This is a genomic window from uncultured Arcticibacterium sp., from assembly GCF_964021845.1.
In the GTDB taxonomy this organism is placed as follows: Bacteria; Bacteroidota; Bacteroidia; order Cytophagales; family Spirosomataceae; genus Arcticibacterium.
Map to the genome: position 1 here is coordinate 576,716 of NZ_CAXHZC010000001.1, position 230,686 is coordinate 807,401.

The following is a 230,686-nucleotide window of genomic DNA, read 5'->3' on the forward strand; positions in this document are numbered from 1 at the left end:
GCTTGCATAACCTTATGTAAAGGAATGCCATAAGTCCGCATGGCATCGGGGTTTACATCAATCTGATATTCTTGTATATAACCTCCAATGGATGCCACTTCAGAAACTCCTTCTACCGCATTTAGGCCATATTTTACATAGAAGTCTTGGACAGAACGAATCTCGTGTAAATCCCAACCTCCCGTTGGGTTACCTTTTTTATCTCGGCCTTCTAATGTGTACCAATATACCTGACCCAATGCCGTTGCATCAGGACCCAAAGCAGGCTGTACACCTTCGGGAAGGAGGTTTGACGGTAATGAATTTAGCTTTTCTAGAATTCTGGAACGTGACCAATAAAAATCTATGTCTTCATTAAAAATGATGTAGATACTGGATACTCCAAAAATGGATGAACTACGAATAGATTTTACTCCTGAAATCCCTAATAATGATGTGGTGAGTGGATAGGTAATTTGGTCTTCTATGTCTTGAGGGGAGCGACCCATCCATTGCGTAAAAACAATCTGTTGGTTTTCTCCGATATCCGGAATAGCGTCTACAGGGACAGGGTCCGATGGTAAAAAGCTAGTCTTCCATCCAAAAGGGGAGGTAATAATTCCCCAGCCAACTATCAGTGCTAAGAATAGCAGTGTAACTAACTTATTATAAAGAAAATAACGAATGATTTTATTTAACATATCATTTCTTAATTTATTACTAGTGACATATTTGAACGATTAAACTTTCTATTTAGAATTAATTTCATATTATTTGAGGCCCTTAAAACCTTACTAAGGCACCGCCTCCCCAGCCATATTTGTTATTATAATTTCCTTGTATTGAAAAATTACGAGAAACAATAAAAGACAAGCCAATTAGCCATTGGGTTTCTCCCTCTACCGATTTATTGTTTTCCAAATTATTTACCGTTCCAAAGTCCGCACGGTACTCATATTCTCCTTCTAAGAAAACTCTCGGGAAAAGCAACAATTCTCTATCCAATCGAATTCTTGGCCGTAACAGGTGGTCCACACTTACATCTACATTAATCCTATAGGGCGTAAAATATTTGATACCCACCAATCCAACAGTATTGAAGTTATCATAAGAATTGGGTGTTTTATTTTCGATATTAACACCAGCATATAAGCGAACCCAGTCGTTAAGATATTTATTATAATTCGCCTCTACTTCAATGTTTTGGTCGTAATCTAATTCTGCACGTAGCCCAAATTCATTCCGAATATTACTTGAGACTAAATTTAGTTCTGAAAAGTTGGAACCTAGACGTGACCATCCCCAAGAATAAAAGTGGTCTGTTTCATCAATAAGTTTTTGAACTGGAGAATCCTTCATTCTTTCATCTCTTTGGGTATCATAACTAAATACACGTGCCATACCACCCATCATATGGTATAATACATGGCAATGAAAGAACCAATCACCGTACTCTTCATTATAAAATTCTATAATGACTTTTTGCATCGGTGGAACGTTTACGGTATGTTTTAAAGGTGAACGCTCACCATTTTCGTTAATTACCCTAAAATAATGACCGTGAAGATGCATCGGGTGGTGCATCATTGTTAGGTTATTTAAAGTGATTCTGGTTAGCTCACCGCCTTTGATATTGATTTTATCGGTTTCTGATAAAGGGACTCCATTCATACTCCATACATAGCGACTCATATTACCTGTTAAGTTGAGTAGTATGTCATTGACCGGTAAATCTGACCTATAAGTGGTAATTTCTTTAGCTTTTAAAAAGTCATAGTTGAAATAGCTTTTTCGAGTTTTATAATCAAAAGCAGTCGTTACTTTTTCCATTGTGTGGTCATTATGGTATATATGACCATCCATATCCTCTGACATCTTGCCTTGTTTCATTTGCATGGTATCTTTTTTCATCTCCATAGAAGCACCCTTTTTCATATCCATTTTATCTTTCATTGGGTTATTTTGCGTCGAAGTCTTATTGTCCATCGGCATATCCATTTGCCCACCTTTCATGTTCATCTGCATACCATATTTCTTCATCAAGACTTCTGGGGTATTCTTCATTTTATTTCCCACCATAGCAGGTGCACCCATTTTCATGTCCATTTTAGCCATTTGTTTCATCATCTCCACTTTATCTGGCCTTTCGATTATTGTTCCTGTATAAAGCTTTCCTTTCCCTAGTTGAATAGAGGTATGCCCTGAGCCGTCTTGTGCTGTGGCAGTTATTTCTAAAATACCATCTGGAATTGTAACAATTACATCGTAAGTTTCAGCTATGCCAAAAAGGAATCGGCTTTTTGGTACAGGTTGCACATCTATTCCATCACTGGCAACTACTATTGGATTGCCGCCGCCAAAATCCATCCAATAATAGGTAGATGCCGAGGCATTGATAAATCGTAGTCTTACCTTTTCTCCTGGTATAAATTCAGAATATTCTGCCAGTTTTTTGCCATTTGTTAAAAATGCAGGATAATAAATATCTGCAATGTCTGCACCTTCCATACGATCTCGCCAAAATTTAAATTGAGCACCCAATGCACCTTCTGAAATTACTCTACTTAAGGGAACGGATGTTCCTTTTTTTACTTGATACCATTCGTTTCTTCTTTTAAGGTTACGCAGTATATTCATTGGCTTTTCATTAGTCCAGTCTGACAAGACTACCACCAAATCTTTATCATAATCCAGCGTTCTTTCTCTAGGTTGAATGACGATAGAACCATAGACCCCTTTTTGTTCTTGCAGCATGGTGTGAGAATGATACCAGTAGGTGCCTGACTGATTAATAGGAATTCTATATTGAAAAGTGACACCAGGTTTTATGGGTGGTGTTGTTAAATAGGGTACGCCATCGTAAAAATTAGGAAGTATCAATCCGTGCCAATGAACTGAGGTTTCTACATCCATTTTATTGGTGACATTGATTAAGGCAAGGTCTCCTTCTGCAAATTCGAGAATAGGTCCAGGAATACCGCCATTAATGGTCATTGCATTAGCCGTTACACCGCCTAACGTCATTTTATTTTTTTCGATGGTAAGGTTATATTCCTGAACAGGTCGACCCTCTTCATTTCTGTTTTGCCCGTTAGTACCACCTTGAGCAAAAGCAGAAGAAATGAAGAAGAACGCTATAAAAAATTTTGTTAATGAATTAATCATGAAATCTTTTTAATTAATGGTATAATAGATAAACAGGAACATTAAGAAATTAATGATCTAAGACATAGCTATGCCTTACGGTCTGATCTCAATGAGGTTACAGACCTATTCTATGATACGATATTATATAAGGAAGGATTGAAACAAGACTTGAACATCTTGTTTTATCAGGGGATGGGGTGTATAGTTGGTATAATAATTTTGACCTTTTATAAGAGGAAAATCATTAGTGAAGAAAGTATAAACAAAAGCTACGGTAAACACGGGGTTTACGGTTATTTGCTCAAGAGTTGATTGATAATCATCCGTAATGTCCAGCTGATAAACTAAATTTTGACAGCAATCAGTAGTAAACACTGGTTCATTTTCGGGTTCTTCCTTTTCCTGAACATCCATTGTGGCCATACCACAGTCTAAATGATGGTCGCCAAAACCTAGCTCAGACTGTACCGCATGACCACCACAAAAGTGAGTGGCAAAGGTAAAACCCATGTTACTGAACAGAATCAGTGAGGCTAGCGATATGGCGATTATTTTTTTCAATGTAGTAAAGTAAACAATTATCCACCGAAAAAAGAATGATGGAAATCATTATTACAAAGTTAAGGTATCAAGATTTAAAACTATTACATAATTAGTGGAGTATGTTGTAAGATTTCAGAATGATATTCTTTAATTATTTAGTTTTCAATTTGAATGATTTTAAAGCATGCCAATTAACTCCTATGCTTTTATCCTATTAAATGCACCTTCAGGAGATATTTTATCATAAACCATAAAGTAATGGTACTCTTTACCTGCTAAATCTGCCCATTTGTTACCCAAACGCCTCTTAGAAGCACTATCTGGATTATCTCTATCGTCTCCTTTTGTTTCTAGTAAAATAACATTACCTGATTCTGTCACAATCTTAGTGCTTCCAAGTTATCACCATGGATAATCATATTGCCACTTTCTGTGAGTACTTCAGATTCGCCATTTTCGGCTGAAAAGCCGTAATTATGCTCCAAAACTTTAAAAGGAACATCACGATGATGGTTGACTACTTTTTCTTTTCCTATCCAGTTGAGGGTTGGCATTCTTTGGGTAATGAACTATGGTTTTGTCAAAGATATAATAAAAAGAGAGTACTACATTAAACTTTGACTGTATGAAATTGTAAGGCTACCATTTAATATTGTTGAGTTCCTCCGCAGTATAATTTGAACCATCTGATGGAAGACTGCAATATCCCGCAAAGCCTGGGTAACCAGGATAGCCGGGATAACCAGGGTAGCCTGGATAGCCCACATAACCTCGATATGCGAAATAACTCTTTTTATAGAACCTGTTTTCTAACACAGTGCCAAGGTATTTGCCACTTGAATCCACGGCATGGTTGTCTTCCCAAGGAAACCAACCAATTACATTGGCATTAGAGTTATAAAGAAAGTTTCCTAAACGGAATGCAATCCATGAACCTGAGGAATTGAATAAATAAGTCATTTAAATAAGTATTGGTAAGTTGTTATCAATTGCGTTTTTTAAGTCTTTTTTTCTGTGGTACCAAATACCTTTTTTATAATCAATTCCTTGCTCAATAAGTCGTTTATGTGCATAATCAATAACGAAATCGGAAAGATATTTTTTGTTATAAAAAAGGTGTTCGGTGAATTTGTAGATAGCTGAAATGGGCTTATGACCTAACTCAAGGGCATTCTCAAGATAGTAGTGAAAACTAAGGCAATCTGCTATTTCCTCAGTCATGTTAACGAGTTCAAGCCCTTCAGCCTCTTGTGGCCTGATAACGTCATGGAAAACGCCTTCTTCATCCATAGCCGCAAAACTGCTTGTATCTTCATTGGAAGAGTTTCGTTTTGTAGAACTTGAAGTAAATTTCCATGGTTCTATTTGCCAATGGCGGTCTATATTACTCAATCCATGCTCTAACCATAAACCTGCATTGTCCAAAACTATTCCGAATTCCTTGCCTTCTGCCTTTCTCATGCATCTTCCCACTTGCTGTAAGTAAAGGGCAAGAGATTTGGTTGGTCTGGCCAGTTGCACAGCATCACAAGCAGGTACATCAAAGCCTTCGGAAATAATGTCTACATTGCTTATGATAAGCGTTTCACCTGATTTGAAGGATTCTAAAATTTCTTTTCTTTCTGCCTTCGGAGTTTTTGCATCAATATGTTCTGCTTTTACTCCATTTAAATTATACCTCCTTGCTATTTCTAGACTGTGTTCTATATCCACAGCAAAAACAATCATTCTTTTACCATTAGCATGTTGAAAGTAGCTGTTTACTAAATTAGCCATTAAGCGATTTTCCAGCATAATGTTATTTAACATTTTGAGGTCATAATCTTTCATTTGCTTTTTGACTTTGGTAAGATTTGGGACACCAGAAACCAAATGTTTAACAGGACTTAAATGTTTATTTTTGAAAAAATAACTAAGGTTCTCAAGACAAATTAGCGTTTCAAATTGTTCTTCGAAACCCTCACCGCTTAATCTCCATGGTGTGGCTGTTACTCCCAAAAACCATGCATCCGGATATATTTCCCAGAGTTTCTTGTAAGTAGAAGCTTTGGAATGATGGCATTCGTCAATAATCACAATTTCTGCTTTTGGCTTTTTTCGACGGGTTAGCGTCTGTATAGAGGCCACTTGAACATTAAGATTACGATTCTCTTCAAAACTAGCAGAGATGCAGCCTGACTGCACCCCTGCCACTTCCAAGCGATTAACAATTTGTTCGACTAGTTCAGCACGATGTGCCACTATTAAAACATCCTTTTCTTTTATATGAGCTTTGCGAACTATTTCGGAAAAAACCGTGGTCTTACCCGTGCCAGTAGCCATCTGGAATAGAACCTTTTTCATGTTGCCCCGTTTAGGGTCCCAAGCTTCAAAAATCTGGCGTATTCCTCTCTTTTGATAATCTCTTAATTCGTACATTTTAAATAAACCACAATTTATCTTTAGCAAATTCGGGAATACCATCCCCTTTAAAATAAGGCACCATACCTGCGATTATCTCCGAATACTTTATGGTGACAGGGAGGTTTTGCTGTGCAAGGCTTTTGTAATATAATCTACTAAACTGATATACCTGCGTAATGAGGTTATGAACAGTGGTGGTATCTTCCAAAAGCTCTTTATTGTTACAATCTATTGCCATTTTTAAAGGGAAATGGTAACCATCCTGCTTATTGTGATAGTTACCGTTTCTAGCATTATTAAATAAGAGATACTTCTTTCTTCCTATTTTGATGTAAACGCCACTATCTGGCATTAGATGATTTACATCTTTATCAAAAGCAAGAATATCTGCTGAGGCCGTTTTATTGATGGAGACAATGAAAATAGGAATGGGTCTTGGAAGCTCTAAAGCTGCCAAGGCTCGCTCTATTGGTTCTAATTCTTTTTTACTCATGGTCTTGTAAAAATGAATGACCAGTTTGGTAGGTGTGCCGTTGGCAACTACAAACTCTCTGACTTTTAAAGAAATAAGCCCTGCAAGTTCTTTGGTTTCTTTTCTTATGAAATAATCAAAGGCATTAAAACGACCTGAATTATCAAAACAAAAAGCAGAGCTGACATAAGTAACCTCGTCCAAATAGTTTCTATGAGCACCCACGCCTATAACCAGTTCTTTGGTAGGTTCTACTTTAAGTCGCCAAGGCAGACCTCCTAATTTAGCCAAAATAGCTACGGACATATTCGTAAGCGTAAAAACGAAGTCATCACCACCAATATGCTCAGGCTCTATACCTTGACAGACAATGTTTTTATTTAATAAGAACTCTTTTACCTGAATGTAGACTCGGTTTACTTGTCTTCTTGTTTCCGCCTTTGTGAAAGGTGTAAGATAGATTGCAAAGTATTTGGCTTCTACATTATTGTACTTATACGAATCAAATTTCGCCTGAAATTCAGGGATTGGGTTATCTTTATCTGTAAAGCATATATCTGCTGCTTCATCTATAAAATTAGGGATTTTAGAAAACTCCAAAAGCCCTTTATAATGACGTAGGCCATGTTTTAGGTAGTTGGCTAATTCATCTCTTTTGGCTTTGTCGTCCTTGTGATATACAAATATAATATTGACACATGAGTAAGGACATTTAACGGCTGGGTGTAAAATTCTGAAATCCTTTTTAGGGTTTTGGCCTGTTTTCCCGTCTTCAAAAGAAAGTTCAGCTTTTGCCTTATTTACTTGATTAACAAAAGTTGCGGGCACTTTCATAAATCCCTTTGTGGTGCCTGGAAAGTCCGCTTCAAATTCAACCGAATTAATGAAGTGTTTATAAAAAGTATCTATCTTGTCGAAGTATCTATTATAACGAGGTACCCTTTCTCTGTCCAGTTCATCCATACCCATAATGTCGGCTATTTCCCTTCTTAGAATTGGATAAATCTTCTCATAATCTAAGTTATCTACTTTCTTTTGAAGTTTTTCAAAAGGTATTATTTGGTGTCCGTAGATAACCTTTCCAATGGCTGAAGAAGGAATGAAAGTGGTTAATTCCTTAAAATTCATTCTAAAAACTTTTGAATGATGTTCATAAGATAGAATTATAGAAGGACGCTTGTTTTCTTCTTCGTATTGTACTCGGAGTGAGAATCGCTCATAAGCATTAAATCGTTCATCAGATTCTTTTGAGGAGGGAACCCAAAGTTCAATATTTTCTATGTAGCCATTCTTTACTAAAAGCCTTTTATCTTTTTTGAAATACCAGCTAAGGCTATCGCGATAATAATGCTTTACAAAATCTGCATTAGCTGTTTGAAGGTCAACCTTTACAGGCATAAAGCCATGTTTCGGGTATTTGAAAGATGTATAGATAAATTCTAAACCCTGAAGTTCTATTTCAGGGAAAGCTTCCAAAATCTCTTTTGTAAAGGAGTTTTTGAAAAGCCTTTTAGCTCTTCCGTTTTCTTCAAGACTAAAATAGAGGGTTACTGGTTCATTTGGCCAGTTGATAGTGAGTATATTAAAATATAAATTTTTCATTATTTCCTTATTTTTAAATAGTATAAATTCTTTTGATAAAATCGAGAAGTACCAAAAGCGTATCAAATTCGAAGGAAAAATGGCAGAGGGTGGAAGGTCAGCCTAACTATAAAGAAGTAGTTAAGTATTGCAAAGCAATGTGTTTTTAAAAGTTGGTATTGGTATACCATAATCTATTTTATATTTAAGATTCACGCAAGTCATTTTCAATAGATTAAGGTTGAATAAGTAGTAGTAAATATAATCAAAAGAAAAGAAAGAATAAACAAAGGAAAAGTAAAAAATATGCTAAAACTTAATGAAATCATCCTAGAAGCCATTTGAAGGCACTATTATTTTCAAAATGCTACAATTTTTAGCATTTATTTTTGTAATAAATTGTACAGAAGGGTATTATCCTTAGCATTAAATCGCTTTTTCGTATTCGTTTTTTTGAGGATGATGTAAAAGACCAGCACTTTTAAAGCTTGCGATATAGTATTGTGCTGTTTTGTCTTGGATGTTTAATGAAGCCGCTACTTCAAGGTATTCTTTTCGTGAGAATTTTTCAGGAAGACTTTCAAAAAAGCTTTCTTTTTTGTTTAACCGCTTTACGGGTTTTGCTGTTTCTGGCATTTGTGAAAAAATGTAAGAAGAATGCACTAACAGCACCTCGGAAAGTTTCAGAGCATTAGAAAAGTCAACATCCGGACAAACTAGCGTTCCTTGAATCTCGCCAGTGTCCATCATTCGGAATGCTGTAAATATCATGGCAATTCTAAAGGTAATTAAACCAAGGCGACGGATGGTGCCAATGTAATCTTCCCCTTTAAGGCTAAAGTACTTATTAAACACTTTTTGAAAGTGGATATTAAACTCGGTTTGTTGCTTAGGGCTAAGTTCAAATCTTATAGAAGGATGTGCCAGAAGAGCATTGTAAAATTCAAGGTACTCAACACCCAAGTTAAAGAAGTATTCATCAAGACCTGTACTTGAAGTATTCGCGAAGACATCTAACCACTCATGATTCATGTTTAGATAATAAAAAATGAACCTGCTAAAAAGGCCATCTTCGGCATTTGGAATAAGGTTTTGGATTTGCATGGGTGTACCTGATAACACCGCAGAAAGGCAAGGGCTTTCTAGGTCTACATACTCTCTATCTGTTCGGCGATAAAAACTTATAGTTTCATGATGGAAAGCTTTTCTAAAACCATCAGAGTAATTACCGAAATCAGATTTAAAAGTGTTGGCTAGTGTGTCACCTTCGGTTTCAAATATTAAACCACGTCCCTCATTATCGTTTAAAAGTTGGAATACACCAGAAGAACTATTATTAGCAGGTAAAAAGAGCAATTTCATAGGTGGAGATTCTGGCTTTTCTAGGTCTGAATTTTTCTTTTTCTGTGCATTGTAGTTGTTTAGTTCAAATTCAAATACGGTTTTTGCTTTCTTATACTCCTCTCGATAGGAATCATGAATAGGCTTAACAAGTTTTCTCAAATGATTTAAACGGCCTTTACCAGCGGAAGCCTGTGCGGAAACAAAAAGATAAAGATTGGCAAAATGCTTTTTGTCATGATAAACTCCATAAACGGTAGGCAGTGTCACACTTAAAGCCACAAGACTACCAATTAGTAATAAGTCTTTCTCATCGTTGGTTTTACCAACGCATGTAATTTTCTGAAAGAAAACAGGAAGCTCGGAAAAAATACTTTCTGGAAAATTAGGAAGCCTTTTGGGTTCTGGAACTTTTGTTTTGGCTTTATGAGTAGGCGGTTTCTCAACGAAGTCTTTTGATAATGTGACTCCGGCTTGTTTTGCTAAATAATAAAGTGTTCCAAGGTTAATACCATTGCCATTTGATTTAAGACATGCATCGAACTGCTTGTCGGTTTCGATATTAGAGTATTCCGAATGAGCGGAACTCAGCTGGTGATAAAGTGACCTGCCCTTTTCACCAAAGTTATCGGCTAGGGCAAAACCTATGTTCCTCCAATTTTCATATCCGATGGTTATGTCAACAGATTGTTTTAGAATCTGATTAACCAAAGAATCGACTTGGTCATATTCTGATTCAACTATTGGAATAGTTGGGGAGTCTTGAGTCTCTGTTGGTTTGTTCAACCAATCAGAGACCTTAAATTTTTCTATCTTCATTTTAATAATACTTTAAAAGCGATTAATACCTTGGATTTAAGTAGAGCTTAGGGTCATTGGGCAAAAAACAAGCTCTGGAAATATCTTTACCAGCCTTATCTGGCTCTAGCTTATACGTACGTTTTAAATAGTTACTTATGGCCAAAAACCAATTGAGGTGATTATCTTCTTCTAAATTGATTTTTATGACCCATTTCAGTCCATCACCAGAAGGTGAGATAAAGAGCATTTCTGTTTGGAAATAGGGGTCATCTAATAAAAGCTCTCGTGTAACTTTAACATCTTTTAGATGGTCAAAATCCAAACATAGTAAACCGGAATGTTTGATTAAACCTTCGTCTTTACGGGAAGAGAATATTCCTGAAAAGGTGACATAAGAGAATCTGTTTGCCTTTATTTTTCTGCTTTCCTCTTTTGAAGTGCAGGCTCTTAAAGCGGCCGTTTGTTCTTTAAAGTCATTTCTAATTAAAAAGAATAGGTCCATAAGGTTTATTGTTTTACACGGTAGAGTATTCCTTATTGGAGCTTCGAAAAGACTGAACTTTGGAATGCTTGCAAGATGCTCTTTAGAGCGTTCAATAAACTGTGGAACATTTTCCCATCCAGTCTTTTTCTTAATGCTACCGTCTTTTTCTTGATTTATCATAACGGTAAGCGTTTAGTGTAATTCTTATTTAAAATAATCTCTATGTCTGCTATTTTGTAGTAGAACTTGCCATTAATTCGTGAGTATGGCAAAACACCAGTATCTCGTAAATTCTGTAGCGTACGCTTACTAATATGAAGCGAAAGCATGACATCTTGTGAGTCTATCCATATCTTATCAAACTTGTAAGGTTCAGAAGGCTTATGGAGTAAAGATTGAATGAAGGTTTTCAGAATGGCAACTTCTTGTTGCAGATTCTGAAGCATTAGAAGTACTTCTGTCATGACACACCTCCTTTTTTAAGTTTAAAAGCTGATGCCCTTTCAATGATTTCGGAATCTGAAGCTATGCGGTTACTTAGTAGCCAATTATTAAGTTCTTCCCTTTGGAAATAAATAATCTTACCACCTGGTTTATAAAAGGGGATTTTGTTTCCACTCGTAAGCTTATATAAATGGGAATCTGAGATTCCTAAGTATTGTGTTGCCTCATTAAAATTCAATACCTCTTTTTGAGATATGTTTTGCTCGGTTATGAGCTTTTCGAGATGATTTAATTTCTCTAATATGTCCATGATAATTCTGTTAAGAATACGTTTGGACTTTTGGCCAAAAGTCACCTTCCGATTTGAAAGGATAGGTCAAAGATGGAGGGTTAAAAGGGAGTAAATCAGTGCTTTATTCTCTAGCGTAGCGTAGAGCGTAGAGCGTAGAATTGATGCAGAATGTGCTAGGATAGCTATTCAGATGAATTAAGTAATAAATAATAAAGGAAAAGAAATTCCTTGCGTAGAGCGTAGTATTAGAGATGCGAGGCGATTGACCTAATTAAGTCATGATTTGGCGTAGGCTTTCTTGTTTTAATATTTACAGGTATTATTGGTGAACCATCCTCTTGTAGAAAACATTTGACAGTTACATTCCAATGCTGAGGATACACTCTATTAACCTTAGACAAATCATCATGAATTATTTTGATTAGGGATGTTAGGTCTCCTAGGTTTTTTAGCCATCTAATTGGCGTTTCAATTTTCTTGCCTGAGAATATTTTCCTCAAAGTAGAAATGTTTACTGAAATGTAACCATTTTTTAAAAGGGCGTCATGAAAATCTTTGAAACGGTCACCATATAAATCACCCAAATATGTAAATGAATGATACTCTAGTGATGATGTTTTCTTTTTCTTACTAATGGACTTAGCCGTTGTTTCTATTTCTAGCTTTTGTATTCTTTCTAAGAAGAGTTTGTTAGGATGAGTTTCAAATGTCATGCTATTATAGAAATCCAATTCTTCAAAAGGGAAATCAATAATAGGAAGAATGCTTTCCTGAATTTCCAAATAAATGTGAATTAGGGTCAACTTTAAATATTGAATTATAAAAGTGTTGGATTTGTAGACCTGGTCTTTGATGTAAGAATTTTTAGAGCCATCCAATATATCAAGGTTAAAGGATTTATTGTCAATCACTTTTCCGAGTGCGGCAATTAGCTTTTTGAGTTTTCTTTCTAGGATGTCCTTTTTCAAATAATGTAGTTCAAAATCGGAAAGGTCGTTTTTCAACATCCCCCGAAAGGCTCTTATAAAATCATCCTTCATTCTTAGAAGGAATTGTTCATAGTACCTAGTTCTATTATTGAATGGGCTTTCAAAAGTGAATGCAAATTGCGGTGCGGAATTTTCTTCATCCAACGGGCGGAGTGCTAGAAGATTAGATTTGAAATAGTCTTCCGATTTTAAATCCTCAAGCCATGGTTGTCTTGAACCAAAGACAAGTTCTTCAAATTCTAGGTATATGGGTGATAGTCTAGTCAAAAGATTGGGGGTATTATTTGAACTATTTTATAAAGTATTTCTAAATCAAATTAATTCAACAACTTGTTGTTTTAGAACTAAATACGGGAAAAACACCCTTGTATGAAAATTCTTGATAAGCTATGTTTGAAAAACAAAAAAAAGCCATGAAAAGTTATTTCTTCAAAATTGCCCTTGCCTTAATACTCTTCAATCTATCTTTCTCTTCACTTCGGGCTCAGGAAGCTTTAGAAAATAAGATAAATGAGCTAAGTAAAGAAATTCAAAAGTTGACAGATAAGACTGTTAAGTTTGGAATTAGTCTTGGCTATCGTTCTTTAAACGAAGAAAGCCTGCTAGATTATACTGAGCCCGTAATTTCTCAGACTGATACAACGCTTTCTTTTAATAAATTACAAAATGGCGGTTTAATACTTTCTACTTCAATTCTATTTAATCCAAAGATTAATTCAGATGGTATTTCAAGAAGAATGAATCAGGAAATATTTCTTTCAATGGCTGAGCACTATAGTGATAAAAAAATCATAGAAATTCCTATTAAGGAGCGATTTAGGCTAAGAAATATGGCCATGTTTGATAATTTTACAATTGAAGAAGATAAGACTTTGGAAGAACACCAATTTAAACCTTCCGACCAGCCATATTTTTCAAATGGCGAGCATGTTTTAGAGGCAATAGCTTACAAGAAACTATTAAAGAGTTGGATTGATGATGCTAATACACCAGCTGCTGAGAAAATTAGACTCGAAGAACATTTGAAAAACATTAAAAAAACCATGTTTGTTAAAAGTTTAATCAATGGTTTTCTTGACCGCTTAGGTATTACCGCTAACTTAAATATCCTAGAATTTTCAAGAGCACAACAAGAATTAACATTTAATAAAAGCATTGAAGGTGGTCTTGGAATAAGTTATGCGGTAAATCCTAATATTCAACTTAGTCTTACCAGAGAACATATTTTTTATCGTGCTCCAAGAACTTATCTTACGAATTTAGCTGGGGGAAAAGTAAATATGGATGGTGTTTTTGTAACAAAGAGCACTGACTTACCTAGAGATAATCAGGATTTGTTTTCAACCAAAATACTTAAAGGAAGAAGCTTTAAAGTTGTAGTTTTCTTTTAGCATCGATTTAAAAATCCAAAAGTTTCTCTTGATATTTCACCTTAATGTCATCCTCAAAACTATCTAAATAGTTCTCAGTGGTGCGGAGGTCTTTATGGCCCAGGCTTTCAGATATGTATTCAATCGGAGCTCCTGACCTCTTTAAAACTGTAGCAAATGAATGCCTGGCCGAATAGGTGGTTAGCTTTAACTCAAAACCTAGAGTTTCACCAAGCCTCTTGGTATGTAGATTTATAGTCTTGTTAACCTGCTTTATTTTTGCTCTTTCCTGTTCCGGAGTTTCTTTACCATCCAAAAAGCCGAAAACATAATTCTCTGGGTTCATATCATTTTGTCCCCATCGCTTTAAAATCTTTGCACTTTCAGGAAGAATGGCCACTGAGACATTCTTTAGATTAGAACGACTACTTCGTTCAGTTTTCGCTCGTAAAAAAGTTATTGACTTTGAGTTAATGTTTTTAAATTGAAGCCTTGCAATATCTTTTACGTTTATTCCATTACATAAATAAGTAAACATCCAAAGGTCTATTGCCTTTTGCTCCTCGTTATTTTTAGCCTTATAATTAGATATAAGTTTAATTTCAGCTAAGGTCAAAGCCTTTTTGATGTTTTGGGAAGCGGGAATCTGATATTTCCTTTTTCCAAAAGGATAAAATGACCTATCTACTTTACCTTCATCAATGGCCTTATTAAAAATAGTCCTCAAGCTTCGTGTGTATATTCCGACACTAGAGATTGAGTTACCCTTATCCAGCATCCAATTTTCATATTCATTGAGCCAATCTGATGTAATTTCTTTGAATAAAGCTTTTTTCTTTTTTCTAGAAGCTAGGAATTTAGTAAACGAACTTCGTGCACTCTTGTAACTTTCTGCTGTTCCAATTCTGTTTTCTTTTCTAAGCATCTCTTCATAATCATCAAAGGAACTAAGAAGGTCAGAAGTCTTTTTAGGTTTAGCGTTAAATCTTTTCTCAAAATCTTCAAAAGTGAATGGAAAAATCTCTTTAATGATATCATCAGCCCTCGACTCAATTTTTGAAAGCAATAATTTGATTTGCCTAAACTCTTTCCCTGGTCTAATTGAGTTAATTTTAGTCCAATCATCCTCTGAATAAGATAAGCCAATAGAGTAATATTTTTGGTCTCTATTGTATGTAACACGAAGTTTAAGTGGATAAGTGCCATCTTTTTTTATGGTTCTAGTATCCTGAATAAGGGCTAAAGTAACTCCCAGCATAGTTTTTAGGGCTGTATGTTAGTGTTTTATTTGCATACAATTTACATACAAATGGGTTTAAAAACAACAAACTATAAGAAAACATAAGCAATAAAAACAACCTAATATACTAATAATAAGCATAATAAGAAGTCATAAGCAAGCAAAGGAAAGTATAGAACTGGACTCATAATCAGGTGGTCCATGGTTCGAATCCATGTGGGCCCACAAGCCTCTCCCAAAATGGAGAGGCTTTTTTATGCACTTCCAGTTCATTATAAATACTCAGACCCACCGCCAAGAAAGCCTACATTAATAACAACAAGAAGCTTTTTAAAAGTTGTGATATTATTGCTCATCTTAAGGATTCTATAGCTTTGGTTAAATGAGAGCATAGATTTAACATTTTGACAAAACAGGGAATAAATGACCATTTATTGATACCTATAGAGAAAAAACAGGAGATTCTAAAAAGCAACTCAAAGTTTGGGTAGAATAAGGTCTTTTAATATATGGAAAAAAAAGGATTTTAAGATTGAAGTGCAGCTTCTTTGGAAAAAATCTACTAATAATTGGCAAGAAAAATATTGAAGAATGTGAAATTTAACTTTGTGAGAAAAATCATGACCTTCTATCTTGGCTTGATGATGAGTTAAAAAGTTCTCTTTTCTTAAGATGATGGCCTAAAGCTCTAACTGTTACTTTAAATCCACGGTCTCAAATCATTTTTAATGAAGTCAAGTATGTTTTTGAGATTAGTATTTAATCAGGGAATGGACCTCAGCTTAATTCAGTATTAGAGTTAACTTACTGTTCGATAGTTTTTTAATTCCTTTTGTACTTTGGTGGTATTCATTTGGACAGCATATGGTTTAAATCGATTAATGCCATTGGTGAATAGATTCTACACATTTAAAATCTAAATTAAACTAGTTTTCTGCCGCCTCTAGGTTTTAATAAGCTTTGATACACTGCACAAGATAAATAACTATGCCCTTAAACTCTATTCAGTAGCTATTTAGACCTCTATTCTACCTCAAAATTTTAAAAAAAATATTCGATGATGCTTATTTTTTAGCAAGTTAATTGAACCTTTTTTTCTGGGAACAATCTTTTAAACTTTTTAAGAGAGAGAGGTGGAGAGATGGTGTAGGAGAAACATATTGATGGTTGCATGTGTATGAGCCTATCAATCCTTATGCTCAAGGTGATAGGGGTGTCCTAAACTGCCTCAAATTAATTGGAATTTTTTTTTGAACTAAATAAATAGTAGAAGCATGAATAATTTAAAGAATGTCTTAGTAGCAGGTGCCAATGGAAGCACGGGAAGAAGTATTGTCAATCTTTTGAAAAAATCAGAAACTTACGAGCCAATAGCCATGGTAAGGAAGCAAGACCAAAAAGACTATTTCGAAAATCAAGGAGTAAAATCTGTGCTTGCCGACTTGGAGCAAGACTTGGATCATGCCATGATAAATGTTGACAAAGTAATTTTTGCCGCAGGCTCAAAAGGTGGGGATGTGATAGCCGTAGATCAGGATGGAGCAAAAAAACTAACTAATGCCGCAAAACAGTCAGGGGTTGAGAAGTTTGTGATGTTGAGCTCTATGGGAGCGGACAATCCTGAGCAAAGCAATAACCTTCAAGACTATTTAAGAGCGAAGCAAAATGCTGATGACCATTTGCTTAATAGTGGATTGAATTATAGTATAGTAAGACCCGGTCAATTGACAAATGGCGGTGCTACAGGCAAAATTCAACTGGATGAAAAAATAAAAACTAGAGGAAGTATTTCAAGAGAAGATGTAGCCAAAACATTAGTGCAAGTTTTGGATGGCGAAGTGAAACAAAACCAAGTTTTTGAAATAATAAGTGGAGATGTTCCGATAGCAAAGGCGGTTTATTCCTAATTTGAATAGTTCATAAAATGAGTCAAGAAGGCGGTCTTCTGTTTATATGCTAAACTCATTTTTTGTTTGCTTTTTGATAAAACCAATAGGCACTCTTTACAGTCTCCTTTTATTACCTTTGTGCAAAATCGGTGAACTAATATGAACTTTGAATTAACTAACGAATTTGTAGATAACATTAAGGCCGGCATTGAAAGTAAGTCTGAGGTATTTATTAAAGATGAATTATCTGAGCTTTTTCCGGCCGATATAGCTTCTATACTATACGAACTGAGTGGGGAAGAAGCACATTATGTCATGCAGTACCTTGATACGGAAAAAGGTGCTGATGTGCTTTCTAGTATAGATTCTGATGATAGAAAAAGGTTTGTTGCAGAGCAATTTACCATTGAAGAAATTGCCACCTATGTGAATCTATTTGACTCTGATGATGCAGTGGATTTTTTGAATGAACAATCCATTGAAGTTAGAGAAAAAGTTATCGCTCTTTTAGAAGATAGAGAGCATGCTCGTTTTATACTAGATCTGCTCCATTATCCGGAAGATGTAGCGGGTGGTTTGATGCAGAAAGAGCTTATTAAAGTCTATGAAACACAGAATGTTAGTGAGTGTATAGAAGAAATAAGAAATCAGTTAGAGTCGGTAGATAAAGTTTATGCGGTTTATGTGGTAGATGAAGATAATTGCCTGAAAGGAATTGTATCATTAAAGGACATTGTTCTTGCGAGAAAGAATACCAAAATAGGTAACCTAGTAAAAGAAGATATAGTATCTGTAGACACTACTCTACCTGGGGAAGAAGTAGCAGAGCTCATGCAGCGTTATGACTTGGAGGCTCTTCCGGTAGTCAATGCCATTGGCCGTTTGTTAGGAAGAATCACCATTGATGATGTGGTCGATTTTATTACAGAACGAGCAGAAGAAGACTTTCAAGCAGTTACAGGTATTACAGGCGAGGTAGAAGAAGATGATACGGTTTGGAAGCTTGCAAAATCTAGATTGCCTTGGTTGGTGGTTGGCGTTTTAGGAAGTCTTATGGCGGCCACAGTTATTAAAGGATTTGAATCACAGCTGGCAAGAGTTACGGCATTGGCTTTGTTTATTCCTATTATGGGTTCTACTGGTGGAAATGTTGGTATACAGACATCTTCTTTAATAGTGCAGAGTCTAGCGGAAAAATCTGCGATGAGCCTTACATTATTAGAAAGGTTAGTTAAGATAGCTCAGGTGGCTTTAATTAATGGTTTTGTGATCGGGATTATGGCTGGAGTCTATCTTTTTGTGATTGGAGAATCTCAGTTGTTTTTGGTGGTGTGTTTAGCCCTGTTTGCAGTTGTTTTCTTAGCTTCTTTTATGGGCACCGTTACACCTCTATTACTTGATAAGCTCGGGATTAATCCTGCAGTGGCATCTGGGCCTTTTATTACCACTGCCAATGATTTGGTGGGAATTGGTACATACTTTTTAATAGCCAACTGGCTTTTATAGATTTTTAGAAATGATTGCAGTAGTCCAACGAGTTTCCGAAGCATCCGTTAAAATTGATGATAATATTAAAGGTGAGATAGGTCTTGGTTTTATGGTGCTTTTAGGTGTTTCACATGATGATGAGGAAGAAGATGCCGAATGGATTTGTAAGAAGATTGTTGGGCTTAGGATTTTCTCTGATTCGGATGCTAAGCTGAATTTAGATATTAAACAGGCTGGGGGAGATATACTTTTGATAAGTCAATTTAGCCTTCAGGCTTCCACTAAAAAAGGAAATAGACCCTCTTTTATTAATGCCGCTAGGCCAGAGAAAGCCATTCCACTTTATGAAAAAGTTTTAAGTTTATTGAGCCTAGGATTAGGCAAAAACATACCATCTGGGGAATTTGGGGCAGATATGAAAGTAAGTCTAGTAAACGATGGCCCCATGACCATCGTTCTAGATAGTAAAGATAAAAAGTAGCTTTTAAAGCTCTCTATAAGCTAAAATGCCGCCTAAGACATTATGCACATTTTCAAAACCTTCCATTTCTAGGTATTGTTTTGCTCGGCCGCTTCTAGCACCACTTCTACAGTGAATATAAATATGCTCTCCTTTGATTGATTCTAATTCATCAATTCTGTGCGGTAATTCACCTAAAGGAATAAGCTTTGCACCTAAATTGTCTTCCTCGTATTCGTCCGTGTTTCTAACATCGTAAAAATTGAAAGATTCTCCTGATTCTATGAGAGCTTTTAGCTCTTCTACGCTTATGTCGTTATTATCGTCCATGATATATTTTTAATTTAAATCTTGTCCAGAGTCTCCAGATAGCCAAATGTTTACGGCATCGCCTGTTCTTAGATTAACGCCAGCATTTGGTCTTTGACGCACTACTGTACCATCTGGTAAGTCGCTAGAGTTATCGTATAAAACACTTCCTATATTTAATGATGAGCCGTTAATAAGTATATCTGCTTCATCATAAGATAAACCAGTCAATTCTGGCACACTAACAGTAGTATTTCCATAACCATCTCCCACCACTAAGGTAATTTTAGTTCCTTTTCTTAAGGAGCTGCCTACGGTCAATTCCTTTCCGTCCTGCTTAAGCTTAAGTACGGTGTTTTTTTCAATAGCCGGAATGAATTCAGTAGCTGTCAACAGAAAACCGATGCTTGAAAGCAAATTCTTAGCAGAGTTTTCACTTCTCCCAATCACGTTTGGAACTTGAATTTTTGGAGCCTTATCTGTAATAATGGTCAAAAATATCTTTCTACCTTTTTTTACACCAGAGTTTTCCTTTGGGTATTGAGAAAAAACTGTTAGCGGCTTCAAGCCATTCACATAGGTAGAGTCCGAAATTTCATAAGTTAAATTACGAGCATCTAAAACATCTTCAGTTTCCTGTAAGGTTAAACCCTTTAAATTTGGTACTTCTATTTCCTCATTATGGTTAGTAGTCCATGGAAGGTAAAGAAAGAAGAACGCGAAAAAGAGAACAAGACCGGCGGTTACAATGATACCTAAATGTATCATTATGTCGGTTTTAGAACCCGTGCTAAGCTTTGGCATATAACTGATTTAGTTTCAAAACAAAATAATGGCTTTTGAGTTCAAATAACAAGCCTATCTTTTGTTTAACGATATTTTTTTAAGAAAGTGTATTGGTGGTTTTGCTTAAGATTTTTTGCATGTATTTACCCAAAATGTCAAATTCTAAGTTAACAGAGTCTCCAACGTTCAGTTTACCTAAATTGGTGTGGGTCCACGTATATGGAATTATAGCTACGGAGAATGAGTTATCGGTGGAGTTAAAAACAGTTAAACTAACACCGTTAATACAGATAGAGCCTTTTTCAACAGTAATATTTCCAAATGTTTCATCGTAAGAAAATGTAAGAATATAACTGCCGTCTTTATTTTCAACAGAAACCAGTTTTCCCGTTTGGTCCACATGGCCTTGAACTATGTGCCCGTCAAAACGGCCATTCGCCGCTAGGCATCTTTCTAAATTAAGGGTAGAGCCAACTTTCAGTTCGCCTAGGTTGGTTTTAACTAAAGTCTCTTCAATAGCAGTAACCTCATAAAAGCTACCTTCCGTTTTTTCTACGGTTAAACATACGCCATTATGAGAAACACTCTGGTCTATTTTTAATTCTGTGGCAACCTCGCTTTCTAGCTTAAAAGTTTTATTACTGCCTTGCTGACTAATACTTACAAGCTTGGCTTGATTCTCAACTATTCCTGTGAACATAATTTTGATAAATACTAACGATATGAAAACGCAAATTAAAAAGGTATAATGCGTAATTTTGCCCAAAAGTTTAGAATTATGTTTAAAAACAAATATGTGAAGTGGGTAATAGGTGTGATTTTCGTTTCGGCGGCTATCTATTCTTTGACCATGAATCAGCAAGATTTTACTTCAGAAACACTTGAGAGCCGTGAGACTTATAAAAATAATATGCTCAAAATGGAGCAATCTCCTGTAGCTGAAATATCAAATTTCAACGACTTCAGATATTTTGACCCAAAGGAAAAATGGAAAATGTTTGTTGACTTTGAATCAAGTCCATCGGAGGAGACATTTCCTATGGTAATGACAGACCAGAGTATTTCTCCCATTAAAATGGCGGGTTACGCTATTTTTACCATTGAAGATAAAGAATACCGTTTGATGTTATTTGATGAAGGCGAGCATTACTTGTTACCTTTTACAGATGGAACCAATGGTGACGAGACCTACGGTGGAGGCAGGTATATTAATGTGGAGAAAACGAGCAATAATAAGTTAATGATTGATTTTAATGAAGCTCATAATTTCTATTGTGTATACAATGAGAACTTTGTGTGCCCTGTGCCACCATCAGAAAATGATGTAGCAGCAAGGATAGACGCAGGTGAGAAAATACTTTTCTTGAAGTAAACTAGCTTAAGTACGCTTATGAAATATTTTGCTGCAGTTTTTGTCTTTTTTTTCTGTTCAATTACTGTTTTAAGCCAAACACCTAGTAAAGCTGAATCTGTTTTAGTCAATGGTAAAAAACTGTACTACGAAGTTTATGGGAAGGGACAGCCTTTAATTTTTTTGCATGGTTACACGCAATCTTCCAAATCATGGAAAACTTATATTAAAGACTATGAAGAGGACTATGAAGTGTATTTAATTGATTTGACCGGTCACGGAAAGTCTGAGGCTTTTAAAGAAGACTTGTCTATAAAGTCCGTTGCTCAAGACTTGAATACCCTGATTCGATATTTAAAATTGGAAAAAATTAAAGCCATAGGTTTTAGTTTTGGTGGTGATGTTCTTTATCAGCTGGCTTTAATAAATCCATCGCTCATTAAGTCTATGATTACCATAGGTGCAGTAGGAACATGGACCGTAAATGACTTTCCAGAATATTTAGAAGCTTTTACATTTCAAAATCGAGCTAATTTTCCTTGGTTGAAAACATTGCATGAAGGTGAGGAACAAGTGAAAGGCATGATGGAACAATTTAAAAACTATTCGGTTCAATTGAGCGATGAAGAGCTGAAACGAATAGAGCCTGAAGTTTTAATCATGATAGGAGATGATGACGAAGGTATGAATTTGGAAGAAGTGGTTCGTGTTAAAAATAATCTACCAAAATCTGACCTTTGGGTTTTACCGAATGTTTCTCATGGAGCTCATGAAGGCGAAACTAAGGCCGAGTTTATATTAAAGTCAAAAGCTTTTCTCTCCAAATAAGCGATATGTAATGGCACTTCATACCATCAAAGAGGAATCTCCGTAGTGTTTTTAACTTCCGACATGACGAAATAACTATTTATCAAAGACACTCCAGGTATAATTGAGAGCTTTAACTGGTGAAACTTATGATAGGTTTCCATGTCTGGTACTATAATCTTTAAGAGATAGTCAAAGCCCCCCGAAACGAAATGACATTCCACCACTTCAGGTAATTTAGCTATGGCCTCATCAAACTTTTTTGAGATCTCTAAGGTCTGGGTAATCATAGTTACCTGATTGAAAACAGTAAGCGAGGTGCCTACTTTTTTTCTATTCAAAATGGTTACGTACTTATCAATGACACCACTGCTTTCCATCCTTTTTATTCGGTCAAAAACCGGAGTTTGAGTAAGGTTTATTTCCTCGGCAATCTCCTTGTAGGTCATTTGGGCATTTTTTTGGAGAAGCTTTAAGATTTTTATGTCTGTATTGTCCATATAAGGTCAGAAAAAACATCTGTTTTGATATTGAAAAATGATTTTGGAAAGAATAATACTCTTCAAAAGGTCTTGCAAAAATAAAAATATTCTTAAATGTGTCAATAATGTAAAAAATAATTCTTCACTCTTATCTTTGTGCCACAATTACACTTCATCATATAATTACGAATTAACTACGGCAAAGTAGAAACCAAATATGTTAATAGGAGTACCGGCTGAAATTAAGAATAATGAGAACAGGGTAGCCATAACACCAGCTGGTGTTGTGGAGCTGGTTAAGTTCGGTCATGATGTTCTTATTCAATCTAATGCTGGCTCCGGAAGCGGTTTTGAAGATAAAGAATATATTTCTGTTGGAGCTCAAATTGTTCCTACCATTGAGGACGTTTACGCCAAGGCAGAAATGATTCTTAAAGTAAAAGAGCCCATTGCTCAGGAATATGATTTAGTTAGAGAAGGGCAGTTAGTTTTTACCTATTTCCATTTTGCAAGTTCGGAGCCTTTGACCAAAGCTATGCTTAAAAGCAAGGCGGTTTGTTTGGCCTACGAAACTGTAGAAAGTGCTGATGGTTCTTTACCACTTTTAATTCCGATGTCGGAAGTAGCAGGAAGAATGTCTATTCAGGAAGGAGCTAAATACTTAGAAAAGCCCTTAAAAGGTAAAGGAATATTATTAGGAGGAGTTCCTGGAACGCCAAGGGGAAAAGTATTGGTTTTAGGTGGCGGTATTGTAGGAACTCAAGCAGCTAAAATGGCAGCGGGCTTAGGTGCTAATGTTATTATCATGGACATCAGTCTTAAAAGATTGAGGTACTTAGCGGATATTATGCCAGCCAATGTAACCACTTTGATGTCTAATCAACATAATATAGAATTAGCCATCAAAGAGGCTGATTTAATAGTAGGAGCGGTATTAATACCAGGAGCAAAAGCACCTCGACTTATTAAAAGAGAGATGCTTAAGAAAATGAGACCGGGAACAGTACTGGTAGATGTGGCTGTAGACCAAGGGGGATGTATAGAAACATGTACACCTACCACACATGAAGACCCCACTTTTATTATTGACGATATAGTACACTACTGCGTAGCAAATATGCCAGGAGCAGTACCATATACTTCTACTTTAGCTTTGACAAACGCCACATTGCCTTACGTTTTAGAACTGGCAAACAAAGGTTGGCAAAAAGCTACTGAAGATAACCTTGAATTAAAGAAAGGTTTAAATATTGTCAATGGAGAAATAGTACATAAAGGCGTAGCGGAAGCTTTTGCCTAATTTATATAAGATTTTAGATTTCCTTAAACTGTTATGATAATGTATACCCCAGAGTTTTCTGGGGTTTTACTTTTTTAGGGCTAGTTCGTCTACTGTTTCGGCCTTTCTTTCCTAGCTTAATTGCTTCGCTTGTTATTTGTTTTAAATTTATAGAGAACACTAACAACCCTATAAAATGACACTAATGCCCTCAAGAAGAAGCTTTATCAAGAAAGCGGCTATATCGGCTTTCGCTTTTCATTATATTCCAGACCTGATAGGTAAACCTGCCCCTAGCGATAAAGTTAGGGTAGCTCACATTGGTGTCAATGGAATGGGTACAAATCATTTAAATTGGTTCGCTAAATTACCCGATGTTCAAACGGTGGCTTTGTGCGATGTTGATAGTAATCATTTAGCAAAAGCGAAAAATGTTCTTTTGGGGCATAAGCCCAATCAAAAGGTAGATACCTATGACGACTTCCGTAGAATTTTGGATAGAAAGGATATTGATGCCATTACTTGTGCTACGCCAGACCATTGGCATGCTCAAATAGCCATTATGGCTTTTCAGGCAGGAAAAGATGTCTATGGCGAAAAGCCGCTTTCTTACACGGCGAAAGAGGGTCAAATGATGTTGGCTTCTATGAATGCTAATAAAAAGATATTTCAATTAGGTAATCAAATACATACAGGAGATAATTACCACAGAGTAGTAGAACTTATACAGGGCGGTGCCATTGGTAAAGTCAAAAAAGTAAGATTATGGAAAACAGGAAAACCACCAGTTATAGAGAAAGCATCTTATCAAAAAGTGCCGCAAGAGCTTAATTGGGATATGTGGCAAGGCCCAGCACCTGAAAGAGATTATTTTCCAGAAAGGTGTCATTTTACTTATCGTTATTTTATGGATTATTCCGGTGGGGTATTCCAAGATTTTTGGTGTCATATAGCAGATATAGTTTGGTGGAGTATTTCTCCAGAAAAGTTAAAATCTATTGATGCCAAAGGAATCGTTAGTCCGGGAATTGGCGATACGCCTTCCGAAATCAGTATTGACTATAAATTTAAAGGTTTGGATATTCAGTGGACTTCTGAAGTTCCTGATGTGCCAGGAGCAGCAGGGAAGCATATTGGAGCGTACTTTGAAGGAACTAAAGGCACGCTTTTATGTGATTACGGAAGCAAGGAGTTAAGGCTAGATGGAGAGGTTTTAACAGATTTAGAAAGCATCCCGAAAACAGTGAAACGCTCTCCTGGTCATCAGCAAAACTTTATTGATTCGGTAAAAAGCAGAGCACAGCCAGAGTCAAATTTGGCGTATGCCAGAGAAATGACATTGCCCATGCATTTAGGGCTTATTTCATGGCAATTAGGTCGTCCTTTAAAATGGGATTATAAAAGAGAACTTTTCAAAGGAGACGCAGAAGCAAATCAACTATTATTTAGAGAATATCGCTCAGCTTATAATTGGATATAGTATATGCTTATGAGATATTATAATTAGCGAGTGATGAGATATTTATTATGAAATCCGTTGTGTCGAAATACTGTTTGAAGCACTATTAGAATTTTAGGGCTGATTTTTTTGATAAGATTTAAGTTTTTATAAAATTCTGATTGTGTAAGTTTATTTCGACAAATGGTTTTGGACGGTTCGCCGCTGCGATTAGTTTTTGCCCAAACAAAAAGTAAGGCCCGTCTGGCAAGACAGCCAAGAATAGATGTTTTGAACTAACCTGTTTTAATAGGCTTTAAGATAGAATTCAATTACTGTTTAGGGTAGCTACCTTATTTATATTGCTCCACCAATTCTTCCCACTCCTTGTCCAAACTGATTGTTGGATAGGGAAGGTTTAACTGACGATACCACCAGCCAGCATTAAAACGGTCTCCCTCTTTTCTGTGGAGGTATGCGTGAATTCTATCATAATCACGCTGCCCTTCTTTCTTTTGAGCGAGTTCGTGAGCTCTTTTCCAGTTGCCTTTGTAATCTTGCCAAAGGCTCTTTTGCATGTCGGTGGAGAGTTCGTTTTCTGAACTGATGTTTTTGAAACGTTCTAGGTAAGTGTCTTTCATGGTGTTAAAATTATTTATTTCTACTCTTTTTGTAGGCTTTGGCTATTAAGAATAATATGAAACCAAAAGCCATAACTCCGGCAAAGAGATAAACAAAGTTCAAGACATCTTTGACCACGGCCAGTAGCACTATGGATACCAAGAAAAGAGTAGGGAGTTCGTTTAGTAATCTGAATTGGAAAGAGCTGTAGGTGGTTAAGCCTTGCTCTTGTTTTTTTATAATGCTTTTGCAGTATAAGTGATAGCCTGTTAGTAAAACTAAAAGCACCAGTTTAACTTTAATCCAGTTTTGGTTTAAAATGGCTGGGTTGGTAATAAGCATAGCCAAACCAAAGGTCCAGGTAATCATCATGGCGGGATTGCAAATGATTTTATAAACTCGCCAAGACATTTGTGTAAATTGAGCCTTCCAGTCTTCACGCAAATGCTCAGGTTTGTCGTCGGCTTCGGAGTGGTAAACAAATATACGAACCAGGTAAAACATACCCGCAAACCAGGAGACAAAACCTATAATATGAAAAGCTTTAAAAAATTGATAGAACTGCACGGTACGGTGTTTGCGTTTTGAAAATAAAAACAAAATTAAAGCGTTAGATTCGAATAGACCCATATGAAACTAAAAATTACGCTATTTCTTTTATTATTTGGATTTGTGCTAAGAACAAATGGCCAAGATAAAAAGGCCTTAAACTTCTATGAAAAGGCAGAAGAAGCTTATCTGAAACGCGACAATGCAATTGCTCGTGAGTATTATTTAAAAGCACTAGAACGATACCCAGAATATAATGTGGTGTATTATAAGTTGGGTCAAATAGCCTATGCAAACCGTGATTTAGGCAGTGCCAAAATGTATTTTGAAAAGGTTTTGACATTAGAGCCGGAAAATAAAGGCTATGTGCTGGCATATACAGTTTTGGGCACCGAAGCTTTAAAGCTTAATGAATACGGAAAAGCTAGAGAATACCTAAAGCATGCCTTAGAGAGAACTAGAGAAGGTACGCCGGCTTATAAACAAATAGAAAAGCAAATTTTAAACTGCACGTATGCATTAGAGATTATGGAAAATCCGCTCATGATAGAGCCAACTTTAATGCCTGATGTTTTAAACTTCAAAGACATGCAGTATCTTCCTGTTTTTACGGCAGATGGCTCTACAATTTATTTTACCGCTTTAACAAAAGGAGCAGACGAAGACATTTATGTTTCAAACAAGGTAAATGGAGTTTGGGCCATACCAAAAGGGGTTTCTGAAGTAATAAATACAGGTTTGAATGAAGGCTCATGCACCATTTCTGCAGATGGAAAAACCATGGTGTTTACCAGCTGTGATGGCAGAGAAAGTTTGGGCGGTTGCGACCTTTTTATAACAAGATTAGATGAAAATGGCTGGTCAACACCTCAGAATATGGGACCTAATGTTAATTCGCCATTTTGGGATTCTCAAGCATCATTATCCTCTGACGGAAAAGTTCTAGTTTTTTCGTCTAAAAGGTATGGAGGGCAGGGAGAAAAAGACCTTTATGTAAGTACGCTAGGTGCCATGAACGAATGGAATAAAGCCAGAAACTTAGGGAAGGTGATCAACACGCCAAAAGATGAGATTTCTCCCTTTTTACATGCGAATGGAAAGAGCCTTTTCTTTGCATCAAACGGACATTCAGGGCTTGGTGGTTATGATTTGTTTTTGTCAAACAAAACGGAGAAAACCATGACAGAGCCGCTGAATCTAGGTTATCCTATCAATGATGGTTCAGACCAAGCTGCCTTGGTGATTTCAGCAGATGGCAAACAAGCTTATTATACTAAACACACTGGCGAGAAAATCAATATGTATCAGTTTGACCTACCCAAAGAGTTAAAAGAGAAGTTTGACCCTACTTTTTATCTTAAAGGGCATGTTTTTGATGCTGAAAGCAATGTGGCTTTAGGAGCCTCTATCAAGCTTATAAATCTAAATACTAAAGAAGTGGTTTCTGAGTTTTCTGCTGACGCCAAAACAGGGGAGTACCTTGCTGTACTTCCGTTTTCTGGAAACTTTGGGCTGTATGTAGAGCATCCATCATATTTTTTCAAAAGCCTTTCTTTTAGTTTTAATTCTGAGGCAAAAAAGAATAATAAAGAGTTGGAGATTGGTTTAGATAAAATTGACAAAGAAAAAATAGAAGTGCTTAGTAATATCTATTTCGATGAAGCCAAATGGGATTTAAAACCAGAGTCGCTGGTGGAGTTAAGCAAGCTCTCAGAACTCATCTGGCGAAATCCGAAATTAAAAGTAGAAATAGCTGGACACACGGATGATGTTGGTACTCCAGAAAGCAATCAAGAACTCTCTCAAAAAAGAGCTCAAGCTGTGGTAGATTACCTCATAAGTGAAGGCCTAAGCAAAGACAATGTAACCGCCAAAGGCTACGGAGAAACCAAACCAAGAGCCAGTAATGATAATGAAGCTGGCAGAAGTGAGAATAGGAGGATAGAGCTTAGGTTTTATTAGGACTTTTAGTCTGTGTCTGTAGTTTGTAAAGGACTTATTTGCAGATGGTTACTGTTAGGAGGTTTATTGTGGCATTTAGATTACTAAATAAGGAAAAGTAAAATATTTCAGATAGAATTAACGCCAGATTACCAAAGCCTTTGGCTGACTATGTAAATTCAATGATTGGTTCGGATGCATTGTACGAAACTCCAAGTGAATATATTCGTTCATTAATTCGTCGTGATATGGAAGGTGAACCGTCTCAGGTTTATTCCAGTATAATCGAAGGCTTTAAGGACATTAAAGAAGGTAGAATAATCAAATCTAGTGGAAGCTGGAAAAAAGATAAAGAGCTTTTGAAGCAAAAGCAAGCTCAAAATTGGGAATAGTTCATGGCTGAGTTTTACTTAACGTAGAGAGCCATGCTGGATCTATTAGCCATTGAAGAGTATTCTATTCAAAAATGGGGTGAAGGTCAAACAGACAACTACTTGTCTGAGCTATACGAAGCTTTCGGTAAAATAGCACAAAATCCTGAAAGTAGAACTATTAGAAAGGGTCGTTCATTTCCTTTCTATATGGCATCAGTCGGAAAACATTTTGCAATTTACAAAACTGGTAAAAACGGTATTATTATCACCACCATCCTTCATGGCAGACGAAATATTGAAGCCATTATTAATGCTTTATCGCACGCTTTGACCCGTGAAATATATGCTTTGGATTTAAATGGATAGAAACCTGTCAATAATATTGAGGTTGTTTTTTCCCCTTAGGGAGTCTCGCCAGAGCTGACTCTGGGGTATTAATCTATAACTGCTTTAAAGTGTTGTACATCCATTTTTACATTTATAGCCATGAGGTGCCACTGTATTTAACCTAGAAGTATAGTAGAGTCCGCAAGCGAGCCTCGGCTGAGGGAAAACGTATTATCTCAGCGTCTTCATCTTCTCTTCTTGCTTTGGCCGCAGCAGATCGGCCCGCAGATAGGCCGCCAATTATAATAATTCGATTTTTCATTCTCTAGTTTTGATTGTATTCAAAAGTAGAATCTGATAGACGAGTTGTATGTAAACTTTGTTACATAAATGGCTCTTAATGATATCAAACAGGTTTTGATATGTTTCTGAGTATATAATGGAGCATGAAATTTGAAGCCTCCTGAAAATCGCAACTATTAGGTTAAATATGCTGATTTAAGAAGACTATGCTTTGAGGTTTGGAAGAAAATAAAAGAACCCACTCATAAACTGTATGAGCGGGTTTTTATGTTTAAAACTGCTTTTCCTTAAAGAAAATATTCCTTTACTTGATTAACAAGTTTAGTTCCATCTGGGTCTGCTTGAGTCTTTAGCTTACAAAGGTTTTCCGCCCACTCTGAGGTTCTTACACGCAGTGGAGGGTTCTCAGAAAGAGCTACTTGAAGAATTACCTCTGCTACTTCTAGGCTGCTTTGGTAAAGACTTTCAGTGCCACTTTGGCCTCTATTTTGAGCACCTTCCATGTATTTTTGGAAAATTGGAGCATATTCTCCGGTAGCTAGTTCACCTTTTGCGTTGACTGTTTTGGCTACGGCATTAGTCATAAATTCAGTGGCTATTCCGCCAGGTTCTACCATAGAAAACTTGATATTAAAAGGCTCAGAAACATAGGTGGCAAGAGCTTCGGTGAACCCTTCTACGGCAAATTTAGCTCCGCAGTATAATTCATTAAATGGCTGACCCACTAAACCTCCTACTGATGTCACATTAATGATATGACCTGCTCTTTTTTCTCTCATAGAAGGTAAATACGGACTTCGTAGTTCTTACTACGCCCGTATAGTTCACATCGGTAACCCAGTCGATTTCGTCAAGGCTCGCATCTTCTAAGGTTTTGGCAAAACCAGCACCAGCATTGTTCAGAAGAATGTCAATTTTCCCTTCTTTCTCAATAACAGTCTTTATGGCATTGTCAATAGAATCTAATGATGAAACATCTAATGGTAGTATTTCAATATCTAAATTGTCAGATTTTATTCGTTCTTCTAAAGCTGTGGCTTTAGCCAGATTTCTCATCGTTGCATATACCTTAAATCCATTTTGTGCAAAAAGGATAGAACTTTCAAAACCTACTCCTGTTGATGTTCCTGTGATTAAAACGTTTTTTTTCATTTTGTTTGCTTTGTTGGAGTGAATGTTCATTCCAAGTTTGATTAAAATTTTTACTCTTTTATGGCGTCCCAAACCATATTAATTTGATTATTTAGAGATGTCGATTTTCTTCGAGGTTGATTAAAATACCATCTTAAGTAAGACAAAATAGCTCCGCCAATAAATACTAGTATTTCATCTAGGTCAATCTTCTTAATAATTCTTTCTTTTTGGCCATTGACTAATAATGAAAGTACCGCTTCTACGGATTCTTGCCCTATTGCTCTACTTTCCTCTGTAATAATAGGGGAAGCTTGTAATTGCTCCATGAACTTGAAATAAGCGGGTTCTGCCACAAAAAACGTTATAATAGCAGTGAAATAGTTTTCAAACTGCGTTTTTATAGGTTTGTTGGCATCAAAGACCAAGAAGATAGATTTTTCCTTTTCTTTAATGTCTACATAAATCTCATTTATCAATATTTCCTTATTTGGGAAGTAATTATAAATGGTTCCCATACCTGTTCCAGCTGCTTTAGCAATGGCAGACATAGGCGTGTTATGCACTCCTTTTTCTGTAAGGAGACTAAGAGCTGAGGATAATATGGTTTCTTTCTTATTCACAGTACAAATGTAGTGCGATTGGAATGCTTGTTCCAAGTGTTTTGCGTTTTATTTTTGAAATTTATAGTCTGGCATCTTAGGCTGTCTGAGCTTCACCATATTTACGGGCTCAATTTAGTTGATGGAATTATAAATTTCATACTACTTTTTAAGGGTCTACGGTAGAAAAAAAATATAACTACAAATGATTAGGTTATATTTAAGGTCTAAACCTATAATTACGATAATTAGCTATTGAACAACTACACTTTATATAATGCTTAATTTAACTCATGAGGACTATCGATTGCCTGAAGTATTCGCTTTGGAAGGTCTTGGATTAATGGAAACTGGAACTACTGCTCCTATGAAAATTAGAGGAGTGGATAAGAGTTCAAATGAAAGGGGACAGTATGTTGTAAAGTTTTACAATTCGGGAAGGATGTCCGTGAAGTCCTCTTGTAGGGAGTTAGTTGGGGCTTGGATTGCGAGAGAATTAGGTATAAACGTTATTGAGCCAGTTATTGTTGATGTTAGTCCGAAATTTATTGAATTATTGCTAGGGAAAGGTGGTTATATGGCAGCTCAAAAAAGTGTTGGTCTGAATTTTGGGTCTGTTTATGAATCTGGATTTATGGAATTTATTGAAGGTAAAAAAGTAATGGAAAATCATTTATTTGAGCAGGCTAAATTGATTTTCATGTTCGATATGTTTGTCTCAAATGATGACAGAGGTGCTGGAAAACCGAATGTGATGACAAATGGTAAAGAGCTATTGGTTTACGATCATGAATTAGCATTTTCGTTTGCAGATTTATTGAGTTTTTCTCAAAATCCTGAACCATGGATAATTGGAGAATCAGAAAGAGAAATGTATGAAAGGCACTATTTCTATAAATATTTACGTTCTAGAAGTATTGATTTTATGCCATTAGTTTCAAAATTAGAAGGAATAAATGATGTTTTTTGGCAAAAGGTCAATTCTCAAATACCTGAACACTGGCGAACTGAAGACTTAATAAAAATTAGAGAGTATTTAACTAAAATTGTAGAAAACAAGGAGATATTTGCTGCCCAATTAACCAAAGTACTATTATCATGAAAAATTACCAATATCAATTAGTTAGGTATGTTCACGACCAATTTACTGGTGAATTTGTTAACCTTGGAATTGTGGTCTATTCTCCTGACGATAGATTTTTGAAATGTAAAATTAGCCTAAGTACTAAACGAATTAAAGGTTTATTTCCAGAAAGCAGAAGTGGTTTTATTCAAAAGCAATTGCGAGATATGAAACAACGGATAAAGCATATTGCTGCTCAGCAGTCTGAATTATTCAAATTTTCGGATAGTTTAGAAAAAATCACATTAATGGTTATCCCCCCAGATGATAGTGCTTTGATGTTTTCCGAAGTAAAAGTAGCCTTAGATATTAATTTTGATTTGGCATTGGAAGACTTGTTTAGTGAATTAGTTTTGAGGTATTTACCTAAAAAAGACGGTGTAAGAAGGTTGAATGATGAAGAGGTTTGGAAAAGTAAATACAAAAATTTTTTTGACAAGTACCATGTTTCATCAAAATTGGGAAAACATGATATTCGAACAGATAATGACGTGTTTAGTTTTGATAGGGCGTGGAAAAATGAAATTTGGCATTGTTACCAACCGGTTTCGTTTGATTTAAAAGAATCAGATTCGGTTAAGGATAAGGTTTATAAATGGTCAGGACGTTTAACAGAATTAAATAAATCTGAGGAGAAAATTCACATTACTTTTTTAACAACTATTTCTAATGAACATTCCTCTTTAGAAGAATTTATTCTAAAGTCTTTAGATCAGGATTCGGATAGAATTGAGGTTGATGTTGTTAAAGAGCACGATGCTGATAAATTAGCAAGAAAGATAAGAGCAATGATGGATGAGCATGAGTCTCATAAGTCATATAACTAGTTTTATTTTTCGTTTTTATTATTTATTTGAGTTAAGCTTTTTCTTAAAATTCTTTCTTGGTAAAACTTTACCTACCGATTCTGTAAAATCGAATCGGTAGATTTGTTATGAGTAGTCGTATCATTCCTCCCCACTAATCAACCTAAAATTCTCAAAAGTTTGACCTTTCAATTCCTTTGACCATCTTTCTAAAACAGGTTGTTCTAGTTTGAATTCTCTGTATTCATCTGGACTCATGATAGGAATACCTTTTATGATTGGGTAGAGGCGTTTGCATTCATTGCACACAAAAAATCCTTCCAAAACGTTTCCATCTAAGTCCTTTGTGATTTCCGTTAAGGTAAGGTCTGCCTTATCAAATGGGCAGCATAGTTTTTTTATAGTTTCAAGTCTCATTTTACTTTCTGTTTAATTTTTCTTGATATTGTTTAATGGCGAGGTCTGGCGTGTCAGAGCTCATTATGCCCGATACTACCGCTACGCCATTGTATTTTAAAGAGCTTAGTTTTTCTATGTTTTCTGGCTTAATGCCACCAGCTAGAAATATGGAATTGGTGAAGGTTTCAGATGCTTTCTGAATGGTTTCAAATTCAACCAAATCACAGCTAATTGCTGTGCTAGAAGGAAATATAGAACAAAAAGATATATAATCTAGTTTGTTTTCATTTGCCCACCGAATCCATTCTAAATCATTATTACAAGTTAATCCGCTTAAAAAGGGCTTGCCTATTTTGACTTTTAGCTCGCTATAGTTTTCTGGTATTTCATCAAAATGAACTCCATCTAAATTTGTGTTTGAAAGTAGGTCATAACGGTTATTGATAAACACGGGTACTTTTTTAGCGTGGCATAGTTCACATACCTTTTGAACCAAATCTGGAATATTTTGCTCTTCATTAAAATTGTCCCAAATCTGTACGGCAGCTAGTTTTTCCTTTAATGCAGAGCTTAGTTTGCTAAGCAAAAGGCCTTCTTCCATAGAAGGGTCTATTACCAAATAAATTCCAGCCTTGTTATTCATCATTTCCATCCTGAATTTATGGCCTTAAAAAACGCCGCCCAGTACGGGTCATCTTCTAGGTAGATTACATCAGATGCTTTTTCGTTTTCTATAATTTTGATGCTTTCCTTTTTTTCTACCAGTTCGCCTACTTCAGTGCAGTTTATGTTTTCCATTGCTAGACGGTTTATAACATCGGCCACAGCTTCTTTTTTGCAAGTAATTATCATGGAACCAGCACCTATGCAGTTTCTTGGGTCTAGGTCAAATAATTGACACACTTCCTTTTGAATAGTACCAATGGGCAACTTTTCATTATAGATTTTGGCACCATTATTTGAAGCCATTGCCAACTCATAAATTGCCCCCATTACACCACCTTCCGTTACATCATGCATGGCGGTAATGTCTTTATTCTCATGATTTTTGCCCACGGCAGTAAGAGCATCTTTCAAAGAAGAGGTGTGATAGAAACTGGCATTTGCTTGCTGTTGAATATCGTTTCCTAATTTGTTTTTAACTGTTTCGGGAAAACACATGGCTAGTATAGCTGCGGAAGATATCGCACAAGTTTTTGTTACTAAAATGGCGTCGCCTGCTTGGGCATATTTGGAAACCAGCATTTGCTCTTTAGGAGCTACGCTAATAAATGTTCCGCCGCCCGCTATGGTAGAGTTTTGACCCTCTATAAAACCAGTATGGCCGCCAGTGATGGCAATGCCAATTTTTGAACAAAAGCCGTGAACATAATCCCAGTAAACCTGAAAATCAGCCTTGGAGAAAGTGGAAGGGAGGTTTAAGACAAACTGCCCATACATAGGAGCAAAGCCCGTGGTGGCCATGTCGTTTGCCATGAGTTGTACAGATAACCAAGCAGACTCTTCCAAACCCAAACTAGGAATAAGTGAAAGTGGGTCGCTGGTTAAAGCCATAGCCATGTTACCAGGTAAGTCTACCAACGAAACATCCACACCAAACTGCGGTCCCACGGCTACTTCATCTCTTTTAGAACCACATTTTTGACTAATAAACTGTTCGAATATATGGCTGTCAATTTTGCCTAATTTCTCGCTCATCTTTTCAGTCGTTTAGTTTTACGTATAAGCCAAAAAAGTCGCCTAATGGTAAATTCCACTGCTGTACTGGAAACCAATTTGGTAAGCCAGTACAAGTCCATTCTATAGAATAATCTCTTCCTTCAAGTGCCTCCTCTATAATTTTGGTGAGCATAGCAGGCGAGTAAAAAGTGGCGGTCAAATAAAAAGGATTCAGTCCAAAAACCTCCTGCACTCTTCTACGCACCACTTTGGTGGAGTTTCTGTTCATCATGCCCATGGCTATGCCGCATTTAGCCACACGAGCGGCTTCTCTGATAACCTTTACCGGGTCTTTGTAGTACTCAAAAGTGGTAATGAAAGCCAATGAGTCAAAGGTGTTGTCTTTGAAGGGCATGTGATGCGAATCTGCCATAACTAAGTCTCCATCAAACAAATGCACCGCTTGCGATAGCATCAAAGGAGAAATATCTCCACCTGTGGCTTCAATGCCAATGTTTTTCCACCATCTGGTGAAACGGGCCGTACCACAGCCAAACTCTAGCAAGGTTTTCACACGTTTGTCTTTAGAAACCAGCTGCTCCATGACCTTCTTTTGCCATACTTCAGCACGCTTATAACGGCCTTCGTACCACTGTTCGTAGGTGTCGGTGTGTTCTCTGTTAAAAAACCATTCAGGTCGATTTTGCCAGTTTTGGTCTTGCTGCAGAATAAGTACCCCTTGTCTTTTTTCTATTTCCATTTTATGATTTGTTTAAAAACAAAAACTCCACTGAATGGGGTATACCAAAACAGTGGAGCATAAAATGTAATATCTTAAGCTTGCATCCCTCCGTTGGCATTATCCATATCAGGTTTCGGGTATTATCTCAGCTTGGCATTTGCCAGGCACCCCGTGCGTTATTGCTACGCAAATATAGTATAAAATGGGTAGCTCAAAGAAAAGAATAGAGCAATTGCCTACTTTAGATGTTTATCAGCAAAATCTAAATAATTATCCCAATCTATAGGCATCACTTCGTGTTTTCCACTTCTGTTATGGTAGCCTAGTGGGCCTATTTGTTGGCTTTTATTTATTGCAGGCGACGCTTTAGGGATTTTATCAAAACCATAGGCCTGATAAAGTTTAGAAGCATGGTATAAACTTAAATATTGACCGCGTGGGTCAGACCATTGGTCGCCTTCTGCAGTGGCGACATATAGTGCTCTTGGAGCAATTAAGGCTAGTAGCTGATGTTGGTCGATTGGTAAAGCGGCTTCATTGCTGTTATAGTCTTTAAATTTAGTGGTAAACCAATGAGGAAAACGAGTGTTTATTACTTCTACTGTTTCGCCATATTCACGTTTAGAAAGTGCCGCTCCACCACAGCCAGACTCGTTAGAAATAGTCATTTTAAAACGCGGGTCTTGGGCCGATGCCCAAAGTGCTGCTTTGCCTAATCTAGAGTGACCAAATACGGCTACATTTTTGGCGTCTACATCATTGTCGGTTTCTAGGTAATCCATTGCTTTTGAAAGGCCTACGGCCCAGGCACCAATAGTGCCCATGGTGGTTTCACCTAATATGCTATGTATTCCGTTTTTTAATCCATCGTCAAAATCGGGGTCTAGGTCACCGCAGTAGATATTTGCTAGGCCATAACCTCTGTCAATAATTTTTTCGATTGGCCATCTATAAGCACGCACGCCTCTAGACGTTTCTGTGGCTTTGTTGTTTTCTATGAAGAATGCTTCCTTGTTTGGTACCCAATTTTTGGAGATAGAAATGCCAGTTTCGGTAGACAATGTATGATTTCCGTAGAAATTCAGACCCAGAAATACGGGTGCTTTGCTAACCGCTTTTGGCGTATAAAGCAATAGAGAAAACGAATGCTGTTTCCCATCTCTTTCCATGGTACAGATGATTTCCTTTCTAATGGCTTTTCCATTTAGAGCTTCATTGTCTTGATTAGCTATTCTAAAGGATGTTTTTACACCTTTTAAGTCAGTTTTTCCGTAAACATCTGACTCGAATATGGCTAAAGTAGCTGCACGTTTTTGTTTTTCCCACAGGGCTATGCTTTGACCTTCCTCTAAAATAGCGGGTAAGGTGTAGGAAGGAACTTTGTCTTCGTCATAATTAGCTGCTTGCTGTGCCATAATAGGGGAGATTAAGAATATGCTTATAAAAGCAATGAATAGTTTTTTCATGGTTGTTTTCAATAGAAATGGTTGAGTGTTTAAATTTAACGAAAATCTTTATGATTGAAAGTTGCTTGCTTTTCTTCTTTCTCTAGACCTAAAATGAAAAATGCCCACAAAACAGATTTCGTTTCATGAGCATTCCTTGATTTATAAAACTGGTTTTTCTTATTTCAATACAATTTCCACCCGTCTATTAAGGGCTCTGCCTTCTTCGGTATTATTGATAGCAAGTGGAGATAATTGACCCACACCATGAGAGGATATTTGGGAAGTACTGATGCCATACTTGTTGGTCAAAGCAGACGCCACAGCTTTTGCCCTTTTTTCGGATAAAACTTGATTTTTGGCTAGTGAACCTACATTATCAGTATGGCCTACTATATAATACTTTTGATTAGTATTGGCTTTTAAGTACTCAGAAAGAGTTTCAATAATAGCATAAGATTCCTGAGTCAGATTGTCACTACCAAAGTCAAATAAGATGTTATGAAAGACCTCTTTTCCTTCGTTTTTTATTTTTTCTTCAATAGAGGCTGCCGAAACTTGACCTGTCTCCATGTCTTCCTTTTCTACTATGATGGCTTGCACAAAAATATTATCGGACAAACCTTCCCAAGAGGTCCTGTTGTAATGAATGAAAAGTGCTAAGGTGTAAATATTACCATCTCGCTTGCCTTTGGCTACAAAAAAAGCATCGTCGGAGTCTACGTTTTTAGCTTGAGAAGATAAAGAGAACCTAAAGTAACTTTTAGGTTTGATGTACTCATATTCGGTGATAACCCTTTGTTCTCCAAACATCGGATAGACTGTTTGAATTTTGTAAGAACCTGAAATGTTTTTTCTACCAAATGCGGAATGAATAATTTCGAAGTCTGCATTCTTTAAAGCTTGTTCGTAGTTTCTCTGAACTTCTAGCACGGTAGCTCGCTGACTATTCTCTATCCCATAAATAATGCTTGTAACTTTTCCCTCTTCGGTGAGTTCTTTAGGTGAACCGTTATTTGATGTGATTTTAGAAATAGGAAAAGTGACCGAGTTAAACTTGGTTTCATTATAAGCTACTATGCAGCTGTTTTTGTACTTTTCTAGTAGAGGGTGATTGACGGAACCTGTTACATCTGGGCAAATGGTTCGTTCTTGTGAAACGGCAATGAAAGAAATTAGTGTGAATAGTAATGATAGTGTTTTTCTCAATAAGTTGTTTTAAAGGTAAATGTATTTATTTGATGTTTCCAATATGCAATATAAATGCGAGATATAATAGGAGTGTGTGTTTAACGAAATGTTAAAATGTAACCGCTTAATAATGTTATAGCTTTGCATAGCTATAAGGATTTTACAGTTTCTAGTACATAAAGTAGGGACTCTTAGTCCTGTCAGTTCGAGACAGTTGTGAGCAGTCTAAACAAGGCAAACTCCGAAGGATTCCTAATTATCTACTAAGCGGTGGTATTTTTATTGACTTAAAACTGGTAGGTTGCGGATACGAAAGAATAGATGCTAAGACTCATCTAAAAATAAGGAAGAATGGATTTTATAACCATAGATTTTGAGACTGCAACAGCACAAAGAGATAGCCCTTGTGAAATAGGACTGACCTTTGTTGAAAATTTTAAAATTGTGGATAGTAAATCTTGGCTAATCAAACCGTTATATGAAGAATTTAATTCTTTCAATATTTCAATTCATGGAATTAGACCAAGAGATGTTGCTGATAAACCAGAATTTGACGTGTTATGGAACGAAATCAAACCCTTGATTGAGAATAAGTTCCTGATTGCCCATAATGCGGGTTTTGACTTTAGTGTTTTAAGAAAAACGCTTGAAACATATAACTTACCTTTTCCCGAATTAGAATACTCTTGTAGTTATATTTTTTCTAAAAAAGTTTGGTTCGGGTTGCCAGCATATGATTTGAAAACCTTGTGCAATCATAATGGTATTTCATTTAATCACCACAGAGCAGAAGCAGATAGTAGAGCAACCGCCGAACTTGTGATAAAGGCTTTCAAGAAAAATGGAGTTACTTCTAAAGATGACTTTCCTGAAAAGCTGAGAACTCAAATTGGAAAATTATACATTGGAGGCTATAAACCTTCTGGGACTAAAAAATATATCCGCCCAAAGGTTTAGCTAAAATAGTCGGTGACTTAGAGAAGCGTACGTCATAAGGTGTCTTTTATGGGATAATAGTTCGGCTTTAAGGAATTAATAGTATCATTTTAATCAGATTTGGCAGTTAAGGATAAGTAATAAACAATGTGGCTAAAAATGTTTTAGTAGTTTTGTCTTAATATTTTAGTTGTTTAACAATACTTCATCAAAACAAAAATGAGTACAGAAAAAAAAGTATGGTTTATCACAGGTGTATCTTCCGGATTAGGTAAACAATTAGCCAAAGAGGTTTTATCACAAGGGCAAATAGTGGTAGGGACTTTTAGAAAACAAGCCCAAGTAGATGCCTTTACCAATGAAAACCCAGGTAACTCTTTTGGAGTACTTATAGATGTAGCTTCTACACAAATGATTATTGACGGTATCAAAACCGTTTTTGATAAATTCGGGAAGATTGATGTAGTTGTTAATAATGCTGGTTATGGTATTATGGGAAGCATTGAAGAAATTTCTGACGAAGAAGTTAGAAGACAATTTGAGGTAAACGTTTTTGGTGTTTTAACTACTATTAGAGCAGTATTGCCAGAAATGCGTAAGCAGCGTTCTGGGCATATTATAAATGTAACTTCTATTGCGGGTCGTATCGGTTCTCAAGGTTTAGGAATTTACAACGGGTCTAAATTTGCTTTAGAAGGTATTGGCGAAGCTTTAGCTGCAGAATTAAAGCCACTTAATATCAAAGTAACGAATGTAGAGCCAGGTCCATTTAGAACGGAGTGGGCAGGTAGTTCGGCGGCTTATGATAACACCAAAATTGACGATTATGAAAGCACGGTAGGTGAGCGTATCAGAGGTTTGCAAGGCTTAAATGGCAACCAGCCAGGTGACCCTGCAAAAGCGGCAGATGCTATTTACAAATTAGCACAGCTAGAAGAAGCTCCTGTGCATTTGCCTTTAGGTAAAATAGCGTATGACGTTTTCGGAAAAGTAAACCAGGGACTTATAGCTGAGCTAGCTAAGTTTGAAAGTTTAGGAAAGCCTTGTGATTTCGAATAAGCTTTTTTTAAAATTTACGAATAGGCTGTCTCAAAAGGACAGCCTACTTTTGTGCCTAAACTCGGCTACGGTTCTTCTTTGGGGTTTAACTTATTCTTTGCAATTATCCTCATATAGTCTATTTACTGGCTTTTAAAAGGGAGATAATAGGACGATTGCAAAGAACTTCCCAGTTTGAAATCAAGACACTTGGGAACTTTGAACTTTACTTGGCCAGACCTTCCTTAATGTATTCGGAGTTTATTTATCGCTTGTATTTGCCCCAGTTCAACTTTGAAATAGTGGAGGTATAGAAGTATTACTTTACCATATACCATTTTTGAATTTCTCATTGTCTACTTTTTCTTATTACCCGATTTAGTCTTTACTATTATCACGCCGTTAGGTGCATTGTATTTATCTGAAGCCGCTTTGTCTTTTAAAACATCTATGCTGGCAATATTGTCTGGGTCTACTTTTTTCAATGTAGCTTTATCAACCTTTTTTCCGTCTATAATTATCATAGGGTCTGCCTTATCAAAACTCAATTTCACATCTTTTGAATCCTTTACCCTGATTTTAACTTCATGATCAGGATTTGTATTTTTTGTTTTAATAAAAATTACACCGTTCGGGGCATTATATTCGTCCAAAGCCTTTTTGCCCTTAACCACATTGACAGATTCTATTTTGTTTTGGTCTAATAGGTCTAGAATGTCATGGTCGTACTTTTTACCGTCAATATAAATATCAGGTTTGGGACCATCTTTAACTTCCACTTTTAAATTGGAATCTTGTGCTAAAGCAGTGGTCAATGTGAAACTAAAAAGGCAAAGGGCTAAGAGTAACTTTTTCATAATTGTATTATTAAATGATTGTAAATTCTGCTTATTCTGGATTGTTGTAAATGATTACTAATTCGTCTTCGTAAATAATATTCTTTTTAGAAGGTATGATTTCAGGTTCTGAGAGCATGGCTAGAGCCTCTTTCAGCGTAGCTTCTTTCTTTTCATAAGCTAGCTTTTCTTGTCTAGCATTATGGATAAAGAAAACAGCCAAGAATAAGATAGAAGCTGCGGCAGCAAACATTCCTATTCTAAATGGTATTCTTTTTTTAGAAATGGATGCCCATATTTTCTCCTTCAGTGCTGGCGTGGGTTCCTTTCTTTTTTGTTTTGCGTATTGAAACCATGCCGACATTTCGGTGTCAACATCTGATGTGTTTTCAAGGAGAAATTGCTCTTCTTTCAAAGTGGTTTCTCCTGCCTTATATTTTTCTATTAATTTTTCAATGTCCATAATCCTCCATTTTTTTTAGGCTTGCCGCTACCTCTTTTCTAGCTCGTGAAAGCAGCACACGCACATGCTCTAACTTAAGTCCTGTAGCTTCCGCAATCTCTTTAAACTCCAAACCATCAATATCACGCATAGTCATGATGTCTCTTTGCTGCTCAGGCAGCTGCTTTAGTATTTTTTCTACGATGCTTGTGAGCTCATTCCATTCAAATTCCTCTTGCCCAGTGGCGGCGTGCAAATTATTAAGTTCTAAATCAGACGATACTAATTTTGGTCCTTTTCGCTTTAAAATGTCGAGGCAATAATTGCGAGCGGTCATGAAAACAAAACCGGTAAGATTAGGGTGATTTTCAATTTGCTTACGCTTGTCCCAGAGTTTAATCATAATCTCTTGGGTGGCATCTTGAGCGGTGGTGCTATTTCCTAGCAACCTATTTACCATTGGAAATATCCGTTCTGATAATGAAAGTACCCTATTTTTAAAATCGTTTGTTTTCATCTTATACTTACATAACGAGAAACGGATTTTGGCATAACAAGAAAGTGAAATTTTATTTATTAAGGTTGATTTACAGTATGCAGATAGGTATTTACTGTGCTAGGACTTGCGGTAGAGGCAAGCATTTTTTACAAAACATCTAACTTAGGTCGAGACTTATATAACTGATATCTAAAGAGGTGGTATTCTAGTCTTAGATACTTTCTGATTCTGACATAAAATACCCAACTTGTAGGACTTTCAACCATTTCTAAATTATACCATATTGATGATTCTTCGTCTTAATAAACTCCTTGTTTTGTTTTGCTTATTTAGCTGTGTATTGACTTCACAAGGTCAGACCCATAATGCTTCGCACGAAACTGTTTTAATTACTTCTGAAGATGGTGCTACCGAAGTGAGTGCTAATAAAAAAGGCAAATTACATTTAAATGTTTCACCAGAGGATGTACGAAAATTTAAAGCTCTAGGAACAGTGCAATACAGTGATTTTGGAGCCAAAGGAAACGGTGAAACCGACGACATCAACGCTATTGCTGCTACACATGCCTTTGCTAACCAAGAAGGACTTTTAGTGAAAGCAGACCAAGGTGCCACGTATTACATTAGCGGTGTAAAACGAACTGCCATTATACAAACAGATACTGATTTTGGAACAGCAAAATTCATCATTGATGATACGGACGTGGAAGACCGCAATACGGCTATTTTTAAGGTGAGTTCAAATCTTGAACCAGTGAAACTAGATGGTATTAATTCTTTAAAAAGAAATCAGTCAAAAATAAATGTTTCATTGCCACAAAGCAGTCTCATTACAGTTAATAACGCTCATGTGAAGCATTATATACGTTATGGATTAAACCAAAATAATGGAGCAGACCAAACGGATATCTTTCTGGTAGACAAAAACGGAAATGTAGATATGGACGCTCCCATTATATGGGATTTTGACAAAATTACAGAAATGACGGCTTTGCCAATAGACGATAAAATCTTAAACATCAGTGGAGGTCATTTCACTACAATAGCCAATGATGAGGAGTCAAAATACAATTATTACTCCCGAAATATATCAATAAAACGCTCTAATGTAGTGGTAGATGGATTGGAGCATCGAGTGAGAGGGGAAGGAAACCATGGAGCACCATATAGCGGATTTATCTCGATTACCGACTGCTGCTTTGTTACGGTCAAAAACACCATTTTGACAGGACATAAGACCTTTAGTACCATTGGCACGGCAGGCAAACCTGTAACCATGGGGACATATGACATTTTGATAGGGCGAGCACTTAATGTTACTTTTTTAAACTGTAGCCAGACAAATGATATTAACGACCGCACCTATTGGGGAATCATGGGTTCTAATTATTGTAAAAATTTATTATTCGATAATTGTACTTTTTCACGTTTTGACGCTCATAAGGGCGTAGCCAATGCCACCATCAGAAACTCTACATTAGGTCACATGGGAATTAACGCCATTGGCAGCGGAACTTTTACGGTGGAAAATAGCACAATACAAGGTTGGAGTCTTATAAACTTACGTTCTGATTATGGGAGTACTTGGCAAGGTGAGTTAATAATTCGCGATTGTATTTTCAAACCAAGAGAGGGCACAGGAAATAACATCAGTTTGATAGGAGGGGCTTATTCGGGACAGCATGATTTTGGGTATACCTGTTACATGCCAGAAAAAATAACCATTGAAAACCTTAAAATAGACGACTCAGCTGCTTCTGCAGATTATAATGGACCCGCTATTTTTACAAATTTCAACAAAGAAATGACTGAAGAAAGCTACATTCAGGCTTTTCCATATGTCATCACCAAAAAAGTAACTCTCAATAATGTTACCACCACCAGTGGCAAAGCTTTGAGAGTGAGTGATAATGTGTTTATGTTTAGGGATGTGGTGGTGGAGGGGGAGTAGTTATAATCCATAGAAGAGAGATTCTCGAGAGGTGACCCTGTCGAGAATCTCAATACACTTCGAGTTCGAGAAAGAACCCCTTAAATCTTAATAAAATTAACCTTTAAGGTTTTCTCTATTTGGTTAATGACTTTCATTTCGTATTTGTCTACAAAACAAATGGAGATACCTCTTTTTCCTGCTCTTGCGGTTCTACCACTTCTGTGGGTATAGGCTTCTATTTGTTCTGGTAATTGATAGTGAATTACAAAGGCCACGTCTTCTACATCAACTCCACGGGCAGAAATATCCGTAGCTACCAAGACTTTGATTCTGCCTTTGATAAAAGCTCTCATTACTTTATCCCGGTCACGCTGACCTAGGTCTCCATGAAGTGCATCTGCTGAAATGTGTTTACCCATAAGTTTTCGTGCTACCACCTCAGTATCTGCTCTTGTTCTGCAAAACACAATGCCTTTAGCAGAACCTTGAGATTTTAAAAACTCATATACGTAGTCAAACTTTTGACTCTGTTCACAGATAAAAAACTGGTGTTCAATTTTAGTATTGATCTCCACATTTTTACTAACCGAAATTCGGTGTAAGCCAGGGTTCATAAATCTTGTAATAAGGCTTTGCAATGCCACAGGAATAGTTGCCGAAAATAGCCACTTTGCGGAGTTCCTATGAATAGTGTCCATGACTCTTTCTAGCTCATCTTTAAAGCCCATGCTTAACATTTCATCGGCTTCATCTAAAACTATGGTTTTAACCTCGCTCAGGTCTATCGCTCCTCTATCTATCAAATCTAGCAACCTACCTGGTGTGGCCACTACAATTTGGGTGGGACGTTTAAGGTTTGCTATTTGTATCTCTATCTTTTCACCACCATAAATAGCCTCTGTAAATACTTTTGGGCCATATTTTGTCAATTTGAATAATTGCTTAGCAATTTGTTGACATAACTCTCTTGTTGGGGCTAGTACCAATCCTTGGATTTGTTTTTTATCCTCCGATACAAGGTGTAAAAGCGGCAAACCGAATGCAATAGTTTTTCCTGTTCCGGTAGGAGCTTGACCTATTAAATCTCCTTTATTTGCCAATAAATAAGGAATTGCCTTTTGTTGTATCTCTGACGGTTTTTGGATTTTCAAATCGCCCAAAGCCTTGATAAAAGACGCAGCAACACCCAATTGTTTAAAACTCTCCACTTCCAATGTATTTTTTTGAAACGCAAAGGTAGGGATAAAGGGGTGTATTGTCAGTACTTGCTTTCGAACTCCTACTTTTTATCATAAGTGCTGAAGGATTTGCTTTAAGTATGCTTTAAATCAGCTGTTTATTTTTTTAGGGCTGTGCTTTAAAGACTTATAGCTATGAAAAAGAGTGTTCTCTTTTCTAGTGAGTTACTTATATTAACTCTTTCCGTTACCAGAATTCCCGAAATTGACAATTTGAAATCGGAAATATAACTAAGCTTCAAAATGTTTTTTTACCAAAGCAATCTTTTGATTGTCAGTCATTTTATCTGCCGCTAATACATCAATTTTTATCTCCTTAAAATGTAAGTCCTTGTTAAGATAATTGTGAAGTTCTACCTTAGCATTGGTAGGGCCAAAAAGAAGTACATGATTATATTTCAATATCTCAGCCGAAATTTCTTTGTAAAAAGCACCTATCATTTGTTGCCTTTTATTGTGCATGAGATTCTCACTTTTTTGTTTGGCTTCATCTTGCATCTCAAAATCAAAATCCGAGTTGATGATTTTTATTTCTTCTTTTAAATTGATTAAATGTGCTGCGGAATGGTCCATCCAGATGCCTAAAATTTTTCTCGTATTCATTGTATTATTTGTTTAGTTCAAAATGAAAATGACGTCTTCTCTTAATTTCAGTTCTGTGGACGGGCCTCAGTGCTAGTCGCTAGGGGTTTTGATGACTCTACCGTCTTCCATGGTAATTATTCTGTGCGTGTTTGCTGCGAAATCAGGGTCATGTGTAACTATCAATAAAGACTGCTGATACTCTTCTGCCAGTTCCTTGAAAATGTCAAAAACCACATCGCCATTCTTTTTGTCTAAGTTACCGGTGGGTTCATCGCCCATAATAATTAAAGGTTCGTTTATAAGTGCTCGTGCTATAGCTACTCGCTGTTTTTGCCCTCCGCTTATTTGGTTTGGGTATTTTAAAGCTTCTTTTTCTATTCCTAGAATTCTCAATTTTTCATAAGCATGATGCTCTACTTCTTTTGGTGTCAGCTTACCTAGTTTTAAACCTGGTAGCATTACATTTTGAAGGTTATTAAATTCACTAAGTAAATAATGAAATTGGAAAACGAAACCTATCTTTTCATTTCTAACTTTTGCTAACTCTTCATCAATTTTATTTGTCATAGAAACCCCATCCAAGAATAACTCACCTTCATAGCTAGTATCCATGGTAGATAAGATATAAAGTAAGGTAGATTTTCCACATCCAGATTTCCCCATGACAGACACAAATTCCCCTGCACGGATAGCGAAACTAACATCATTGAGTACCTGCACGGTAATGGGGTCATGAAATGACTTACAAATATCTACAGCTTCTATTATTTTCTTTTTCTCCATGTTTATTTACCTCTTATGATATCCACAGGGTCTACTTTACTTGCTTTTTTAGACGGAAAGTAACCCGCCAAATAGGTGGTAATGATAGAAAATGCTGCACCTATTACATAAAACATTGGATTATAGTTTATTGGGTAGGTTTTGACCGCAGGCATAGAGGCGTTATTAAAAGGAATAATACCAATCAATGCTGAAAAACCTAAACCAAAAATCAAGCCCAGTATACCACCGACTAAGCCAATGGTTAGAGCAATAGTTAAGAAAATGGCATTGACATCTTTCCCAGAAAAACCAGTTGCCTTCAGTATCGCAATAGAATCCATTTTCTCATATATCATCATGTTCAATATATTGAAAATACCAAAACCTGAAACAATGAGTAAGGTAATTCCCACGGCATAAGAAATAAGTGTTCGTACGGAGCTTCCTGTTTCAAATTGGGCATTGGCAGTTTGTATATCAATGGCTTCTGTATCAAATAGCTCGTGGTATGTTTTTGCCAATGCGGGAGCCATGGCTATATCCTTTACCTTGACTTGAATATCCGTAACGTAGCTGGCTGGTTTACTAAGCATCTTCTGCGTGGTGGCCAGTGTGGTATAGCTTTGAACTTTATCGAGCTCATCCATTCCAGATTGAAAAAAGCCAACCACTTTTAAAGTGAAACGGGTGCCATTGCTTGTGGTAATTTGAATGTTGTCACCCAGCTGAGCTAGCATTTTGTCGGCGGCACCTTTTCCTAAAATGATACTGTTAGGTGTGTTTTTAAGGTCTATAGTTTTCCCTTCTACCACGTAATCTTTAAAACTGAAAAGCCTACTTTCTTCTTCCACATCTATTCCGTTTATAACACCAGTAAGGTTAATATCTCCTATATTATAAAAAACAGGCATGGTAGTTTTAGGAGCTACGCCACGTACGTTTTTGTCATTTTTCAATGCCTTTATAATGGCATCACTATTCCGAATATCTAAAAGCTCATTTTTGGGCTTTATATGTCGTACAAAATGATAGGACTCAGGAAACTGGCTAGAGCGAGCTATCGGTTGTATTTTAGAAGGTAAAATTTCATTATATAGCCTTACATGTGGTGTCCGGTTTAAAATTAGACTATCTAGCAAATCATTTAAACCACCCATAAAACTTAGCAATGCAATAAACATGGCAATACTGAAGGTTACTCCAAAAGCGGCTACCATGGTTTGTTTTAGGCGTGCTAGTAGCAAAGCCAATGAAATCTCGGTGATGAGTTTTAGTTTCATTGCTCAGGAAGAACGAGTTCTTCGTTTAAACCTATTCCTGATAAAACTTCTACCATCTGATAGTCTTTTAGACCCGTTTTTACGGTTACCTTTTCACCAGATTTATTTACCACTGTAGAATCGTTTAGTAGATAATTTCTTGGGATTAGCAGAGCATCTTTTTTGGTGCTAATCACCACATTGGCTTCAAAAGAAATATTAGGATAAAGTACAGCAGGTGCTTTTACAAATTCAGCTTCGATGGTAAAAGTTTTACTCTGCAAATTCATGATGGGGTTAATCTTAGAAACCACCGCATTAAAAACAGAATCTTGATAGCTATTTAATACCACCATCACGGGCATCCCTAATTTTACCGTTACTATGTCATATTCATCAATTTGCATCTCTAGTACATACTTTTCACCATCACCTACAATGGCAAATGGAACCTGTGGACTCAGAAATTCCCCTTTTTCTATGTTTAGTTGATAAACTCTACCTTTTACTTTACTCTTAACTAAGTAGTCACTATTACTTTTATTACTTATCAAAAGGTTATTTTTGGCTTGCTTAGAAAGGTAGGTTAATTGTCTATCTAGTTCGCTGAGTTTTTCCTGTGCAGATTTGAAATTTGCCTTAGCACTCTGGTAAGCCAGTTCTTTTTGTTCCAGCGTTATTTTACTGCCTATGTTTTGTTTCCACAAATTCTTTTGCCTTTCCAAATTAATAGAATCGCTCTTCATTTCGCTTTTGGTCAAATTGAGGTAAGACCTGGCCTTCTCTAATTTTCCACGATTAATATTTAGAGCATTGAATTCATTTGTGAGGCGTAGGTTTTCTGTTCTCAGTTTTTGAGTTTCATCCAAAATAGATAGTAAAGGCGAACCGATTTCTACTTCGGCACCCTCATCTACAAAAACATCATTGACAATGCCGCTTACGGTAGCATAAGCTTGGTACTGATTTTTACTTTTTAAAACGCCAGATGCGTAAACTGACTCAGTAATATCTTGAGTTACGGGCTTCATAGTTTCTTGGTCAGATTGGCAAGCCGCCAAAAGAATGAATAGAAACAGTGACGAGTATGTTACGTTATTCTGCAAAGACTAATTCTTTAATGTGAATATGGAAGATAGTCATTTAAACTATGATTGAATGAAACCTTGCAGGCTAAAGAAGCTTCTTTGATTATAATCATATTTTTCTCGATTTTTTTATGACCAAACGTAGTCTTTAAGCTGCCGACCTAAAATTTCAATGAGCCTATCTCGTTTCAATCAATGACCGCATTAAACCGTAAACGAAATGACTTATATAATCCAGTTGTTGTCAGAATAGCATTGTTTTATTTAAGCCTAGGGAATATTCAATAGCTTATAATAGTGTACAATTAATCAAACTTTCCTTTCAAACCTCAGCATCTGTAGATTTCCAAATTCTATTAATAATTATTAACATTCTTAGTAAATTATAACAAGTCTTTTAGACCTACTTTTGTATCTGAAATTGGCTTGTTATTCCTTATTTATTTGGCGAACTTTGCGGCCAAATGGACTGTTGAGAACTAGTAAAACCGTCAATTACTAATAAATAAGAGAATGACTGAAGAAAACGTAGAAGTTTTAATATTGGGCTCAGGCCCTGCGGGATATACCGCTGCTATTTATGCTGGAAGAGCTGGACTTAAGCCTGTAATGTACCAAGGTGGGCAGCCTGGTGGGCAATTAACCATTACAAATGATGTAGAAAACTATCCGGGTTATCCTGATGGTGTTCAAGGTCCTGCAATGATGGAGGAGTTTAGAAAGCAGGCAGAAAGATTTGGTTTAGATAATCGTTATGGTATGGCTACTTCCGTAGATTTTACTACACCATTAGCTCATAAAGTAGTTATAGACGAAAATAAAGTTATTATAGCCAAAGCTGTCATTATAGCCACCGGAGCATCTGCCAAGTGGTTAGGTTTAGAGTCTGAAGATAGATTAAACGGAAGTGGTGTTTCTGCTTGTGCTGTTTGTGATGGTTTCTTTTATAGAGGTCATGAAGTAGTGGTAGTAGGAGCAGGAGATACAGCATGTGAGGAAGCTCATTATCTTTCTAAGCTTTGTAAAAAAGTTACCATGTTAGTAAGACGTGACGAATTTAGAGCTTCTACCATTATGCAGAAGAGAGTGGAAAATACAGCTAACATTGAAGTATTGTTTAATACGTCAACTGTAGAGGTGCTTGGAGAAAAAGAAGTGGAAGGAGTTAAAGTAATAAATAATATTACGAAGGAAGAATCTGTTATTACTGCAACTGGATTTTTTGTGGCCATTGGTCATAAGCCAAACACAGATATCTTCAAAGGTTGGTTAAATCTGGATGAAACTGGCTATATTAATGCTGAAAAAGGTACATCGAAAACGAATATTGAAGGAGTTTTTGCTTCTGGAGATGCCATGGATAAGATTTACCGCCAAGCAGTAACAGCTGCAGGTACTGGCTGTATGGCCGCTTTAGATGCTGAAAGATATTTAGCTGCTCACGAATAAAATACTATGTTAAGAAGTTTTTTAGTTTTGGTTCTTCTGTGTGCTGTGCAAGTTTCCTTTGCTCAGAGAGAGCGTGGGAAAGTAATTAAAGCACCGAAAATTTTTCAGAAGAAAATGGAGACTACGGAAACTCCATCTAATGAATCTCAAACTCAAGACTTGAATAACACTTTTCAAGATGAGGTAGATTTTCAATTTGAAGAAGAACCAAAACTAAGATTCTCAAATTCATTTGAGAAAAAAGAAGTTCAATACAATGCCCCTTCCAATTTTCCTGGCTCAGAATCTATGAGTGGTGGAATGGTAGAGATTGAACCTTTAAAAAAGCTAAACGAAAACATTCATGAAGACCCAAATACTTTAGATGAGGGTGAACTCATGATTGTGGAAATTGAAGACGGTGCGAGGTTTCCGGGAACCGACGAAATGGTGAAAATAGCCAGTTACTTCTCTATCTGGGATAATACTTATGTCAATCCTTATGGTATAAACCCAAGAGACTTCAATGATGTTATTCCTATCAAACTTTATGATTTGACTAAAGGGAGATATTGGGCTCCGCCATTAGATGAATGTCCTGTAACATCTCATTTCAAATTTAGATGGGGAAGGTGGCACAGAGGTACAGATATTGACCTTGAAACGGGAGACCCTGTTTATGCTGCTTTTGATGGTGTAATAAGAATTTCATCTTACAGAGGTGCCTTAGGTAGAGCTGTGGTAATTCGCCATTACAATGGTTTAGAGACTGTTTATGGTCACATGTCAAAACTTAATTTCCCTGTGAATACAGTAGTTAAGGCAGGAGACGAAATAGGTAGAGGGGGAAATACTGGAAGAAGTTCTGGTTCTCATCTGCACTTTGAGACACGTTATGAAGGAACACCTTTTGACGCTGGTAATATATTTGACTTTCAAAGAGAAAATACACAGATAAGAATGCAGGAGTTTTTGATGACTGCAAAAATGTATAATTACCTGAGAGGAGGTTCGCCAAGAGTAGCTTTAGGTGATGTGGATGCATCGCAACATGAAGAAGAGCTAGACCCAACAATGGAAGTAGAAGGTGATGTTGGTGCAGACGACTTTGAGGATGATTTTGAAGAAGAAATTCCTGCGGAGGTAGTTCAGAAAGTATGGTACCGAGTAAAGCCGGGTGATAACCTGACCAAAATTGCACGTAACTTTAATGTAACCGTTGCTGAGATTTGCAGTCTGAACAAGATTAGCTCCTACAAAAAACTCTACGTAGGTATAAGATTAAGAGTAAAATAATTATGGCTGTAAAGTTAGATATTTTAGTAATGGCTGTTCATCCTGACGACGCCGAACTGGGTTGTAGCGGAACCATTGCAAAGCATATTTCTATGGGCTATAAGGTAGGTATCGTTGATTTTACACGTGGGGAATTAGGTACAAGAGGCTCTGCTGAAATTAGAGATGACGAAGCAGCGGCATCAGCCAAAGTGATGGGTTTGGCCGCAAGAAAGAATCTTCGCTTTAGAGATGGTTTCTTTAAGAATGACGAAGAGCATCAAATGAAGCTAATGCAGGTTATTCGAAAATATCAGCCAGAAATAGTTTTAGCAAACGGTATTTCTGACAGGCATCCAGACCATGGTAGGTCATCTGCTTTGGCTGTAGACGCGTGTTTTTATGCAGGACTAAGAATGGTGCCGACTTATAATGAAGATGGCTCCGCCCAAAAAGAGTGGCGACCAAAGCACCTTTATCACTATATTCAAGATAGGTACATTGAGCCTGATTTTGTAATTGATATTACTGACTTTTGGGATGTAAAAGACAAAGCCATAAGGGCTTTTGGTAGTCAGTTTTATGACCCAAACAGTGCCGATCCACAGAGTTATATTTCTTCTCCTGATTTCTTAGATTTTGTAGAAGCTAGAAGCAGAGAAATGGGCCATAAAATAGGCGTAAAATATGGGGAAGGTTTTACTTCGTATCAAACGCAAGGTGTTTCAGATCTTATGAAGCTATCCTAGGCTAGACAATTTTCGATTTTGACTTGTACTTAGGTGTTTGTTATGATTTTGGCATAATGGCCAAAATAACGCCAAACAGACAATAATGAACTTCTTTTTACGAGGGGTTTCATACCTCGCTTACTAACATATTGCTCTTACGGAGCATTCAAGACTATTCCAGAGATAGTCCGTTTATCATGACAGAATACTAGTAGATGTAATTAGCTCCAGTAGAGCGGAATGTTATTGGGATACATATTAGAGTTTAGACAGTTAGTCGCTAAGCTATTACCAATACTTCCCTTTATTAGTCCAGATTTTTTTTAGTCCTCTTCCTAGAATTATGAGATGATAGAAAAGTGTAGGAATTAATCCGAAATGCTTTTTTAAGACGATGAACCTATCTTTAAGAGACTTTTCAAGTTGCTGGTTTGAGACACCGCCTTCTAAATAATTTGCCAAAGGCTCGTTTAAAAAGAGCTGCTCCTTAGAAGCTTTAAAACTCTTTATTTCCCAATCTACATCTGCACTTAAATTATTTAAAATAAAGGTAGGGGCTATGCTGTTATGAACTAATAGTGACTGGTGGCAAACCAACATGCCAAATCGTAAATCTTGCCAGCTAATATCAGTCTTTAGTTTGTGAGGAGTGAGTTTTGACCGCAGGCCTCTGACTATGCCTTCATCATTGACAAATAGTGCATCGCCATATATTAAATCAGTATTCGAAGTAAGTTTAGAAAAGATGTTTTCCAGCGTATCACTACTGGCTATTTCATCACCAGCATTCATAAACCAAACAAAGTCTCCGTTGGCTAAACGGAGACCTTTGTTCATAGCATCATAAATGCCTTCATCTTTTTCAGAAGAAAATAGGTCGATGTGCTTTTCGTATTTATTACAAATAGCCTTTGTGCCGTCTTTAGAGTCTCCATCTATTATGATGTACTCAAAATCCTGAGAGGTTTGAGCCAGAACACTCATTATAGTACGTTCTAGTACCTTTTCGGCATTATAAGTAATAGTAATGATAGAAACTTTTGGCATTATTCACTTCGTTGTGCATCCACCACAGCCAGTGAAACCATGTTAACTATTTCTCTCACACTGGCACCCATTTGTAATATTTTTACAGGTTTTTTCAGTCCCATTACTATTGGTCCTATTTTCTCAATATCCGCAATTTCCTTTACCATGTTATAGGCAATGTTAGCAGAAGATAAATTAGGGAAAATGAAGGTGTTTGCACTTCCATCGGCCAAATCACTAAACGGATGATTAGTTTTTAATAACTCATGGTCAAATGCCAAGTGAGCTTGCATTTCACCATCTACTATCCAGTCAGGGTATTTTTTCTTAAGTTCTGCTACAGCAGCTCTCATACGCATAGGAGCAGGACCTTCTGCTACAGAACCAAAGTTAGAGTAGGTTAAGAAGGCTATTCTAGGAGTGATGTTAAACTTTCTTACTTCCTCTGCCGCTAATTCAGCTATTTCTACCAATTCTTCTACAGATGGGTCAAAATTAATAGTGGTGTCGGCTAAGAATAATGGACCAAAACGGCTCATTAAGATATACATACCAGAAACTTTCCTAAGACCTGCACGTTTTCCAATAATCTGAAGGGCTGGTCTGATGGTTTCAGGGTAGTTTCTTGTTTGACCGCCAATCATGGCATCAGCAGCACCATTTTTCAGCATCATAGCACCAAAATAGCTACGACGTTTCATAATTCCGTGAGCCTCGTCATGGGTGAAACCTTTTCTTTTTCTTAGTTCATAAAACTGATTTCCATAATCATCCAAGATTTTCGGGTTGGCTTGTGATGGGTCTAAAATCTCAACACCATTTAAATCAAGGCTATTAGTTTCAATAATCTGTTTGACAGTCTCCACGTTCCCGAGGAGTATCGGAATAGCAAGTTTTTCATTCATTACCTCCTGAGCTGCCTTTAGCACGTTCAGGTTTTCTGCATCCGCAAAAACCACCCTCTTTGGGTTCTGTTTAGCCTTATTATGAATGATTTTAAGAAGGCTATTATCTTGTCCTAATCTCTTTGAAAGTTCTAGTTCGTAGGCATCCCAGTCTGTAATATTGGCTTTAGCCACTCCAGAATCCATGGCAGCTTTTGCTACCGCAGGAGCTACCGAAGTAAGTAAACGTGGGTCTACAGGTTTTGGGATAATGTAATCTTTTCCAAAAGTCAGGTTATCCGTTCCGTAAGCAAGGTTTACCATTTCTGGTACTTGTTTTTTTGCCAAATCGGCTAGTGCATGAACTGCAGCTAGTTTCATGGCCTCATTTATCTCGCTTGATTTTACGTCCAAAGCTCCTCTGAAAATGTAAGGGAAACCTAGTACGTTATTAACTTGGTTTGGATAGTCAGACCTACCCGTGGCCATGATTATATCTTTTCTTACACTAGTGGCATCTTCATAAGTTATTTCTGGGTCAGGGTTTGCCATGGCAAAAACTATACAATCCTTAGCCATTGTTTTGACCATTTCCTTTTTCAATGTTCCACCTCTTGATAAACCAATGAATACATCCGCACCATCTATGGCCTGACTCAAAGTAGTTTCAGGAGCCATATTATCATTGACAAAGTCTGCTTTTTTACCAGAAAGGTTATCTCTATCTGGGTGAATAAGCCCTTTGCTATCAAACATAAAAACGTTCTCTTTTTTTGCTCCTAAAGAGACGTAAAGTTTGCTACATGAAATAGCGGAAGCACCAGCTCCATTCACTATAATTTTGACTTTTTCAATGTCTTTACCCACTATTTCTAAAGCATTTACCAAAGCAGCAGCAGAGATAATAGCCGTTCCATGCTGGTCATCATGCATCACAGGAATATTTAATTCCTTTTTAAGTCTTTCTTCTATTTCAAAGCAAGCTGGAGCAGAAATGTCTTCCAAATTGACCCCACCAAAAGTAGGCTCCATGATTTTGACAGTTCTTATAAATTCATCAACATCGGTAGTGTTTAATTCAATATCGAAAACATCGATATCTGCATATATTTTAAATAAAAGGCCTTTACCTTCCATTACCGGTTTACTAGCCTCTGGTCCAATATCTCCTAAGCCTAAAACGGCAGTTCCATTACTAATTACCGCTACTAAATTGCCTTTGGCAGTATATTTATAAACGTCGTCTTTATTCTCAGCAATAGCCAAACACGGTACTGCCACACCTGGTGAATATGCCAGCGAGAGGTCTCTTTGGTTGGCGTATTCCTTTGTAGGTATAACTTCAATTTTACCCGGTCTGCCTTTTGAATGATATAAAAGAGCTTCTTTGTTTAAGTTTTGATTTTTGTCCATTGTTTCAAAAGATGAATTTGGCAGCAATTTAGACATTCAAATTTCCTTTTCTCAATAGAGTATCAAAAAATGATTCAATTTGAATTTTATGAGATTGAATCGGCTAATTGATAGGGGTACTTTTTGAAAAGCGAACTCCCTTAAAATTGAAAAATATTGTTCAAATACAGAGGTGGATAACAATCTTATTATTAAAGAGTATGATAGACTTACTTGTCAATTATTTACTTAAATCTATTGGCGGCCTCTTTTGCCCATTTTTTAGGTCTTTCGCCAAAACACTCCGCAATGGCGTCTACCCCAATGATGGTTCCTTTTGCCAAACGACCAAGCAATGCTATAGGAACATTAGTGTTGGTGTTTGCTGATTTTACATAAGCATTTTCAAAGGTGTCTATTCCTAAATCGTCATGTATAGCCTCTATAAAATCCTTAGAAAGAAGTTTTTCTACAATTGGAGCATTAACAGCTTCAATTTTTGGAGCGTCTAAAACAGAATCTATCATCATGTTGGCTATTTGCGAATTTTCTTTTAATTCAATATGCCATCCTTCTGAAGTCAGTTCAAACGCAGGGTTATTTGCCAATTCTAAGTTCATTACTCCAGCTTTAGCTAGAGCTATCATTTGCTGTATACTTTCTACAGGAGGACCATAGGAGTATCTTTTAGTACTTTCATCTAGCGTAATAATATCCGCAAAGACCTTAATAGAGCATTCATTAAACGATAACTGTGCATAGACAGATGGTTGACAAAATCGCCAAACCTGCCCTATACAATAGTCTAAACTTATCGCTGTTTTACCTGTTGCCATATCTACAAAATCTCGCATCATTTTAACCGCAGGCTGCTTTTGGGAAAGTAATGCAGGATGTTCTGTTTTTTGGTCAAGGAGCCATTGTTTTATTAGATGCTCGGTTTGATTTAAACTTAAGTTTTCTGTTAAATAAGCATCAGGGAGTTTATGATATATCGTCGCGGCAATGGACGCAAAAGCCTCAATCAAAAACAATGTATTTTCTGCACTCCTTTGGCTATCCTTGTTGCCAATTTTAATTTCAAACTCAGATAAATCTTCCTCCGAAGGTTTAAACCATGTATCTATTATTCCGTTTAGGGGTTTTGGGGCGGGTGGTAGGCCATCTAATGAAAAAGGAATTAGCATACCAGTGATAACATCAGAGCTTTTGAAATGGCATGCTCTAGTTTTTTCATCGTCTATAATGAAGTTGCCAAACTTCAGGGCAATACCTCTAGCTACATCTATCATAGCTAAACCAAAACCACGAATACCAATTTTGCTTTTAGAATTAAGTTGAGAGTGATTTAAGTAATCATAGATAGGGTAGGGTGTTTTAAAAAGTTTGAGCGTAGGGTTAAATGATGTGAAATGCTCCCACTCTTGCATCTGTTTGTCGAGTTTTGTGGGCTGATGCCCAATGGTGAGAAGAACCTCGTTTACATTATTATAACAGTTTTTATTGGTACGAATACAAATTTGCCCATTGTCTTTGACTTCTATATCTTCTGCTTGTTCTGTCAATAAGCTTATTTTTCTTTGTTCTAAAAGAGGCATTGAGATTGACTTAAAGCGTTCACTTAAATATTGACCTATTTTAGTCCTAGGCGGATAATAGTCAGGTTTTTCACTTGAGGTTTTTTGGTAGTCTTCGTTTAACCAATCGTGAAATGAAGGGAAAGACGGAATCTTTATAGTATCTAATTTTATGGCCTTCCGCATTTCCAGCGTTAAGACTCTTTCAGATACGTTCATCCAGTTAGACTTAGCTTGATTAAGGTCATAAACCTGTCCATTTCCGAAATTACCAGTTTCTTCAAAAAGCAAAATTTGAACGTTAACTAAAGTATGAAGTGCTTTTATGAAACTTTCTAAAGCATAAAGCCCTCTGGGCCCCATACCTATAATTCCCAAAACTTTGGTTTGCATAATTCGCTCTTAGTTATAAAGTATTCACAAAGATTATTTAAAATGAAAATACGAATTTCAAGCAAGAAAGATGCAGGTGCTGAAAACAATTTTCTGGACAATATGGCAAGCTTATGGTTTACTATAAATCAGCATTTTTAAAAGGCCTAAAGCTGCTATAATAATCAGAAACATAGAAGGGAAACCTCCCAACACAGATAAAATTCTGATGCCATCTATTCCGGCATATGTTAGCATAATATACGAAACGGTACCAATAAGCACTCCCCAAATTACTTTTATCCAGATGGCGGCCTCAGGGCTAGTAGGGTGAATGTCTTTTGAACTAAGGGCACTCATGGCCGATACATTAGAATCTGCGGCGGTAATAAACGCAATAAATAGCATGGCGAGAGCAAATAGGCTCATCACATTGCCATAAGAAAGTTTAGAAAACATGGCATACATGGCATTTCCTTCTCCAAACGCTGTCATATACTGGAATAGCTCTCCGTTCCCTAAAATATCAAAATGAAGAGTAGTACCTCCAAAAATACTCATCCAGATAATGGCGAATAAGGACGGGAAGAGAAGATTGAAATTGATGAAATCTCTTACAGTATAGCCTATAGCCAATCTACCTAGGAAAAGTGAAGTAATAGGTGCCCAAGCATACCAGTTAGCCAAATAATAGTTGGTCCAGCTATCATACCATTCTTTTTGAATTCCTGAATTAATATTAAGACTCCTTGGTAAAAAATTGACTACATAATCTTTTGCACCATTTAAGGCGGTAGTTATAATTTCCTTAGAAGGTCCAAGAATAAAAACAAAAAAGGCCAGTCCTATAAAAATGCTAATGTTGATATTGGAGAAAAACCTAATGCCTTTTGTCAATCCAGTAGCCGACGAAATAATGAAAGTACACACTATCACCACGCATACCATGAGCATAAGATTGGAAGAGCTGCTAATACCAAAATTAGTTTCTAAACCACCTAAGATAGCTAGCAAGCCCCCACCTAAAGAAGCCGACATGCCTAATATGAGAGCGTACAGGCAAATGATATCAGCTATGTCGCCAATTTTACCATGAGCATTTTCTTTCAATAAGGGGTACATCATACTTCCAATACTGAAGGGCTGTTTGAGGTTATAGTAGGCATGTGCAAATGCTAGGCCTGCCACAGTGTAAATTCCATAAGGTGTAAAGCTCCAATGCATGAATAAAGTTGACATAGAAAAAGCAACGGCCTCTTTTGAACCTACGGTCAAATTTAAACCATCAGTTTGACTGTTTAAATGGTAAAGTGGCTCAGCACATGCCCAAAATATTAAAGCAGATGCGGTGGTGGTACAAATGGCTATTGCAAACCAGGTGTGTTTACTCAGTGTAGGCTTTGCTTCTTTACCTCCAAACCTAGTTTTTCCAATAGGAGAGAAGTATATGGCTAAAATTAAAAGCAAAAAGAGGAAACTACTCCATGTAAAGAGCCAGCCAAAATGTGTTAAAATCCACGAGTTGGCACTTTTGACCATATTTAGAAACTCTTCTGGTGCATAAATGCCATAAGCCACCGTAAGCAGAAGCACTATTAATGGAGGGAAAAAGACAGGTTTGTTTAGGCTTTTTTGGTTCACTTGCATTGGAATTCAAGTTCCAAAAACTTATTGGGAATACAAATGTTTAGCTCCTAATCATGAGCCTAGGGAAGCAAAGTCAAAATTACAACGCAGTTTAGGGCGTATCTCACAAGTTTAACTTGAATTTAGCCGCCTCCCCCCCGTATAATTCAAGCGTGAATATTTTTTCAAACAATTTAATGGCTAAAATCTCGGAAAAATTGTACAATACAAAGATTTAGTTAAATCAAGTTTTGAACGAATAGTACTAATTAAATGATGATAGTATGTGCGAAAGGCAAAAAAAACTCATAGAATTTCAAAAGTTTCAATGAAAATTGAAAAAAAAGCAAAAAAAAATAAAAATAATTTCAAGCTTCTTTTTAGAAGAAAAGTGCCTTCTATTCTCTTGAATGAGGCTTTTTGCGTTTTTATAGTCTTTAGCTTATATAATTTGGTAACGATTTCTTTAAATTACCTTTATGATTCTGAACTAATAATGAGATAATTAGTTCTACATTTGTATTCGGCTCGTTAATCAACACTGATTAAGCGAGACCAATTTTTTAATTTTTTTAATATTTTTTTATGAACATTTTTGTAGCAAAATTAAACTACGATACTCAAGAGGCTGACTTAGAAAGCTCTTTTGCTGAATTCGGTGCTGTAGATTCAGCTAAGATTATCATGGACAAGTTCACTGGCCGTTCGAAAGGATTCGGTTTTGTGGAAATGCCTAACGACGACGAAGCTCAAAACGCTATCAACGCGTTGAACGACACCGAAATGGACGGTCGTACTATCGTAGTGAAGAAAGCTGAACCAAGAGAAAGCAGAGACAGCCGTGGCGGTGGAAACCGTGGTGGTGGTTTCAACAGTAGATATTAATATATATCGTGTGTAATCACAGAAAAGCTCCTGCATTTGCAGGAGCTTTTTTTATGCCCTAATAGCTGATGTTATAAGTCATTATTTGAAGGCCATGCTCATACAGCTTGGATTCTATCAATTCTAGAGAGACTTGTTTCTTAGATTCTCCAAAAAGTCTGGTGCCTTCACCTATTAAAAAAGGGTTTAGTTTTATTTTAATTTGGTCAATCAATTTATGCTCTAGTAGCCAATTGGCAAAAGTGCCTCCTCCACATAAGTAAATAGCTGTCCCTTCTTCCTTTTTAAGTTCTTTTACTTTGATAATGTCTCTTTGAGATATTTCTACTCCTCTAGCAGTGTTTTCAAACTGTAAGGTTTCTGAAAAAATCACATGCTTCATGTGTTGATATGCTTTTTGACCTGGTTTTAAACCGTATTTATAGCCAAATTCATAGGTTTTTCTCCCCATTATGACAGTGTCATAATTATTTAGGTCTTCAAGGTATTGGCTGACACCATTCCCCTCGGCTTTAAATTGGCTAATGTCATCATTTAAACCTGAGATGTAGCCGTCCAAAGACATGGCCACATAGTAAACTATATTCCTCATTCTTGTTAAGTATGTTAAAATTGGTAATGGTCAAAACGAGAACGCTTTGACTTTTTTAATTAGAGCGATGTAGCGTGCTTTCTACAGTACCATTTTCGGTCAGATTTGAGAATACTTTGATTCTAAAAACAAGTTAGGAAAAAAATGATACAATTAAAAAGCCTTACGCGAAGGTGAACTTCTTATGAGCTAGGTAATTAAATATAAAACTAAAACCCATGCCCGCAAAATGGCTAAAAGTACCAATAGGGCTAAATTCAGTTTCGGTAAAGGGAATATGAGCTGTTAGTTCTCCAAACACCTCTGTTAAACTCCATAAGGTAAATTCAGCACCTTTTACGGTAATGATATAAGAGAAAACTAGTGTGACTAAGTATTTTAAAATTTCAATTTTAGTATTGCCAGATTCTTTGGCACCAAAGGCCATGTTTTTTGAAAGGAAAAAGCCAACGGGTATGGCTGCTAAATACCCCCAAGAAACGCCAGAATTAAAGGGTAGACCTAAATAACGAATACAAATAATGGTACCCACCACATATTGCACCACCACGCCACAGGTAGCGGCAAAAAAGTAAGCGATAAACGTTTTTCTCCTTTTTAAGATTTGGTATGCCGAGAATTTTGACAAAAGATGAATTTAAGAGGTTAAAATAGATGGCTGAAGTATTCCGACCTAACAATAATACTATAAATATTTTTATTAGCCCAAGATGTAAAACGCCTTGGGCTAATACTAGGCTAGATTTTTATGTTTCGGTTTTAATGTTCTCCAGAATACTCTAAAATCTGACCCTCTTTCTCTAATTCAGCTTTAAGGCTTCCGTAGGAAATTTCTTTTAGATCAACACCTTTGTCTAATGCTAAACCTGCTAAAGTAGCTGCACTTTGTCCTAAAATCATGAAAACTGGTTCCATTCTTATAGAGCCGAAAGCTATATGAGAGCTTGATACAGCTACAGGTACCAGTAGGTTAGAGCATTCGCCATTTTTAGGAAGTATACTGCCTAAGTCAATACGGTATGGCTTTTCTGGATGAACTCCTATATCCCCTTCGTTTTGAACATAACCATCTTCGGTTACATATCTTTGAATGTTGTGCGAATCCATGGTGTAAGAGCCCATTCCTATAGACCTGTCAACCGCTTTCTTTCCTTGAATTTCGTTTTCAGTCATTACATAGTCGCCTACCATTCTTCTTGCTTCACGTACATAGATTTGATATGGCCAGTTTCCATTATCTGCAAATTCATCTTTGGCGTAGCCCCATTTAGCCATTTCTGTTTGAACATCTTCTGGTACTCTTGGGTCGTTAGCTATGAAATAAAGTAACCCTTTCTGATAAGTTTCATGTTCTTTGATAATCTCTTCTCTTCTTTCATATGAGGCTTCAGGGTAGTCGTAATTCATACCAATATTATCAGTACTGAAGGGCCCATGATTATTAACATCAGTTTTATGATTTGGAATAGGGTCATACTTATCAAAGGTCTCTCTCCATCCAGAATCAAAAACACGGAGCAGAAGCTCATATTGGGTGGAATCGTAGCCAGCTGGCTTTGTAAATGGAACACGGTTGTTCTCATCTTGTGTTAAGCACATTCTAAAACAGTATGCTTGAAGTTTATTGTCGGCTTCGCCTCGTATACCTGGGTTTTCAGCAGAAATTCTTGGTAACAAGCCACTTGTAGGGTCGTTCGCTATTTTGTAAGGACTTATTTTTCTATCGCCAAAATGGTGCCCATGATGAAGGACGCCTACCTGAATACCATTCCATGTTTCGTTATATTGACTGTTTGCCTCTCTACCTACTGTATAACTTACTCCTGCCGCTGCCATAAGGTCTCCCTCATAAGTTACATCAATAAACATTTTACCTTCATAGGTTTGACCATCTAAGGTGGTAATAGATTTTATTTTACCATCTTCCATGTTTACGGCATCTAGCCATTGGTCTCGGTACACTTTTAAGTCATAATCTTTAACATAATCTTCAAAAACTTTTTCTGCTATACTGGGTTCAAAAATCCACATGGTTTTATTGGCACCATCTATCGCGGGTGTTCCTTGTCCCACATTTCCATAATCTTCTTTATTTTGATGTTTCCAAGTTTCTGGTTTTTGGTAATAATTATAAACACGTTGATAAAAATCTCTGGCTAAGCCACCAATGATTTCTTTGTTTCCGGTGTCTGTAAAACCTAGGCCGGAAGAGGTCATTCCTCCTAAATGTTTGTCGGGAGATACTATAATAGCAGTTTTACCCATTTTAACTACTTGTACGGCAGATGAAAGAGCGGCAGATGTTCCACCATAAATAATGACGTCAGCTTTTAAAGAATTAGTTTGTTCTCCTTGACAAGAAAACAGCAAAAAGATTGACGTAAGTAGGCATAATGCCTTAAAATTAGTTTTCATTTTTGAATTGGTTGAATATTGATTTTTTAAGCAAAGAAAATAATTGCTTCTGGCCCTAAATATAATTGAAATAAAAAGATATAACTTGCCCCACTTTCGGTTTTATGCCGAGTAGGGTTCAATATCATTTTATTTGGAAACATCCTTTGAGGGGCTTATCGACAGCTTTATGGTTAATAAAGTTGGGCTTTTTGAAAATTTCTTGAGTACAGTCTTATCAGACAATCTTAAGAATAATTTGTTATCGCTCTATGCTGAAAGGCATATGAAGGCCGCAGGCATTGGCAGCCTCCAAAATCTACAATTAAATAAAGAAATCAGAAGTGATATGATTTACTGGTTAGACAGAAATCATAATAACGAGCATGAAAACAGCTTCTTTGATTTCATGGATGCTTTTGTAAAGTATTTAAATGAAACCTGTTATGCAGGAATAACCTCTTATGAATTTCATTATGCTTTATATGAAAAAGGCAGCTTTTACAAGCGTCACTTTGACCAGTTTAATGGAAATAATTCAAGGGCATATTCCATGATTATGTATTTAAACGACGACTGGCAAGAAGGGGATGGGGGAGAACTTTGTGTTTATCACACAGGTAGCCCGCAATCCATTTCACCGCTAAATGGCAGATGTGTTTTCTTCAAGAGTGACGAGATTGACCATGAGGTTTTAATCAATCACAAGAATAGAATGAGTGTGACTGGTTGGCTAAAAGTTGGCTAATCTTATTGCAGTCTTTTAAATTTCCATTTCCCAAGTTCCCATTGGTGAAAATAGGAAATCTATGGGCGTGTCAATATCATAAAGATATTGATGCGAACGTGTTTCTTTGGTACAGAATGGATGTATTAAAGCAAGCATTTTCACGTAGCTATCAAGTGTCAAGTCACAATAGAACGTTTGTTCATTGTTAGTTCTGATACCCTCGTCCTCATAAGAAAGTCTTAATAAAAGATTACAGTTTTTTCTATCAATAAAAGGAAGCGTAGCCAAGTCAAGCACTTGGAGGTCATCAATAATTACTTTCTTCAAAACCTTAGCAAATTCTAAAGCTTGCTTGCTATCAAAGTCGTAAAGGCGAACTAATTTTTCACCAAAATTATTAATCTCTGGAAGGTAATCTAAAATCATATATTCTCTAAAAAGTGCAATTTAGTAATCTCTTCCTTTCCAAATGGTTTTTGAAGGCCTAAGAAATACCACAAACTGTAAAAACCATGAAATGGGCATATATAATGCAAATAGCGGAACGTATTTCAAATATCCTTTCAAATTTAACTTCTTCTCAATGTACCAGATTTGAAAAAAATGGAATAGCAAAAGGTAAAGGATAAGATAGAGAGCAAACTGAATTTTAAGAAAAAGTAGAAGGAGTACTAAGGGAAACAATATAATCTGAATCATGGCAGTGAGTATCAAAGAACTGCCGCTTTCAAAGCCTCCCTTTAGCCATCTTTTTCTTTGCTCAAAGAAGCGTTCTGGCGGTTTGGTGTAAGCAAGTACATCTTTTGTGAAAGCCTGTTTAAAAGCAAAGTCAGCATCTAAAATGGCTTTATACAAAGCAAAATCCTCAACAATAGAAAAGCCAATTTTATCATAGCCACCTACAGCCCAATAGGCTTCTTTGCTTACTGCCATGTTATTCCCCATGCCAGTAGAGGCTATCTTTTTTTTAGAGAGCACATGCATGATGTGCAATGCTGAGAGCCACTCCATGCCCTGAAAAGCCGACCAAATGCTGTTTTGGTTTAAGGTAGTCAAACCTACTACTACGCCAACCTGTGATGTGAAGTGTTTTAAAATTCCCTGTATCCAATCAGGAGGTAAGGATATGTCCGCATCTGTAAAGAAGTAGTATTGACCTGTGGCGTGCTTAGCTAGTTTTTCTAGCACTCTTGCTTTACCTTTTAGCTGTTCACTCTCTTTTTTAGGTTCTAAGTGAATAACCTTTGTAAAAGAATTTTGACTTGCAAATTCTTCAAGTATCTCAGCTGTATTATCCGTGGAAGCATCATTTCCAAAAATGACCTCTAGCTTATCTTTATCATAACTAAGCTCAGAAATAGAGCGTAGCAGACCAGGAAGATTCATCTCCTCGTTTCTTGCCGCTATTAAAATGCTAACGTGTGCTAAGCTCATTTGGCAAAAATAAGAATACTATGTATATAAAAAATGCCCTCTTAAAAGAGAGCATTTTTTGAAGAGCTTACAATTCTTTCATCTTGAGCTTGTCGTAAAATAGAGCCATGGAATTATAAATAATGGGTAATGCATAAAAAATACCCACCACTAAAGCTAAAATTCCAAGAAGGGCCATTCCTATATGAATTAAGGATAATAAGAAATATTTCATTTTGAAACCATCCATCATCTCCCAGCTTTTTTTCATGGCATCTATACCAGAAATGTTATCATCGTCTGCCATGATGAAGAAAGTTTGCGAAAGTCCCATAGCCATTATTATACCAGGGATTATGAGAAGAAGGAAGCCGATAGCAACCACCACCAGGGTTAATATGAAGGCAACGGTAGATTGTAGGTAGTTTCTGAATCCATCAAAAAGGTTTTCAATCCCCGAATTTTGACCACGAACTACCTTTTGAAAAAACATGGCTAGACCTAAATTAAGTGGACCGCCAATTACTATACTAAGAAAAGAAAGGTTATCATCTAGCCTATTAGGCAAGCTGGTTAAAAGTGAAAAAATAATAACTAGCCCTATTGCTGGCAACCATTTGCCATCCAAGAGGTCTCTCGATTTGCTAATAATATCTACGTTTTTCATGAGCTATTTTTTTATCTTAAATGTTTAACATTCACACCATAAAGTACACAGAACAGTATTCCGATAAATGCGGCTCCACCGCCAGCCATGGCTCCCATCATTCCTTCATAAATCATGATTGGTGCTACTATAGCTACTATGGTTCCAAATATGTAAAGCCAGAAACCTTTCTTATCTAAACCCCACATAAGAATAGCTCCTATAAGCGTAAGAATAGCTGAAATTCCATTGGCTAGAGCTATATTTTTTACATTTTCAACTGTAAGTCCGTCTGTTACAGAGCCCATAATTTTTTGAAAAATATTGGCCTCTTCTTCAGAGTCTAATTCATCTTCAATATTGTCCATCACTTGCTCTAAGGCTTCATTACCTACACCAACAGCTACTTCTGCATTTTGATAATTCGAAAACGAACTGAAAATGGAAGAACCACTACCAATAAACGTCAGTATACATAAGACAGTGAGAAAAGTTGGTCGTAAAGATTGATTCATTAGTTTTTTTTTGGTTTAACGTGTTCAAGATTACCATTTTTATACAAGGTTTCAAAACCTTCAATCTGCTTATTAGTCAAGCGGTTCTTTATGAATATAAATGGTTTTATTTTATTTATTGCATATCATTTACCAAAAATTAGCTCTTTTAGGCGTTTTAAGGAACATGCTTTGCCAATTTGAATAGAACATCTATTATAAAGTGTTTGTGGAGCATCATACTATTTCTTTGTCTTAACCAATTAAGTCGGCAAGGGTAGTTTTTTCATATACCGCCAAGTTAGCGTCTCTTACTTTTCCCAAAATAGGACGTAGTTTACATTCTTCTTCGGTGGTACAGTCTTCGCATTGCCCATAAAAATTAAGCGAAACACATAGTAATGGAGCTATAGGGCCGTCAATAATTCTCAAGACTTTGGCAAATGTTATTTCAGAAGGAGGAATTCTTAATAGGTAGCCACCGCCTTTTCCTTTTTGACTTTGTAAGAGTCCATTATTTCTAAGTTCTAAGAGAATAGCTTCCAAAAACTTTTTTGGAATGTTTTCAGCCTCGGCAATTTCAGAGATAAGTGTTGGTTTCTTAACCTCAAATTTTGTTCCTAGGTGTTTAAGGGCTTTTAGGGCATATTTTGCCTTTTTCGAAATCATATCTTATTTAAGGGGTTTGGACAAAAATAAACTATTTTTTGCTAAAGCGGGGTTAGTTAACCAGTATTGTCTGCTAGCATACGTACCTTTGTGTTTTTTAAGCTTAGTAATTATTATATGCAAAGAATTCACCGTCCTCTAGTAGAAGGAGTCGTTCAAAATTTGATGACCATTTTTAATCAAAACCAAAAGGCAGATAAAGTGGTGGAACTGTCTTTAAAAGAGAATAAGAAATGGGGGGCAAGAGACAGACGTTTCGTGGCTGAAAACACCTACGAGGTTATTAGATGGTGGCGTTTACTGAAATTTTGTTCAGAAATAGACCAAAGAGTCATTAAAGAAGAAAGTCTTTTCTGGGAAATGCTAGGTACTTGGTTTGTACTAAGTGGGCTTGATTTACCAGACTGGGAAGAGTTTTCTGCATTAAAGCCAGAAACCATTCTTGCTAAGAAAAAAGAAGCCATAGAAATAAGAAAAATTAGAGAGTCAATACCAGACTGGATTGATGAATTAGGAGAAGCTGAAGTAGAAGAATGGGAAAAAGAGTTGGCAGCCTTAAATGAGCCTACCAATGTTTATTTGAGAGTAAACACTTTAGTAACTAACAAAAAGGAGCTTCTAGCAAGCCTTAAAAAAGAGGGTGTAGAGCTAGAAGAAGTAGAAGGAATATCAACTGCTCTTAGACTTTTAAAAAGAAGAAACTTAAAAGCCTTAAAGCCTTACAATAAAGGGCATTTTGAGATTCAAGATGCGGGTAGTCAGCTTATTTCTGATTATCTGGAAGTGTTGCCTGGTATGAAAGTGATAGATGCCTGTGCAGGAGCAGGTGGAAAGAGCCTTCATATGGCTACTTTGATGCAAAATAAAGGCGATTTGATATCAATGGATATTAAAGCACCTAAGCTTCAAGAGCTAGAAAAAAGGGCTTTCAGAAATAAGATAAATATTATAAGAACAGAAGTTATCAAAACTGATAATATAAAGAAAAGAGCAAAGTCTGCAGACCGCGTTTTACTAGATGTGCCTTGCTCTGGTTTAGGTGTTTTAAAAAGAAACCCAGATGCCAAATGGAAGCTGAAAGAGGATTTTCTGGAGGAAATCAAAGAAGTGCAAGAGAGCATTTTGAGAAACTATGCTGAAATGACAAAAGTAGGAGGGAAGCTAGTTTATGCTACCTGTAGCATGCTGAAATCAGAAAACGAAGACCAAGTAGCTCGTTTCTTAGCCAATACTTCAGATTTTGAGTTAGAAAAAGAAACTAGAATATCACCGGCCCAAACGGGTTTTGATGGTTTCTATATGGCTTTGATTAAACGAGTATCATAGGGCAGCGATATTCTAAATAACAGATGGCTAGGTTTTTGCTCAGATGTATCCGTCAGGAAACAAACGAGTGAAATATGAATAGAAAATTATTTAATGGCCAAGTTCTTGGTCTTTCTTTAGTCATTGGATTATCTTCCTTTGCTTACTTCAAATCGAATAAAGACGTTATTCTCAAAGAGAATGAGCTGTCTTACTCCAATACCAAAATAGAATTGAATTTTGGTGGCTTAGAGGAGCTTATTAGCATTGATGATGATTTGTTTAGGACAGATATTTATTTGTCCGATGTTAATCTAAACGACGCTACCATTAATTCAAAGGAGCAGATTGTGATGGTGCTGAAAAACTACATGGTGTCTAAAGGGTTTGAAAACGGGACTTATGATGTTTCGTCTGAATTTACCCCTGGAGACTCTAATGTGGTGATAGAAATTATGGCTCTTGACGGCAAACTTACAGATGTAGAGGTCGTTTCAGGAAAGGTGGCCTACAAAGGGAAGTACCCGCGAATAGAGTTGGAAGTTGACCTTAAGTTGTCAAATGGTGAAAACCTTTCAGGAAGTTATTCCAAAGAAATGGAATCTTTCAGATACTTCTTTTGATGGTGTAAGTTTATTTTGATAGCTGGTTTTTCCTTAGTTTTTGCCCAAACAAAAAGTAAGGCCCGTCCGGCAAGGACAGCGAAGAAACTGTTTAATCCAAGGAATGGAATCTTTCAGACACTTCTTTTAAAAACTATTCTCAAAAAGAACTTTAGCCTCAATGTTTCAGCATTGGGGCTTTTTCTATGCTAAAAGGGTGTTTTCCTCTTCTTTGAATAAAAAGAATGCGAGTTTTAATGTAATATTGAAATAGATAAACCCTAAGAAATAGATATGGACATAAACAATCTTGATAGAAGAGACTTCATCAAAGGCTCTGCAGCTACGCTGGCTTTGAGCACACTTTCAGGCAAAGGATTTGCAAATACGCTCGACACTAAAAAACAATACAAAGTAGGTTTGATAGGTTCTGGCTGGTACGGAAAATCAGACTTGTTCAGGCTAATTCAAGTGGCTAATGTAGATGTAGTAGCACTTTGTGATGTGGATACAAAAATGCTGGCAGAGGCTATTGACTTAGTTAGTAAAAGACTAAAAACAGGAAAAAAGCCAAAGGGTTATGGAGACTACCATCAAATGTTGAAAGAAAACAAGTTTGATATAGTTCTTATAGGTTCGCCCGACCATTGGCATGCTTTGCAATGCATTGACGCCATTAAAGCAGGTGCTCATGTTTTTGTTCAAAAACCCATCAGTGTAGATGTCATAGAGGGCGAAGCCATGGTGGCTGCGGCCAGAAAATATAATAAAGTGGTACAAGTGGGTACACAAAGACGTAGCACACCATTTTTAAAGCAAGCCAAAGAAGATATAGTAGAAAAAGGTCTTCTGGGTAAAATATCACATGCAGAAATATGCTGTTACTATGGTATGAGAAACGGGAGTAATCCTGATTTACAGCCTATACCCTCAAACCTTGACTATGAAATGTGGACAGGACCTGCTCCACTAAGACCGTATGATGGCTTACCTCATAGAAGATGGTGGAGAGCATTTATGGAATACGGTAATGGTGTGGTAGGAGATATGTGTGTGCATATGTTAGATGCTGTTAGGTGGACTATGGATTTAGGGTGGCCCAAAAGGATAAGTTCTCAAGGTGGCATTTATATTGACAAAGAAGCCAAATCAAATATCTCTGATACGCAGTCGGCTGTTTTTGAATATGACGAATTAAATATTGTTTGGCAGCACAGAACCTGGGGTAAACCTGCCGACCCAAAGTACCCATGGTCTTATAAAATATATGGTGATAAAGGCACGCTGGAAGCCAGTACGCATATGTATGATTTTACACCAATAGGAGAGGGGGAGCCTATTCATGTGGATGTAGCTATTGACAGGGTTAATTATCCAGAAGATTTGACAGAAGACAGCATTGAACTTAATGCGGCACCAGCCATGAGAGCCCATATGTTAGACTTTTTGGCTGCAATAGAAAACAATACCAAGCCAGTGGCGGATATTGAGCAAGGACATATTTCTACCGCTTCTTGTATTTTGGCTAACCTGTCTTGTGAGTTAGGAAGACCATTGGTTTATGACCCTAAAACTAGGCAAGTAGTAGGTGATGCAGAGGCTACGCAGCTGCTGATGAGAGAATATAGAGCCCCTTATGTGCACCCTCATCCGGCCAGAGTTTAGAATGAATTTATTTTTATTGATAGACGTCAAATCCTTTAGGGTTTGGCGTTTTTTTGTTTAAAAGTGTTTGCTAGGCAAAAACGGGTGTTTCCTCTTTTGAATCATACCTTAACGTCTTTTAATGCTATTTGAACTGGAAAAATTTATAACTTGATATTCAAATACCCTAATTAATTATACCAATGAAAGACTTCAACCTGAATAGAAGAAAATTTTTAAAAGGCACTGCTGCAGCCTCTTTGGCTATTTCGGCTACTGGTGCTAAAGCTATGAGCTCTAAAAAATCTGCACCAAAATATAATGTAGCCCTAATAGGAACAGGATGGTACGGTACTTCGGATTTGCTCCATTTAATTCAGGTAGCAGATGTGGAAGTGGTTTCCTTATGTGATGTGGATTCAGAGCAATTAGATAAAGCCGCTACACGAGTAAGCCAAAGACAAAAATCAGGCAAAAGGCCAAAGCTTTACAGTGATTATAGAAAAATGCTTAAAGAGCAAAAACTGGATGTAGTGCTTATTGGCTCTCCTGACCACTGGCATGCTTTACAAGCTATTGATACTATTAAGGCTGGTGCACATGTTTATCTGCAAAAGCCAATTTCGGTTGATGTGATTGAAGGCGAAGCTATTTTGGCGGCTGCTAGAAAGTATAATAGGGTAGTGCAGGTAGGTACACAACGAAGAAGTACACCTTTTTTAGTTGAAGCCAAAGAGCAAATAGTAGACAAAGGACTTTTGGGTAAAATCTCCCATGTGGAGGTATGCTGTTATTTTCATATGCGTAATGGTTCTAATCCACCGTTACAGGAAGTTCCTGCTCATTTAGATTATGAAAAGTGGACAGGCCCTGCTCCATTCAGACCTTACGATGGTTCGCCGCACATTAGATGGTGGAGGGCTTTTAATGAGTATGGAAATGGCATAATGGGCGATATGTGTGTACACATGTTAGACGCCGCCCGATGGACTTTGGGTTTAGGCTGGCCCAAAAAGATTAGTTCTCAAGGTGGTATTTTTGTCCAGAAAGACGCTAAATCAAATATCTCAGATACCCAGTCGGCGGTTTTTGAATATGACGAGCTTAATGTGGTTTGGCAACATAGAACGTGGGGACAAGCTGCAGACCTAGAATATCCATGGTCTTATATTTTCTATGGCGACAAAGGTACTTTAAAGTGCAGCACTAAAATGTACGATTTTACCCCGGTGGGCGATGGCGAACCTATTCATGGTGAGCCTAAGATAGATGGTAAAACCTACCCTGAAGATTTGAAAGAAGAGAAAATTGAGATTCATGCGGCTAACGCCAATAGAGCACACATGCGAAACTTCTTAGATGCTATAGAAAGCGGAGGTAGACCAGTAGCTGATATAGAGCAAGGGCATATTTCTACTGCGGCTTGTATTTTGGCAAATATTTCTATGGAGTTGGGTGGCAGGCCATTGGTCTATGACCCTAAAAAAAGAATAGTAGTAGACGATAAAGAAGCCACAGCACTTCTTCAAAGGCCTTACAGGAAAGGTTATAGACATCCGCATCCTGATAAAGTTTAATCCTTAAATAACCCTTTTTTTTATCGCTCTGGAATTTTTCAGGGCGATTTTTTTATAACTTGAATTCAGTAATAATCACCCTCTATGAAATATATCTTAATTCTCATTGTCCTTATTCCTTTTGGTCTTTCAGCTCAATATCAATTAGGGGCTGACTCTCAGAAACAAAATGGTGTACCTGAAGGAAAAGTGACAAAGTACACCTGGCATAGCCCTTCTTATGATAATTATCGTGAGTATTATGTTTATGTGCCCGCTCAGTATAAGGCTAGCAAACCAGCGGCTCTAATGGTTTTTCAGGACGGTCATTCTTATGTGGATGAGGAGGGCGGTTGGCGTGTTCCTACCGTTTTTGACAATCTGATTAATAAAAAAGAAATGCCTGTGACTATTGGTTTATTTATTACGCCTGGTCATAATTCAGAAAATTTGCCAGAGAATAGGTTTAGAAGTTCTAATAGAGCAAATGAATACGATGAAATGGACGACCGATATGTTTCAATGCTAGTGAACGAGTTGATTCCTGAACTAAAGAAAACCCTCAATATTTCAGATGATAGAAAAAAGCATGCAATCTGTGGATTAAGTTCAGGAGCTATTTGTGCCTGGACAGCGGCTTGGCAAAGACCAGACGTTTTTCACAAAGTGCTGAGCCATTATGGAAGCTTTACCAATATAAGAGGAGGAGACAGGTACCCAGGTATAATAAGACGAAATGCTAGAAAAGATATCAAAATATTTATGCAAGATGGCAGCTCAGATTTAAACAATATTTACGGGAATTGGTATTTAGCAAACCTACAAATGGAGTCAGCCTTAAAGTATAAAGACTATGAAGTAAAGACCGAATGGGGCACAGGTGGGCATACATCAGACCATGGAGGGGCTATTTTACCCATGTCTTTAAAATGGCTTTGGAGTGATGTTATGGAGTAGATTTCTTCCTGCTTATATTTCAATTGAATCAAAATTGGGTTAATTTCGTTCTAAAGTTGACTTAAATTTAAAGTATGGGAAAGGTATTAGGCAAATTAGCGACTTACACTTTGGAAGAAATTATTGAAGTAATTGAAAAGTTACCTTCTAAGGATAAAATAGAACTATTAGAGAGGATTGGTTCTAATCGGGATGAGTTAGGAATTAGTTTGGCCTCTGAACAATCATTGGCTAAAGATTGGCTTTCAACAGAAGAAGACCAAGCATGGAAAAATTTATAGCAGGCAATGTTGTAGTAGTAAGGTTTCCCTTTTCTGACTTAAGTAATTCTAAATTAAGACCTGCCTTAGTTTTAGCCGATTGGGGAGGTACGGACATTATTCTTTGCCAAATTACTAGTAAGAATAAAAATGAACCTTTTACCATATCCTTAAAGAATGAAGATTTTATTGGAGGCTCTTTACCCCAGGACTCCTTTATCAGGGTAAATAAATTATTTACTGCAGAAAAGAGTATTATTCTGAGGAAAGCAGGTGTAATTGGAGAGCCTTTAATGAAAGAAGTTGAAAGTGAAATAATGAATTTATTAATAGACTTTTAGGAAATACCAATTGACTAAAATGAAGAGTTTTAAATCGTATTTTACTACCAATAAGCCCTACTAATCTCCACCACGTATTTTTTTCTGCCTCTGGTTATCGTTTGCTTTTCTAGCTTGTCTCCAAAATATTTATATTCAATTCTTTCATCTAGTTTTTTTTTCGTTTTGATATTAATGCGATAGAATTCTCGTTTGATATGCTGCTTTTTGTCGTCGTAAAAAGTAATGTTTTCTTGCTGGCTTACCAATTTGTTCTCTGTTGGTAGTAATTGGAAGGTTTTAAAAATCGTCAACATTGAATTTTCTTTGGCGATATATTCAGTTACAGCTTTGTTGCCTGTATAGAATATTTCACTAGAACCTCGAATAAAGTTTCCAAGGGTATCGTATGTATAGTCTTCAAAGTGTTTAGTATCTCCCTCGTAATCGGTTCTATAAATTCGCCTAGTTTGGGTGGAATCTATGATTTCTTTACAAGGCCTTATATCAAACTTATCGAATTTCGAAACAAAATACGGTTTAGAGAGTTCATTGATAAAGTATTTTTTATGGTTCTTAGCCACTTGGAATAAGTACTTTTCGGTGTATTCTCTATCGATAATTGAATCTGTTTTAGTAGCAAGAATTATTCCATCTGGTTTACCAGATTCTTTTAGAAATTTAACAGTTTTTTCATCTTTGACTTTTACATAATAGCGAGTTGAAAGTCTGTCAATATTTGGGTCATCGTAACTATTAAAAGTTAAATGATTGGAGGCATGTCTATACACGCCAACATCGTTTTCCCAAGACAAAGTCCGCTGACCATTTTCATTATAATAATCGGCCTTAAAAAGCTTTCCTTTATAAAAGTAACGCTCACTTTTCAGTGTCTTGGTGGAGTCTTGTCCATGACAAAAAGCCGTAAGGCTCAAACAAAATATACAGAAAGAAACTGTTCGGAAGTTTGATATGGACATTGCATGGTTTATAATTGTTCTCTAAAGTATTCAAATAATATTTTATTCCAAATGTCAAAAAAAGAATTTATAGAAGTGACCGTCAAGAATCATCAAATTCTTCATGGATTTGATGAAAATAACCAGGAGATTCTAGAATCTGTGCAGGTAGAATCTTGGGCCAAAAAACTTATTAAAATAGATAGAGTACTATCGATAAGCGAGAAATTTATATTAACCTCTTATGCTTATGATAGAATTGTTTATTGGGAATATGAAGAGGATTATGAAGAAATAAAACACATGCTTTCAAGCAAATAAAAATATTAGAATGATAGACTTATCACCAGCCTTTGCGGCATTTGACGCTTATAATAACCAAGACCCAAATCAAGAAACCATTGGCTCAGAGAAACTGAGTAAAGAAACGCTTTACGGCTTAAGAATGAGCATTTGGCTAAATAGATATGATTCTGAGGCTCCGCCTCAGGTAAAATTAGCAGCCAGAAGTCAGCATATTGGCCGGTGGGAAATGGCTAGAAATAGTTTCCCGATGGACAGAACAGGCTATCTTAAATGGAGAAGCCAGTTAGCCATTCATCACGCTAAAACTGCTGGAGGAATATTGACAAGTTTGGGTTATGAAGAAGGGTTGATTGACAAAGTCAAATTCTTACTTCAGAAAAAGCAATTGAGACAAAATGAGGAAACGCAATTGCTTGAAGACGTTATCTTTTTGGTTTTTGTGGAACACTATTTAGAAGACTTTGCTGCTAAGCATACAGATGAAAAAGTGATTGACATTATAGCCAAAACCTTAAAAAAGGTAACTGCTAGAGCTATTGAAACATCGGCCAGTATCTCTGTTTCAGAAAGAATGGGCAGGTTAATTGGTGAAGCTGCTAAAACTTTATAGGTATACTTTTTGGAGGAAAATATTAAATTTCTTGGCTTTTTTTAGACTATCCGTGGGACGATAGCTAAAAAAGGTCGTCTAATAGACTGAATACATCTAATACGGAGTGCTTACAAACTCCATAAAACTAAATTTGAAAATCTAAACTTTACCAAAATATACCTATATGAAATATTTTTCGTCAGCAATAGTTCTAATGCTTCTGCTGAATGCTTGCTCTAGTTCAAGCTCTTATGACCCTAATGAAAAACCAGAAGATAACAGATTTACAGAAGTAGAATTAGCCAGAGGCTTAGATGAGCCAATGGAAATGACTTTCTTGCCAAACAATAAAATCCTTATTGTAGAAAGAAAAGGTGGACTTAAGTTAGTAAACGAAGATACCAAAGAAACAGCATCTGCTGGCTGGGTAGAGGTCAACACTAAATATACCAACAAAGAAGGGCATGTGCGAGAGGCCGAAGAAGGTTTAATGGGTGTGGTGGTAGACCCTAACTTTAAAGACAATAACTGGATTTACATGTACTATGCAGACCCAGAAACACCAAAACATGTTTTAGCAAGATGGGAGTTTAAAGATGACTACCTGGTAGATGAATCTAAAAAGGTGATTTTAGAGGTACCCACGCAACGTGAAGAATGCTGCCATACTGGTGGAGGTATGACTTGGGATGCTGCCGGTAATTTGTTTTTGACCGTAGGAAATAACACCGTTAACCCAAGAAGCGGGGCATCAAACCTAAACGAAGCTCCTGGCCATGAAAACGAAGATGACCAAAGAGCACCGGGGAACTCAAATGACCTAAGAGGGAAAATTTTAAGAATTCATCCTGAGACAGACGGAAGCTATACTATTCCAGAAGGAAACCTTTTCCCGGAAGGAATGGAGAAAACACGTCCTGAAATATATACCATGGGACATAGAAATCCATGGAGACCAACGCTTGATAGCAAAACGGGTTACTTATATTGGGGTGAGGTAGGTCCTGATGCCAGCAAAGATTCTATTTGGGGACCTATGGGTTATGATGAATTTAACCAAGCCAAGAAGTCAGGTTATTTTGGATGGCCTTATTTAATAGGGAATAACAGGCCTTATAATCGCTATAATTCTGAAGACGGCACTTATGGGGAGCCTTTTGACCCAAATAACTTGGTCAATGAGTCTGTCAATAATACGGGTATCAAGGAATTGCCAGAGGCCGTTCCAGCATTTTTGTATTACCCTTATGGGCCATCGCCAGAGTTTCCTTTAATGGGTACAGCTGGGCGAAGTGCCACGGGTGGTCCCGTTTTTAGACAGGCTGATTTTACCAATGCTCCTAGACCATGGCCCGCCTATTATGAAGGTAAATGGCTAATTACAGAGTTTATGAGAGGTTGGATTATAGCAGTTACCATGGACGAAAACGGTGACTATGTTTCGATGGAAAAAGTGCTGCCAGAAAAGAACTTTAGTGGGGCTATGGACATGGATTTTGGTCCAAATGGTGATTTATACGTTTTAGAATATGGGACGGCTTGGTTCAAAGGGAACGATAATTCCAGGTTAGTGAAATTGGAGTATAATGCAGGAAACAGAAAGCCTGTGGTGGCAGCCAGCTCTGATGTGAATTCGGGTAAAATACCGTTAACGGTCAATTTCTCGGCTGAGGGAACTACCGATTATGATGGCGATAAATTAAGCTATGATTGGAAAATATCTAAGAATGGGACTGAAGAGGCAAAAGTAAGTGGAGAAACAGCCAGTTATACCTTTGAAGAAAGTGGTAACTATGATGTAGAGTTGACGGTGACTGATTCTGAAAAAGCTTCTAACAGTACTTCTTTCTCTATAACGGCTGGTAATGAAGCACCAGAAATTAAACTTAGTTTAGAAAAAGAGAATAAGACCTTCTTTTTTGGTGAAAAAGAGTTGCCTTTTGAGGTGGAGGTCACTGATGCTGAAGACGGAAGCACACTAAATGGAATATCTTCTGATGAGGTGGCGGTAACTTTTGATTATGTGCCAGCAGGCTATGACCCAATAGAAATGGCAGCAAATCATGCTACGGCTGATGCTATGGCTTCTTTTGCGGTAGGTAAGAATTTGATCGAAGGAAGTGACTGTATTTCATGTCACCAGTTTGATGCTAAATCTATAGGGCCAAGTTATAAAGCGGTGGGCGAGCGTTATCCAAATAACAAAAAGAACAGAGAGCTATTGGTAGATAAAGTTATAAATGGCGGAAGTGGTGTATGGGGAGAGCACGGAATGAGTGCCCATCCTGATTTAAGTAAGGCTGATGCTAGCAGAATGGTAGACTTTATACTTTCTATGTCTTCTACAGGAGGAACACCATCATTAGGCTTAAGCGGTGTGGTAAAACCAATGAAACCAGACTATGAGTTTGAGGAAGGTAGTTTTGTTTTAAGAGCTGCGTATAAAGATAAGGGAGGTAATGGGGTCAAACCATTATTGACAGAAAAGGTGATGGTCTTAAGAAGTCCAGATATGCAACCTCATACGGCTGACTTCTTAAAGAGTGTTGATATACTTACTGCTTCTTGGAATGCTTTCTTCACCGTTGGCGATAAATCACATATTGGTTACAAAAATATTGACCTTTCGGGTATTGGAAATATCACGGTTTATATTCAAAATTCAGAGAGGTCAGGAACACTTGGAGGAACGGTAGAACTACATTTAGATTCGCCTGATGGCCCTGTAATTAGCACATCAGACAAAATTCCTACTAACTCACCAAGTGGCCCAAGAAGACCGCCAGCAGGTGTGAGCATGAAGGACTGGAGAAGGCAGAATAGTTCTCAGGCTATACTTAAGGTGCCAGCTGATGCGGCAGGCTTTCATGATGTTTATTTAGTCTTTAGAAATGCTAATGCTTCGTCCACGGAATATTTAATGAAGTTAGATGAAGTTTCGTTTTCGAATAAATAGAAGTATAATCTTCAATTAAAACTAGCCCCGCACTTGCAAAAGCAGTTCGGGGCTTTTTTATGTTTAAATTTTAATAATTAAGATGTTAAATGATGTGTTACTTGGACAGTTTTACAGCAAAGCTAAATTTCTGTTCGATAGACTACGTCTCATCAAAAAATATTTATGGTTTAAGGTTGTTTTAGAGGCGTTTAGTCAGGCGATAGTTTTGTTAAACCATCCATTTTTTTATCAGATTTACTCTTTCCTGAGTGCTGATATAGGTGGTTTTTATCAAATTAAGAATGGTACCAGTTCTGTAGAGCGAATTAATTTGAGGCAGGAGTAAGATTTTTCTCTTTCTTAAGTAGTTTGAATTAATACTTATTTGTTCAAAATCCTGTTTAGGTAATCCTTTGTGTACTAGTATTTAAGTAGCTGTATCCGCTTGGTAAGTACTTCAGGTAATTTTAGGTAGGTGTTTTTACTCTAAGTAATTTTATTATTGTTGATGATTCCTCCAAACGGTGTTGTTCAATAAATTTTTAATTACTGCTTACTAATAAAAGAATGGTTAAAATAGCTCATTGTACAGATTTTTCTGAGAATGCGAAAAAGGCTCTTGAAGGAATGCTGTTCAATTTTTGGAGTTTTGATATAGCCATTGATATCCTTCACCTTGTAGAAGATGATTTTGAAGAATCTTTAGCCAAGTTAGAATTGCTAAAAAATGAACTAATGACCATTCATGGTACAAGGTTTATCTTCAAAACATATATTTTCAGAGAAAACCAAAGAGACTCTTTGATAGAGCAGCTAAACTCACGCGAGTATTTTGGGCTATTGGTGGGTTTAGACGGGCCAAAGAGAAAGTCAGGAATTGGTAGTTTTCTTCAAAGCCTTTATGATTTTTATTTAGGTAATATGACCATTGTACCGCTTATCCATGAAATAAAAATAGAAAATAAAGGTTTGGTGGCTTTGGCATATGAAAATATTGAAGCTTTGAGTACTTTGGTTATGGTCAGCGATTACATGAATTTTCATTTTTCTAAACTGACAGTTTTAATAAAGATTGAAAAAAACTTAAATGAAAAAGAAGTTAAAGCTATCAGAGACATTTTATCAAGCTTATTACCTGCTGCTAAATATGAATTGTTAATTCAGAATCGAGTGAATATTAGTAACTCTCTTTTGAATTTACTAAAAGCCGAGAATTTAGATTATTGCATATTATTTAAAGACGATTTTTTTGATAATTATTTTTATAACCATTTGAAGGTTAAACCTGCAGAAAGTGAGTTTAGTCAACGCATAGCGAGGATAAATACCTACAAGGAAAAAATAAAGGAGGATTTGAATTCTGTGGTACGGCTAACTTTAAGGCAGGAGTAATATGTACTTAAAATTAGGGAGGGCTGAAACTTTTAACTAAATTAATGTATCCGTTTAATAATTAAATTGTCAGGTGAAAGTAGAAAAACTCTTAGAAGAAGGCCTTTGGAGTCTTTTTTGCAGGTTGCTTTTACTCCTAAAATCCAGTCACTCTAGTCTATGAAATCAAATATAAGAGTCTCTTTCTGTACAGATTTTTCTGAGACAGCAAATGCTGCATTGGAAATGATTCTTTTCAATGCATGGAGCTTTAAGATAGATATTTATATCATCCATTTATTAGAGGATTTGACTTACAAAGAAGCTAAACAAAAACTTGATGCTCTTCAAACAGATTTAAATCACAGTATATGTGGCAGTAGAGAAGTGAATGTCAGGATTTTTGAAAAAGGTCATAAGCTGGAGTTGATAACGCATCTAAATGAATCAAACTATTTTTTAAATGTTGTAGGTTTAGATGGTCAAGGGCATACAGACGGTCAAGGCAGTTTTCTGAAAACACTATATCAATACTTGAAAGGTGGCTTAGTGGTAGTGCCAAAAAACCATGAAGTGAGCATTGAAAATAAATTATTAATAGCCTTAGAGTATAATAATATTGAACGGATTCATTATCTAATGAAGGTTCGTTCTTTTTTATATTTCAATTTCTCAAAGTTAAATATCCTTATAAGAGTTTCTGATGAAGTGAGTCTTGGAGATAAAGAGCAAACTAAAGAAGTAATTGAAGACCTTTTCGCAGGTTTAGAGTGCGAGATTATTTTTCAAAGTCCAAAAGGCTGTACAGAGTCTATGAGACGTTTATTTAAAGAAAAAAAGCTTAACTATACCGTAGTATTTAAAGGAGATTATTTCGACAATCACTTTATAGATGTCATGAGCAAGAGAACTAAATGCATTCAGCCTAAAGAAATGCTTTTAAGGGTTTGTACAGCTAAACGTATCATATCTGCAATAAAAGAAAACCAAGAAGGAGTAGAAAAAATGGAGTTAAGAGACTTTTAATGAAATCACTTCTCTTTAATGGCTAATTGGCCACAGGCTGCATCAATATCTTTGCCACGGCTTCTTCTTACATTAACCGTGACGCCACGTTTTTCTAAGAAATTGGCGAATTTGTCAATAGCTTCTGGGTCGGCATTTTGATAATTGGCCTCCGCTATAGGGTTATACTCTATGATATTTACTTTTGAAGGTACTCTTTTTACAAAATCAAGTAATTCTTGGGCATCTTCCAATTTGTCATTAAAACCATGGAAAATGATGTATTCTAATGTTATCTGATTACCCGTTTTTTGATAAAAATAGTTAAGAGCATCTCTTAAATTAGCCAATGAGTTGCTCTCATTAATAGGCATTATCTGGTTACGCTTTTCATCGTTAGCGGCGTGAAGAGAAAGTGCTAGGTTAAATTTAACTTCATCATCACCTAGTTTCTTTATCATTTTTGCTATACCAGCGGTAGAAACCGTAATTCTTTTAGGCGACCAATTTAAGCCATCTGGAGCTGTTAATCTTTCAATAGAGCCTAATGTGCCAGCATAGTTTAAAAGTGGCTCACCCATTCCCATATAAACCACATTAGTAAGTGGAGCTTGGTAGTTATCTTCTGCTTGTTTTTTGATTAAAACTACTTGGTCATAAATTTCAGCGGCTGTTAGGTTTCGCTCTCTATTCATGTAACCAGTAGCACAAAACTTGCAGCTTAACGAGCAGCCCACCTGAGAAGACACACAGGCGGTCATTCTTTTAGGTGTTGGAATTAAAACTCCCTCTACCAAATGACCATCAAAAAGCTTAAAACCAGATTTAATGGTTCGGTCGGAGCTAAACTGTGAGCTGTCTGTGATAACTGGATTTATGACAAAATGTTCTTTCAGTTTATCTCTAAGACCAATAGAAAGGTTTGACATTTCCTCAAAACTTATAGCAGATTTTTGCCACAGCCATTCCCAAACCTGATTGGCCCTAAATTTTTTTTCGCCTTCGGCCAAAAACCAATCTGTAAGTTTGATTTTGCTTAAACCTCTTATGTCAATTTTCTTATCTCCCATTCCGCTACAAAATTCCGCAATTTCGCTTGATTTACCTAGCTTTCACTATTTTTGGATGAGATTGCTCCTACTAATATGCAGCATAAGGACTATCTTGTCAGACTTTTAATAAATAATGAAAAAGCTATCTTCCATTACAGTTATGATGCTAACCGGCATCTTGCTGGTGTTTTCTTTAAACACCACAGCACAGTTTTGGAAAAAAAACAAGGATTCGGTAGTCGAAAACTACGGTTTTCACATAAATGGCGGTAAGAAGTCTTACTCCTTGTCTTTCAAGGTTTACTCAAATCTTATTGTAGTTCCAGTAGTATTAGATGAATCTGATACGCTAAACTTTATTTTGGACACCGGTGTAAGCTCTATTTTTATTACAGAACCAGCTGTAGCAGAAAAACTAGGTTTAGAATATGTGAGAGAAGTGGCTATAAGTGGAGCAGGGGAAGGTAAATCACTTTTAGCCATGGTTTCCATAGACCATGACTTCAAGCTTGGTAAAATAACGGGCTATCGTCAAAATGTGGTGGTTTTGAGTGAAGATATCTTGAATTTATCTGAATTTATGGGTGTGCCTATTCATGGGATTTTTGGTCACTCTTTGTTTGAAAATTTCATAGTAACTATCGACTATAACAATTTAGTTCTTACCGTAAGGCAAACAGAGAGTTTTAAGTACAAAAAGAAATACGGTCAAAAATACCCTATTGTGGTAACGCAGTCAAAACCTTATACAGACGCCATAAGAATAACAGAAAGAGGAAAACCTGAAAGAAACGTTAGACTTGTGATTGACACAGGTGCCGGACACGCTTTACTGCTAAATTCTGAAGAAGGGAATATTGCACTGCCTGAAAAGGTTATTAGAGCCAATTTAGGGAGAGGACTCAATGGTGAAATTTTCGGTGATATTGGTAGAGTACCGAAAGTGTCTATTGGCAAAAATGACTTATATGATGTTTTAGCATCCTTTCCAGATTCTCTAGCCTTTAGTATGAAATTTCCACCTTCAGATGATAACCGACAGGGCAGTATTGGAGGAGAATTCTTAAGACGTTTTAAGTTAACCTTAAATTATAATGAAGGTTACATGGCTCTAAAGCCTATTAGAAGAAGAATTAATCAACCTTTTGAGCATGATATGAGTGGGCTCGACATTAGAGCCCAAAAAGATAATTTAAAAAGGCTTTTTGTTATTGACGTGATTGAGGGCTCTCCTGGTGATTTGGCAGGTTTAAAAGCCAATGATGAGATAGTATTTGTGAACGACGACCACGTAGATAAATTAACGGTAGCTGAGATTTACCGTCTTTTTTCAAAGAAAGAAGGCAAATCAATTGATATTTTTTACCGAAGAAATGGCGTTTTAACTTTTACTACTTTTGAATTAAAAAGAGCTATTTGACGGGCTATCTAATCAATCTTTCCTGATATTTGCCGTAAGTACCAAAACTCAAGTATGGCTTACAGAAATTCTTTTTGGCGTAGGTATATGGGCTCTTTTTGGGTCTTTGTATTCATTCTACTCGCAATTTATCTTCTTAATCATCCTGGGCTATTGCGTAAGGCATTATCTAAGTTTGGTTTGGCAAAGGAAATGCCAGTAACCTTGAGTGAAAATGTCAATTCTAGCTATTCGGATTTCATGTTACCAAAGCCCAGTACCTATGGCGAATGGATAGAGAAACCTAATTTCTTGGTCTACTATGATGAAGATATCATGCAGGCAAGATTTACACTACACAAATTAGAAGGAGGTTTTACCAGAGGGAAAGCCAGCCGCTACGGAATAAGGTTTGACGATCAAGAAGTTTTAGCTTCGCAAACAGCTGCTTATTATGACTATTCTGGCTCTGGTTATGACAGAGGGCATTTGGTACCAGCCGGCGATTTTAAGTGCTGTCAAAGTGAAATGGTGGAGACTTTTTCCATGTCAAATATCGCTCCTTTTGATTCTGTCTTAAACAGATATGCTTGGAACGAATTGGAAATTAAAACAAGAAGCTTGGCTAGAAAAAATGGTACCATATACGTAATAACGGGTCCTGTTTTTGAGCATAGGTTTCTTTATATAGGAAAACAAAATGATGTTAGTGTACCTACCCACTTCTTCAAAATTTTGTTTACTCTTTCAAAGGATGGAACTAAACCGCAAAATATGACCGCTTATCTCATGCCAAATGAACCTCTCTATAGCTTTGATAAACAAAACATGAAAGTCAGTATTAACAAATTAGAAGAACTGACTAAGCTTGACTTTTTTGAAAAACTACCTGATGATTTAGAGAATAAATTAGAAGCCGCCACACAAACAGGGAACTGGTAATGGCGTACATTCCAGCCCTTAAATATCATATCCTAACCCCTATATATGATTGGTTTATAAAGCTCACGGTTCCTGAGAAAGAGGTCAAATCTAAAACTATAGATTTAGCTGAAATTAATGCAGATGATAAAGTGTTAGATTTTGGCTGTGGTACGGCTACGCTATGTCAAATATTATTGGCAAAATACGTGGTGACAGAAGTAGTCGGTTTAGATGTAGATCCAGCTATATTGGAGATAGCCAAAAAGAAAAGTATTCCAGATTTAACCTTAAAGGAGTTTGATGGCGAAGTGATTCCTTTCAAAGACCAGTATTTTGACAAAGTTATTTCTTCATGGGTTTTTCATCATTTGACTACGGAGCAGAAAATCAATGCTTTTAAAGAGATAAAAAGAGTACTGAAGCCAGATGGTGTTTTTATACTAGCAGATTGGGGCCAGGCCTCTAATCCAATCCAAAGAGTCTTGTTTTTTATACTTCAAGTTTTCGATAATTTCCATACCACTTCTGCCAATGTTAATGGAGAAATAGTGAGTTATTTGAAAGATGCAGGTTTTCAAAAAACTGAAGAGTGTGGCTATAGAAATACACTATTAGGCTCGCTTCGGTATTGGAAAGTAAGCAACTAAATCGTCTCTAACCAAATCTCCGTATTCTTAAAAGAAGGCGTCAAGCTTCTACCATCTGTTTCTGATGAAACCAAAAAGTTAGTTTCAGGATAAAAGCCCAAAACACAGCCTTTGGCAATGTCAAACTCCACGATTTCAAAATTGTCAATTTGCCCAGTTTTGCTTTTTGCATTCACTCTTTGCCCATTTTTTAGACCTTTCTCAGCTATATCTTCTTCATTCATAAGTAGCACATCGCGGTGTTTAGTGCCACGCCATGCGTCATGTTCTTCATATACTATAGAATTAAACTGGCCCTCGCTTCTAACCGACATTAAGGATAAGGCACCTTTTGTTCTGTCTAAATCGGGTAGGGGATTAAAAATGAATTGGGCTTTGCCCGAAGGAGTGTTAAACTCTGGTGTATGGAATGTTCTACCAGAAATTTGAAACTCTTCTTTGGTCTTGTCTATATGGTTGAGTTTTTCAAACCCTGGAATTACCGAAGCTATGGTTTTTCTTACAGCTTCATGACTTTTAAAGGCCTTGAAATCCACTTTGCTATTGCCTAAAACACGGCTTGCTATTTCCGCAATAATGTCAACTTCTGAGCGGAGGTTAGAGATTCGGTCAATACCGCCATCGCTCATACGCACATAATTAAACATCGACTCCTGCGTGGTCTTTTGTTTTTCCTCATCACGAACTAACACAGGAAGTATTAGGCATTCCTCGTCCACAGCTTTTATGTGCCCTTCGTTTAAAGTGGTGTTTACAAAAACTTTAAATGGGATTTTGTTTAAGGCTTGCTCTGCAAAATTTAGGTTAGGATTTGAGGCATAAAGGTTTCCTCCTAAAAGGAATGCCACATCTACATTTCCATCATTGGCTTCGTCCATGCATTTCATGGTATCCCAGCCTGCAGTGGTAGGTAGTTTTACGTTTAAATGTTTTTCAATATTCTCAAATACCTTTTCTTTCAATGCTGGTGTAACACCCATAGAGCCTATTCCTTGTACATTAGAATGCCCTCTTAGTGGTAATAAGCCTGCTTCTTTTCTGCCCACCATACCACGTAGCATAGCTAAGTTCACAATGGCCTCAACATTTTCAGAGCCGTGCTTATGATGTGTTATACCCATAGCCCAAGAGAAGATAACGTTCTCGGCTTTGATATAAACCTTGGCTATTTCTTTGATTTTTTCAGTGCTTAATCCAGAATTACTTTCAATGGTTTCCCAGCTTAAGCTGTTTACTTCTGTTTTGTATTTTTCAAAACCTTCCGAGTGATTTTTTATGAAACTGTCATTAAGCTTGTTTTGTTCTATAAGTACCTTGGCAATTCCATATATAACAGCAATATCTCCACCAATTCTTGGTTGCAAATAATGTGATGCTATATCAGAGCCTCTACTTAAAATAGACCTGACATCAGACGGGATTGAGAAATTTACCAAGCCAGGCTCTTTGGCTGGGTTTAAAACCACCACATTTCCGCCACGCCTTCTTACATGTAGTAACTCTGTTAAAAAACGAGGGTGATTAGATGCAGGGTTTGCTCCAATCACAAAAACCAAGTCAGCTTTTTTGATATCATGCACCTGAATGGTGGCAGTACCTGTACCTAAAGTGCTTTTCATGCCCACACCACTGGCTTGATGGCAGTAATAAGAGCAATTGTTTACATTATTAGTTCCATAAATTCTGGCAAAAAGATGTAGCAGAAATGCTGCTTCATTGCTACTTCTTCCAGAACTATAAAAGAAGGTTTTATTTGGATCGGTTCCTTTAAACTTATCCGCTATTTTAGAAAGAGCCTCTTCCCAATTAATGGTTTTGTAGTGGCTTTCTCCTTTTAATTTTAGAAGTGGGTCCTTTAATCTGCCCAGCATTTCTAACTCTCTTGGTCTGAGTTTTCGGAGCTGTTCTATACTATTATTTTCCCAAAAATGAGCAGGAATAGGTGCTTGAATGTCGGTTAATTGGGCTTGAAGACTCTTTTTGCAAATCTCTATCTTGTCATTTGCTTCGTTTACCATGCCGCCTTTTTGACCTCCCATGCCGTATGCACAGGTTTTGCAAGTGTTTTTAGAAGTGATGGTTTTAGCCACACTTCCTAGTCCGGCTTCTTTAATGACATGGAAAGAATAAAAAATGGACTTCCAGCCGCCCACATAAGATTTTGTCTTCAATTGGTTTTCTTTTGATAATTTGAAGGTAAAAAAATAGTGTGATTTTAGTGTAAATAATCTCTCAAATCTTCAAATAGCCTTATTTTTGCCACGCATTAAGCAAAACCTAATTAATGATTTCGTACCAACATTTCGCCTTGAAAAATGGGCTTCAAGTATATCTACATGAAGATAAAACTACCCCCATAGCAGCATTTAATATTGTATATGACGTAGGCTCTAGAGACGAGGACGAAAGCCGTACTGGTTTTGCCCATTTGTTTGAGCATTTGATGTTTGGTGGTTCTAAAAACATTCCAAGTTATGATGAACCTTTGCAGAAAGTAGGAGGAGAAAATAACGCCTTTACATCACCAGATGTTACCAATTATTATATCACGCTTCCTGTATCTAATATTGAAACCGCTTTCTGGTTAGAGTCAGACCGAATGCTGAGTCTTTCGTTTGACCCTAAAGTACTGGAAGTGCAGCGTAAGGTGGTTATTGAAGAATTTAAACAGCGTTATTTGAGCCAACCTTATGGTGACGTTTGGTTAAAAATGAGGCCTTTGGCTTATAAAAATCACCCATACAAGTGGGCAACTATAGGCAAAGAAATCAAACACATAGAAGAGGCCACTTTAGAAGATGTGAAAGATTTTTTCTTTACGCATTACAGACCAAATAATGCTACGCTGGTAGTGGCAGGTAATATTTCTTTAGAAGAAGTAAAAAGGTTAAGCGAAAAGTGGTTTGCTGATATTCCGGCAGGACCAAAAAAAGCAAGAAAATTACCGGTGGAGCCTGCTCAAACCGAAGCAAGGTTTTTAGAAACCGAAGCCAAAGTGCCTTTAAATGCACTTTATAAAGCATATCATATGCCAGGTAGGTATCATGAAGATTTCCATAAGGCAGATTTGATTAGTGATGTATTAGGTAGGGGTAAATCATCAAGACTTTACAAAGAATTAGTAAAAGAGCAAGGACTTTTTAATAACATCAATGCTTACATTTCTTCTTCGTTAGACCCAGGTCTATTAATGATAAGTGGGAATTTAAATGAAGGAATAAGTATAGAAAAAGGGAATGAAGCTGTTGAAAAGATTGTTCTTAAATTGACTGAGGAAATCATGGAAGAAACAGAGCTAGAAAAGGTGAAAAACCAAGCAGAAGCATCCCTCCAATTTTCTGAAGTAGAATTACTCACTAGAGCTATGAATTTGGCTTTTGCAGCAAATTACGGCGACCCAGAGTTGTGTAATAAAGATGCGGAGAAGTTGGCAGCTATTACACCTGAAAGTTTTCAGGAAATGGCTAAAAAAGTACTTAGGCCAGAGAACTGTAGCACCATGTTTTACAGAGCGGTCAATTAAAATAAATAAAAGCCGCCTAAAAGGCAGCAAATAGAAATAGAAACACTAAAAATATAAAAACGTGAATAAGAAAGTAGCATTAATCATTTTAGACGGATGGGGAATACCTAAAAAGGGTGAAGAGTGGCGTTCTGCCATTGAAAAGGCAAATGTTCCTTATTTTGACCATTTAATGAGCACTTATCCTCACAGCACATTAGAGGCTTCTGGAAGAGCGGTAGGTTTGCCTAACGGTCAAATGGGAAATTCTGAAGTGGGTCATATGAATTTAGGTGCTGGAAGAGTAGTTTTTCAGCAATTGGAAAAAATTAACGTAGAGATAGAAGAAGGTAGATTAGCAAATGAGCCTGTACTAAAGAACGCTTTAAACTACGCGAAAGAAAATAATAAGAAAGTCCATTTCATTGGCTTAGTTTCTGATGGTGGTGTGCATTCTCATATAGAGCATTTAAAAGGACTTACTAAAATAGCTGCTGAGGCAGGTTGCAAAGATGTTTTTGTACATGGCTTTTTAGATGGTCGTGACTGTGACCCAAAATCAGGGAAAGAGTTTGTATCTGATTTACAATTACACTTAGCCACGCATGGTGGTCAAATAGCTTCTTTAACTGGAAGATATTATGCCATGGATAGAGATAAGAGATGGGACAGAGTAAAACTGACCTATGATGCCATGGTAAAGGGTATAGGGGAGTATAAAGTTTCTAACGGAGGCTTACTTTCTACTATCCAAGATGAGTACGATGCTGGTGTTACAGACGAGTTTATGAAGCCAATAGTGGTGGAACAGCATAGTAAGCCAATAGGCCTAATAGAAGAAGGTGATGTGGTAATGTGCTTTAACTTCAGAACTGACCGCGGCCGTGAAATTACGATGGCTCTTACGCAAGAGGCCTTCCCGGAGCAAGATATGCATCCTTTAAAACTTAAGTATTTAACCATGACTAACTATGATGCTACATATAAAAATGTAGAGGTTATTTATGAGAAAGATAACTTAGTGAATACCATGGGTGAAGTCTTAGAAGCTGCTGGAAAGAAGCAAGTTAGGGTAGCAGAAACCGAGAAGTATCCGCACGTGACATTCTTCTTTTCAGGTGGACGTGAGAAAGAATTTGTAGGAGAAAGCAGAATAATGGCTCAGTCGCCAAAAGACGTAGCCACCTATGATTTAAAACCAGAAATGGCTGCTGCTGACATTAGAGATGGTATTATTCCAGAATTGAAAAAAGGAGAGGTTGATTTCGTTTGCCTGAACTTTGCTAATCCTGATATGGTAGGGCATACGGGCGATTTTGATGCGGTAGTTAAAGCTGTAGAAACGGTAGATGCTTGTTTGAAAGATGTAGTGGAGGCCGGATTGCCAAACGGATATTCTTTTATAGTAATAGCAGACCACGGAAATGCAGATTACATGTTAAATGATGACAAGTCTGTAAATACAGCTCACTCATTAAACTTGGTTCCATTTATAGTGGTAGACCCAGAATACAAAGGTCAACCTAAGGACGGAAAGTTAGGAGACGTAGCACCAACCATCCTTAAAATGATGAATGTAGCCATCCCAGCTGAAATGACCGGAGATGTTTTGGTTTAAAAATAACTGAATTTTCTATATTAAAAAGGAGCTGTGAGGCTCCTTTTTTTGTTTTTCTAGGAAGGTGTTTGATTTGCTGAGTATTTTATTTCAAAAGCGTTAGTTTTTAATTTAAGCGTTGAAAGTGTTTTAGGGTAAAATAATAAAATTTAAAACATATTTATAATGTAAAAAGGTGATTAGAACATGAATTTGCTCTAATCACCTTTTATGATTTATCTAGGAATAATGTCCCTTAGTTTATCTTAACAGCATCTTTTGATACGCTTTCACCTACTGCAGTATGATTGTTGAAGTTAACAGTAGCAGACGAATTTAAGATTATAGCTTCACTAGCAGAGCCATTTATTCTAACTGCATCAGCAGATTTTGAACCAAAATCAATGTCTGTTAGTGTTAGGTCTTTTGTATTTAAAACGTCAAAGACAATGTCATTTTTGATGTTCAATTTGGCATTTGTAACCTAAACTCCATTCGCATCAATAATTGAAAAACCATTGTCAGCTTCAGCCATAAGATTTGTGATTTCTACATTCTCTAGGTTCATTTCTGGAAGTCCCTGAAGAAAAACAGCTTGCTTGGCACCGTTTACTATCACATCTTTGATGACAATGTTCTTAAACTGTGGCGTTTCTACTGTAACAGGAATGCTTTCAGATGTTGCCTGAGCACCACCTTCTGCTAATGTTTCAGAAATAGATTTTCCGCCGTAGTAAAGATTGAAAGAAATGGCATTAGTAGGGATATCAGTCATTCTGATGTCTCTGATAAAGATATTTTCTACTACACCACCACGGCCACGTGTACTTTTAAAACGAAGCCCCACATCTGTACCCATAAAAGTACAGTTAGAAACATGCATATTTTTCACACCGCTAGACATCTCCGAACCTACTGTTACGCCGCCATGACCATGATAAACAATATTGTTTCTTATTATTAAATTTTCACATGGTACACCTCTGTCTCTTCCGTCTTTGTCTTTACCAGACTTAATACAAATGGCGTCATCGCCCACATCAAAACTAGAGTTTTCTACAATGACGTTTTTACAAGATTCCACATCAATACCATCTCCATTTTGAGAATACCAAGGGTTACGTACAGTAACATTTCGTACTATTAGGTCTTCCACCATTAATGGGTGCAGGTTCCATGCTGGTGAATTCTGAAAAACGGGGCCATCAAGCATGACTCTTTTACTGTTTTGGATGCTCAGCATTACAGGTCTTAAAAAGTCACGAATAGCTAAGAAGTCTTCTTTGGTATGTAAATCATGACGTACATTTTGGTCTGCATTATTGGCACCTTTCATAAATTGTTCAGATGGAGACCAAAGGTCTTTTTTGTCGTTTAAAACACCACCACTTGCTACTAGTTTTTTCCAAGCAGACGCCGTCAATTTCCCTTTCTTTACAGAACGCCAAGCTTCCCCAGAGCCATCCCAAACGCCTTTGCCAGTGAATGCCACATCTTCTATGTTTTTACCATAAATAGGAGAAAGGCAACGCCACGTGGTTAAGCCCTCAAAACTGGTTTCTATAATAGGGTAGAGGTCTTTGTTAGTAGAAAACCTGATTAGTGCTCCAGCTTCTGCATGCAATTCAAGTTTGCTTTTTAAAATGATAGGTCCTGTTAACCAGATGCCCGCAGGGATAATTACTTTACCGCCGCCTTTTTCGGTAACAGCAGCAATGGCATCCTCAAAAGCTTTGGTATTATCCACCAGGCCGCCGCTAACAGCACCAAAATCTGTAATGTTTACGGAATTTGAAGGAATAACAGGTTCATTCACCAGAGCCATTTCAAACTCTATATTTTCATAAAAGCCAGAGGATGATTTATTGTTTTGCTCTGTACAGCTACCTAGTATAAAGGTGAAAGCTGATAGTAATACTAAAAATTGTTTTTTTATCATTATAATTCTTGTAAGGTTAAGGTGTATTGGTTAAACAAATAGTTTAGAATTTTCAAAAGTCTGAAATTATCTTCCCAATGGCAACCAAACCGCCATATCAGCTTCCTCTCTATTTGCCCAAGCATAATAAGGTATCAAACGAATTTCTGTGGTATTGCTCTTAGCATTTAGGGGCTTGTACAAGTTGTTTTCCCAATTGTTTTGCGTTGTATTGGCAGTACCAACAAGGCTGACCACTTCGCTGTTGGATATTTTCATTTTCTCAGGACTTAAAGCGATGTTTGAAGGAATAATGATATCAGCAAGGTTTTGGCCTTTCTTTAGGTCGTTTGCCTCTAAACAATAAACCAAAGGACCACGCTTTACCACCACTTGGTTTCTGGTTTCTTCTACCATTGGGTTGGCCTCGATTAACTGCACAGGCATATCCATCACAAATTTTATCTGGTCACCTTTTTTCCATTTCTGACTTACACTTAAGTAAGAGCTTGAAGTGGCATTACTTTGTACTTTTTGACCGTTTACATAAACGGAAGCATTGTTACACCAGTCTGGTACTCTGAAATTTAGTTGTTTTTCATCAGAAGGAGCTTCTGTGATATTAATGTTTACATCGCCATCCCATGGATAGTTTGTAGTTTGAGTTAATTGAATTTCTTCTTCACCTAGTTTAGTGTTTATATCACTGCTGCTATACATATTAAACCATAGTCCGTCTGTATTTTTGCTATACAGGTAGCTTCCTATTTCTGCAATGGTTCTAATGGTATTAGGTGGGCAGCAGTTAGATTTTGAGATATAATCTTGACGTACATTTGGCCATCTTAAATTGAATGGTAATCCCTTCGTGTTGCTAAGTGGATTGGTATAGAAATAACCTTTTCCATTTAAGTTTACTCCAGACAAAACACTATTGTAAAGCGTGGTTTCCATCAAATCAGCATATTTGGCCTCAGCCGTGGTTTGAAACATTCTCCAGTTCCATAAGGCACTACCAATATTCGCACAGGTTTCATTATGAGCACCAGCATTTGGCAGTTCATATTCTCTTCCAAAGGCTTGATGTACCTGCTGAATTTCACTGGGTTTGTACGATGTGCCATTGGGCGAAACTCCATCATAAAGAGCACCAGCTCCACCCGTGATATATAGTTTGGTTTCCGTCATGTTGTCCCAGATTTTATCCAGAGCATCTTTCAATGTTTTATCTCCTGTTTCTGCATAAACATCTGCTACACCAGCATAAAGATAGGTAGCCCTTACCGCATGGCCTTCGGCCTTTGTTTGCTCTCTAAACGGAAGTCTATCCTGGTTATGGTCAGTTCCATTTTCTAACATACTTCTTATATCAATCAGCTGTTTTGACAACTCTAAGTAGCGAGGGTCTTTAGTGGTACGGTACATTTCCACCACACCCATGTAATGCGACGGGCAAATAGCATTTCCTGCTAGTTTTTCAGGGAACTTCTGACAAAAGTTATAGAGATAATCTGCTGCATTTTTTGCCAAATCTAGTAAATCAGTTTTTCCTGTAGCTTTATAATGAGCACAGGCGGCTGTCATTAAATGCCCCATGTTATAGGTTTCAAAATCTAATCGCTCACGAAACTCTTGAGCTTTTTCAGGATGATTTTTCAGGTCAATCATTACCGGAGTATGGATATAACCGTCTTCTCTTTGTGAAGCTGTGAAAAGAGGAATGACTTGGTCAATCATACGAGTGAATTTCTCGTCTTTGGTAACTGCGTAAGCCATACTTGCAGCTTCTACCATTTTATAAAAATCGCCGTCATGAAAAGGAGCACCTTTATGTTTTCCTTCTTCCACACCTGCTGCTACTTCAAAATTTCTTAAGGCACCACTTCTTTCTGCATCACTATAGATACTCCACATTTCAGGAATCATAGTTTCTGTACAGGTTTCAAGTCTTTCAGCCCAAAAACCACTGTTTAGTTTGACTTCGTCAATGCCCAAAGCTTGAAGTTTTACATATGGGCTTTCAGAGGTATTTACCAAACTTTTATTGGCCGTAAGATTCTCCGCATTTAAAGTAGAGGTTTGCTGAGTTTGCTGAACCGTTTGTTTTTTTTGGGTTTCGCTACAGGAAACGGAAATAATACTCAGCAGGAGTAATAAAGGGACTTTTTTCATGTTAAAAATTTCAATTAATTGGGTTGAATGATTGTTTGTTAAATGCTACAGCTTAGTTTATCCAGGCCCATCTTTTAGCCCAGTCCATTAAGAATTCTTTTCTAAACTTTGATATGGTTCTGGCACCTTGTTGGTCTTTTAGGAAGAGTTCGGGGCTTGATACATCTCCGTACCATTGATTTCCTAATGCGTAGTCATCTTTGTTCGGTTTTCCTGGCCAAGGATTGGTGCTAACGTACTGGCCTTTTAAGCCGTCTAGTTCTTTTATGCTACTATGCGTTTCATAGGAGCTCGTTTCAGGTCTTTTTGGTGAATAGCGAACGGTATATATGCCATTCCCTAAATAGTAGCCCGGCCATTGTTGTTTTTGAATCTCCATGATGAAACAAGAAGAATCTTGTGGAATGTCTATTTCAGGGCCTTTAAAACGCCATTCTAAAATAGAATATGCACTTACGGTGTCTTTCACACTTGAGTTTCCTTCAAAAATGTATCTTGCACTGCGGTCTATTTTTTGGAATTTTCCACCCCAGCTATCCGTGGTAGGGTCATTTGCATCGCCATTCATCAGATAAGCTAATGAGGGTGTGTCACCCATTTTGATATGGCCTTTGTAATGGTTGATAAAGTTATCTGCCATAGCACCATGTCCTTTGACAAAATTATTATAGTAAGCAGCTCCGCTCATATTATCAGGAGCGTTTTCATCTTCCATAAACCAGCCTCTGTAGGTAGCATTTGCTTCTATCATATATAGGTTTGGGTGATTAGCGGCTATATAGGCATAAGCATTAGAGCTCCACTTTTTATTTGGTCCGCCAATCCAGTATACTCTTATTTTTTCAGTGATTTCTGGTGCATCGTGAAGAGCTTGGGCTACATCTTCAATTCCACCCCAAACCAAGACCCATAAAGGTTGGTCAGATTCTCTTTTAGCTCTTTCAATAATCCAATCAGAACCTTCGCTTGCTTTGGTATAGCCTTTAAAGGGGGCTTCAAGTTTTGAGCCTTGCTTACAAATAGCTCTTAAAGCAGCCGGTTCCGGTAAGTTCGGAGCATGTTCTTTTAATTGACTTAAGTCTTTTTCATACAAATCTATTATCATTTCTATGTCAGCCTTAGAACCGTTTCCGAAAGGGGAAGAAATAAGTCCTTCTAATTGGAAAAGGTCAGCATACATAAAGGCATGAATCATAGACTGGAAATCGTCAGGGTCTGTTCCTCCTATATCTGAGCTTATAATAACTCTTGGTTTCTCACTTATGCTCTTACATTGGATAAAAGCTATGGCAATACAGCATAAAACCGCGTATTGAACAAGGTGTTTCAGTGCTTTTGAAGCTGTTTCTTTCATTTTTAGGGTTAAAGTATTGTTTAAGAGAATGAGTCTCTTTAGTGATACAAATATAAAGCAAAAAGAAAATAAACGAAATAAAAAGAAATAAAACGAAAGTAAATTTGTGCATTATTGAAGATATGCGTCTATTTTTGTCTTGAAAAGATTTAATTATATAACTCATAAGTATAATTGCTTGAAACTGTTTGATGCCTTAAATCTATTTGAGTCATCATGAGTACTTCGGAATTAGATTAGCTCCTAAAGAGCTTTGAGGTTATTGATTAATACCTTAAGATGTTTTTTATATTATTTCAGATTAAATATGAGTATGCTGAATTTCTCTAAATGTAGTGTTTTTGTTTTTTATTTTCTTTTTATGATAAGTCCTACTTTCTCGCAAAGTAGTACGCTGCAAGAGAGAACTAGGGTTATAGTAACATCTGATGGTGAAATAGATGACGAATGTTCTTTTGTCCGTTTTTTACTTTATACCAACGAGTGGGATGTAGAGGCTATAGTAACCTCAAGTTCGCAGTATCATTGGCAAGGACATAAATGGGCAGGTGATGACTGGGCCTTACCATATTTAGAAGCTTATGCGGAAGTGTATCCCAATTTACTAAAGCATGATAGCCGCTATCCTACACCTGAGTATTTAAAAGAAAGAACATTGCTTGGTAACGTAGAGTCAGAAGGTGAAATGGAAAAAAGGACGCCCGGTGCCGAGCTCATTACAAAAGTACTTTTGGATGAATCTGATAATAGACCTATTTGGCTACAAGCTTGGGGCGGAACCAATACCATTGCTCGTGCTTTAAAAACTATTGAAGAAGAACATCCTGAAAAGATGGCGTATGTGGCCAATAAAATTCGCCTTTACCTAATTTGGGAGCAGGATGAAACCTATCAAAATTATATAAAACCACACTGGGGGAAGTATAACATCTTAACCATTAATTCCGACCAGTTTATTGCTTATTTCTATAACTGGAAGCAGTTTTTACCTAAAGAGCAGCAGGAGTATTTAGTGGGTTCATGGATGAATGAGAATATTTTAAAAGAACATGGAGCTCTTTGTGAACTATATAAAGCACATGAAAATGGGGACTTTAGGTCAGAAGGAGATTCACCGGCTTTTCTTCATACCATTCCTACTGGCTTAAGAAGTTTAGAGTCTCCGGACTTTGGTGGCTGGGGCGGCAGATATGTTGAAATTAGAGAGAACTACTTTACAGATAAGGTAGACGAACCTGGCTATAGTTATCCAAAAGGAAGATGGTGGACTAAGAACGCATGGGGAAGAAACCGTATGAAACTAGAAATTCCGAACGATACACTGTTGACAAACTACATGAAACCCATGTGGCAATGGATTGGCCCTATTCAAAATGATTTTGCTGCTAGAGCAGATTGGGGTGTGAAATCTTATGAAGATGCGAACCATCCTCCTGTGGTGGTACTCAAAAATGAACTAAACATTCATGCTAAGGCTGGCGAGGTGGTCAAATTAAATGCAAAAGGCAGCTCAGACCCAGATAGAGATAAATTGACTTATAAATGGTGGCATTATAATGATGCAGGGAGCTACCAAGGTAATGTGATCATCAAAAAATCATTAAAGAGAAGTACCTCACTACTGGTTCCAGCAGACGCCAAGTCTGGTGATACCATACATGTGATTTGTGAAGTAAATGATAGTGGAAAGCCAAGTTTAACAAGATATCAAAGAACAATAATTACAGTAAAATGAAAAAATATATTTCAACCCTCTTAATTTTTCTCTTTTTAGTTAATCTCACTTTTGGTCAATCTTCAAGTCCTTGGGAAAAGCATGGTAAGTTAGAAGTGGCTACCAACGGGCATTATGCACAGCACAAAGACGGAAGCCCGTTTCTGTGGGTTGCGGATACAGGTTGGGGGCTGTTTCAGCAGTTAACAAGAGAAGAAGTAGACCTATACTTAGATAAGCGTCAAAAACAGGGATTCACCGTTATACAATCTGTGGTGTTTTGGTACCCCCATGGTGGTGGAATAGAAAGTGGTCCGCATAATGCTGCAAATGCCTATGGGCACCAACCTTTTAATGGAGGGAATGATGCTCCAGATACGTCAAGTCCTCTAATAGTTAATGGTGGAAGCCCTGAAACACCAAATGACTATTGGGACCACGTGGATTATATTATAAATGCAATTAAGAAGCGAAACATGTATTTGGCATTATTGCCTTGCTGGGGTAGGGCTTATGTCACAGAACAGTTCGGTGGTTCACACCAAGAGTTTAATGAAAGCGAAGCAAGAAGCTATGGTGCCTTTTTGGGAAAACGTTATAAAACAGAACCACATATTCTTTGGGTATTGGGTGGTGATGCCAAAGCTCAAGTTAGGTCTTACGACACACATCATATTTTTCAAGAGTTTGACACACGTGATATTTTTAGAGCCATGGCAGAAGGTATAGCAAATGGCGTAACAGGTCAAAACCTTGCTTGGAACAAAGCCAACCCTTCTTGGAAAGATGTTTTCATGACGTATCATCCAGATGGCGACGCTACTTTTAATTCTTCCAATTGGTTTCAGCAAGACGAATGGCTTACTGCCAATGGCGTTGAAGTATGGAAAGTAGTAAATGAAGTGTATCCAATGATGGTAAATGATTACCAAAGAAATGACCCAGCTAAGCCAAGCTTATTTTTGGAGGGTTCTTATGAGTACGGTTCTTATAATCATGACTGCGGCTGGGTGACGCCTGTTAGGGTTAGAAGGCAGTTTTACCATACGTTTTTTGGTGGTGGAGCTGGTCATACCTACGGTGCAGGGCCTATATGGTCTATGAGAGGAAACGAGGGCGACTATAACTGTGGTTACACTTGGCAGCAAGCATTAGACTTTCCAGGAGCTGTTCAGTTAGCACAGGTAGGTAAGAACTTTTTACGTGACCATAAATGGAATGAGTGGATACCAAATGGGGCTGTTGTTAAGAGACTGGGAGAAGGAGAAAGTTTGAAAACGGCAGTTACCACCAAATCTGGTGATATGGCTTTGGTTTATTTTTCTAATAATTCTGCTACGGAGGTTAATAACATTTTGGGTAAAAAAACTACTGCTTATTGGTTTTACCCTAGAAATGGTGAGGTAAAAGTGATTCCAGGTTTTGAGGTAGGAGAAACGAAAGATATGCTGCCACCAAATTATTGGGAAGATGCCATCTTAGTGCTAAAAGCAAACGATAAATAGATGAAAATTCTTGTAGTAGAAGATGAGCCAGAGATGCAAAAACTACTCACGCAATTCTTACATGATGAGAATTATGTGGTAGAAGTTGCCGACAATTTCCTTACTGGAATGGATAAAATATCAGCATACGATTATGATTGTATCTTGCTTGATATTACACTTCCCGGTGGTAGTGGGCTTGATTTGCTACGGGAGTTAAAAAGTCTTGAAAAAGCAGATAGCGTTATTATCATTTCGGCTAAAGATTCTATTGAAGACAAAGTGCGAGGCTTAGACCTTGGAGCAGACGATTACTTAACTAAACCTTTTCATATCACCGAGTTAAATGCCCGAATTAAGTCTGTGATAAGACGGAAAAAGAAAGATGGTAAGAGTTTGCTTATTATGGAAAATGTGAAAATCAACATAGAAGAACGGTTAGTTTTGGTGGATGATAAGTCAATGGAGCTTAACCGAAAGGAGTTTGACATTCTTGTATTTTTTGGAATGAATAAATCACGAATAGTGAGTAAATCTGCCATAGCAGAAAATATATGGGGCGATTATATTGACCAGGCCAACGACTTTGATTTTATCTACTCTCAAATAAAAAACCTACGCAAAAAACTGCGTGACCATGAAGCCAATTTTGATATAAACGCAGTATACGGAATGGGGTACAAACTAACAGTGAAATGAAACTGATAAACCATACCCTGTGGATTCTTTCTCTTATTATTTTTACCACCGTAGGTTTATGGGCTTTTCTGTTTTATTCTCAACTGCTTAATCAGGTCAAAACTACCATTGATGAAGGGCTTTCGAATCATAAAATAGCCATTATTGATAAACTAAAAGATGATGCCGAAATACCAAATAAAGATAGTTTTCAAGACAAAAGTTACAGTATACGAAATGTAAATGAGGATTATGCTTTGCAGATTATAGATAGCTACAAAGACACCTTAATGTATTCTAGTCTTAAGAAAACCTCTTATCAAGCTAGAATGTTAACTACAGCTTTTGTTTCGCCAAATGGGCAATTTTATGAAATGAAAGTGATTTCTCATGAAATAGACAAAGAGAACTTAATCAAGAAAATCATCACCTCCTTGTTACTCCTGTTCTTGTTTTTGGCCATTAGTATATTTTTGGTCAATAGGTTTGTGCTAAAAAATACATGGAAGCCTTTTTATGAAATCTTGAATTATCTGAATGATTTTAGGCTTGACAAAAGGAAAGAAAGAGAATTTCAGAAAACCAATATTCAGGAGTTTGAATTACTTAATAAATCTGTTCAAAACTTGCTCAATAAAAATGTAGAGATTTTTAAGAGTCAAAAGGAGTTTATAGAAAATGCTTCTCATGAATTTCAAACGCCCCTGGCCATTGGTATAAACAAACTAGAACTACTGGCAGAAGACCAAAGACTGAGTGAAGAGCAGACACAAAAAATAGGTCAAATAATAGATTCTTTTCAAAGGCTTTCAGGTTTAAATAAATCCTTACTGCTGCTTTCTAAAATTGAAAATAAACAGTTTATATCTATCGGAAAAGTAAGTTTTGATTCCATAATTAAAAGAATTTTGGAAGACTTTTCAGACTATTCTAGCTTTCAAGAAATCAAAATTTCCTACCAAAAAGAGGCAGACCTTGTCTTTACTATGAATAGGGATTTGGCGGAAACATTGGTTTTAAATCTCATTAAAAACGCTATCATTCATAACCATAAAGAAGGAGAAATAGTAATTCGACTAACAGCTTCTTCGCTAATGGTTGAAAATACCAGTGTTCTGCCTCAGATAGCTGAAGAAAAGATATTTAAGCGTTTTAGTAAAAGCACTAATAATAATAAATCTACAGGGTTAGGACTTTCTATAGTGAAAGCCATTGCGGAGGTTTCTGGACTTGAGGTTTCTTATTCCTACACCGGTAAACATGTTTTTATATTAGCGAAGAAAGTTTGACATTTTGCTGGTTTATTTTGAGCAAAATAGCCTTCATTTTGCAATTCCAGATTCTTTCCAGATTTCTTCCCAATTGTTTCCCAAATCATATTATTCCTTTGTACCAAATTTAAGATTTAATATGAATCGAATCATCGGAATATTGGTTTTGACACTCTTAGCAAAAGCCACTTTTGGACAAAGCATTAGTCAAAGCAAAGTGCCAGCTGTAGTGCTAAATGCTTTCCAATTAAAATACCCTAATGCAGAAGACATTAGATGGAAAAAAGACAAAGTCAAATACGAGATAAATTATAAGGTAAATAGCAAATCTCACAAGCTCAAGATGGATTATAAAGGGAGTGTTTCTGAGCATTCACAAGATTTATACTTAAGCGAAATACCAAAAGAAGTATTAGGAATAATAAGAGAAAAGGCCCCATTTTTTGATTTACAAGATGCCGATTTATATGAGAAAAACGGAAGCATCACGTATGTGACAAAGGTCAGGATTGACGGTAGTAATAGTTACTTCTGGATTAATGAAAAGGCTGAACTACAGAAATACAGAAGAGAGCTGAAAGATAGCGAAATTCCTGCACCCATCATGAAAATGATAAAGAGTGAATACAGTACACTTGATATAAAGCGAGCCAAATATGTGGAAGATAAAGAGAATATAAACTACATCATCGGTGGTGATATTAATGGAAAGGATAATGTTTTTTGGTTTGATATAAAGTCTAATTTTTTAGGACATAAGCAAGACCTTAGAGATGCTGAAATACCAGCCGCTATTTTAAAAACGGTGTCTTCAGCGTATGAGGGTTATGATATAAAAGATGCCGATATGATTCGCACGCCAAAAAGTCAAACATGGGTTCTAAGGTTGAAGAAATCGAATGAAAATATGAAAGTGACTTTTGACAAATCAGGTAAAATCTTAGAAGTTAATTGAGATGAGTTTGAAACCTAACACATACTTGATGTTGCTTCTAAGCTTGATTTCTAGCATTGGTTATTCGCAAAATGTAAATCTAGAGAAAATTAATGATGGGCTTTTTACCGATTCATTAAATTCTAAAATTAAAATATACCTAGACTGTGACGACTGCAATGCTTCTTTCTTTAGACGAAATTTAGTGTACTCAGATTTTGTAAGAGATACCAAATTGGCAGATATCCATGTTTTTGTAACGGAACAAAGAACCGCTGCCAATGGAACGGAATATGGTTTTAATTTTATTGGTCAAAACCAGTACAGCGACATTCAGTATAAGCTGAAAACTGTTTCTCCCCAAGACGAAACTGATTTACTGAAATGGGGAAGACTACTCAAAATAGTAGATGCGGGTTTACTTCCATATTTATCCAGAACACCCGACTTTTCAGGAGTGAGAATTGAGCATGATGCAGCCAATATTCCTAAAATGGTTTTTGATGACCCGTGGGATTTTTGGGTTTTTAGACTCGATTTTGGAACAAACTTTAGCGGAGAGAAAAGCAAAAAAGAGTACTCCCTAAATACATCTTTAAGAGCAGATAGGATTACAGATGTGTATAAGTTCAAGTCAGAGTTGGCATATGATTTAGATAAGGAGATTTACAATGACGATGACGAGGTATTTACCAGTGTAAAAAGAGAGTCAGAGTTTAATGCTAGGTTAATATATTCCTTGAATTCTAGGTGGTCTGTAGGCGTTTTTGGTAAGCTTTACTCTTCTACTTATCTGAATTTGAATAAAGCTTTTAATCTAGGCCCTGCTATTGAATATAATATTTTCCCTTGGGATAGGTCTGATAGCAAGGTTTTTACGGTTTCTTATATTGTGAGACCAAATTATTATAGCTACAATCAAGAAACACTTTTTGCCCAAATGGAAGAGTGGCGTACTACGGAAGCCCTGAAGCTCTCTTTACTGCTCAGGCAGCCTTGGGGAGCCATTGAAAACACCATTGAAGGTTCACATTTCTTTCACGATTTTTCAAAGAACAGATTATCGCTTGAGTCAGAAACCTCAGTTAGGGTTTTAAAGGGTTTATTCTTTTTTATGGAAGTAGAGACTGACTTAAGCCATGACCAGCTTTACCTGCCGGCTGGCGATATTACAAGAGAGGCTGTGCTGCTACAGCAGAATAAACTGGCTACCAATTTTGAGATGTCTGGTAAGCTAGGTGTGCGATATACTTTTGGTTCAAACTTTAACAACATTGTTAATCAGCGTTTATAATAATCGGTTGTTTTTAACCCTATATACTATGAAAAAATACATATTAAATTCTTTGTTTTTTTTACTAACCATATCCACCTCTATGGGGCAGCAGTTAGCTTTTCCTACGGCTGAAGGTTTTGGAGCTTATGCCAAAGGTGGCCGCGGAGGTAAGGTAATTTACGTAACCAATCTTCAAGACAGTGGGGAGGGGAGTTTACGCTGGGCGGTAGAGGAAGAAGGCCCACGAACAGTAGTTTTTGCTATTTCGGGTACAATAGAACTTAAAAAGAGACTCGATATTAAAAACCCATTTATAACCATTGCTGGTCAAACAGCACCCGGAGATGGCATTTGCTTAAAAGGAGAATCTGTAAAGGTTTTGACGCATGATGTAATTCTGAGGTATTTACGTGTGCGTTTGGGCGATGGTAAATTTGGAGAAGGTGGCACTAATCAGGGAAAAGATGGCATTGATATTTCTGTAGGTGAAAATATAATAGTAGACCATTGTTCGGCCAGTTGGAGTTTAGATGAGGTGCTTTCTTCGTCTACAAGTAAGCCAACCCTAACTAATGTGACGGTTCAGTGGTGTTTTATTACAGAGGGCTTAAATGTTGATAATCATGGTTATGGTTCTTTGATTCGCGGTACAGGCGGTGCTAAGTATAGCTTTTTAAATAATTTATACGCCCATAATCATGGTCGAAATCCACGCCCTGGTAATTATAATTCCAACCCTTATGATAAAGACCCAGAAGGTTTGCTTCTAGATTTTAGAAACAATGTTCTTTATAACTGGGGAGGCTCACATGCAGGTTATAATGCTGATGCTGTTAGTGTTACAAAATTAAATTATGTTGGCAATTATCTTATTCCAGGAGCAAATTCAAAAGATAACGGCATCGCTTATTCCACTGGTTCTCCTTATAATAAATCCTTTTTTGATGGAAATTACTACAATGACATAATGCCTGAAAATCAATGGGGTTTAGTGAAATTCAAAGAAAGTTGGTCTGCCCAAAACATTCAAGACTATAAACAAGAAAAGGCTTTTAAAGTGGTGCATACGCAAACGGAGGATGCCAAAGTAGCTTATCAAAAAGTACTCGAAATAGGTGGTGCTAATATGCCAAAACGAGATGCCGTAGACCTAAGGATAGTCAATGATGTGAGAACAAGAACTGGAAAAATAGTAGCAAGTCAAGAGGATGTAGGCGGCTGGCCAGTACTAAAAAGTACACCTGCACCGCAGGATACAGATAAAGACGGAATGCCAGATTTATGGGAAACCAAAAATGGCTTAAACCCTAATAATGCTATGGATGGCAATAGCATAGGAACTGATGGCTACACAAATTTGGAGAAGTATTTAAACAATTTTGAAACGGAATAGAAAACCCAAAAGAAATAATAAAAACTCAAAGACAATTACACATGAAAAATAGTATGATTGGTAGTATTAAGGACTTTGCCGTATTAAATAATGGACTGAGAATGCCTTGGTTAGGTCTTGGTGTATATCAAGCAGAAGATGGCCCAGAGGTAGAAAATGCAGTTAAATATGCCTTAGAAGTAGGTTACAGAAGCATAGATACGGCTTCTGTTTATGGAAATGAAATAGGCGTAGGGAAAGCGATAAGAGAAAGTGGTATTCCTAGAGAAGAGATTTTTGTGACCACCAAAGTTTGGAACGAAGACCAACGTCAAAAAAGGACATTAGCTGCTTTTGAAGAAAGCCTAGAGCGTCTAGGACTTGACTATGTCGATTTGTATTTGGTGCACTGGCCAGTAAAGGGTTTTTACAAAGAAACCTGGAAAGTGATGGAGAAGATTTTGGCTAGTGGACGTGCAAAAGCCATAGGTGTTAGTAATTTTTTAGTCAATAGCCTAGAGGATATTTTGGCGGATTGTAAGGTAGTGCCTGCGGTCAATCAAATGGAGTGTCATCCATATTTGCTTCAGCCAGAATTATTGAGCTTTTGTAAGAGCAATGATATTAGAATGGAGGCATGGAGCCCCTTAATGCAGGGCAACATAGTGTCGGTTTCTTTGCTTAAAGTGCTAGCCACAAAGTATAAAAAAACTCCTGCTCAAATAACGCTGAGATGGAATTTGCAGCAGGGAATTGTCACTATTCCTAAGTCTGTAACGCCTAGCCGTATAAAAGAAAATTCAGAGATTTTTGACTTTGAAATATCTGCTCATGATATGTTGGCATTGGATGCCCTAGATAAGGGCAAACGTTTTGGCCCAGACCCTGCAGATTTTAGTTTTTAATTGAAGTGTTTGATTAACAATATGATAATGAAAAAAATAATTTTAACGGTTTTAGCTTCAGTGGCTCTTTTTACGGTTGGTTGGTCGCAGCAGCTTGCCTTTCCTACGGCCGAAGGCTACGGAAAATTTACCAAAGGTGGGCGTGGAGGTGTTGTATTTGAAGTTACAAACCTAAACGATAGCGGCCCAGGAAGTTTAAGGGCGGCAGTAGAAGCCAAAGGACCTAGAACTGTTGTGTTCCATGTTTCAGGAACAATTATACTTGAAAGTGACCTGCGTATTGAAAATCCATATATCACAATAGCAGGACAAACCGCACCTGGAGATGGTATTTGCCTTAGAAAATACCCGCTTATGATTAATGCGGATGAAGTGATTGTTCGCTATATCAGAGTAAGGTTTGGAGACGAAGCATTAAAAGATGCAGATGCGGTTTCGAGTAGGTATGTGAAGAACCTGATATTAGACCACGTTTCGGCCAGTTGGAGTATTGATGAAGTGATGTCTATATATCATGGTGAATACACAACTGTACAGTGGTGTATAATTTCTGAAAGCATGTTTGATTCTAATCATCCCACCAAAGGGAATCATGGATTTGGAGGAATTTGGGGTTCTAATTATAGCACCTATCACCATAACCTTATAGCAAATAACTCAAATCGAAACGTTCGTTTTGCTTCAGGTTGTGGTAATGTAGATTACCGAAACAACGTGATTTATAATTGGGGTTTTGAGTCCACGTATGGTGCTGAATCAATGCAAAAAGGGAATAATAAATTCAATTTCGCTAACATAAATGTAGTTGCCAATTATTACAAACCTGGGCCAGCTACTCAACCCGGCAGATTAACTTCTCAAATAGCAGCTCCTTGGTCACGCAACGGAAATAGCGATTATGGGAAATGGTATATCGCTGAAAATGAAATGGTAGGGAGTAAGGAAGTAACCAACGACAATTGGAAAGGAGTAGCACCTGCATTAACCGCTATTGAAGGTGTGCAAGAAAGCAATCCTGAAAATTTCGCAGCGATTCCAGGCTTAAAACTAGATAAACCATGGGACGCCATGGCCATAAATCAACAAACTGCTAAAGACGCTTTTAATTCTGTGCTCGAAAAAGCGGGAGCTAATCTGCCAAAAAGAGATGCTGTTGATACCCGTATTATAAAGGAAACCCGAACAGGCATTGCAACTTTTGAGGGTGCTTCTTATGAGAAATTTTATGAAGTAGCTGATAAATCAAAGAACTCTGGAATTATAGATTCTCAAAATGATGTAGGCGGCTGGCCAGAATTGAAAAGTGTACCTGCACCGCTGGATACAGACCATGACGGCATGCCAGATGAGTGGGAAGAGCAAAATAAATTGAATAAAAACGACGCAAGAGATAGTAACAAAATAGGCTCAGATGGGTATACCATGCTTGAGAAATATTTAAACAACATTAAACAATGAAAAAGTATGTTTTAACCCTATTTGCATTGGCTCTAATGTTTAGCCTTGCAAGTGCTCAACAACTCGCTTTTCCTTCTGCTGAAGGATATGGGAAATTCTCAAAAGGTGGTAGAGGAGGAGATGTTTACGAAGTAACTAATTTGAATGACAGTGGGGAAGGGAGTTTAAGGCAAGCCGTAGAAGCAGAAGGAGCAAGAACGGTGGTTTTTAGAATCTCTGGAACCATTGAACTTGAATCTGCCTTGGTAATAAAAAATCCATACTTAACCATAGCTGGTCAAACCGCTCCTGGCGATGGTATTTGTCTTAAAAAGAATCCATTGATTATAGCGGCAGACCATGTTATTCTGAGGTACTTAAGAGTAAGACTAGGAAATGAATCTGGCGATGATGCGGATGCTATCTCAAGCAGATATGTGAAAAATTTAATACTCGACCATGTGTCGGCCAGCTGGAGTGTAGACGAAACCATGTCAATTTACCATTGCGACAGTATTACCGTACAGTGGTGTATTATTTCTGAGAGTATGTATAACTCTAATCATATTAAAGGTTCTCATGGTTTTGGAGGAATTTGGGGTTCTAATTTTAGTAGCTATCATCACAATTTATTAGCTCATCATGGTAGTAGAAATCCAAGAATGGCGTCAGGGTCTGGCTATACAGATTATAGAAATAATGTGGTGTATAACTGGGGCTATAACAGCTGTTATGGCGGAGAAAACCAACAAGCGGGCAATGATAAATTCAATTTTTCAAGATTCAATATTGTAGCCAATTATTATAAACCAGGGCCAGCAACTAGTCCAGAAGAAACATCATCACGCTTAGTAAATCCGTCTTTTAGGAATTCTAAGGAGGATTTTGGAAAGTGGTATGTAGCAGACAATTTTATTGAAGGAAATGAAAAAGTCTCTGCCAATAATTGGGATGGGGGAGTGCAGCCATCTGGCGGAGTAGAAAACCTTCAATATGTGAAACTAGAGGAGCCTTGGAAAGCCATGCCCATTCGTGAGCAGTCGGCTGAAGCTGCCTATGTTTTAGTATTGCAGCAGGCGGGAGCCACTCTTCCTAAAAGAGACATTATAGATAGTAGAATTGTCAATGAAGTTAAAGGTGGCTTTGCCAGCTTCGAAGGAGCATCTTATAAAAAGAACAAGCAATTGAAGGATATGTCCGTCCATTCTGGAATAATAGATACACAGTTAGATGTTGGAGGCTGGCCTCTATTAAGATCTATAAACCCACCTACAGATACTGATCATGATGGAATGCCAGATGAGTGGGAATTGAAAAATAAACTAGATAAGAATGACCCTTCAGATAGAAACATGGTTTCTGCAGATGGTTATACCATGTTAGAAAAGTATTTGCATAGCAGAGAAAATTGAGTTTTACTAAATTGAAATAATAAATGAAAAATAGTTTTTTATCAAAAAAGAAAAGAGCATGGGTCTCCATATTTGCTTTAGCCATATTCGTATCAAATATGAGCTTGTATGCCCAAGAAAAGCCAAGGCTATTTGTTCTTACAGATATTGGCGGCGACCCAGATGACCAAATGTCAATGGTGAGGTTATTGACTTATTCTAACCAGATAGATATAGAAGGATTGGTGGCTACCGAAGTTAAAGATGCGGTAAACCCAGACAGAATTTATCAAATAGTAGATGCATACGGCGAAGTCAGAGAAAACCTTGAACTACATGAGCCAGGTTTCCCCAAAGCAGAATATTTGAAGAAAACTATCTCAAAAAGCATTCCAATAGGAGGAATGGCGGGAGTAGGCGAAGGTAAGGATTCGGAAGGGTCAGAGCTTTTAATAAAAGCCGTTGATAAAATAGATGCAAGACCCTTATGGGTAAATGTGTGGGGCGGGCCAAGTGTGCTAGCACAGGCATTATATAAGGTGAAAGCTACTCGGTCAAAAAGTGAATTAGCAAAGTTCGTTGCCAAAATAAGGGTATATGCCATATCAGACCAAGACGATAGCGGACCATGGATTCGTACCGAATTTCCAGAGCTTTTTTATATTGTTACACCGGGTGCAAATGCCGGCGGTGGCTTTCACCACGGCACTTGGATAGGTATAGGTGGCGATAAGTTTCACGGTCGTTTTGGTGGAGCAGATTTTGAGTTGGTTACCAATGAATGGTTAGAGCGTAATATTCGTGAAAAAGGACCACTTGGGAAGATGTACCCACATTGGGAATTCATGATGGAAGGTGACACACCTGCGTTTTTATTTTTGGTAAATAATGGACTAAATAGCCCTGGAAATCCAAATTGGGGCGGATGGGGTGGTCGTTATGAATACTATTTGCCCAAAACAGAAAAGTGGTTTTATCAACCAGAAACACATCCAATCTGGACCAACGCAGATGATGAAGTCTTAGGAAATGATGGGCAATGGCATGAAACCAATCAAGCAACAATCTGGCGATGGAGAGAAGCCTATCAGAATGATTTTGCCGCTCGTATGGATTGGACTATTAAATCATATGATAAAGCGAATCATCCGCCAGTCGTGAAATTGGAAACGCCTACTTACATCAAAGCCAAAAAAGGCGAACGAGTAGATTTGAGTGCGGTGGGTACTACAGACCCCGATGGCGATTTACTTTCTTATGAGTGGTTTTGTTATGAGGAGCCAGGAACCCGTGGTATGTCAAATTCGCGTTCAGGCGTAAAGCATGATATCATTGGTTTTGATAAACAGAAAGCATGGCTTCATGTTAAAAATAGCCGTGTGATGCCTCCTGGTACAGGTACTATGCATATTATTCTTGCTGTTACTGATAATGGTTCGCCTCGTCTTACACGCTATGAACGGGTTATTATTGATGTAATTGAATGAAAAAACAAAGAGGCTGTTCTTTAGAGGTAGCCTCTTTAGTATGGTGTTTCTAGTGTTACTTTTTTATCGTTTGATTCATCAAGAAATCCTAACTTTAATTGATTTCAAGGCCTGAGAGTCAATAATGCTAAATGTTTTTAGGTGATGTGTATGGCGTTCTTACACATTCTACTGAAAGGTTGAAATAAAAATATATCTTCATATAACTCAATATTGTGGATAGTTAAGTGACCAAATTTATATCAATTATGCTTCGCTAAATTACTTTTAAATTCTACCAGATAAGGGCTACTTGCCTAAGTTGAAAGTCAAGGTCAATACACTATAATATTAATTAATTGTGCTAATTCTAAATTTAGGATTAGCTAAGGACTTACGCCTTTTTTTAAAGCGTTAAAGCTAAAACCTCTTACCTCACATTCAGGTGTTCGTGATAGATTATTTTGGTCTCGTTAAAGGCTGATATGTTTTCTCTTTCATTTAATGATATTTTGACAAAAAGAGCGGTTTATAAAATAAATAGATAATTATAATAAATATAGAAATGCTTTCGGGAACGTTTCCGAAAGCATTTGTGGGGTAAAAGAAAAAAAAAGAAACAAATATTCGTGGTTTACAATTGTATTTTAAGGTTTAAGAATATAGATTTAGTCTTTATTGTACACTTTTCTATTGAAAAAATCACATTTATTTAAGAAGAGAAAACGATACTAACCGTTCATTTTTTTAACCTTTTTAAAACTATTTTTATGACTAAATATTTACAAAACTATTCTCAGCGAATAGGTAAATTATCTAAACTGAGATGGTTTATCTTTATTTTTCTGACTTCATTTTTTTACTCGAACAATTCCCTCGCACAGTCGAGTGTATCTGGGAAAATTATGATGGCGAATGGCGATGGGCTACCAGGGGCTTCTGTGGTAGTAGAGGGTACTTCAAGTGGTACTACTTCGGATGAAAATGGGAATTTTAGTTTGAACTTGCCAAGAAATGCTTCGAACTTGATTTTCAGTTTTATTGGTTACGTAAATCAAACAATTCCAATAAATGGTAAATCTGTTTTTAATGTAACCCTAACCGAAGATGATTCTCAGTTAGAGGAGGTTATCGTTGTAGGTTATGGTACTCAAAGAAAGAGCGACTTAACGGGTTCGGTTTCTTCTGTATCAGCGGAAGAACTTACCGCATCACCTATTACCTCTATGGAGCAAGGGCTTCAGGGTAGAGTGGCAGGTGTTAATATAACTAGTAACTCAGGTGCTCCGGGCGGAGGGGTAAGTGTTAAAATTAGAGGTACTACTTCTATTTTGAACGGAAACGAGCCTTTATACGTAATTGATGGATTTCCTATAACGGGTCAGTCACAGTTCAGTACAAATGCTGGGCGTGGTTATGACAACAGTACAGGGACTGATTATACAGTGAACCAAAATCCTTTAGCCTCACTAAATCCTTCAGATATTGAATCAATTGAAGTTTTAAAAGATGCTTCAGCTGCCGCAATTTATGGGGTTAGAGGAGCAAACGGGGTAATATTAATTACTACAAAGAGAGGTAAGTCTGGGAAAGCAGCTATTTCCTATAATGGTTATACTGGTACGCAGTCACTTTCCGATAAAATAGAAATGATGGGTTCTGAAGATTATCAAAAAATATATAATGATGCTGCCGCAAACAGTCCAATACCCGACCCCGTTGTATTTTCAAATGCTCCTGAGAATGATATAGATTGGCAAAATTTAATTTTCAGAAAAGCTATAATTCAAAACCACCAATTAAGTGTAAGTGGCGGTTCAGATAAAACTAAGTATAGTGTTTCTGGAAGCTATTTTAATCAAAATGGTATTATCAAAGGTTCTGATTTCTCAAGATATTCTCTTAGAGCTAATACAGATATAAGTGCATCGGATAAATTAAAAATTGGAACATCAATTAATATATCAAGATCTATAAATAATGCGGCGGAAACAGAAGGTGAGGCTACAAACAGTATAACGGCCACCGCCTTACAAATGTCTCCTATCTTGTCTATCTATCAGCCTGATGGAACCTATTCTAGTAATAGATTTTTGCCAGCAGCAGTACCAGATGCTCAAGGTTCTAGGAATCCTGTTGCTTTTATTAATGAATTTTCTGACCAAAGTGTAAATACTAGAGTTTTAGGCTCATTGTTTGGCGAGTACGCCATCATGGAGAATTTGAAATTAAAAGTGAGTGTGGGTGCAGATTTAGAAAATAGAAACAGACACGTTTATAGAACTTCTTTGTTTGATAATATAAACCCGCTGAACTCTGCAGATGTAAGTTCTGTAGACAGAACTTCTTTGCTAAATGAAAATACACTGAACTATAATAAAAGCTTCGGTAAGCACGGACTACAGGTTTTAGCTGGTTATACCATTCAAAAGGAAACTGAAGAGTATAGGTCAATAGGTGGTCGTGGATTTGCAACAGACATTACGGGAGCCTATGATTTAGGAGCTGGCTCTGTTACTCCATCTGTAAATTCACTTTATGCTGATTTTAGTATTCTCTCAACCTTAGGAAGAGTTAACTATAACTATGATGATAGGTTCTTACTAACGGTTACAGGACGTAGAGACGGTTCTTCTAAATTTGCAGAGGGTAATAAATATGCGTTTTTCCCTTCTTTAGGTGGTGCATGGAGAATTTCAAACGAAAGCTTTATGCAGGGGTCTAGCTTATTTTCAAATTTAAAATTAAGAGCAGGCTGGGGACAAGTGGGTAACCAAGAATTGCCAACATACAGGTCTTTAGCCTTGTTACAATCAGATCCTTATAACTTTGGGAATGGAACTATAGTAAATGGTTTTTCTCCATTGCGTGTGGCTGTGCCAGGTTTAACATGGGAAATAACAAGCCAAACAAATGTTGGATTAGATGCTTCTATTTTACAGGGTAGGTTTAACGCAACGCTTGATTATTATGTAAAGAAAACCAAAGACTTATTGCTTGAAGTGAATTTACCAGAGACTTCTGGTATTCTTGACCCTTCCGTTCAAAACTTAGGTGAAATGGAAAATGTTGGTTGGGAACTAGCCATGGACGGTACATTAATAAGAGCTGATGATTTCAGATGGAAACTCGGTTTCAATGTTTCACATAATAAAAACACAATTACCTCATTAGGCAAGCCGTCTGAGGTGGGTACTGGAGACCAATCGTATGAAATTGCTCAGCCTACTTTTGCTGGGTCTACTCCAAGGTCTTATGTTACTGTAGGACAGTCTGTTGGAGTGTTTTATGGTTACAAAACCGATGGTCTTTATAGAAGTCAAGCAGAGGCTGATGCTGGTCAAGAGATACAACCTGGTGTTTTGCCAGGAATGATTAGGTATGTAGATGTCAATGGAGACGGAGTGCTTAACAGTTCTGATAGAACTGTAATTGGTAACCCTCATCCTGATTTTATATATGGTATGAATACCAGTTTTGATTATAAAAACTTTCAATTAAGGTTATTTGCTCAAGGTCAGAAAGGTGGTGAAGTTTATAATTCAATGAGAAGGTTTAATTCAACAGTAACAAGAGGGCAAAATGTTATGGCTGAAGTAGCAGATTATTGGTCTCCACAAAATACGGATGCTGTTTGGCCTACACCAATACAAACATCTCCTACAGTGGGAGGAACTGGAAATATGGGTGATTCGGACTTTTTTATAGAAGATGCTAGCTATTTGAGAATGAAGGAAATAACCTTGACTTATAACTTTCCAGCAAACTTTTTGGGCAAATTAGGAGGGTCTATTTATGTAACTGGACAAAATATGTTTACGCTAACTAACTATTCAGGTTACAATCCCGACACAAATGGTAGATCTAATGTAAGAGGTTCATTTGGTTGGGATATTAGCACTTATCCTTTAGCTAAGACTACTTTAATTGGTTTGAAATTAGACTTCTAATTCGAAAAATAATAATACGAGATATGAAAAATTTAAAATATATAATGTTGTTTTCAATAGCCGTTTTTACATTCGGCTGTGAAGATTTCCTTGCTGAGGTGCCTAAAGACTCCATCTCTCCAGTTAATTTTTATCAAACTAGTCAAGATGCATTATCAGCCGTAAATGGGGCATATGCTGCTCTTAGAGTAAATGATTATTACTCTAGATATTGGATGACCTCCAGCAGTCTAGCTTCAGACGGTACCTACTCTAGGCTGGGAACTACCAGTGATCGTGGAGTTATTATACATCTTAATGATGTTGGTATGGTAACTAGTAATAGATATAATATAGCTATTTGGGGAGCAGTTTGGCAAGCAGTAAATAGAGCGAATGCTGTTTTGGATAATGTACCAAATATTGAAATGGATGAAACGCTTAAAGCAAGAGTACTAGGTGAAGCTAAGTTTTTAAGAGCCTTAACCTATTTTAATATGGTCAGAAGATGGGGCGGCGTGCCACTTCTTTTAAATGAAACAAATACCTCCGAAATTAGCGAACTACAAGTTTCAAGAAATAGTGCCGACGAAGTATATGCTCAAATTGTAAAAGATTTAAGTGAGGCAATAACTGTTTTACCAAATATTAATTCTTACGGTAGTAATGATATTGGGCGTGCATCTAAAGAAGCAGCTCAAGGATTACTAGCTAAAGTTCAGCTTTATCTTAAAGATTGGAATAATGCTAAAACAAATGCATTAGCAGTGATTAACTCTCCTTCAGGTTTAGACTTAGTGCCAGACCCAAAAGACAACTGGTGGACTGGAAATGGGAATGTTGATAATAATGTTGAGAGTATTTTTGAGGTACAGTATAATGGTATTGCTCCTCAAGGGCATGCACTAGGTAATAATTATGAGCCTAACTCTTCAGGATATGGTCCTGGTCAGTGGGGTACTATTATTGGGTCTCTTTGGTGGTATAATCAGTTTGAAGAAAATGATAAAAGAAAAGAAGCGACATGGCTAACTGAATATCCAGATCCTAGTGCAGATACACTAATACAATGGCAAGAGTTCCGATACCCAGCACCTCATGTAAATAAGTATAGAGACCCTCTAAACAAAGTAGGTGATGGGATGGCTTATAATATAAAAGTGTTACGTCTTGCCGATGTTTTATTGACAGCTGCCGAGGCTATTAATGAAAGCGAAGGACCGGGAGGTGCTTTTCAATACGTAAATAGGGTAAGACAAAGAGCTGGTTTAGATGATCTATCAGGTCTTTCTAAAGATCAACTTAGAGATGCTATTTATTTAGAGTTTAGGAAGGAACTATGCTATGAAGGTCAAGATTATGAGGAATTGGTAAGACAGGGTAACTTAATAAAGAATAAAGCGGCCTATTCTACCTATACTATTCCAACAATGTATGACGACAATGGAAATGTTGTTACACCTTCTGAGGCATTGATTGCCGACATAAGATTAAGACAACCAGTTTTGAATAACTATGAATTGAATGATTGGAATAGTATCTTTCCTTTACCTCAAACAGCATTAGATAGAAATCCGAACTTAACGCAAAATCCGGGTTATCCGCAATAGTTTACTTTTCGGTTAACTTAGAAACTTAGAGGATGTTTGATAATTCAAACATCCTCTTTTTCTTGAAAATATGTAGTAATATTAAAACGTAGTTTACTTCATAAGACTATTCAGAATGATGTTTAGCACAGTGCTTATTAAAGAACATGAGAATTATAGTTTAGTCAGATTATTATAAAAAATGCAATTACACCTAGTCAAATACTTTTTAATAGCTTCAGCTCTTTTAACGTCTTGCAATACTAGCAAAAAGAATGAATTAAGTATGTCTGGTGAAGCATTGTCAAAAGCGTATTGCGGAAGCTGTCATGCTTATACAGAACCCAGTTTACTAGATAAAAATACTTGGAAATATGGTGTTTTACCTCAGATGGGACACAGGTTAGGTATTTATGAAAATCAAACAAGAGCTAGCCTTATTGAACAAGGTCAGATAACGAACCTGCAAGATGTTTTTCCAGCAAAGCAAGTTTTGAGTAATGAAGAATGGGAAGCCATAAAAAAGTACTTTCAAGAAAATGCACCCGATAAATTAGACATTCCTAAAAAGGAAGTTGAAATCAAAGACCTTAAAGTTACTATTCCAGACTTTCATGTGGCTCCACCAATGGTTACTGCTATAAAATATAACAAAGAACTAAATCAAGTTTATGTGGCGGACACAAAAGAAGAGTTTAGTGCCATTAATATTTTAGATAAAGATTTAAATTCAATAAGTACATTGGCACTCCCGTCACCTATATCGCATATCAGCAATAAAGGCGACACCATTATAGCCACATTAATGGGAAGTTTTACACCTACTGATATTGCAAGTGGAAGTTTGATTAAAATATTCAAAAGACCCGGAGAAAAGGAGTATAAAGGTTTCAAATCTGTATTAAAAGGACTTCAAAGACCTGTTCAGTCAACCTTAGTTGATGTGAATAATGATGGATTGGAAGATGTTATTGTTTGCGAATTCGGAAATCATACTGGTAAATTAAGTTTGCACATAAAACAAAAGAACGGACAGTATAAGCAGCAAATATTATCAGCAGACCCAGGTGCGACCGCTGTAGAAATTACAGACCTAAATAAAGATGGTTTAAAAGACATAATGGTACTTATGTCTCAGGGAAAGGAACGTATTGATGTTTATTACAATTTAGGAGAAGGTAATTTTACGCTTAAAACAATATTGAAATTTCCACCACTATATGGTTCAACTTCGTTTTCTGTACTTGATTGGAATAAAGACGGTTATGAAGATGTCGTTTATGTTAATGGTGATAACGCTGATTTTTCAAGATTCCTCAAGCCCTATCATGGCTTAAGGATTTACTTGAACGATGGAAAAGATAATTTTAACGAAGCTTTTTTTCAGCATCAGAACGGAGCTTATAAGGCTATCGTTCAAGATTTTGACAAGGATGGTGATTTAGATATTTCGCTCATTTCTTACTTTCCAGATTTAATCAACTCGCCTACAGAAGGCTTCATTTTTATGGAAAATCAGGGTGGAAAAGAAGATTTTAAATTTGAATTCCGCAGTTTTAATCGAGCGTCTCAAGGGAGGTGGTTAGTTATGGAAACTGTAGATTTTAATCAAAATAATAACAAAGGTCTTTTATTAGGCTCTTTTAGTGGAATGGCTATAAATGGAGACAATACAGGTGAAGTTGCTCAAAAGTTTGCCCAAAAATCTCCAACCATAGTTTTACTAAATTTCGAGTGAAAATACCCATAGTTTTAATCAATTACAGGGTAAAAAGAAAGCCATTTTTGCACAAAAGTGAACTATAGGAGAAACGAAAAAACGATCGCAATATATACGTAAATACAAATCATAAAAATGAAAAGACAATCTTATAAAGCAGTTAAGCTGTTTACAATTTTGGCTCTGCTATTTGGGACAACCCTTAGTTTTTCTCAAAAAAAAGGAGACCAAAAGACAAGGGTAATTATAACTTCAGATGGCGAAATTGACGACGAATGCTCGCTCGTTCGTTTCCTTCTTTATGCTAACGAATGGGACATTGAAGGCATTGTGACATCTAGTTCGCAGTATCACTGGCATGGTCATAATTGGGCTGGTGATGACTGGATAGAGCCAAGTTTAGAAGCCTATGCCGCCGTTTACCCTAATTTAATAAAGCATGATAAAAACTATCCTACTCCACAGTATTTGGCAGAGCACACTTTCCTGGGCAATGTAGAAACAGAAGGGGAGATGGAGCTTATAACAGATGGTTCGCAGCACATAGTTAAAGTATTATTAGATGAGTCTGATGATAGACCAGTTTGGCTACAGGCTTGGGGAGGAACCAATACCATTGCCCGTGCTTTAAAAACTATAGAGGAAGAGCATCCTGAGAAAATGCAGTATGTGGCCAATAAAATGCGTTTCTTCTTTATTTGGGAGCAAGACAAAACCTATCAAGAATACATTCGCCCACACTGGGGTAAGTATAATATCATGACTATCATTTCTGATCAGTTTGAAGCCATAGCTTATCGTTGGAAAATAGCACAACCAGAAAAAATGCACCAATATTATGATGGAACATGGATGAAAGAAAACATTTTGACTAATCATGGTCCGCTTACGGCATCATATAAATCTCATACAGGTGATAAAGATGGTTTTGTAGATGGTGATTTTCGCTCCGAAGGAGACTCTCCGGCTTTTATGCATACCATAGTTACTGGTTTAGGAAATTTAGATAATCCTGACTGGGGTGGCTGGGGAGGTCGTTATGTCAAAGTGAGGGAGAATACGTGGTTAGACCCTGTGCCTGATAAGTCATACGAATATCCAGCAGGAAGATGGTACGGAAGCAACGGCTGGGGAAGAAGTAGTTTAAGGGAAGGTTCGAAATCTACAACCGAACAGCGTAGCGAGTATTTTAAACCTATCTGGCGATGGTCTGATGCTTTTCAAAATGACTTTGCCGCTCGTGCAGATTGGTGTGTAAAATCTTTTGAAGAATCTAATCATCCTCCAGTAGTCAAACTTGGAAATGCTAATTATCTAAAAGCTCAAGCGGGTGCCAAAATTAAACTAAGTGCTAAAGGAACTATGGATCCAGATGGCGACCAGCTTTCTTACACTTGGTGGCAATATCAAGAAGCCGATTCATATGAAGGTGAGGTGCAAATTTTAAATAGTTCAAAGCAAGTAGCTTTTACCAGCGTTCCTTCTGATGTTAAAAAGGGGCAAACTATACATTTAGTTTGTGAAGTAAATGATAATGGCGTGCCACAGCTTACAAGGTATCAGCGAATAGTTATTGAAGTGAAATAAAACAGCTTCACATCCAAGTCAATTGGTGTTACCAATTATACTTAATAAGCCCTCATTTGTATGGGGGCTTTTGTTTTGCCCTATGTTTACTTAATTAACAATTACAAATTCATATTTATTGGTTTGAGTTCAATCTAGGTGCTGCTGTTGAGCCTTTTAGGGCTAATTCTAAAGCCAAACGGTTTTTTAAGAGAAGTTTCTATTACTTTCTTATGTTTTCGAAATCGCCAGAATAGTAATGAAAGTATGCGAAAAGTGACGATTTGTAGATGTTTTCTATCTCAAAAGAAACTAAAAGAAAACAAACGAAGATAAATATCAAATTTAGTAACAGGAATTACAGTATTTTGATATAAATTTGCATTATAAAATGCAATTCGACTATAAACGAAGCATAACGAAAACAATCGAATTGCGTTTAAAATACTTTAATTATCAATTGTTCATCCTTAATTATTTTAAACTTTATGGCAAAAGCTGTACTAAATCATGCCTTTAATAGGCTGATGAGGATTAGATGGGGCATAGTAGTTTCATTTATGATTTTTACATCATTAAATGTTATGGCTCAATCAAGAGTGACAGGAAAAGTAAGCATCGAGAATGGTGAGGCTCTTCCTGGGGCATCGGTTGTGGTAGAAGGTACTTCTAATGGTACTACCACAAATTCTGACGGAAATTTTTCAATTTCGGTACCAAGTGGTTCTAGTAATTTAGTATTTAGCTTTATTGGCTATGAAAGCCAAACGGTTTCTGTTGGTGGGAAAACTACTATTAATGTAATGTTGAATGAAGATTCGGCGGAGCTTTCTGAGGTGGTAGTTATTGGTTATGGAACTGTTCGCAGGCGTGATTTGACAGGTGCGGTAACTTCTATTAAGAGTGAAGATATCAGGCAAGTGCCAGCTCAAAATCCTTTAGAGTCTATTCAAGGTAAAGTGGCTGGGGTAGACATTACACGTAGTAATGGATCTGCATCTTCCGGAATTAACATTACCATTCGTGGAAATAGATCTATTGGAGCAGGAAATGGCCCTTTATTTATTGTAGACGGTATTCAAACAGGAAGTATTGACAATATTAATCCTAATGATATAGAGTCTATGGAGTTTTTGAAAGATGCTTCATCTACAGCTATTTACGGATGGCAAGGAGCAAATGGTATTGTCATTGTGACCACAAAAAAAGGTTCATCAGGAAAAGCTAGAGTTTCTTTTAACACTTATTACGGAACGTCAAAGGTATCTAGATATCCCACTGTTTTAGATGGTCCTGGATATGTGGCTCTTAAAAGAGAAGCAAATAGAACTGTAGGCAACTGGAATTCTCCAGCCGATGATGCAGCTATTTTTAATGGTCAAGAGCTAGAAGCTATCCAGAATAATGACTGGATAGACTATCGAAAAGAGCTATTGAGTAACGGTACGCAGCAAAACTACAACTTAGGTGTAAATGCAGGTAACGATAAAACTAAGGTGTTTTTCTCTTTAGATTATTTCAATGAGAAAGGTATTCTAAAGTTTGACGAGTCAAAGAGGTACTCCTTAAGAGCAAATGTAGATCAGACCATAAATAATTGGGTTAAAGTAGGTGTTCAAAGTCAGGTTACAACTAGAGACGAAAGCTACCGCAGAGACCCATTAAACATGGCTAATAAAATTATTCCATTGGGTACCATTTATGATGACAATGGCGAGTTTATCATTTTCCCACTAAGTGGCTCTTCTATAAGTCCATTGGCAGATGAGCAGCCAGATATATTCTCTAATACGGGTAAGAAAACTAACATCCTGGCCAACGCATACTTAGAGGTAAAGCCATTAAAAGACTTAACTTTTAGATCAAATTTTGGAGCAAATATAGGATTCTCTAGAGTGGGTTTGTTTGAAGCTTCTAACAGTATAAGTAGAAATGGTGGAAACAGTTATGCAGCTATCAATTCATCAAATAGCAGGTTTATTAATTGGGATAACATATTGACTTTCAGTAAGGAGATAAATGATCATGGTTTTACTTTAACGGCCCTGAGTAGTTATGTTGAAAACCTATCAGATAACGTTTCAGCTTCTGGTCAGTCTCAATTATTACCAGCTCAGCTATATTATGCACTGGGTAATGCTCCTAATAATATTGCTATCAGTAGCGAATTTGAAAAATGGAATGTTCTTTCTTTTGCTGGGCGTTTAAACTACAACTACAAAAGCAAGTATTTATTAACACTTACAAATCGTGCTGATGGTGCTTCTAGGTTATCTGCAGGTAATAAATGGGCGTTCTTCCCATCTGTAGCCGTAGCTTGGCAGGTTGGTGATGAAGACTTTATGGCTAACCAAGATTTGTTTTCTGACTTAAAAGTTAGGCTAAGTTATGGTGTAGCAGGTAACTCTGGTATTTCTCCTTATGGTACACAAAGTACACTTACAAGAGTGCCTATGGCTTTCGGTGAAACTAGTGCACAGGGTTTTACATTCTCACCCCTATTGGGTAATTCAGAAGCAGGATGGGAGTTGTCAAAAACTAAGAACTTAGGTTTTGATATGGGTTTCCTTAAAAATAGATTGACTGCTTCTATTGATATTTATGATACGCGTACGTCCGATTTGCTATTGCCAAGAGGATTGCCACCTACCACAGGTGTTAAAACTGTTTATCAAAACATTGGTAAAACAAGAAACAATGGAGTTGAGATTGCTATAAATTCGATGAATGTAAGGTCAAAAGATTTCACTTGGAATAGCACATTAACTTTTACGCATAACAAAGAGCGTATTGAGTCACTTGTGACTGAAGGGGTTGATGATATTGGTAATGGATGGTTTGTAGGTGAGCCTATTCGCGTATTTTATGATTATGAAAAAATAGGCATTTGGCAAACTTCAGAAGCAGACGAAGCTGCTAAATTTGGACAAGAGCCAGGTGATATTAAAGTTAAAGACCAAAATGGCGATGGTGAAATTGATGCACTAAATGATAGATTAGTATTGGCTGGTCAAAACAGGCCTAACTGGTATGGTGGTTTGAACAATAAATTTAGTTATAAAGGTTTTGACTTAAGTGTTTACTTGTTCGCTCGTTGGGGACAAACTATTAGCCCATCTTTCCTAAGTAGGTATGACCGTCAGTCTAACTTAAGTAACAGTACTACGGTTATTGACTACTGGACACCAGAAAACCCTACTAATGAATATCCACGTCCTAATGCTAACGTATCAGGTGCTTCTACCTTATACTGGAGTACTTTGGGTTATGTAGACGGTTCTTATTTAAGAATCAGAAACCTTTCATTAGGCTATACTTTCCCTATACAGGAAAAGTCATTCTTTAATAGCTTGAGAGTGTATGGAACGGCTACTAATCCGGTTACTTGGACTAAGAGCTCTAAGCTTGATGAGTATGATCCAGAAAGAGGCGGCGGAGAAAGTAGCCCAATGTTGAAAAATGTAGTATTCGGACTTAACGTCGGATTTTAATTCTAAAAACTTATTAAGATGAAAAAAATATTAATTCTATTTCTTTCAGTTGTAGCTAGCTCTTGTTCAGATTTACTTACTGAATATAACCCTTCAGGGCTAACGGCTGAAGCTGTGTACTCTACCCCAGAGGGTTTTGAGTCGCTAGTTAACGCCGCTTATGGCTATCAAAGATGGTGGTATGGTAAAGAAGAAGCATATAATATCTCAGAAACGGGTACAGACCTATGGACCAGTGCTGCAGGAGATGTTTATACCGACCTTACCCAGTATGTTAATCTTCAGGCTACTAACAGGCCTTTAGATAATGAATGGACAGCTTTATATGCTGGTGTAAACTTATGTAATGCAGGTATAAATCAGATAGAGAATGTTGAGTTTGCACCTGCGGTAAAAGCTCAGAGAGAAGCCGAACTTCGTTTCTTAAGAGCCTTTTATTACTGGCATATTGTAGAAACTTGGGGTGGGGTACACTTTACTTTAGAAGAGACTAAAGGCATTGCAACTACTGCAAATAAAACACCAGTAGATACCTTTTATGCTCAAATTTTCGAAGATTTAAATTTTGCTACACAAAATTTGGCAAGTACCACATCTGATTATGGAAGAGTTACTAAGCCAGCGGCTATGTCGTTTTTAGCTAGAATTTATCTTACTCGAGGCATGAATGCAGAGGCCAGTGCAATGGCAAAAGAAGTGATAAACGGAGGTTTTGGTTTTGAGTTAGAGTCTGACTATAAGTCGCTTTGGGATATGAGTAATAATCAGAACAAAGAGATAGTATATGCCGTAAATTATTCTACTAATTTAACTCTGAATGATTTATACAACTCTTCTACAAACGTAACAGGTCATGGAAGGGGTAGTAATAATGGTCATTTACATTTCTTAATGAAATATGATAACCTTCCTGGCTTAACTAGAGCTATTGAGTATGGAAGACCGTTTAATAGATACATGCCTACTCGTTTTCTTTTAGACCTTTATGGTGAAGGAGATTCGCGTTATGAAGGTACCTTCATGGAGCTGTGGACTGCTAACTCTGGAACTAGACCTGCAGGTATGAACCTTGGTGATACAGCAGTGGTAGCTACCAGAACTACATTTACTAAACCGGCTGGAGCCAACTATCAAGTTTATAACAGAAATGATATTTATAATGAAGATGGTACTGTGAAGGATAAGCTTCGCTATCCAACACTTATTAAGCACATGGATGACTCAAGAGCTAGTTTTAACGAAGCTCAAAGTGCTAGAGATGCTTACGTAATACGTTTTGCAGAATTATATTTGATAGCTGCAGAGGCCGAAATGAAACTTGGAAACTTACAAGCTGCGGCAGATTTTGTGAATGTGGTTAGAGCTAGAGCTGCTAGACCAGGCATGGAAGACGCCATGAAGGTGGCTGCTACAGATATGACTTTAGATTTTATTTTGGACGAGCGAGGTAGAGAGTTTGCTGGTGAGCAGTTACGCTGGTTTGACCTAAAAAGAACGGGTAAACTGGTGGAGCGTGTTAAGAAGTATAACCCAAATTCTATAGGTATCCAGGCTTTTCATATGACAAGGCCTGTTCCTCAGAATCAATTGGACGCAGTAACAAATCGTGATGAGTTTACTCAAAACGAGGGCTATCAATAAGCGTATTAAGTTTTAGTGTATTTTGGTAAATGGAAAAGGGGGGAGATGTGGCTATGCCGTGTTTCCTCCTTTTTTTGCTTTGTGAAAAGCTTCGTATTTACTTTTTTAAAAATAAAATTTAGGTTTATTCTATAAAGTTTGGCTAGCTAAGATTGATTTTGTTCGATAAAATAGTACATTTCGACAATAGAGGGTTTAGGCGTATATCTGAGCTAGTATTTCATTTATTTTCGTTTACTTTCTTTAATTTTCTTTTTTTATTGTAAATTTGTACAAATAGAAAGTGAATAGATGCTGAAAGGCTCTAAGTGTTACTTTCGAAAATTTAATTATGTTACCAAACCAGCGTAGAGAAAAAATCCTAGAACTGTTAAAAGAAGACGGTTCTGCAAAAGTGGTAGATCTAGCACGTCTATTCAAAGTTACGGAAGTGACCATTAGGCAAGACTTAGAGAAGTTAGAGACAGAAGATTTAATAGTGAAAGAGCATGGTGGAGCTTACATCAAAAATGTAGAAGACCAAGTAAAAAGTTTTTCGCTGGTTCATCAAGAAAACCTAGACAAGAAAGAGAGAATAGGTAAAAAGTGTTTAGAATTTATAGAGAGTGGTGATATAATTATTTTAGACTCTGGTAGTACCACCACCGAAATAGCTAAGAAAATAAAAAGCTCTGGTCTAAAGAATTTAACGGTAATAACCAATGCCTTAAATATAGCATTGCTGTTAGGTACGGAAACGGATATTGAAGTAATAATGACCGGAGGGGAGTTTAAGCCACCTACGCTTTCATTAACAGGGCAAAAAGCGGCAGATTTCTTTAAAGGTTTAAATGTGCAGAAATTGTTTTTGGCCACAGCCGGAATCTCTTTAAAGGCTGGTTTAACCTATCCTAGTATTAGTGATTTGGTGGTGAAGAAAGCGATGATAGACGCAGCAGAAACGACTTATTTGGTTGCAGATAGTACAAAAGTAGGTAAGAGTGCTCTTGCTAGTCTTGGGGCTTTAAGTTTGATAGATTATATCATTACTGATTCAGGAATTGCCAATAAATATCTGTCGGTTTTTAAAGACAATGAGATAGAAATGATTTTAGCAGAATAAGAAATTTATATAAAAAATAATAAAAGAGAATGACCTTAGGTGTTATAATTGGCAACAGAGATTTTTTTCCAGACAGTCTCGTAGAGAAAGCAAGAGTAGAAATTATTGAGGTTTTTGATAAGCTTAATCTAAAACCTGTTTTGCTCGATACAGCTGAAACTAAATTAGGTGGCGTAGAGACCTATCAAGAGGCCATGAAGTGTGCAGAATTGTTCAAAGCTCACAGAGAGGAAATTTCTGGCGTATTAGTTTTGTTGCCAAATTTTGGAGATGAAAAAGGTGTAGCTGATACCTTAAAACTTGCTGGTCTTAATGTACCTGTTTTAATTCAGGCTTATCCAGATGACCTAAGCAAGATGAATGTGGTCAATAGACGTGATTCTTGGTGTGGTAAAATCTCCGTTTGTAATAACCTCTACCAATATGGCATCAAATATTCTCTGACTTCGCAACATGTGAGTTTGCCGTCTTCAGATATCTTCCAGCAAGACCTTAGAGATTTTGTGGCGGTTTGTCGAGTTACGCAAGGTTTGAAAAGTGTGCGTATAGGGGCTATTGGAGCTCGACCAGGAGCTTTTAATACTGTACGTTATTCCGAGAAGATTCTTCAACGAAATGGTATTACTGTTACCACATTTGATTTGTCCGAAATTTTGGGCAGAGCTAATAAAATGACAGGTGATGATGCTAAGGTCAAACAGCACATTGAAAGCATCAACGCTTACGCTCCAATAGGAAAAACGCCAAACGAGGCAATGATTCAAATTGCGAAGCTTGATGTAGTTTTAAAAGAGGTAATGGAAGAGTACGCTCTGGATGCCACAGCTATTCAATGCTGGACTTCACTACAGCAAAACTATGGTTGTAATGTATGTACCAGCATGAGTATCATGTCTGAAAATATGCTTCCAAGTGCCTGTGAGGTAGATGTTACCGGAACCCTAAGCATGTATGCCATGCAGTTGGCTTCTGGCTCACCAAGTGCATTGGTAGACTGGAATAATAACTATGCCGACGATGAAAATAAGTGTGTTTTGTTTCACTGTGGAAACTGGGCCAAGTCTTTTATTCCGGATATTCAGATGAGTACAGCACCTATTTTGGGTACTACGGTAGGGGTAGAAAATACCTATGGAGCACTTGATGGTCGTACACCAGCTATGCCACTTACCTATGGTAGAATAAGTACCGACGACCCAAATGGCATTATCAAAGCATATATAGGAGAGGGAGAATTAACGGATGATCCTTTGAAAACTTTTGGGAATAGAGCAGTAGCTCAAATACCTAATTTGCAAGATTTAATGAAGTATATCTGTAAAAATGGTTTTGAACATCACGTAGTAATGAACGCTTCTAAAACTGGTGCAATACTAGAAGAAGCACTTGAGAATTATATGGGCTGGGATGTTTATAAGCATTGATTTTCTGTTGGACGCAGATTACGCAGATTTTCAAACGCTGATTGTACATGGTAGAAGAGGGTAAACATAAGGAAGTTACAGAATTAATTATAAAGGGATTCTATACTGTTTATAACGAGTTGGGTTATGGGTTTTTAGAAAAGGTTTATCAAAACTCCTTGTACATCGAATTGAAGTCTCTTGGTCTCGAAGTAGAAGCACAAAGACAAGTCAAGGTTGCTTATAAAGGATTTGAAGTGGGACACTATTATCCAGATTTGATTATAAATAATTCTGTGATTCTAGAATTGAAGGCAGCTGAGTGTATTGTTGATGAATTTGAAAATCAAATTCTCAATTATTTAAGAGCTACCGATATTGAAGTTGGTCTTTTGCTGAATTTTGGTAAAAAGCCTGAAATTAGAAGGAAGGTGTTTGCGAATTCAAATAAAAAAACTGTGTAAATCTGCGTTAGTAAATCCGCGAAATCTGCGTCCTAAAAGAATCGAAAGAAAGAAAAAATGACAACACAAGAATTAAAGCAAAAGTCTAAAGAGTACCGTCAAAAGGTGCTTAAATATATATACAATGCAAAGGCAGGTCACACAGGTGGTAGCTTAAGCATTGTCGATATTCTTAATGTTCTCTATAATAATGTAATGAATGTTAGTCCTGAGAATATCAAATCTCCTGACAGAGATAGATTTGTTCAAAGTAAAGGACATTCTGTAGAAGCATTATATGTGGTTTTGGCCGATAAAGGTTTTTATCCAGAAGAAGATTTATTGACACTTTGTCAATACAACTCTCCTTACATAGGGCACCCTACCAACAGCATTAATGGCATGGAGCAAAACACCGGTGGCTTAGGTCATGGTTTGTCTATTTGCTCAGGAATGGCTTTGGCGGCTAAAAAAGATAAGTCAAAAGTAAAAGTCTTCACAGTATTAGGAGATGGCGAAATGGCCGAGGGTTCAAACTGGGAGGCATTTATGTTTGCTGCTCATAATAAGCTAGATAATCTCTGTGCCATTTTGGACTATAATAAACTTCAAATAACGGGACCAAATGCCGATGTGGTAGGTTTAGAGCCTCTTGATAAAAAACTGGAAGCATTTGGCTGGGCTGTGAAACATGTAGATGGTCATGATTTGGATGAGTTGTCTGAAACATTGAATAATCTACCTTTTGAGGAAGGAAAGCCCTCTTTTGTGATAGCTCATACCATTAAAGGTAAAGGAGTAAGTTACATGGAAAATACCATCAAATGGCATCATGGAGTGCCGTCTGAAGAGCAATACGATTTAGCACAGCGTGAACTTGAATTAATTTAAAGTATGGAAACTGTTATAGCAAACAAAAAAGCCAATCAAGTGGTGTTTTCTGAAACATTAGAAGCATTGGCGGAGCACGATAAGGATATTTTAATAGTTACTAGCGACTCCCGTGGTTCTGGTAAGTTGGTGCCTTTTGCTCAAAAGTATCCAGACCAAGTGGTTGAGGTAGGAATAGCAGAGCAAAACTTAGTAGGTGTAGCTGCTGGATTAGCAAGCATGGGTAAAAAAGCCTTTGCCGTTTCGCCATCTTGTTTTTTGACCGCAAGGAGTTTGGAGCAAATTAAAAACGACGTATGCTATTCAGGTAATCCTGTAAAACTTGTTGGTATAAGTGCAGGAATTAGTTACGGAGCATTAGGTACTACGCATCATAGTTTGCATGATTTTGCGGTGCTTAGGGCTATAAATAACATTACTATAGTGGCTCCAGCAGATAATTTAGAAGCCGAAGCTTTAGTAAGAAAGGCAGTGGAAATGGATTCGCCTATTTATTTGAGATTTGGGAAGAAAAACATGCCAGAAAATCTCAAAGATGATGTGCTTGGTAATGCTAATGAGTTTGAAATTGGCAAAGGTAGAGTACTTAGAGAAGGAGCAGATTTGACCTTTATAGCAAATGGAGAAACAGTTTTGCCTTGTAAAGCTGCCGCTCAAATTTTAAGTGAAACACATGGAATAAACTGTAAAGTGGTGAGTATGCATACCATCAAACCTTTGGATGCAGCATTGATTTTTGAGATAGCCGAAGCCGGTCAACCTATCATCACAGCAGAAGAACATTCTATCTATGGTGGTTTGGGAGAATCTGTAGCTTCTTTATTGATGCAAAATGGTTTTTCTAATCCATTTAGGATTGTAGGATTACCAGATGACCATACGGTTTCAGGTTCTCAGGTAGAGATTTTTGACCATTATGGTATCTCGGCAAAAGGATTGACAGAAACAGCCCTAGATTTAATAAAAAAGTGATTTAACCCTATTGAAATTATGAGAAAATACCTTTTGCTAGCCTTCCTTTCTTTGTTTTTAAGTAGCCTTTTTGGGCAATCTTTAGAGAAGAATAGAGTAATTATTTTGACCGATATAGAAGCTGACCCAGATGATACTCAATCATTGATTCGTCTTTTTTTATATGCCAATCAAATTGATATTAAAGGTATTGTGGCCACTACATCTTGCTGGCAAACTAAAAATATACATCCTGAGTCTATTCACAAGCTTATTGATGCTTACGCCAAAGTTCAGCCAAATCTTTTAAAGCATGAAGAAGGCTATCCAAGTACAGATTTTATGAGAAGTTTGGTGAAAAATGGTTTACCAAAATATGGTATGGAAGGAGTGGGAGAAGGCATGGACTCTGAAGGTTCAGACTTAATTATAAAAGTTTTAGAAGAAAATGACGACCGCCCGCTATGGATATCAACATGGGGAGGTGTAAATACTTTAGCCCAGTCCTTATATAAAATCAAGGAAACAAAAAGTGCCAAGGAAGCCAAAAGGCTCATTTCGAAAATTAGAGTTTATACTATTTCAGACCAAGACGATAGCGGTATTTGGATTAGAAATAACTTTCCAGATGTATTTTACATCGTAAGTCCAGGAGATAATTATGGAGATGCTACTTGGACAGGTATTAACACTTTTGTAAAAGGGATTGACAATTCAGAAATTAGCAACGACTGGATTTCGGAGAATATACAACAAAACCACGGTCCTTTAGGGGCTGAATACCCTGATGTAGCTTGGGGGGTAGAAGGGGATACGCCAGCATTTCTTTCTTTAATTCCAAACGGGCTGAACTATGCGGAGCATCCAGAATGGGGAGCATGGGGTGGCCGTTATGAGCTTTATAAGCCTGATTTTTCAAAAACAAAAGAGGGAGGTTCTATCGTAAGTATTGCACCAGAAACTAGACCCATCTGGACTAACGCTAATGATGCCTTTACTCCCTATGTAGCTAAAGAATATGGGCGTGCTGTAAAGCCAGATACCATAGCTTTTGATGACTATAAAGCTACTTTATGGCGTTGGAGAGACGATTTTCAAAATGATTTTGCCGCCAGATTAGATTGGACTTTTATGTCTTATGAAAAAGCTAATCACCCACCAGTGCCAGTTTTAATTCACCCTGAAAGGTTTACAGTGAATTCTGGGCAAATGATTAACTTAGATGCCTATGACAGCACGGATCCTGATGGTGACAACTTGAGTTTTCTTTGGTTTCATTATCCTGAGGCAGGTTCTTATAAGAAATTAGTGAAAACGGGAGGAGCGGAAAATATTCACAAATTTAGTGTGCTAGCTCCAGATGTAGATAAAGAAGAAACGTTGCATTTTATATTGAAATTGACAGATAAGGGCGAACCTGCTTTGTCTAGATATAAGAGAATTATAGTGACTGTATTGCCCAAATAACCCTTGGGCTTTAATTTCTCTTTTGTGAGAGAAAACCTATTGAAATATGAAAATAAAAACACTCTTAATGGCATTACTATGTGCCATGATGCTAGCGGCTTGTCGGGGAGATAAAGAAGCAGAAAAGCCTAAAATTGCTGTGGTTATTTCCACCTTAAATAATCCTTGGTTTGTGGTTTTAGCTGAAGCTGCAGCTAAAAATGCTTCGGACTTAGGCTATGAAGCTAAGATTTTTGATTCGCAGAATAATCCTTCTACGGAGTCGGATAATTTTGAAAACTTGATTTCATCAGGTTTTGACGCCATCCTTTTTAATCCAACTGATGCTGACGGCTCTATTGTCAACATCTTAAAAGCTAAAACAGCTGGCATTCCTGTTTTCTGTATGGATAGGGAGGTAAATGCAGATGATGCCGCTACATGTCAAATACTTTCTGATAATTATTCTGGCTGTGTAGATGTAGGAATTGAGTTTGTAAAAGCTTTAAATGAGAAAGGCACTTATGTAGAAATTTTGGGCTTGGTGGGTGATAACAATACTTGGGCTCGTTCCGGCGGTTTTCATTCGGTGGTTGATAAGTTTCCTGGTTTGAAAATGGTGGCTCAGCAAACAGCTGACTTTGATAGAAACAAAGCCATGGAGGTTTTAGAAACCGTGATGCAGGCTAATCCGGATATTGATGCGGTTTTCTGTGGGAATGATGCCATGGCCTTAGGTGCTTATCAGGCTCTACTTTCAGCAGGAAAAGCGGAAAAAGTAAAGGTTTTTGGTTTTGATGGAGCAGGTGAAGTGATTGAGAAAATTAAAGAAGGGAAAATAGTGGCTACGGGCTTACAGCATCCTTTAGTGATGGCAGAAACTGCCGCCAAATTTGCGGATGAGTTTATAAAAGGAAGAACAGTTTTTCCGCAAAGAGTACCTGTAGAAGTTAACCTAATTAATGCATCAAACGCTGCTCAATTTTAAGGTATGAATAAGAATATCAAATACGGCATAGGTTTAGTCCTGCTACTTTTTCTGGCTTATAACTCGGTTTACTTTACCGATTTAGACCAAATGAAAAGTGAAGATGCCGACACCATAGATTTTAATGCAAAAGCTACGCAGCTTTACGAGGGCATCATTGCTGAAAACACCGCTACAGATTTAAGTACCTTGAAAGCAGCTTTAAGCACGCAGTCTGATTCGGCTTTCGCTAATTTCGGCAACCGTCTTGGAATTGGTGAATCGGCCTATTTTATGGTCAATGTAGCTGGAAAAGTGCTTCGCATCAATGATGGAGAAATTTTGATTCAGACAGATGAAGGCGAATCTATCGCGGTGCAAACCAAATTTATTTTTGGAAATGCCATTAGAGATGCCTCAGGTTTGGTGGCTTTGACAGATTATAAAACTAATGCAGATTTTAATAAACTTTCTGAAGCTTTAAATACAATTGTTAGAGAAGAGAAATTGCCAAAGGCGGTTCAAAAAATTAAAGTAGGTGATGTTATTAAAGTAGAAGGAGCACTGAAGCTGACTAAAGGTCAGCCACTAAATACACAATTAGAAATATTACCAGTTTTGATAGAAAAATAGATGTTAAAAGCTATAAACATATCGAAACAATTTCCTGGTGTCAAAGCCCTTGATAATGTATGCTTAGACTTTCATGAAGGTAAAGTCAATGCCATTTTAGGAGAAAATGGAGCTGGTAAATCAACCTTATTGAAAATACTTTCTGGCGTTTATACGCAGTTTGAAGGTGATATTCAGCTGAAGGGCCACTCTGTCTGGTTTGGAAGCGTAAGAGAAGCTCAAGACGCAGGCATTGCCATTATTCATCAAGAGTTAAATCTGATTCCGCATTTAAGCATTACGGAAAATCTTTTTTTAGGAAGAGAAATTAGCAACGACTTTGGTATTCTGAATTCAAGTAAAATGAATGAAGAAACTAAGGTTGTTTTAAAGAGGCTTGATTTAGACATTTCTCCAAATACGCTTGTCAATAAACTGAAAATTGGCGAACAGCAATTGGTAGAAATAGCCAAAGCTTTACTCACTAATGCCGAGTATATTTTCATGGATGAGCCTACTTCAGCTCTCAGCGATAAGGAAATTGATAACCTACACAGAATAATTGGCAATCTTAAAAAAGAGAATAAAACCATCGTTTATATTTCTCATAAGATGGACGAGCTCTTCAGAATAGCCGATTATTTCACAGTGCTGAGAGATGGCTGTACCATAAGTGCTGGCGAAATGGCGTCTTCTACAGAAGAGCGGCTGGTGCGTGACATGGTGGGGCGTGATGTCAATATTATGGCTAAAGAAGGTGTTTTCACTTCAGAGGAAGTGATTCTTAAGCTTGAAAATCTGTTTTTAAAACACCCTACTCTAAAAGGTCAATACCTACTTTCTGATATTTCTTTTGAGCTTCGCAAAGGAGAAATACTTGGTTTTTTTGGTTTAATGGGAGCTGGAAGAACGGAGTTGTTAGAAACTATTTTTGGTCTAAATGCTACCAAAAGCACTTATACTTTAAGTGTAGAAGGGGAAGAGACCTTAGTCAAATCGCCTAAAGATGCCATTAACAAGGGGATAGCTTTTGTAACAGAAGACAGAAAAAAGGAAGGCCTAGTTTTAGGGATGGATATCTCCGAAAACATTAGTTTGACTCAATTAGCTGGCTTTGATTTATTAAACGCCGTGTCGGAAAGTGGCATAGCTAAGCGATTTATTAAAAGCCTTAAAATTAAAACACCTTCAGAAAAAGAGAAATGCCAAAACCTCAGTGGCGGAAACCAGCAAAAAGTGGTTTTAGCTAAATGGATGGTAACAAATCCTAAGATTCTCTTTTTGGATGAACCTACCAGAGGTATTGATATCAATGCTAAAAAAGAGATTTACGATTTAATAAAAGAGATGGCAAAAACAGGCTTAAGTGTTGTTTTAGTCTCTTCAGAAATACCAGAAATATTGACCCTGTCAGATAGAATATTAGTAATGGCGGATGGCAAAATAAACGCAGAGTTTTCTGCAAGTGAAGCCACCGAAGACCTACTTCTCAAAGCTGCTATATGAACAAAGAACTATTAAAAAAATCACAATCGCTTATCGGACTATTCATCCTTTGTTTAGTGATAAGCATCCTTTCAGATAAGTTTTTAACAGGTACAAACCTATGGAATGTACTTCGTCAAATATCCGTAAATGTCTGTATATCTGTAGGTATGACGCTGGTTATACTCATGGCAGGTATAGATTTATCGGTCGGTTCCATCTTAGCTTTTTCTTCGGTAATATGTGCTGGCTTGTTAAAGTATGGCGTTGCACTAGAGCCTTTTGGGGTACACATGGGTTTCACAGTTTTAGGAGCTGTTTTGGCCGCCTTGGTAGTGGGGACGGTCTTTGGACTGCTTAATGGATGGTTTATAACCAAATTTTCTGTGCCTCCATTTGTAGCTACCCTTGCCATGCTAACCATAGCCAGAGGAGCTACCATGCTTTACTCAAAAGGTATCCCTATTTCTAATTTGGGAAGTAGTTTTGAGTTTATTGGTTCAGGTTGGCTTTTAGGTATTCCAGTTCCCGTTTGGATTTCTGTTATAGTAGTGGTGCTGATGATTTTTATCACAAAAAAGACAAGTTTCGGAAGACATATTTATGCCATAGGAGGAAACGAAAAAGCGGCTTTCCTTTCAGGGATTAATGTTAACTCTGTAAAACTTAAAGTTTACGGATTAGCAGGTACCATGGCGGCCATTGGTGGTGTTTTGGTAACGTCAAGGTTAAACTCTGCCCAGCCAAATGCAGGAATGAGTTACGAGTTAGATTCCATAGCGGCGGTAGTAATTGGCGGTACGTCACTTTCGGGTGGCGTTGGTTCTGTAACAGGGACTGTCATAGGAGCAATTATTATTGGTGTGCTAAATAATGGTTTGGTCTTATTAAACGTGTCTCCATTTTGGCAACAAGTGGTGAAAGGTTTAGTGATACTTCTTGCTGTGATTATTGATAATGCTAATAAGAAGAAGGACTAATTTCTTTTTTAATGGGACGCGGATGACGCGGATTAAAAAACGCAGATTTCCTTGGAAATGAAATCAGCGTTGCACGGCATCAGCGTAATCAGCGTACTTAAAACGTGTGATAGAGAAAGCGAGTTAATAAATATTAAAGAAAATGAAATACGTCCTAGCCATAGACCAAGGAACCAGCAGCACCAAAAGCATCATATTTGATGAAAACTCGGAGCTTGTGGCAAAAGGTTTCACTGAATTAGAAACCAGCTATTTTGGTGAAGGTTTTGTGGAGCAAAACCCAGAAGGTATTTTTGAAAATGTGCTAGATTCAGTGGCAGATTGTCTTTCTAATTTTAAAAATCAAGGATTAGAGGTTACAGATATCTGTTCAGCGGGTATAAGTAATCAAAGAGAAACATTTGTCCTTTGGGATAAGGCAGGAAAAGCTTTAAGCCCGGCGGTAGTTTGGTCAGATAAACGTTCGGTTCAAATTTGTCAGGATTTAATCGAAAAAGGTCAAAACGACCTCATAAAAGAGAAAACGGGTTTAATCATAGACCCGTATTTCTCTGCTACAAAATTGCTTTGGTTACTAAAAGATGATGAAAACCTAAAGGCTAGGGTAGAAGCAGGCGAGGTGTATTTTGGTACGGTAGATTGCTGGTTGCTTTATAAAATGACAGATGGAGCATCCTTTAAAACAGACTACACAAACGCTTCTAGAACTTTACTCTATAATATCAACGAACTAAAGTGGGATGCTGAAATTCTTGAATTGTGGGGACTACAAAATCTTAATTTACCAGAAGTATGTTCCTCTTCTTCAAATTTTGGTGATTGGTACTTCGAATGGAACGCAGATGACGCTGATTCCTTCGGAAACGCAGATTTTCGCAGTTCTTTAAAAATCTGCGTTAGTAAATCCGCGTCATCTGCGTCCTATAAAATTCCAATAACTGCCCTAATAGGAGACTCGCACTCCGCAGCATTCGGCGAAGGATGTTTTGAAAAAGGAACAGCAAAAGCCACTTTAGGAACAGGCAGCTCCATCATGATGAATATTGGCGACAAACCGATAAAGTCAGATTTTGGGATGCTTACCACCATCTGTTGGAGTACAGAAAACCAAATTCAATATGCCTTAGAAGGAGCTATTGTGGCTTGTGGCTCAACCATTGAGTGGCTGAAAAGTGAATTAAATCTATTTGCCAAGGCTGCAGAAACGGAAGCTATGGCAAAATCAGTAAAGGATAATGGCGGCGTTTACTTCATTCCTGCATTTAGCGGACTAGGAGCACCCCACTGGCAAATGGACAGAAAGGCATCCATTCACGGAATGACTTTTGGAACCTCTAAGAACCATATTGTAAGGGCGGCTTTAGAAAGTATTCCTTATCAAATTAAAGACGTGGTGGCTGCCATGGAGGAAGACATGCAAGCCAAATTGAAGTTCTTGGCAGTAAATGGCGGCTTAACTAAAAATCAGTTTGTGCTAAATTTCATCACGGACTTGCTAGAGATACCGCTAGAAATTCAAAAAATAGCTGACATCTCAGCTTTGGGTGCAGCGTACCTCTCAGGATTAAAAAGTGGTGTTTATAAAGATATTGAACAGCTTAAAGGTTTTTGTCAAAAGAATAAGCATAGGGTAGAGCCAGATTTAGAAAAAGAGCAGATAAAAGCAACTTATAAAAAATGGCAAGAATTGATTAAATCTTAAGCTTCCGTAGCTCAGACGGGTTATAACCCATTTTCTGCTTAAATATTCTTGAAAAATACGATTCTGATTCAAAACCAGAGTTATAGGCTATTTCAGAAAGCGTAAGGTTCGATTCTTGAATCTGTTGTTCTGCCTTTCTTATTTTGAGCATTAAATGATATTGATTTGGAGAGGTTCCCGTCAATTCCTTGAAATTTTTTCTAAACCAAACATAGCTTATATTTCTTTTGGTTGCTAATTCCTGTAAATCAATGTTTTGATTCCATTTTTCATGAACTTCTTCCAATATTTCTTCAATAAGTGTTTCCTTTCTAGACTTCTTCTCTTTGGTCATCAAAGCCGATGCATAGACAATTCCGAGAAGTTGAATTAAAAGAAAAGAGGAGAATTTTCTATAGGAGTCATCCTTGCTTTCAGTTGCAGTTTTAAGTTTAGAAATAGTGTTAGTAAACTCTGCGTTAAACCCTATTTTGATAATTGGGTTTTGAGGACTAAAGCACTCTTGTTGAAGTAAATAATTGACATAGTTCCCGGAAAAACCTATCCAATATTCTTCCCAGCCGGTATTCTTATTGGGTTTGTAGCGGTGCCAAACACCAGGGTAAAGTAAGATAACAGTCCCTGCCGAAATTTCTTGCGGCTTCAATCCGTTGGCCTCAAAGTAGCCACTTCCATTAGGAATGTATAGCATTTGATACTCTTCTAAGCTCCGACCTTTTTCCCACTCAAAGTAATAGGAATCAGGATGCTTAGGGTCAGGGTATGGAATGTCTTTAGGATGCAAGTGATGCCCAATATTTAGGATATTAACTCCAAGGTCACTGTTAACATCCTCCTTATTATTATCGTAATATTTCCTAAATGTTTTCATATCAAAAAGTATAAGACATTTATCAGAATAGATAATGTTTATATCTCAAAAGTACTATTACTTTGTATTATACCTAGTTTTATCTTATTGGAGTTTCTAGATTATTTATCATTTTGATAAAATTTATTGTTCAACCCGAGCGAATATGAAGAATATAGTTTTAAGCCTGTTGTTTTTTTGTGTCCTTATAATTAGCTGTAATCAAAATACAACAATCAGCAATTTAAAAACAGAATATCAAACCACGCCTTTAGGAATGGATATTGAGAAGCCGCGTTTTAGCTGGCAAATGGAAGTGGTCAATAATGAAAGAGGTCTGTACCAAGAAGCCTATCAAATAATAGTTACAGATGAAAAAGGAAACACCGTTTGGGATACTGAAAAGGTAGATTCCGATATTTCTTATGGCATCGCTTATGAAGGGAGTCCTTTGGAGCATACTACTAAGTATGATTGGCAGTTAAATGTCTGGAATAATAAAGGAGAAGAAATTAAGACATTTTCATGGTTTGAAACGGGGCTTATGAATCCTGATATTTCGGCTTGGGATGGTGCCAAATGGATAGGTGGTGGCGATGAAGATTTAGTCTTTTATCCCCACTATTTGTCGGTATTCAAGTTTCAGTATGATATTCAACTTGATGCCGAAAGTAAATCTAACAAAGCAGCGTTTCTATTTGGAGGAAATGATAGCAGATTGATCAATGCTAATTTGAACCTGATGGGCATGGCAAATGCCAAAAACGATTCCTATGTTGCTTTTGAGTTAGATATTTCTGACTTAGAAAAGTCATCAAGAGGAACGGCGAAATTAAATATTTATAGAGCTGGTTATACCAAAGCCGATTCTACCAATATACCGCATAAAATTTTAGAAATTCCTCGAAAACTTATCAATCAATCTAATAAATACGCAAAACACACCATTTCTGCGGAGTGTAACTTTGGCTTGTTTGTGATTTACCTTGACGGAAATAATAAGGAAAATATATTAGGAGAAAAAGACGCTCCAGCTACATCCATCTATGATTTTGCTGGTATTAATCTGAATCCGCTAGGTAGCGGGAATAATTATATCAGTTTCCCGATGTTGGCAGATATTGGCTTTAAAGTGGCGGAAGGTCAAAAAGCTACTTTTTCAGAGGTAGAGGTGAAGAATTTTAGACTGCCGTCAAATACGCTCTTTAAAGAAGACTTGTCAAAGAAAGAAAGCATTTTCAAAAATGATAAAATTGCCATTGAAAACAACAGCTATGTGGTTAGTGGTGGTGAGGTGATTTTGGCAGACCCAAGTAAAAATGGAGCTCCAATGCTCAGAACAGGCTTTGAATTAGAAAAGAAGGAAATAGCAAAGGCAAGACTTTATGTGACAGCGAGAGGTATTTATGAAATGTACCTTAACGGTCAAAAAGTTAGCAATGACTATTTTAACCCAGGACTTACGCAGTACAACAAAACCCAAATGTATCAGACCTATGACTTGACTCAGAAATTAAATTCTGGTCAAACAAACGTCTTAGGAGCATGGCTTAGTGAAGGTTGGTGGTCAGGAAATATTACTTATTCTGGTGAAAACTGGAATTACTTTGGCGACCGCCAATCTTTATTGTCAAAACTTGTGGTGACTTATAAAGATGGCACGCAGCAAACGGTAGTTTCTAGTCCAGAATCTTGGCAGTTTTTTAATGAAGGACCTGTAGTCTATGGTTCATTTTTCCAAGGAGAGGTTTATGATGCTACCAAAGAAGCCGCTGTGGAAGGTTGGTCTACCGGTGAATATGATAGTTCAAACTGGAAAGCTGCCGTAGAAGTACCTTTAGATGGCACGGCATACCAAGAAGATTTTGCTGACTTTTTTGGAAACAAATACAGCCTAAATTATGATAATCAGCAACTGATAGGGCAATTAGGCGATAATGCCAGCATAGTAAAAGTGATGCCTGCCGTAAGTGTAGAGGAAGTAAGACCAAAAGTCTTTGTATATGACATGGGTCAAAATATGGTGGGTTTTCCTCAAATAAACATGAAGGGCGGCACAGAAGGGCAGGTAGTTGCTATTCGATATTCGGAGGTAAAGTATCCAGACCTGAAGGAGTATGAAGGAAACGAGGGCATGGTGATGATGGAGAACATCAGAGCTGCTCTTACACAAGATAAGTACATTCTTAAAGGAGGCAACGAAACCATTCAGCCAAGGTTTACTTTTCATGGTTACCGTTATCTTGAAATTACGGGTATAGATGCAGCCATTCCGGTGGCAGATATAAAGGGTATGGTGATTAGCTCAGTAAGTGAACTAGCTTCTTCTTACACTACATCAAATGAAAAGGTAAATAAGCTTTGGGAAAATATAACATGGTCTTTAAGAAGTAATTTCTTGTCAATTCCTACTGACACGCCGGCCAGAAATGAGCGAATGGGTTGGAGTGGTGACATCTCGGTATTTGCAAAAACTGCCACTTACCTGACCGATGCTGATTTGTTTCTAAGAAGGCACTTACTAAATATGCGTGATGTACAGTTTGAAACTGGCCGATTTCCGGATGTAGCTCCTATGGGTGGTGGTTTTGGCGGAACGCTCTGGGGAAGTGCGGGTATAGTGGTAGCATGGGAAACTTATCGTCAATATGGCGACAGAGAGCTCCTTAAAGAGCATTATCCTGCCATGAAAAAGTACCTAGCTTTCTTAGAAACAAAAGTAAACAGTCAAGGCATTTTAAATGAAGGTCCATTGGGAGATTGGCTAAGTCCGGAAGGAAACAAGAACGATAACACACTCTTTTGGATGTCATATTATGCCTATGATTTAGATATTGTGGCTAAAATGGCGAAGGCTTTGGGTCAAAACAAAGAGGCAGATAAGTATCAAAAAAGAAGTGCACAAATTAAAGCTAAGTTTAACGAGGTTTATGTTGATGCCGAAACGTATAGAACAATTAGGTCAGGTGTCAAAACCATGTTTATAGGTCCACCAAACGAAGCAGAGAAAGTAGGTAAACTAGCTAAGGGAGATTTGATTGACACCCAAGCTTCTTATGCTATTCCTTTGGCTTTGGGCACTTTTAATGAAGCCAATAAGCCATTTGCTGTTCAATATTTGACGGAAGCCGTTCAAAGGAAAAATACTGATGACCAAGGGCGAGAGTTGCCTGAATATTCACTAATGACAGGTTTCATAGGCACAGCATCCATCATGGAAGCTTTAGCAGAAAACGAGAAAGACCAAGAGGCCTACGCATTACTTCAGCAGGAGTCATATCCTTCATGGTTATATTCTGTGGTAAATGGAGCCACGTCTATTTGGGAAAGATTGAATTCTTACACGGTAGAAGATGGTTTTGGTGGGAATAATAGCATGAATTCTTTTAATCATTATTCTTTTGGTTCGGTGGCAGCTTGGATGTATAATTACTCTTTAGGCATTCAGCGTGACCCAGAAGTGCCAGGCTTTAAGAACTTTGTGCTGAAACCTACGCCAGATCCTACAGGAAAAATGACTCATGCGAGTGGACATTATGATTCTGTTTATGGAAGAATCAAAAGTGCATGGGAAACTGCCGATGGCAAATGGTATTACAAAGCCACTGTGCCACCAAACACTACAGCAAAACTATATATACCAGCCACCACAGCAGAGTTAATAACGGAAAGTGGGCAAGCTATTAGTAATCATACCAAAGAAGGTAAGTATATAGTAATTCCTTTGGAGTCAGGAGACTATGCCTTTGAAATTACACAACATTAAGAAATAATAATACACTATTTAAACCGAAAATTTAATGTCAAAATTTAAACACGTCTCTTATTTATGGGATGAAGAAGAAGCCTCAAAAATTGATAATGAGGTAGATTTGTTCATTTATCGTTCTAACCTACTGGGTGCAGATTTACGCTTGACCAACTATGGTGGAGGAAACACCTCTGTTAAAGTAGTTGATAAAGACCCATTAACTGGAGAAGATGTAGACGTAATGTGGATTAAAGGCTCTGGTGGCGACATTGGTACTTTGAAAAAGTCTGGTTGTGCTGCTTTATACATGGAGCGTTTAATGAACTTGGAGCATGTTTATAAAGGCATTGAGCAAGAAGACGAAATGGTGGCATTGTTTAATCATTGTATCTTCGATTTAGCATCTAAAGCACCGTCTATCGATACTCCTTTGCATGGCTTTCTTCCTTTCAAACATATTGACCATTTGCATCCAGATGCGGCCATTGCTATTGCGGCAGCTAAGGATGGAAAAAAAATTACGGAAGAACTTTTTGACGGTGAAATAGGATGGGTAGGCTGGCAAAGGCCGGGTTTTGATTTGGGGCTTCAGCTTAGAGAGTGTTTAGAAGAGGCATTGGCCAAAGGGATAAAACTAAAAGGCATTATGTTAGGCTCTCATGGTTTGTTTACCTGGGGAGATACTTCTTATGAAAGTTATGTAAATACACTAGAAGTAGTTGAAAAATGTGCCGAATATTTGGCATCAAACTACGGAAAAGAAAGACCAGTTTTTGGAGGCCAAAAAGTAGAGAGTTTAGATGAGGTTTCTCGTAAAAATCAAGCAGCGACTATAGCTCCCGTTTTACGTGGTTTTTGTTCTGAGAAAAACCCAATGTTAGGTCACTTTACAGATGTGCCTAATGTATTGGAGTTTATAAATTCAAATGATTTAGAGCGACTTGCTCCAATGGGAACTTCATGCCCAGACCACTTTTTGAGAACCAAAATATCTCCTTTAGTACTAGAGTTAGCTCCTGATGAAGATTTATCAGACTTGGCGGCTCTAAAGGCCAAATTATTACCAGCTTTTGAGGCGTATAGAAAAATGTATGCAGACTACTACGAGACCTGTAAGCATGATAATTCTCCAGCTATGCGAGATGCCAATCCTGTGGTAATTTTATATCCTGGTGTGGGAATGTTTACGTTTTCAAAAGACAAAAATACAGCAAGACTGGCGTCTGAATATTATATCAATGCGGTAAACGTGATGAAGGGTGCTGAAGCTGTTTCTGAGTACACGTCTTTGCCTCGTCAAGAAGCTTTTGATATTGAGTATTGGTTATTAGAAGAAGCCAAGCTTCAAAGAAGACCTAAGCCAAAAGCATTGACAGGAAAAGTGGCTTTGGTTACCGGTTCTGGTGGAGGAATAGGAAAGGCTATCGCCCGAAAATTTGCTTCAGAAGGTGCTTGCGTAGTTATCTCTGATATTAATGAAGACAGAATTAAGGAAACTGTGGAGCAGTTTATCAATGAATTTGGTAAAGATGCTGTGGCAAGTACACTTTTAGATGTAACCAGCGAAGAAAGCAGCGACTTGGCAATGAATGCTACGGCTTTGGCTTTTGGAGGAGTTGATATTGTAGTGAATAATGCAGGAATAAGCATATCAAAACCTATAGCAGAACATACTTTGGAGGAATGGGACAGGCTTTATGATATTCTGGTAAAGGGTCAGTTTATTGTTTCAAAAGCAGCTGTAGAAGTTTTAAGAAAACAAGACATTGGCGGCGATATCGTGAATATTGTTTCAAAAAATGCGGTAGTGGCCGGACCAAATAATGCAGGATATGGTTCTGCCAAAGCGGCTCAAGCTCATTTGACCAGATTATTAGCAGCGGAATTAGGACCTGACGGAATTCGGGTGAATACGGTAAACCCTGATGCAGTAATTTCAGACTCAAATATCTGGAAAGGTGGCTGGGGCGAAGGCAGAGCAAAAGCCTACGGAATCACTGTAGACGAGCTACCAGCTTTCTATGCGAAAAGAACATTATTAAACGAGATTATTTTACCAGAAGACATAGCAAACGCCTGTTACATAGTGGTAGGAGGAATGCTAAATAAAAGCACTGGTAACTCCATTAATGTAGATGGCGGCGTAGCCATGGGTTTTTATAGGTAATTAATAATAAACCTTATATCAGCCTTCGCTGTTTGAGCAAAGCAAAAATTAGAGTTCATACATTTTATACTTCTTTAATTTTTGATTTTGGGAGTTACGAAGGATGCTTGCTTTTTGGGTACTTTTTTCAGTAAAAAAGTATCGCCCGCCTGGCAAAGGCAGCGTAGAATTTGATTGAAGGGTAATGGAAATTTATTTAGAAAAAAGATGCAATTAAACAAAGAACTAATAGGGAATCATAATGCTGATTTACTCAGCAAACATGAAAATAAGCTTCAGTTTACTACCTCAGAAGTAGCAAACACCGAAGCAATCATAGAAAAACTAATGGCGTTTCAAATCGCTATTCCCTCATGGGCATTGGGTACAGGAGGAACGAGGTTTGGAAGATTTCCGGGAGGAGGGGAGCCACGCTCATTGGAAGAGAAAATTGAAGATGTAGGTTTATTACACAAACTAAATCAGTCTTCAGGAGCCATATCTCTGCATATACCGTGGGATATTCCAGAGAATTATCAATCTATCAAAACATTGGCAGGAGAGCATGGTTTGGCTTTTGATGCGGTAAACTCAAATACCTTTCAAGACCAAGCAGACCAAAAGCATAGCTACAAATTTGGTTCCCTTCAGAATGTCAATAAAGCTATCAGAAAACAAGCGGTAGACCATAACATTGAAGTAATAAAGCATGGGGTAGGACTAGGTTCTAAATCTTTAACGGTTTGGCTTTCAGACGGCTCTTGTTTCCCTGGTCAACTGAATTTTAGAAAAGCTTATCAAAATACCTTAGAAAGCTTACAAGAAATTTACGCAGCACTTCCGTCAGATTGGAAGCTGTTTTTAGAGTACAAATCTTACGAGCCAAACTTCTATTCTACCACAGTGGCAGACTGGGGACAGTCGTTTTCTTATGTCAAAAAACTAGGGGATAAAGCCTCAACTTTGGTGGATTTAGGGCATCATTTACCAAATGCCAATATCGAGCAGATAGTAGGTTTACTATTGATGGAAGGCAAACTAGGCGGTTTCCATTTTAACGACTCTAAATACGGAGACGATGATTTAACAGCGGGCTGCGTCAAGCCTTATCAATTATTCTTGATTTTTAACGAATTAGTGGAAGGTATGGACGCTAGAGGTATGAATCACGCCAAAGATTTGGGTTGGATGATAGACGCATCGCATAACGTAAAAGACCCCTTAGAGGACTTATTACAATCTGTAGAAGCCATCATGCTGGCCTATGCTCAGGCTTTATCAGTAGATAGAAAAGCATTGGAAAAGGCACAAGAAGAAAACGACGTGACAAAAGCACAAGAGATTCTCCAAAATGCATACAGAACAGATTTAAGGGCTTTGGTGGCAGAAGCAAGATTAAGAAACAACGGAGCTTTAAGTCCTGTAGAATTGTACAGAAAATCTGAAGTAAGAAACGAACTCATAAAAGAACGTGGAGCTGTTACGGTAGCCACAGGTCTTTAGTAGCTATTCGGTTTAAGGTTTAAAAGCGGTCATCGATTAATTTCGGTGGCCGTTTTTTATGTTATTTCAAGGGGATTTGTTTTAAACAGACGAAGAGTATCTCGTTTTTTAGAATAAAATTTAAAGCGACACATGAACTATGATGTGCCGCTTTAAAAAATCATCCCTTCATTTCCTGCATTAAGTCAGAGAGTACATCTACCCATTTTTCTGTTAGTTCACGGTTTGGCGTGGTATCCCAGCTTTTTACTATGCCACTTCCTCCCAAATATATGCCATCTTTTCTGGTGATAAAGTAGGCTCCATTAGTTGCTAATTTATAGTTTACCTCAGTTTGAGGTACTAAGCAAGATAGTTGGCCCGAGATAGGGTAAAGCTCATCGTCGTTAAAAATTGCTTTGGCACCAAGGCCCATACAGTTTACCACTACCTTTTCTGATAAAGCGTCTATGTCATCCAATGATTTTATGTCTTTTATCTCTAGTTTTCCACCTCTAATAAGAAAGTTATTTAGGTGAAAATTCAAGTAACTAGGAATATTGAAAATCATATTACTCCTTCTTCTTACATAGTCCGCTTTAAAAGGATGATCTTTTTGAGCCAATGTTTTCCACTCAGGGTTTAAACCATCTACATGAAACATTTCATGTCCACCGCCAGTATTTGAGCCACTAGGCTTTTGTTTTCTTACCACATATTCGTCTCCCCAGTCTATAATATCGTTTAGGCCTAGGCTCATTTGCATTCTCTTAAACGAGAATTTACAAGCATCTTCCCAATTTGCTTTAATTTCTGGTGTTGCTTTCTCTGCTGAGCATACTCTGGAAGACGGAGACCAGGTTCCTGTGGCTAAGTTAGAGGTGACGTTTGGTGGTACGTCTTTGGCGTAAATGGTTACTTCATAACCACTTTCTTGAAGGAGCGTTGCGGTGGCTATTCCTACCGTTCCGCAGCCTAAAAGGGCTACTTTTTTCTCATTCGTGGTTTTGACCAAATTACGGGCTTGATTTCCAGTTCCCCACGAAAGCGACCAACCGCTTCCACCATGGCCATAGTTATGTACTATGGTCTTATTATTAAGCATTTCTTTTTCCACCCTTGGACCAGATTCTCTAAATGGTCTTAGACCTACCGTTTCTTTAATTATCCTGTCTTTTGATAATTTCAGTTTCGGAATGGTTTGATACCCTTTATTAATATAGAAGTTCTTGTCACCATAAAATTTTGGTCCTGTCACACAAGATGTCAACCCTTGGTTTCCTACCACTAAACCTGCCAACCCTGCTTTAAGAAAAAATGCTCTTCTCTTCATGCCTTTTATTTGCTTTTTTTATTTCTGAATGCATGAAATTACCGTCAAATAGTAGCTTTTCAAAAGGATATTTTACTAAGTTTGAGATAGAAAGTATTATCGATTAGAAAACTTAAGAATAATGAAATTTAATATTGTTAAAGTGAAAAAAAGCATGATTTTGTTGATGTTTGTCTCTTTTATGACAAATCAAGTTTCGGGGCAGTTAGCTATTTTAAAGGGACCTGAGTGGTCTATAATCTCTAAGACTGCTGAGTTGCCTAAAGGCTCCTCTCTTTTTTATACCAGCGGTTTGACAGCCTCTGCACTATCAGATTCTTTAGAAGACGGTAATTATGAAAAGTACGGAAACACAGAGGTGCAGTCCTTAAGTATTTTAGAAAAAATCAAAGTAACATTAGAAGAAGAAGGCTTGAAGCTCTCTGATGTTTTTGCCATGAAAGTCTTTGTTTCGGCAGATTCTAAAACTGGCGAATACGATTTTAAGGGATGGAATAATGCGTACAAGCAGTATTTCGGAACAGATGATAACCCCTCAAAACCAGTTAGAGCTACGGTTGGTGTAGCCACGCTTGTTAATCCTCATAAGTTTATCGAAATAGAAGTTATAGCCGCAAAGATTTAAAACTGTGTAAATTCTTCTAAAATAGGTGAATGGCTCTTTGCTAAGAAGACCTTCAATGACTAGCTTTGCAGCCAATAAAACTGCCCATGCTAGCTCATCTTTTAATAAAAAATTACGCACTCATTGAGCATCTGGAAATATCTCCAGATGCCCAGCTGAACATTGTCACAGGAGAGACAGGTGCAGGTAAGTCCATCATGTTAGGTGCCCTAGGCTTGTTGATGGGAAACCGAGCAGACGGAAAAGCTCTTTATAATCAAGAAAAAAAGTGCTTTATAGAAGGTACCTTCAATATTGGTTCTTATCAATTAGAAGAACTCTTTGAAAGAGCCGATTTGGACTATGAAAACCCTTGCCTTATTAGGAGAGAGATAGCTCCTTCGGGCAAATCTAGAGCCTTTGTCAATGACACTCCAGTAACACTAGATGTTTTAAAGAAACTTAGTGAACGTCTTTTAGATGTGCATTCTCAGCATGATTCTATTCTTTTAGGAGAGTCGGATTATCAATTAGATTTATTAGATGCTTTTGCCGAAAATGAGGCTCTGATTAAAACTTATAAGGCAGATTACAAAGACTATAGATCAGCTAAAAAAGCCTTGGATTATTTGTCACAAGAGGCTATTGAGCTCAAAAAGGAGTTTGATTACAATAGTTTTCTTTTAGAAGAGCTAGCTGACGCTAATTTAAAGGAAGAAGAGCAAGATACTGCTCAAGAGCAATTAGATGTTTTAGAAAATGCAGAGGAGGTTAAGCTTAAACTTAATCAAGTTAGCATGCTTTTAAACCATCCAGAACAATCGCTTATTTCTGCTTTACAAGATGCTGTGGTACAGTTAAATCCAATAGTAAAGTATTCACAAGTTTATGAAGAACTAAAAAAGCGTCTTCAAAGTGTGCAGGTGGAGTTGGCAGATATAGCCGATGAAGTAGAAAAGTATGAGGAAGATGTAGAGCATAATCCAGAGGAGATAGAAAAACTGAAAGGTAGGTTAGACTTAATTTTCAGGTTACAGCAAAAACATGGTGTTAAAAGTATTTCAGAGCTTATTGAGATAAGAGAGTCATTAAGCTTAAAAGTGGAAGATGTTCTCAATTTTGATGGAAAATTAAAGGTGCTGACGCAAAACTTAGAAAAGGCTGAAGCCAAAGTGCTTAAAACGGGCCAATCTTTATCTAAAAAGAGGCTATCCGTAATTCCTTCATTGCAAAAGAGGGTAGTGGCTTTATTAAAGGAACTAGGAATACCTAATGCTGATTTCAAAATAGAAAATGAGGAACAAGTTTTAGACAAGAATGGCATCAATAAAGTCCAATTTTTGTTTTCAGGAAATAAAGGTTTTGACTTGCAAGGACTTAGAAAGGTAGCTTCCGGTGGTGAGTTTTCTAGGTTGATGCTGTCGCTGAAGTATATATTGGCAGAAAAGACGGCAATGCCTACCATTATTTTTGATGAGATAGATACAGGTATATCTGGTGAAGTAGCCATAAAAATGGGTCAATTGATGCGTCAAATGAGTCAGAATATGCAACTGATAGTGATTACACATTTACATCAAATAGCAGGAAAAGGAACTTCACACTTTTTTGTTTACAAAAACGACACTGCTGCCAGAACCGTTAGTAGTATCAAGAAATTAGAAGAAAACGAGCGTATTCTAGAAATAGCTAAGATGATTGGAGGAGATAACCCTTCGGATAGCTCAATCCAGAGTGCTCTGGAATTATTACAATCATAAATTATATACAAATGAAAAAAGTACTATTTTATCTGTCATTTTCTTGCGTTTTATTGGCATGTGGACCAAGTGAAGAAGATACAAAAATAGAAGCGGTGTACGCGGAATTAATGGAAGGTCATGATGTGGTAATGCCTAAAAGTATGCAGTTGCCTAAGTTAAAGGGCGAAGTACTAAAATCAGTCAATGAATTGCCAGAAGGGGATTCTTTGAAAACCATTGCAATTGGCTTAGGAAAAGAGCTTATAGACGCAAATGACGCCATGTATACATGGATGGATGAATTTGGAGTAGCTATGAATGACATAGAAGACAAATCGGAGAAGCTTAAATTATACGAAAGCTTAAACGCTGAAATTAAAGAAATTGGCAGTGCTACTAATCAAGCGATAGACAAAGCGAATAAATTTTTGAAAGAACATGAGTAAAAAAATATGGTTATTCGGTTTTGTGTTGTTTAGTATAATTTCATGCCAAATTAAAGAAGCTTCATTACCTGTTTTGGGTAGAACTACGTTAGACGAAAACGGCAAAGAAGTACCCCATGAAGTACCTAGCTTTAGTTTCACTAATCAATACGGAGAAACCGTAACTAATGCCGACTTAGATGGCAAAATATATGTTACAGATTTCTTTTTCACTTCATGCCCTACCATTTGTCCTGTTATGAAAAGCCAAATGCTCAGAGTTTATGAGCATTTTATGGAGAATGAATCTTTGGCTATACTGTCACATACCATAGACCCTTACCATGATTCTGTGACTGTTTTAGCAGATTATGCAGCTGCTCTTGGTGTTACCGGTAGGCAATGGCAATTTGTTACTGGAAACCAAGATGAGATTTATGAAATAGCCGAAAAATCATACATGGTACCTGCCGCGGAAGATACGCTTACTGCAATGGAAACTGGAGGCTTTGTACACTCCGGAGCTTTTATTTTGGTTGATAGAGAAAGGCATATAAGGGGTATTTACGATGGTACTGAAGAGAAGCAAGTGAATCAATTGATAAAAGACATTGAATTACTTTTAAAAGAAGAAGATTGAAAAATATTACTATATACTGCTGTTTATTATTTGCAGCCATGGCCTGTACAGATTCCGAAGAAATGGAATATGAGATATACTTGGTCAATGGCGAGAGCCTTTACAAACAAAACTGTGCAAACTGCCACGGTGAAAAAGGGGAGGGGCTTCGTAACTTATATCCGCCGTTAAAGGATAATGAGCATTTAAAAAATACTGAACACGTTATTTGTATTATAAAGAATGGTGCTTCTGGAGAGGTTTCTGTTAATGGCCAAGTTTATGACCAAGCCATGCCCGCTAATCCTAAATTATTTAATTTAGACATTGCCCAACTGGCCACATACCTTAATAAGGAATTTTTGGAGAGTGATGTGAAAGTTGAAACCTCTGAAGTATTAAAAGCACTTAATAACTGCAAATAATTGAGTATTCACTCTTTAAAAAGATGCTCTTGCCTAATTTAGAACCCTAGACTGACTAGTATCTGGCTGGGTGATTAGGGAATCTACTTTGAAATACCCCGTGATGCCCCCTATAAACTTATAATTACTAAAGTCTTGGTCAGATTCCATTCCGTTACCAATAAGCTGGTCGGTGGGCGTATTTACTTGCACTTTTTTATCGGTGTATATTTTTTTTGTCTTGGGGCTCCAAATCAGTTCATTGGTAGAAAGGCTCTGCTGTTCTTCTCTGTTATAAAAGAACACATTTCCCATGATTACGTAGTGGTCTTTACTTTTGACATAACGACCACTGTCACCTCTTAATGAACTATACTCTACAGCATCATCATTGAGAAAATTTACGTAGATGGCCTTAGGGTAATTTTCGTCTTCATTCTGCATCTTTTCCTGCACCGCTGTCGACATTTTAACCACTACCTTCCCAGAATCTGAATAAGCCACCGCAAGGTCGTTTACCGTCATAATTGGGCCCAAATAAACAAATGGCGTTTCAGGCTCCCCGTCTTCTTTACAAGATGCCAAGAATCCTAAAAGCAATAAGCCTAATAAAAAACGCATTAGTCAATTTTTGGCTTGATAAACCAGGGGCTAAGTAAACTCATACTAGCAGAGAAACGTACGTATTGCTCCTGTATAAGGTTGTTTGCTGTAGTTCCTCTAGTGCCTAAGGCTATACCAAGGTTTACATAACTAGGGTTTCTGAAGCCCATCGGAAGCGACATTCCCATAGAGAATCTAGTATCCTTTATTTGAGTATTGTTTATATAATATGGAGAATCACCAGTAGCAAAGCCTATACGGTAAAATACTTGGTTAAAGTATTTGGTAGAAGCAGAGTTTGGTAACCACTCAATTCCAAATTTATACTCATGGCTATTAGTTAATACTGCTGCAGCTGCCTGGTCAAGAGCTTTATGGTTTGCCCATTGGGTAGAATGATAATCAGCCGCAAAAACCCAATGGAAAGGGCTCTCTAAACTAACACCTGCTCTAAACTGTGAAGGAGTAGAAGTAGAAATATCATTAAAGCCTACAGTGTCTGGTAAACTAACTAAAACAGGGCCATTCCCTTGGTCAGAGTAGTTTCCGAAAGTCTGAAGCAAATCACCTTTTAAATTAGTAGAGAATTCTCTACTAGCACCTACGTTAAAACGCCATTTTTCTGAAAGTTCCTTTTGATAAGCTAGCCCTAGTTTTAGAGAAGCTCCTTTTAGGGTATAGCGTGACGTGTTTCTCAATTGGTTTGATGCTAAACCGAATAAATAGCTACTGCTATCCTTAGTGAAGGTTCCGAAGTTATACGCTCCTTCTACACCAATGTAGAAGTCTTTTAAAACTCTAAATGAGTTTACATAAGAAACTCTCGAAATTCCGCCGGTATTTGTATTCTCATAGTTTACTACCTCATTTGATGAACCCACTATAGTTTCTTGGTAAGAGGCCTTGTGGTCTACCATGCTATAGGGTCTTAATGCTACGGCCATTGCCCAGTTAGCGGTAATAGGTGTAGTAAGAGATAGGTGAGTTAAATTCATTCCTAAATCATACTGCGTGGCATTAGAAGAAGAAATAGTTCTAGAGTTTCCTCTTAGTCCTACGTCAAATGCCACATATTTAAGATTAGCAGCATATCTGTTTTTAACTAGAAGAGCTGGGTTAATGAGGTTAACATAGAAAGCGTTTGCAAACGACGCTCCTGTGCCACCCATCATATCTTGAGACGCCGAACTTGGGTCTGCTAGTTCGCCATAGCCAAAAACGGAGTATGGGGTATTTCCTTGGCCTTGTGAGAAAGCGTATTGAAAAGATAAAATTAGAATGAGACTACTTAATAAAGTTTTTGTTCTCAGCATTATATATTAAAATTCTGTTTAACCCCTCAAGGACCAAATTTGAAGCCGCAAATGTCGGATAATTAATCTGACTTTCAAAAAAAACGGCATCTCCTCCTCCTATAATAATTTTTAAGGTCTCTTTTTCTTGATATTTAGAAATAAGACCATTGATTTCTGCCGCCATTCCATTTACTACACCGCTTCTTATGCAGCTTTCTGTAGAGGTGCCTATTAAAGCAGGAATACCATCTTCTTTTATCAACGGCAGCTTTTTGGTGAAAGTATGTAGTGCCTTAAACCGCATTCTTAGGCCTGGTGAAATGATACCACCTTCAAACGTCCCACTCTTATTTAGATAATCATATTTTATGGCGGTTCCCATTTCTATAATAAGGCAGTTTTCGTTTGGGAATTGATAAAAAGCCCCGACTGCTGCCGCAATTCTATCATATCCAAGTGTTTTTGGCGTGTCGTAGCCATTTTTGATTGGCAGAGCTGTCTCTGGCGAAAGTATAAGTTTGGTACTGAAATCTGAAAATAGCTCATTTAAATCTTCCATACTTTTAGTTACAGAGCAAATAATGATTTTTTCAGGATTAACTTTTTTTAAGCTTTTTAGAATGCCTTTAACATTTAATCCTCGCTCATAACTAGTGAGTTTAAGCCCTTCAAAAAAGGCTAGTTTACCAAAAGTATTTCCGAGGTCTATAGCGGCGTTCATTGTTATTACGGTGTTTTAGAAACAAAAGCACCCTCTCTTAAAAAGAAAGGGTGCTTTTAAAGAATATAAATATAATTAATTAGGCAGCCACTTTATTGCTACCCTTTTGCCAGAAAAATAATATTACAAACGCAACTATTAATATGATAGGGAAGGTCATCATTGTTGTTAATGTAGCCTGTCCAGCTGCTAAGTCAAGCTCTGTTCCTGTAAGGCCAAGTGCACTTTGTTCTGCAATGTCACTGTCAATCCATCCACCAATAATTGGTTGGAAGATAGCTGTAGAGAACATACCTACACCACCAATGATAGACATACCTAATGCTCCACTTTTAGGAATCTTTTCTGCTACAAAGCCAATCATTGTTGGCCAGAAGAAAGCAACACCTAATGCGAAGAAGATTGCAGCAACATAAGTCATTGAGCCAATTTGCGTACTAAATAGGTAAATTCCTAAGGTAGCTAACACCGCTCCACCAAGTAAAACGCCTGTTTGACCAAGTAACTTTGTTACTGGTCCACCAAAGAATCTTAAGACAGCCATAAGACCTGCCGTAAGAGCAAGAATCAACATTGGCTTAGCTCCAGAGCTTTCCATGATTAGACCTGTCCATTTTTGTGGTCCAAATTCTGAAATAGCTGTTAAAGCCATACACGCAAAGATGAAAAGGAATAATGGAGTCAACATCGCCTTGAAGTTGGCAGAAAGCGAAGCTTGCTCACCTTTAGGCTCAGGAAATGCTTGACCTCTAAATAGGAAGAAATATATAAGTGCAGGAATTGGAATTAACCAAAATTGGCTTTGCCAAGATAATCCCATTGTGTTCATTAATTCAGAAATTAATGCTCCTAAGAAAATTCCACCAGGAAACCACATGTGAAAACGGTTTAACATACTGTTTCGTTTGTCTCCATCATAAGTATCCGCAATCATAGGATTACAAGCAGCCTCTGTACAGCCACATCCTATTCCCATTAAAAGGTTTGACACTAAAAGCATCGCATAACTAGCATCAGTTACTACATAAATGGCGTAAAGCGTTAGGGCAGCTCCTACAAAGTGACTAACAAAAGCAATTTGCATGATTTTTTTAGGCCCTATGGAATGATAAATCAAACCACCGATAATCATGGCGATTGGAAAACCGAAAAACCAAAGAGAATTAATGTATCCTAAATTTTCTGCTGTATAACCTAGGTCGGTTCCTAATTGTTTTAGGGTACCAGCACTAATACTAAAAGAAAATGCAGTAGTAATTAAGGCAAAACAGCTTGCCAAAAAGAGTTTCTTATCGTTTACCATTATAATAATTAGATTAGGGTTGAGAATATAAATAGATTGGGGTTGAAAATTTTTTTTGTAAAAATAGTTTTTTTGACCATTCATCAAAAGATAAAAGGATATAATTGTATAAATCAATTTCAGAATAAAAATGCCTTTAAAAACTTGGGAAGCGTGATTTTGAGAAATTAAGATTGTAATAGCATAAAAATGTGGCGTTTAAATGAAATTGTATTTTAGACTTAAAAATTGGACTGTTTAATTTGACCTCTCTTTGCGATTTTCCTTAAATTGCACATCACTTTTATTAATTAAGAACCCTTAGTAAGGAATAATGAGTAGAAAAATAAAGATGGGAATGATAGGTGGCTCTTTAGAGGCATTTATTGGTGCAGTACATAGAAGAGGAGCTGCTTTAGATGGTGAGGTAGAATTAGTATGTGGAGCTTTTAGCTCAAATCCTGAAAAATCAAAAGCAACAGGAGAATCTCTTTATTTAGACCCAAGTCGCGTTTACGGCTCTTATGAAGAGATGATTTTAAAGGAAAAAGAACTTCCAGTTGGGGAGCGAATGGATTTTGTATCTATAGTGGTGCCTAATCATGTTCATTTTCCTGCGGCAAAGTTTGCTTTAGAAAACGGTTTCCCTGTATTAATGGATAAGCCAGTAACTTTAACCACTCATGAGGCTAAAGATTTAAAAGTAATTTTGGAAGAAACGGGTCTTCTTTTCGCACTTACGCATAATTATACTGCTTACCCGATGGTGAAGGAAGCAAAGCATTTAGTGAAAACTGGTGTGATAGGTGATATAAGAAAGGTAATAGTGGAGTATCCGCAAGGCTGGCTGTATAATTTAGTAGAAGGTACTGGAAATAAACAAGCCGACTGGCGTACAGACCCTGAAAGATGTGGTGCTGCTGGTGGTGTGGGAGATATAGGAACACATGCAGAAAACTTAGCAGAATATATTACGGGCCTTGAAATTACGGAGTTATGTGCCGATCTAACCATTTTTGTAGAAGGAAGAAGGTTAGATGATGATGCTAATATCTTATTAAGGTTTAATAATGGAGCCAAAGGGGTGTTGCACAATTCTCAAATCTGTCATGGAGAAGAGAATGACCTTAACATTCGTATTTATGGAAGTAAAGGAGGTTTGAAGTGGAGTCAAATGGAGCCAAACACTTTAGAGCTAACTAACCAGGATACAGGTTCTAGAATTATTAGAACAGGAGTTGGTAACCTTTCTGAGCATGCCCAAGCTCATACACGTCAGCCAGCAGGGCATCCTGAAGGTTATATAGAGACTTTTGCGAGTATTTATAGAAACTTCGCCATGGCTTTAAGAAATAGTTGGGGCGTAGCTGCTGATAAATCTGCTACTGGTGGTTTAGGTGGTGGCAAAGCAGATGGCTCTTACAACCCTGAAATTTACGATTTCCCAGGAATAGACGATGGTTTAAGAGGGATGGGCTTTATACAAACAGTAGTAAAATCAGCAAATGATGACACTACTAAGTGGACAAAATTCGAAATCTAGTAAAATCTTATAAAAGTTTAAGATAACGATGGATATTGAAATAAGGCAGGCTAGTCTTTTAGATTTGCCTAAAATTAAGGATTTGTTTGTCAATACAGTGCAAGAGTGTTGTTCTGATGATTATGATGAACGCCAAATCGAGGTTTGGTGTGATGCCGTTAATCATGAAGAGCGATGGGAGGATGCAATAAAGAAACAATATTTTTTATTAGCCTGCCGTGGTGAAGAACTTTTGGGTTTTACATCATTAGAAAAAACGAACTTAAAAATTAAAGGATACTTAGATTTTATGTTTGTTCATGCTGCACATCAAAGAAAGGGCATTGCTAAAAGGCTTTTGAACGAAGTAAAGCTTAAGGCTAAATCACTTGGCTTTAAGCTCATTGAAACTGATGTTAGTATAACGGCCTTTGAGTTTTTTGAAAGAAATGGCTTTTTTAAGCTTAGGAAAAATTTAAATACAAAAGATAATGGTGTTGATTTAATCAATTACCGAATGACCAAGATTTTATAAATCACAAATTGGCCTTTAGGCCTGAATTAAAACATGTCAAAAATAAAAGTAGGAGTAGTAGGAACAGGATTTATAGGGCCAGCTCATATTGAGGCTTTACGAAGACTTCCTAATGTAGAAGTAGTAGCCTTGTGCGAGGTTAGCCAAGAATTAGCAGACCAAAAAGCTGCAGAATTAGGAATTCCGGTAGGTTGCACGTTTGAAAACCTACTTAAAATGGAGGAGATACAATGTATACATATATGCACACCTAATTTCCTTCATTATTCACAATCAAAGGCGGCTTTAGAAGCGGGTAAGCATGTGGTTTGTGAAAAACCATTGTCAAAAGATTTGCATGAAGCAAAAGAACTGGTTGAGATAGCCGAGAAATCAGGTTTAGTTAATGCTGTTCATTTTAATTTGAGGTACTACCCAATGGTACGTCAAATGAAAGTGATGAGAGAGAAAGGTGAATTAGGCGAAGTTTTCTCTATTATAGGTTCTTACCTTCAAGATTGGTTGTTCTTAGATACTGATTATAACTGGAGATTAGAGCCAGACAAGTCGGGTGATTCTAGGGCCATTGCTGATATTGGTTCTCATTTGATGGATATTATTGAGTATGTAACTGGATTGAAAACAGTAGAACTTCTGGCTGATTTCAATACTGTTCATGACATTAGAAAGAAACCGAAAAAAGCTATTGCTACATATTCTGGTGTAGAACTGGGGCCAGACGATTATGAAGATGTGGCAATTAATACAGAAGACCATGCTAACGTTTTACTTCGCTTTGATAATGGAAATGCTGGTAGCATTACTGTATCTCAGGTTTCTGCAGGTCGTAAGAATCAATTGAAAGTAGAAATTTCTGGTTCAAAGAAAACTTTTGCGTTCAATTCTGAAAGACCAAATGAGTTATGGATGGGACACAGAGAAAAGGCAAATGAAGTACTGATGAAAGACCCTTCTTTGGTAGCAGATGGTGTGCAGAGCGTGGTTTCATTCCCTGGTGGCCACAATGAAGGTTTCCCTGATACTTCTAAGCAGCTTTTCAAGGAAGTTTACGCGGCTATTGAGGAAGGTAAACAGCCTGAAAATCCAACGTTCCCAACATTTGCTGATGGCTACAGAGAGTTGTTGGTATGTGAAAGGATTTTAGAAAGTCACAGGTCAAGAAGCTGGACGACTGTTTAAAGCAGCTTATAACGAATTATAACATTAAAAAAGAGATAGATAATGAAAACGATAAAAGGACCTGCAGTTTTTTTAGCTCAGTTTTTGGGAGACGACGCTCCCTTTAATTCTTTAGACGGTCTTGCCGATTATATGGGAGGTAAAGGGTACAAAGGTATTCAGTTGCCAACTTGGGACCCTAGGGTTATTGATTTAGCCAAAGCGGCTGAGTCAAAAACTTACTGTGACGAGCTAAAAGGCAAAATGAAAGATAAAGGACTTGAAATTACGGAACTGAGCACTCATTTGCAGAGTCAGTTGGTAGCTTCTCATCCTACTTATGATGCTATGTATGATGCTTTTGCTCCTGCAGAAGTTCATGGTAATGAGCCAGCAAGAAGAGCTTGGGCTATTCAGCAATGTAAGTTAGGAGCTCAAGCCTCTAAGAATTTAGGTTTAACTTCTCACGTAGGTTTTTCTGGAGCTCTGGCTTGGCCTTTCTTATATCCATGGCCTCAGCGTCCTGCAGGTTTAATAGAGTCGGCTTTTAAAGAGTTAGCGACTAGATGGAAGCCAATATTAGATACATATGACGAGTGTGGTGTAGATTACTGTTATGAACTTCACCCTGGCGAAGATGTTCATGATGGAACCACCTTTGAAATGTTTTTAGAAGCTTTAGACGGGCATCCAAGAGCGAATATTAATTATGACCCAAGTCATTTTGTACTACAAGCTTTGGATTATGTTCAATTCATCGATTTTTATCATGAAAGAATTAAAGCTTTCCATGTGAAAGATGCGGAGTTTAACCCTACAGGAAAGCAAGGTGTTTACAGTGCTTATGCTGGATGGGCCGATAGAGCTGGGCGTTTCCGTTCTTTAGGTGATGGTCAAGTAGACTTTAAAGCTATCTTTAGTAAGCTTTCGCAATATGGTTATGATGGCTGGGCCGTTTTAGAGTGGGAGTGCTGTATTAAAGACTCTGACCAAGGAGCTACGGAGGGAGCACCATTTATTCAGGAACATATTATAGAAGTAGTGACGCGTGCATTTGATGATTTCGCTGCTACAGGCACTGATGAGGCCTTAAATCGTAAAATTTTAGGCTTAGATTAAAAAAAATAATCTTTTAATTTCTGGTCAATTTTTGATATTTAAATTGGCATTTAAACAAAGCACTTTCTTATAGGAAGTGCTTTGTTGTATTATGCAAAGAAAAAAAATAACTATATAAACTTTGGGCAGTTTCGAATCTTTGGAAATATCGACTTTCCTAGTCACCTTTGGCTTATAAATAAAGAGAATATAATTCGGGAAAGAATAGAAATATTTGGGATAAGTTTTTCTTTGTTTTGAAAACTTAGATTTAGCAAAATATAATTTGGCGATAGTTTGTGTTGACAAAACTGACAGATAGTTTTTTTTAGAGATCTTCGCTATTTTAGGAATAATTGAATTATAGTAATTTATTATTGTATTTTTCGTATCTTTTTCAAGACAAATTTAAATTTGCAAAAATGTTTTAATTCCCTTTGAAAATTTTTTCTTTACATTTAAAACCAAAATATAATTTTACATTAAACTAAAAAGATAGGATGAAAAAAATCGAAGCCATAATTCGTAAGTCAAAGTTTTCTGAAGTTCGTGATGCTTTACATGCTGTAGAAGTTAACTTTTTCTCTTACTGGGATGTGACTGGTGTTGGAAACGAAAAGGAAGGACATATTTACAGAACCATTAGTTACAGCACTACGGATATTCAAAGAAGATATTTGTCTATCGTCGTTTCTGATGAGTTTTTAGATAGAACTATCGAGGCCATTACGAAAGCTGCATATACTGGAAACGTGGGTGATGGCAAAATCTTTATTTCTGAAATGCTAGAAACAGTAAGAATTCGTACTGGAGAAAAGGGTAATCCGGCCATTAACTAATATGCTATTTCTTAAGAAATAGGAGAGCGACAATTGTCGCTCTTTTTTTTTGCCAAATATTTAATCTTAAAAGTTCAATTTCTTAGAATATTATAGTTTTTAGAAAAAAAATATAGGTCTATTTAGCCTATTTCAGGATTCACAAGTTGTTGCTAGATAGGTCTTTAAGAGTCATTCAAGCGTGGTGCTCAAGGAATAGTACAATTATTAATAATTAAAATAATGTAATTGTCAAATTGAAAAATATAGAATAAAATTTGGTCAATAATGATTAATGCCATATTATTGCATTCATAATTCGGTTTTAGAGTATTAAAGATGAAGTTCAAAATACTTGTACTTGCTTCCAAAACATCTTTTATTACTGAAAATCGAAATCAAAAGGAGTATCTAAAAAATATTAACAATTAACTTAAACTGAATCACTTTTATGGATGGATTATTTACCGCCAATAATGTATGGATGATGGTCTGTACAGCCTTAGTGTTCTTCATGCACCTAGGGTTCTCATTTTTAGAAATTGGTCTTACTCGATCTAAAAATACTGTCAACATCTTATTTAAAAACGTCTTCATTATCTGTGTAGGTCTTTTACTTTACGCATTATGTGGATTTAACTTAATGTATCCTGGCGAATTTAACGGCTACTTTGGTTTTGCTGGATTTGGAATCCAACTTCCGGAGAACGGTTTGACGCCAGATTACGCTGATGGTGGATATACGTACTGGACTGACTTCCTTTTCCAAGGAATGTTTGCCGCTACTGCTGCTACTATCGTTTCTGGAGCTGTTGCTGAGCGTATTAAGCTTGGTAGCTTCATGATATTTACAATCATTTATGTAGGATTAGTTTATCCAATTGCTGGTTCTTGGCAGTGGGGTGGTGGATTCTTAAGCGAAATGGGTTTTTATGATTTCGCTGGTTCTACCTTAGTACACTCTGTAGGTGGTTGGGCTGCTCTTGTAGCCATTTACCTATTAGGTTCTAGAATTGGTAAATTTGGAGAAGATGGTTCTTCTAAGCCTATTCCAGGTCACAGTTTACCATTAGCTGCGGCTGGTGTGCTTATCTTATGGTTAGGTTGGTTTGGTTTTAATGGTGGTTCTGTACTTTCTGCAGACCCAGCTGGAACTTCACTTACATTAGTTACGACGTGTTTAGCTGCGGCTGCTGGTGGTGTTGGAGCGTTTATCTTCGACTTACTTAAAAACAAGCAATATGATTTAACAATGATGTTGAATGGTATCCTTGCAGGTCTAGTAGGTATTACTGCTGGTGCTGACCAAATGAGCCCAATGGATGCTATTTTAATTGGTATAATTGCTGGTATCCTTGTAGTATTGGCTGTATCATTGGTTGATAAGCTTAAATTAGATGACCCTGTAGGAGCGGTTGCTGTTCACTTAATTTGTGGAATTTGGGGAACGCTTGCAGTTGGTATTTTCGGAGCCATGAAAGGTTTTGACCAGTTTAAGGTTCAATTGATTGGAGTAGCATGTTACGCAGTGTTCTGTATCTTAACATCTGGTATTATTCTTTATGCATTGAAAGCTACATTAGGCTTAAGAGTATCTAAAGAAGAAGAAATAGATGGCTTAGACGGTCACGAGCATGGAATGAATGCTTATGGTGACTTTGTGACGAAATAATATTCGGTTATATATAATTAGGTAAAGGGGCATCCATTTGGGTGCCCTTTTTTTGTGTCTAATTGTTAAAGTTGAGACGTATTAATGATGTGGGGCGACGAAACTATATATTGCTTGGAGGAATTGGCATTTTTGGTGTTTGTTGAAATTTGTTGAATGTCTGTTTGTAATTGAACAATTCCAATATTAATTATGGAATATTCTGAAATATGACAAAATATTAAAATAATATTTTGTAAGAAATAATTAATGGCGAATATTTGTAGCGGAACAAGTACAACGGAAACAATAACAATAAAAGAATAAAATAATGAAAAAAGTTTATTTAGCAATAGTATCTATTTTAACTGCATTTTCAGTTTCGGCTCAGGAAGGTGGCCCATTAACACTTTCAGGATATGTTGACACATATTATTTCGCGAACTTTAATAAGACTACTACCAACGAAGGAGCTTCTGGGTTTGAAAGAATTTTTGACCAAAACGCTAACTCATTTCAAGTAGGTCTTGCACAAATGATGCTTACTTACCAAGCAGGTTCTGTAACTGGTGTTATGGATATCGTAGTTGGTAACCATGCTGACTTAGGAAATTATGGTAATGCTACTAGCCCACTGGGAAGTACAAGTACTGCACTTGCTATTAAGCAGGCATACATGACTTGGGCAGCTAATGACGTATTAAGTTTCACAGCTGGTCAGTTTGGAACAAATGTTGGTTATGAGGTGATTGACGCTCCTGCTAACTTTAACTACTCTCTTTCTAACCTTTTCGGTAATGGTCCTTTCTACCATACTGGTATCAAAATGGATATAGCTCCAGCTGATAACTTTGCTTTCATGGTAGGTCTTAATAATGGATTGGATAGCAAAGATGATAATAACAAACCTAAAGGGTTTATGGGGCAGGTATATTTAGCTCCTACTGACGGATGGGATTTATACTTGAACTATTTTGGAACTAACGAAGGTTCAAAAGACGATAAAGCGAACTACTCTTGGTTTGATATTACTACTTCATACCAAGTTACTGATGACTTACTTATTGGTATTAATGCTGTTCCTTACGGTGCTTTTAAAACCGAAACTTCTACTCAGAAATGGTCTGGTGCAGCTCTTTATGTAAATGGTAGTGTATCAGAGAAATTAGGTTTGGGTGTTCGTGCTGAGTACTTTGATAACTCTGAAGGAGGAATCTATTTAGCTGATTTTAATAACACTGGTTCTGGAGAAGGTGCAGCTGTTACTTCATTGACACTTACTGCTAGCATTGATATTACTGACCACTTAATGTTTAAGCCTGAGTTCCGTTTTGATAAATACAAAACTGATTCTGGTTCAATGTGGTTAACTGACGAAGATGGTGCATATACTAAAGATTCTCAATCAACATTGGGAGGTGCTTTGATATTCCATTTCTAAGAGAAAAGAATAAGTTTAACATAGAAAATCCCAGTCAACAATTGTTGGCTGGGATTTTTATTTTGACAGTTCCAAAGAAGAAGGTTTAAGTCTGAACTCAAACCTTCTACAGAAATTTTTATTAAAATTTTCTATAAGGAGCGTCTAAGAATGCATTGGCTTCTTCTTCTTTAAATTGTGCAGTAGCACTGTCCCAATGTAAAGTTTGATTTGGGAATCTTCCTGCTATTACACCAAGTAAAATAGTTTCTGTCAACCTTGACGCATAAGAGAATGGTGCAGAGCACTCATCTTTTCCTAAGCAAGCATCCACAAACTGGTGGTAATGTCTCTTTCCTTCTACATCGTAGTTTCTGAAAACATCACCAATCGCTCCTGAAGCTTTTAGCTCTGTAAGGTCTAGCTCTTCATATTTACCGTCAACTATTAATTTAGGTAATTGCATAAAGTGAGGGAGCAATAGCCTGCCTTTCTCGCCAATAAACATGGCACCTTGATCTGGTAATTTTTCGCCGTTTGGTAATTTAAGATCTGGGTGGCTTTCTGGTGCATTTACACCATCATACCACACCCATTTAAGAGATTCGGCAGTAAATGGCGTTCCAGGGAATTCATAAGTAACTTTGTTTTCTTCTGGGAAACCAAAACCAGTAGGCTTACGGCAATCGTTTATGATGGTTCTAGGTACATCTAAGGCCAAAGCATTATAAGGCGTGTCAAAAATATGAACACCCATGTCTCCTAAAGTTCCACAGCCATAGTCCATTATTTTACGCCAGTTTCCTGGGTGGTATTCTCCTTCTTTGTAAGGTCTTTCCGGCGATGTTCCTAACCAAAGGTTCCAGTCTAAGCTTTCTGGAACTGGATCGCTTCCTGTAGGTGCGGGACCATCATTCCCCCAGTTTTTAGGAGACCAAGCTCTCACAGTAGATACTTTACCAATTATTCCAGATTGAATTAAAAGCGTAGCTAATTTATAGTCATAAAAAGAATGTACCTGAATACCCATTTGAGTAACTAGTTTCTTTTTGGCTGCTAATTTACTCATGGCTCTAGCCTCAGATACATGATGAGTAAGTGGCTTTTGACAGTAAATTTGCTTGCCCATTTCCATGGCCATCATAGAAGCTGGTGCATGGCTATGGTCGGGTGTAGATACCACTACAGCATCTATCTCTTTGCCCATTTCGTTTAATAAATCTCTATAGTCTTTATATATTTTGGCGTTAGGGTAGGTAGCTTTTACCATGTCTGTAGCCTTAGAGTCTACATCACAAAGTGCCACTACTTCTACAGCTGGGTGAGATGCTAAAGCCTCTAAATCGGCTCTTCCCATACCACCCAAACCTATATGAGCAGTTCTCAAAACTTTCTTTTTTTCCATTGCCCAAATGGCAGATGGCATAACGGTGAGTGACGCTAAGGCTGCGGCACTCTTCAGAAATTCTCTTTTTTTCATTTATGTTAGTTTATAATTGGTCGATAGAATGTTTAATTGATTTAACTAATAATACTTAATGGTTTGGTGCTTTTCCAGTTACCTCTAGTAAAGTCTGGGAAAGGCTGGGGTGCTCCATCTGTAGCCACAGAGCGTTCGCTAAGTGGTGAAACTGCACTCCATAGGCAACCTTCATAAACGTTTTGGTCTAAAGGCTGTCCGTTTTGAAGACATTCTACTATACGATACATCATCATACCGTCCATGCCTCCATGTCCACTGTCTTTGGTTTTCTGATTTAGCCTTTTGTATAAAGGATGGTCATATTTATCATAGAGTAATTGAAGCTTTTCACCTTCAATCCATTGGTGATGGCTTTCTGTAGCTCCTTCAAAACCTCCTTCTAAGGCCACACGTGTAGGAAAACCAGCTAGTGTACCTTTGGTGCCCTGTACTAGATTTAATCTAGAATAAGGGCGTGGGCTAGTTTCGTCCCACTGCACCATTACGGTTCTACCCATATTGGTTTTTATGATAGAGGTATTTAAATCTCCTCCTTTGTAGTTTAATTTATTCCATTTATGGTCAGAGCCATAGTTTTTTTCGGCGTATAGTTTTCTACCTAATGATGGCGTAGAAAAAGAAACTAAACTTTTAAAGGTGTCATCTGTACGGCCTATATTCATATACTGAGCCACGGGTCCTAAACCATGTGTAGGATATAGGTTACCGTTACGGTTGGCATAATGCGGTGTACGCCATGAGCCGGTGCCGCGTTCTTCTTCTTTCATCTGGAATCTTAATTCATGTATGTAAGCTGCTTCTGCATGAAGTAGCTCTCCTACCACACCTTGGCGGCACATGTTTAAGTACATTAGCTCGTCGCGGTCGTAGTTAACGTTTTCCATCATCATACAGTGCTTTTGAGTAGCTTCTGATGTGTCCACTATCTCCCACATTTCTTGTGTAGTAAGAGCTATAGGAACTTCTATAAAAGCGTGGGCACCTTGTTTCATCGCTTCTATAGCCATAGGTGCATGGTTTGACCAGTTGGTGGCTATAAATACCACATCAGGTTTAACATCTTTCAGCATTTGCTTCCATTTGTCTTCCGCACCATAGTAGACTTTTACATTCTTATGTCTTTGTCCTTTTCCTATTTCTTTGGCCTTTGCCGCCCACTTAGTGGCATTATCTTCATATAAATCAGAAATGGCTACGACCTCTGTACCTTCCAAATCTGCAAAGAATTTCATATGTCCTGGACCTCTAGCACCTACACCTATAAATGCTGCTTTTATGGTAGGTAATTTAGGGGCCGCAAAATCTCCCATATAAGTAGCTGCTGCTGTTCTAGCAGAATGGGCTTCTGCATTTTGTGCTACTAGAGCGGCGGCAGTTATTCCGGCTGCTGTAAGAGAGGTCTTTTTTATGAAGTTTCTTCTGTTGATATTACTCATATATTATATAGATTGGGTTGAATTTTTAAATACGCAAAGTCAAAAGCTCAAAACATGGCTTTAAAGCTTGAAATGACCTTGAATTATTAAATTTATTTAAAAATAGAATTTATGACTTAGAATGCCTTATCAAATCCATTATTCTTTTGAAGAATTAATTAAATCCCAGACCATATCAGAATAGTCCTCTTCACTCACTCCTGTTAGTTTTTCCAAGGTTTTATAGTAATTGGCATTCCCTTTTTCATAGGGACCACTGTTCAGGAATTCTAGTACAGCTGAAAACCCTATTTCCTTTTCCAGTTTCTCTATAATTAAAGCATTCGCCACGTAATCAACCATTAAGTGCTTCTCTTGGTTTTCTCCAAAATTCTCTTGGTGCTCTTTATAATACTTCCAGTCAATGTCTTTCCTGTCGGCATAAGTCGTTATAAATTTGGTTAAAATTTCTTCCCAAGTGTAGCCCCAGCTGCCACCATATAAGTAGGCACAGCCTTCGTCTACGGGTCTATTCGTTTTTCTTCGGTTCACAGCCAAACCTAAGCGTTCATGCCATAGGTCATGTGTGTCAAACGTTTCAAAGCCTGGGTTTCCGTTCCCATGAATAGCAATAGCACTATTATTTAAAGAAGCCATAGTAGAGGCAAAGCGTCTCCCATTATAGGGAGCTAGGTAATTTATACCAATAAGATTAAAAACATCGCTTAAGTTTTCCGTAAGGTAAATTGAAGTGCTCTTTTCAGGAAGTTTAAGTTTGGTATCAATTTCGGTAGTTTTCTCTACAAAGCTTGTGACATTTTCTAGATTCAAATTGCCTAGGTAATAGAAGGTCGTATTCTGCATTATTTTAGACTTCCAGTAAGTGGTGTTTCTTCTTAAAGGAGTAGAGAATTTAAAGGAGTCTGCTTCTTTATGAGCAATTAAAGTCAACTGAGCTTTTTGATAGCTTTCATCATTCCTGATTTGTGAATATACCAATTGAATAAGGTATGATTGACTGTCTAGTTCAAGCATACTTAATAGGTAAGGTTTAAATGTGTTGGCATCTGTTATACCTTTTATTTCATCCAAAAGTAGGAGGGTAGCCAGCTTTTCATCTTTAAGGATGGTTTTATTCTCTTTATCACCTTTGTCTGCCGCAAACAAGAATTCGTTTAGCGAATTGTGAAAAAGACCTTTTTCTAAACTATCAAGAGGCATTTTGACATGGGACTGAATAATGACTTGAGCAGTACTGCTGAGCGAGCTAATAAGAATAAGTAGGAGTAGTTTTGATTTCATGTCTTAAGTTTTTGGTTTATTTAAACCATAAAAATCAAGAGATAAAAAGAGTTTTGATGTTAACGCTTTTGAAACAAAATGTTATTAGTTGTTAACATTTTTCTTATTTGTACTAATTGAAGTGAAGCCTATTGGAATTTAAACTATCGGCGATTTTCCTTTCGAAAACTCAGTTTTTTTTTAGATGATTTCAATATTTTATTTGACGAAAATAAGTGCCTAAGTATGGCGAATATTAATATTTCTGGGTTTTAGGTCATCAAAACTTCGCCTCATATCGATTCTATTGAGGGCTTTCTTTTTTAGAATTGAAAGAATATGTTACTTTAATCCTATTCAACCTATCAATTCAATTTATTGCAAACTAAAATTTTCATATTCACAGTACTGTGCTTTGTGAACCTGGCATATGCAGAAGAGCCTCCTGTCATTACTTATGAAAAGGACATCAGACCGCTATTGCAAGGTGAGTGCATAAAGTGCCACAATACAAACACTGCAAAAGGTGGAATCAATATTGATAATTATAAAGAACAAGCACGTGTAATTCAACGTGGTTCTTTTTGGCTGGAGGTTTTGGGAGTTATCAAGGATAGGTCTATGCCGCCCAAAACCGAGAAACCACTATCTGAAGAGGTTTATCATAAATTGGTAACAGGAATTGATGCCATTTTGCAGTCTTCTTTAAAAGATAAAACTCCTGGTAAAATAGTAATTCGTAGGCTTTCACATGCAGAATACCAATATACGGTTTTAGATTTATTTGACGTCAACTTTGATGCCGCAGGCTATTTTCCTTCTGATGGTTCGGGCGGGGGAGGTTTTGATAATCAAGGCCGTGCTTTGTTTTTTACTCCGCTAAAGCTTGAAAGATACTATGATGCTGGTAGCCAGATAGTAGACGAAGTATTAGCAGATAATGATAAATGGAGTACTGTGGTGCCTTTTGCTTTTAAAGCAGGTGGCTGGGAAGGTTTTAAAAACTGGCTAAGAACACTTTTTTCTGATAAATATGACTATTTGAATGATGCTGATTTAGCTGCAGAAAAGGTGATTGATAATATTGCTACTAAAGCATATAGAAGGTTTTTGAAGCCAGAGGAGAAAATCAAGCTGATGAACCTATTTACCTCGGTCTATGATTCTAAAAAAGATGTTCAAAATCCTTTACGATTTAATGAAAGCATGGCTCAGGTTTTAAAGGCTGTAATGGTTTCTCCGAATTTTCTTTATAAAGTGGAGGAAGAGCCACAAAAAGAAGGAGCTTATCCTTTAAGTCATTTTGAAGTGGCCTCCCGTTTATCTTATTTCTTATGGTGTAGCAGCCCTGACCAAGAGTTGTTTGATTTAGCTTACGCTGGTAAGTTGCAAGATTCTACGGTTTTAGCAGGGCAAGTCAAACGAATGCTAGCAGACCCAAAGTCAAAACGTTTTGCGGAGAACTTTACGGTACAGTGGCTCGGTATTACCAAACTTCTGGACACAGAGCCCATGGTAGATGAAGAAATGTTTCCAGAATTTGATCAAGATTTAAGGAAGGATTTATACCAAGAAGCGGCCTCATTTTTCCACCATGTGCTTACCAAAAGTAAGAATTTGCTTGATTTGGTGAATAGTGATTATTCCATGCTGAATAAATCCTTAGCAAGTTTTTATGGAATTGAAGGCGTTGAAAATGATGATTTCTTAAAAGTTGAGTTTGCCGATAATAGAAGAGGTGGTGTTTTAGGAATGGCCGGTGTGCTGGCCACCACATCTATATCTACCAGAACAAGTCCTGTGCTAAGAGGAAAATGGGTTATGGAACAGATATTGGGCATATCACCACCACCACCACCGCCGGAAGTGTCGGCCTTGACGGAAGATAAAAACATTCATGAAGCTCTTGGTTTAAGAAAAATTTTAGAAATGCATAGGGCAGATCCAGAGTGTCAATCATGTCACGAAAAAATGGACCCATTAGGTTTAGGTTTAGAAAACTATGACCCCACCGGGCAATGGAGAACGTCTTATGAAAAGGTGAAGATTGACGCCTCAGGAGTAACTGCAGACGGGCAGGAGTTTGACGGGCCAGCAGAATTGAAGAAAATATTACTAAAAGAAGAGAAGAAGATTGCTCGTAATTTTTCTAAACGAATTTTGTCGTACGCTTTGGGTAGAACTATCCTATTTACGGACGAACCCGCTTTAGTGAAATTAGAAAACACACTATTAAAGAATAATTTTAACCCTGAGCCATTTTTGATAGAGCTGGTAAATAGTTATCCATTCTTGATGAAACAGAATGATTTTGAGAAGAAAAGTATATGATGTTGGATGCCAGATGTTCAGGTCTTTAGTCTAATATCTTTTGTCTAGAAGAGTAAAGCTTATGAAATCCACTGTTTAAAAGAAGTCAAATATAAAAAGTATTAACAATGGCAAAAAGTTGGCAAATATCTAGAAGAAGGATGCTCCAGGGAATAGGAGCCACCATAGCTTTACCTGTTTTAGAGGCAATGGGAAAGCCTTTTAATGCTGCAATAGCGGGAAAATCACCCGTGCGTACTGCTTTTTTCTATATGCCTAATGGCGTGCATCCAGACCATTGGAATCCTACTGCGTATGGAAGGAACTTTGAATTGACACGTCAATTGATGCCTTTGGCAAAGCTTAAAGGGGATGTTTCTATTCTGAAAAACTTAATGAATAAGCATTCTATTTTTAAGGGTGCTGATGGGCATTATGCTAAGTCTGCTAGTCTTCTAACTTGCGGTCAAATTCGTCAAACCATTGGCGATAACATTTTCAGTGGAGGCGTTTCCATTGACCAGATTATGGCTAAAAAACATGGTTCGGAGACGCTATTTCCTTCTTTAGAATATGGCTTAGATAGAATTACAACGGGAGTAGATATTAATGTTGGTTTCACAAGGCTTTATGGCTCTAGTATTTCATGGAAAAATGCACAGCAGCCAATGACCAAAGAAATTGACCCAAAACTAGCTTTTGATAGGTTGTTTAAGTCTTTTGTGCCTGGAGCGAATACGAAAGACGACCCATGGAAAAAGAGCATTCTAGACACGGTCTTGGAAGATGCTAATTCTCTCAAAAGAAATTTAGGCCGCTCAGACCAAGATAAATTATCAGAGTATTTAGAGTCTATAAGAAGTGTAGAAAAACGAATTTTGAGTGAAGACCAACGCGAGAAATTTGGTTCAAAAATTACCGCGGATATTAAAAAGGAATTAACGAGAGTTAATCAAAACATTGAAGAATATCAAGAAATGTATGCTGGAGTAGACATTACCGAGAAAACACGATTGATGCTTGATATCATGGTTTTGGCCTTTTGGAGCGATGCTAGTCGCGTTTCTACCTTTATGTTTGGTAATTCTGTTAGTAATAGGAGCTTCTCTTTTCTGGAAGGTGTGAAAGGAAATCATCACTCTTTTTCACATCATATGAATAAAGAGGAGCTAATGGAACAATACCTTAGAATATCGGTTTGGCATGTAGAGCAATACGCCTATTTTTTACAAAGACTAAAAGATATTAAAGAAGGCGACAGTACGCTTCTAGATAACTCTATGGCTGTATTTGCCTCTGATTTAAGAGACGGGAACAGGCACTCTCCACGTGACTTACCTATCATTATTGGAGGTCATGGCGGTGGAAAGCTAAAACAAGGTCAAAACCTAAATTTTAAAGAGGAAACACCGTTGGCAAACTTATATTTGACTATGCTTCAAAGTCAAAATTATGATATGAAGCAGTTTGGTGATAGTACTAATACTTTAAGCCCTTTAGTAGCTTAATGAGAAGAAAAATTTATAGAAATTTAGAGGGCTTTTTTACCAAATGGTGGGTAATTGTAGCCATAGTTCTTTTTGGGATTTCATTTTCGATTTTTAAGGTTTATGTACCTACAGACGTAGGGCCTGTTTGGTTATCTTTGGGTAGGCTTCATCCTATTATTTTGCATTTTCCGGTTACCTTAATTTTCCTTATCGGAGTGGCAGAAATCTTAAAACTTTTTGGTATCAGCTATGTTCCTGAAAGGGTTTTGTTTTTTGTCTACCTTCTTTTATTGGCCTCTACATTTGCCTCAATAATTTCGGGTTATTTTTTGTTTGCATCAGGTGAGTATTCTGGTTATTTGTTAGACCAGCATTTTAATGGTGCTCTGGTTACTGGTTTTTTGGTATTTATGAGTTTCGCCTTATTCTGTTTAAAATGGAAACTAAGAAGGTATAGCTTGCTTTATGTATTTATAATAGTTTTAGCGAACGGTGCGGCTCTATATACGGGCCATCAGGGTGGAAACCTGACACACGGACAAAACTTTTTAACGGAGTATTTGCCTTTGATAGGTTCAGAGGTAGAAATGGAATCAAAAGTAGACTCCAATCAATACCTCTACGAAGATATAGTACAACCTATTTTAGAGGCAAAATGCGTAGGCTGTCACTCTACTTTACGGGCTAAGGGAAACTTTTCTGTCAGTTCTTTTGAAGATTTGTTTAAAGAAGGCAAGAGTGGGAAAGTAGGTCTAAAGCATTACCTGCCAGATGAAAGTGAGCTTTACCTTAGAGTGATAATGCCAGACACTGTGCCGGACCGTATGCCCCCCGCAGGTAAAACACCATTAGACGAAAAGGAAATTGCCATTTTGAAATATTGGATAGCCAATGGAGCTAAAATGAAGCAAGGTTTGGCAGATAGTACTACAGCGGATAGTACCAAAGTAGAGATGCAATTGCTGGTAAATCAGTTAGAGCCAGCACTAAAAAGGTACCGTTTTAATGTGCATAAATCGAAACTGAATGCAGAAAAACTAGCAGCAGAATTGGAATATTTGGCCACCGATATGGAAGTGGTGATTAAAAGAGATGAGGAGGCAGAAGGTGAAATGTATACACTTTCTAATACTTTTCCGCCAGCACCTTTTGATGGTGAAAAGTTGGCTCAGTTAAAGCCTTATTTAGATGTATTTACCAAGGTTTCTTTAGTGTCGTCTCAGATAGATGACGCAGATTTGTACATCATAGCTCAAATGAGCAATTTGAAAGAGCTTTACCTCCAAAAAACAAAGCTAAAGGGTAGCGGATTTATTCATTTAAGTCAGTTAGAAAACCTCAAAGTTTTAAACGTGTCTTTCACTAAAGTGGACGACAAAGCACTCTTAGACTTAGTGAAGTTTCCTGCTTTAAAAGAGGTTTACACCTACAGCACGGAAACCACCAAAGACGTAATCATAGCTTTACAGAAATATAAACCTACCCTGCAAATTCATGCGGAAGAGGGGCCGTATTTTTAGTTCTTGTTGGAATTAGTACAAAAAAGAGGCTGTCTCAAAAATTCGAGACAGCCTCTTTGACATTAAAGTATAAGCTTTTAGATATTCTCCATTTCACTTAGGAAAGGCTGATTATAATGTCTTTTTCCTGTGTTTTTATAAAGAGCATTAGCTACTGCACCAAATACCGGAGGGAAAGGCGGTTCACCTAAACCCGTAGGGTCAATCTCGTTTTGAACAAAGTGTACTTCAATTTTCTTTGGAGCTTCATTATGACGAATCATACGATAGGTGTCAAAATTACTTTGCTCTGGCACGCCATTATTATGCGTTAATGCACCATAAAATGATTGACCAATTCCATCAACCACGGCACCCTGTACCATATTTGTGGCTGCGTCAGGATTAATAACCACGCCGCAGTCTACAGCAGAAAATACTTGTTCTACATAAGGTTGGCCGTCTTTTGAAACCATGTCTACCACATGAGCGGCGTATGAGTTATGACAGAAATAGGCAGCCACTCCACGGCTATATTTTCCGTCTTTGGCGGTAGTCCAGTTAGATTTTTCTTTAACTAGTTCTAGTACCCCAGCATACCTTTCTGCATCATAATCGTTATTCTCACCTACAGGATTTTCTTTGGCACGTTTTAGCATTTCTAATCGCATTGCTATGGGGTCTTTGCCCATAAGTTCAGCTAATTCGTCTAAAAAGGATTGCTCTGCTGCTGCATTGAAATTAGAACGTGGGGCTCTAAAGGCTCCAATGGTGACATTAGAAGGTATTTCCCATGACTCAGCCAAATAGTTATCTACTGCACCAGCCGGGAATCTATTTGCATGAATAGGACTTTCTGGAATTCCGCCACCTTTTACATGAAAGCCTATTAAATTCTTATTGGCATCTAAAGCCGCACGATAAGTAGCCGTGTACATAGGGCGGTAAATGCCGTAGGTCATATCATCTTCTCTAGAGTAAATCAATTTGACAGGAGACTTAACTTTTTGAGAAATTAGTGCTGCTTCATAAGCATATTGGGCGTAAGCCCTTCGGCCAAAACCACCACCCATTCTGGTCATCTGAATCTCAATTTTCTCAGGGGGTAGTTTCAAAAGCTTAGATAAAGTAGGTTCCATCCACGCAGGTGCTTGAATAGGACCGGCCACTAAAGCTTTGTCGGCTTCTACATGAGCAAAGAAGTTCATGGGCTCCATGCAGTTATGTGCCAAAAACGGTGCACTATAGGTGCGTTCTAAAACCTGAGCGGCCTTTTTAAAGGCCGTTTCGGGGTCGCCATCTTTTCTTAGTTCTCTAGCTGGTTTATTGGCATATTCGGCCATCAGATCGTGCTGTTTGCTTGTAGACTCAAGTCTTGCTGGTATAGTAACTTCTCTTTGTCCACCTCTGCCATTTATGGTTTCTTTTATTTCACCAGCCGCCTCCCATTGTACTTTTAAGGCTTTTCGGGCATTCATCACTTCCCAAGTAGAGTTACCTACTATGGCAATTAGCTCATTGAAAGTACGGGTGTCAAAACCTCCCTGTACAAAATCATCATCATATAATTTGAAACTAAAAACATCTTTAATGCCTGGCATTTTTAGGGTTTGACTTGCGTCAAAAGATTTTAATTTCATACCAAAAGCAGGAGGATGCTGAATCATAGCTGTCAACATTCCTTCAACCCTATAATCCATTCCGAAAAGTGGCTTACCTGTCACCACTTTTGTTCCTTCTACATTTTTCTTTGATTTGCTGACTATATTGAAGTCTTTAACCTTTTTGGTTTTAGCATCTTTCGGTACAGGTAGTGTAGCTGCTTTGCTTGCAAATTCTCCGTATTTAGCCGATTTTCCATTTGAATGCGATAAAACCCCCTCTTTGACCTTGATTTGGTCTGTAGGTACATTCCAAGTTTGGGCTGCGGCTTCCAAAAGCATTTGTCTGGCTGATGCTCCTGCAGCTCTTAACGGTTGCCAGTACATTCTTATAGAATTACTTCCTCCTGTAAACTGGGGGCCTAATTTGACATTGTCATGAGGTCCCATTTCTACCTCTACATCTTCCCAAGCCACGTCTAGTTCTTCCGCTACCATCATGGGCAAAGAAGTCATTACGTTTTGCCCAAATTCAGGGTTTGGACAGAATATTTTTATGCTATTATCAGCTCCTATTTTAATATAGCCAGTAAGTTCAGACCATTCTTTAGGAAGGTTTAATTCTGCCAATGCTTCTGTGGCTTTAGCTTCAGAAAACCAATTGAAACTTAACATCAATCCACCTCCAGCTAGGGCAGATGACTTTAAAAATGAGCGTCTGTTTTGTTTGTTATTTTTCATCTTTATTTGGCTTTTGATGCAGTTTTAATGGCTTCTTTAATTCTCAAATACGTGCCACAGCGGCAAATATTACCACTCATGCTATTATCAATATCGTCATCACTTGGGTTCGGATTGCTTCTTAATAAAGCAGCCGCAGACATTATTTGACCAGATTGACAGTAGCCACATTGAGCCACGTCATGTTCTATCCAAGCTTCTTGCACAGGGTGAGATGCATCTTCAGATAAGCCTTCTATAGTCGTGATTTCTGCTTTACCAACCGCCGAAACTGGCAATTGACAAGACCTAACAGCCGTTCCGTCAAAATGAACAGTACAAGCCCCGCATTGTGCTATACCGCAACCGAACTTGGTGCCAGGCATATTGAGATGGTCTCTCAGTACCCAAAGCATAGGAGTAGCCGGGTCAAGGTCTACTTTCTTTGTTTTTCCATTAATATTTAAACTAAATTTCGCCATGGTTGTCTGTTTATTTTATAAAACCTATTAAGTCAAATCTTATTACAATTTAAAAAAAGATAATTAATTAGGGCTCTGCTCATGCCCCTGCTAGGAACAATGAGGTTCTCCTAGTTTAAGCTCCTAAACTCATTAGGTGTTTTCCCGACACGCTGCTTAAACACTCTGGTAAAATGTTGTGGGTATTTGAAACCTAGTTCGTGAGCTATTTCGCTTACCGTTTTGTTAGTCTCAAACACTTTACTCTTAGCCACTTGTATGGTCTTATTTAAAATATACTCTTTGGCGGATTTCCCTGTTTCTTTCTTTATTAAATCACCAAAGTAATTGGCAGACATGTTTAATTCATTTGCAAAAAATGCTACAGATGGCAGGCCTATGTTTTTGGGTTTTCCTGACTTGAAATATGCGTTTAACATTTCCTCAAAGTTCGCCATTATTCCATTGTTTACGTTTTCGCGAGTTATAAATTGTCGGTCATAAAATCGCTCACAGTAGTTTAAAAATAATTCAATATTTGCGGCTATGAGCTTTTTACTATGCTTATCTACAGTTTGTTTTAGCTCGTATTCTATTTTGGCTAAACTGTCCAAAATCATTTGTCTTTCATCCTCAGAAACGTGTAAGGCCTCATTGCTTCGATAATTGAAAAATTTATAATCGCCAATGTTTTTCCCTAGGGACGTTCCGTTTAAAAAATCTGGATGAAAAAATAGACCATAACCTAATGGTTGATAAGGAACTTTTGTGTTTTCAATTTCTACTACCTGCCCAGGAGCAAAAAAGACGAGCGTACCCTCTTGATAATCATAATGATGACGCCCATATGTTAAATCTCCACATTTAACATCTTTCAGGAAAACAGCATATAAGCCATAATTAAATCTTACGGATTCTGCATCTCCCCAGTCTCTGAGGTTAGCCTTTGAGAAATCTATTACTGTGGCTAGAGGATGTAATGTTTTATTGTTATTAAACGAATTCCATTTGCTAACCTTATCAATGTCAATGTCGACAACTTTTTGCATATCTGCTTATTTTAAATCCTTATCAAATTTAAGCTTTAATAAATACTAGTTTCTTTAATCAGTAAAAATGGTAGAGGATACAGTAGTTTATATACGATAAAGTGTTTAAAAGGAAGCGACCTTTGTTTAAGAGTAAGTATCAATTGGCTTCTCAATAATTTAAAAAAGGTTTAGGCAGTTTAATTATTAAATAAAAAAAGTATGAAAAAAGTAAGAATCGTTTCTTTAATGTTTCTATTAATCTCTTGCATTTCAGTAATTTCTTATGCTCAATCACCTTCAAAAATTGAGCAAGAAGTTCTTCAATTATCAAAAGATAAATGGGAGTGGATGGCCAATAAGGATGTGGTCAAACTAGGAGAGTTGTTTGATGCAAAAGCAAAATTTGTACACATGAGTGGTTCTTGGAAAACTGATAGAGAATTAGAGATTATTGAATCTGGTAGCATCTGGTATAAAGAGGCCATAGTGCACGATTCGGCAGTTGAAGTTTCAAAGAAAACGGCAATAGTATGGAACAGAATTACCCTGGTGGCTCATGTAAGAGGAAATGACGTTTCTAACGAATTTACGGTAACAGAGGTTTATCAGAAAAAACACGGAGAATGGGAAATGTTAGGGTTAACGTTTAGTAGCGTGAGAGATACACATCAGATTCAGAAATAAATAAAAAGAAAGAATAAACAGGTAATTATTCCATTTACAAAACCTAAATCAACAATGAAAAGAACATTATTAATTATATGCCTTTCGATAATTGGTCTTCAAACGGCCTTTTCGCAGAACACCGAAGATGAAATAAAGAAGCTATCTAAAGATAAGTGGCAATGGATGGCTGACAAGGATGTTGATAAACTAACGGAGCTTTTTGATAGCCAAGCTATGTTTGTACACATGGGAGGTTCATGGGGCAAAGAAAGAGAGTTAGACATTATTAAATCGGGTTTTATACATTATGAAAAAGCCGATATTCACGAAGTGTTTCCGCCTATTGTTATTGAAAACACAGTCATTTTGTTAAATAGAATTACACTTTTGGCTGTAGTAGGTACGCAAGAAGTGAGTAACCCATTTATGGTGACTGAGGTGTATGTAAAAGTAGGAGGTAAGTGGAAGATGGGTTCGTTATCTTTTTCTAAGTTAATGACGCCTGGCGAGTAGCATTGAGCTAAGTTTATTGACATATAATATATTTTCATTTTGAGTATTGTGTTTTAAATTGTTGATATGAAAAGCATTAAAACTAATCTTAATCGTCGCTCTTTTCTTAAAACTTCGGTTTTAGCAGGTGGTGGCATACTTTTGAATATCTCTTGGCTTTCAGCCAAAACAAAAGAAGGTGTTATAGATGGTCAAAAGGAGTTTGTAGAGTTTAATGCTTTTATCAAAATTACACCTGATAATGTAATTGAAATAATGTCGCCAAATCCTGAAGGCGGGCAGAATATCAAGACTTCTATGCCAATGATAGTGGCAGACGAATTGGATGCCAACTGGGAAAATGTGGTGGTACAGCAAGCTGATTTGGACACCAAACATTATACACGTCAGTTTATTGGGGGCTCGCAGGCTATTCGTCAAGGATGGAAAATACTAAGAACAGCAGGAGCCACAGCTAGAGAAATGCTTAAAATGGCCGCCGCTCAAACTTGGGCTGTTCCAGTAAATGAAATCTCTACCTCAAAGGGTATTTTAAGCCATAAGAAATCAAATAAAACGGCTACTTATGGAGAAATGGCTACGCTCGCTGCCAACTTAGAAGTGCCTGAAAATGTTAGTCTTAAAAAACTTGAGGATTTCCATATTATAGGCACCTCGGTCAAAAACGTGGAAGGTGTAAACATTGTGACGGGAAAGCCACTTTTCGGTATTGACACCTTTAAAGAGGGTATGAAAATAGCCATGATAGTTCACCCTCCTGCTTTTGGGATGAAACTCAAATCTTTTGACGCTTCTGTGGTCAAACAAATGAAAGGGATTGTTGATGTTTTTGATATCAAAATCTTTAATGATGACTATGAGAGAACCTTCTTTGATACCCTAACTTTTAACGGAGTAGTAGCCATAGTAGGTGAAGATACCTGGTCGGTTATGAATGCGAAAAAGGCGTTAAAAGTGACCTGGGAGCCATTTGAGGCATATTTATTTAAGCGAGACGCTTTTGGACGTAAGTCTACAGTAACCGTACCTTCTGGTTTAGAAAGTACAGATGTTAGCTTGGCAAAAATGGAGGAAATGGCATCTAATCCTGCCAGAGAAAAAAGAAAGGATGGAGATACAGAATTGGCGTTTAAAAACGCAACAAAAATTATAGAAGCCTCTTATTCAGCTCCCTTTTTAGTGCATAATTGCATGGAACCTATGAATTTCTTTGCTCACGTGACTGAAGAAAAAGCAGAAATGATAGGACCTTTACAGAAACCAGAACTTACGGAGCTGGCTCTTTCTGCAAGATTGGGCATGCCTTTAGAGAAAATTGACTTTAAAATGACACGCTTGGGTGGGGGATATGGCAGGCGTTCTTACGCTCATTGGGCCATAGAAGCCGCTTTGATTTCTCAGAAAGTAAAAGTACCCATCAAATTGATATATAGCAGAGAGGATGACATGACCGCTGGTATTTACCGTTCTACCTATTTTGCAAAGTATAGGGCTGCTTTAGATAAAGAAAATAACTTAATTGGTTTTCATGTAAATACAGGAGGAAATCCTGAATCTCCTTTATACGAAAACAGGTTTCCGGCAGGAGCTATTGACAATTATTTGGCAGAAGATTGGGAAATAGCTTCCAATATTACCACAGGGTCTTTCCGTGCACCACGGTCAAATTTTCATGCCGCAGCCGAACAATCTTTTTTAGATGAAGTAGCTGAGGCGGCAGGCAAAGACCCTATAGACTTTAGACTGGCATTGCTTAAAAAAGCTAAAGAAAACCCCGTGGGAGATAGAAATGATTATGACTCAGACAGGCTTGCCGGTGTTTTAGAGTTGGTCAAAGAAAAGTCTAATTGGGAATTATCAAAAAAGACGAAAAACCTGGGCGTATCGGCTTATTTCTGCCATAATTCCTACGCCGCCGTGGTTATAGATTTAGAAATCATAGATGAACAACCAAAGGTCAAAAATGTTTTTTGTGCCGTAGATTGTGGTATAGTTATTAACCCTGATGCAGCTAAAAACATGGCTGAAGGAGCCATTATAGATGCTTTAGGAAATGCTTTCTTTGGTAAAATTAGTTTTAAAGATGGAGTGCCTGATAAAAGTAATTTTCATCAATATCGCATGATAAGAATGCAGGAGACTCCGCAAAATATAGAAGTATATTTTGTAGATAATAAACTTGACCCAAGCGGTATGGGTGAGCCTACTTTCCCGCCAGTATTTGCAGCGGTGGCAAATGCCCTTTATAAGGCTACTGGTAAAAGGTTCTATCAGCAGCCCTTTGCAGATAAGATTTAGAATTTACCTCAAACCTTTCCTCACTAAAATCATAAAAGGAAGTAATACGGTATAGCCAATGAAAAAAGGAATAATCAATGTCATTTTTCCAAAGGCAAGAAATAGAGCAATAATCAAAAGCTGAGAGCCAAGTCCATAGATGGATACTAGGCTCATAAACCAATTGGGATAGTTTTTTGAGCGATGAGCGTTGTTATCCAGAGCTTGAATAGTACGGTCAAAAAAGCTGTACAGCACCTGAAATATTAGAAACATTGTATTGACAGTACTTTGTTTTTCGCCCTCAAACGCCTTTGGAGCTTTTTGCTCAAAAACTTTGCTGGTTTGGTCGCCATCCACACTGATGTTTCGAAGAATGACGTAATAGTAATTATACAATGTGCCCTGTAGCTGAACGCAAAAAAAAGCTAATATCGTTAGCCATAGCGGTGAATAGCTTAAATAACCAATAACTAGTAAAAGCATTAAATTCAGGATAATGTCAAAAATGCTATCTAAGTATCTGCCTGTATAAGAGGGTGTATTCTTTTGTCTGGCCAACTCGCCATCTGCCGCATCAAGAATTGACTTTAAGATTAGAAAAACTCCTGCCAAAACGAAATAGCCTTTAAAAATACAGTAGACAGCCAATAAACCTGATACACCAAAGGCCAGTGTAAGCTGAATGGGCGTTACTTTGGTATTGATTACAGTGGAAACAATAAGCTTAGCCATAGACCGACCGTAATCAGAGAAATCTAGGAACTTATTGTCAGGAGAAAGTTTAGACATTAATAATCAATAGAGTGTCAATAATATATGCTCTTATTTAAGAGGTTTTAATACAACACGTATGAGGCTAGAAAGATTGCATTTGGCAGATTATAGCAGCAGGAAGAAGTTGTACTTCTTTTAAATCATTTTTCATTACCTGTATTTTGGAGCTTTTAAAGTTTAGTTAATTATTGGTAAATACTGAATAATTAGGCTGACTGAGTTTTCTCTGATTATTAAAAACTAGCCAAGTAAGTAGGAAGATACTATTCGAAGCAAATCCGATGTTTTTTGGCTATTCTAACTAAGCCTTTTCGGCCAATTGCTTTAACTTTTCATTCATTGCTATGAAGCCATGTTTAGTGTTTTTGTTCAATTGTGATTTGAAGAGGGGTACCAATATTCCCTTGAAAATTTCACTTTGATTAAAGGTAGTAGTTCCGTTTCCGTGGTCTAGAAGTTCAAATTTATGTGTTCCATCAAATATCCCAGAAAATAGAAGGTGTCCTAGCCAGGTCAATTCCTTATTCTTAGCAAAAGTCAAAACCTTGGGTTTGAACGTCATTTCGCTGGAATTTTGGGGAGCTATTTTAACTGTGATTTTTTGACCTACGGCTACCTGACCACTAATTGATTTAATAAAAGGATTCCAACTAGGATATGCCTCAAAATTGCTAAGAATGCCCCAAACTTTTTCGGGAGATGCGTTTATCGTAATTTCAGTTTTGATTTCGAATGCCATTTTTTATTTTTTTTTATAAGTAATTGCGAATAGCTATTTGTCTTTTGACACACAAATATCTAAACCAATTAGCTCCCTGTAATTGACATAAATCAAGAAATCAATCGAGTTGTTTTCTTCTTATCCTGCTGAAGGTTTCTGGCGTCATACCCAGTAAAGAAGCAATGTGTTGGAGTGGAACCTGATGGAATAATTCTCTATTTTGCTCAAAAAAAGTGTTATATCTTTCTTCTGCAGTCATAGAGAGGTGTCCAAAAATTCTATCTTCCATAAGCGTAAAACAACGAACAATAAATAGCTTTTCTAAGTGATGCCATTCTGGGATAAGTGTACCAATTCTATTATAATCATCTCTACTGATAGCATAGCACTCAGTATCTACCAAGGCTTGAATATTCCACCTAGAAGGGGTTTCAAAAACTAAACTAGAAAGGTCGGCCGCAAATTGACCTTTAGAGGAAATCCATTGTGTAATTTCTTTATCCTCCGTTTCTACAAAAACTCTCAAGAGCCCAGACTGCACAAAGCCCAATTTATCTGACTGACGTCCCGCTCTCAAAAAGTAATCCCCTTTCTTTATGAAAAGGGGTTTGAACAATGCACTTATTTCTTTAAGTTGGTCTGCTTTTACCACACCAAAGTAAGATTTTATGTATTCTTCGAGTTGGTTTGTCATATTTGATTCAATTTATTTAAGAATTGAAATAGACGCTTAACTTTCTCATTCCAAAGCCTCCTTCAAAATACTAAATGATTTCAGTTTAGCCTCCAAATCATAGATGTGCGAAGTGACTATGAGTTCGTCAATGGCAGTGTCTTCTATAAATCCGCTTACCTTGGTTTTGATACTTTCTTTGTTTCCCACAAAAGTGCAGGCCAGCATATTGTCCACGGCGTTTTTGATTTCTGGAATCTGATACCCTTCCGGAACTTCCTTTAGTGGTCGGAGCGGTCTTCTGGTGTTCGTAATAATGCCTATTATTAAACTTATTAGGCTGTTTAAAAGAATGGTAGCCTCTTCCTCGGTGTCTGCGGCTAAAACGTTAACACAAGCCATGACATAAGGCTTTTCCAATGCTGAAGATGGTTTGAAATTACTCCTGTAAATGGCTATGGCCTGTCTAAACTGGGCAGGAGCAAAGTGAGCGGCAAAAGCATAAGGAAGGCCAAGTTTTGCTGCTAGATAAGCACTGTCTGTACTAGAACCAAGAATATAAAGCGGAACATCAAGTCCTTCACCAGGAAAAGCACGAACCTTTGCGGTACTGTTTTCTTTGCTGAAATATCGCTGTAAATGTCCAATGTCCTCTGGGAAATTTTGAGAAGAATTCATGTTATTTCTTCTTAAAGCCCAAGCGGTTTCTTGGTCAGAACCAGGAGCACGCCCCAAACCTAAATCTATTCTATCAGGATACATGGTTTCTAAAGTGCCAAACTGTTCTGCTATAACTAGAGGACTGTGGTTTGGAAGCATTATTCCACCAGAGCCTACACGTATTTTACTGGTTTTTCCGGCCACATGACCTATCAAAACAGAAGTGGCTGAACTGGCAATATACTCCATGTTATGATGCTCTGCCATCCATATTCTCTTGTAACCCAAGGATTCTGTATGTTGGGCTACTTTTACAAGGTTATCTATAGCAATCTTGTGGTTTCCGCCGTCTATTACCGTGGCTAACTCAAGAACAGAAATCGGTATTTTTTTCATAATTGTCGATGATATCTATATAAAACCTCAAAGCTTTTTAGAAAGTTTGCTAGAGCTGAATGAATGTTTAAATCTTAACAAATGAGCCTTCAACTACGAAAAAAAGACGAACCTCATTTAGAGATTCGCCTTTTTAAACAAATGATTAGTTTAGGTTACTTCATCTTCTCAGCCGTAACATCAAACATGCCCATTAGGCTACCTTTAAGGTTTTGCTCATCTTCTTTTTTTAGCTCTACATTAAGGTCATAATTCATCATATTGAAATAGATGGTTACGCTATCTTCAGTTTCTTCCACTTTGTCAAGAACTACAGCTTCCGAACTGGCTTCTGCAGATGTGATAGTTCCTGTCAATTCGCCATCTTTTCTTTCTAAGTTTAGCACTAATTCAGCGTCTCCCTGAGGAGTACCTATGAAGGTAGTCTTCCAGTTTCCTGCAAAGAAATCAACTTTTTCAATCACACGTTCCGATGTCACATCTATCATGTTCATCAGTTTACCTGTCAGGTTATTGTCACCTTCTTTGCTTAAAGTCACGTTAAGATCATAGTTCATCATATTAAAATAGATGGTGATGGCCTCTTCTGTTTCTTCTATTTTATCTAATGCCACAGTTTCTGCATCTGGCATATCAGGTGTAATACTCCCTATCAAGTTTCCATCTTTTCTGGCAATGTCTAAAAGCAATTTGACATCTCCCTGAGGAGTACCTACAAACATGGTGCTCCATTTTCCTACAAAGAAATCAGTATGATTTGATTTTGGAGCTTCTATTATTTCGCCCTCAGCTAACATTCTAAGTTCAATACCCATCACCACCATCATTGATTGCGAACCCGGTTCAGGATTCACAAAAACGGCATAAAGGTCTTGTAGTTTGCCTTTGGTTTCCTCAGGTAAATTAAGGTTAGCTGTAATGAATTTTGGTTCAAAACTCATGGCTTCACTTGGTTCTAAAAACTCAGTTTGCCCTATTAGCTTACCTTTGTCACTGCCTAATCTTATTTGAACACGTCCACCAGCGGCATTTAGCTGCGGTTTTGGTGCAGTAGCTGCAAATTCTATTGCTTTAATTCCTGAAAGGTCAACCTGCTTTAAGACCATATATGAACCATTTTTTGAAGGAATAGCTAGTTTATTTCCACCAAAAGCCATTTTGTTAACGTCTTCATACGCATCAAAGTCGTGAGGTCCTAATTTAGAATTTCTTAATACAAAAGACTGCTCAGAACGAAGAGAAGGCATGCCCATGGCACCTTGGTCTTCGTAAGAAGCACGTACTATATACACGCCTTGTCCTTTGTCTGCAGTAGGTACTTTGGCCGCAAATATTCCTTTTACAGGAAGCGTTTTGGCCGCAGCCTTTTCATTTGCAATATTTAAAATATACTTAACCATCTCAGAAGCATCTTCTGTAGACAATGAAGGGTGCCCCGCCATGGCTGTTTCTCCCCAAACACCACTTCCGCCAGAAATTACTTTCTTGGTCAATGTTTCTAAAGCAGTATTATCGCCTTTGTATTTATTAGCAACCTCGGTATAATTTGGGCCTATAGATTTTTTGTTTTTGCTATGGCACGCCATACAATCACTTCCTTCTATCAGTTTTCTGCCTTTGGCAAAAGCAGCAGATGCATCCGCAGAACGGTGTCCACGGGCTATGTCAACTTTATCAAAGCCTTCGGCCAAATAATCAATGCTCACAGCTACTTGGTCTGGTTCTATTCCGTTTGCCAATGAACCGTCTTCTTTGTCGGTCACTTTAATATCGTAGTCAAACGTTCTATTTGCCACAAAAAAGCTTTTGTTGCTATTCGGCATTTCTAAGCTCACTACTGGAGGTTCATTACCTACAGTCACTTCCATGCTTTGGCTGTTTGCCCCGCCTTTTCCGTCTTTTACGGTCAATTTTACTTGATAAATACCAACTTCCTTTAGGGTTAATTTTGCATTTTGACTGTTTACAGCTGTCGCAAAATTATCACCAGTAATTGTCCAGTTATACGTTAATGGGTCGGCATCTGCATCAACAGTACCATCAGAAGAAAGCACAAGATTAAAAGGAGCTGCTCCGCCTAGTTGGTTGGCAGCCATCTGAATTTGTGGTTGACGATTACCACCATTGTATTCTATTCTAATCAAGCGAGCATCGTCATTGCCAGTAAACCAACCAGACCCGTACTCCAACATATATAAATCACCGTTGTCGGCAAATACCATATCCATTGGGTTACTGAATTTGTAACTTGGCATAAAACGCTCCATTGATTTTAAGTTTCCTTCTTTATCCATAGTCACGGCCATTATCCAGCCACGCATCCACTCATATTCAAAGAACTTACCATCGTAATATTTAGGGAAAGCTCTTTCAGCTCCTTTAAAATCTTCCGAATAGAAAACTGGACCAGCCATGGCGTTTCTTCCGCCAGTACCTACTAAAGGAAACTCTGGGGACTCTCCATAAGGATACCATACAAAAGCGTCTTTTGCTGGAGGAAGTACCTCTAAGCCTGTATTATTTGGAGAGGTATTCGTCGGAGCAGCTACATCCCATTTTTCTAAGGACTTTTCGTTGGCAAAATCGTACTTGTTATAAGCTTTATTATTTCCTACAAAATGTGGCCAGCCAAAATTACCTGCCTTACGTGCTTGGCCTACTTCGTCGTGTCCTGCAGGGCCTCTGCCTTCTTGGGGGTCGTTGGCATCAGGACCAACTTCGCCCCAATAAACAAACCCAGTATGCTTATCTACCGAAATACGGAATGGGTTACGGTGTCCCATGGTATAGATTTCAGGTCTTGTTTTGGCTGTTCCTTTGGCAAATAAGTTTCCTTCTGGAATAGTATAAGAACCGTCTGGCTGCGGGGTAATTCTTATGATTTTACCTCTAAGGTCATTTGTATTTGCAGAAGATTTTTGAGCATCCCATGCACTTCTTCCTGGTCTTTCATCACTTGGGCTATAACCATTTGAGCCATGCGGGTTTGTGTTATCACCTGTTGATAAGAATAAGTTTCCAGCTTTATCCCATGCTATGGAGCCTCCTGTATGACAGCACTCTTCTCTTTGCGTAGGGATTTTTAGCATCTCTTTTTCAGAGTCCATCAAAAGCTCGTCGCCTTTCATGGTAAATCTAGAAAGTACATTGAACGACCCTTTGGTAGAGGAGTAGTACATGTAAATCCATTGGTTTTTAGCAAAGTTTGGGTCTTTGTTTAATCCCAAAAGCCCGTCTTCAGCTACTGCTTCTTTCCCTTCAGCACTTACGTACATTTTGCTCACAGGAATTTTGGCTATAGTTTTTAGTTCCTTGGTTTCATTGTTATAAAGCCTAACTTCTCCTTTACGCTGAATAAAAAGAACACGGTCTTTGTCTAAAAGTGTAAGCTCCATTGGCTCATCTAATTTGTCTTTCAAAATCACTTTCGTAAATCTGTTTTCTTCGGGCCTTGATTTTGAAAAGTCAATGCCTTTAGGAGAATTTCGGCCAGTGGCGTATTTGATACCTGCGTATAAATGATTTAAGAAAAGAGGCTCAGAATAAGTTTCATCTGTATGCCCCATGGACGTGTAAAAAGAGCGACCGCCGTCAAATTCCTGATACCAACTCATAGGGTGATTATCACCATTTGTTCCTCCTATATAAGAACTTTCGTCAATTTTTAGTACTACGTTAATCTTATCAGAGATATTTTTGAAAGCATAAAATTCGTCACTTCTTTCAAAAGATTCAGGCATTCCTGCGGTCAAGGAATTTTTCTCTGTCACATAGTAACGTCCTTTTTGAACATTACTTGGTGTCATTGGATGGTCTTGAAACCAGGCTCCAGCCAATCTGTTGTACCAAGGCCATTCATATTCTGTATCGGTGGCAGCATGAATACCTATATAACCACCGCCGGCTTGAATATAGCGTTCAAAAGTAGCTTGCTGTTTGTCGTTAAGGATGTCGCCTGTGGTGTTTAAAAAAACTACGGCATTGTAATTCTTTAAGTTTGACTCGGTAAAAAGAGTGGCGTCTTCTGTAAAGCTTACAGTGAAGCCTTTTTCTTCTGCCATCTTTTTTAAAGCGGTTTGGCCAGCTTCAATAGATGCGTGCCTAAATGCTGCTGTTTTGCTAAAAACTAAGAGGTTTAGTTTTTTCTGAGCTACGGCCGACTGTACCATTAAAAGTATAGTCAAGGGTAGAATTAGGAAGAATTTGAGCTTTGAAAATCTCATAGTAGTAATGGTTAATTTTATTTCAAGCTTAAAGGTATTAAGAAAAAGTTTATTGTCTATTTTTTAGACATTAAATTTGTGTAAGTTTATATTTGAATAATGAAATTCTAATTAAACGGTTCATAAAGTAGATAGCGGTATTTTTGGGGATAATATGGAAGGAATGAAATTGTTTAAAGCAGAAGAGTATATAAACCAACTCTCTATAGATTCGGTAGTTTTTGGTTATAAGAATAAAGAATTGAAAGTTTTGGTAGCAAAGGTCCATTTTGATGGGGATTTCTGGTCTTTGCCTGGTGGCTTTATTTATAAGGAGGAAGGGACGGACTTGGCGGCAGCCAGAGTTTTAGAAGAACGAACTGGACTTAAAGATATATTTTTGGAGCAATACCGAGTATTTGGGCAGGAGGGAAGAAGTAACAATGTGCTTTTTGAAAGTCTCTTAGATAAACCTAAAAGTGATTTTTTCACAAAGGAAGATTACAATTGGCTGAGTCAGCGTTTTGTGTCTATTGGTTATTATGCCTTAGTGGAAATTGACAAAGTAAAACTCAGTAAAGGCGTTTTTGATGAAAAGGTGGAGTGGGTAGACTATAAGAAACTTCCAAATTTAATCATGGACCATGGTCTTATGGTGGAGCATGCTTTAGAAACACTACGTTTAAATTTTGATAGAAAGCTTATTGGTTTTAACCTACTGCCAGAAACCTTTACTATGCGTGAACTTAAAGAACTGTACGAAGCAGTTTACGATAAACCTTTTGCAAGAAACAACTTTCAAAAAAAGATGCTAGACCTAAATGTACTAGAGCGTTTAGAAAAAAAGTATACAGGTGCGGCTAATAAAGCTCCTTATTTGTATCGTTTTAAGCATTGAAACTAGCTTGTTCTTTTTGTGATAAGATGATTGCGTGTTAGATTAAAATGAAATTTTTTTTAAATAGATTGTGATGTTTTCTTACTAAGTGAAGAGGTGTTAGTTGTTGATAATAAGTTCTTTATATTGAAAAGGTAAAGCTGGAATATTGTTTTCTATGAAAATTCTTTACATAAGGACTAGCAAAGGAGTTAGCAAATTGAGACCAAACAGAAAGCGGTTTCTAGCTACTCAATTTCCACCAATGGCTTCTGCCTTAAAAAGCCCAGTGATTTTAAGAAGGCATCTGTTTCATGAATAGTTTTCTTATAGAATTCAAACTTTGCATAATTGAAGAAGCCATGACCTTGCTCGTCATATAAATGTAAGTCACACCTGCTATTTACTTTAGTCATGACAGTTTTATAATACTGCATAGTTTCCACAGGAATTAAATGGTCTTTACTACCAAGGAAAATGATGGTAGGAGGTGTGCCTTTTTGGATGTTATGAAGGGGAGAGAAATTCTTATATTGGTTCCTAATTCTTTCAAAACCATAACCCCCTGGACCATTATCAATGACCGGATTAAATAGAACTAAGGCATTAGGAACTGCACTTGTTTTTAAATTATCGGTGTCCTCATTATAATCATTTATCAAAGCCGTAGCCGCCGCTAAATGCCCACCGGCGGAACCTCCTGCTGCCACTATCATAGAAGTGTCCACCTGTAAGTTGCCCCTTTGCTCTTTAATAAATCGAATAGCAGATTTTGCGTCTTTCAAAGATTCGAAAGGTGTGGTATGTTGTCTGCTGGCTACACGATAATCTACCAAAAAACAAATCATTCCTCTTTTAGCAAAATACTTAGCATGCGGTTCAAACTGCTTCACAGAACCGCCATTCCAACCGCCGCCAAAAAAGAAAACCATGGCTGGGTACTTTTTAGAAGCATCAAAATTAGCAGGACGATACACATCCATAAACAAGCTAGTGGAGTCAATCTGTTTGTAAACAATGCGTTCTTGCGAATACACCGACGAAACAGCCAATACTGAAATTAATAGGAGAAGGAAAAGGTGTTTTCTTGGTATTGTTTTCATGGTTTTAAGATTGCGTTTAGCTACAGCTTTTCAAAAGTATCAAAATGCTGTTTAAATAAGTGGATTTTGTTTAATAATGGGTTGTAAATCTTATTAAAATGGTCATCACTGGAAGGTTAAAACCAAAAACAATCAATCCAACAAATCCCGCACATTGTCACTATTCCAGTCTGCTGAACCCGTTTTTTCTATCAAAACTGCACCCGATTCATCAATAAGATAAGTAGTGGGTAAACTATTACCTTCCAACAAAGCAGGCGGAGGGTTTAAAGCCTGATAAATGGGTAAGTCAAATTTGCGTTTAGCTATAAACTTATCAATGGCAGCTTTATCCTCGTTGCTTACAAAAACAAAAACGGCTTTGTCCTTATAGTCATTATATAAAGCTTGCATACTGGGCATTTCTGCTATGCATGGTGGGCACCAAGTTGCCCAAAAATTGACCAAAATTTTCTTGCCTTTAAATTCGGTAAAGTTGACAACACGACCTTCCATGTCCATCAATTTCCACTTGTAGTCTTCCAGTGTTTTTCTGTCTTCTAGCATCTCTACACTCGGACTAAAGGCTAAAATTCTGTTTATGAATACTTTTATAGGTGTACCCGTTTGTGGAATAAAAAGGAGGACTATAAAAAGTCCCCAAAGTACATTTCCGTAATTTTTCTTTATCCAGTTCATGGATGCAAATGTGAGGGTTTTAAACTTAAGAATGCGTGATGTTGGTTACATTGAAACGGCGTAAGTAAAAGATGGATTAAAAAATGTTACCGAATCTTTGTCATGGTATGCTTACTCCAAAGTAGGATAAATTCAGTTTTTTTGTAGTGTTTGTCTGCCTCTAGCTGATTTGGGAAATTTCATAAACAGAGTATCGCCAGATAGGAGCTCTGTTCATTTTTTATGTTATGCTCACATGGCTATGGATTTTTTTTAGAGTCTCTTTAGAGTAGAGTAGAGGGGAAGGGGCTAAACATTATTCAAGCCAGAGGCTTGAGAATGCTCCAACTAAGCTTCAAACTTAGCTGAGCTAGAAAACTTTCGGATAAACACGAACTCTTTTACGAGTCGCTAAGCTCCAATTTAATACTATCTCGTTTTTTATTTTCGCTTCGGTTTTATTAACCTTCTTAAAATTCTAACCCATAAGTTCCAATTACTACTTTTTTTGTCTTTTGTTAAGTGATTTTCAACTTTGTCAAAAGCATCTTCTATATATGTATCGTGTAACCAACGAATAGCCAAAGTCCACTTTAAAGTCGCTGAACCTGTCGTAATCATATCAATAATATGTGAAATTTCCGTTTTATTAGTTGCTAGCTCGGTTAGTTCAAACCTGTGAAAACCATTAAATCCCGGCATGTCAAACTGAAAGGTTATAGATTTTTCAGGTTTAAATTCAGTTACAAAATATTTTATTGGTCCGTGTCCACCTTTTGAACCAACCTGTAAACCTTTATCTAACTTTATAGGTGACCATTTATCAGTAGCTACTATCATATCGTTCTCTGTAGCCAACGTATTAAATAACTTTGCAAATTCAGGTTTAGGCTGTTGTATGACTCTTTTATGAATGTTGATTATTTTCATTTACTTTCCAATTAGAGTATTGTATTCAGTCGGTATTTTTACTCCAGCAAAATGATTAGTAAGTCCGTATAATATTACTAGGGTCAGGCAAACGCCGAAAATTAAAATGGCTTTGGATTGTCCGTATGGCGTTAAACTAAAAATAGTATGTTTCATTTTTTTGTTATGGATACCCGCAACATGGCCAAAAAAGGAAATAATTGCAAGTGCATAATAGGGTATAAAAAACAAGCTGAAAGGAAAAGTGTTTAATCCTGCTACTCCAAAGTAAAAATTGGTGTCAAGCTTTAAAATAAATCGCCCTCCTAAAACGGCTCCCAAATGTATAATGAAGAAAATTGCTAAGTAAAGCCCTGTCCAGATATGAAGTTTCTCAAAGTATGAATTTGCAGTTTTTCTCTTTGACTTGAAAAGCTTAAGTCCTGAAAAAATCTGGACTAAAACAGCACTCAATAAAATGGTCTCTATAAAAATATTACGATAGAAATGTCGTAAATAATTCATTATTTCAATGTGTGTTTCAGCACCGAAAATGCTAGAAATGTGATTGAATAAGTGAAGTCCAATAAAAAAGGTGATTGTCAGGCCTGATAGGTAATGAACTCGTTTCATTTATAAAATATTTATTAAATGTGAAGTTCAAGTCTTTTTCCTTCAATGCATTTGATCTATATCAAATTCGTTTTTTTTGGCTTACGAATTCTGCTTAATGTCTCTAAAGTAATTCCTAAATATGAAGCAATATGTGTCAATGCTACTCGATTTGTGATATCTGGTCTAACATTTAAAAGGTTTTCATATTTTTTTTGAGCTGTTTCAAATTGAATAGAAACAATGCGTTGTTGTAGTTGAAGCATTGTTTGTGTTATAATTGTTTTTCCCAATCTATCAAATTCGCGGTACCTGTCTGAAAGAAGCATTACGTTTTCTCTTGAAATCTCTAAAAAAATACTTGGCTCTAATACTTCAATATAATGGATACTTGGGGTGTTTAGAAAGAAACTATTAATTGAACTTATAAAACTATTATCAAAAGCGAACCAGTCAGTGATTTCATTACCATCTTTTAAATAGTAGGCTCTAGCCGCCCCCTTCGCAATAAAATAAGTTTTATCAGAAAATTGTCCTTCTTTTACAATTGTTGTTTCCTTGTCAAGGCTTATAATTTTCGAATTATTTTTTAGGTCATTCTTACACTCTTCTGTCAGTGTGGTAAAGTGCAATTCAATGTTTCTAATTATATCTTCAATGCTCATAAGGTTTTTCAAAATTACTAACAATGCTAAGTATATGAAAGGTAGGCATTTCGAAGCAAGGAACGGTGGCAAATGCACGAACTTTATACAGGTCACAAAACTCACATTTAACACTATCTTGTCTTTTTTAATCAGATTGTATGTGCCTTGACTAACGGAATTTAGTTTTTACTAATGGGCAACTGTCTATAAACAAAGGAGGGGGCTGACGCGGTTTCCGTTAACATAATACGACCACGCTGTGGTCAATAATCGCACAGAATCGCATTGAACACGGACCTCAGAGAGGTCAAAGTATGTTTGAAAAATAGAGAGATGTGAAGTTTGACCACAACGTGGTCACACAAGGACTGTTGAGTTAATCGCCTGATGAGTTTTTCCTTAATCAGAGTCTCGCCAGAGCGGACTCTGATTCTCTTTTTATGTTATTAAGCTCATGTTGGCTATCGATGTTTCTTAGAATGCTGCCGAGTCTGCAAGCGAGACTCGGCTAGTAGGGAAGTGTTAGAAGAGTGGACATATAGACTTAAGCTTTAGTTTTCCGCTAAAAATCTCTGAATTAGAGCGTAATATTGTTCTCCTTTCTTATTTATGATGGTATGACCGACTCCTTCAATTATCCTCAAATCAGAGTTATGGAATAAATCTAAATACTCTTTTGTGTAACCCCATTTTTGATTATCACATTGCCCTCTTACTATTAATAATGGTGTATTTAAGCCTCTTAATTTATACCTTTTTTCTTCAACTTGATTAAGACTTTTTACCGTCATAATATGACTATAATAGCCGCCTCCTCCTTCATACTTCTTTTGATTCTGCGAACTGCAATCAGTTGATTTATTTAATTCTTGATTAAGGCTGGTAAAAAAATCATCAACTTCTTTGTCGGTTACCAACTTTGAACTAAATAAATAAGCCCATTTTAGAATGATTTTACTTCGCCAATTGTAAATCTTTTCATTTCCTACTTTGTTGGAAAATTCAGGTTCTACCAAATTTAAACTATCGGGTGGAATTTCATTGATCATCCTTCTATTTATCGGTAAAATGGGTCCTGGACCTGTAAGAACAACTTTTTTTACTGTCTCAGGATATTCTTGCAAATAGTTGACGGCTAAACAAGCTCCCCACGAGTGCCCTAGCAAAATGACTTTATCAGCACCAATTAAATCAACAATATTTCTTAAATCTTCTCTGTGTCTTTCGACAGAATATTGTTTAATGTTTTTTAATCTTGTAGAATGACCACTTCCTATTTGGTCATAAAAATATAAATCATGACCTTCATTGCTCAAGGGAGTCAATACTTCAATGATTTCATTGCTGACTTTACCACCAGGGCCACCATGTAAGTAAATTATTGGCTCTTTCTTTTTCGAATTATTGGCTTCAATTTTGGTGTATCCTATTTTTAGCTCCTCTTCCAAGTTCCAATACTGTGTACCCTTTCTAAGATTAAAAGATTCTACATCGTATTTAACGGGTATTGAAAACGTAATTTCAAAAGCTATTATCCCTATTAAGAGTATAAAACCAAAAAGCTTTAGCTTCATTATTTAGATTTTTATAGTAAACACTCAACGTACGTCTTATCACTTGAGTGCTGTCAGCTGGCTAATAAAGTGTTTTGAGAAGCTTTTAAATATTTTCGTGAATTCCGCAGAGTCCGCAAGCGAGACTCTGCAAGGGGGAGTATTAATTTAAACTCGGCGGTTTGACCAATAAGTTTTTTTACCATCGAATAATTATCCGAAAACCGTATTTTATCAATAAAACTTCTACCCAAATCGCTCACGCAGCGTTCGGAAGTCAATTCTTTTATGGTGTCAAAACCGAGTTTTTGTTCTAAGTTTTTTGGGTAAAGCATGAAAAAATATTGGTTCAGGCGTAAAATTAGGGAAAAAGGGGTATCTGGAATATAATAAATGCTAAATGGAGCATATCTGGTCCAAAATAAGCGACCGGCCTTTTATATTGAATTAGCATTGAGAGAAATGGTGAGTAGGAACAGATGGATTGGAAGATCTTTAATAAACCAAGTTCCCAAGTTCCGAGAGAGGTAAGGGGTGAGATTTGGCTTATCTATTTGCATTGGTGCTATTCTAAGCTATTTCAATTTTGGCCGGAATTTCACCTTTTCAGTTCAAAAGATTATAGTATTTCTCTACTATTAAATTGAAAACCTCTGGAACTTATAAGTTGCTCATTAAGTCTTCAAGTTCTCGAATGGAATCTATAGAGTTGTGGTCTGTCACTTTCCTAAACTTATCATGTATAAATAATATAGAAAAGTCTCCATTAGATTTTTCCAACTTTTCCAATAAAACGGTAGCTTCTAACCTTGCAATTTTGACCGCATTATTCAATGAAAAAATACCAGCGGTGAAGAGCTCAAACAACTTGTTTTGGTTTTTTTCTTGACTATTCTCTAATATTTTGCCCATAATTGAACTAAGCCTGGTAAAAGCAAATGGATGCGTTTTACCTGTGGAATTTACGATATCATCTACCCAAGATATCTTTTTTCCAAAAGCACCATTCTTTCGGACACCAAAGTCTTCAAACCAATCTAATATATTGAACATCAAATAAATTCCTATTAAGCCTGCTTGGTAATCATTTGATTGCAACTCCAACAGTAAAGTTGTGTATTTAAAGGCAAAATTATCCGCTTGGATCTCATCCATAATCCTACTAGCATAATTTGACTCAAACTCATCTAAGTATATTTCGGGACTTGGTACATTGTGCTCAGTTAACAATTGCAGTAGATGTGTTCGCTCATCCTCTTCAAATCTAAATTCTTGTTCTTTGTTAGGCTTTTGTTCAAGATGACCTAAAACTATGTGCCCAATTTCATGTAAAAACAGGAAATTTTGCATTGACTCATAAATTGTTTTAAATATGGAGGAATTGATGATGTCCTTTTCGCAAGTTTCCACAAGTGCCCATTTTTCGCGGGCAATTGCATGAACATATATATCTACTAGCCACTGCCTCGTTTTTGGATTGCCAATTTTTTCTACTATTTCATCCATATTATCAAAGTAATTAAATGATTCAGTATTCTTATTTTTAACACCCAAAAAAAGCCATGAAATGAAATACGAAAGTGATTTCATCAGATTGACAAAAAATATATTGAAATCAAAAATATATTCATGATTCGAAATTAGGCGAACCGAAGCATGCGTCCGGAGATCATTCTTGGTTGCGATGTATTTTTTATGGATGAATATTTTTTCTAATGTTATAGCACCTATTTGGGAGGAAATCGAGTCTTCAATATTAAAAAGCATGATAAATAAATATATTAATCTATCGCATACATCAAGAAACGCTTTTGGGTGTTGATAACAAGGTCGAATTAAGTTTAACCTTTTCAAATGAATCCTAAAATTATCATCTACACTATGAGGCATTTCTAATTTGTTCATAATCTTCTTATCGGATTCTGTCAATTCCTCATTGAGCTTATTTGGTTCAAGATTTAATCTCTGAAAATAAGACTCGACAAAGTTTACGTCCATTTTGAAATACGCGTAGAGATTACGCTTAAGCTCTCGATTTAATCGTTTTAGGCTATTATCCATTTGTAAATTCTTGAGTTTTTATTTTCCAAAAAGATCCTTAACTGCCTCTTCAATTGAGGTGTAATTTATTTCTTGACCATCCTCCTTAATAATAGAAATTTTTTCTCGAGAAGCTTCAATCATTGTATCAGACTTATTATCTACCACTTCCAAAATTGCCCTTTGAGTTTCCAGATTCTGAGATAGGAATTTATATACTCGTGTTACTGAAAATCTGAATAAATCATATGCTATTCCACCGCCCACACTACCAACCAGAAAGCTTACAATGGCTACAGAATCTATTGCATTTCTTTGGTTTTTCCCCTCTTCAACTTGAGATTGAAGCTGCGGTGGTAAAACTGAACAAATATCCTCAAATACTTTCGATGAAACCCCCTGAATTTGTACACTTAAATTATTCATTTATTCCTTATTTTGACAGATTTAATAAAACTTCCGATTCAACCAAATATATTCCTTTTTCGCACAATCGACTTTTCTGGAATGCATTTATTCACAATAATTGTGTGTTCTGTATTGCTCTATCAGGCCGAATTCCGTTAATCTCGTACTTTCTTTCACCAACTTCTAGTGTATGGTGCATATCCCACAGGTTATGCACTATAAACCTTGTGTGTGCCTCGAATGGCAAACATCCCCCAAAAATAGCTGATAAGGCGGGATAGTAATAATTCAGAGAGGAATTAATTAGAAAATGAAGTGTAGGTCTCCTACATGTTTGGATTCTTATCTGCCGACAGGCAGGAATGCTGGAGAGCATACATACAGAAAAAGCCAGAACGAAAGGGAAAGAACCTCATCGGGCTTGGAGTGGGCTACATTCAGGTGTACCGATGTACGAGGCCGCCCGTGCGGCAGGACAAGAATGGGAGGATGCACTAGGCGTGCCCGAGAGCTCAAAGCCCTATCCTGAACTCTACACTCACCGTAGCACGATTAAAACAAAGGGGTTACATAGCAATGATGGAATACTATCAAGAACGAAGGTCAAGTTGACAACGGGGCCGCCTAGGTCGCCGTATACGAGACCCGTACGAAGGCCGCAATGGAATTGTGGTGTGAGAGGCGTACCGTAGGCTTTATGGCCTACGGCCGTCTACTCGATTAGGCTTTGTTTTTATATTCATTTATTATTTCACTATCCCAAACTTGGGCTTCTATATATTTATCATACTTTGAACTTTCCTGAGTTTGTGATTTTTCCTCGGTCGGCAGTCCAAAGTTATCAATCAGATTGTTTATTTCACTCAATAAAAAAACTTGTCCGTTACAATTCTTTCGATATGTTCGAAGTTTTGGTTCATCGTAAAACTGAAACGACACCATACTATCAGGGTAAGTGAAACTTAGATGTTCGGGTTTAAAGTCAGCTAAAGGAATTTTTATAACTCCAGGATTTATATACCAAGATTTAGCCCAATCACATTGTCCCAGAGTAAAATAGAAAGGGTCATTTCTATTAGGTTTTCCGCCTTTCAAGATAAATTGTTCTTTAATCCTATTTTCCAGAGAAAACCTTAAATCGAGATAATTGTGGGGTCTTTTACTGTTAAATCCTTCTGATATCTGATTTTGAATAATTTCCGCCTTTTCAAATCCATACTCAGTTATATTTCGAAATGGTCCGTTATCAAGTTCGTAATAATGAAATAAGAATTTCGGTATAGTCATATTTTTTCTCAAATAAAGCCTAACAGCGAGATATCAGGACACTATGTCTGATATTTCCTAAATATTTTCCCTAATCTACCTGATTTCTATTTGTGGAAAAAGTAAGCACAGATAAATCAGATTAAATTACTGTAGTTTCTATACAAAGTGTTTTGTACAAGAAGGCTCTATTTCCTTAGTCAGCGTTTAGTCTGGTCGGACTCTGATTCTCTTTTTAATAAACTGTGCATTCCGGATTAAGAATTGATTGTTCCTTGCAGAGCTGCAGAATAGCAAGTTTTTGATGTTAAAGAAGGAATAACTTATACAAGCAAGAGGCTTGTGAACGCTTCTCCTAAGCTTGGGAGAATAGGAGAGCAGGTTTTACATGTTAAATAGGAATAACTAATTCAAGCCAGAGGCTTGAGAACGCCAGCTTAAGCTGCGAGCCGAGGAGAGAAAATTTATAGAACCTAATATTTATTAAAGTTAAACCCAATTTTAGTTCCTAATGTCATGTGGAAATCAAGTCTTTGCTGTTCAAATAGATTAGTAGGTATGTACCATTCGTATCTTGGATATTCTATTTCTTCTGGGTTAATGACGTTTTGATAGGTAATTTTCCTTATTGCCGCACCAAAACCAACGAATAAATCAAAACTTATTTTTTTATAGGCTATCAAACTAACTCCTCCTATAATGTGAAGCCCATGTTTCGTCTTGTCAAAGTCTGCACTGTCAAAACTAAGTACTTGACTATTGGAGGCTTTGTGATAATATTCGTTTTGAATCTGGTCAGAGATATGAATGTAAAAAAGTTCTAAAGCACAATAATAGCCATATCGGTTAGAATTGCTTTTAAAGTAATATTTGATTTGAGGTCTAATTTCTAAAAAGCGATAGCCTTCATCCCAATAGAACCTATCAAAATTTAAGTCATGAGCTCCATATCCTATATCCAGGGCGTAAGCGAGTCTTTTGTTACTTCTTACCTCTACGCCTAGGGTTGTTCTAGGAGACCATGCTATTAATGATAAGGGTTGAAAATGTACATCTACATTTTTTACATGGAGTTCTGTATCTTGTGCTTGCAATTCATTATATAAAGAAAATAGGATTAAAGTAGTGAAGAGATATTTTTTCATTTTGGGAAGATAATAAGTTTTTTTCTAGCCTCGTAGACTTGGGAATAAGAAAATTATTTCTTCCACCGAAAAACAGAGCCCCAAAAGAAGCCCTGCATAAATAAATAACAAAAACCACCCTAAACTAAACTCTCAATCAACTTCTCATGGTAATCTTCCACCACATCATAACAGTAGGTTACGGGGAAGCCTTTAGGGTTTTCATCGCAGAGTAGGTACTGTTTGAAGGCTTTTCTTTCGGTGTCTTTTACGGTGTCGTCTGGGTGGAGTTCTAGCCTTGCGTTTAATTCTTCGGAGATAATGTCTTCTGGGCTTATGATATAGTGACTCGCCAAAACATCAAAAGGGTTAAAACCCGCAGCTCCTTGGTCTATCCACTGTGCTAGCCATGCTTCTGAGGCTTTTGTTAGCCATTTGTTGGCAGCGTCTCCTTCGGCTAGTTTTTCTAAGTCGCCTTGCTTTACCCATACTTTATTAGAAATTTCAAACGGACATAAAACTGTTTTAACACCTGACTCCAACAAGATTCTAAAGGCATCATTATCCAAATCGAAATTTAAATCTCTGGCATGGTTTCCTTTATTACCTATCGCAAAATAGTCGGTTGGTTTTCTTCTTCCTGCCACCAAAACCACTTCTTCTATTTGGTCTTTCAGCTCATGGTGTTTTAGTAACAAAATACCCACATTAGTAGCTGGTCCAATCGCCATAATGGTCATTTTGTCTTTTTTAAGAGCGGCTGCCATGGCTTCTACCGCCTCGTTTGTGGCCAAGTTGGTGAAGTCTAGTGCTTTGCCTGCCCCTTCGAACACAGGGATTTTATCATCGGCAAATTCCTTGCTCATGAATTGGCTGAGTTCTAGTGCGTTTTCTATAAGCGTGTTTCCGAAAACGGCTGAAATGCCTAAAATCTCTACCTTATTAGATTTCATGAGTTGGAGAACGGCGTAGCCGTCGTCTACGTCACAGTAGCCTTCTCTCGTATGTCTTTTCATTCCGACAGATAGGTCGGTGTCTATCCAGACTTTTTTCATTTTTTAGTGTTTTTTAATTTCAATTTTTGAAGCCCTTGTTTTCGATTGAGTCCATATCTTCTAACTAGTCTAAGTTTATTCTTCCGTTCACCTTCCGGTGGGGAGTTCATTTTTTAGCGTAAAAAACGAACCAAAAAAGCATCGCTATGTAAACTCACACATTCAAAATTCTTATGGTTTTACCCAATGTATTAGCACTTCTCCTTGAATTTTGCTTGTGCTTAGACAGTACATAGCTTTATATGGTATTTTAGGTATCTAAAGCTTACGCTTTGTGGCCAAAACTTTGTTCCGCTTTATTTTTTACCAATCTATTTTAAACTGCCCCAAAAATTGATTTCGTTTTGGACGCCGGTGCTTGGGTCGTTTATGAAATCTTGTTTGTTGGCGTACATTTTTAGGTTTCCTTTTTGCATAAAACCTATGCTGTCTCCCATTAAAACAGCCTCTTTTAGGTCGTGTGTTACAAAAATGGACGTAATGCCAAATTCTGCCGTTAGGCTTTTAAATAGGCCCTGCATCCTTTCTCTCGTTACTGTATCTAGGCTACCGAATGGCTCGTCTAGAAGCAATAAAGAAGGATTTGTGATGATGGCTCTGCCAAAAGAAACTCTTTGTCTTTGTCCGCCAGATAGCTGATTTGGCATCTTATTTTCTTGTCCATCCAGCTCTAAACTGGCCAGCATCTTCATTACCTTTTCTTGTATTTCTGCCTCCGGTTTTTTTCTAAGCCTTAGTCCAAACGCTATATTTTCAAAGGCTGTCAGATGCGGGAAAAGTAAATCCTCTTGGTAGAGATATACGATGTTTCTTTGCTCTGGTATTACCTCATTTATAATTTCATCGTTGATTCTTATTTCACCTTGGTCGGGAGCTAAAAGCCCACTGATTGTTTTAAGCATAGTGGTTTTTCCGCAGCCAGATTTACCTAATATGCTCAGGGTTTTATGAGCGTCTAGCTCAAAATTAAGCGAGCTAAAAACGGCTTCTTTATTAAAACTCTTATGTAAGTCTTTGACTTTTAAAAACATTATACTAAGCTTTTGAAAACGTATTTTTTATTGAAATAGAGCAGTAAAACTGGCGGAAATATTAGCAAACAGCAGCTCAATGCTCCATAATAGTAATTGGCTTCTTTGATGTACATGAATACTTTGATGGTGAGGGTTTGTACTTTGCCCAAACCTATCACCGAAGTTAGTCCATATTCAAACCAAGAAATAAGGAAGGTTTGAAAAAAGCATATCAAGAGTAAGCCTTTTGCCAATGGCAGTAAAACCATGACGTAAGTTTGAAAGGAATTTCCGCCTAAGGTGGTTACCAATTCTTCATAGCTTCTGATTTTTTTGTTCCAAAAGCTGCTAAAGAATATCAATGCAAACGGATAGGTAATTAGAAACTGTGCCGCCACCACACCAAAGGCATTTCCGAATAAGCCCATTTTGATAAAGAAATAACTAAAGCAAGCTGCGAAAACTACAGGAGCTAGAATATATGGGAAGTAGGTTAGGAGGGTAAGTAGCTTATTATTTGGATGATTATAAACAGCTCTGCTGCCCCAGAAACCAGATAAAGTAGACACAAAAGCTACTGAAAGCGAAATGAGCACGGACTCAAAAAAGCTTGTCAATAAGCCTATTTCTGAGCCAAGAATGGTCTTCCAGTTATTTAAACCGAAATAGCCTGGTAGTATGTTTGGGTATTGCCATTCGGAGGCAAAAGAAAGCATCACCAAATACAAAAATGGGAAGATGATAAGCACTCCCGCTATGGCCAGCAATATGGATTTTAGGCTACGTTTCATGCAAGGCTTTTTTTCTGGAAAGGAATAAGAAAATCACGCAAGCAGTAACCATCAAAGTATAAATGACAGCTATCACATAACCTTCCGACATCTTGGTGAGGTCGTATTGTCTAATTTCACGGAGTATCAAAATTGATAACATTTCAGGCGACTGGCGGCCAAGAATTATAGGCACTTCGTAGGCTCCGAGGGTGGCTATGAAGTTTAGCACTATCAAAATCCAGCTCTTTCTCAGCAATAATGGTAAGAAAACCTTCTTTGTGATTTGGGCTTTGTTTGCTCCTAAAGACTGAGCTAAAATAGCCAGTTCTTCTACGCGTTCGTTTTTGTAAATGTTCAGAAACAGCAAAAGAAAGAAGGGTAGGGCAAGGGTAATAAACGACAACACCATACCTATGGCATAAGTATCATTCACCATTTCAGGAAACTGGTTTGCCTCAGAAATGATTCCTAAATTAAAGGCTATTCTGGAGAAAAAACCACCTTTAGAAAGTAACTGAAAAGTGAAGAATCCTGTCACGATGCCCGGTACTGCCAGTGGCAAATAAATCAAAAAGGAGAACATGCCTTTTTCTAGTTCCTTTCGGAATTTAAGGGTAATCCAGAGAGCACCCGAAACAGAAAGGAAAGTAGAGACAGCAGCTATGCTAGCACTGTAAAAAAAGGAACGGAAGAAATCACCAGAGCTCAGCACCGACTTCCAGAACTTTAGCGTAAAGCCGTCATTCACCACGCCTATGATGCCAAAACTGTATAATAATGCATATAGAAAAGCAGATAGGAATGGCAGTATCACGAATACGCCAAAGAAGAGAATGCCGATATTTAAACGATTACTTTTCAATCACCTCTGTCCTGAAATCCTCAAAAAGTCTAATCATATACTGTGCTGCTGGCTCAGCCATGGCATAATCTTTAAGTTCCTCCATTGTTGGCCCGTAATCTCTTTGCATTGCTTCTTTAAATTTGGCTTGCATTTCAGGTGTTAATCGGTCAATTTCCAAAATAGTATTGGAATCCATACCATCTTTGCTGGCTTTCTTTAACTGGGCCTCTGGCGAAAGTAAGAAATTGATAACCTGCATGGCACCTGCTTTTTGCGGAGCATTATGTAAAATCCCTAAATAATTGGAGTTTTTGACTGTGCCGTTTTTCCATGGGTAACCTACGGTAGATTTTGGGTAAAGACCATTATTGACTTTGTTTTCTATGCCACCTTCGCCAAAACCATAAAGAATGTTTAATTCGCCAATGGCATAAAGTTGGTTCATTTTTGACTGCTCATTCGGGAAAGTCTCCCCATTTTTCCAAAAGTACTTTTTGTTGGTATTGATATATTCCCAAAGCTTGCTTGAAAGTTCATTGTATTTTTCTTCGTCAAAGGCTCCATCTAAACTCTTACTTCCACCGCCTAATTCTGCCATAAAACTCTTCAATAAGGTCATGCCAGTGAAGTCGTTAGAAATGGTAAAAGTACCTGGATTGGCTTTTACATAAGCGGTTAGTTCCTCTAAACTAGCAGGCGGAGCAGTGTTTAGTCGGGTGCTATCATAAAGCATGGCAAACTGACTCACCGTCCATGGTGCTTCCATGTAGCCTACGGGTTGCTGAAAATCCATTCCAATGTATGGGTCATTAAAATTTACCAATTTGGCGTTTGGTAATTGCTCTACAAAAGGTCCCCAAAGCCCTTTTACTTGTCTTAGTTGGAAAAAAGTTTCACCATTTATCCAAACCATGTCTACCTGCCCTTGGTCAATAGAAGCGTCTCGCTCGCTCATCACCAGTTGCACTATTTCAGGACCTTGACCACTACTAATTTTCAGGTCGATGTTATATCTTTCTTTTACTTCAGGAATTACAAAATTGTTAATGTAATTATTGATGGCAGTGCTTCCCTGCCACATCATAAAGTTTACCGTAGTGCCCTCTGCTTCTTTGGAGATTTGTTCCCAAGGAGCCGTTTTAAGGTATTCTTTATCTTCTTTTGGTTCTTGATTACAGTTGCTAATTATTGCTATAAAAAAGAGTCCTATTAATATGTTTAGTTTATGATTGTTCATTTAGGGGGTTCTTGTTCTTATGCAAATATGGGGTATTATTTTTTTGAGGTTAATAAAAGTTTTGAATATCAATTTTAATATTCAATTCAGCTGTTCTCTGGTTCGCTTTCCAGCGGGGAGTTCATTTTTTTAGCAAAAAAAGCGAACCGAAAAAAGCTTCACCCTGTAAACTCGCACATTCAAAATTTAGTAAAATTTGAAATTGAGAAAAGCGTATTCTGTTAAATTTTGCTTGTGCTCAAACAGTACAGGGCTTTATAAGGATTTACTGTATTTTCCTTTCAATGTCGACATGAATGATTTTTTACGGCTTTTCCCACCAGCCTTTGCTGTTTATGTTATCGCCGCCCATGCCGTCTGCTGCTGCTCGGTAGTTTGCGGCGTTCGTTGCTTGTTCTGATTCTGGGTAAAGGTACCTTACTGGATATTTGCCGTCGTTTAGGTTATCTGGGCCTGCTGTTAAAGCTGGTATGCCTGTTCTTCTAATATTAAACCATGCTTCATGACCCACATTTATTAAGCTTAACCATTTTTGCGTTAAGATTTTTGTGAGGTCTTCTGAACCATCTAAAGCAATGACATCTGCGGTTAAATAATCTGCTGGGAGCTCTACCGCGTAATAATCAAAACTGGCTGTTATACCGTTTTGATAATAGGTTTCTGCATCGCCCGAGATATATCCTTTATGTGCTGCTTCTGCTAAAGCAAATTGTAATTCGGCATACTGCATATACTGAGCATCTACACCATTTGGCACGTCTCTAAATATGGCACCGAACAGAGAAACATCATTAAGGTCTATACCTTTAGTACCAATAGTCTCACGGCTTTGACCATTTTGAAGTCCTTTGTAAGCAGGGTTGCCGCTATTCACACTTACCTGTGATGGTTTGTAAAGAGCCGCCACACGTGGGTCGTTCCATAGCGTCAAAACAGAGTCCACCGTTTGGGTCATTCTGTGTTCTTGATAAAGACCTAAACTTGCAGAGGCCATCGGGAATTGATTTGGAGCGGAGCTCAAATAAGCTACCACAGCATTATCGGCATTTGATTGCATCAATTTACCAGAGTTGGCCAAAGCCTGCATTTCTGAATAATCAGAAAGCCTATTGCTTGCTCTCAATAAATAACGGAAACGAAGCGAATTAGCAAAACGTACCCATTTCTGTAAATCACCATTAAACATGATGTCGCCCTGAATCTTATCTCCAGTGGACTCTAAAGTAGCTGCTGAAGCTTTTAATACGGCCAAAATACCCGTTTGAGGGTTCATATATATATCTTCTTGACTATCATAAACTGGCGTATAATTTCCATCCAACGCAGCCACGGCATCTGTATAGGGTACATCACCCCACATATCTGTCAGCTGAGAGAATAGGTAACTTTTCATAATGTTTCCCACGGCCATGTAAGCCTGATTGTCGCCAGCCAGTTCTTGCATTGACCTAATGTCAGAAAGTAATTTATAAGTGCTATTCCAGTAACCACTGTTAGAGCCCATTTCATAACGGTCTATTCTTTCAAATTCCACACTAGCCGCAAAGTGCGTCAGGTAGTTTGACAGCCTAAAGCCTTGTTCGTAGGCATTAGCATCTGATGAAATAGAAAGCACATTTGTCAGTAAAAACTGTGAACCTACGTTTTGAGGCGAATTTGGATTTTGATTTAATTCCTCAAAACCGTCTGTGCAACTCACCGAAGTGATAGCCAGAGCAAATATTGTTATCAGTATATTTTTCATATTCTTAATGTCTTAAAATTGAGTTTTTAAACTTAAACCAAAGCTTCGGGTAGATGGGTAAGAGAAATCTTCCACGCCAGCTATAATGCTAGTTTCTTGCAGTGCATTAAGCTCTGGGTCAAAGTGCGGGTTCTCCGTAAATAGGAATAGATTGCTGCCCACTAAACCAATTTTCAGGTTTTGTAAACCAATGGCCTTAACGGCTCTTTCTGGTAAGTTCATGTATAAACCTACTTGCCTTACTTTAACATAGGAAGCATCATAAAGGGCACTAGCCTCGTTTCCTCGGTCAAAGAAATTATTATAGAACTGACTTGCAGGTACGTTGGTAGTATTGGTGACATAATTTGGAGCATCTGCCGTGCCAATGTTCATTACACCATCACCCACTACGCCAGTTTCTCTTCCTACTAAAGTCTCCGCTAGTACGCCAGAGGTACTTCCTAGAGCCTTGGTTCGAGATACTATTGTACCGCCTTGACGCCAGTCTACCAATACTCTTAGCTCCAAACATTTGTATTTGAAACTATTATTAAAGCCCATGGCAAAGTCTGGGTTATAGTTACCTAATACTCTAAGATTTCCATCTTGTACAGGAAGGCCGTTTGCTCCAAAAAGTGTTTTTCCATCAATCTCTACAAATCCAGTTCCATACATATCACCAACTCTACCGCCTTCTTTAGCTATATAGAACACCGTGTTTGACCCACCTGAGCCACCAAAAACATTGGCGACACCAGTTACAAACTGGTCAACACCGTCTGGGAGTCTGGTTACTTTACTTCTATAGGTAGAGTAGTTTACCGACGAATTCCATGTGAAAGCTCCTCTTTTTAAGATTTCGGCACTAAGCATTCCTTCAAAACCTCTAGTTCTAACTTCGCCGCCATTGACGTTGAAGTTGGCAAAGCCTGAAGAATTAGAAATTGGCCTAGAAATGATTTGATTGACACTTACGTTTTGATAAGCCGCCACATCTAGTTGGATTTTGTTTTTAAACAACCATAGTTCTACCCCTACTTCAGATGCATTTAAACGCTCTGGTTTCAGGTTGGCATTTTTCAAAACGTTTTCGTTTGTTACCCTAAAATCCGACCCATAATTCTGGTTAAAAAGGTAGGTTTGAGCGTTTTGATAAGGGTCTGTGTCATTTCCTACACTTGCTGAGCTGAATCTTAAATTAAGTAAAGAGATATACTCGGGCATGGTAAACATGTTAGAAATAACATAGCTTAAACCTGCAGAATAGTAGCCAAAAGAGTTATTATCAGCTGGCAAAGTACTTGACCAGTCGTTCCTATAGGTCAAATCTAAATAGAGCGAGTTTTTATAAGCCAAGTTACCTGTGGCGTACAAACTGTTAATTCTCTTTTCAAAATTTAAGCTTTCTCCTTTAAGTGGCGTTCTAGAGTTGGTCAATGTATATATACCAGGAATGGCCAACTGTGAAGCCTCAGAATATTGATAGCTAATATCTTGGTCAAATCTGTTAGCACCTCCAGAAAGTGTGTACTTGAAATTCTCGTTTATTCTGTCTTTGTATGACAGCAGGATATCTGTGTTTAACTCCTTAAACGTCACAAAATCCTCTCTGTAAGTTCCAAAAGGATTACTATTTGTACTTACGGCTCTTTTGGTCACTCGCTTGTCTGTATAAGTATCAAGCCCATTTCTTACGCTCAGGTTTAGTTTGTCTGTAATGGCGTAATTGGCCGATACATTTCCTAGCACCCTGTTTTTGTTAAAGGCGTTAGTATTTTCATACTGCGTCAAATACGGATTTGTCAACCATAAATAGTTGAAATCATAATGCTGAATGCCTTCTTGACCAGCCTGCCAATAGTTTCTTAAAGCAGCAATGTCTGTTTGTCGCCCCGTCCAGTTGAAACCGTACATCGCGTTTTCGTAACCGTATCCTAAATTTGGTCGGTTTTTACTTCGTGTATTGATGTAGTTTACATAAGAATTAATACTCAATTTTTTACCTAAGGCTTGGTCAAGGCTAATAGAAAGACCATCTCTTTTAAAATCGGTATTTGGCAGGATTCCTTTGTTTCGGAGGTTGCTGTAAGAGATACGGCTACTTCCATTTTGTCCTGAAGAGCTTATGGCAATGTTGTTTTGAGAAGTAACACCCGTTTCAAAGAAGTCTTTAACATTATTAGGCCTAGAAACCCATGGCGTGGCGGTAACATCCGTATAAGAACCATCTGGGAAGGTTCTGGAAATAACGTCTCCTGCTCTTACAGGATTTCCGTTTACATCTACAGAGGGGCTATCAAATTGTTTTACTAAAAGACCTTGGTCTAAAAGTGGCCCATAACTACTGATTCCGCCATCATTTACTCCGGCACCTATTCCGTTTTGGAAGGCGTATTGTCCATTAGAACCACCGCCATACACATTTTGATAATCTGGCACGGTTAAGAGGTTTTCCACGGTTAACGAGCTGCTTAGGCTAACGCCCAATCCTTTATTGTCGTTTCCTCTTTTGGTGGTGATAAGTATAACGCCATTGGCAGCCCGTGCTCCATAAAGTGCGGCGGAGCCAGCTCCTTTTAAGACAGAAATAGAGGCAATGTCGTCAGCACTTATGTCTGCACCACTGTTACCATAATCCACTTCTTGGAGCCTTCCGTTGTTTGATAAATTACTTGTTATTTGCTCATTGCTGATAGGGACACCATCTACTACAAAGAGCGGTTGGTTAGTGCCGCTCAATGAATTTTCTCCTCTAATCACTATTCTAGAAGAAGAACCTACCCCAGAAGAACCGTTTGTTATTTGAACACCTGCTACTTGACCAGCCAGGCTATTTACAAGGTTGGCCAAAGGTACGTCGGTTAATTCCTTTGCACTTACAGTGGTGATAGATGAAGCCAAAGATTGTCGCTCACGCTCAATTCCTAAAGCTGTTACTACAATTTCATCAAGCTGCTCAGAGCTTGCTTCTAAAGTTATATTTGCTGGAAGGTTTCCTTCAGTCACTACAAGCACTAGTTCTTGATAACCTATGGAGCTTATTTTTAAGGTAAAGTTTTGGTCTTCAGAAGAAATGGAGAAAATGCCATTTTCGTTTGAAGAGGCTACTTGGGAGGAATTGTCCACGCTCACGGTAGCAAAGGGTATTGGTTCGTTTTGCCTATTGGTCAATTTTGACGTGTAGGATGACATTTGACCATAGCTTACGGTCAAACATAGCTGCAAAACAGCTAATAGAAATATTTTCATATACTGATTAATAAATTACTAAATGATAAATTAAGGCCACGAGCCTTTTAGAATTTCAATATTATTAGCAATAGGTAGGAGGGCCTCTTAATTGAAAACCCTGAATGGTAGGTGTAGTGTAAGAAAGTTCTAATTTAAGTTGTGGTGGATAGAAGACGCTTCGAAGGCATTTTAAAATATATCGTACTAATTCTGTCAATACAGAATTACGAGTTAGTGTGTAAAGGTCTGCTTTCTGATCAAGGTCTAGTAAAGTTCCTAAAGTGGTAAAAGCCACAGAAGCCTTAATAGCATAATTTTGTAGGTCTTCAAAAAGGTTTTTATGTGTCCAAGAGAGAGCCTTAAACTGGTTGAAATCAAAAACCTTACTACTGAGTCCAATTAAATACGCTCCTCCATCCTGAGCAGGTCCTAAAACCAAATCTTGATGATTAAGCTTTTGAATGGCATCGGCTAAAATTTCCGAACTTAAATCGGGAGAGTCATTTCCAATAGAAATTACATTGTTATAACCTTTATCAAAAATGTGCTGAAAGGAGTTGGCGTATTTTTCACCAAATGAATTTCCTACTTGGTTTTTTTCATCAAACCAAAACACATCAAGACCACTTTCTTTAGCTAGCCTTTTGGTTTTATTAATAAGCTGATGATATAAGCCTATAGAAGCAGATATTTTTTCCTTACCGAAAAGTGGTTTTCTTTCGGCCTCTGCTTTCGCAGATAATGAAAAAACAAGTAAGGCAGTATTGGAAGCTTTAACTTTCAATCGGTAGTTTAAATTTATAGTCTAGGTTACATACGGGAGTAATTAAGTTTTGGACTTGTTAAGCGATTTTTAAAATAGAAAACGCCATCTCAGAAAATAAGATGGCGTTTTTTTGTGTTACAGTAGGGTTTGTTTTTTTAGTTTAAAGTAATCCTTTGGCATCCGTAACAAAGGTTCTAGTACTTTCAGTAAAAGTTCCACCAGTAGCGTCTTGGTATTTTAAATCAATGTACTGGGCTTTAAAATTACCTTTTGCATAGCTCTCCAATACATCTACACTCTCCACGTTTTTGATACCAAGGCTTTTTGAAGTCCATTCGTCATCTCTGAAATCACGGTCATCTGAATTTGCCGACCACACAATTACATCTATTAACCTATCTGCGGAGGTTTTAACGTTTATTGCCAACCCTTCTTCTGTAGTTTTGGTACTCCATGTACATGTAGGATATGCATTCTTTTGAATAGTATTACCGAAAAAGGCACCTAAGGCTTCTAAAGCTTGCTCGCCACCAGCTAGGTCATGACCAGCATTTGGCACTATATGAATATAGTTTTCACCTGGAATGCTGTCATAATAGTTTTTCATAGCGTCTATTGGCCAGTAGGGGTCATTGGTTCCAATGAAAATCATCTTAGGCATGTCTAGCTTCTTTCTGTAAGAATATGGGTCAATCATGTCTACCAAATATTTGCCAGTATCAGAAGCCATAGATTGAGGTATTTCAAGAGCTACATAGTCTTGAATTTCGATGCTGTAATCGTTCCAAGTAGAAATTTGATATTGTAAACTTGTTGGCATGTTTAATACATCAATCACCATTGGGCCTATAGCTTCCACTCTGTTATCTTGAGAGCCAGTAAGCCATGTAGTCCATCCTCTTTTTGAAAGGCCTGAGATAGTGAATTTTTCTATCTTCTTGTTTAAGTTTTGCTCTCCAAATTCCTGTACGGCATCCATACCTCTTACAGCACTTTTGACCATAGGGAAAAGAAGTGGCCACTCGTAGTTTCCGTCTTTTTTGAAATTATGAAGGGTATAAGAAATCAAGGCGTCTTCTGTGAGGTCGCCAAAGAGCGGTTGATTAGGTGTTTGTCTTAACAGAGAAACCACGGCCTTGTTTTTTAAAGCAATGTTTGCCAGTCCAGTGGCTAAATCATCTGTATTGCTTCTTAAGGTCGGTTCACTTTCTTTATTTTTACCTCCCGAAATGAACAAAAGAGAACTGGTGTAATCTACTTCTGTAGGTACAAAAACGGTTAGTTGATGTTTCCAAGTAATGCCTTGCCATACTTGCGATGTCATGATGAGTTGGTAGCCTTTGATACCTTCTAGTTCAAAACTGTCTGTAACCGACCATTGAAAAGCAGTGTCGGGTTTAGCAACATAGCTTTCTAAAGCGTTTGTAGAATTGACAACATGTTTTGGCTCTTTTCTGCATGATTGAAAAAGCAGGCAAGAAGCTAAGATTGAAAAAATAAGTGTTTTAGTCTTCATTGATAAATGATTGAAAATTGGCATATAGCCATGGTGAATAAGATGTTTTTTGAAAATACTTTTAAAACCGAATAGTCCATTTTGATGGACTGGAAGTCTTATAGGTGAATATCGGGAAATATTCGAGGTGAGAACTTTAACAAAAATAGTAATCTATTGTAAATAAATCAAAGATAAATATGAAACTTAATGATAAGTTAAAGTGCTTTAAAATAGTGTTTTATGTGCTTTTTCTTTGCTCAATCATAAGCCCAGTTATTGCTCAAAACATAGAGCATTCTCATGGAGGAAATAAGCACAGTCATGGTTACGATAATCTAGACTCTTTGATGAGTCAATTTCAAGACCATAAATTACTTTTTCCGAGTAATGTTCCTGATAGAATAATTTTAAATCTGACGGAAGACCCAACTACTTCTGTGGCAGTAAACTGGAGAACTTCTTTAAATGTTACGGAGGGTTTTATACAATATGGTAAAGCTACGCATGGTCCTGAATTCAGAAAGAATCCGAGTACTATTAAAGCAATTACGGAAAGCTTAACAGTGGCAAGGGAAGGAGAGCCCATAGTTAAAGCTAATTATCATTCCGGTATCATAAAAAACTTAGAGCCTGGCCAGAAGTACGTTTATAGAGTAGGGGCTGGTGATGCTTGGAGCGAATGGTTTCAGGTGAGTATGCCGGGCACAGATTCGCCGATTTCTTTTGTTTACTTTGGCGATGCCCAAAATGATGTGAAGTCTATGTGGTCTAGAATCATAAGAGAAGCCTACCATACTATGCCGCAGATGGATTTTTTGCTTCATGCAGGTGATTTAATCAACAGGCATGATAGAGACGTGGAATGGGGAGAGTGGTTTCATGCAGGAGGTTTTATCCATTCACAAGTTCCTAGTATTATGACTCCGGGAAACCATGAGTATAGAGATGTTAAGCTTTCACCGCAATGGCAGCCACAATTTAATTTGCCAAAAAATGGTGTGCCAGGTTTAGAGGAAACTTGTTATGAAATTAACTATCCTGAAATGAAGGTGATTTCATTAGATGCAGAGCAAATTGATGAGTCTGTGTATTATAGAAAAGCTCAGGCCGACTGGTTAGATTCGGTTTTGACCTATAATCCTAAAAAGTGGACCGTAATTACGTTTCACTATCCAATATATTCTACAAAGCCAAACCGCGACAACGTTAAGCTGAGAGATGCTTTCAAACCTATTTTTGACAAGCATAAGGTGGATTTAGTATTGCAAGGTCATGACCATGCTTATGGCAGAGGAACTGCCGATAACGTAAGCACAGGCTCTTCAGTGAAGTCAAAAGAAGCGGGAACTATGTACGTGGTGTCTGTAAGTGGACCTAAAATGTACGACATGACTTACGAAGAAAGTTGGATGCAGCGTAAAGCCGAAAACACACAGCTGTTTCAGGTAATTACAGTGGCAGAAGACTTAGTGCACTATAAGGCATTTACCGGTACCGGAGATTTATATGATTCATTCATTTTAAAGAAGAATGGAGATAAGCCAAACGTACTTATAAATCAGGTTCCAGACACCCCAGAAAGAAGACACATAAAAGAATAAACAATTATTATTCAACCATAAAAAAAGAGGGTTTATAGTCATGAAAACTTATTAATAGCCTTCTCGACTTTGTACTTTACTATGAAAATTAAATATTTAGCAAAATCAGTATTGTTCTTCTTTTTAGTTAGTCCTGTGGCCATGGCCCAGGACTATCTTCAAGAAGTTTTTTTTGCTCAAGATGCCTCTAAAGTCTTAGTAGCAGCTCATAGAGCGGCTCATAATTTTGCTCCAGAAAACTCCCTTCTTGCTGTAGAAAACGCCATAAGAGAGGGAATAGATATTATAGAAATTGACATAAAAACCTCAAAAGATGGTATTCCTATGCTTATGCATGATGGCACCATAGACCGCACTACCAACGGTACAGGGAAGCTAGAAAACTATACGTTTGAAGAGTTAAGAATGCTTCGCTTAAAGAATGTGGATGGCACACTAAGTGAACACCAAATCCCAACGTTAGCGGAGGTTTTTCAATTGACCAAAGGCCATATTCTGATTGACTTGGATTTGAAATTGAAGAACATCAAACCGGTTATTGCGGAGGTTCAAAAATCGGCCATGCAGTCGCAAGTATTCTTTTTTGATAGCGATTATGGCGTTTTAAAGAAAATTAAAAGGATAGACCCCAGTTTATACTTGATGCCTAGAACACATTCTGACAAAGAAGTTGCAAAGGCCATTCGAATTTTTGACCCAGTTATAGTACATATAGACCCTAGTTTTTATACAAAAGCTTTAGTGGATGATTTGAAAGCTAAAAACATCAAGGTTTGGATTAATGCATTTGGCGACGTTGATAAATCATTGACCAGCGGAAGTAGCAAACGTTTAATGGACTTCCTAAAAAATGGAGCTAATGTTTTGCAAACAGACCAACCAGAAAAAATGATTTCCGCCCTTAAAGCAGAGGGTTTACATCACTAGAAAACAACAGAAATTTAAAATTAAATTGCTATGAGAATTTCCTTATTGCTCGCACTTTTTTTGTCTTGCTGTTTCGCTGTTTTAGCACAGCAAGAAGACCAACCATTTAAACAGTACCTTTCTGTAAAGTATAACGTTTCAGAAGAGTTTTTGGCGGCAACGCCAAAGAAATTGGTGGTGGATTATAATGACGCTGTTTATATTTTGACCGATAAAGGTGTTTTTAAGGAATTTCCTGATAATCAGGTAGCAAAAGACAATAGCTACGCATCAATTGCTTTCAAAACTGCCCTTGATATTACTACTAGAGAAACATCTGGTGAGCTGTATTATTTATATCAAGATGGCTTTTTGTCAAACGCTTTTGCAGGGCGAATAGGAGTAAAGTTTGATAAAACAAAGGCCTATAAATTAATGGCCGTTAATGCAAAGGGTGAAGTTTTGTTACTGGCAGATAAGCATGCAACATTATATGACGGCAATGTCAAAAAGAGTGATTTTACTACGCCAGAACAGCTAACAAAGCTTTATGCTTTCAATGGTGGTTTTTACGCTCATTCCAAAACAGCTATATACAAACTAGGTGCTAAATCTTGGCAGAAGATTTATACGGGTGCAGGCATTGCTAGTTTGGCTTTTGCTGGAGCAAACATTTATGTAGGAACCGATAAGGGCTATTTGAGTATTGACCCTGCGGGCAATTCAATACAAAAACTAGAAAGTGCCTTGCCAGTGGTTAGTATCAGTAATTTGGCGATAAGCCCAGACAAAGGTTTATGGTTTGCGACAGCACAAGGAGCTTTTACAAAAGAAACAGACCGTTACAGGTATTTTGCGTCAAAAAGATGGCTGAATAGCGATAAGGTAATTGATATGGACATAGACAGCAAAGGCAATGTCTTTCTTTTGACCTCAGATGGTTTGAATCAAATCAATGCGGCTTCCATGACTTTGGCCGATAAGGCTACATTTTTTCAAGACAGAATTAGAAAACACTTTTTACGCTATGGTTTTGTGTGTGCTCCACGCCTTACCACACCTTATGATTTTAGTTCAGAGCATATTATAGACCATGATAATGACGGACTATGGACTTCTTTTTATTTAGGCAGTCAGGCTTTTAGGTATGCCACCACAAAGGAGAAAGAAGCGAAAAGGTACGCTTGGGAGTCTTTTGCACCTTTTGAAAGAATTATTGACATTAATCCAATTGAAGGTTTCCCTGCCAGAACTTTTGAGCGTGAAGGTTTTAAAGTATCTGATTTAGAAAGATGGCGAATGTCTCAAGAGGAAGGTTGGGAATGGAAAGGCACCACTAGCTCTGATGAGTACATTGCTTACCTTTTTGTGGCCGCTGTGATGGACCAGTTTGTGTCGGAATCTAAAGAAGAAAAGCAGCGTGTAGCAAACTTTATAGATGCCATTATGACACATATTATTACCAACGACCATAAATTTATAGACCATGACGGCAAGCCAACTACATGGGGGAGATGGGACCCTGAATATGTGGAAATGTATCCAAAACATGTGTATGACAGAAAGCTAAATAGTACGCACTTAATTACTGGATTACAGCTGGCTTATAAGCTTACAGGTAAGGAGATTTTCAAAACAGAGATGTATAAGATGATAGACGAGTATGGCTATCTGGAAAATATGATGGCAAGTTTGAAAGAAATGCGTGCCGACTCTATTCCTTATATGGAGTATACCATGGGCGATTCTTGGAATCACTCGGATGATGAAATGGCATTTTTGACTTACTGGCCAATGTATCATTATGCTCTCAATGATGACTTGAAAAAGAAGTATGCTTGGATTATTGACGAGCACTGGGAAGTAGAATTACCAGAAAGAAATGCTGCATGGAATTTATTGACTTATGGTACTTCTGGTAAAATAAACACAGAAGATGTTTTTTGGCATTTGCGTGAGTTTGGTTTAGACCAAATGGAATACGTCGTAAAAAACTCACACAGAAAAGACCTTAAACTATTGCCTCCAAACTTCAGAGGGCAAACCACAGAAGTACTCCTAACGCCAGGCGAAAGAAGAACGCACAGGCATAATGCAAATCCTTTTAGACTAGATGGCGGAAGCCCAGGAACGTCTATTTTAGCAGGTGATGAATACCTATTACCATATTGGATGGCAAGGTATTTAGGGATTTTGAAGTAGTTTCTGGAAATGTGAAGACATTAGTTTTGTCAGTTTGGGCGAAGGTCCTGCTTGCCGCCAGAAAACGAGAACAGTCCTTAAATGAGTTCAAAAGAGTGTTTCAAGCTATCCGCTCACAAACCCAAATATTCCGAGTGAATTTTGATTTTCCTTTTTTGTCTACTGTGCAGAAATCAGTGACTTTTAGTCCTAACTTCTTGATTTTGGATTCTATATCTAGAATAGAAACAATGATTACGCGTTCGCTTAGTTTAGCTGCTGATTCTATGATGTTTGTGATGATGCTATCATCAGCGTAGGAGTATAAATTATATGGCAGGTCAATGATTACTGCGTGGTACTGTTGGTCAAGGTCCTTAATGTCGGAGCAGTGTACTTTGGCAGTATAATTATAGTATGCTAAGTTTTCTCTGCTGTGTTTAACGGCCTTATAGTTTATATCACAGCCTTCTATCTGGAATCCAGCGAAACAGGCTTCTAACATGGCGGTGCCCACACCGCAGCAGCCGTCTAAAAGGGTATTGGTTTTTAGACCCTTGGAAGCTATGCTAACGAGCGTTTTAGCAATATCCATGTTGATGGAATTGCTAAAAGAGCATGGTTTTTTCTTGTGCTCATGCCAGCCTATTTGATGCTTTACTAAAATGCCGAAATACCAAGTATTTTTTTGACAGCATATGGCATAGGTTATGGATGGGTTTTCAAAATCTGGTTCACCTTCTATACAGTGGCCTATGTCGTTTTGCTTAATACGTCTATCGGTAAAATGTGTAGAATCACCTTCCAAAATTAAATAATCGACATTAAATCCTTCAATATGGATATCCTTGGTTTTAACCTTTTCTAAGAGTAATTCATAACTAGGGGCAGAAAGAATTATGTCCAATCTTGCTTTTATAAATGGACTGATGCTCGGGTTTATTTTGTTATCAGAAAAAAGTACCTTATCATTTGCCTCTTTCTCAAATAACTGTCTAGATTCTAACTTACTTAATTCCGTATGATGGATGTCGTATTTAAAGGAATATAGGTAGTCGTATTTAGTTTTTTCTAATGTCAATTTTTTGTTTTTTCTTGTTGGCTGGTCAAATCAGCTACTATGGTCGCTAATCTACTCAAGAAGTTTATGAAATAAGTACTTGCAAGCTAATTTGATACTATAAGGTGGTGGGTAATTATAATCCTTGGCTTTATAGCAGAATGACAATATTTAAGATATAACCAAGAGATAACACCTCATAAGTCAGGAAAGGTCTGAGAATTAAGTCGGCTTATACCTGAAAATAAAAGGTGAATGTTAAGAGTGTTGTTTTTGTAAAGGCAAGGGAAAATGGAGAGCTTCTGTGTAATCTCCTTCATGATGTATTAGGAGATGGTTTCAGTTTAGTAAAAAAAGGCCTTGTGCCTTTCGGCATCGTTCCCGACAACGATTGCGTTAATTAATCTACTTTTTTATTATTAAAATACAATCTTCAGGGTTAAAATTGTATCAGCGTAGATGCAGCATGCTCTACCTTTTTACCTAATTTCTTACATATACAGTTTAAGGTTTATGGCGAAGGTACTTGTTAGTCATCCAGAGTAATGGGTGCCTTCGTTTTGTTTTAATCATTTTATTAAGTCGTTCTCAATACAAATCCACGCAATCTTTTATTAATTTTTACTTGTACATCATGTTTAGACGTAACCCAATTCTCTTTTTTCTTTTAGCCACTGTTCTATTTACTGCATGCCAAACTGAATCAGAAGAGAGTCAAGAAAAAAATGAAATTTCAAATGAGCTTAAATGGTCAGAAAGAATGGCTCTATCTATTTTAAATAGAAATCCAGACCCAAGAACTTTAGTAAGCAAGCAAAAAACAAAATGGAATTATAAGACAGGTTTAGTTATGAGCTCTTTAGAGCGTCTTCACAAAGAAACTAATAAGGAAATATACTTTGATTACATGCGTGATTTTGCTGATAAGCTTATTAACGAGAATGGAATAATCTTGGAATACGATTTAGGCAGTTATAATATTGATAATATTAATGCCGGGAAGTACTTGTTCTACATGAACGATAAATCAGAAGACAAGCGTTATCGTGATGCCTTAGATACTCTAAGAAGCCAACTAGAAACACATCCTCGTACTAATGCAGGTGGTTTTTGGCATAAAAAAATATACCCTTATCAGATGTGGCTAGATGGGCTTTACATGGGAGCACCTTTTTATGCCAAGTATAATGTAATGTATGAGCATGGCGACAAACTAGATGATGTGATTCACCAATTTGATGAAATACAAAAGAACCTTAAAGACGAAAAAACGGGGCTTTTTTATCATGGTTGGGATGAAAGCAGACAAATGGATTGGGCTGATAAAGAGACAGGACGCTCTCCTGAATTTTGGTTAAGGTCGCTTGGGTGGTATGCGATGGCCTTGGTAGATGTTATTGATATTCTGCCAGAAGATTACCCGAAAAGAGATAGTCTAATTTCTTATCTAGATGATTTTTCAGCTAGCCTTTTAAATTTTCAAGATAAAGAAACCGGACTCTGGTATCAAGTGCCGACTGAACCTGAAAAAGCTGGGAATTATTTAGAAAGCTCCGGTTCAGCTATGATTACTTATGCTTTTGCGAGAGCGGCTCATCAAGGTTATATAGATGAATCTTTTTTAACGGCAGCAGAAAAGGCTTATGATGGAATTATTCATAACTTAATAGAGGTAGAAGAAGACGGTACGGTTAATATTAAGCAGGTGTGTCAAAGTGCAGGTTTAGGTGGAGACCCTTATAGAAATGGTACTTATGATTACTATATTAGTGAGCCCATGTTAGTAAATGATATTCATGCATTGGGTCCTTTTATTTTGGCTTCGTTAGAATTGGATAAGTAAAAAATTATAGCATGAGCTCTATCTTTATTATTTTGATAGCCACTGCGGTGGTACTTTTTTGTATCATTCGTTTAAAACTTCATGCTGCTATTTCTCTATTAATTGCGGCTCTTCTAACAGCTTTACTTACCACGCCTGAAATGATAATGGCGTTCGGAGAGCAAAAAGGAATGTCTTCGGCAGAAATCACTTCGCTTACACACTTGACCGTGGGTAAGCGGCTCGCTATAGCTTTCGGAAACACCAGTGCTAAAATTGGAATTCTAATTGCTTTAGCGTCTATTATAGGTACTTCGCTCATGCGAAGCGGTGCTGCCGATCGCATTATAAGAGGTTTGTTAAACCTATTTGGAAAAAAGAACACCTCCCTAGCTTTACTTTCAGGTAGTTTTACATTGGCTATTCCTGTGTTTTTTGATACTGTGTTTTACTTGATGATACCACTCGTCAAAACATTGACCATTCGCGAACCACGCAAATTCAGTCTTTACTTAATGACCATTATTGCTGGTGGAGTTATGGCACATTCGCTTATTCCACCTACTCCAGGACCGCTATTTGTAGCAGAAGAAATGGGAATTGACCTAGGAGCTATGATAATAGGAGGTCTGGTAATTGGTTCTATAACTGTTCTGGCGGGTTATTTATATGCCCTCTGGGCCAATAAACGATGGGATTTACCAATGAGAGACACGGCAGATATTAGTGTGAAGGAGTTAGAGAAGTTTTCATTAAAGTCAACATCAGAACTTCCATCCTTATCATGGTCGCTGCTGCCTATTATTCTTCCTTTGTTTTTAATTACAGGCAATACCTTTTCATCCGTTTGGTTAGCAAAGGATAGCCTTGCTAAAGGCGTTTTTGAGACCATTGGCGATGCTAATATTGCCTTATTTATTGCCGCTATTTTGTCCTTATGGATTTTATGGAAACATCTTATTGACCAAAGCTTATTTAAGAAATATATAACTGAGGCTTTAACTAGTGCCGGAATGATTATTCTGATAACATCGGCAGGAGGAGCCTTCGGTCAAATGTTACAACAAACCGGAATAGGCTCTCAAATAGGAGCAATGGCATCAAATTATCAAGTGGCATTATTGCCAATGGCTTTTGTTATTACAGCTCTGGTTAGGTCTGCACAGGGTTCTGCTACGGTGGCCATGATTACCGCTATGGGTGTAATGAGTGGCGTGGTAAATGCAGAATTAACCTTTCATCCTGTATATTTAGCTTTAGCTATAGGCTGTGGTTCTAAGATATTTGCTTGGATGAACGATAGTGCTTTTTGGATAATCACTGAAATGAGTGGGATGGAAGTAAAAGAGACACTGAGGCATTTTTCTGCTTTACTTATGGTCATGGCTTTAGCAGGTTTAGTGTCTATTATGATTTTGTCAACCCTATTTCCTTTTGCATAAATGAAGGCTGAAATACTCGTAATTAAATTATCTGATTTGGATAATGTGGCTGTGGTGCCACATGCCAAGGGCTTGCAGAAAGGAACTGCATTAGAAAACGGGCTGATAGTACAAGAATATATCCCAATGGGGCATAAAGTAGCCATAGAAGATATATTAAAGGGAGAGAGTATTACCAGATACGGTCAAAAAATAGCAATCGCCATAGAAGATATAAAAGCAGGAAACTGGGTGAATGAGCATAAAATATCGCTTCCTGTTCCGCCAGATTTAGATAGTATTTTATATAAAAAACCTACGGTTCAAAAAACGACACCTTTAGAAGGATACACTTTTGATGGATATAAAAATGCTGACGGAAGTGTAGGTACTAAAAATTTACTTGCTATATCAAACAGCGTTCAGTGTGTAGCGGGTTTAACAGAATTTGTAGTAAAAAAAATAAAGAAAGAGTTCCTTCCAAAATACCCAAATGTAGACGGGGTGGTAGGACTAAATCATTCCTATGGATGTGGGGTGGCCATTAACGCTCCAGGGGCTATTGTGCCTATAAGGACATTGAAAAATATAGCATTAAATCCAAATTTTGGTGGTCACGCTTTGGTTATTGGGCTGGGCTGTGAAAAATTAAGACCTGAAAGTATTGTTAATAATGCTAGTGACGATACATCTGTCTTCTACATGCAAAGTGAGTCCAACGAAGGCTTCATGGCGATAGTGGATGATGTTATGAATTTGGCTGAAAAGCATTTAAAAGTCTTAAATAAAAGGAAAAGAGTAACCTGCCCAGCTTCTGATTTAGTGGTGGGCATGCAGTGTGGTGGTAGTGATGCATTTTCTGGAATTACGGCTAATCCAGCCGCAGGTTTTGCAGCGGACCTCATTGTAAGTGCTGGTGGTAGTGTGATGTTTTCCGAGGTAACAGAAGTGCGAGACGCCATACATTTACTAATACCAAGAGCTGTGGATGAAATGGTAGCTGAAGCCTTAAAAAGAGAAATGCTGTGGTATGATGATTATTTAAAATTGGGCGAAGCAGACAGAAGTGCCAACACATCGCCAGGGAATAAACGAGGCGGTCTGAGTACCATAGTGGAGAAAGCATTGGGTTCTATTGCGAAGTCCGGTACCTCGCCCATTGTTGACGTTTTAGGACCCGGTGAAAAAATAAGGAAGAAAGGATTGAACTTTGCAGCTACGCCAGCAGGTGATTTTGTTTGTGGAACACTACAGCTAGCTTCAGGCATGAATATGCACGTATTTATGACTGGTAGAGGAACGCCCTATGGACTTGCAGAAGTTCCTGTAATTAAGGTTAGTACCAATTCTGTTTTAAGTAAAAGGTGGTTTGACCTAATAGATTTGGATACAGGACAAATAGCTTCAGGAACTAAATCTATTGAAGAAATGGGCTGGGAGCTTTTTAAAATGATTTTGGATGTGGCCAGCGGTAAAATGCAGGTGGCAGCTGATAAACTAGAATTACATAATGACTTGGTACTTTTCAATCCAGGTCCGTTAACATAAAAAAGTAATGAACTTACAGAAAATTATTGATGCCTTAGGCAATGGCCTTTTATCTTTTCCTATTACAGACATGGACTCGGCAGGGAATTTTGACCAGAAGTCTTATGAAAACAGGTTAGAATGGTTTAGTTCAAAAGAGATTTCATCTGTTTTTGTAGCAGGCGGAACGGGCGAGTTTTTCTCTTTGTCAAAAGAAGAATATGGTCAAATAATTCATAGTGCTGCAAAGATAGTAGGGGAACGTTTACCTGTAATTTCGAGTGTAGGTAGAAGCATTCCTGAGTCTATAGAATTTGCTAAAATGGCAGAAGAAGCAGGCATTCACGCCCTTTTATTAATGCCACCATATTTAACAGGATGCCCTAAAGATGGTTTGGTAAAGTATGCGGAAACGATTATGAATAGTACATCATTACCAGTAATTTACTATAACAGAGGGAATGGTATTTTATCAGCACCAGAAATAAAAGAGCTGGCGGATAAGTGTGAGAATTTTGTTGGCCTAAAAGACGGCACCGGAAATATGCAGGAGCTGAATGAAATCATTAAAACAGTAGGAGATAGGCTGGTTTATATTGGTGGTGTGCCCACTGCGGAGATTATCTCAGAAGCTTATTTAGCTATTGGTGTCAATACTTATTCTTCGGCGGTTTTTAATTTTGTACCAGATATGGCTATTTGCTTTTATAAAGCTCTGCGTGCAGGAGAAAAAGAAATTGTGACGCAAATTATCAAAGAGTTCTTTATTCCATTTGTGAATCTTAGAAGTAAGAAGTCTGGTTATGCGGTTAGCCTTATTAAAGAAGGGGCTATACTGATAGACCAGAGTGCGGGTGATGTAAGAGCTCCTTTAGTAATGCCCAATGCGGAAGAATCTAAAATTCTAGAAGGCTTAATTAGCAAGGCAAATGAACTAGCTAAAAGGTAAAACACTCGCCAGAGTGTGAGGAATCTTATTTCTTTCTTTTAAAGGTTTTGATAATGCTTTGAATCTCTTTAAAGGTTTCTTTGCTACTGGCTAAATAATTAGCCACAAAAATGTAGTACGTGTTGTCTGAGTCAAACAGAATAACCTGATACATTTCGTCAGTGGCGTTATCGCTAGTTTGGGCAAAAAGTTCGAAACCCTTGAGTTCGTCAATTTTAATATCGTTTATTCCTCTGTTCTCAATAATATTATAGTTTTCAGGGTATTCTTTTAGCCTTGAGATGCAAAACGATTTTTTATCTTGGATTGCCATTTTAGCAAAAGACTTGTCAACAATTAGTGTCGCCTTGTCAGGGCTTTCAGTTGGAGTTTTTAGGTCTCTATTGAAAAGTATCGCATTTCCCATTACAGAGTGAAGCTTTAATGTGCTTACACCCTCATCTATGGTGTAGTTTAAGGCTTCTCTTGGGTTGATTTCCAAGTTTGTATCTATAACAGTGGTCAGTATACTTTCTTTAATTTTCTCTCCTAAAACCGTATTGTCTTGAAGGTAAACACCATTTATAAAGGTGGTTTGTGTTTCATTTCCATAGATTAAAAGTAGCTTCGAAAATATCATTCCATTGGCAGCTTGGTCTAGCTTAATTAGTAAGCCATCGAACTTATTAACTTTGATGCTTTTCTTGCTTTTCAACTCCATTCCTCTTGCTTTTAGTCCTTCAGAGTCGAAGCCCTTTGTGATTTCGGCGTAAGGTCCAGGGATTTCAATTGCCATAATCATAGAGGTTTGGTCCAAAGGTTTTGCAAAGCCTTTGAAATTACTGGAGGATTCAAATTCGGTTGGAGGAATCATGAATATGTTAGTCCCTTCTATTTGGACATGGTTCTCGGATTTCTCTGTTGGTAATACCTGTCCAAAACTGATAAAAGAAATGAAAAGTAGAAAAGCTGTGTACCTAACTTTGTATATCATATTTTCCCAAATAGCAATAATTTCGATTTGCTCAAAAATATTAAAATAGTTCTAGAAAGCAACAGTTTAAATGGTCTATTCGGTCGCACTAAGTGTCTTAAAAAGGACTATTGCCTCAACTTAGTTTAGATATATATGAAAATTAGTAAGCTAGTTAATTTCTATATTAGATGATTATTTGCCGATAAGATAAATTTGTATTGGAAATTATAACCGCTCGTCATATTAAAGATTTTGGTGGAGTTTTCTCCATACTTGATTCATGAATTAGCTGTAACTAATAACAGAGCAAGAAAAGACCTGCAATTATTATCACTAGTAATCATCTGCTACTATAAGGAGCAACTAGGTTTGTATAAAAAGGGCAATAGGGAGACACCCTCAATATGGAAAGGCTACACTCTTTTTAGGTGTAATCTCTATTAGCTATTCTTTGGAAACGAAATTACAAATGTCGTTTTAGGTCAAAACCATTAATGCCTGCGAGCGAAGTAACCAAAGTCACATTAAATTAATCAAATCGGAATTACCTTTATAAAAACAAAAAGAAAAGTATGAAGAACTTAGTAGGAATAGACAAGGACAAGGCAGAAAAATTGAGCAATAAGCTAAATGATTTATTAGCTAATTATCAGTTGTTTTATCAAAACTTAAGAGGACTACACTGGAACATAAAAGGTAGAGAGTTTTTTGAATTACACTTGAAATTCGAAGAGTTGTATAACGATGCCATTCTTAAAGTGGATGAAATAGCCGAACGTATATTAACTTTAGAAGCGGAGCCTTTACATACATTTTCTGATTACCTGGAAACAGCAGAAATTAAAGAAGAAAAAAGTGTTACTGTAGGTAAGCAAGGTATTGAAATTGTGGTTAAAAACTTCTCTACTTTGATACAAAAAGAGCGTGTAATTCTTTCTTTAGCAGCGGATGCTGAAGATGAAGGTACCGTAAGCTTGATGAGTGATTATATTTCTCAAACAGAGAAAACCTTATGGATGCTAAATTCTTATTTGAGATAATTTCAGTGAATTTAAAGAAATTGGTTTGAGGATTTCATACTTATTGGAGAGTGGTAAACCCTAAATAATCTTTGATTTTTTTGCTTGAAATTTGAGGGTAGATGGATTGGTGGATTTTGAAGTATTTTACCTAGGCTCATCTTCTATCAAAATTCCATCTAGCATGTGACCTAAAATAGGTCTGCACTTTTCGTCGCAAGCCGGGTAAAATTCGCCATGCTTCCATTGGTCTGATTTAGGTGATTGTCCCCACCAAAACTCTGCCATGGCTATGGGTTTCATTTGATTTTGAAAAGCATATTGGAGTAATTTTGGCGTAGCACATTCTCCTGCACCAGCTGGCGGATTGCTGTTTAAATTATGGCTGAATATTTCTCTTATGTTTTTCTGTACGCCATGAGTATTTAGAAAGTTATAATGGTCGAAAAGCGTATTTTGAAGGCTTTGAGAATGACTTTTCCTTATTTCTTTAAGCTTGTCAATTTCCTCTTCTCTGGCTATACCCTTTAGTGACTTGATTTTTTCACCCATCTGGGTCAATTCCGCCATGCCTATGTTTAAAAAACTACCTTCCTCTAAGGCGTCAAACACAGGTGGAACAAATCGCGTGTGGATATTTCCTCCTGCTAGCTTACCAGAGAAAGCCGCTAAATAGCCTAATTCGCCATTGATATTTTTGACGACCATCACACCAAACATTTTTCCAATGATTGGCCCTTTCATTTCAGGGTCTAAACCAAAGTTGTGAATCCAATCCTTTTGTGTAGCTAAATAGTTTTGAAGTTCCTCAACTGCTAATTGACAAACAGGGTGTACGTCATAATCGAACGGGTAGGTAAAGCGTTCTGGCAACTCACTTATATTATGAGGAGTATTTAATAGGTTAAAGTGTTTTTCTTTTTTCAATTATATCTAAAATCCATTTTTTTTGCTACCAACTAAACCTAATATTCCAATGGGCAAAAGTAAAATCCATTGTTCTGTGAATACGTTTTGAAAGAAACTAGAAATAATAAAAGAAAACGAAAAAAGAATATAAAGGTAGCTTATGAATGAGATTAACTTTGGGTTGAAGCGTCGTATCTTATTTTTCGCATATAAGAAATATAATAGGGTTGTTGCAAAAAGTACAATGGTTACCATATGCCAAACGCTCAACAATTGAGTTTTAACACTTTTACTTAATCCACTTTCCAGCATCGGATTTACCAAATCTAATTGTCCACCTATTAAATGTAAAATGGCTGTTAAAGCGTTTAAAGTGCCTGCTACCAATAAATAGTAATTATATTTTTTCAAGTCTTCATCTCTTTTGAGTTTTAAAGATAATGGGGAAGAACAGGAGATAAAAGAGAAATGAATAACTTGATAATTACTTTATAGTGATAGTCCCATTTCTGTATAAGTCCAAAGCCTGGTTTAGCAGCATTTCTATGACTTCTATAGGTAAATCGTCCGAAGGATTAACCGAGAATGTTTTCATTCTGGCTCGTTTTCCTATTTCTAAATTGGGGTGCTCTAAAAGTTTTCCTTCTACAAAGAGAATATACGGATGGTCAGTCTTTTTATCTGTCCACAGATAGCAAAACATCTTTTTTTTGTAACAGAAGCATGGCATGCCGTATTTGGTAGTTTCGCTTACTAGTTTATCTTGAGCTAAAATAATATCTCGCAAAGTTAGCAAGCAACTTTTTATAGGTTCTTCCTTAGAGAGATAATACTGGTCGTTCATGTTATAGAGTTGATGCCATAAATTGGCACATTCAGAAATCTACATTTAATTTTTACGTTCTCTTCTTCTTTGATGGAGTTCTCTCAGTAGCATTTGATTAAACTCTCTTTCTGCTAGAACCAAGTCGGAATATTGTTTAGCTGAAATAGACTTAAGAAACTCAGGACGATACTTTTTAGCTAATTCAACCTCTTTTGCTTTCAATGCAAATATCTCATCTTGCCTTGCCAGTTCTTCAGCTTCTGTTAGTTCTTGTCCAGCATTTGACCTCATTTTGTTTCTTAAAGTCCTACTTAAAGTTCGTTTTTCGTTATCGAACTTGTAATACGTAGGCCAAAAAGTTTTGGCTTGTTCTGATGTCAACTCAAGTTTCTCAGTTATCAAACCCACTTTCATTGCTTTGATTTTGTCCATGGTTTCTTGAGACCTTTGGGCAAAACTCATAACAGAGATAAGAAGGAAAAATGAGCTAAGTATAAGTTTGGTTTTCATAGTTTATATCTCGTCTGTAAATTGAAAGTCAATTAATTGTAAAAGCTCCTCTTCCGATAATTCGTCAGTCTCGCTGGTGCTTGACTCTCCAAAAGAAGCATCATCAAAAGCGTTTTCTAAAGTGTTAAAATCCTCTAAACCAATGTTTTCTTCTTCTAAATAGGAGTAAATGGCTTCTGTATTAAGTTCAGCCAATGTTAGTTCTTCAGCAGTAGTACTAGCCTGCTGATTATTATAAATATTAAAGCCTAAAAAGCCAACAATTATTAGTGTAGCGGCCACTCTAATAATATTCCCATAATTTTTCCAAATGACTTTGAATGGGTTTTCTGGCTCAATTTTTTCATTTATTGTCTTCTCATAAACCTGTTCATCAAGTTTTTCAAAGTAGCCTTGAGGGACTAAGAATGGATGATTTATGTTTTCTTCCAATATGAAATTGCTACTCGTAGCACTAAGCACTCTTTCTTCTAGGCTTTCAAGGTATCCTTCAGGTGCAGTATATGGATGAGCAATGTCAGCTTCTAAATGAAAACGGTTGTTTGACGTCGCTGCCAAAATATTGCTATCAAAAGCTTCGAAATAGCCTTCTGGGGCAACAAACGGATGCTTCACGTCCAAAGGCAAGTGAAATGCTCCACCTAGAGCCTTTGACAAAATGCTTTCTTCCAAAGATTTAAAGTAATCTTTGGAGGCTTCAGTATTGTTTACACTATTTTGGTTTTTCTCTTTCACGTTTATTAGATGTCAATTAGACACAAAGGTTTAACGCTTGCCTAAAATATCTTCAATTTTCTTTTTAGCTGAGTGATAGTTCGCTTTTAATCCACCTACACTTGTTTCTGTTACTTCTGAAATTTCTTCATAAGTCATGTGTTCAAAATACTTCAAATTGAACACAATCCTTTGTTTTTCAGGTAATTGGAGTACAGCTTTTTGAAGAGCTATTTCAATGTCGTCACCAGTAATATGAAAAGTAGAACTGCCTGACTCAAACAAATTCATCAACTCTGGGTTTTCATCCATGGACATATTCCTAGCATCTTTTCTTCTTCTTAGGAAGGTTAGAGCTTCATTCGTGCCAATTCTGTAAAGCCAAGTATATAGACTAGCATCACCTCGAAACTTCTTAAGATTTTTCCAGATTTTGATAAAAGCCTCTTGTAAGACATCATCCGTATCATCATGGTCAATCACAATTTTCCTAATAAGAAAATAAAGACGTTCCTTATATTCTTTTAGAATAAGCTGAAAAGCTTCTGGATGCGAACTCTCATCAAGGAGAAGTTCTTTTATTGTTTCTTCTGTTGTCATAAAAAAAGGGTTTCCCGATTAATGAATCAGGAAACCCTTAAAATTAGGAATAAATTTTTAGTTTTTTCTTCCGATAACTTTTTGAGCTTTCTCAATGATGTTTTCAGCGGATAAACCATACTTGGCCATCAATTGCTCCGGCTTGCCAGACTCACCGAAAGAATCATTAACTGCAATGTACTCTTGAGGAGCTACAAAGTTTTGTGATAATACTTGAGCTACTGCATCTCCAAGACCGCCATTTGCTTGGTGCTCTTCGCAAGTCACCACACATTTAGTTTTTCTTACAGATTTAAGAATAGCTTCTGTATCTAAAGGCTTAATAGTATGAATATTGATAATTTCAGCACTAATACCTTTTTCTGCCAATGCTTCACCTGCTTGTATAGCTTCCCAAACTAAATGCCCCGTAGCAAAAATACTTACGTCTGTTCCTTCATTTACCATCCATGCTTTACCAATCTCAAATTTTTGATTTGGGTCAGTAAAAATCGGCACTTTCGGACGGCCAAAGCGTAAATAAGCTGGACCTACGTGGTCAGCCAAAGCGATTGTGGCAGCTTTCGTTTGGTTATAATCACAAGGATTAATCACCGTCATATTAGGCATGGCTCTCATCATAGCGATGTCTTCAAGAATTTGATGCGTAGCACCATCTTCTCCTAAAGTAAGACCTGCGTGAGAAACTGCAATTTTAACGTTTTTATCAGAATACGCTATTGACTGTCTGATTTGGTCATAAACTCTACCAGAACCAAAGTTGGCAAAAGTAGTAGGGTAAGGGATAAACCCACCTATTGTTAAACCAGCAGCTATTCCCATCATATTTGCCTCGGCAATACCTGTTTGGAAAAAACGCTCTGGATTTTCTTTTATGAATGTGGCTGTTTTCAAAGAACCAACTAAGTCTGCACATAAAGTGACTACTTTAGGGTTAGTTCTTCCAAGCTCGGTCATGCCATCTCCAAAACCCGAACGTGTATCTTGTTTTTCTGTGAATGTGTATTTCTTCATGATATGTTCTGGTTTTTAATAATCTCCAATAGTTTCAGGTAATTGAGCTAGGGCTGCGGCTAGCTGCTCGTCGTTAGGAGCTATTCCGTGCCATTTGTGACTACCCATCATAAAGTCTACGCCTGCACCCATTTCGGTGTTCATCAAAATCATGATTGGCTGTCCCTTACCAGAAATTCTTTTGGCTTTACGTAATCCTTTAACTACTTGTTCCATATCATTTCCGTCAGCAATTTCCATTACTCTCCATCCAAAAGCTTTGTATTTAGCTTTCAAATCACGGTTAGCCATTACTTCTTCTGTAGAACCGTCTATCTGCTGACCGTTAAGGTCAATGATAGCAATAAGGTTATCTACGTTATGGTGTGGTGCAAACTGTGCTGCTTCCCATACCTGACCTTCTTGCTGCTCACCGTCGCCCATTAATACGAAAACATTTCTGTCGTCGCCATTTAATTTCTTGGCAAGAGCAGTACCAATAGCTACAGACATTCCTTGTCCTAAAGAACCAGAGGCTACTCTGATACCAGGAAGCCCTTCGTGTGTAGTAGGATGACCTTGAAGTCTAGTGTCTAATTTTCTGAATGTTGCCATTTCTGCAGCATCAAAATAACCTCTTCTAGAAAGTACAGAGTAAAAAAGTGGTGAAATGTGACCGTTAGAAAGGAAGAATAAATCTTCGCCCACACCGTCCATTTTAAAGGATAGAAAGCCACCTTTACCTTTTCTATTATTGATTTTCATTTGTTGGAAGTATAATGCTACCAACAAATCTGTACAGCCTAGTGAACCGCCTGGGTGACCAGAAGCACAGCCATGTACCATACGTACAATGTCTCTTCTAACCTGTGAGGCTACGTCCTGAAGTTCTTTGATTTGCATTTAAAAAGTATTGTTTGAATTGAAAAACTGCACAAAAATAGAGAATTATGCCACAAAAGAAAGATAAATGTAATAAATGTCTATTTGACACTTATTAGCCAAGTATTTGACTTGAGTGGTCTTTAGACTTCACATCCGAAATAATGTTCTCAATATTGCCATCTTCACCAATGATAAATGTGGTTCTTACTGTTCCCATATAGGTTTTTCCAAAAGTCTTTTTTTCTTGCCAAACACCATATAATTCAGTGATTGCGTGCTCAGTGTCTAATAAAAGATCAAAGGGAAGGTCAAATTTCTTTATAAAGTTCTGATGAGCTTTATGACCACTGGTGCTAATTCCAAATACTTTTATCCCTTTATCTAAGAAAGATTGATAGTTGTCTCTAATGTTACAAGATTGGACAGTGCAGGTGGGTGTATTGTCTTTTGGGTAGAAATAAATGACCACTTTTTGACCTTTGTAATCAGAAAGCTTTACTGTTTTGCTGTTTTGGTCAATAGTTTTAAAGTCAGGAGCTGAATCGCCAATTTTTAATGTCATTATATTGTCGTTTTATATATTTTCTCGTTGTCACAATTGTCTGTTACTTTTAAAACTACTTCACCTTTAAATGGTTCATTATTTAGCTTTTCAGACCAAAGTAAGCCATTCTTGTATTCGTATTCTAAAAGTACCCATTTCCCATCCACGTGGCATTCAAAGGATTTGATACCTGATAAACCATCACGAATAGTAAAAGATAGCTTAGATGCATTCAAAGTTCTCGGTATGATACTTGGGGCGGTTTGGTCCTTTAATATACCATAAGTTCCAAGCTCTTTAGGATGAAAAGTAATGGTGCCATTATTCCAGTTTCCTCCCACATATCTACTTCTTCTACCTCCTATAAGATAAACCTTGTTTTTAGCTTCTTCTTTGTCGGGCCTTTTCCATTTTACATCAAACCTGCCTCTCAAAGGGTGCACATCCTTATCTAATCTCAATTCAGAATTGGCATCTTCTAAATTTAAATAAATAGGGTGGTAGAGTACCTTCTTAAAATCAATTTCAAACGAACTACTAAACACCGTATTAAATCGTTTTGAAACTTCTTCACGTACTGGCGAAGGAACTACTTCCTGCCCATCCATAAAGCTAGAGAAATAGTTTTCTTTCAAGTTAATAACAAAAACCTGTTCGGTAGCATTTTCATAACTTGGCTCAATTTCCTTTGAAAAATTCCCATCAACCAGGTAAAAGCTATTGTCCGTTTTCTTTCTAATAATCTTCATAAAAGGCCCTCTTATATCCACCTTTCTGGTTTCCCCTCCTCTAAGCTCAGAATTAATACTCTTATCTTGATTGACATTGCTGTTAAGTGAGAATTGGACAAAACTAGTATTTTCAAAAGTGTCTTTAAGCTTTATCTCAATCCTATGCTTTTTGCTATCTCTTAAGTCTATAAGTCCATTTTTGGCATTATAGGTGTAGAAATCCATCTCATTTCCTTCTTCATAATAGCCTTTGTGCAGCTTTTTGTTTTGCTCCACCATTCTTTCATAGTTAGTATGCAAATTCATGTCTATCTTATTATGAAATGCTAGTTTTCCGAGCTCAAATTTATATTCGGATACATTGTCGTTTTTTACTTCAATGTACTTTAGTCCTAATCTAAAAGGACTTGTTTCAGCTTTGTCGTAGGCGTAAAGTTCTACGCCAATATCTCCCCAAACATCAATTTTTCTATTAACGGTATATTGACCAGAACCCGTACTAGTTACTGGGTAATCAAAAGTGCCAAACTCACCATTTATTCTGGCATCTGCTGAAAGACATTTCAAACTAATGAATTCAACTTTTGGCGGAACGTTATCTTTAATTTCTTTAAATCCAAAAAGTGCGGGGTCTAAAGTGTTTTCTTCTTGGTCTCTAATTTCAAAATGGAGGTGAGGGCCGCCACTTCCTCCTGTGTTTCCAGAAAAAGCTACTAATTCACCTTTTTTAACGGGTAAGTCGGTAGGTTCAAAATAGATGTCTAAAACAAAAGTTTCTTGGGCGTACTGTTCGGCTATTATTCTCTTTTTGATGCTACCCGCGTACTCCTTTAAATGGCCGTAAACGGTAGTGAGTCCATTTGGGTGTGTTATATAAAGTGCATTTCCGTAGCCACCATTCATGACACGGATTCTTGAAACATAACCTTCCGCAGCGGCATAGATGTTTTTACCTTCTACGCCACCAGTTCTAATGTCTAAGCCAGCATGAAAGTGATTCACCCTCAAATCTCCAAAAGAGCCGGAAAGAGAGGTTTGCACACCGGGGCTTAAAGGAAACATAAAGTAGCCTTTGGTGTAAGGGTCTACTTTTTCCACTGTAACTTCAGTTTTTGTAGAAGGAAAACTAAAGAGTAAGAAAAAGTAATAAATTATAGAGAAGCCATTAAAAATCATTTTACGTCGAAATCAAACATGAGTTTATCTTCCATATAGCCCTTTAAATTATCTCCAACTTTCACCTCTGCTACGCCTGCTGGAGTACCAGTGAAAATTAAATCACCAATTTTTAAGGTAAAATATTGGGATATGAAACTTATGATGTAGTCGAAAGAATAAATCATTTTGGATGTATTTCCTATTTGTCTATTGTCTCCATTAACTTCAAGATTGAAGTTAAGATTGTTCATATCATAATTTTCTTTTGAGACAAATTTTGAAATGGGAGCAGAGCCATTAAAACCCTTTGCTAAATCCCATGGTAAGCCTTTACTTTTTAATTCAGATTGTACATCACGAGCAGTGAAATCTATGCCTAAGGCTATTTCTTCATAGTATTTATGAGCAAACTTTTCTTGAATATTTTTCCCTAATTTACACACCTTCAAAACCACCTCAACCTCGTGATGAATAGAATTAGAGAAGGTTGGATAATAAAAAGCATCATTTTTGCGTAAAATAGCAGAGTCAGGTTTTGAAAATATGACGGGAGCCGTAGGGAAGTCATTTTTTAATTCTTCAATGTGATCAACATAATTTCTTCCAACACAGATAATTTTCATCCTTTTTCGTTTTCTTTCGTATCTTTTTTACAAATTTACCAAATACACAAATAACAAACCCCTTATTTTAAAGGAAAGAACTAAGACCAATTATGAAAAAAACAAAAAACTTACTTTTAGCAGTTTTTGCAGTGGGCTTTATTGCAATGTCTTGCCAAAGAGTACCCCTTACTAATAGAAAACAGTTTGTGGGAATGGTTTCAGCAGG

At 37.3% G+C, this 230,686-nt stretch carries 205 protein-coding genes and 1 riboswitch (2 of these 206 cut by a window edge); of the genes, 98 read left to right on the plus strand and 107 right to left on the minus strand.

Translation table 11 applies throughout. The annotated features are described in order from the left end of the window. From AADJ06_RS02370 to AADJ06_RS02430, 13 genes are all read right to left on the minus strand, one after another. Positions 1–680, minus strand: partial view of an efflux RND transporter permease subunit gene (locus AADJ06_RS02370; protein WP_341224791.1) — the 5' end (the start) only. 3,145 nt of this gene lie to the left of the window's left edge; 680 of the gene's 3,825 nt are visible here — the first part of the coding sequence; its start codon is at positions 678–680; the stop codon falls past the left edge of the window. Between the two features lie 82 nt (positions 681–762). Continuing rightward, the gene (locus AADJ06_RS02375; RefSeq protein WP_341224792.1) at positions 763–3,144 is read right to left on the minus strand and encodes a multicopper oxidase domain-containing protein; all 2,382 of its coding nucleotides are present in this window, start codon (positions 3,142–3,144) and stop codon (positions 763–765) included. A 123-nt stretch (positions 3,145–3,267) separates the two neighbouring features. Beyond that, complete coding sequence (locus AADJ06_RS02380; RefSeq protein WP_341224793.1) at positions 3,268–3,687, minus strand: hypothetical protein; 420 nt, start codon at positions 3,685–3,687, stop codon at positions 3,268–3,270. A gap of 180 nt (positions 3,688–3,867) precedes the next feature. Beyond that, positions 3,868–4,050: a hypothetical protein gene (locus AADJ06_RS02385; RefSeq protein ID WP_341224794.1), complete on the minus strand. Its 183-nt coding sequence runs from the start codon at positions 4,048–4,050 to the stop codon at positions 3,868–3,870. Next, entirely contained in the window at positions 4,047–4,223 is a 177-nt protein-coding gene (locus AADJ06_RS02390) for a hypothetical protein (protein ID WP_341224795.1), read from the minus strand. Before AADJ06_RS02390 ends, AADJ06_RS02385 begins: the two co-directional genes overlap by 4 nt. A gap of 85 nt (positions 4,224–4,308) precedes the next feature. Next, entirely contained in the window at positions 4,309–4,629 is a 321-nt protein-coding gene (locus tag AADJ06_RS02395) for a hypothetical protein (RefSeq protein ID WP_341224796.1), read from the minus strand. Beyond that, a complete protein-coding gene (locus tag AADJ06_RS02400; protein WP_341224797.1) occupies positions 4,630–6,087 on the minus strand; it encodes a DEAD/DEAH box helicase in 1,458 nt (485 codons plus the stop codon). A gap of 1 nt (position 6,088) precedes the next feature. Then, complete coding sequence (locus tag AADJ06_RS02405) at positions 6,089–8,146, minus strand: Piwi domain-containing protein (protein ID WP_341224798.1); 2,058 nt, start codon at positions 8,144–8,146, stop codon at positions 6,089–6,091. Between the two features lie 405 nt (positions 8,147–8,551). Further along, positions 8,552–10,285: a DUF3987 domain-containing protein gene (locus AADJ06_RS02410; protein ID WP_341224799.1), complete on the minus strand. Its 1,734-nt coding sequence runs from the start codon at positions 10,283–10,285 to the stop codon at positions 8,552–8,554. A 22-nt stretch (positions 10,286–10,307) separates the two neighbouring features. Continuing rightward, positions 10,308–10,931, minus strand: a complete 624-nt coding sequence (locus AADJ06_RS02415) for a BT4734/BF3469 family protein (RefSeq protein WP_341224800.1) — start codon at positions 10,929–10,931, stop codon at positions 10,308–10,310. After that, the gene (locus tag AADJ06_RS02420) at positions 10,928–11,215 is read right to left on the minus strand and encodes a helix-turn-helix domain-containing protein (protein ID WP_341224801.1); all 288 of its coding nucleotides are present in this window, start codon (positions 11,213–11,215) and stop codon (positions 10,928–10,930) included. The genes AADJ06_RS02415 and AADJ06_RS02420 overlap by 4 nt, the downstream gene beginning before the upstream one ends. Further along, the gene (locus AADJ06_RS02425) at positions 11,212–11,505 is read right to left on the minus strand and encodes a helix-turn-helix domain-containing protein (protein WP_341224802.1); all 294 of its coding nucleotides are present in this window, start codon (positions 11,503–11,505) and stop codon (positions 11,212–11,214) included. Before AADJ06_RS02425 ends, AADJ06_RS02420 begins: the two co-directional genes overlap by 4 nt. Positions 11,506–11,732: 227 nt before the next feature. Further along, a complete protein-coding gene (locus AADJ06_RS02430) occupies positions 11,733–12,743 on the minus strand; it encodes a hypothetical protein (protein ID WP_341224803.1) in 1,011 nt (336 codons plus the stop codon). Between the two features lie 146 nt (positions 12,744–12,889). Between AADJ06_RS02430 and AADJ06_RS02435 the strand changes: the two genes are divergently transcribed. Beyond that, positions 12,890–13,867, plus strand: a complete 978-nt coding sequence (locus tag AADJ06_RS02435; RefSeq protein WP_341224804.1) for a hypothetical protein — start codon at positions 12,890–12,892, stop codon at positions 13,865–13,867. Between the two features lie 7 nt (positions 13,868–13,874). Here the strand turns inward: AADJ06_RS02435 and AADJ06_RS02440 are convergent, their stop codons facing one another. Continuing rightward, on the minus strand, positions 13,875–15,104 hold the full coding sequence (locus AADJ06_RS02440) for a site-specific integrase (protein WP_341224805.1): 1,230 nt from the start codon (positions 15,102–15,104) through the stop codon (positions 13,875–13,877). A gap of 1,256 nt (positions 15,105–16,360) precedes the next feature. Between AADJ06_RS02440 and AADJ06_RS02445 the strand changes: the two genes are divergently transcribed. The 3 genes from AADJ06_RS02445 (at position 16,361) to dtd (ending at position 18,944) form a co-directional block, all read left to right on the plus strand. Continuing rightward, positions 16,361–16,993 carry an SDR family oxidoreductase gene (locus AADJ06_RS02445; RefSeq protein ID WP_341224806.1) on the plus strand — a complete coding sequence of 211 codons (633 nt, stop codon included), beginning with the start codon at positions 16,361–16,363 and terminating at the stop codon, positions 16,991–16,993. Positions 16,994–17,134: 141 nt separating this feature from the next. Beyond that, positions 17,135–18,481 carry a magnesium transporter gene (gene mgtE, locus AADJ06_RS02450; RefSeq protein WP_341224807.1) on the plus strand — a complete coding sequence of 449 codons (1,347 nt, stop codon included), beginning with the start codon at positions 17,135–17,137 and terminating at the stop codon, positions 18,479–18,481. A gap of 10 nt (positions 18,482–18,491) precedes the next feature. Next, positions 18,492–18,944: a D-aminoacyl-tRNA deacylase gene (gene dtd / locus AADJ06_RS02455; RefSeq protein WP_341224808.1), complete on the plus strand. Its 453-nt coding sequence runs from the start codon at positions 18,492–18,494 to the stop codon at positions 18,942–18,944. Between the two features lie 3 nt (positions 18,945–18,947). Here the strand turns inward: dtd and AADJ06_RS02460 are convergent, their stop codons facing one another. The 3 genes from AADJ06_RS02460 to AADJ06_RS02470 all read right to left on the minus strand — a co-directional run bounded on the left by AADJ06_RS02460 (position 18,948) and on the right by AADJ06_RS02470 (position 20,718). Further along, a complete protein-coding gene (locus AADJ06_RS02460) occupies positions 18,948–19,253 on the minus strand; it encodes a rhodanese-like domain-containing protein (RefSeq protein ID WP_341224809.1) in 306 nt (101 codons plus the stop codon). Between the two features lie 9 nt (positions 19,254–19,262). Then, entirely contained in the window at positions 19,263–20,036 is a 774-nt protein-coding gene (locus AADJ06_RS02465) for a PASTA domain-containing protein (RefSeq protein ID WP_341224810.1), read from the minus strand. A gap of 79 nt (positions 20,037–20,115) precedes the next feature. Further along, a complete protein-coding gene (locus AADJ06_RS02470) occupies positions 20,116–20,718 on the minus strand; it encodes a riboflavin synthase (protein WP_341224811.1) in 603 nt (200 codons plus the stop codon). 78 nt (positions 20,719–20,796) lie between these two features. Between AADJ06_RS02470 and AADJ06_RS02475 the strand changes: the two genes are divergently transcribed. Further along, on the plus strand, positions 20,797–21,390 hold the full coding sequence (locus AADJ06_RS02475; protein ID WP_341224812.1) for a DUF1684 domain-containing protein: 594 nt from the start codon (positions 20,797–20,799) through the stop codon (positions 21,388–21,390). An 18-nt stretch (positions 21,391–21,408) separates the two neighbouring features. Then, entirely contained in the window at positions 21,409–22,197 is a 789-nt protein-coding gene (locus AADJ06_RS02480) for an alpha/beta hydrolase (protein ID WP_341224813.1), read from the plus strand. Positions 22,198–22,223: 26 nt separating this feature from the next. Here AADJ06_RS02480 and AADJ06_RS02485 read toward each other — a convergent pair whose 3' ends face one another. Further along, positions 22,224–22,676: an Lrp/AsnC family transcriptional regulator gene (locus AADJ06_RS02485; RefSeq protein ID WP_341224814.1), complete on the minus strand. Its 453-nt coding sequence runs from the start codon at positions 22,674–22,676 to the stop codon at positions 22,224–22,226. Positions 22,677–22,875: 199 nt separating this feature from the next. Here AADJ06_RS02485 and ald point away from each other — a divergent pair, with 199 nt between their 5' ends. Next, positions 22,876–23,958, plus strand: coding sequence for an alanine dehydrogenase (gene ald, locus AADJ06_RS02490; RefSeq protein ID WP_341224815.1), 1,083 nt, complete (start codon positions 22,876–22,878; stop codon positions 23,956–23,958). 175 nt (positions 23,959–24,133) lie between these two features. Then, positions 24,134–25,417 carry a Gfo/Idh/MocA family oxidoreductase gene (locus AADJ06_RS02495; RefSeq protein WP_341224816.1) on the plus strand — a complete coding sequence of 428 codons (1,284 nt, stop codon included), beginning with the start codon at positions 24,134–24,136 and terminating at the stop codon, positions 25,415–25,417. A gap of 311 nt (positions 25,418–25,728) precedes the next feature. Here AADJ06_RS02495 and AADJ06_RS02500 read toward each other — a convergent pair whose 3' ends face one another. Beyond that, positions 25,729–26,016: a hypothetical protein gene (locus AADJ06_RS02500; RefSeq protein WP_341224817.1), complete on the minus strand. Its 288-nt coding sequence runs from the start codon at positions 26,014–26,016 to the stop codon at positions 25,729–25,731. 10 nt (positions 26,017–26,026) lie between these two features. Next, positions 26,027–26,596 (minus strand): protoporphyrinogen oxidase HemJ, encoded by a 570-nt coding sequence (gene hemJ / locus AADJ06_RS02505; RefSeq protein ID WP_341224818.1) that lies wholly within the window; start codon positions 26,594–26,596, stop codon positions 26,027–26,029. Positions 26,597–26,626: 30 nt separating this feature from the next. On the opposite strand from hemJ, the gene AADJ06_RS02510 reads away from it, so the two are divergent. From AADJ06_RS02510 to AADJ06_RS02520, 3 genes are all read left to right on the plus strand, one after another. Then, positions 26,627–28,507: an OmpA family protein gene (locus tag AADJ06_RS02510; RefSeq protein ID WP_341224819.1), complete on the plus strand. Its 1,881-nt coding sequence runs from the start codon at positions 26,627–26,629 to the stop codon at positions 28,505–28,507. A gap of 140 nt (positions 28,508–28,647) precedes the next feature. Further along, complete coding sequence (locus AADJ06_RS02515; protein WP_341224820.1) at positions 28,648–28,878, plus strand: hypothetical protein; 231 nt, start codon at positions 28,648–28,650, stop codon at positions 28,876–28,878. A 33-nt stretch (positions 28,879–28,911) separates the two neighbouring features. Further along, positions 28,912–29,226: a type II toxin-antitoxin system RelE/ParE family toxin gene (locus tag AADJ06_RS02520; RefSeq protein WP_341224821.1), complete on the plus strand. Its 315-nt coding sequence runs from the start codon at positions 28,912–28,914 to the stop codon at positions 29,224–29,226. A 142-nt stretch (positions 29,227–29,368) separates the two neighbouring features. Here the strand turns inward: AADJ06_RS02520 and AADJ06_RS02525 are convergent, their stop codons facing one another. From AADJ06_RS02525 to AADJ06_RS02540, 4 genes are all read right to left on the minus strand, one after another. Next, entirely contained in the window at positions 29,369–29,509 is a 141-nt protein-coding gene (locus tag AADJ06_RS02525) for a hypothetical protein (RefSeq protein WP_341224822.1), read from the minus strand. 268 nt (positions 29,510–29,777) lie between these two features. Further along, a complete protein-coding gene (locus AADJ06_RS02530) occupies positions 29,778–30,269 on the minus strand; it encodes an SDR family NAD(P)-dependent oxidoreductase (protein ID WP_341224823.1) in 492 nt (163 codons plus the stop codon). Further along, a complete protein-coding gene (locus AADJ06_RS02535) occupies positions 30,238–30,642 on the minus strand; it encodes an SDR family NAD(P)-dependent oxidoreductase (RefSeq protein ID WP_341224824.1) in 405 nt (134 codons plus the stop codon). The genes AADJ06_RS02530 and AADJ06_RS02535 overlap by 32 nt, the downstream gene beginning before the upstream one ends. A 50-nt stretch (positions 30,643–30,692) precedes the next feature. Beyond that, a complete protein-coding gene (locus AADJ06_RS02540; RefSeq protein WP_341224825.1) occupies positions 30,693–31,244 on the minus strand; it encodes a TetR/AcrR family transcriptional regulator in 552 nt (183 codons plus the stop codon). Positions 31,245–31,500: 256 nt separating this feature from the next. On the opposite strand from AADJ06_RS02540, the gene AADJ06_RS02545 reads away from it, so the two are divergent. Further along, complete coding sequence (locus tag AADJ06_RS02545) at positions 31,501–32,325, plus strand: HipA family kinase (RefSeq protein ID WP_341224826.1); 825 nt, start codon at positions 31,501–31,503, stop codon at positions 32,323–32,325. Continuing rightward, entirely contained in the window at positions 32,322–33,173 is an 852-nt protein-coding gene (locus AADJ06_RS02550; RefSeq protein WP_341224827.1) for a DUF3037 domain-containing protein, read from the plus strand. Before AADJ06_RS02545 ends, AADJ06_RS02550 begins: the two co-directional genes overlap by 4 nt. Positions 33,174–33,293: 120 nt before the next feature. Here AADJ06_RS02550 and AADJ06_RS02555 read toward each other — a convergent pair whose 3' ends face one another. From AADJ06_RS02555 to AADJ06_RS02580, 6 genes are all read right to left on the minus strand, one after another. After that, positions 33,294–33,569: a Trm112 family protein gene (locus tag AADJ06_RS02555; protein WP_341224828.1), complete on the minus strand. Its 276-nt coding sequence runs from the start codon at positions 33,567–33,569 to the stop codon at positions 33,294–33,296. 1 nt (position 33,570) lies between these two features. Then, positions 33,571–34,197, minus strand: a complete 627-nt coding sequence (locus AADJ06_RS02560; RefSeq protein WP_341224829.1) for a thiamine phosphate synthase — start codon at positions 34,195–34,197, stop codon at positions 33,571–33,573. Continuing rightward, positions 34,194–35,249, minus strand: coding sequence for an AIR synthase family protein (locus AADJ06_RS02565; protein WP_341224830.1), 1,056 nt, complete (start codon positions 35,247–35,249; stop codon positions 34,194–34,196). Before AADJ06_RS02565 ends, AADJ06_RS02560 begins: the two co-directional genes overlap by 4 nt. A gap of 4 nt (positions 35,250–35,253) precedes the next feature. Then, entirely contained in the window at positions 35,254–35,970 is a 717-nt protein-coding gene (locus tag AADJ06_RS02570) for a class I SAM-dependent methyltransferase (protein ID WP_341224831.1), read from the minus strand. 68 nt (positions 35,971–36,038) lie between these two features. After that, positions 36,039–36,134: riboswitch (TPP riboswitch) on the minus strand. Positions 36,135–36,188: 54 nt separating this feature from the next. Then, the gene (locus AADJ06_RS02575; protein ID WP_341224832.1) at positions 36,189–37,418 is read right to left on the minus strand and encodes an acetylxylan esterase; all 1,230 of its coding nucleotides are present in this window, start codon (positions 37,416–37,418) and stop codon (positions 36,189–36,191) included. Positions 37,419–37,577: 159 nt separating this feature from the next. Next, positions 37,578–38,606 (minus strand): OmpA family protein, encoded by a 1,029-nt coding sequence (locus tag AADJ06_RS02580; RefSeq protein ID WP_341224833.1) that lies wholly within the window; start codon positions 38,604–38,606, stop codon positions 37,578–37,580. Positions 38,607–38,939: 333 nt separating this feature from the next. Between AADJ06_RS02580 and AADJ06_RS02585 the strand changes: the two genes are divergently transcribed. Together AADJ06_RS02585 and AADJ06_RS02590 are read left to right on the plus strand one after the other, a co-directional pair. Beyond that, positions 38,940–39,545: a 3'-5' exonuclease gene (locus AADJ06_RS02585; RefSeq protein ID WP_341224834.1), complete on the plus strand. Its 606-nt coding sequence runs from the start codon at positions 38,940–38,942 to the stop codon at positions 39,543–39,545. Positions 39,546–39,743: 198 nt separating this feature from the next. Beyond that, positions 39,744–40,583 carry an oxidoreductase gene (locus AADJ06_RS02590; RefSeq protein WP_341224835.1) on the plus strand — a complete coding sequence of 280 codons (840 nt, stop codon included), beginning with the start codon at positions 39,744–39,746 and terminating at the stop codon, positions 40,581–40,583. 335 nt (positions 40,584–40,918) lie between these two features. On the opposite strand, the gene AADJ06_RS02595 is transcribed toward AADJ06_RS02590, so the two are convergent. The 3 genes from AADJ06_RS02595 to AADJ06_RS02605 are packed head-to-tail and all read right to left on the minus strand — an operon-like array spanning position 40,919 to position 42,357. Beyond that, on the minus strand, positions 40,919–41,419 hold the full coding sequence (locus AADJ06_RS02595; RefSeq protein ID WP_341224836.1) for a hypothetical protein: 501 nt from the start codon (positions 41,417–41,419) through the stop codon (positions 40,919–40,921). 31 nt (positions 41,420–41,450) lie between these two features. Next, entirely contained in the window at positions 41,451–41,861 is a 411-nt protein-coding gene (locus tag AADJ06_RS02600; protein WP_341224837.1) for a hypothetical protein, read from the minus strand. Then, a complete protein-coding gene (locus AADJ06_RS02605) occupies positions 41,851–42,357 on the minus strand; it encodes an RNA polymerase sigma factor (RefSeq protein ID WP_341224838.1) in 507 nt (168 codons plus the stop codon). The genes AADJ06_RS02600 and AADJ06_RS02605 overlap by 11 nt, the downstream gene beginning before the upstream one ends. Positions 42,358–42,625: 268 nt before the next feature. On the opposite strand from AADJ06_RS02605, the gene AADJ06_RS02610 reads away from it, so the two are divergent. Then, a complete protein-coding gene (locus AADJ06_RS02610; protein WP_341224839.1) occupies positions 42,626–44,290 on the plus strand; it encodes a hypothetical protein in 1,665 nt (554 codons plus the stop codon). Positions 44,291–44,370: 80 nt separating this feature from the next. Here AADJ06_RS02610 and AADJ06_RS02615 read toward each other — a convergent pair whose 3' ends face one another. The 5 genes from AADJ06_RS02615 to AADJ06_RS02635 all read right to left on the minus strand — a co-directional run bounded on the left by AADJ06_RS02615 (position 44,371) and on the right by AADJ06_RS02635 (position 49,225). Next, positions 44,371–45,480, minus strand: coding sequence for a DEAD/DEAH box helicase (locus AADJ06_RS02615; protein WP_341224840.1), 1,110 nt, complete (start codon positions 45,478–45,480; stop codon positions 44,371–44,373). Between the two features lie 261 nt (positions 45,481–45,741). Continuing rightward, positions 45,742–46,113 (minus strand): hypothetical protein, encoded by a 372-nt coding sequence (locus AADJ06_RS02620; protein WP_341224841.1) that lies wholly within the window; start codon positions 46,111–46,113, stop codon positions 45,742–45,744. 72 nt (positions 46,114–46,185) lie between these two features. Next, the gene (locus AADJ06_RS02625; RefSeq protein ID WP_341224842.1) at positions 46,186–46,878 is read right to left on the minus strand and encodes an ABC transporter ATP-binding protein; all 693 of its coding nucleotides are present in this window, start codon (positions 46,876–46,878) and stop codon (positions 46,186–46,188) included. Between the two features lie 2 nt (positions 46,879–46,880). Next, positions 46,881–48,140, minus strand: coding sequence for an FtsX-like permease family protein (locus tag AADJ06_RS02630; RefSeq protein ID WP_341224843.1), 1,260 nt, complete (start codon positions 48,138–48,140; stop codon positions 46,881–46,883). Beyond that, complete coding sequence (locus AADJ06_RS02635) at positions 48,137–49,225, minus strand: efflux RND transporter periplasmic adaptor subunit (RefSeq protein WP_341224844.1); 1,089 nt, start codon at positions 49,223–49,225, stop codon at positions 48,137–48,139. Before AADJ06_RS02635 ends, AADJ06_RS02630 begins: the two co-directional genes overlap by 4 nt. Positions 49,226–49,720: 495 nt before the next feature. On the opposite strand from AADJ06_RS02635, the gene trxB reads away from it, so the two are divergent. From trxB to bshB1, 3 genes are read left to right on the plus strand one after another with little or no spacing between them, the layout of a single operon-like run. After that, entirely contained in the window at positions 49,721–50,656 is a 936-nt protein-coding gene (trxB, locus tag AADJ06_RS02640; RefSeq protein WP_341224845.1) for a thioredoxin-disulfide reductase, read from the plus strand. 6 nt (positions 50,657–50,662) lie between these two features. Continuing rightward, positions 50,663–51,931 carry a M23 family metallopeptidase gene (locus tag AADJ06_RS02645; RefSeq protein WP_341224846.1) on the plus strand — a complete coding sequence of 423 codons (1,269 nt, stop codon included), beginning with the start codon at positions 50,663–50,665 and terminating at the stop codon, positions 51,929–51,931. Positions 51,932–51,933: 2 nt separating this feature from the next. Further along, positions 51,934–52,659 (plus strand): bacillithiol biosynthesis deacetylase BshB1, encoded by a 726-nt coding sequence (gene bshB1, locus AADJ06_RS02650; RefSeq protein WP_341224847.1) that lies wholly within the window; start codon positions 51,934–51,936, stop codon positions 52,657–52,659. A 270-nt stretch (positions 52,660–52,929) separates the two neighbouring features. Here the strand turns inward: bshB1 and AADJ06_RS02655 are convergent, their stop codons facing one another. The 4 genes from AADJ06_RS02655 to AADJ06_RS02670 form a co-directional block, all read right to left on the minus strand. After that, on the minus strand, positions 52,930–53,688 hold the full coding sequence (locus AADJ06_RS02655; RefSeq protein ID WP_341224848.1) for a glycosyltransferase family 2 protein: 759 nt from the start codon (positions 53,686–53,688) through the stop codon (positions 52,930–52,932). Continuing rightward, the gene (locus AADJ06_RS02660) at positions 53,688–55,967 is read right to left on the minus strand and encodes an NADP-dependent malic enzyme (RefSeq protein WP_341224849.1); all 2,280 of its coding nucleotides are present in this window, start codon (positions 55,965–55,967) and stop codon (positions 53,688–53,690) included. The genes AADJ06_RS02655 and AADJ06_RS02660 overlap by 1 nt, the downstream gene beginning before the upstream one ends. A 224-nt stretch (positions 55,968–56,191) precedes the next feature. Continuing rightward, positions 56,192–57,916, minus strand: coding sequence for an FAD/NAD(P)-binding protein (locus AADJ06_RS02665; RefSeq protein WP_341224850.1), 1,725 nt, complete (start codon positions 57,914–57,916; stop codon positions 56,192–56,194). Between the two features lie 111 nt (positions 57,917–58,027). Then, positions 58,028–59,542, minus strand: a complete 1,515-nt coding sequence (locus tag AADJ06_RS02670; RefSeq protein WP_341224851.1) for a BCCT family transporter — start codon at positions 59,540–59,542, stop codon at positions 58,028–58,030. A gap of 564 nt (positions 59,543–60,106) precedes the next feature. Between AADJ06_RS02670 and AADJ06_RS02675 the strand changes: the two genes are divergently transcribed. Further along, positions 60,107–60,406 carry an RNA-binding protein gene (locus AADJ06_RS02675; RefSeq protein WP_111370490.1) on the plus strand — a complete coding sequence of 100 codons (300 nt, stop codon included), beginning with the start codon at positions 60,107–60,109 and terminating at the stop codon, positions 60,404–60,406. A gap of 58 nt (positions 60,407–60,464) precedes the next feature. On the opposite strand, the gene AADJ06_RS02680 is transcribed toward AADJ06_RS02675, so the two are convergent. From AADJ06_RS02680 to AADJ06_RS02690, 3 genes are all read right to left on the minus strand, one after another. Continuing rightward, the gene (locus AADJ06_RS02680; RefSeq protein WP_341224852.1) at positions 60,465–60,998 is read right to left on the minus strand and encodes a dihydrofolate reductase family protein; all 534 of its coding nucleotides are present in this window, start codon (positions 60,996–60,998) and stop codon (positions 60,465–60,467) included. Between the two features lie 163 nt (positions 60,999–61,161). Next, positions 61,162–61,626: a GtrA family protein gene (locus tag AADJ06_RS02685; protein ID WP_341224853.1), complete on the minus strand. Its 465-nt coding sequence runs from the start codon at positions 61,624–61,626 to the stop codon at positions 61,162–61,164. 131 nt (positions 61,627–61,757) lie between these two features. Further along, complete coding sequence (locus AADJ06_RS02690) at positions 61,758–63,413, minus strand: FAD-dependent oxidoreductase (protein ID WP_341224854.1); 1,656 nt, start codon at positions 63,411–63,413, stop codon at positions 61,758–61,760. Between the two features lie 133 nt (positions 63,414–63,546). On the opposite strand from AADJ06_RS02690, the gene AADJ06_RS02695 reads away from it, so the two are divergent. Beyond that, positions 63,547–64,140, plus strand: coding sequence for a 2OG-Fe(II) oxygenase (locus tag AADJ06_RS02695; protein WP_341224855.1), 594 nt, complete (start codon positions 63,547–63,549; stop codon positions 64,138–64,140). 15 nt (positions 64,141–64,155) lie between these two features. On the opposite strand, the gene AADJ06_RS02700 is transcribed toward AADJ06_RS02695, so the two are convergent. From AADJ06_RS02700 to AADJ06_RS02720, 5 genes are all read right to left on the minus strand, one after another. Then, on the minus strand, positions 64,156–64,548 hold the full coding sequence (locus AADJ06_RS02700; RefSeq protein ID WP_341224856.1) for a hypothetical protein: 393 nt from the start codon (positions 64,546–64,548) through the stop codon (positions 64,156–64,158). Between the two features lie 21 nt (positions 64,549–64,569). Then, positions 64,570–65,556, minus strand: a complete 987-nt coding sequence (locus tag AADJ06_RS02705; protein ID WP_341224857.1) for a glycosyltransferase — start codon at positions 65,554–65,556, stop codon at positions 64,570–64,572. A gap of 67 nt (positions 65,557–65,623) precedes the next feature. Continuing rightward, positions 65,624–66,202: a DUF975 family protein gene (locus AADJ06_RS02710; RefSeq protein ID WP_341224858.1), complete on the minus strand. Its 579-nt coding sequence runs from the start codon at positions 66,200–66,202 to the stop codon at positions 65,624–65,626. 11 nt (positions 66,203–66,213) lie between these two features. Continuing rightward, positions 66,214–66,696 carry a hypothetical protein gene (locus tag AADJ06_RS02715; protein ID WP_341224859.1) on the minus strand — a complete coding sequence of 161 codons (483 nt, stop codon included), beginning with the start codon at positions 66,694–66,696 and terminating at the stop codon, positions 66,214–66,216. Positions 66,697–66,930: 234 nt separating this feature from the next. Further along, entirely contained in the window at positions 66,931–67,344 is a 414-nt protein-coding gene (locus AADJ06_RS02720) for an Rrf2 family transcriptional regulator (RefSeq protein WP_341224860.1), read from the minus strand. Between the two features lie 117 nt (positions 67,345–67,461). Here AADJ06_RS02720 and AADJ06_RS02725 point away from each other — a divergent pair, with 117 nt between their 5' ends. The 7 genes from AADJ06_RS02725 (at position 67,462) to AADJ06_RS02755 (ending at position 74,009) form a co-directional block, all read left to right on the plus strand. Further along, positions 67,462–68,670: an RsmB/NOP family class I SAM-dependent RNA methyltransferase gene (locus AADJ06_RS02725; RefSeq protein WP_341224861.1), complete on the plus strand. Its 1,209-nt coding sequence runs from the start codon at positions 67,462–67,464 to the stop codon at positions 68,668–68,670. A 74-nt stretch (positions 68,671–68,744) separates the two neighbouring features. Continuing rightward, positions 68,745–69,272, plus strand: coding sequence for a hypothetical protein (locus AADJ06_RS02730; RefSeq protein ID WP_341224862.1), 528 nt, complete (start codon positions 68,745–68,747; stop codon positions 69,270–69,272). A 273-nt stretch (positions 69,273–69,545) separates the two neighbouring features. Beyond that, the gene (locus AADJ06_RS02735) at positions 69,546–70,916 is read left to right on the plus strand and encodes a Gfo/Idh/MocA family oxidoreductase (protein WP_341224863.1); all 1,371 of its coding nucleotides are present in this window, start codon (positions 69,546–69,548) and stop codon (positions 70,914–70,916) included. 182 nt (positions 70,917–71,098) lie between these two features. Continuing rightward, positions 71,099–72,472, plus strand: coding sequence for a Gfo/Idh/MocA family oxidoreductase (locus AADJ06_RS02740; protein ID WP_341224864.1), 1,374 nt, complete (start codon positions 71,099–71,101; stop codon positions 72,470–72,472). 84 nt (positions 72,473–72,556) lie between these two features. Further along, positions 72,557–73,408, plus strand: coding sequence for an alpha/beta hydrolase-fold protein (locus AADJ06_RS02745; protein WP_341224865.1), 852 nt, complete (start codon positions 72,557–72,559; stop codon positions 73,406–73,408). A gap of 74 nt (positions 73,409–73,482) precedes the next feature. Next, a complete protein-coding gene (locus AADJ06_RS02750; protein WP_341224866.1) occupies positions 73,483–73,689 on the plus strand; it encodes a hypothetical protein in 207 nt (68 codons plus the stop codon). Beyond that, positions 73,674–74,009, plus strand: a complete 336-nt coding sequence (locus tag AADJ06_RS02755) for a type II toxin-antitoxin system PemK/MazF family toxin (RefSeq protein ID WP_341224867.1) — start codon at positions 73,674–73,676, stop codon at positions 74,007–74,009. The genes AADJ06_RS02750 and AADJ06_RS02755 overlap by 16 nt, the downstream gene beginning before the upstream one ends. A gap of 44 nt (positions 74,010–74,053) precedes the next feature. Here AADJ06_RS02755 and AADJ06_RS02760 read toward each other — a convergent pair whose 3' ends face one another. Further along, positions 74,054–74,968, minus strand: a complete 915-nt coding sequence (locus AADJ06_RS02760; RefSeq protein ID WP_341224868.1) for a hypothetical protein — start codon at positions 74,966–74,968, stop codon at positions 74,054–74,056. Between the two features lie 51 nt (positions 74,969–75,019). On the opposite strand from AADJ06_RS02760, the gene AADJ06_RS02765 reads away from it, so the two are divergent. The 6 genes from AADJ06_RS02765 (at position 75,020) to AADJ06_RS02790 (ending at position 81,180) form a co-directional block, all read left to right on the plus strand. Further along, positions 75,020–75,268, plus strand: coding sequence for a hypothetical protein (locus AADJ06_RS02765; RefSeq protein ID WP_341224869.1), 249 nt, complete (start codon positions 75,020–75,022; stop codon positions 75,266–75,268). Positions 75,269–75,278: 10 nt separating this feature from the next. After that, entirely contained in the window at positions 75,279–75,863 is a 585-nt protein-coding gene (locus AADJ06_RS02770) for a DUF4202 domain-containing protein (protein ID WP_341224870.1), read from the plus strand. Positions 75,864–76,029: 166 nt separating this feature from the next. Then, complete coding sequence (locus AADJ06_RS02775; RefSeq protein WP_341224871.1) at positions 76,030–78,801, plus strand: PQQ-dependent sugar dehydrogenase; 2,772 nt, start codon at positions 76,030–76,032, stop codon at positions 78,799–78,801. Between the two features lie 82 nt (positions 78,802–78,883). Beyond that, entirely contained in the window at positions 78,884–79,129 is a 246-nt protein-coding gene (locus AADJ06_RS02780) for a hypothetical protein (RefSeq protein ID WP_341224872.1), read from the plus strand. A gap of 221 nt (positions 79,130–79,350) precedes the next feature. Beyond that, positions 79,351–80,175, plus strand: coding sequence for a hypothetical protein (locus tag AADJ06_RS02785; RefSeq protein WP_341224873.1), 825 nt, complete (start codon positions 79,351–79,353; stop codon positions 80,173–80,175). A gap of 159 nt (positions 80,176–80,334) precedes the next feature. Further along, positions 80,335–81,180 (plus strand): hypothetical protein, encoded by an 846-nt coding sequence (locus AADJ06_RS02790; protein ID WP_341224874.1) that lies wholly within the window; start codon positions 80,335–80,337, stop codon positions 81,178–81,180. A gap of 5 nt (positions 81,181–81,185) precedes the next feature. On the opposite strand, the gene rlmN is transcribed toward AADJ06_RS02790, so the two are convergent. Beyond that, positions 81,186–82,229 (minus strand): 23S rRNA (adenine(2503)-C(2))-methyltransferase RlmN, encoded by a 1,044-nt coding sequence (rlmN, locus tag AADJ06_RS02795; protein WP_341224875.1) that lies wholly within the window; start codon positions 82,227–82,229, stop codon positions 81,186–81,188. Between the two features lie 115 nt (positions 82,230–82,344). Here rlmN and AADJ06_RS02800 point away from each other — a divergent pair, with 115 nt between their 5' ends. The 3 genes from AADJ06_RS02800 to AADJ06_RS02810 are packed head-to-tail and all read left to right on the plus strand — an operon-like array spanning position 82,345 to position 85,181. Further along, positions 82,345–83,631 carry an aspartyl protease family protein gene (locus tag AADJ06_RS02800; RefSeq protein ID WP_341224876.1) on the plus strand — a complete coding sequence of 429 codons (1,287 nt, stop codon included), beginning with the start codon at positions 82,345–82,347 and terminating at the stop codon, positions 83,629–83,631. 54 nt (positions 83,632–83,685) lie between these two features. Further along, positions 83,686–84,552, plus strand: a complete 867-nt coding sequence (locus tag AADJ06_RS02805; RefSeq protein WP_341224877.1) for a DNA/RNA non-specific endonuclease — start codon at positions 83,686–83,688, stop codon at positions 84,550–84,552. Then, positions 84,552–85,181 (plus strand): methyltransferase domain-containing protein, encoded by a 630-nt coding sequence (locus AADJ06_RS02810; RefSeq protein WP_341224878.1) that lies wholly within the window; start codon positions 84,552–84,554, stop codon positions 85,179–85,181. The genes AADJ06_RS02805 and AADJ06_RS02810 overlap by 1 nt, the downstream gene beginning before the upstream one ends. Here the strand turns inward: AADJ06_RS02810 and AADJ06_RS02815 are convergent. Further along, positions 85,178–87,352 carry an FdhF/YdeP family oxidoreductase gene (locus AADJ06_RS02815; RefSeq protein WP_341224879.1) on the minus strand — a complete coding sequence of 725 codons (2,175 nt, stop codon included), beginning with the start codon at positions 87,350–87,352 and terminating at the stop codon, positions 85,178–85,180. The two genes, AADJ06_RS02810 and AADJ06_RS02815, sit on opposite strands and share 4 nt — an antisense overlap. 113 nt (positions 87,353–87,465) lie before the next feature. On the opposite strand from AADJ06_RS02815, the gene AADJ06_RS02820 reads away from it, so the two are divergent. Together AADJ06_RS02820 and gpmI are read left to right on the plus strand one after the other, a co-directional pair. Then, the gene (locus AADJ06_RS02820) at positions 87,466–88,704 is read left to right on the plus strand and encodes a pitrilysin family protein (protein ID WP_341224880.1); all 1,239 of its coding nucleotides are present in this window, start codon (positions 87,466–87,468) and stop codon (positions 88,702–88,704) included. Between the two features lie 61 nt (positions 88,705–88,765). After that, on the plus strand, positions 88,766–90,301 hold the full coding sequence (gpmI, locus tag AADJ06_RS02825) for a 2,3-bisphosphoglycerate-independent phosphoglycerate mutase (protein WP_341224881.1): 1,536 nt from the start codon (positions 88,766–88,768) through the stop codon (positions 90,299–90,301). 235 nt (positions 90,302–90,536) lie between these two features. Here gpmI and AADJ06_RS02830 read toward each other — a convergent pair whose 3' ends face one another. The 4 genes from AADJ06_RS02830 to AADJ06_RS02845 all read right to left on the minus strand — a co-directional run bounded on the left by AADJ06_RS02830 (position 90,537) and on the right by AADJ06_RS02845 (position 95,724). Beyond that, positions 90,537–90,749: a hypothetical protein gene (locus AADJ06_RS02830; protein WP_341224882.1), complete on the minus strand. Its 213-nt coding sequence runs from the start codon at positions 90,747–90,749 to the stop codon at positions 90,537–90,539. A 15-nt stretch (positions 90,750–90,764) separates the two neighbouring features. After that, positions 90,765–92,219 carry a glycoside hydrolase family 28 protein gene (locus AADJ06_RS02835; protein ID WP_341224883.1) on the minus strand — a complete coding sequence of 485 codons (1,455 nt, stop codon included), beginning with the start codon at positions 92,217–92,219 and terminating at the stop codon, positions 90,765–90,767. A gap of 66 nt (positions 92,220–92,285) precedes the next feature. Next, positions 92,286–94,370, minus strand: a complete 2,085-nt coding sequence (locus tag AADJ06_RS02840) for a glycoside hydrolase family 127 protein (protein WP_341224884.1) — start codon at positions 94,368–94,370, stop codon at positions 92,286–92,288. Between the two features lie 52 nt (positions 94,371–94,422). Beyond that, positions 94,423–95,724, minus strand: coding sequence for a nucleoside hydrolase-like domain-containing protein (locus AADJ06_RS02845; protein WP_341224885.1), 1,302 nt, complete (start codon positions 95,722–95,724; stop codon positions 94,423–94,425). A gap of 361 nt (positions 95,725–96,085) precedes the next feature. Here AADJ06_RS02845 and AADJ06_RS02850 point away from each other — a divergent pair, with 361 nt between their 5' ends. The 28 genes from AADJ06_RS02850 (at position 96,086) to AADJ06_RS02985 (ending at position 135,570) form a co-directional block, all read left to right on the plus strand. After that, positions 96,086–97,459 (plus strand): nucleoside hydrolase-like domain-containing protein, encoded by a 1,374-nt coding sequence (locus tag AADJ06_RS02850; protein ID WP_341224886.1) that lies wholly within the window; start codon positions 96,086–96,088, stop codon positions 97,457–97,459. After that, positions 97,456–98,943 carry a DUF4038 domain-containing protein gene (locus AADJ06_RS02855; protein ID WP_341224887.1) on the plus strand — a complete coding sequence of 496 codons (1,488 nt, stop codon included), beginning with the start codon at positions 97,456–97,458 and terminating at the stop codon, positions 98,941–98,943. The genes AADJ06_RS02850 and AADJ06_RS02855 overlap by 4 nt, the downstream gene beginning before the upstream one ends. Further along, complete coding sequence (locus AADJ06_RS02860; RefSeq protein WP_341224888.1) at positions 98,944–99,621, plus strand: response regulator transcription factor; 678 nt, start codon at positions 98,944–98,946, stop codon at positions 99,619–99,621. It abuts the gene before it with no gap. Beyond that, the gene (locus AADJ06_RS02865) at positions 99,618–100,889 is read left to right on the plus strand and encodes a HAMP domain-containing sensor histidine kinase (RefSeq protein ID WP_341224889.1); all 1,272 of its coding nucleotides are present in this window, start codon (positions 99,618–99,620) and stop codon (positions 100,887–100,889) included. Before AADJ06_RS02860 ends, AADJ06_RS02865 begins: the two co-directional genes overlap by 4 nt. Before the next feature lie 121 nt (positions 100,890–101,010). Continuing rightward, complete coding sequence (locus AADJ06_RS02870) at positions 101,011–101,826, plus strand: PepSY-like domain-containing protein (protein ID WP_341224890.1); 816 nt, start codon at positions 101,011–101,013, stop codon at positions 101,824–101,826. Positions 101,827–101,854: 28 nt separating this feature from the next. Further along, positions 101,855–103,099, plus strand: a complete 1,245-nt coding sequence (locus AADJ06_RS02875; protein ID WP_341224891.1) for a hypothetical protein — start codon at positions 101,855–101,857, stop codon at positions 103,097–103,099. Positions 103,100–103,127: 28 nt separating this feature from the next. Then, entirely contained in the window at positions 103,128–104,474 is a 1,347-nt protein-coding gene (locus AADJ06_RS02880; RefSeq protein WP_341224892.1) for a pectate lyase, read from the plus strand. Positions 104,475–104,515: 41 nt separating this feature from the next. Continuing rightward, positions 104,516–105,358, plus strand: a complete 843-nt coding sequence (locus AADJ06_RS02885; RefSeq protein WP_341224893.1) for an aldo/keto reductase — start codon at positions 104,516–104,518, stop codon at positions 105,356–105,358. A gap of 27 nt (positions 105,359–105,385) precedes the next feature. Beyond that, on the plus strand, positions 105,386–106,816 hold the full coding sequence (locus AADJ06_RS02890) for a pectate lyase (RefSeq protein WP_341224894.1): 1,431 nt from the start codon (positions 105,386–105,388) through the stop codon (positions 106,814–106,816). Beyond that, positions 106,813–108,207 carry a pectate lyase gene (locus tag AADJ06_RS02895; protein ID WP_341224895.1) on the plus strand — a complete coding sequence of 465 codons (1,395 nt, stop codon included), beginning with the start codon at positions 106,813–106,815 and terminating at the stop codon, positions 108,205–108,207. Before AADJ06_RS02890 ends, AADJ06_RS02895 begins: the two co-directional genes overlap by 4 nt. Positions 108,208–108,230: 23 nt before the next feature. Continuing rightward, positions 108,231–109,673, plus strand: a complete 1,443-nt coding sequence (locus tag AADJ06_RS02900) for a nucleoside hydrolase-like domain-containing protein (RefSeq protein WP_341224896.1) — start codon at positions 108,231–108,233, stop codon at positions 109,671–109,673. A 749-nt stretch (positions 109,674–110,422) separates the two neighbouring features. Continuing rightward, positions 110,423–113,602 (plus strand): TonB-dependent receptor, encoded by a 3,180-nt coding sequence (locus AADJ06_RS02905; protein ID WP_341224897.1) that lies wholly within the window; start codon positions 110,423–110,425, stop codon positions 113,600–113,602. 23 nt (positions 113,603–113,625) lie between these two features. After that, positions 113,626–115,191: a RagB/SusD family nutrient uptake outer membrane protein gene (locus AADJ06_RS02910; protein ID WP_341224898.1), complete on the plus strand. Its 1,566-nt coding sequence runs from the start codon at positions 113,626–113,628 to the stop codon at positions 115,189–115,191. A 181-nt stretch (positions 115,192–115,372) separates the two neighbouring features. Then, positions 115,373–116,908, plus strand: coding sequence for a VCBS repeat-containing protein (locus AADJ06_RS02915; RefSeq protein ID WP_341224899.1), 1,536 nt, complete (start codon positions 115,373–115,375; stop codon positions 116,906–116,908). Positions 116,909–117,025: 117 nt separating this feature from the next. Further along, positions 117,026–118,477 carry a nucleoside hydrolase-like domain-containing protein gene (locus tag AADJ06_RS02920; protein WP_341224900.1) on the plus strand — a complete coding sequence of 484 codons (1,452 nt, stop codon included), beginning with the start codon at positions 117,026–117,028 and terminating at the stop codon, positions 118,475–118,477. Positions 118,478–118,944: 467 nt separating this feature from the next. Beyond that, positions 118,945–121,947: a TonB-dependent receptor gene (locus tag AADJ06_RS02925; RefSeq protein ID WP_341224901.1), complete on the plus strand. Its 3,003-nt coding sequence runs from the start codon at positions 118,945–118,947 to the stop codon at positions 121,945–121,947. A gap of 18 nt (positions 121,948–121,965) precedes the next feature. Beyond that, positions 121,966–123,588: a RagB/SusD family nutrient uptake outer membrane protein gene (locus AADJ06_RS02930; protein WP_341224902.1), complete on the plus strand. Its 1,623-nt coding sequence runs from the start codon at positions 121,966–121,968 to the stop codon at positions 123,586–123,588. Between the two features lie 331 nt (positions 123,589–123,919). Continuing rightward, positions 123,920–124,690 carry a DeoR/GlpR family DNA-binding transcription regulator gene (locus AADJ06_RS02935; protein WP_341224903.1) on the plus strand — a complete coding sequence of 257 codons (771 nt, stop codon included), beginning with the start codon at positions 123,920–123,922 and terminating at the stop codon, positions 124,688–124,690. 29 nt (positions 124,691–124,719) lie between these two features. Next, complete coding sequence (locus tag AADJ06_RS02940; protein ID WP_341224904.1) at positions 124,720–126,114, plus strand: L-fucose/L-arabinose isomerase family protein; 1,395 nt, start codon at positions 124,720–124,722, stop codon at positions 126,112–126,114. Positions 126,115–126,161: 47 nt separating this feature from the next. Continuing rightward, on the plus strand, positions 126,162–126,557 hold the full coding sequence (locus tag AADJ06_RS02945) for a GxxExxY protein (RefSeq protein WP_341224905.1): 396 nt from the start codon (positions 126,162–126,164) through the stop codon (positions 126,555–126,557). A gap of 57 nt (positions 126,558–126,614) precedes the next feature. Then, entirely contained in the window at positions 126,615–127,427 is an 813-nt protein-coding gene (locus AADJ06_RS02950; RefSeq protein WP_341224906.1) for a transketolase, read from the plus strand. A 3-nt stretch (positions 127,428–127,430) separates the two neighbouring features. After that, positions 127,431–128,399 (plus strand): transketolase C-terminal domain-containing protein, encoded by a 969-nt coding sequence (locus tag AADJ06_RS02955; protein ID WP_341224907.1) that lies wholly within the window; start codon positions 127,431–127,433, stop codon positions 128,397–128,399. An 18-nt stretch (positions 128,400–128,417) separates the two neighbouring features. After that, entirely contained in the window at positions 128,418–129,845 is a 1,428-nt protein-coding gene (locus tag AADJ06_RS02960; RefSeq protein WP_341224908.1) for a nucleoside hydrolase-like domain-containing protein, read from the plus strand. 46 nt (positions 129,846–129,891) lie between these two features. Further along, positions 129,892–130,812 (plus strand): D-ribose ABC transporter substrate-binding protein, encoded by a 921-nt coding sequence (locus AADJ06_RS02965; protein ID WP_341224909.1) that lies wholly within the window; start codon positions 129,892–129,894, stop codon positions 130,810–130,812. Between the two features lie 3 nt (positions 130,813–130,815). Further along, positions 130,816–131,424, plus strand: a complete 609-nt coding sequence (locus tag AADJ06_RS02970) for a DUF2291 family protein (RefSeq protein WP_341224910.1) — start codon at positions 130,816–130,818, stop codon at positions 131,422–131,424. Beyond that, a complete protein-coding gene (locus tag AADJ06_RS02975) occupies positions 131,425–132,909 on the plus strand; it encodes a sugar ABC transporter ATP-binding protein (RefSeq protein ID WP_341224911.1) in 1,485 nt (494 codons plus the stop codon). It abuts the gene before it with no gap. Further along, positions 132,906–133,868: a ribose ABC transporter permease gene (gene rbsC, locus AADJ06_RS02980; protein ID WP_341224912.1), complete on the plus strand. Its 963-nt coding sequence runs from the start codon at positions 132,906–132,908 to the stop codon at positions 133,866–133,868. Before AADJ06_RS02975 ends, rbsC begins: the two co-directional genes overlap by 4 nt. 142 nt (positions 133,869–134,010) lie before the next feature. Next, a complete protein-coding gene (locus AADJ06_RS02985) occupies positions 134,011–135,570 on the plus strand; it encodes an FGGY family carbohydrate kinase (RefSeq protein ID WP_341224913.1) in 1,560 nt (519 codons plus the stop codon). On the opposite strand, the gene AADJ06_RS02990 is transcribed toward AADJ06_RS02985, so the two are convergent. Beyond that, positions 135,560–136,441: an AraC family transcriptional regulator gene (locus AADJ06_RS02990; protein ID WP_341224914.1), complete on the minus strand. Its 882-nt coding sequence runs from the start codon at positions 136,439–136,441 to the stop codon at positions 135,560–135,562. The two genes, AADJ06_RS02985 and AADJ06_RS02990, sit on opposite strands and share 11 nt — an antisense overlap. Positions 136,442–136,586: 145 nt before the next feature. Here AADJ06_RS02990 and AADJ06_RS02995 point away from each other — a divergent pair, with 145 nt between their 5' ends. The 3 genes from AADJ06_RS02995 to AADJ06_RS03005 all read left to right on the plus strand — a co-directional run bounded on the left by AADJ06_RS02995 (position 136,587) and on the right by AADJ06_RS03005 (position 143,820). Further along, entirely contained in the window at positions 136,587–140,186 is a 3,600-nt protein-coding gene (locus AADJ06_RS02995) for a family 78 glycoside hydrolase catalytic domain (protein ID WP_341224915.1), read from the plus strand. 34 nt (positions 140,187–140,220) lie between these two features. Next, positions 140,221–142,338 (plus strand): bifunctional aldolase/short-chain dehydrogenase, encoded by a 2,118-nt coding sequence (locus AADJ06_RS03000; protein ID WP_341224916.1) that lies wholly within the window; start codon positions 140,221–140,223, stop codon positions 142,336–142,338. A gap of 207 nt (positions 142,339–142,545) precedes the next feature. Beyond that, complete coding sequence (locus tag AADJ06_RS03005; protein WP_341224917.1) at positions 142,546–143,820, plus strand: sugar isomerase; 1,275 nt, start codon at positions 142,546–142,548, stop codon at positions 143,818–143,820. Between the two features lie 160 nt (positions 143,821–143,980). On the opposite strand, the gene AADJ06_RS03010 is transcribed toward AADJ06_RS03005, so the two are convergent. Next, positions 143,981–145,132: an FAD-dependent oxidoreductase gene (locus AADJ06_RS03010; RefSeq protein WP_341224918.1), complete on the minus strand. Its 1,152-nt coding sequence runs from the start codon at positions 145,130–145,132 to the stop codon at positions 143,981–143,983. 121 nt (positions 145,133–145,253) lie between these two features. Between AADJ06_RS03010 and AADJ06_RS03015 the strand changes: the two genes are divergently transcribed. The 5 genes from AADJ06_RS03015 to AADJ06_RS03035 all read left to right on the plus strand — a co-directional run bounded on the left by AADJ06_RS03015 (position 145,254) and on the right by AADJ06_RS03035 (position 148,947). Continuing rightward, on the plus strand, positions 145,254–145,757 hold the full coding sequence (locus AADJ06_RS03015) for a Rid family hydrolase (protein ID WP_341224919.1): 504 nt from the start codon (positions 145,254–145,256) through the stop codon (positions 145,755–145,757). A gap of 86 nt (positions 145,758–145,843) precedes the next feature. Continuing rightward, positions 145,844–147,496 (plus strand): DNA repair protein RecN, encoded by a 1,653-nt coding sequence (gene recN, locus AADJ06_RS03020; RefSeq protein WP_341224920.1) that lies wholly within the window; start codon positions 145,844–145,846, stop codon positions 147,494–147,496. Positions 147,497–147,507: 11 nt separating this feature from the next. Next, the gene (locus AADJ06_RS03025) at positions 147,508–147,924 is read left to right on the plus strand and encodes a hypothetical protein (RefSeq protein WP_341224921.1); all 417 of its coding nucleotides are present in this window, start codon (positions 147,508–147,510) and stop codon (positions 147,922–147,924) included. Further along, on the plus strand, positions 147,917–148,543 hold the full coding sequence (locus AADJ06_RS03030; protein WP_341224922.1) for an SCO family protein: 627 nt from the start codon (positions 147,917–147,919) through the stop codon (positions 148,541–148,543). The genes AADJ06_RS03025 and AADJ06_RS03030 overlap by 8 nt, the downstream gene beginning before the upstream one ends. Beyond that, positions 148,540–148,947 (plus strand): cytochrome c, encoded by a 408-nt coding sequence (locus AADJ06_RS03035; RefSeq protein WP_341224923.1) that lies wholly within the window; start codon positions 148,540–148,542, stop codon positions 148,945–148,947. The genes AADJ06_RS03030 and AADJ06_RS03035 overlap by 4 nt, the downstream gene beginning before the upstream one ends. Positions 148,948–148,980: 33 nt before the next feature. On the opposite strand, the gene lptC is transcribed toward AADJ06_RS03035, so the two are convergent. The 4 genes from lptC to AADJ06_RS03055 form a co-directional block, all read right to left on the minus strand. Then, complete coding sequence (lptC, locus tag AADJ06_RS03040; protein ID WP_341224924.1) at positions 148,981–149,547, minus strand: LPS export ABC transporter periplasmic protein LptC; 567 nt, start codon at positions 149,545–149,547, stop codon at positions 148,981–148,983. After that, a complete protein-coding gene (locus AADJ06_RS03045; protein WP_341224925.1) occupies positions 149,547–150,842 on the minus strand; it encodes a hypothetical protein in 1,296 nt (431 codons plus the stop codon). The genes lptC and AADJ06_RS03045 overlap by 1 nt, the downstream gene beginning before the upstream one ends. Then, positions 150,814–151,545: a type III pantothenate kinase gene (locus tag AADJ06_RS03050; protein ID WP_341224926.1), complete on the minus strand. Its 732-nt coding sequence runs from the start codon at positions 151,543–151,545 to the stop codon at positions 150,814–150,816. The genes AADJ06_RS03045 and AADJ06_RS03050 overlap by 29 nt, the downstream gene beginning before the upstream one ends. Before the next feature lie 79 nt (positions 151,546–151,624). Beyond that, a complete protein-coding gene (locus tag AADJ06_RS03055; RefSeq protein WP_341224927.1) occupies positions 151,625–152,932 on the minus strand; it encodes an MFS transporter in 1,308 nt (435 codons plus the stop codon). Positions 152,933–153,161: 229 nt separating this feature from the next. Here AADJ06_RS03055 and AADJ06_RS03060 point away from each other — a divergent pair, with 229 nt between their 5' ends. The 7 genes from AADJ06_RS03060 to AADJ06_RS03090 all read left to right on the plus strand — a co-directional run bounded on the left by AADJ06_RS03060 (position 153,162) and on the right by AADJ06_RS03090 (position 161,050). Further along, the gene (locus tag AADJ06_RS03060) at positions 153,162–154,370 is read left to right on the plus strand and encodes a Gfo/Idh/MocA family oxidoreductase (RefSeq protein WP_341224928.1); all 1,209 of its coding nucleotides are present in this window, start codon (positions 153,162–153,164) and stop codon (positions 154,368–154,370) included. A gap of 28 nt (positions 154,371–154,398) precedes the next feature. Then, entirely contained in the window at positions 154,399–154,884 is a 486-nt protein-coding gene (locus tag AADJ06_RS03065; protein ID WP_341224929.1) for a GNAT family N-acetyltransferase, read from the plus strand. Positions 154,885–154,917: 33 nt separating this feature from the next. Further along, positions 154,918–156,063, plus strand: coding sequence for a Gfo/Idh/MocA family oxidoreductase (locus AADJ06_RS03070; RefSeq protein ID WP_341224930.1), 1,146 nt, complete (start codon positions 154,918–154,920; stop codon positions 156,061–156,063). A gap of 42 nt (positions 156,064–156,105) precedes the next feature. Then, positions 156,106–157,161 (plus strand): sugar phosphate isomerase/epimerase, encoded by a 1,056-nt coding sequence (locus AADJ06_RS03075; RefSeq protein WP_341224931.1) that lies wholly within the window; start codon positions 156,106–156,108, stop codon positions 157,159–157,161. Positions 157,162–157,640: 479 nt separating this feature from the next. After that, positions 157,641–157,979, plus strand: a complete 339-nt coding sequence (locus AADJ06_RS03080; RefSeq protein WP_341224932.1) for a P-II family nitrogen regulator — start codon at positions 157,641–157,643, stop codon at positions 157,977–157,979. A 430-nt stretch (positions 157,980–158,409) separates the two neighbouring features. Beyond that, a complete protein-coding gene (amt, locus tag AADJ06_RS03085) occupies positions 158,410–159,630 on the plus strand; it encodes an ammonium transporter (protein WP_341224933.1) in 1,221 nt (406 codons plus the stop codon). A gap of 310 nt (positions 159,631–159,940) precedes the next feature. Next, positions 159,941–161,050 carry an outer membrane beta-barrel protein gene (locus AADJ06_RS03090; RefSeq protein ID WP_341224934.1) on the plus strand — a complete coding sequence of 370 codons (1,110 nt, stop codon included), beginning with the start codon at positions 159,941–159,943 and terminating at the stop codon, positions 161,048–161,050. Between the two features lie 121 nt (positions 161,051–161,171). On the opposite strand, the gene AADJ06_RS03095 is transcribed toward AADJ06_RS03090, so the two are convergent. From AADJ06_RS03095 to AADJ06_RS03105, 3 genes are all read right to left on the minus strand, one after another. Then, positions 161,172–162,509: a Gfo/Idh/MocA family oxidoreductase gene (locus tag AADJ06_RS03095; protein WP_341224935.1), complete on the minus strand. Its 1,338-nt coding sequence runs from the start codon at positions 162,507–162,509 to the stop codon at positions 161,172–161,174. Between the two features lie 41 nt (positions 162,510–162,550). Beyond that, a complete protein-coding gene (locus AADJ06_RS03100; protein ID WP_341224936.1) occupies positions 162,551–163,948 on the minus strand; it encodes a Gfo/Idh/MocA family oxidoreductase in 1,398 nt (465 codons plus the stop codon). A gap of 138 nt (positions 163,949–164,086) precedes the next feature. Then, positions 164,087–165,229, minus strand: a complete 1,143-nt coding sequence (locus tag AADJ06_RS03105) for a hypothetical protein (protein WP_341224937.1) — start codon at positions 165,227–165,229, stop codon at positions 164,087–164,089. A 357-nt stretch (positions 165,230–165,586) separates the two neighbouring features. Here AADJ06_RS03105 and AADJ06_RS03110 point away from each other — a divergent pair, with 357 nt between their 5' ends. From AADJ06_RS03110 to AADJ06_RS03120, 3 genes are all read left to right on the plus strand, one after another. Further along, on the plus strand, positions 165,587–167,539 hold the full coding sequence (locus AADJ06_RS03110; protein ID WP_341224938.1) for a DUF1592 domain-containing protein: 1,953 nt from the start codon (positions 165,587–165,589) through the stop codon (positions 167,537–167,539). 107 nt (positions 167,540–167,646) lie between these two features. Continuing rightward, complete coding sequence (locus tag AADJ06_RS03115; protein WP_341224939.1) at positions 167,647–169,026, plus strand: DUF1552 domain-containing protein; 1,380 nt, start codon at positions 167,647–167,649, stop codon at positions 169,024–169,026. Next, positions 169,026–170,528: a c-type cytochrome domain-containing protein gene (locus AADJ06_RS03120; protein WP_341224940.1), complete on the plus strand. Its 1,503-nt coding sequence runs from the start codon at positions 169,026–169,028 to the stop codon at positions 170,526–170,528. The genes AADJ06_RS03115 and AADJ06_RS03120 overlap by 1 nt, the downstream gene beginning before the upstream one ends. Before the next feature lie 77 nt (positions 170,529–170,605). Here AADJ06_RS03120 and AADJ06_RS03125 read toward each other — a convergent pair whose 3' ends face one another. The 3 genes from AADJ06_RS03125 to AADJ06_RS03135 all read right to left on the minus strand — a co-directional run bounded on the left by AADJ06_RS03125 (position 170,606) and on the right by AADJ06_RS03135 (position 174,338). Next, positions 170,606–172,849: a molybdopterin cofactor-binding domain-containing protein gene (locus AADJ06_RS03125; RefSeq protein ID WP_341224941.1), complete on the minus strand. Its 2,244-nt coding sequence runs from the start codon at positions 172,847–172,849 to the stop codon at positions 170,606–170,608. Between the two features lie 2 nt (positions 172,850–172,851). Then, on the minus strand, positions 172,852–173,310 hold the full coding sequence (locus AADJ06_RS03130; protein ID WP_341224942.1) for a (2Fe-2S)-binding protein: 459 nt from the start codon (positions 173,308–173,310) through the stop codon (positions 172,852–172,854). A gap of 110 nt (positions 173,311–173,420) precedes the next feature. Beyond that, positions 173,421–174,338 carry a helix-turn-helix transcriptional regulator gene (locus AADJ06_RS03135; protein ID WP_341224943.1) on the minus strand — a complete coding sequence of 306 codons (918 nt, stop codon included), beginning with the start codon at positions 174,336–174,338 and terminating at the stop codon, positions 173,421–173,423. 201 nt (positions 174,339–174,539) lie between these two features. On the opposite strand from AADJ06_RS03135, the gene AADJ06_RS03140 reads away from it, so the two are divergent. From AADJ06_RS03140 to AADJ06_RS03150, 3 genes are all read left to right on the plus strand, one after another. Further along, a complete protein-coding gene (locus tag AADJ06_RS03140) occupies positions 174,540–175,004 on the plus strand; it encodes a nuclear transport factor 2 family protein (protein ID WP_341224944.1) in 465 nt (154 codons plus the stop codon). Between the two features lie 54 nt (positions 175,005–175,058). Then, positions 175,059–175,499, plus strand: coding sequence for a nuclear transport factor 2 family protein (locus tag AADJ06_RS03145; RefSeq protein ID WP_341224945.1), 441 nt, complete (start codon positions 175,059–175,061; stop codon positions 175,497–175,499). A 66-nt stretch (positions 175,500–175,565) separates the two neighbouring features. After that, complete coding sequence (locus AADJ06_RS03150) at positions 175,566–177,797, plus strand: molybdopterin cofactor-binding domain-containing protein (RefSeq protein ID WP_341224946.1); 2,232 nt, start codon at positions 175,566–175,568, stop codon at positions 177,795–177,797. Between the two features lie 3 nt (positions 177,798–177,800). On the opposite strand, the gene AADJ06_RS03155 is transcribed toward AADJ06_RS03150, so the two are convergent. From AADJ06_RS03155 to AADJ06_RS03175, 5 genes are all read right to left on the minus strand, one after another. Then, the gene (locus AADJ06_RS03155) at positions 177,801–178,568 is read right to left on the minus strand and encodes a CDP-alcohol phosphatidyltransferase family protein (RefSeq protein WP_341224947.1); all 768 of its coding nucleotides are present in this window, start codon (positions 178,566–178,568) and stop codon (positions 177,801–177,803) included. Between the two features lie 286 nt (positions 178,569–178,854). After that, the gene (locus AADJ06_RS03160; protein WP_341224948.1) at positions 178,855–179,292 is read right to left on the minus strand and encodes an SRPBCC domain-containing protein; all 438 of its coding nucleotides are present in this window, start codon (positions 179,290–179,292) and stop codon (positions 178,855–178,857) included. Positions 179,293–179,392: 100 nt separating this feature from the next. Next, entirely contained in the window at positions 179,393–179,968 is a 576-nt protein-coding gene (locus tag AADJ06_RS03165) for a Crp/Fnr family transcriptional regulator (protein WP_341224949.1), read from the minus strand. Positions 179,969–180,013: 45 nt separating this feature from the next. After that, positions 180,014–181,003: an LLM class flavin-dependent oxidoreductase gene (locus AADJ06_RS03170; protein WP_341224950.1), complete on the minus strand. Its 990-nt coding sequence runs from the start codon at positions 181,001–181,003 to the stop codon at positions 180,014–180,016. Positions 181,004–181,158: 155 nt separating this feature from the next. Beyond that, the gene (locus AADJ06_RS03175) at positions 181,159–185,226 is read right to left on the minus strand and encodes a ThuA domain-containing protein (protein ID WP_341224951.1); all 4,068 of its coding nucleotides are present in this window, start codon (positions 185,224–185,226) and stop codon (positions 181,159–181,161) included. 163 nt (positions 185,227–185,389) lie between these two features. Between AADJ06_RS03175 and AADJ06_RS03180 the strand changes: the two genes are divergently transcribed. Continuing rightward, positions 185,390–186,103, plus strand: coding sequence for an NUDIX domain-containing protein (locus tag AADJ06_RS03180; protein ID WP_341224952.1), 714 nt, complete (start codon positions 185,390–185,392; stop codon positions 186,101–186,103). 227 nt (positions 186,104–186,330) lie between these two features. Here the strand turns inward: AADJ06_RS03180 and AADJ06_RS03185 are convergent, their stop codons facing one another. The 20 genes from AADJ06_RS03185 to AADJ06_RS03280 form a co-directional block, all read right to left on the minus strand. Continuing rightward, positions 186,331–187,185, minus strand: a complete 855-nt coding sequence (locus AADJ06_RS03185; RefSeq protein WP_341224953.1) for an alpha/beta hydrolase — start codon at positions 187,183–187,185, stop codon at positions 186,331–186,333. A 132-nt stretch (positions 187,186–187,317) separates the two neighbouring features. After that, on the minus strand, positions 187,318–187,863 hold the full coding sequence (locus AADJ06_RS03190; protein WP_341224954.1) for a TlpA disulfide reductase family protein: 546 nt from the start codon (positions 187,861–187,863) through the stop codon (positions 187,318–187,320). 420 nt (positions 187,864–188,283) lie between these two features. Further along, positions 188,284–188,772, minus strand: coding sequence for a hypothetical protein (locus AADJ06_RS03195; RefSeq protein WP_341224955.1), 489 nt, complete (start codon positions 188,770–188,772; stop codon positions 188,284–188,286). Next, complete coding sequence (locus tag AADJ06_RS03200) at positions 188,773–189,276, minus strand: hypothetical protein (protein WP_341224956.1); 504 nt, start codon at positions 189,274–189,276, stop codon at positions 188,773–188,775. A 164-nt stretch (positions 189,277–189,440) separates the two neighbouring features. Then, complete coding sequence (locus tag AADJ06_RS03205; RefSeq protein WP_341224957.1) at positions 189,441–190,028, minus strand: Crp/Fnr family transcriptional regulator; 588 nt, start codon at positions 190,026–190,028, stop codon at positions 189,441–189,443. Between the two features lie 533 nt (positions 190,029–190,561). After that, the gene (locus AADJ06_RS03210) at positions 190,562–191,584 is read right to left on the minus strand and encodes an alpha/beta hydrolase (RefSeq protein ID WP_341224958.1); all 1,023 of its coding nucleotides are present in this window, start codon (positions 191,582–191,584) and stop codon (positions 190,562–190,564) included. 53 nt (positions 191,585–191,637) lie between these two features. Continuing rightward, positions 191,638–191,898, minus strand: a complete 261-nt coding sequence (locus tag AADJ06_RS03215; protein ID WP_341224959.1) for a hypothetical protein — start codon at positions 191,896–191,898, stop codon at positions 191,638–191,640. A gap of 325 nt (positions 191,899–192,223) precedes the next feature. Further along, complete coding sequence (locus AADJ06_RS03220) at positions 192,224–193,624, minus strand: hypothetical protein (protein ID WP_341224960.1); 1,401 nt, start codon at positions 193,622–193,624, stop codon at positions 192,224–192,226. An 18-nt stretch (positions 193,625–193,642) separates the two neighbouring features. Then, a complete protein-coding gene (locus AADJ06_RS03225) occupies positions 193,643–194,029 on the minus strand; it encodes a hypothetical protein (protein WP_341224961.1) in 387 nt (128 codons plus the stop codon). 702 nt (positions 194,030–194,731) lie between these two features. Then, entirely contained in the window at positions 194,732–195,298 is a 567-nt protein-coding gene (locus tag AADJ06_RS03230; protein WP_341224962.1) for a hypothetical protein, read from the minus strand. A gap of 452 nt (positions 195,299–195,750) precedes the next feature. After that, complete coding sequence (locus AADJ06_RS03235) at positions 195,751–196,422, minus strand: hypothetical protein (protein ID WP_341224963.1); 672 nt, start codon at positions 196,420–196,422, stop codon at positions 195,751–195,753. 119 nt (positions 196,423–196,541) lie between these two features. Next, positions 196,542–197,456 (minus strand): nucleoside hydrolase, encoded by a 915-nt coding sequence (locus AADJ06_RS03240; RefSeq protein WP_341224964.1) that lies wholly within the window; start codon positions 197,454–197,456, stop codon positions 196,542–196,544. Positions 197,457–197,767: 311 nt separating this feature from the next. Further along, the gene (locus tag AADJ06_RS03245) at positions 197,768–198,487 is read right to left on the minus strand and encodes an ABC transporter ATP-binding protein (RefSeq protein WP_341224965.1); all 720 of its coding nucleotides are present in this window, start codon (positions 198,485–198,487) and stop codon (positions 197,768–197,770) included. After that, a complete protein-coding gene (locus AADJ06_RS03250) occupies positions 198,487–199,260 on the minus strand; it encodes an ABC transporter permease (RefSeq protein ID WP_341224966.1) in 774 nt (257 codons plus the stop codon). The genes AADJ06_RS03245 and AADJ06_RS03250 overlap by 1 nt, the downstream gene beginning before the upstream one ends. Then, positions 199,250–200,104 carry an ABC transporter permease subunit gene (locus AADJ06_RS03255; RefSeq protein ID WP_341224967.1) on the minus strand — a complete coding sequence of 285 codons (855 nt, stop codon included), beginning with the start codon at positions 200,102–200,104 and terminating at the stop codon, positions 199,250–199,252. The genes AADJ06_RS03250 and AADJ06_RS03255 overlap by 11 nt, the downstream gene beginning before the upstream one ends. Beyond that, positions 200,094–201,323, minus strand: coding sequence for an ABC transporter substrate-binding protein (locus AADJ06_RS03260; protein WP_341224968.1), 1,230 nt, complete (start codon positions 201,321–201,323; stop codon positions 200,094–200,096). The genes AADJ06_RS03255 and AADJ06_RS03260 overlap by 11 nt, the downstream gene beginning before the upstream one ends. Before the next feature lie 304 nt (positions 201,324–201,627). After that, a complete protein-coding gene (locus tag AADJ06_RS03265; RefSeq protein ID WP_341224969.1) occupies positions 201,628–203,067 on the minus strand; it encodes a SusD/RagB family nutrient-binding outer membrane lipoprotein in 1,440 nt (479 codons plus the stop codon). Positions 203,068–203,079: 12 nt separating this feature from the next. Then, positions 203,080–206,298 carry a SusC/RagA family TonB-linked outer membrane protein gene (locus tag AADJ06_RS03270; protein WP_341224970.1) on the minus strand — a complete coding sequence of 1,073 codons (3,219 nt, stop codon included), beginning with the start codon at positions 206,296–206,298 and terminating at the stop codon, positions 203,080–203,082. A gap of 64 nt (positions 206,299–206,362) precedes the next feature. Continuing rightward, on the minus strand, positions 206,363–207,064 hold the full coding sequence (locus tag AADJ06_RS03275; protein ID WP_341224971.1) for a DUF2064 domain-containing protein: 702 nt from the start codon (positions 207,062–207,064) through the stop codon (positions 206,363–206,365). A 142-nt stretch (positions 207,065–207,206) separates the two neighbouring features. Further along, a complete protein-coding gene (locus AADJ06_RS03280; RefSeq protein WP_341224972.1) occupies positions 207,207–208,562 on the minus strand; it encodes a PhoPQ-activated protein PqaA family protein in 1,356 nt (451 codons plus the stop codon). 179 nt (positions 208,563–208,741) lie between these two features. On the opposite strand from AADJ06_RS03280, the gene AADJ06_RS03285 reads away from it, so the two are divergent. From AADJ06_RS03285 to AADJ06_RS03295, 3 genes are all read left to right on the plus strand, one after another. After that, positions 208,742–210,145 carry a metallophosphoesterase family protein gene (locus AADJ06_RS03285; protein WP_341224973.1) on the plus strand — a complete coding sequence of 468 codons (1,404 nt, stop codon included), beginning with the start codon at positions 208,742–208,744 and terminating at the stop codon, positions 210,143–210,145. Positions 210,146–210,226: 81 nt separating this feature from the next. Then, positions 210,227–211,072: a glycerophosphodiester phosphodiesterase family protein gene (locus AADJ06_RS03290; RefSeq protein WP_341224974.1), complete on the plus strand. Its 846-nt coding sequence runs from the start codon at positions 210,227–210,229 to the stop codon at positions 211,070–211,072. A gap of 30 nt (positions 211,073–211,102) precedes the next feature. Further along, entirely contained in the window at positions 211,103–213,253 is a 2,151-nt protein-coding gene (locus AADJ06_RS03295; RefSeq protein WP_341224975.1) for a hypothetical protein, read from the plus strand. A 100-nt stretch (positions 213,254–213,353) separates the two neighbouring features. Here the strand turns inward: AADJ06_RS03295 and AADJ06_RS03300 are convergent, their stop codons facing one another. After that, the gene (locus tag AADJ06_RS03300; RefSeq protein ID WP_341224976.1) at positions 213,354–214,313 is read right to left on the minus strand and encodes a methyltransferase; all 960 of its coding nucleotides are present in this window, start codon (positions 214,311–214,313) and stop codon (positions 213,354–213,356) included. Between the two features lie 613 nt (positions 214,314–214,926). On the opposite strand from AADJ06_RS03300, the gene AADJ06_RS03305 reads away from it, so the two are divergent. Genes AADJ06_RS03305 through AADJ06_RS03320 form a run of 4 tightly spaced genes read left to right on the plus strand, consistent with a single transcriptional unit; the run spans position 214,927 to position 220,011 of the window. Continuing rightward, the gene (locus AADJ06_RS03305) at positions 214,927–216,135 is read left to right on the plus strand and encodes a glycoside hydrolase family 88 protein (protein WP_341224977.1); all 1,209 of its coding nucleotides are present in this window, start codon (positions 214,927–214,929) and stop codon (positions 216,133–216,135) included. A gap of 11 nt (positions 216,136–216,146) precedes the next feature. Beyond that, positions 216,147–217,556: an SLC13 family permease gene (locus AADJ06_RS03310; RefSeq protein ID WP_341224978.1), complete on the plus strand. Its 1,410-nt coding sequence runs from the start codon at positions 216,147–216,149 to the stop codon at positions 217,554–217,556. Further along, positions 217,557–219,083 carry a galactarate dehydratase gene (garD, locus tag AADJ06_RS03315; RefSeq protein ID WP_341224979.1) on the plus strand — a complete coding sequence of 509 codons (1,527 nt, stop codon included), beginning with the start codon at positions 217,557–217,559 and terminating at the stop codon, positions 219,081–219,083. Positions 219,084–219,090: 7 nt separating this feature from the next. After that, the gene (locus AADJ06_RS03320) at positions 219,091–220,011 is read left to right on the plus strand and encodes a 5-dehydro-4-deoxyglucarate dehydratase (protein WP_341224980.1); all 921 of its coding nucleotides are present in this window, start codon (positions 219,091–219,093) and stop codon (positions 220,009–220,011) included. Between the two features lie 25 nt (positions 220,012–220,036). On the opposite strand, the gene AADJ06_RS03325 is transcribed toward AADJ06_RS03320, so the two are convergent. Then, the gene (locus AADJ06_RS03325; RefSeq protein WP_341224981.1) at positions 220,037–220,984 is read right to left on the minus strand and encodes a PsbP-related protein; all 948 of its coding nucleotides are present in this window, start codon (positions 220,982–220,984) and stop codon (positions 220,037–220,039) included. Positions 220,985–221,538: 554 nt separating this feature from the next. Between AADJ06_RS03325 and AADJ06_RS03330 the strand changes: the two genes are divergently transcribed. Next, the gene (locus AADJ06_RS03330) at positions 221,539–222,006 is read left to right on the plus strand and encodes a Dps family protein (RefSeq protein WP_341224982.1); all 468 of its coding nucleotides are present in this window, start codon (positions 221,539–221,541) and stop codon (positions 222,004–222,006) included. Positions 222,007–222,132: 126 nt separating this feature from the next. Here AADJ06_RS03330 and AADJ06_RS03335 read toward each other — a convergent pair whose 3' ends face one another. The 11 genes from AADJ06_RS03335 to AADJ06_RS03385 form a co-directional block, all read right to left on the minus strand. After that, positions 222,133–222,912, minus strand: coding sequence for a pseudouridylate synthase (locus AADJ06_RS03335; RefSeq protein ID WP_341224983.1), 780 nt, complete (start codon positions 222,910–222,912; stop codon positions 222,133–222,135). A gap of 6 nt (positions 222,913–222,918) precedes the next feature. Then, positions 222,919–223,305 carry a hypothetical protein gene (locus AADJ06_RS03340; protein WP_341224984.1) on the minus strand — a complete coding sequence of 129 codons (387 nt, stop codon included), beginning with the start codon at positions 223,303–223,305 and terminating at the stop codon, positions 222,919–222,921. Between the two features lie 73 nt (positions 223,306–223,378). Next, complete coding sequence (locus tag AADJ06_RS03345) at positions 223,379–223,738, minus strand: DUF1801 domain-containing protein (protein WP_341224985.1); 360 nt, start codon at positions 223,736–223,738, stop codon at positions 223,379–223,381. Between the two features lie 45 nt (positions 223,739–223,783). Then, complete coding sequence (locus tag AADJ06_RS03350; protein ID WP_341224986.1) at positions 223,784–224,230, minus strand: hypothetical protein; 447 nt, start codon at positions 224,228–224,230, stop codon at positions 223,784–223,786. A 3-nt stretch (positions 224,231–224,233) separates the two neighbouring features. After that, positions 224,234–224,965 carry a hypothetical protein gene (locus tag AADJ06_RS03355; RefSeq protein ID WP_341224987.1) on the minus strand — a complete coding sequence of 244 codons (732 nt, stop codon included), beginning with the start codon at positions 224,963–224,965 and terminating at the stop codon, positions 224,234–224,236. 30 nt (positions 224,966–224,995) lie between these two features. After that, the gene (locus AADJ06_RS03360; protein WP_341224988.1) at positions 224,996–225,544 is read right to left on the minus strand and encodes an RNA polymerase sigma factor; all 549 of its coding nucleotides are present in this window, start codon (positions 225,542–225,544) and stop codon (positions 224,996–224,998) included. A gap of 57 nt (positions 225,545–225,601) precedes the next feature. After that, a complete protein-coding gene (locus tag AADJ06_RS03365; RefSeq protein ID WP_341224989.1) occupies positions 225,602–226,558 on the minus strand; it encodes a transketolase family protein in 957 nt (318 codons plus the stop codon). A 15-nt stretch (positions 226,559–226,573) separates the two neighbouring features. Continuing rightward, positions 226,574–227,440, minus strand: a complete 867-nt coding sequence (locus AADJ06_RS03370; RefSeq protein WP_341224990.1) for a transketolase — start codon at positions 227,438–227,440, stop codon at positions 226,574–226,576. Positions 227,441–227,534: 94 nt separating this feature from the next. Continuing rightward, entirely contained in the window at positions 227,535–227,984 is a 450-nt protein-coding gene (bcp, locus tag AADJ06_RS03375; protein WP_341224991.1) for a thioredoxin-dependent thiol peroxidase, read from the minus strand. Beyond that, complete coding sequence (locus AADJ06_RS03380) at positions 227,984–229,795, minus strand: M23 family metallopeptidase (RefSeq protein WP_341224992.1); 1,812 nt, start codon at positions 229,793–229,795, stop codon at positions 227,984–227,986. The genes bcp and AADJ06_RS03380 overlap by 1 nt, the downstream gene beginning before the upstream one ends. Positions 229,796–229,869: 74 nt before the next feature. Beyond that, positions 229,870–230,478, minus strand: a complete 609-nt coding sequence (locus tag AADJ06_RS03385; protein WP_341224993.1) for a fumarylacetoacetate hydrolase family protein — start codon at positions 230,476–230,478, stop codon at positions 229,870–229,872. Between the two features lie 92 nt (positions 230,479–230,570). Between AADJ06_RS03385 and AADJ06_RS03390 the strand changes: the two genes are divergently transcribed. Beyond that, positions 230,571–230,686 carry the 5' end (the start) of a M48 family metallopeptidase gene (locus tag AADJ06_RS03390; protein ID WP_341224994.1) on the plus strand. The gene runs 718 nt beyond the window's last position, so 116 of the gene's 834 nt are visible here — the first part of the coding sequence; its start codon is at positions 230,571–230,573; its stop codon lies off the right edge, out of view.

Excerpts from the sequence above, each read along its gene's own strand:
- AADJ06_RS02375 (WP_341224792.1), bottom strand. The coding sequence starts at position 3,144 with ATGATTAATTCATTAACAAAATTTTTTATAGCGTTCTTCTTCATTTCT.
- AADJ06_RS02390 (WP_341224795.1), bottom strand. The coding sequence starts at position 4,223 with ATGCCAACCCTCAACTGGATAGGAAAAGAAAAAGTAGTCAACCATCAT.
- AADJ06_RS02395 (WP_341224796.1), bottom strand. The coding sequence starts at position 4,629 with ATGACTTATTTATTCAATTCCTCAGGTTCATGGATTGCATTCCGTTTA.
- AADJ06_RS02400 (WP_341224797.1), bottom strand. The coding sequence starts at position 6,087 with ATGTACGAATTAAGAGATTATCAAAAGAGAGGAATACGCCAGATTTTT.
- AADJ06_RS02405 (WP_341224798.1), bottom strand. The coding sequence starts at position 8,146 with ATGAAAAATTTATATTTTAATATACTCACTATCAACTGGCCAAATGAA.
- AADJ06_RS02410 (WP_341224799.1), bottom strand. The coding sequence starts at position 10,285 with ATGAAGATAGAAAAATTTAAGGTCTCTGATTGGTTGAACAAACCAACA.
- AADJ06_RS02415 (WP_341224800.1), bottom strand. The coding sequence starts at position 10,931 with ATGATAAATCAAGAAAAAGACGGTAGCATTAAGAAAAAGACTGGATGG.
- AADJ06_RS02420 (WP_341224801.1), bottom strand. The coding sequence starts at position 11,215 with ATGACAGAAGTACTTCTAATGCTTCAGAATCTGCAACAAGAAGTTGCC.
- AADJ06_RS02425 (WP_341224802.1), bottom strand. The coding sequence starts at position 11,505 with ATGGACATATTAGAGAAATTAAATCATCTCGAAAAGCTCATAACCGAG.
- AADJ06_RS02435 (WP_341224804.1), top strand. The coding sequence starts at position 12,890 with ATGAAAAGTTATTTCTTCAAAATTGCCCTTGCCTTAATACTCTTCAAT.
- AADJ06_RS02440 (WP_341224805.1), bottom strand. The coding sequence starts at position 15,104 with ATGCTGGGAGTTACTTTAGCCCTTATTCAGGATACTAGAACCATAAAA.
- AADJ06_RS02445 (WP_341224806.1), top strand. The coding sequence starts at position 16,361 with ATGAATAATTTAAAGAATGTCTTAGTAGCAGGTGCCAATGGAAGCACG.
- mgtE (WP_341224807.1), top strand. The coding sequence starts at position 17,135 with ATGAACTTTGAATTAACTAACGAATTTGTAGATAACATTAAGGCCGGC.
- dtd (WP_341224808.1), top strand. The coding sequence starts at position 18,492 with ATGATTGCAGTAGTCCAACGAGTTTCCGAAGCATCCGTTAAAATTGAT.
- AADJ06_RS02460 (WP_341224809.1), bottom strand. The coding sequence starts at position 19,253 with ATGGACGATAATAACGACATAAGCGTAGAAGAGCTAAAAGCTCTCATA.
- AADJ06_RS02465 (WP_341224810.1), bottom strand. The coding sequence starts at position 20,036 with ATGCCAAAGCTTAGCACGGGTTCTAAAACCGACATAATGATACATTTA.
- AADJ06_RS02470 (WP_341224811.1), bottom strand. The coding sequence starts at position 20,718 with ATGTTCACAGGAATAGTTGAGAATCAAGCCAAGCTTGTAAGTATTAGT.
- AADJ06_RS02475 (WP_341224812.1), top strand. The coding sequence starts at position 20,797 with ATGTTTAAAAACAAATATGTGAAGTGGGTAATAGGTGTGATTTTCGTT.
- AADJ06_RS02480 (WP_341224813.1), top strand. The coding sequence starts at position 21,409 with ATGAAATATTTTGCTGCAGTTTTTGTCTTTTTTTTCTGTTCAATTACT.
- AADJ06_RS02485 (WP_341224814.1), bottom strand. The coding sequence starts at position 22,676 with ATGGACAATACAGACATAAAAATCTTAAAGCTTCTCCAAAAAAATGCC.
- ald (WP_341224815.1), top strand. The coding sequence starts at position 22,876 with ATGTTAATAGGAGTACCGGCTGAAATTAAGAATAATGAGAACAGGGTA.
- AADJ06_RS02495 (WP_341224816.1), top strand. The coding sequence starts at position 24,134 with ATGACACTAATGCCCTCAAGAAGAAGCTTTATCAAGAAAGCGGCTATA.
- AADJ06_RS02500 (WP_341224817.1), bottom strand. The coding sequence starts at position 26,016 with ATGAAAGACACTTACCTAGAACGTTTCAAAAACATCAGTTCAGAAAAC.
- AADJ06_RS02510 (WP_341224819.1), top strand. The coding sequence starts at position 26,627 with ATGAAACTAAAAATTACGCTATTTCTTTTATTATTTGGATTTGTGCTA.
- AADJ06_RS02520 (WP_341224821.1), top strand. The coding sequence starts at position 28,912 with ATGCTGGATCTATTAGCCATTGAAGAGTATTCTATTCAAAAATGGGGT.
- AADJ06_RS02525 (WP_341224822.1), bottom strand. The coding sequence starts at position 29,509 with ATGAAAAATCGAATTATTATAATTGGCGGCCTATCTGCGGGCCGATCT.
- AADJ06_RS02530 (WP_341224823.1), bottom strand. The coding sequence starts at position 30,269 with ATGAGAGAAAAAAGAGCAGGTCATATCATTAATGTGACATCAGTAGGA.
- AADJ06_RS02535 (WP_341224824.1), bottom strand. The coding sequence starts at position 30,642 with ATGAAAAAAAACGTTTTAATCACAGGAACATCAACAGGAGTAGGTTTT.
- AADJ06_RS02545 (WP_341224826.1), top strand. The coding sequence starts at position 31,501 with ATGCTTAATTTAACTCATGAGGACTATCGATTGCCTGAAGTATTCGCT.
- AADJ06_RS02550 (WP_341224827.1), top strand. The coding sequence starts at position 32,322 with ATGAAAAATTACCAATATCAATTAGTTAGGTATGTTCACGACCAATTT.
- AADJ06_RS02555 (WP_341224828.1), bottom strand. The coding sequence starts at position 33,569 with ATGAGACTTGAAACTATAAAAAAACTATGCTGCCCATTTGATAAGGCA.
- AADJ06_RS02560 (WP_341224829.1), bottom strand. The coding sequence starts at position 34,197 with ATGATGAATAACAAGGCTGGAATTTATTTGGTAATAGACCCTTCTATG.
- AADJ06_RS02565 (WP_341224830.1), bottom strand. The coding sequence starts at position 35,249 with ATGAGCGAGAAATTAGGCAAAATTGACAGCCATATATTCGAACAGTTT.
- AADJ06_RS02570 (WP_341224831.1), bottom strand. The coding sequence starts at position 35,970 with ATGGAAATAGAAAAAAGACAAGGGGTACTTATTCTGCAGCAAGACCAA.
- AADJ06_RS02575 (WP_341224832.1), bottom strand. The coding sequence starts at position 37,418 with ATGAAAAAACTATTCATTGCTTTTATAAGCATATTCTTAATCTCCCCT.
- AADJ06_RS02585 (WP_341224834.1), top strand. The coding sequence starts at position 38,940 with ATGGATTTTATAACCATAGATTTTGAGACTGCAACAGCACAAAGAGAT.
- AADJ06_RS02590 (WP_341224835.1), top strand. The coding sequence starts at position 39,744 with ATGAGTACAGAAAAAAAAGTATGGTTTATCACAGGTGTATCTTCCGGA.
- AADJ06_RS02595 (WP_341224836.1), bottom strand. The coding sequence starts at position 41,419 with ATGAAAAAGTTACTCTTAGCCCTTTGCCTTTTTAGTTTCACATTGACC.
- AADJ06_RS02600 (WP_341224837.1), bottom strand. The coding sequence starts at position 41,861 with ATGGACATTGAAAAATTAATAGAAAAATATAAGGCAGGAGAAACCACT.
- AADJ06_RS02605 (WP_341224838.1), bottom strand. The coding sequence starts at position 42,357 with ATGAAAACAAACGATTTTAAAAATAGGGTACTTTCATTATCAGAACGG.
- AADJ06_RS02610 (WP_341224839.1), top strand. The coding sequence starts at position 42,626 with ATGATTCTTCGTCTTAATAAACTCCTTGTTTTGTTTTGCTTATTTAGC.
- AADJ06_RS02620 (WP_341224841.1), bottom strand. The coding sequence starts at position 46,113 with ATGAATACGAGAAAAATTTTAGGCATCTGGATGGACCATTCCGCAGCA.
- AADJ06_RS02625 (WP_341224842.1), bottom strand. The coding sequence starts at position 46,878 with ATGGAGAAAAAGAAAATAATAGAAGCTGTAGATATTTGTAAGTCATTT.
- AADJ06_RS02630 (WP_341224843.1), bottom strand. The coding sequence starts at position 48,140 with ATGAAACTAAAACTCATCACCGAGATTTCATTGGCTTTGCTACTAGCA.
- trxB (WP_341224845.1), top strand. The coding sequence starts at position 49,721 with ATGACTGAAGAAAACGTAGAAGTTTTAATATTGGGCTCAGGCCCTGCG.
- AADJ06_RS02645 (WP_341224846.1), top strand. The coding sequence starts at position 50,663 with ATGTTAAGAAGTTTTTTAGTTTTGGTTCTTCTGTGTGCTGTGCAAGTT.
- bshB1 (WP_341224847.1), top strand. The coding sequence starts at position 51,934 with ATGGCTGTAAAGTTAGATATTTTAGTAATGGCTGTTCATCCTGACGAC.
- AADJ06_RS02655 (WP_341224848.1), bottom strand. The coding sequence starts at position 53,688 with ATGCCAAAAGTTTCTATCATTACTATTACTTATAATGCCGAAAAGGTA.
- AADJ06_RS02660 (WP_341224849.1), bottom strand. The coding sequence starts at position 55,967 with ATGGACAAAAATCAAAACTTAAACAAAGAAGCTCTTTTATATCATTCA.
- AADJ06_RS02665 (WP_341224850.1), bottom strand. The coding sequence starts at position 57,916 with ATGCAAACCAAAGTTTTGGGAATTATAGGTATGGGGCCCAGAGGGCTT.
- AADJ06_RS02670 (WP_341224851.1), bottom strand. The coding sequence starts at position 59,542 with ATGCAAGTGAACCAAAAAAGCCTAAACAAACCTGTCTTTTTCCCTCCA.
- AADJ06_RS02675 (WP_111370490.1), top strand. The coding sequence starts at position 60,107 with ATGAACATTTTTGTAGCAAAATTAAACTACGATACTCAAGAGGCTGAC.
- AADJ06_RS02680 (WP_341224852.1), bottom strand. The coding sequence starts at position 60,998 with ATGAGGAATATAGTTTACTATGTGGCCATGTCTTTGGACGGCTACATC.
- AADJ06_RS02690 (WP_341224854.1), bottom strand. The coding sequence starts at position 63,413 with ATGAAAACTAATTTTAAGGCATTATGCCTACTTACGTCAATCTTTTTG.
- AADJ06_RS02700 (WP_341224856.1), bottom strand. The coding sequence starts at position 64,548 with ATGATTTTAGATTACCTTCCAGAGATTAATAATTTTGGTGAAAAATTA.
- AADJ06_RS02705 (WP_341224857.1), bottom strand. The coding sequence starts at position 65,556 with ATGAGCTTAGCACACGTTAGCATTTTAATAGCGGCAAGAAACGAGGAG.
- AADJ06_RS02710 (WP_341224858.1), bottom strand. The coding sequence starts at position 66,202 with ATGAAAAACGTAGATATTATTAGCAAATCGAGAGACCTCTTGGATGGC.
- AADJ06_RS02715 (WP_341224859.1), bottom strand. The coding sequence starts at position 66,696 with ATGAATCAATCTTTACGACCAACTTTTCTCACTGTCTTATGTATACTG.
- AADJ06_RS02720 (WP_341224860.1), bottom strand. The coding sequence starts at position 67,344 with ATGATTTCGAAAAAGGCAAAATATGCCCTAAAAGCCCTTAAACACCTA.
- AADJ06_RS02725 (WP_341224861.1), top strand. The coding sequence starts at position 67,462 with ATGCAAAGAATTCACCGTCCTCTAGTAGAAGGAGTCGTTCAAAATTTG.
- AADJ06_RS02730 (WP_341224862.1), top strand. The coding sequence starts at position 68,745 with ATGAATAGAAAATTATTTAATGGCCAAGTTCTTGGTCTTTCTTTAGTC.
- AADJ06_RS02735 (WP_341224863.1), top strand. The coding sequence starts at position 69,546 with ATGGACATAAACAATCTTGATAGAAGAGACTTCATCAAAGGCTCTGCA.
- AADJ06_RS02740 (WP_341224864.1), top strand. The coding sequence starts at position 71,099 with ATGAAAGACTTCAACCTGAATAGAAGAAAATTTTTAAAAGGCACTGCT.
- AADJ06_RS02745 (WP_341224865.1), top strand. The coding sequence starts at position 72,557 with ATGAAATATATCTTAATTCTCATTGTCCTTATTCCTTTTGGTCTTTCA.
- AADJ06_RS02750 (WP_341224866.1), top strand. The coding sequence starts at position 73,483 with ATGGGAAAGGTATTAGGCAAATTAGCGACTTACACTTTGGAAGAAATT.
- AADJ06_RS02755 (WP_341224867.1), top strand. The coding sequence starts at position 73,674 with ATGGAAAAATTTATAGCAGGCAATGTTGTAGTAGTAAGGTTTCCCTTT.
- AADJ06_RS02760 (WP_341224868.1), bottom strand. The coding sequence starts at position 74,968 with ATGTCCATATCAAACTTCCGAACAGTTTCTTTCTGTATATTTTGTTTG.
- AADJ06_RS02765 (WP_341224869.1), top strand. The coding sequence starts at position 75,020 with ATGTCAAAAAAAGAATTTATAGAAGTGACCGTCAAGAATCATCAAATT.
- AADJ06_RS02770 (WP_341224870.1), top strand. The coding sequence starts at position 75,279 with ATGATAGACTTATCACCAGCCTTTGCGGCATTTGACGCTTATAATAAC.
- AADJ06_RS02775 (WP_341224871.1), top strand. The coding sequence starts at position 76,030 with ATGAAATATTTTTCGTCAGCAATAGTTCTAATGCTTCTGCTGAATGCT.
- AADJ06_RS02780 (WP_341224872.1), top strand. The coding sequence starts at position 78,884 with ATGTTAAATGATGTGTTACTTGGACAGTTTTACAGCAAAGCTAAATTT.
- AADJ06_RS02785 (WP_341224873.1), top strand. The coding sequence starts at position 79,351 with ATGGTTAAAATAGCTCATTGTACAGATTTTTCTGAGAATGCGAAAAAG.
- AADJ06_RS02790 (WP_341224874.1), top strand. The coding sequence starts at position 80,335 with ATGAAATCAAATATAAGAGTCTCTTTCTGTACAGATTTTTCTGAGACA.
- rlmN (WP_341224875.1), bottom strand. The coding sequence starts at position 82,229 with ATGGGAGATAAGAAAATTGACATAAGAGGTTTAAGCAAAATCAAACTT.
- AADJ06_RS02800 (WP_341224876.1), top strand. The coding sequence starts at position 82,345 with ATGAAAAAGCTATCTTCCATTACAGTTATGATGCTAACCGGCATCTTG.
- AADJ06_RS02805 (WP_341224877.1), top strand. The coding sequence starts at position 83,686 with ATGGCTTACAGAAATTCTTTTTGGCGTAGGTATATGGGCTCTTTTTGG.
- AADJ06_RS02810 (WP_341224878.1), top strand. The coding sequence starts at position 84,552 with ATGGCGTACATTCCAGCCCTTAAATATCATATCCTAACCCCTATATAT.
- AADJ06_RS02820 (WP_341224880.1), top strand. The coding sequence starts at position 87,466 with ATGATTTCGTACCAACATTTCGCCTTGAAAAATGGGCTTCAAGTATAT.
- AADJ06_RS02835 (WP_341224883.1), bottom strand. The coding sequence starts at position 92,219 with ATGATAAAAAAACAATTTTTAGTATTACTATCAGCTTTCACCTTTATA.
- AADJ06_RS02840 (WP_341224884.1), bottom strand. The coding sequence starts at position 94,370 with ATGAAAAAAGTCCCTTTATTACTCCTGCTGAGTATTATTTCCGTTTCC.
- AADJ06_RS02845 (WP_341224885.1), bottom strand. The coding sequence starts at position 95,724 with ATGAAAGAAACAGCTTCAAAAGCACTGAAACACCTTGTTCAATACGCG.
- AADJ06_RS02850 (WP_341224886.1), top strand. The coding sequence starts at position 96,086 with ATGATAAGTCCTACTTTCTCGCAAAGTAGTACGCTGCAAGAGAGAACT.
- AADJ06_RS02855 (WP_341224887.1), top strand. The coding sequence starts at position 97,456 with ATGAAAAAATATATTTCAACCCTCTTAATTTTTCTCTTTTTAGTTAAT.
- AADJ06_RS02860 (WP_341224888.1), top strand. The coding sequence starts at position 98,944 with ATGAAAATTCTTGTAGTAGAAGATGAGCCAGAGATGCAAAAACTACTC.
- AADJ06_RS02865 (WP_341224889.1), top strand. The coding sequence starts at position 99,618 with ATGAAACTGATAAACCATACCCTGTGGATTCTTTCTCTTATTATTTTT.
- AADJ06_RS02870 (WP_341224890.1), top strand. The coding sequence starts at position 101,011 with ATGAATCGAATCATCGGAATATTGGTTTTGACACTCTTAGCAAAAGCC.
- AADJ06_RS02875 (WP_341224891.1), top strand. The coding sequence starts at position 101,855 with ATGTTGCTTCTAAGCTTGATTTCTAGCATTGGTTATTCGCAAAATGTA.
- AADJ06_RS02880 (WP_341224892.1), top strand. The coding sequence starts at position 103,128 with ATGAAAAAATACATATTAAATTCTTTGTTTTTTTTACTAACCATATCC.
- AADJ06_RS02885 (WP_341224893.1), top strand. The coding sequence starts at position 104,516 with ATGAAAAATAGTATGATTGGTAGTATTAAGGACTTTGCCGTATTAAAT.
- AADJ06_RS02890 (WP_341224894.1), top strand. The coding sequence starts at position 105,386 with ATGAAAAAAATAATTTTAACGGTTTTAGCTTCAGTGGCTCTTTTTACG.
- AADJ06_RS02895 (WP_341224895.1), top strand. The coding sequence starts at position 106,813 with ATGAAAAAGTATGTTTTAACCCTATTTGCATTGGCTCTAATGTTTAGC.
- AADJ06_RS02900 (WP_341224896.1), top strand. The coding sequence starts at position 108,231 with ATGAAAAATAGTTTTTTATCAAAAAAGAAAAGAGCATGGGTCTCCATA.
- AADJ06_RS02905 (WP_341224897.1), top strand. The coding sequence starts at position 110,423 with ATGACTAAATATTTACAAAACTATTCTCAGCGAATAGGTAAATTATCT.
- AADJ06_RS02910 (WP_341224898.1), top strand. The coding sequence starts at position 113,626 with ATGAAAAATTTAAAATATATAATGTTGTTTTCAATAGCCGTTTTTACA.
- AADJ06_RS02915 (WP_341224899.1), top strand. The coding sequence starts at position 115,373 with ATGCAATTACACCTAGTCAAATACTTTTTAATAGCTTCAGCTCTTTTA.
- AADJ06_RS02920 (WP_341224900.1), top strand. The coding sequence starts at position 117,026 with ATGAAAAGACAATCTTATAAAGCAGTTAAGCTGTTTACAATTTTGGCT.
- AADJ06_RS02925 (WP_341224901.1), top strand. The coding sequence starts at position 118,945 with ATGGCAAAAGCTGTACTAAATCATGCCTTTAATAGGCTGATGAGGATT.
- AADJ06_RS02930 (WP_341224902.1), top strand. The coding sequence starts at position 121,966 with ATGAAAAAAATATTAATTCTATTTCTTTCAGTTGTAGCTAGCTCTTGT.
- AADJ06_RS02935 (WP_341224903.1), top strand. The coding sequence starts at position 123,920 with ATGTTACCAAACCAGCGTAGAGAAAAAATCCTAGAACTGTTAAAAGAA.
- AADJ06_RS02940 (WP_341224904.1), top strand. The coding sequence starts at position 124,720 with ATGACCTTAGGTGTTATAATTGGCAACAGAGATTTTTTTCCAGACAGT.
- AADJ06_RS02945 (WP_341224905.1), top strand. The coding sequence starts at position 126,162 with ATGGTAGAAGAGGGTAAACATAAGGAAGTTACAGAATTAATTATAAAG.
- AADJ06_RS02950 (WP_341224906.1), top strand. The coding sequence starts at position 126,615 with ATGACAACACAAGAATTAAAGCAAAAGTCTAAAGAGTACCGTCAAAAG.
- AADJ06_RS02955 (WP_341224907.1), top strand. The coding sequence starts at position 127,431 with ATGGAAACTGTTATAGCAAACAAAAAAGCCAATCAAGTGGTGTTTTCT.
- AADJ06_RS02960 (WP_341224908.1), top strand. The coding sequence starts at position 128,418 with ATGAGAAAATACCTTTTGCTAGCCTTCCTTTCTTTGTTTTTAAGTAGC.
- AADJ06_RS02965 (WP_341224909.1), top strand. The coding sequence starts at position 129,892 with ATGAAAATAAAAACACTCTTAATGGCATTACTATGTGCCATGATGCTA.
- AADJ06_RS02970 (WP_341224910.1), top strand. The coding sequence starts at position 130,816 with ATGAATAAGAATATCAAATACGGCATAGGTTTAGTCCTGCTACTTTTT.
- AADJ06_RS02975 (WP_341224911.1), top strand. The coding sequence starts at position 131,425 with ATGTTAAAAGCTATAAACATATCGAAACAATTTCCTGGTGTCAAAGCC.
- rbsC (WP_341224912.1), top strand. The coding sequence starts at position 132,906 with ATGAACAAAGAACTATTAAAAAAATCACAATCGCTTATCGGACTATTC.
- AADJ06_RS02985 (WP_341224913.1), top strand. The coding sequence starts at position 134,011 with ATGAAATACGTCCTAGCCATAGACCAAGGAACCAGCAGCACCAAAAGC.
- AADJ06_RS02990 (WP_341224914.1), bottom strand. The coding sequence starts at position 136,441 with ATGAAAACATTTAGGAAATATTACGATAATAATAAGGAGGATGTTAAC.
- AADJ06_RS02995 (WP_341224915.1), top strand. The coding sequence starts at position 136,587 with ATGAAGAATATAGTTTTAAGCCTGTTGTTTTTTTGTGTCCTTATAATT.
- AADJ06_RS03000 (WP_341224916.1), top strand. The coding sequence starts at position 140,221 with ATGTCAAAATTTAAACACGTCTCTTATTTATGGGATGAAGAAGAAGCC.
- AADJ06_RS03005 (WP_341224917.1), top strand. The coding sequence starts at position 142,546 with ATGCAATTAAACAAAGAACTAATAGGGAATCATAATGCTGATTTACTC.
- AADJ06_RS03010 (WP_341224918.1), bottom strand. The coding sequence starts at position 145,132 with ATGAAGAGAAGAGCATTTTTTCTTAAAGCAGGGTTGGCAGGTTTAGTG.
- AADJ06_RS03015 (WP_341224919.1), top strand. The coding sequence starts at position 145,254 with ATGAAATTTAATATTGTTAAAGTGAAAAAAAGCATGATTTTGTTGATG.
- recN (WP_341224920.1), top strand. The coding sequence starts at position 145,844 with ATGCTAGCTCATCTTTTAATAAAAAATTACGCACTCATTGAGCATCTG.
- AADJ06_RS03025 (WP_341224921.1), top strand. The coding sequence starts at position 147,508 with ATGAAAAAAGTACTATTTTATCTGTCATTTTCTTGCGTTTTATTGGCA.
- AADJ06_RS03030 (WP_341224922.1), top strand. The coding sequence starts at position 147,917 with ATGAGTAAAAAAATATGGTTATTCGGTTTTGTGTTGTTTAGTATAATT.
- lptC (WP_341224924.1), bottom strand. The coding sequence starts at position 149,547 with ATGCGTTTTTTATTAGGCTTATTGCTTTTAGGATTCTTGGCATCTTGT.
- AADJ06_RS03045 (WP_341224925.1), bottom strand. The coding sequence starts at position 150,842 with ATGCTGAGAACAAAAACTTTATTAAGTAGTCTCATTCTAATTTTATCT.
- AADJ06_RS03050 (WP_341224926.1), bottom strand. The coding sequence starts at position 151,545 with ATGAACGCCGCTATAGACCTCGGAAATACTTTTGGTAAACTAGCCTTT.
- AADJ06_RS03055 (WP_341224927.1), bottom strand. The coding sequence starts at position 152,932 with ATGAATGGTCAAAAAAACTATTTTTACAAAAAAAATTTTCAACCCCAA.
- AADJ06_RS03060 (WP_341224928.1), top strand. The coding sequence starts at position 153,162 with ATGAGTAGAAAAATAAAGATGGGAATGATAGGTGGCTCTTTAGAGGCA.
- AADJ06_RS03065 (WP_341224929.1), top strand. The coding sequence starts at position 154,399 with ATGGATATTGAAATAAGGCAGGCTAGTCTTTTAGATTTGCCTAAAATT.
- AADJ06_RS03070 (WP_341224930.1), top strand. The coding sequence starts at position 154,918 with ATGTCAAAAATAAAAGTAGGAGTAGTAGGAACAGGATTTATAGGGCCA.
- AADJ06_RS03075 (WP_341224931.1), top strand. The coding sequence starts at position 156,106 with ATGAAAACGATAAAAGGACCTGCAGTTTTTTTAGCTCAGTTTTTGGGA.
- AADJ06_RS03080 (WP_341224932.1), top strand. The coding sequence starts at position 157,641 with ATGAAAAAAATCGAAGCCATAATTCGTAAGTCAAAGTTTTCTGAAGTT.
- amt (WP_341224933.1), top strand. The coding sequence starts at position 158,410 with ATGGATGGATTATTTACCGCCAATAATGTATGGATGATGGTCTGTACA.
- AADJ06_RS03090 (WP_341224934.1), top strand. The coding sequence starts at position 159,941 with ATGAAAAAAGTTTATTTAGCAATAGTATCTATTTTAACTGCATTTTCA.
- AADJ06_RS03095 (WP_341224935.1), bottom strand. The coding sequence starts at position 162,509 with ATGAAAAAAAGAGAATTTCTGAAGAGTGCCGCAGCCTTAGCGTCACTC.
- AADJ06_RS03100 (WP_341224936.1), bottom strand. The coding sequence starts at position 163,948 with ATGAGTAATATCAACAGAAGAAACTTCATAAAAAAGACCTCTCTTACA.
- AADJ06_RS03105 (WP_341224937.1), bottom strand. The coding sequence starts at position 165,229 with ATGAAATCAAAACTACTCCTACTTATTCTTATTAGCTCGCTCAGCAGT.
- AADJ06_RS03115 (WP_341224939.1), top strand. The coding sequence starts at position 167,647 with ATGGCAAAAAGTTGGCAAATATCTAGAAGAAGGATGCTCCAGGGAATA.
- AADJ06_RS03120 (WP_341224940.1), top strand. The coding sequence starts at position 169,026 with ATGAGAAGAAAAATTTATAGAAATTTAGAGGGCTTTTTTACCAAATGG.
- AADJ06_RS03125 (WP_341224941.1), bottom strand. The coding sequence starts at position 172,849 with ATGAAAAATAACAAACAAAACAGACGCTCATTTTTAAAGTCATCTGCC.
- AADJ06_RS03130 (WP_341224942.1), bottom strand. The coding sequence starts at position 173,310 with ATGGCGAAATTTAGTTTAAATATTAATGGAAAAACAAAGAAAGTAGAC.
- AADJ06_RS03135 (WP_341224943.1), bottom strand. The coding sequence starts at position 174,338 with ATGCAAAAAGTTGTCGACATTGACATTGATAAGGTTAGCAAATGGAAT.
- AADJ06_RS03140 (WP_341224944.1), top strand. The coding sequence starts at position 174,540 with ATGAAAAAAGTAAGAATCGTTTCTTTAATGTTTCTATTAATCTCTTGC.
- AADJ06_RS03145 (WP_341224945.1), top strand. The coding sequence starts at position 175,059 with ATGAAAAGAACATTATTAATTATATGCCTTTCGATAATTGGTCTTCAA.
- AADJ06_RS03150 (WP_341224946.1), top strand. The coding sequence starts at position 175,566 with ATGAAAAGCATTAAAACTAATCTTAATCGTCGCTCTTTTCTTAAAACT.
- AADJ06_RS03155 (WP_341224947.1), bottom strand. The coding sequence starts at position 178,568 with ATGTCTAAACTTTCTCCTGACAATAAGTTCCTAGATTTCTCTGATTAC.
- AADJ06_RS03160 (WP_341224948.1), bottom strand. The coding sequence starts at position 179,292 with ATGGCATTCGAAATCAAAACTGAAATTACGATAAACGCATCTCCCGAA.
- AADJ06_RS03165 (WP_341224949.1), bottom strand. The coding sequence starts at position 179,968 with ATGACAAACCAACTCGAAGAATACATAAAATCTTACTTTGGTGTGGTA.
- AADJ06_RS03170 (WP_341224950.1), bottom strand. The coding sequence starts at position 181,003 with ATGAAAAAAATACCGATTTCTGTTCTTGAGTTAGCCACGGTAATAGAC.
- AADJ06_RS03175 (WP_341224951.1), bottom strand. The coding sequence starts at position 185,226 with ATGAGATTTTCAAAGCTCAAATTCTTCCTAATTCTACCCTTGACTATA.
- AADJ06_RS03180 (WP_341224952.1), top strand. The coding sequence starts at position 185,390 with ATGAAATTGTTTAAAGCAGAAGAGTATATAAACCAACTCTCTATAGAT.
- AADJ06_RS03185 (WP_341224953.1), bottom strand. The coding sequence starts at position 187,185 with ATGAAAACAATACCAAGAAAACACCTTTTCCTTCTCCTATTAATTTCA.
- AADJ06_RS03190 (WP_341224954.1), bottom strand. The coding sequence starts at position 187,863 with ATGAACTGGATAAAGAAAAATTACGGAAATGTACTTTGGGGACTTTTT.
- AADJ06_RS03195 (WP_341224955.1), bottom strand. The coding sequence starts at position 188,772 with ATGAAAATAATCAACATTCATAAAAGAGTCATACAACAGCCTAAACCT.
- AADJ06_RS03200 (WP_341224956.1), bottom strand. The coding sequence starts at position 189,276 with ATGAATTATTTACGACATTTCTATCGTAATATTTTTATAGAGACCATT.
- AADJ06_RS03205 (WP_341224957.1), bottom strand. The coding sequence starts at position 190,028 with ATGAGCATTGAAGATATAATTAGAAACATTGAATTGCACTTTACCACA.
- AADJ06_RS03210 (WP_341224958.1), bottom strand. The coding sequence starts at position 191,584 with ATGAAGCTAAAGCTTTTTGGTTTTATACTCTTAATAGGGATAATAGCT.
- AADJ06_RS03215 (WP_341224959.1), bottom strand. The coding sequence starts at position 191,898 with ATGCTTTACCCAAAAAACTTAGAACAAAAACTCGGTTTTGACACCATA.
- AADJ06_RS03220 (WP_341224960.1), bottom strand. The coding sequence starts at position 193,624 with ATGGATAATAGCCTAAAACGATTAAATCGAGAGCTTAAGCGTAATCTC.
- AADJ06_RS03225 (WP_341224961.1), bottom strand. The coding sequence starts at position 194,029 with ATGAATAATTTAAGTGTACAAATTCAGGGGGTTTCATCGAAAGTATTT.
- AADJ06_RS03230 (WP_341224962.1), bottom strand. The coding sequence starts at position 195,298 with ATGACTATACCGAAATTCTTATTTCATTATTACGAACTTGATAACGGA.
- AADJ06_RS03235 (WP_341224963.1), bottom strand. The coding sequence starts at position 196,422 with ATGAAAAAATATCTCTTCACTACTTTAATCCTATTTTCTTTATATAAT.
- AADJ06_RS03240 (WP_341224964.1), bottom strand. The coding sequence starts at position 197,456 with ATGAAAAAAGTCTGGATAGACACCGACCTATCTGTCGGAATGAAAAGA.
- AADJ06_RS03245 (WP_341224965.1), bottom strand. The coding sequence starts at position 198,487 with ATGTTTTTAAAAGTCAAAGACTTACATAAGAGTTTTAATAAAGAAGCC.
- AADJ06_RS03250 (WP_341224966.1), bottom strand. The coding sequence starts at position 199,260 with ATGAAACGTAGCCTAAAATCCATATTGCTGGCCATAGCGGGAGTGCTT.
- AADJ06_RS03260 (WP_341224968.1), bottom strand. The coding sequence starts at position 201,323 with ATGAACAATCATAAACTAAACATATTAATAGGACTCTTTTTTATAGCA.
- AADJ06_RS03265 (WP_341224969.1), bottom strand. The coding sequence starts at position 203,067 with ATGAAAAATATACTGATAACAATATTTGCTCTGGCTATCACTTCGGTG.
- AADJ06_RS03270 (WP_341224970.1), bottom strand. The coding sequence starts at position 206,298 with ATGAAAATATTTCTATTAGCTGTTTTGCAGCTATGTTTGACCGTAAGC.
- AADJ06_RS03280 (WP_341224972.1), bottom strand. The coding sequence starts at position 208,562 with ATGAAGACTAAAACACTTATTTTTTCAATCTTAGCTTCTTGCCTGCTT.
- AADJ06_RS03285 (WP_341224973.1), top strand. The coding sequence starts at position 208,742 with ATGAAACTTAATGATAAGTTAAAGTGCTTTAAAATAGTGTTTTATGTG.
- AADJ06_RS03290 (WP_341224974.1), top strand. The coding sequence starts at position 210,227 with ATGAAAATTAAATATTTAGCAAAATCAGTATTGTTCTTCTTTTTAGTT.
- AADJ06_RS03295 (WP_341224975.1), top strand. The coding sequence starts at position 211,103 with ATGAGAATTTCCTTATTGCTCGCACTTTTTTTGTCTTGCTGTTTCGCT.
- AADJ06_RS03305 (WP_341224977.1), top strand. The coding sequence starts at position 214,927 with ATGTTTAGACGTAACCCAATTCTCTTTTTTCTTTTAGCCACTGTTCTA.
- AADJ06_RS03310 (WP_341224978.1), top strand. The coding sequence starts at position 216,147 with ATGAGCTCTATCTTTATTATTTTGATAGCCACTGCGGTGGTACTTTTT.
- garD (WP_341224979.1), top strand. The coding sequence starts at position 217,557 with ATGAAGGCTGAAATACTCGTAATTAAATTATCTGATTTGGATAATGTG.
- AADJ06_RS03320 (WP_341224980.1), top strand. The coding sequence starts at position 219,091 with ATGAACTTACAGAAAATTATTGATGCCTTAGGCAATGGCCTTTTATCT.
- AADJ06_RS03325 (WP_341224981.1), bottom strand. The coding sequence starts at position 220,984 with ATGATATACAAAGTTAGGTACACAGCTTTTCTACTTTTCATTTCTTTT.
- AADJ06_RS03330 (WP_341224982.1), top strand. The coding sequence starts at position 221,539 with ATGAAGAACTTAGTAGGAATAGACAAGGACAAGGCAGAAAAATTGAGC.
- AADJ06_RS03345 (WP_341224985.1), bottom strand. The coding sequence starts at position 223,738 with ATGAACGACCAGTATTATCTCTCTAAGGAAGAACCTATAAAAAGTTGC.
- AADJ06_RS03350 (WP_341224986.1), bottom strand. The coding sequence starts at position 224,230 with ATGAAAACCAAACTTATACTTAGCTCATTTTTCCTTCTTATCTCTGTT.
- AADJ06_RS03360 (WP_341224988.1), bottom strand. The coding sequence starts at position 225,544 with ATGACAACAGAAGAAACAATAAAAGAACTTCTCCTTGATGAGAGTTCG.
- AADJ06_RS03365 (WP_341224989.1), bottom strand. The coding sequence starts at position 226,558 with ATGAAGAAATACACATTCACAGAAAAACAAGATACACGTTCGGGTTTT.
- AADJ06_RS03370 (WP_341224990.1), bottom strand. The coding sequence starts at position 227,440 with ATGCAAATCAAAGAACTTCAGGACGTAGCCTCACAGGTTAGAAGAGAC.
- bcp (WP_341224991.1), bottom strand. The coding sequence starts at position 227,984 with ATGACATTAAAAATTGGCGATTCAGCTCCTGACTTTAAAACTATTGAC.
- AADJ06_RS03385 (WP_341224993.1), bottom strand. The coding sequence starts at position 230,478 with ATGAAAATTATCTGTGTTGGAAGAAATTATGTTGATCACATTGAAGAA.